Annotated in this window: 220 protein-coding genes, 2 tRNA genes and 2 pseudogenes (1 of these 224 only partly in view); 130 read left to right on the plus strand and 94 right to left on the minus strand. The window is 62.4% G+C overall.

Annotation, left to right across the window (positions count from 1 at the left end):
- Positions 1–118, plus strand: a pseudogene (locus EN804_RS00005) (IS630 family transposase); the annotation flags it as partial.
- Here the strand turns inward: EN804_RS00005 and EN804_RS00010 are convergent.
- Complete coding sequence (locus EN804_RS00010; RefSeq protein ID WP_189524419.1) at positions 108–656, minus strand: exonuclease; 549 nt, start codon at positions 654–656, stop codon at positions 108–110. The pseudogene EN804_RS00005 and the gene EN804_RS00010 overlap by 11 nt on opposite strands.
- A gap of 129 nt (positions 657–785) precedes the next feature.
- Positions 786–7,145, minus strand: coding sequence for a kinesin (locus tag EN804_RS00015; RefSeq protein ID WP_135918423.1), 6,360 nt, complete (start codon positions 7,143–7,145; stop codon positions 786–788).
- A 274-nt stretch (positions 7,146–7,419) separates the two neighbouring features.
- Between EN804_RS00015 and EN804_RS00020 the strand changes: the two genes are divergently transcribed.
- The 3 genes from EN804_RS00020 (at position 7,420) to EN804_RS00030 (ending at position 9,374) form a co-directional block, all read left to right on the plus strand.
- Positions 7,420–7,788 (plus strand): Hpt domain-containing protein, encoded by a 369-nt coding sequence (locus EN804_RS00020; protein WP_135880465.1) that lies wholly within the window; start codon positions 7,420–7,422, stop codon positions 7,786–7,788.
- Between the two features lie 144 nt (positions 7,789–7,932).
- Positions 7,933–8,253, plus strand: coding sequence for a 2Fe-2S iron-sulfur cluster-binding protein (locus EN804_RS00025; protein ID WP_027144910.1), 321 nt, complete (start codon positions 7,933–7,935; stop codon positions 8,251–8,253).
- 89 nt (positions 8,254–8,342) lie between these two features.
- Positions 8,343–9,374, plus strand: coding sequence for an NAD(P)/FAD-dependent oxidoreductase (locus EN804_RS00030; protein ID WP_135918424.1), 1,032 nt, complete (start codon positions 8,343–8,345; stop codon positions 9,372–9,374).
- On the opposite strand, the gene EN804_RS00035 is transcribed toward EN804_RS00030, so the two are convergent.
- Together EN804_RS00035 and EN804_RS00040 are read right to left on the minus strand one after the other, a co-directional pair.
- Positions 9,375–10,856, minus strand: coding sequence for an MDR family MFS transporter (locus EN804_RS00035; RefSeq protein ID WP_127872557.1), 1,482 nt, complete (start codon positions 10,854–10,856; stop codon positions 9,375–9,377).
- Positions 10,857–11,082: 226 nt separating this feature from the next.
- Positions 11,083–11,703: a DUF922 domain-containing protein gene (locus EN804_RS00040; RefSeq protein WP_167531424.1), complete on the minus strand. Its 621-nt coding sequence runs from the start codon at positions 11,701–11,703 to the stop codon at positions 11,083–11,085.
- A gap of 114 nt (positions 11,704–11,817) precedes the next feature.
- Here EN804_RS00040 and folP point away from each other — a divergent pair, with 114 nt between their 5' ends.
- From folP to folK, 3 genes are read left to right on the plus strand one after another with little or no spacing between them, the layout of a single operon-like run.
- A complete protein-coding gene (gene folP, locus EN804_RS00045) occupies positions 11,818–12,666 on the plus strand; it encodes a dihydropteroate synthase (RefSeq protein WP_135918426.1) in 849 nt (282 codons plus the stop codon).
- 3 nt (positions 12,667–12,669) lie between these two features.
- A complete protein-coding gene (gene folB / locus EN804_RS00050; protein ID WP_023773903.1) occupies positions 12,670–13,029 on the plus strand; it encodes a dihydroneopterin aldolase in 360 nt (119 codons plus the stop codon).
- Positions 13,013–13,525: a 2-amino-4-hydroxy-6-hydroxymethyldihydropteridine diphosphokinase gene (gene folK, locus EN804_RS00055; protein WP_135918427.1), complete on the plus strand. Its 513-nt coding sequence runs from the start codon at positions 13,013–13,015 to the stop codon at positions 13,523–13,525. The genes folB and folK overlap by 17 nt, the downstream gene beginning before the upstream one ends.
- Before the next feature lie 10 nt (positions 13,526–13,535).
- Here folK and EN804_RS00060 read toward each other — a convergent pair whose 3' ends face one another.
- Positions 13,536–14,081: a DUF924 family protein gene (locus EN804_RS00060; protein WP_135918428.1), complete on the minus strand. Its 546-nt coding sequence runs from the start codon at positions 14,079–14,081 to the stop codon at positions 13,536–13,538.
- Positions 14,082–14,096: 15 nt separating this feature from the next.
- Positions 14,097–15,932: a monovalent cation:proton antiporter-2 (CPA2) family protein gene (locus EN804_RS00065; RefSeq protein WP_135880459.1), complete on the minus strand. Its 1,836-nt coding sequence runs from the start codon at positions 15,930–15,932 to the stop codon at positions 14,097–14,099.
- Positions 15,933–16,094: 162 nt separating this feature from the next.
- Between EN804_RS00065 and EN804_RS00070 the strand changes: the two genes are divergently transcribed.
- From EN804_RS00070 to EN804_RS00080, 3 genes are all read left to right on the plus strand, one after another.
- Complete coding sequence (locus EN804_RS00070; RefSeq protein ID WP_189524420.1) at positions 16,095–17,084, plus strand: AraC family transcriptional regulator; 990 nt, start codon at positions 16,095–16,097, stop codon at positions 17,082–17,084.
- Between the two features lie 60 nt (positions 17,085–17,144).
- Positions 17,145–18,353, plus strand: coding sequence for an MFS transporter (locus tag EN804_RS00075; protein ID WP_127279122.1), 1,209 nt, complete (start codon positions 17,145–17,147; stop codon positions 18,351–18,353).
- 179 nt (positions 18,354–18,532) lie between these two features.
- Positions 18,533–18,799 (plus strand): hypothetical protein, encoded by a 267-nt coding sequence (locus EN804_RS00080; protein ID WP_027029131.1) that lies wholly within the window; start codon positions 18,533–18,535, stop codon positions 18,797–18,799.
- Positions 18,800–18,896: 97 nt separating this feature from the next.
- Here the strand turns inward: EN804_RS00080 and EN804_RS00085 are convergent, their stop codons facing one another.
- The 4 genes from EN804_RS00085 to EN804_RS00100 form a co-directional block, all read right to left on the minus strand.
- A complete protein-coding gene (locus tag EN804_RS00085) occupies positions 18,897–19,448 on the minus strand; it encodes a hypothetical protein (protein ID WP_135918429.1) in 552 nt (183 codons plus the stop codon).
- Between the two features lie 123 nt (positions 19,449–19,571).
- Entirely contained in the window at positions 19,572–20,657 is a 1,086-nt protein-coding gene (locus EN804_RS00090) for a TIGR01620 family protein (RefSeq protein WP_135918430.1), read from the minus strand.
- Positions 20,654–22,132, minus strand: coding sequence for a YcjX family protein (locus EN804_RS00095; RefSeq protein WP_135918431.1), 1,479 nt, complete (start codon positions 22,130–22,132; stop codon positions 20,654–20,656). Before EN804_RS00095 ends, EN804_RS00090 begins: the two co-directional genes overlap by 4 nt.
- Before the next feature lie 76 nt (positions 22,133–22,208).
- On the minus strand, positions 22,209–22,712 hold the full coding sequence (locus EN804_RS00100) for a histidine phosphatase family protein (protein ID WP_135918432.1): 504 nt from the start codon (positions 22,710–22,712) through the stop codon (positions 22,209–22,211).
- Positions 22,713–22,989: 277 nt separating this feature from the next.
- Between EN804_RS00100 and dksA the strand changes: the two genes are divergently transcribed.
- On the plus strand, positions 22,990–23,406 hold the full coding sequence (gene dksA, locus EN804_RS00105) for an RNA polymerase-binding protein DksA (protein ID WP_006202025.1): 417 nt from the start codon (positions 22,990–22,992) through the stop codon (positions 23,404–23,406).
- Between the two features lie 127 nt (positions 23,407–23,533).
- On the opposite strand, the gene EN804_RS00110 is transcribed toward dksA, so the two are convergent.
- The gene (locus EN804_RS00110) at positions 23,534–24,271 is read right to left on the minus strand and encodes a flagellar biosynthetic protein FliO (RefSeq protein WP_135880454.1); all 738 of its coding nucleotides are present in this window, start codon (positions 24,269–24,271) and stop codon (positions 23,534–23,536) included.
- A 328-nt stretch (positions 24,272–24,599) separates the two neighbouring features.
- On the opposite strand from EN804_RS00110, the gene EN804_RS00115 reads away from it, so the two are divergent.
- Together EN804_RS00115 and EN804_RS00120 are read left to right on the plus strand one after the other, a co-directional pair.
- Entirely contained in the window at positions 24,600–27,176 is a 2,577-nt protein-coding gene (locus tag EN804_RS00115; protein ID WP_135918433.1) for an ATP-binding protein, read from the plus strand.
- 87 nt (positions 27,177–27,263) lie between these two features.
- Positions 27,264–27,977 carry a DeoD-type purine-nucleoside phosphorylase gene (locus EN804_RS00120; protein ID WP_127278244.1) on the plus strand — a complete coding sequence of 238 codons (714 nt, stop codon included), beginning with the start codon at positions 27,264–27,266 and terminating at the stop codon, positions 27,975–27,977.
- 379 nt (positions 27,978–28,356) lie between these two features.
- On the opposite strand, the gene EN804_RS00130 is transcribed toward EN804_RS00120, so the two are convergent.
- Positions 28,357–28,764 (minus strand): hypothetical protein, encoded by a 408-nt coding sequence (locus EN804_RS00130; RefSeq protein ID WP_127872546.1) that lies wholly within the window; start codon positions 28,762–28,764, stop codon positions 28,357–28,359.
- Between the two features lie 343 nt (positions 28,765–29,107).
- Between EN804_RS00130 and urtA the strand changes: the two genes are divergently transcribed.
- The 6 genes from urtA (at position 29,108) to EN804_RS00160 (ending at position 35,299) form a co-directional block, all read left to right on the plus strand.
- Positions 29,108–30,388 carry an urea ABC transporter substrate-binding protein gene (urtA, locus tag EN804_RS00135; RefSeq protein ID WP_245464357.1) on the plus strand — a complete coding sequence of 427 codons (1,281 nt, stop codon included), beginning with the start codon at positions 29,108–29,110 and terminating at the stop codon, positions 30,386–30,388.
- A gap of 107 nt (positions 30,389–30,495) precedes the next feature.
- Entirely contained in the window at positions 30,496–32,112 is a 1,617-nt protein-coding gene (gene urtB, locus EN804_RS00140) for an urea ABC transporter permease subunit UrtB (protein ID WP_135918434.1), read from the plus strand.
- The gene (gene urtC / locus EN804_RS00145; protein WP_135918435.1) at positions 32,109–33,344 is read left to right on the plus strand and encodes an urea ABC transporter permease subunit UrtC; all 1,236 of its coding nucleotides are present in this window, start codon (positions 32,109–32,111) and stop codon (positions 33,342–33,344) included. The genes urtB and urtC overlap by 4 nt, the downstream gene beginning before the upstream one ends.
- 6 nt (positions 33,345–33,350) lie before the next feature.
- Complete coding sequence (gene urtD / locus EN804_RS00150; RefSeq protein WP_135864454.1) at positions 33,351–34,097, plus strand: urea ABC transporter ATP-binding protein UrtD; 747 nt, start codon at positions 33,351–33,353, stop codon at positions 34,095–34,097.
- 69 nt (positions 34,098–34,166) lie between these two features.
- On the plus strand, positions 34,167–34,862 hold the full coding sequence (gene urtE / locus EN804_RS00155) for an urea ABC transporter ATP-binding subunit UrtE (protein WP_135918436.1): 696 nt from the start codon (positions 34,167–34,169) through the stop codon (positions 34,860–34,862).
- A 260-nt stretch (positions 34,863–35,122) separates the two neighbouring features.
- Positions 35,123–35,299, plus strand: coding sequence for a hypothetical protein (locus EN804_RS00160; protein ID WP_084636783.1), 177 nt, complete (start codon positions 35,123–35,125; stop codon positions 35,297–35,299).
- A gap of 49 nt (positions 35,300–35,348) precedes the next feature.
- On the opposite strand, the gene EN804_RS00165 is transcribed toward EN804_RS00160, so the two are convergent.
- The 8 genes from EN804_RS00165 to EN804_RS00200 form a co-directional block, all read right to left on the minus strand.
- Positions 35,349–36,497 (minus strand): GGDEF domain-containing protein, encoded by a 1,149-nt coding sequence (locus tag EN804_RS00165; RefSeq protein WP_135918437.1) that lies wholly within the window; start codon positions 36,495–36,497, stop codon positions 35,349–35,351.
- A gap of 183 nt (positions 36,498–36,680) precedes the next feature.
- Complete coding sequence (locus EN804_RS00170) at positions 36,681–37,487, minus strand: DUF72 domain-containing protein (RefSeq protein WP_135918438.1); 807 nt, start codon at positions 37,485–37,487, stop codon at positions 36,681–36,683.
- Between the two features lie 27 nt (positions 37,488–37,514).
- On the minus strand, positions 37,515–38,021 hold the full coding sequence (locus tag EN804_RS00175; protein ID WP_135864456.1) for a GNAT family N-acetyltransferase: 507 nt from the start codon (positions 38,019–38,021) through the stop codon (positions 37,515–37,517).
- Entirely contained in the window at positions 38,021–40,942 is a 2,922-nt protein-coding gene (uvrA, locus tag EN804_RS00180; RefSeq protein ID WP_127872539.1) for an excinuclease ABC subunit UvrA, read from the minus strand. Before uvrA ends, EN804_RS00175 begins: the two co-directional genes overlap by 1 nt.
- A 701-nt stretch (positions 40,943–41,643) precedes the next feature.
- Positions 41,644–41,895, minus strand: a complete 252-nt coding sequence (locus tag EN804_RS00185) for a hypothetical protein (RefSeq protein ID WP_167531436.1) — start codon at positions 41,893–41,895, stop codon at positions 41,644–41,646.
- A 113-nt stretch (positions 41,896–42,008) separates the two neighbouring features.
- Positions 42,009–42,614 (minus strand): ATP-dependent Clp protease proteolytic subunit, encoded by a 606-nt coding sequence (locus EN804_RS00190; RefSeq protein ID WP_127280361.1) that lies wholly within the window; start codon positions 42,612–42,614, stop codon positions 42,009–42,011.
- Between the two features lie 22 nt (positions 42,615–42,636).
- Positions 42,637–43,098, minus strand: coding sequence for an SRPBCC domain-containing protein (locus EN804_RS00195; protein WP_135918439.1), 462 nt, complete (start codon positions 43,096–43,098; stop codon positions 42,637–42,639).
- The gene (locus tag EN804_RS00200; protein ID WP_135918440.1) at positions 43,095–43,409 is read right to left on the minus strand and encodes a metalloregulator ArsR/SmtB family transcription factor; all 315 of its coding nucleotides are present in this window, start codon (positions 43,407–43,409) and stop codon (positions 43,095–43,097) included. The genes EN804_RS00195 and EN804_RS00200 overlap by 4 nt, the downstream gene beginning before the upstream one ends.
- A gap of 226 nt (positions 43,410–43,635) precedes the next feature.
- Here EN804_RS00200 and EN804_RS00205 point away from each other — a divergent pair, with 226 nt between their 5' ends.
- A complete protein-coding gene (locus EN804_RS00205; protein ID WP_023773877.1) occupies positions 43,636–44,160 on the plus strand; it encodes a single-stranded DNA-binding protein in 525 nt (174 codons plus the stop codon).
- Positions 44,161–44,289: 129 nt separating this feature from the next.
- The gene (locus EN804_RS00210; protein ID WP_135918441.1) at positions 44,290–44,715 is read left to right on the plus strand and encodes an OsmC family protein; all 426 of its coding nucleotides are present in this window, start codon (positions 44,290–44,292) and stop codon (positions 44,713–44,715) included.
- A 17-nt stretch (positions 44,716–44,732) separates the two neighbouring features.
- On the opposite strand, the gene EN804_RS00215 is transcribed toward EN804_RS00210, so the two are convergent.
- The 3 genes from EN804_RS00215 to EN804_RS00225 form a co-directional block, all read right to left on the minus strand.
- The gene (locus tag EN804_RS00215; RefSeq protein WP_127280359.1) at positions 44,733–45,362 is read right to left on the minus strand and encodes a MarC family protein; all 630 of its coding nucleotides are present in this window, start codon (positions 45,360–45,362) and stop codon (positions 44,733–44,735) included.
- A gap of 123 nt (positions 45,363–45,485) precedes the next feature.
- Positions 45,486–45,899, minus strand: coding sequence for a hypothetical protein (locus EN804_RS00220; protein WP_135897774.1), 414 nt, complete (start codon positions 45,897–45,899; stop codon positions 45,486–45,488).
- Between the two features lie 202 nt (positions 45,900–46,101).
- Complete coding sequence (locus EN804_RS00225; protein ID WP_135918442.1) at positions 46,102–46,635, minus strand: hypothetical protein; 534 nt, start codon at positions 46,633–46,635, stop codon at positions 46,102–46,104.
- An 85-nt stretch (positions 46,636–46,720) separates the two neighbouring features.
- Between EN804_RS00225 and EN804_RS00230 the strand changes: the two genes are divergently transcribed.
- Positions 46,721–47,551, plus strand: coding sequence for an AraC family transcriptional regulator (locus tag EN804_RS00230; RefSeq protein ID WP_135918443.1), 831 nt, complete (start codon positions 46,721–46,723; stop codon positions 47,549–47,551).
- Positions 47,552–47,575: 24 nt separating this feature from the next.
- On the opposite strand, the gene EN804_RS00235 is transcribed toward EN804_RS00230, so the two are convergent.
- Together EN804_RS00235 and EN804_RS00240 are read right to left on the minus strand one after the other, a co-directional pair.
- Positions 47,576–48,196, minus strand: coding sequence for a ParB-like protein (locus EN804_RS00235; protein ID WP_135918444.1), 621 nt, complete (start codon positions 48,194–48,196; stop codon positions 47,576–47,578).
- Positions 48,193–49,887 (minus strand): SulP family inorganic anion transporter, encoded by a 1,695-nt coding sequence (locus tag EN804_RS00240; RefSeq protein ID WP_246693332.1) that lies wholly within the window; start codon positions 49,885–49,887, stop codon positions 48,193–48,195. Before EN804_RS00240 ends, EN804_RS00235 begins: the two co-directional genes overlap by 4 nt.
- Positions 49,888–50,097: 210 nt before the next feature.
- On the opposite strand from EN804_RS00240, the gene gyrA reads away from it, so the two are divergent.
- Positions 50,098–52,899 carry a DNA gyrase subunit A gene (gyrA, locus tag EN804_RS00245; protein WP_135864480.1) on the plus strand — a complete coding sequence of 934 codons (2,802 nt, stop codon included), beginning with the start codon at positions 50,098–50,100 and terminating at the stop codon, positions 52,897–52,899.
- 59 nt (positions 52,900–52,958) lie between these two features.
- Here gyrA and EN804_RS00250 read toward each other — a convergent pair whose 3' ends face one another.
- Positions 52,959–53,111 carry a hypothetical protein gene (locus tag EN804_RS00250; RefSeq protein ID WP_015317717.1) on the minus strand — a complete coding sequence of 51 codons (153 nt, stop codon included), beginning with the start codon at positions 53,109–53,111 and terminating at the stop codon, positions 52,959–52,961.
- Between the two features lie 194 nt (positions 53,112–53,305).
- Here EN804_RS00250 and coaD point away from each other — a divergent pair, with 194 nt between their 5' ends.
- The 8 genes from coaD to EN804_RS00290 all read left to right on the plus strand — a co-directional run bounded on the left by coaD (position 53,306) and on the right by EN804_RS00290 (position 59,440).
- A complete protein-coding gene (coaD, locus tag EN804_RS00255) occupies positions 53,306–53,806 on the plus strand; it encodes a pantetheine-phosphate adenylyltransferase (RefSeq protein WP_127872530.1) in 501 nt (166 codons plus the stop codon).
- Between the two features lie 17 nt (positions 53,807–53,823).
- The gene (locus EN804_RS00260) at positions 53,824–54,411 is read left to right on the plus strand and encodes a peptidylprolyl isomerase (protein ID WP_127281065.1); all 588 of its coding nucleotides are present in this window, start codon (positions 53,824–53,826) and stop codon (positions 54,409–54,411) included.
- Between the two features lie 26 nt (positions 54,412–54,437).
- The gene (locus EN804_RS00265; protein ID WP_135864486.1) at positions 54,438–54,950 is read left to right on the plus strand and encodes a peptidylprolyl isomerase; all 513 of its coding nucleotides are present in this window, start codon (positions 54,438–54,440) and stop codon (positions 54,948–54,950) included.
- Between the two features lie 12 nt (positions 54,951–54,962).
- Complete coding sequence (locus EN804_RS00270) at positions 54,963–55,412, plus strand: DMT family transporter (RefSeq protein ID WP_127279990.1); 450 nt, start codon at positions 54,963–54,965, stop codon at positions 55,410–55,412.
- A gap of 6 nt (positions 55,413–55,418) precedes the next feature.
- A complete protein-coding gene (queA, locus tag EN804_RS00275) occupies positions 55,419–56,507 on the plus strand; it encodes a tRNA preQ1(34) S-adenosylmethionine ribosyltransferase-isomerase QueA (protein WP_135918445.1) in 1,089 nt (362 codons plus the stop codon).
- On the plus strand, positions 56,497–56,766 hold the full coding sequence (locus EN804_RS00280; RefSeq protein WP_135918446.1) for a hypothetical protein: 270 nt from the start codon (positions 56,497–56,499) through the stop codon (positions 56,764–56,766). Before queA ends, EN804_RS00280 begins: the two co-directional genes overlap by 11 nt.
- Entirely contained in the window at positions 56,759–57,889 is a 1,131-nt protein-coding gene (gene tgt / locus EN804_RS00285; RefSeq protein WP_135918447.1) for a tRNA guanosine(34) transglycosylase Tgt, read from the plus strand. Before EN804_RS00280 ends, tgt begins: the two co-directional genes overlap by 8 nt.
- A gap of 153 nt (positions 57,890–58,042) precedes the next feature.
- Positions 58,043–59,440 carry a hypothetical protein gene (locus tag EN804_RS00290; RefSeq protein ID WP_135918448.1) on the plus strand — a complete coding sequence of 466 codons (1,398 nt, stop codon included), beginning with the start codon at positions 58,043–58,045 and terminating at the stop codon, positions 59,438–59,440.
- A gap of 15 nt (positions 59,441–59,455) precedes the next feature.
- On the opposite strand, the gene EN804_RS00295 is transcribed toward EN804_RS00290, so the two are convergent.
- Positions 59,456–59,875 (minus strand): DUF4864 domain-containing protein, encoded by a 420-nt coding sequence (locus EN804_RS00295; protein WP_127279995.1) that lies wholly within the window; start codon positions 59,873–59,875, stop codon positions 59,456–59,458.
- A 270-nt stretch (positions 59,876–60,145) separates the two neighbouring features.
- Here EN804_RS00295 and EN804_RS00300 point away from each other — a divergent pair, with 270 nt between their 5' ends.
- From EN804_RS00300 to glpK, 15 genes are all read left to right on the plus strand, one after another.
- On the plus strand, positions 60,146–60,382 hold the full coding sequence (locus EN804_RS00300) for an Lrp/AsnC family transcriptional regulator (RefSeq protein WP_010909609.1): 237 nt from the start codon (positions 60,146–60,148) through the stop codon (positions 60,380–60,382).
- A 171-nt stretch (positions 60,383–60,553) separates the two neighbouring features.
- Positions 60,554–61,966 carry a circularly permuted type 2 ATP-grasp protein gene (locus EN804_RS00305; protein ID WP_167531426.1) on the plus strand — a complete coding sequence of 471 codons (1,413 nt, stop codon included), beginning with the start codon at positions 60,554–60,556 and terminating at the stop codon, positions 61,964–61,966.
- A 135-nt stretch (positions 61,967–62,101) separates the two neighbouring features.
- Complete coding sequence (locus EN804_RS00310; RefSeq protein WP_127280446.1) at positions 62,102–63,043, plus strand: alpha-E domain-containing protein; 942 nt, start codon at positions 62,102–62,104, stop codon at positions 63,041–63,043.
- Positions 63,044–63,050: 7 nt separating this feature from the next.
- A complete protein-coding gene (locus tag EN804_RS00315) occupies positions 63,051–63,845 on the plus strand; it encodes a transglutaminase family protein (RefSeq protein WP_127280447.1) in 795 nt (264 codons plus the stop codon).
- Positions 63,846–63,876: 31 nt separating this feature from the next.
- Complete coding sequence (locus EN804_RS00320; RefSeq protein WP_127280448.1) at positions 63,877–64,608, plus strand: peptidase; 732 nt, start codon at positions 63,877–63,879, stop codon at positions 64,606–64,608.
- A gap of 114 nt (positions 64,609–64,722) precedes the next feature.
- Complete coding sequence (locus EN804_RS00325) at positions 64,723–66,135, plus strand: aspartate aminotransferase family protein (RefSeq protein WP_135918449.1); 1,413 nt, start codon at positions 64,723–64,725, stop codon at positions 66,133–66,135.
- A 128-nt stretch (positions 66,136–66,263) separates the two neighbouring features.
- Positions 66,264–67,031: a DeoR/GlpR family DNA-binding transcription regulator gene (locus EN804_RS00330; RefSeq protein WP_135915859.1), complete on the plus strand. Its 768-nt coding sequence runs from the start codon at positions 66,264–66,266 to the stop codon at positions 67,029–67,031.
- Between the two features lie 138 nt (positions 67,032–67,169).
- Positions 67,170–68,696: a glycerol-3-phosphate dehydrogenase gene (gene glpD / locus EN804_RS00335; RefSeq protein WP_135918450.1), complete on the plus strand. Its 1,527-nt coding sequence runs from the start codon at positions 67,170–67,172 to the stop codon at positions 68,694–68,696.
- Between the two features lie 41 nt (positions 68,697–68,737).
- Positions 68,738–69,817 (plus strand): ABC transporter ATP-binding protein, encoded by a 1,080-nt coding sequence (locus EN804_RS00340; protein ID WP_135864491.1) that lies wholly within the window; start codon positions 68,738–68,740, stop codon positions 69,815–69,817.
- Between the two features lie 10 nt (positions 69,818–69,827).
- Positions 69,828–70,895 carry an ABC transporter ATP-binding protein gene (locus EN804_RS00345; RefSeq protein ID WP_135864493.1) on the plus strand — a complete coding sequence of 356 codons (1,068 nt, stop codon included), beginning with the start codon at positions 69,828–69,830 and terminating at the stop codon, positions 70,893–70,895.
- Positions 70,896–71,762, plus strand: coding sequence for a sugar ABC transporter permease (locus EN804_RS00350; RefSeq protein ID WP_127280974.1), 867 nt, complete (start codon positions 70,896–70,898; stop codon positions 71,760–71,762).
- Position 71,763: 1 nt separating this feature from the next.
- The gene (locus EN804_RS00355) at positions 71,764–72,681 is read left to right on the plus strand and encodes a carbohydrate ABC transporter permease (RefSeq protein ID WP_135918451.1); all 918 of its coding nucleotides are present in this window, start codon (positions 71,764–71,766) and stop codon (positions 72,679–72,681) included.
- A gap of 1 nt (position 72,682) precedes the next feature.
- Positions 72,683–72,970, plus strand: coding sequence for a DUF2160 domain-containing protein (locus tag EN804_RS00360; protein WP_127872514.1), 288 nt, complete (start codon positions 72,683–72,685; stop codon positions 72,968–72,970).
- A gap of 79 nt (positions 72,971–73,049) precedes the next feature.
- Positions 73,050–74,774 (plus strand): ABC transporter substrate-binding protein, encoded by a 1,725-nt coding sequence (locus EN804_RS00365; protein WP_127872513.1) that lies wholly within the window; start codon positions 73,050–73,052, stop codon positions 74,772–74,774.
- Positions 74,775–74,865: 91 nt separating this feature from the next.
- The gene (gene glpK / locus EN804_RS00370) at positions 74,866–76,356 is read left to right on the plus strand and encodes a glycerol kinase GlpK (RefSeq protein ID WP_127872512.1); all 1,491 of its coding nucleotides are present in this window, start codon (positions 74,866–74,868) and stop codon (positions 76,354–76,356) included.
- A gap of 66 nt (positions 76,357–76,422) precedes the next feature.
- Here glpK and EN804_RS00375 read toward each other — a convergent pair whose 3' ends face one another.
- The gene (locus EN804_RS00375; RefSeq protein WP_135918452.1) at positions 76,423–76,890 is read right to left on the minus strand and encodes a BA14K family protein; all 468 of its coding nucleotides are present in this window, start codon (positions 76,888–76,890) and stop codon (positions 76,423–76,425) included.
- Between the two features lie 257 nt (positions 76,891–77,147).
- Between EN804_RS00375 and EN804_RS00380 the strand changes: the two genes are divergently transcribed.
- Positions 77,148–77,223: transfer RNA gene (locus EN804_RS00380), tRNA-Lys, on the plus strand.
- A gap of 704 nt (positions 77,224–77,927) precedes the next feature.
- Here the strand turns inward: EN804_RS00380 and EN804_RS37035 are convergent.
- Positions 77,928–78,413 carry a hypothetical protein gene (locus tag EN804_RS37035; protein ID WP_189522883.1) on the minus strand — a complete coding sequence of 162 codons (486 nt, stop codon included), beginning with the start codon at positions 78,411–78,413 and terminating at the stop codon, positions 77,928–77,930.
- A gap of 174 nt (positions 78,414–78,587) precedes the next feature.
- Here EN804_RS37035 and EN804_RS00395 point away from each other — a divergent pair, with 174 nt between their 5' ends.
- The 5 genes from EN804_RS00395 to EN804_RS00415 all read left to right on the plus strand — a co-directional run bounded on the left by EN804_RS00395 (position 78,588) and on the right by EN804_RS00415 (position 84,766).
- Entirely contained in the window at positions 78,588–79,649 is a 1,062-nt protein-coding gene (locus tag EN804_RS00395; protein WP_127278678.1) for a glycosyltransferase family 4 protein, read from the plus strand.
- A gap of 45 nt (positions 79,650–79,694) precedes the next feature.
- The gene (locus EN804_RS00400) at positions 79,695–81,857 is read left to right on the plus strand and encodes an amylo-alpha-1,6-glucosidase (protein WP_127278680.1); all 2,163 of its coding nucleotides are present in this window, start codon (positions 79,695–79,697) and stop codon (positions 81,855–81,857) included.
- Between the two features lie 106 nt (positions 81,858–81,963).
- Entirely contained in the window at positions 81,964–83,754 is a 1,791-nt protein-coding gene (locus EN804_RS00405; RefSeq protein ID WP_127872511.1) for a trehalose-6-phosphate synthase, read from the plus strand.
- The gene (otsB, locus tag EN804_RS00410) at positions 83,754–84,557 is read left to right on the plus strand and encodes a trehalose-phosphatase (protein WP_127278357.1); all 804 of its coding nucleotides are present in this window, start codon (positions 83,754–83,756) and stop codon (positions 84,555–84,557) included. The genes EN804_RS00405 and otsB overlap by 1 nt, the downstream gene beginning before the upstream one ends.
- Positions 84,554–84,766, plus strand: a complete 213-nt coding sequence (locus EN804_RS00415) for a hypothetical protein (RefSeq protein WP_127278356.1) — start codon at positions 84,554–84,556, stop codon at positions 84,764–84,766. The genes otsB and EN804_RS00415 overlap by 4 nt, the downstream gene beginning before the upstream one ends.
- A 7-nt stretch (positions 84,767–84,773) precedes the next feature.
- Here the strand turns inward: EN804_RS00415 and dprA are convergent, their stop codons facing one another.
- The 4 genes from dprA to EN804_RS00435 are packed head-to-tail and all read right to left on the minus strand — an operon-like array spanning position 84,774 to position 88,809.
- Positions 84,774–85,907, minus strand: coding sequence for a DNA-processing protein DprA (dprA, locus tag EN804_RS00420; RefSeq protein WP_127278355.1), 1,134 nt, complete (start codon positions 85,905–85,907; stop codon positions 84,774–84,776).
- Complete coding sequence (gene plsY / locus EN804_RS00425; RefSeq protein WP_127278354.1) at positions 85,904–86,491, minus strand: glycerol-3-phosphate 1-O-acyltransferase PlsY; 588 nt, start codon at positions 86,489–86,491, stop codon at positions 85,904–85,906. Before plsY ends, dprA begins: the two co-directional genes overlap by 4 nt.
- A 54-nt stretch (positions 86,492–86,545) precedes the next feature.
- Positions 86,546–87,832: a dihydroorotase gene (locus EN804_RS00430; protein WP_127278353.1), complete on the minus strand. Its 1,287-nt coding sequence runs from the start codon at positions 87,830–87,832 to the stop codon at positions 86,546–86,548.
- Positions 87,829–88,809 (minus strand): aspartate carbamoyltransferase catalytic subunit, encoded by a 981-nt coding sequence (locus EN804_RS00435; protein ID WP_135880427.1) that lies wholly within the window; start codon positions 88,807–88,809, stop codon positions 87,829–87,831. Before EN804_RS00435 ends, EN804_RS00430 begins: the two co-directional genes overlap by 4 nt.
- 170 nt (positions 88,810–88,979) lie before the next feature.
- On the opposite strand from EN804_RS00435, the gene EN804_RS00440 reads away from it, so the two are divergent.
- From EN804_RS00440 to EN804_RS00450, 3 genes are all read left to right on the plus strand, one after another.
- Positions 88,980–90,608, plus strand: a complete 1,629-nt coding sequence (locus EN804_RS00440) for a DNA alkylation response protein (protein WP_135918453.1) — start codon at positions 88,980–88,982, stop codon at positions 90,606–90,608.
- A 123-nt stretch (positions 90,609–90,731) separates the two neighbouring features.
- Complete coding sequence (locus tag EN804_RS00445) at positions 90,732–91,280, plus strand: hypothetical protein (protein ID WP_135918454.1); 549 nt, start codon at positions 90,732–90,734, stop codon at positions 91,278–91,280.
- Complete coding sequence (locus EN804_RS00450) at positions 91,280–91,621, plus strand: DUF6105 family protein (protein WP_127278349.1); 342 nt, start codon at positions 91,280–91,282, stop codon at positions 91,619–91,621. The genes EN804_RS00445 and EN804_RS00450 overlap by 1 nt, the downstream gene beginning before the upstream one ends.
- On the opposite strand, the gene ruvX is transcribed toward EN804_RS00450, so the two are convergent.
- A complete protein-coding gene (ruvX, locus tag EN804_RS00455; RefSeq protein WP_127872508.1) occupies positions 91,539–92,045 on the minus strand; it encodes a Holliday junction resolvase RuvX in 507 nt (168 codons plus the stop codon). The genes EN804_RS00450 and ruvX overlap by 83 nt on opposite strands.
- A gap of 123 nt (positions 92,046–92,168) precedes the next feature.
- On the opposite strand from ruvX, the gene EN804_RS00460 reads away from it, so the two are divergent.
- The 6 genes from EN804_RS00460 (at position 92,169) to EN804_RS00485 (ending at position 96,628) form a co-directional block, all read left to right on the plus strand.
- Positions 92,169–92,876 carry a metal-dependent hydrolase gene (locus EN804_RS00460; RefSeq protein ID WP_135918455.1) on the plus strand — a complete coding sequence of 236 codons (708 nt, stop codon included), beginning with the start codon at positions 92,169–92,171 and terminating at the stop codon, positions 92,874–92,876.
- A gap of 24 nt (positions 92,877–92,900) precedes the next feature.
- Positions 92,901–93,317, plus strand: a complete 417-nt coding sequence (locus tag EN804_RS00465; RefSeq protein ID WP_135880424.1) for a hypothetical protein — start codon at positions 92,901–92,903, stop codon at positions 93,315–93,317.
- A gap of 88 nt (positions 93,318–93,405) precedes the next feature.
- Positions 93,406–93,693: an Asp-tRNA(Asn)/Glu-tRNA(Gln) amidotransferase subunit GatC gene (gene gatC, locus EN804_RS00470; RefSeq protein ID WP_127872505.1), complete on the plus strand. Its 288-nt coding sequence runs from the start codon at positions 93,406–93,408 to the stop codon at positions 93,691–93,693.
- A gap of 7 nt (positions 93,694–93,700) precedes the next feature.
- Positions 93,701–94,156 (plus strand): GNAT family N-acetyltransferase, encoded by a 456-nt coding sequence (locus EN804_RS00475; RefSeq protein ID WP_135918456.1) that lies wholly within the window; start codon positions 93,701–93,703, stop codon positions 94,154–94,156.
- Positions 94,156–95,721: an amidase family protein gene (locus EN804_RS00480; RefSeq protein ID WP_135918457.1), complete on the plus strand. Its 1,566-nt coding sequence runs from the start codon at positions 94,156–94,158 to the stop codon at positions 95,719–95,721. The genes EN804_RS00475 and EN804_RS00480 overlap by 1 nt, the downstream gene beginning before the upstream one ends.
- 109 nt (positions 95,722–95,830) lie before the next feature.
- Positions 95,831–96,628, plus strand: a complete 798-nt coding sequence (locus EN804_RS00485) for a YdcF family protein (RefSeq protein ID WP_135880421.1) — start codon at positions 95,831–95,833, stop codon at positions 96,626–96,628.
- Here EN804_RS00485 and EN804_RS00490 read toward each other — a convergent pair.
- The gene (locus EN804_RS00490) at positions 96,601–97,320 is read right to left on the minus strand and encodes a DUF599 domain-containing protein (protein ID WP_135864601.1); all 720 of its coding nucleotides are present in this window, start codon (positions 97,318–97,320) and stop codon (positions 96,601–96,603) included. The genes EN804_RS00485 and EN804_RS00490 overlap by 28 nt on opposite strands.
- A gap of 173 nt (positions 97,321–97,493) precedes the next feature.
- Here EN804_RS00490 and EN804_RS00495 point away from each other — a divergent pair, with 173 nt between their 5' ends.
- The 3 genes from EN804_RS00495 to EN804_RS00505 all read left to right on the plus strand — a co-directional run bounded on the left by EN804_RS00495 (position 97,494) and on the right by EN804_RS00505 (position 100,354).
- The gene (locus EN804_RS00495; protein WP_135918458.1) at positions 97,494–98,897 is read left to right on the plus strand and encodes an L-serine ammonia-lyase; all 1,404 of its coding nucleotides are present in this window, start codon (positions 97,494–97,496) and stop codon (positions 98,895–98,897) included.
- A 76-nt stretch (positions 98,898–98,973) separates the two neighbouring features.
- Positions 98,974–99,411, plus strand: coding sequence for a DUF1489 family protein (locus tag EN804_RS00500; RefSeq protein ID WP_135918459.1), 438 nt, complete (start codon positions 98,974–98,976; stop codon positions 99,409–99,411).
- A gap of 241 nt (positions 99,412–99,652) precedes the next feature.
- Entirely contained in the window at positions 99,653–100,354 is a 702-nt protein-coding gene (locus tag EN804_RS00505) for a DnaJ domain-containing protein (protein ID WP_127280383.1), read from the plus strand.
- 46 nt (positions 100,355–100,400) lie between these two features.
- On the opposite strand, the gene EN804_RS00510 is transcribed toward EN804_RS00505, so the two are convergent.
- Positions 100,401–101,849, minus strand: coding sequence for a D-alanyl-D-alanine carboxypeptidase (locus tag EN804_RS00510; RefSeq protein WP_135918460.1), 1,449 nt, complete (start codon positions 101,847–101,849; stop codon positions 100,401–100,403).
- A gap of 285 nt (positions 101,850–102,134) precedes the next feature.
- On the opposite strand from EN804_RS00510, the gene EN804_RS00515 reads away from it, so the two are divergent.
- The 4 genes from EN804_RS00515 to EN804_RS00530 all read left to right on the plus strand — a co-directional run bounded on the left by EN804_RS00515 (position 102,135) and on the right by EN804_RS00530 (position 106,253).
- Positions 102,135–102,464, plus strand: coding sequence for a phasin family protein (locus EN804_RS00515; RefSeq protein ID WP_095774324.1), 330 nt, complete (start codon positions 102,135–102,137; stop codon positions 102,462–102,464).
- A gap of 278 nt (positions 102,465–102,742) precedes the next feature.
- Positions 102,743–103,072 carry an ATP-dependent Clp protease adapter ClpS gene (clpS, locus tag EN804_RS00520; protein ID WP_010909565.1) on the plus strand — a complete coding sequence of 110 codons (330 nt, stop codon included), beginning with the start codon at positions 102,743–102,745 and terminating at the stop codon, positions 103,070–103,072.
- Between the two features lie 6 nt (positions 103,073–103,078).
- A complete protein-coding gene (gene clpA / locus EN804_RS00525) occupies positions 103,079–105,547 on the plus strand; it encodes an ATP-dependent Clp protease ATP-binding subunit ClpA (protein WP_127872496.1) in 2,469 nt (822 codons plus the stop codon).
- Positions 105,548–105,611: 64 nt separating this feature from the next.
- Positions 105,612–106,253 (plus strand): chloramphenicol phosphotransferase, encoded by a 642-nt coding sequence (locus EN804_RS00530; protein ID WP_245464402.1) that lies wholly within the window; start codon positions 105,612–105,614, stop codon positions 106,251–106,253.
- Here EN804_RS00530 and EN804_RS00535 read toward each other — a convergent pair.
- From EN804_RS00535 to EN804_RS00555, 5 genes are all read right to left on the minus strand, one after another.
- Positions 106,208–107,467, minus strand: coding sequence for a phosphatase PAP2 family protein (locus EN804_RS00535; protein WP_135918461.1), 1,260 nt, complete (start codon positions 107,465–107,467; stop codon positions 106,208–106,210). The two genes, EN804_RS00530 and EN804_RS00535, sit on opposite strands and share 46 nt — an antisense overlap.
- 107 nt (positions 107,468–107,574) lie before the next feature.
- Positions 107,575–108,009, minus strand: coding sequence for an HIT family protein (locus EN804_RS00540; RefSeq protein ID WP_127278897.1), 435 nt, complete (start codon positions 108,007–108,009; stop codon positions 107,575–107,577).
- Between the two features lie 128 nt (positions 108,010–108,137).
- Positions 108,138–109,352: a GNAT family N-acetyltransferase gene (locus EN804_RS00545; protein ID WP_127278898.1), complete on the minus strand. Its 1,215-nt coding sequence runs from the start codon at positions 109,350–109,352 to the stop codon at positions 108,138–108,140.
- A 55-nt stretch (positions 109,353–109,407) separates the two neighbouring features.
- Complete coding sequence (locus tag EN804_RS00550; protein ID WP_127278899.1) at positions 109,408–110,136, minus strand: glycerophosphodiester phosphodiesterase; 729 nt, start codon at positions 110,134–110,136, stop codon at positions 109,408–109,410.
- A gap of 14 nt (positions 110,137–110,150) precedes the next feature.
- A complete protein-coding gene (locus tag EN804_RS00555) occupies positions 110,151–110,615 on the minus strand; it encodes a RidA family protein (protein WP_127278900.1) in 465 nt (154 codons plus the stop codon).
- Between the two features lie 138 nt (positions 110,616–110,753).
- Here EN804_RS00555 and EN804_RS00560 point away from each other — a divergent pair, with 138 nt between their 5' ends.
- The 5 genes from EN804_RS00560 to tsf all read left to right on the plus strand — a co-directional run bounded on the left by EN804_RS00560 (position 110,754) and on the right by tsf (position 114,498).
- Positions 110,754–111,584: a cell envelope integrity EipB family protein gene (locus EN804_RS00560; RefSeq protein ID WP_135864616.1), complete on the plus strand. Its 831-nt coding sequence runs from the start codon at positions 110,754–110,756 to the stop codon at positions 111,582–111,584.
- Between the two features lie 36 nt (positions 111,585–111,620).
- The gene (locus EN804_RS00565; protein ID WP_127277856.1) at positions 111,621–111,899 is read left to right on the plus strand and encodes a DUF4031 domain-containing protein; all 279 of its coding nucleotides are present in this window, start codon (positions 111,621–111,623) and stop codon (positions 111,897–111,899) included.
- Positions 111,896–112,507: a LysE family translocator gene (locus tag EN804_RS00570; RefSeq protein WP_127277848.1), complete on the plus strand. Its 612-nt coding sequence runs from the start codon at positions 111,896–111,898 to the stop codon at positions 112,505–112,507. Before EN804_RS00565 ends, EN804_RS00570 begins: the two co-directional genes overlap by 4 nt.
- Before the next feature lie 177 nt (positions 112,508–112,684).
- Positions 112,685–113,467: a 30S ribosomal protein S2 gene (gene rpsB / locus EN804_RS00575; protein ID WP_023777441.1), complete on the plus strand. Its 783-nt coding sequence runs from the start codon at positions 112,685–112,687 to the stop codon at positions 113,465–113,467.
- A gap of 110 nt (positions 113,468–113,577) precedes the next feature.
- A complete protein-coding gene (gene tsf, locus EN804_RS00580) occupies positions 113,578–114,498 on the plus strand; it encodes a translation elongation factor Ts (protein ID WP_027142611.1) in 921 nt (306 codons plus the stop codon).
- Positions 114,499–114,511: 13 nt separating this feature from the next.
- Here the strand turns inward: tsf and EN804_RS00585 are convergent, their stop codons facing one another.
- A complete protein-coding gene (locus EN804_RS00585) occupies positions 114,512–115,447 on the minus strand; it encodes a LysR family transcriptional regulator (protein ID WP_127277849.1) in 936 nt (311 codons plus the stop codon).
- Between the two features lie 116 nt (positions 115,448–115,563).
- Here EN804_RS00585 and EN804_RS00590 point away from each other — a divergent pair, with 116 nt between their 5' ends.
- From EN804_RS00590 to lpxB, 13 genes are all read left to right on the plus strand, one after another.
- On the plus strand, positions 115,564–116,091 hold the full coding sequence (locus tag EN804_RS00590; RefSeq protein WP_135918462.1) for a nuclear transport factor 2 family protein: 528 nt from the start codon (positions 115,564–115,566) through the stop codon (positions 116,089–116,091).
- 35 nt (positions 116,092–116,126) lie between these two features.
- On the plus strand, positions 116,127–117,236 hold the full coding sequence (locus EN804_RS00595; protein WP_127277851.1) for an aldo/keto reductase: 1,110 nt from the start codon (positions 116,127–116,129) through the stop codon (positions 117,234–117,236).
- A gap of 153 nt (positions 117,237–117,389) precedes the next feature.
- Positions 117,390–118,112, plus strand: a complete 723-nt coding sequence (gene pyrH, locus EN804_RS00600) for a UMP kinase (protein WP_027142616.1) — start codon at positions 117,390–117,392, stop codon at positions 118,110–118,112.
- A 108-nt stretch (positions 118,113–118,220) separates the two neighbouring features.
- Positions 118,221–118,775, plus strand: a complete 555-nt coding sequence (frr, locus tag EN804_RS00605) for a ribosome recycling factor (RefSeq protein WP_027142617.1) — start codon at positions 118,221–118,223, stop codon at positions 118,773–118,775.
- Positions 118,776–118,807: 32 nt separating this feature from the next.
- Positions 118,808–119,542 carry an isoprenyl transferase gene (locus tag EN804_RS00610; protein WP_127277852.1) on the plus strand — a complete coding sequence of 245 codons (735 nt, stop codon included), beginning with the start codon at positions 118,808–118,810 and terminating at the stop codon, positions 119,540–119,542.
- Complete coding sequence (locus EN804_RS00615; protein WP_135918463.1) at positions 119,539–120,354, plus strand: phosphatidate cytidylyltransferase; 816 nt, start codon at positions 119,539–119,541, stop codon at positions 120,352–120,354. The genes EN804_RS00610 and EN804_RS00615 overlap by 4 nt, the downstream gene beginning before the upstream one ends.
- Before the next feature lie 97 nt (positions 120,355–120,451).
- Positions 120,452–121,594, plus strand: coding sequence for an RIP metalloprotease RseP (rseP, locus tag EN804_RS00620; protein ID WP_127277854.1), 1,143 nt, complete (start codon positions 120,452–120,454; stop codon positions 121,592–121,594).
- A 217-nt stretch (positions 121,595–121,811) separates the two neighbouring features.
- Positions 121,812–124,187: an outer membrane protein assembly factor BamA gene (gene bamA / locus EN804_RS00625; RefSeq protein WP_127277855.1), complete on the plus strand. Its 2,376-nt coding sequence runs from the start codon at positions 121,812–121,814 to the stop codon at positions 124,185–124,187.
- A 73-nt stretch (positions 124,188–124,260) separates the two neighbouring features.
- Entirely contained in the window at positions 124,261–125,316 is a 1,056-nt protein-coding gene (gene lpxD, locus EN804_RS00630; RefSeq protein WP_135918464.1) for a UDP-3-O-(3-hydroxymyristoyl)glucosamine N-acyltransferase, read from the plus strand.
- Positions 125,309–125,776, plus strand: a complete 468-nt coding sequence (gene fabZ, locus EN804_RS00635; RefSeq protein WP_015317790.1) for a 3-hydroxyacyl-ACP dehydratase FabZ — start codon at positions 125,309–125,311, stop codon at positions 125,774–125,776. Before lpxD ends, fabZ begins: the two co-directional genes overlap by 8 nt.
- A 13-nt stretch (positions 125,777–125,789) precedes the next feature.
- On the plus strand, positions 125,790–126,623 hold the full coding sequence (gene lpxA, locus EN804_RS00640; RefSeq protein WP_135918465.1) for an acyl-ACP--UDP-N-acetylglucosamine O-acyltransferase: 834 nt from the start codon (positions 125,790–125,792) through the stop codon (positions 126,621–126,623).
- Positions 126,610–127,512 (plus strand): UDP-2,3-diacylglucosamine diphosphatase LpxI, encoded by a 903-nt coding sequence (lpxI, locus tag EN804_RS00645; RefSeq protein WP_245512046.1) that lies wholly within the window; start codon positions 126,610–126,612, stop codon positions 127,510–127,512. Before lpxA ends, lpxI begins: the two co-directional genes overlap by 14 nt.
- Positions 127,502–128,674, plus strand: a complete 1,173-nt coding sequence (lpxB, locus tag EN804_RS00650) for a lipid-A-disaccharide synthase (RefSeq protein WP_135918466.1) — start codon at positions 127,502–127,504, stop codon at positions 128,672–128,674. The genes lpxI and lpxB overlap by 11 nt, the downstream gene beginning before the upstream one ends.
- Before the next feature lie 42 nt (positions 128,675–128,716).
- On the opposite strand, the gene gltA is transcribed toward lpxB, so the two are convergent.
- Positions 128,717–130,039 carry a citrate synthase gene (gltA, locus tag EN804_RS00655; RefSeq protein WP_015317794.1) on the minus strand — a complete coding sequence of 441 codons (1,323 nt, stop codon included), beginning with the start codon at positions 130,037–130,039 and terminating at the stop codon, positions 128,717–128,719.
- A gap of 183 nt (positions 130,040–130,222) precedes the next feature.
- Positions 130,223–131,647 (minus strand): glutamate--tRNA ligase, encoded by a 1,425-nt coding sequence (gene gltX, locus EN804_RS00660; RefSeq protein WP_135918467.1) that lies wholly within the window; start codon positions 131,645–131,647, stop codon positions 130,223–130,225.
- A gap of 103 nt (positions 131,648–131,750) precedes the next feature.
- Between gltX and EN804_RS00665 the strand changes: the two genes are divergently transcribed.
- Complete coding sequence (locus EN804_RS00665) at positions 131,751–134,207, plus strand: ComEC/Rec2 family competence protein (RefSeq protein ID WP_135918468.1); 2,457 nt, start codon at positions 131,751–131,753, stop codon at positions 134,205–134,207.
- On the opposite strand, the gene lexA is transcribed toward EN804_RS00665, so the two are convergent.
- Positions 134,201–134,944 (minus strand): transcriptional repressor LexA, encoded by a 744-nt coding sequence (gene lexA / locus EN804_RS00670; protein ID WP_127280511.1) that lies wholly within the window; start codon positions 134,942–134,944, stop codon positions 134,201–134,203. The two genes, EN804_RS00665 and lexA, sit on opposite strands and share 7 nt — an antisense overlap.
- A gap of 410 nt (positions 134,945–135,354) precedes the next feature.
- Entirely contained in the window at positions 135,355–136,128 is a 774-nt protein-coding gene (locus tag EN804_RS00675) for a GntR family transcriptional regulator (protein WP_135918469.1), read from the minus strand.
- A gap of 153 nt (positions 136,129–136,281) precedes the next feature.
- On the opposite strand from EN804_RS00675, the gene EN804_RS00680 reads away from it, so the two are divergent.
- From EN804_RS00680 to kynU, 4 genes are read left to right on the plus strand one after another with little or no spacing between them, the layout of a single operon-like run.
- Complete coding sequence (locus EN804_RS00680) at positions 136,282–137,268, plus strand: ABC transporter substrate-binding protein (RefSeq protein WP_135918470.1); 987 nt, start codon at positions 136,282–136,284, stop codon at positions 137,266–137,268.
- Between the two features lie 60 nt (positions 137,269–137,328).
- Positions 137,329–138,108, plus strand: coding sequence for an ABC transporter ATP-binding protein (locus tag EN804_RS00685; protein ID WP_135918471.1), 780 nt, complete (start codon positions 137,329–137,331; stop codon positions 138,106–138,108).
- A gap of 5 nt (positions 138,109–138,113) precedes the next feature.
- Positions 138,114–139,037, plus strand: a complete 924-nt coding sequence (locus EN804_RS00690; protein ID WP_135918472.1) for an ABC transporter permease — start codon at positions 138,114–138,116, stop codon at positions 139,035–139,037.
- Between the two features lie 34 nt (positions 139,038–139,071).
- A complete protein-coding gene (gene kynU, locus EN804_RS00695; protein WP_135918756.1) occupies positions 139,072–140,319 on the plus strand; it encodes a kynureninase in 1,248 nt (415 codons plus the stop codon).
- Between the two features lie 58 nt (positions 140,320–140,377).
- On the opposite strand, the gene kynA is transcribed toward kynU, so the two are convergent.
- Positions 140,378–141,214 (minus strand): tryptophan 2,3-dioxygenase, encoded by an 837-nt coding sequence (kynA, locus tag EN804_RS00700; RefSeq protein ID WP_135918473.1) that lies wholly within the window; start codon positions 141,212–141,214, stop codon positions 140,378–140,380.
- Positions 141,211–142,836: an AMP-binding protein gene (locus EN804_RS00705; RefSeq protein ID WP_135918474.1), complete on the minus strand. Its 1,626-nt coding sequence runs from the start codon at positions 142,834–142,836 to the stop codon at positions 141,211–141,213. The genes kynA and EN804_RS00705 overlap by 4 nt, the downstream gene beginning before the upstream one ends.
- Positions 142,837–143,148: 312 nt before the next feature.
- Here EN804_RS00705 and EN804_RS00710 point away from each other — a divergent pair, with 312 nt between their 5' ends.
- Positions 143,149–143,979, plus strand: coding sequence for an alpha/beta hydrolase (locus tag EN804_RS00710; RefSeq protein WP_135918475.1), 831 nt, complete (start codon positions 143,149–143,151; stop codon positions 143,977–143,979).
- A 46-nt stretch (positions 143,980–144,025) separates the two neighbouring features.
- Here the strand turns inward: EN804_RS00710 and glp are convergent, their stop codons facing one another.
- The 5 genes from glp to EN804_RS00735 are packed head-to-tail and all read right to left on the minus strand — an operon-like array spanning position 144,026 to position 149,428.
- Entirely contained in the window at positions 144,026–145,231 is a 1,206-nt protein-coding gene (glp, locus tag EN804_RS00715) for a gephyrin-like molybdotransferase Glp (protein ID WP_135918476.1), read from the minus strand.
- The gene (moaC, locus tag EN804_RS00720; protein ID WP_135918757.1) at positions 145,231–145,713 is read right to left on the minus strand and encodes a cyclic pyranopterin monophosphate synthase MoaC; all 483 of its coding nucleotides are present in this window, start codon (positions 145,711–145,713) and stop codon (positions 145,231–145,233) included. The genes glp and moaC overlap by 1 nt, the downstream gene beginning before the upstream one ends.
- A complete protein-coding gene (gene trpC, locus EN804_RS00725; RefSeq protein WP_135918477.1) occupies positions 145,713–146,525 on the minus strand; it encodes an indole-3-glycerol phosphate synthase TrpC in 813 nt (270 codons plus the stop codon). Before trpC ends, moaC begins: the two co-directional genes overlap by 1 nt.
- A gap of 3 nt (positions 146,526–146,528) precedes the next feature.
- The gene (trpD, locus tag EN804_RS00730) at positions 146,529–147,539 is read right to left on the minus strand and encodes an anthranilate phosphoribosyltransferase (protein WP_127872478.1); all 1,011 of its coding nucleotides are present in this window, start codon (positions 147,537–147,539) and stop codon (positions 146,529–146,531) included.
- Complete coding sequence (locus EN804_RS00735) at positions 147,536–149,428, minus strand: peptidyl-prolyl cis-trans isomerase (RefSeq protein WP_135918478.1); 1,893 nt, start codon at positions 149,426–149,428, stop codon at positions 147,536–147,538. The genes trpD and EN804_RS00735 overlap by 4 nt, the downstream gene beginning before the upstream one ends.
- A gap of 143 nt (positions 149,429–149,571) precedes the next feature.
- Between EN804_RS00735 and tpiA the strand changes: the two genes are divergently transcribed.
- The 5 genes from tpiA (at position 149,572) to EN804_RS00760 (ending at position 154,784) form a co-directional block, all read left to right on the plus strand.
- Positions 149,572–150,342 carry a triose-phosphate isomerase gene (tpiA, locus tag EN804_RS00740; RefSeq protein ID WP_127281035.1) on the plus strand — a complete coding sequence of 257 codons (771 nt, stop codon included), beginning with the start codon at positions 149,572–149,574 and terminating at the stop codon, positions 150,340–150,342.
- 167 nt (positions 150,343–150,509) lie between these two features.
- Entirely contained in the window at positions 150,510–150,986 is a 477-nt protein-coding gene (secG, locus tag EN804_RS00745) for a preprotein translocase subunit SecG (RefSeq protein ID WP_127280483.1), read from the plus strand.
- Positions 150,987–151,198: 212 nt separating this feature from the next.
- Positions 151,199–152,329, plus strand: a complete 1,131-nt coding sequence (locus EN804_RS00750; RefSeq protein WP_127280484.1) for a L,D-transpeptidase — start codon at positions 151,199–151,201, stop codon at positions 152,327–152,329.
- A gap of 269 nt (positions 152,330–152,598) precedes the next feature.
- Positions 152,599–154,236, plus strand: a complete 1,638-nt coding sequence (locus EN804_RS00755) for a CTP synthase (protein ID WP_127280485.1) — start codon at positions 152,599–152,601, stop codon at positions 154,234–154,236.
- An 8-nt stretch (positions 154,237–154,244) separates the two neighbouring features.
- Positions 154,245–154,784, plus strand: a complete 540-nt coding sequence (locus tag EN804_RS00760; protein ID WP_135918479.1) for a DUF1697 domain-containing protein — start codon at positions 154,245–154,247, stop codon at positions 154,782–154,784.
- 36 nt (positions 154,785–154,820) lie between these two features.
- Here EN804_RS00760 and EN804_RS00765 read toward each other — a convergent pair whose 3' ends face one another.
- Positions 154,821–156,278: an NCS1 family nucleobase:cation symporter-1 gene (locus EN804_RS00765; RefSeq protein WP_135918480.1), complete on the minus strand. Its 1,458-nt coding sequence runs from the start codon at positions 156,276–156,278 to the stop codon at positions 154,821–154,823.
- Between the two features lie 251 nt (positions 156,279–156,529).
- The gene (locus EN804_RS00770; protein ID WP_135918481.1) at positions 156,530–157,432 is read right to left on the minus strand and encodes a LysR substrate-binding domain-containing protein; all 903 of its coding nucleotides are present in this window, start codon (positions 157,430–157,432) and stop codon (positions 156,530–156,532) included.
- Positions 157,433–157,692: 260 nt separating this feature from the next.
- Between EN804_RS00770 and EN804_RS00775 the strand changes: the two genes are divergently transcribed.
- The 11 genes and pseudogenes from EN804_RS00775 to dusA all read left to right on the plus strand — a co-directional run bounded on the left by EN804_RS00775 (position 157,693) and on the right by dusA (position 169,742).
- The gene (locus EN804_RS00775; RefSeq protein ID WP_127278962.1) at positions 157,693–159,207 is read left to right on the plus strand and encodes a leucyl aminopeptidase; all 1,515 of its coding nucleotides are present in this window, start codon (positions 157,693–157,695) and stop codon (positions 159,205–159,207) included.
- 39 nt (positions 159,208–159,246) lie between these two features.
- Positions 159,247–160,152: a proline iminopeptidase-family hydrolase gene (locus EN804_RS00780; RefSeq protein WP_135918482.1), complete on the plus strand. Its 906-nt coding sequence runs from the start codon at positions 159,247–159,249 to the stop codon at positions 160,150–160,152.
- Between the two features lie 18 nt (positions 160,153–160,170).
- A complete protein-coding gene (locus EN804_RS00785) occupies positions 160,171–161,832 on the plus strand; it encodes an ABC transporter substrate-binding protein (RefSeq protein ID WP_135918483.1) in 1,662 nt (553 codons plus the stop codon).
- Positions 161,833–161,888: 56 nt separating this feature from the next.
- Positions 161,889–162,905 (plus strand): ABC transporter permease, encoded by a 1,017-nt coding sequence (locus EN804_RS00790; protein ID WP_135864643.1) that lies wholly within the window; start codon positions 161,889–161,891, stop codon positions 162,903–162,905.
- Positions 162,905–163,875, plus strand: a pseudogene (locus EN804_RS00795) (ABC transporter permease). Before EN804_RS00790 ends, EN804_RS00795 begins: the two are co-directional and overlap by 1 nt.
- On the plus strand, positions 163,872–164,831 hold the full coding sequence (locus EN804_RS00800; protein ID WP_127276848.1) for an ABC transporter ATP-binding protein: 960 nt from the start codon (positions 163,872–163,874) through the stop codon (positions 164,829–164,831). The pseudogene EN804_RS00795 and the gene EN804_RS00800 overlap by 4 nt, the downstream one beginning before the upstream one ends.
- An 8-nt stretch (positions 164,832–164,839) precedes the next feature.
- Positions 164,840–165,826, plus strand: a complete 987-nt coding sequence (locus EN804_RS00805) for a dipeptide ABC transporter ATP-binding protein (RefSeq protein ID WP_135918484.1) — start codon at positions 164,840–164,842, stop codon at positions 165,824–165,826.
- A gap of 140 nt (positions 165,827–165,966) precedes the next feature.
- Positions 165,967–166,269: a DUF982 domain-containing protein gene (locus EN804_RS00810; protein WP_135918485.1), complete on the plus strand. Its 303-nt coding sequence runs from the start codon at positions 165,967–165,969 to the stop codon at positions 166,267–166,269.
- 1,072 nt (positions 166,270–167,341) lie between these two features.
- Complete coding sequence (locus EN804_RS00815; protein ID WP_135880386.1) at positions 167,342–167,731, plus strand: hypothetical protein; 390 nt, start codon at positions 167,342–167,344, stop codon at positions 167,729–167,731.
- A 531-nt stretch (positions 167,732–168,262) separates the two neighbouring features.
- The gene (locus tag EN804_RS37040) at positions 168,263–168,487 is read left to right on the plus strand and encodes a hypothetical protein (RefSeq protein ID WP_189524422.1); all 225 of its coding nucleotides are present in this window, start codon (positions 168,263–168,265) and stop codon (positions 168,485–168,487) included.
- Between the two features lie 256 nt (positions 168,488–168,743).
- Entirely contained in the window at positions 168,744–169,742 is a 999-nt protein-coding gene (dusA, locus tag EN804_RS00825; RefSeq protein ID WP_135880385.1) for a tRNA dihydrouridine(20/20a) synthase DusA, read from the plus strand.
- A gap of 2 nt (positions 169,743–169,744) precedes the next feature.
- On the opposite strand, the gene EN804_RS00830 is transcribed toward dusA, so the two are convergent.
- Both EN804_RS00830 and EN804_RS00835 read right to left on the minus strand, forming a co-directional pair.
- Positions 169,745–170,449: a TIGR02281 family clan AA aspartic protease gene (locus EN804_RS00830; RefSeq protein WP_135880384.1), complete on the minus strand. Its 705-nt coding sequence runs from the start codon at positions 170,447–170,449 to the stop codon at positions 169,745–169,747.
- A gap of 10 nt (positions 170,450–170,459) precedes the next feature.
- Complete coding sequence (locus tag EN804_RS00835; RefSeq protein ID WP_127872466.1) at positions 170,460–170,690, minus strand: DUF1289 domain-containing protein; 231 nt, start codon at positions 170,688–170,690, stop codon at positions 170,460–170,462.
- Between the two features lie 197 nt (positions 170,691–170,887).
- Between EN804_RS00835 and EN804_RS00840 the strand changes: the two genes are divergently transcribed.
- The gene (locus EN804_RS00840; RefSeq protein ID WP_135880383.1) at positions 170,888–171,886 is read left to right on the plus strand and encodes a nicotinate-nucleotide--dimethylbenzimidazole phosphoribosyltransferase; all 999 of its coding nucleotides are present in this window, start codon (positions 170,888–170,890) and stop codon (positions 171,884–171,886) included.
- Here the strand turns inward: EN804_RS00840 and EN804_RS00845 are convergent.
- Positions 171,857–172,432, minus strand: a complete 576-nt coding sequence (locus tag EN804_RS00845) for a GNAT family N-acetyltransferase (RefSeq protein WP_135918486.1) — start codon at positions 172,430–172,432, stop codon at positions 171,857–171,859. The two genes, EN804_RS00840 and EN804_RS00845, sit on opposite strands and share 30 nt — an antisense overlap.
- A 52-nt stretch (positions 172,433–172,484) precedes the next feature.
- The gene (locus EN804_RS00850) at positions 172,485–174,005 is read right to left on the minus strand and encodes an ATP-binding protein (RefSeq protein WP_127872463.1); all 1,521 of its coding nucleotides are present in this window, start codon (positions 174,003–174,005) and stop codon (positions 172,485–172,487) included.
- A 76-nt stretch (positions 174,006–174,081) separates the two neighbouring features.
- On the opposite strand from EN804_RS00850, the gene EN804_RS00855 reads away from it, so the two are divergent.
- From EN804_RS00855 to EN804_RS00870, 4 genes are all read left to right on the plus strand, one after another.
- Positions 174,082–174,705 carry a thermonuclease family protein gene (locus tag EN804_RS00855; protein ID WP_135918487.1) on the plus strand — a complete coding sequence of 208 codons (624 nt, stop codon included), beginning with the start codon at positions 174,082–174,084 and terminating at the stop codon, positions 174,703–174,705.
- Positions 174,706–174,737: 32 nt separating this feature from the next.
- A complete protein-coding gene (locus EN804_RS00860) occupies positions 174,738–175,349 on the plus strand; it encodes a glutathione S-transferase (protein ID WP_127277776.1) in 612 nt (203 codons plus the stop codon).
- A complete protein-coding gene (locus EN804_RS00865; protein WP_135918488.1) occupies positions 175,289–175,963 on the plus strand; it encodes a uracil-DNA glycosylase family protein in 675 nt (224 codons plus the stop codon). The genes EN804_RS00860 and EN804_RS00865 overlap by 61 nt, the downstream gene beginning before the upstream one ends.
- Before the next feature lie 108 nt (positions 175,964–176,071).
- Positions 176,072–176,563: an Lrp/AsnC family transcriptional regulator gene (locus tag EN804_RS00870; RefSeq protein WP_006205209.1), complete on the plus strand. Its 492-nt coding sequence runs from the start codon at positions 176,072–176,074 to the stop codon at positions 176,561–176,563.
- A gap of 9 nt (positions 176,564–176,572) precedes the next feature.
- Here the strand turns inward: EN804_RS00870 and EN804_RS00875 are convergent, their stop codons facing one another.
- The 15 genes from EN804_RS00875 to moaA form a co-directional block, all read right to left on the minus strand.
- Positions 176,573–177,136 carry a DUF3299 domain-containing protein gene (locus tag EN804_RS00875; RefSeq protein WP_135918489.1) on the minus strand — a complete coding sequence of 188 codons (564 nt, stop codon included), beginning with the start codon at positions 177,134–177,136 and terminating at the stop codon, positions 176,573–176,575.
- Between the two features lie 46 nt (positions 177,137–177,182).
- Positions 177,183–177,758: a GNAT family N-acetyltransferase gene (locus EN804_RS00880; RefSeq protein ID WP_135918490.1), complete on the minus strand. Its 576-nt coding sequence runs from the start codon at positions 177,756–177,758 to the stop codon at positions 177,183–177,185.
- A complete protein-coding gene (locus tag EN804_RS00885) occupies positions 177,718–178,422 on the minus strand; it encodes a DNA alkylation repair protein (RefSeq protein ID WP_135918758.1) in 705 nt (234 codons plus the stop codon). Before EN804_RS00885 ends, EN804_RS00880 begins: the two co-directional genes overlap by 41 nt.
- Before the next feature lie 6 nt (positions 178,423–178,428).
- Positions 178,429–179,298, minus strand: a complete 870-nt coding sequence (locus EN804_RS00890) for an NAD(P)-dependent oxidoreductase (protein ID WP_135918491.1) — start codon at positions 179,296–179,298, stop codon at positions 178,429–178,431.
- Between the two features lie 124 nt (positions 179,299–179,422).
- Positions 179,423–180,247, minus strand: coding sequence for an ABC transporter permease (locus tag EN804_RS00895; RefSeq protein WP_135918492.1), 825 nt, complete (start codon positions 180,245–180,247; stop codon positions 179,423–179,425).
- On the minus strand, positions 180,244–180,960 hold the full coding sequence (locus EN804_RS00900; protein WP_127872456.1) for an ABC transporter permease: 717 nt from the start codon (positions 180,958–180,960) through the stop codon (positions 180,244–180,246). The genes EN804_RS00895 and EN804_RS00900 overlap by 4 nt, the downstream gene beginning before the upstream one ends.
- Before the next feature lie 75 nt (positions 180,961–181,035).
- A complete protein-coding gene (locus EN804_RS00905; protein WP_135918493.1) occupies positions 181,036–181,821 on the minus strand; it encodes an ABC transporter substrate-binding protein in 786 nt (261 codons plus the stop codon).
- Between the two features lie 158 nt (positions 181,822–181,979).
- Positions 181,980–182,489 (minus strand): molybdopterin-guanine dinucleotide biosynthesis protein B, encoded by a 510-nt coding sequence (gene mobB, locus EN804_RS00910; RefSeq protein ID WP_127279909.1) that lies wholly within the window; start codon positions 182,487–182,489, stop codon positions 181,980–181,982.
- Complete coding sequence (gene mobA, locus EN804_RS00915) at positions 182,486–183,118, minus strand: molybdenum cofactor guanylyltransferase MobA (RefSeq protein WP_135918494.1); 633 nt, start codon at positions 183,116–183,118, stop codon at positions 182,486–182,488. The genes mobB and mobA overlap by 4 nt, the downstream gene beginning before the upstream one ends.
- Positions 183,119–183,215: 97 nt before the next feature.
- Positions 183,216–183,683 carry a hypothetical protein gene (locus EN804_RS00920; RefSeq protein ID WP_135918495.1) on the minus strand — a complete coding sequence of 156 codons (468 nt, stop codon included), beginning with the start codon at positions 183,681–183,683 and terminating at the stop codon, positions 183,216–183,218.
- 167 nt (positions 183,684–183,850) lie between these two features.
- Positions 183,851–184,771 (minus strand): DMT family transporter, encoded by a 921-nt coding sequence (locus EN804_RS00925; protein ID WP_135864790.1) that lies wholly within the window; start codon positions 184,769–184,771, stop codon positions 183,851–183,853.
- 179 nt (positions 184,772–184,950) lie between these two features.
- Complete coding sequence (locus EN804_RS00930) at positions 184,951–185,310, minus strand: hypothetical protein (protein ID WP_127279947.1); 360 nt, start codon at positions 185,308–185,310, stop codon at positions 184,951–184,953.
- Between the two features lie 138 nt (positions 185,311–185,448).
- Positions 185,449–185,595: a hypothetical protein gene (locus tag EN804_RS37845; protein WP_246693334.1), complete on the minus strand. Its 147-nt coding sequence runs from the start codon at positions 185,593–185,595 to the stop codon at positions 185,449–185,451.
- On the minus strand, positions 185,592–185,882 hold the full coding sequence (locus EN804_RS37850; protein WP_246693335.1) for a hypothetical protein: 291 nt from the start codon (positions 185,880–185,882) through the stop codon (positions 185,592–185,594). The genes EN804_RS37845 and EN804_RS37850 overlap by 4 nt, the downstream gene beginning before the upstream one ends.
- A gap of 91 nt (positions 185,883–185,973) precedes the next feature.
- On the minus strand, positions 185,974–186,969 hold the full coding sequence (gene moaA, locus EN804_RS00940) for a GTP 3',8-cyclase MoaA (protein ID WP_127279945.1): 996 nt from the start codon (positions 186,967–186,969) through the stop codon (positions 185,974–185,976).
- Positions 186,970–187,161: 192 nt separating this feature from the next.
- Between moaA and EN804_RS00945 the strand changes: the two genes are divergently transcribed.
- The gene (locus EN804_RS00945; RefSeq protein ID WP_135915939.1) at positions 187,162–187,515 is read left to right on the plus strand and encodes a DUF971 domain-containing protein; all 354 of its coding nucleotides are present in this window, start codon (positions 187,162–187,164) and stop codon (positions 187,513–187,515) included.
- A gap of 63 nt (positions 187,516–187,578) precedes the next feature.
- Positions 187,579–188,190, plus strand: coding sequence for a pyridoxamine 5'-phosphate oxidase family protein (locus tag EN804_RS00950; protein WP_127279943.1), 612 nt, complete (start codon positions 187,579–187,581; stop codon positions 188,188–188,190).
- 23 nt (positions 188,191–188,213) lie between these two features.
- Here EN804_RS00950 and EN804_RS00955 read toward each other — a convergent pair whose 3' ends face one another.
- On the minus strand, positions 188,214–188,666 hold the full coding sequence (locus tag EN804_RS00955) for a MarR family transcriptional regulator (protein ID WP_127279942.1): 453 nt from the start codon (positions 188,664–188,666) through the stop codon (positions 188,214–188,216).
- Positions 188,667–188,713: 47 nt separating this feature from the next.
- On the opposite strand from EN804_RS00955, the gene EN804_RS00960 reads away from it, so the two are divergent.
- Complete coding sequence (locus tag EN804_RS00960) at positions 188,714–189,625, plus strand: alpha/beta fold hydrolase (protein ID WP_127872448.1); 912 nt, start codon at positions 188,714–188,716, stop codon at positions 189,623–189,625.
- Positions 189,626–189,632: 7 nt separating this feature from the next.
- Here the strand turns inward: EN804_RS00960 and EN804_RS00965 are convergent, their stop codons facing one another.
- Together EN804_RS00965 and EN804_RS00970 are read right to left on the minus strand one after the other, a co-directional pair.
- Positions 189,633–190,031 (minus strand): rhodanese-like domain-containing protein, encoded by a 399-nt coding sequence (locus EN804_RS00965; RefSeq protein WP_135864795.1) that lies wholly within the window; start codon positions 190,029–190,031, stop codon positions 189,633–189,635.
- Between the two features lie 59 nt (positions 190,032–190,090).
- Complete coding sequence (locus EN804_RS00970; RefSeq protein WP_135864798.1) at positions 190,091–190,705, minus strand: TetR/AcrR family transcriptional regulator; 615 nt, start codon at positions 190,703–190,705, stop codon at positions 190,091–190,093.
- A 100-nt stretch (positions 190,706–190,805) separates the two neighbouring features.
- Here EN804_RS00970 and EN804_RS00975 point away from each other — a divergent pair, with 100 nt between their 5' ends.
- Together EN804_RS00975 and EN804_RS00980 are read left to right on the plus strand one after the other, a co-directional pair.
- On the plus strand, positions 190,806–191,552 hold the full coding sequence (locus EN804_RS00975) for a 3-oxoacyl-ACP reductase family protein (protein ID WP_127872445.1): 747 nt from the start codon (positions 190,806–190,808) through the stop codon (positions 191,550–191,552).
- A gap of 211 nt (positions 191,553–191,763) precedes the next feature.
- The gene (locus tag EN804_RS00980) at positions 191,764–193,650 is read left to right on the plus strand and encodes a murein L,D-transpeptidase (RefSeq protein ID WP_127872444.1); all 1,887 of its coding nucleotides are present in this window, start codon (positions 191,764–191,766) and stop codon (positions 193,648–193,650) included.
- Between the two features lie 3 nt (positions 193,651–193,653).
- Here EN804_RS00980 and EN804_RS00985 read toward each other — a convergent pair whose 3' ends face one another.
- From EN804_RS00985 to EN804_RS01005, 5 genes are all read right to left on the minus strand, one after another.
- Positions 193,654–194,130 carry a hypothetical protein gene (locus EN804_RS00985; RefSeq protein WP_135864800.1) on the minus strand — a complete coding sequence of 159 codons (477 nt, stop codon included), beginning with the start codon at positions 194,128–194,130 and terminating at the stop codon, positions 193,654–193,656.
- 115 nt (positions 194,131–194,245) lie between these two features.
- A complete protein-coding gene (locus tag EN804_RS00990; protein ID WP_135918496.1) occupies positions 194,246–194,989 on the minus strand; it encodes a lysozyme inhibitor LprI family protein in 744 nt (247 codons plus the stop codon).
- A gap of 121 nt (positions 194,990–195,110) precedes the next feature.
- Complete coding sequence (locus tag EN804_RS00995; protein WP_127280102.1) at positions 195,111–195,368, minus strand: PepSY domain-containing protein; 258 nt, start codon at positions 195,366–195,368, stop codon at positions 195,111–195,113.
- A 272-nt stretch (positions 195,369–195,640) separates the two neighbouring features.
- Positions 195,641–195,715, minus strand: a tRNA-Val gene (locus tag EN804_RS01000).
- Positions 195,716–195,852: 137 nt separating this feature from the next.
- Entirely contained in the window at positions 195,853–196,536 is a 684-nt protein-coding gene (locus tag EN804_RS01005; protein WP_127280103.1) for a phosphoglycolate phosphatase, read from the minus strand.
- A gap of 248 nt (positions 196,537–196,784) precedes the next feature.
- Between EN804_RS01005 and rpiA the strand changes: the two genes are divergently transcribed.
- From rpiA to gor, 3 genes are all read left to right on the plus strand, one after another.
- Complete coding sequence (rpiA, locus tag EN804_RS01010) at positions 196,785–197,516, plus strand: ribose-5-phosphate isomerase RpiA (RefSeq protein ID WP_135918497.1); 732 nt, start codon at positions 196,785–196,787, stop codon at positions 197,514–197,516.
- Entirely contained in the window at positions 197,503–198,129 is a 627-nt protein-coding gene (locus EN804_RS01015; RefSeq protein WP_135864805.1) for a DUF2059 domain-containing protein, read from the plus strand. Before rpiA ends, EN804_RS01015 begins: the two co-directional genes overlap by 14 nt.
- A 119-nt stretch (positions 198,130–198,248) precedes the next feature.
- Complete coding sequence (gene gor / locus EN804_RS01020) at positions 198,249–199,640, plus strand: glutathione-disulfide reductase (RefSeq protein ID WP_135918498.1); 1,392 nt, start codon at positions 198,249–198,251, stop codon at positions 199,638–199,640.
- 56 nt (positions 199,641–199,696) lie between these two features.
- Here the strand turns inward: gor and mgtE are convergent, their stop codons facing one another.
- From mgtE to EN804_RS01040, 4 genes are all read right to left on the minus strand, one after another.
- Entirely contained in the window at positions 199,697–201,061 is a 1,365-nt protein-coding gene (gene mgtE, locus EN804_RS01025) for a magnesium transporter (RefSeq protein WP_135880362.1), read from the minus strand.
- Between the two features lie 270 nt (positions 201,062–201,331).
- Entirely contained in the window at positions 201,332–203,224 is a 1,893-nt protein-coding gene (locus tag EN804_RS01030) for an ABC transporter ATP-binding protein/permease (protein ID WP_167531431.1), read from the minus strand.
- Between the two features lie 491 nt (positions 203,225–203,715).
- A complete protein-coding gene (locus EN804_RS01035; RefSeq protein ID WP_135880360.1) occupies positions 203,716–204,396 on the minus strand; it encodes a DsbA family protein in 681 nt (226 codons plus the stop codon).
- A gap of 16 nt (positions 204,397–204,412) precedes the next feature.
- On the minus strand, positions 204,413–206,233 hold the full coding sequence (locus EN804_RS01040) for an extracellular solute-binding protein (protein ID WP_127278993.1): 1,821 nt from the start codon (positions 206,231–206,233) through the stop codon (positions 204,413–204,415).
- Positions 206,234–206,465: 232 nt separating this feature from the next.
- Between EN804_RS01040 and EN804_RS01045 the strand changes: the two genes are divergently transcribed.
- Complete coding sequence (locus EN804_RS01045) at positions 206,466–207,095, plus strand: invasion associated locus B family protein (protein ID WP_135864814.1); 630 nt, start codon at positions 206,466–206,468, stop codon at positions 207,093–207,095.
- Positions 207,096–207,180: 85 nt separating this feature from the next.
- On the opposite strand, the gene hspQ is transcribed toward EN804_RS01045, so the two are convergent.
- Together hspQ and EN804_RS01055 are read right to left on the minus strand one after the other, a co-directional pair.
- Complete coding sequence (gene hspQ, locus EN804_RS01050) at positions 207,181–207,504, minus strand: heat shock protein HspQ (protein ID WP_189343674.1); 324 nt, start codon at positions 207,502–207,504, stop codon at positions 207,181–207,183.
- Between the two features lie 148 nt (positions 207,505–207,652).
- Positions 207,653–208,867 (minus strand): UbiH/UbiF family hydroxylase, encoded by a 1,215-nt coding sequence (locus EN804_RS01055; protein ID WP_135864816.1) that lies wholly within the window; start codon positions 208,865–208,867, stop codon positions 207,653–207,655.
- A gap of 72 nt (positions 208,868–208,939) precedes the next feature.
- On the opposite strand from EN804_RS01055, the gene EN804_RS01060 reads away from it, so the two are divergent.
- From EN804_RS01060 to EN804_RS01095, 8 genes are all read left to right on the plus strand, one after another.
- Positions 208,940–209,869, plus strand: a complete 930-nt coding sequence (locus EN804_RS01060) for a DUF2182 domain-containing protein (protein ID WP_127280771.1) — start codon at positions 208,940–208,942, stop codon at positions 209,867–209,869.
- A gap of 14 nt (positions 209,870–209,883) precedes the next feature.
- Entirely contained in the window at positions 209,884–210,498 is a 615-nt protein-coding gene (locus EN804_RS01065; protein ID WP_135864818.1) for a DUF1326 domain-containing protein, read from the plus strand.
- Positions 210,471–211,313, plus strand: coding sequence for a phosphatidylcholine synthase (pcsA, locus tag EN804_RS01070; protein ID WP_127280773.1), 843 nt, complete (start codon positions 210,471–210,473; stop codon positions 211,311–211,313). The genes EN804_RS01065 and pcsA overlap by 28 nt, the downstream gene beginning before the upstream one ends.
- A gap of 27 nt (positions 211,314–211,340) precedes the next feature.
- Positions 211,341–212,318, plus strand: a complete 978-nt coding sequence (locus EN804_RS01075; protein ID WP_135918499.1) for a quinone oxidoreductase — start codon at positions 211,341–211,343, stop codon at positions 212,316–212,318.
- Positions 212,319–212,534: 216 nt separating this feature from the next.
- Entirely contained in the window at positions 212,535–214,112 is a 1,578-nt protein-coding gene (locus tag EN804_RS01080; protein WP_189524423.1) for an ABC transporter ATP-binding protein, read from the plus strand.
- The gene (locus tag EN804_RS01085; protein WP_135864825.1) at positions 214,109–215,239 is read left to right on the plus strand and encodes an ABC transporter permease; all 1,131 of its coding nucleotides are present in this window, start codon (positions 214,109–214,111) and stop codon (positions 215,237–215,239) included. The genes EN804_RS01080 and EN804_RS01085 overlap by 4 nt, the downstream gene beginning before the upstream one ends.
- Complete coding sequence (locus EN804_RS01090; protein ID WP_135918501.1) at positions 215,239–216,159, plus strand: ABC transporter permease; 921 nt, start codon at positions 215,239–215,241, stop codon at positions 216,157–216,159. The genes EN804_RS01085 and EN804_RS01090 overlap by 1 nt, the downstream gene beginning before the upstream one ends.
- A 51-nt stretch (positions 216,160–216,210) precedes the next feature.
- The gene (locus EN804_RS01095) at positions 216,211–217,278 is read left to right on the plus strand and encodes a BMP family ABC transporter substrate-binding protein (RefSeq protein WP_135918502.1); all 1,068 of its coding nucleotides are present in this window, start codon (positions 216,211–216,213) and stop codon (positions 217,276–217,278) included.
- Between the two features lie 77 nt (positions 217,279–217,355).
- Here EN804_RS01095 and rimO read toward each other — a convergent pair whose 3' ends face one another.
- The 6 genes from rimO to EN804_RS01125 form a co-directional block, all read right to left on the minus strand.
- Entirely contained in the window at positions 217,356–218,669 is a 1,314-nt protein-coding gene (gene rimO / locus EN804_RS01100) for a 30S ribosomal protein S12 methylthiotransferase RimO (protein WP_135918503.1), read from the minus strand.
- A 158-nt stretch (positions 218,670–218,827) separates the two neighbouring features.
- Entirely contained in the window at positions 218,828–219,514 is a 687-nt protein-coding gene (locus EN804_RS01105) for a TerC family protein (RefSeq protein ID WP_127277290.1), read from the minus strand.
- Positions 219,515–219,695: 181 nt separating this feature from the next.
- Positions 219,696–220,103 carry a DUF930 domain-containing protein gene (locus tag EN804_RS01110; protein ID WP_167531434.1) on the minus strand — a complete coding sequence of 136 codons (408 nt, stop codon included), beginning with the start codon at positions 220,101–220,103 and terminating at the stop codon, positions 219,696–219,698.
- A gap of 56 nt (positions 220,104–220,159) precedes the next feature.
- Positions 220,160–220,858 carry a DUF2161 family putative PD-(D/E)XK-type phosphodiesterase gene (locus tag EN804_RS01115; protein ID WP_135918504.1) on the minus strand — a complete coding sequence of 233 codons (699 nt, stop codon included), beginning with the start codon at positions 220,856–220,858 and terminating at the stop codon, positions 220,160–220,162.
- A gap of 102 nt (positions 220,859–220,960) precedes the next feature.
- Complete coding sequence (locus EN804_RS01120; protein WP_135918505.1) at positions 220,961–221,767, minus strand: alpha/beta hydrolase; 807 nt, start codon at positions 221,765–221,767, stop codon at positions 220,961–220,963.
- A 117-nt stretch (positions 221,768–221,884) separates the two neighbouring features.
- Positions 221,885–222,213: the end of a sterol desaturase family protein gene (locus EN804_RS01125; RefSeq protein ID WP_135918506.1), read on the minus strand. The gene runs 538 nt beyond the window's last position; only the last 329 of its 867 coding nucleotides appear in the window; the start codon falls outside the window, past its right edge; its stop codon occupies positions 221,885–221,887.

The raw sequence follows: 222,213 nt of genomic DNA on the forward strand, positions 1-222,213 counted from the left end.
CCAGAAGCGAACCATCGAGGAAACTTGGCGTCACATCGGCCACCTCGTCGAAACCATCGAGGCAGCCGAATGCAAGAACTACTTCGAAAACGCCGGATACGCTTCCGTCAAAACATGAAACGCTCTAGCGCGTCATGCCCCTGCAATGGCTGGTGTTCGACGCCGTAATATTGCGCAAGCTTGTTGCTCGGTGTCCTTGCCAGGTCCTCGATCGGCATGCCGGCCGCGATCAGCAGTTTCACGGCGTTGTCGAACCGGGTGGCCGGGATGGGCGGCTTGATGCCCGCGACATAGCAACTGATGGCGATCATGTTCAGTTCGTCCTTGCCCCAGGACCAGAACCGAGCTCCATCGGAAAACCGATCGACGCCGGCAAGGGCTTCTTCCAGCCCGACGCCTTCGGCCTCGATGATTTCTTCGGTGATGCCGGTCAGCCCGGTGATGAACGGATCGAGCGCGTATCTCTCGCCGAATCGGTCTATCGGCGTGATGTAGGCCTTGTGCGTGCCCAGCACGGGGAAGTCGCCTTCGAGGCCGAGCCTTGCAGCCCCGATCTGGGCGATGACCGGATCCGGGTCATGGGCCGCGCACCAGTATCTGCGTTGTGAGCCCTCAAGGCAGAGAAACTCGCAGTCGAAGATGATTGCCGTCTTCACAAGTCAGTATCCGGTTCCGGAAAAGCGAGACCAAACCCGGATGCGTCTTCCAGGTGGCGAGATCAGTCCCTTCAAGAAAAAAGGCGGGAGACAAATCCCCCGCCTTTTTCGTTTTGGCTTGGCGACCGCTTAATGCAGGCGGCCGCTGGCATGGGCCAGCATGGTGTAGACCTTGCCGGTGTCCGACGTGAGATAGGTCTGCGCCATGATGTTGTCGCGGTCGTTGCGCGAGACATCCTTGAGCAGCTTCTCGAAATCGTCGCAATAGCGGTCGACGGCGGCGCGGAATTCGGCCTCCGCCTGGTACTTGCGGCGGATTTCGTCGAACGTCTGCTGGCCTTTCAGCGTGTAGAGCCTGCGCGTGAAGACGTCACGCTCGCCACGCCGGTAGCGGTTCCACAGCTCGATCGAGGCATCGTGATCGATGGCCCGTGCGATATCGACGGACAGCGAGTTCAGCGATTCCACGACATGCAGCGGGGAACGCTGGGCAGGGGCCGGGCGCGGTGCTTCCGCGGGCGCTTGGGGGGCCGCCGGCCTGAGGTCGGCATCGTTCGACGCGGCGGTCAGCAGATCACGCACCCAGCCGCCTTGCGGCGCGCGGGCACCGGCGTCGGTGGCACGCTGGCGTGGTGCTGGCTCCGCCGGACGCTCCAGATCGAGCGTGCCTCGCAGTGCCGCGCCGCCCAGCGGTGCCTGCGGCGGGCGCAGATCCGCCTGCTGCGGTGCCGGAGCGCGACGGGGCGGCTCGGCGGCGCGTGCCGCCGGTGCCTGCGGCGCCGGACGCAAGGGACGCGGTTCTGAGGAGTCGCCGCCACGACCGGATTTCGCAACGATATCCGAAAGCTCCTTCAAGGCGTTAATCTGCTCGGAAACGGCGCGGCGGATGGCCGAGGTCGATTCCTTGGCCTCTTCCGGCATCTCGATCACGCCTTTCTTGAGCTCGGCGCGGGTGAGGTCGAGTTCGCTCTTGATCGAGCCCGCCGTGCGCCGCATTTCCTCGGTCGCATCGGCGAAGCGCTTGGTTGCCGACTCGACGACCTCGGTGATGGCGTTGCGGATCTTGTCGGCCGATTCCAGCGTCTTGCCTTCGGCGTTCTGCAGCGTCTGGCCGACGAGGTTCTCGAAAGAACGCATGACTCTTTCGAGATCTTCCGACTTCTTGACCAGGCCAACGGCGAGATCCTCGAGCGACGACTGTCTTTCCAGCGTGTGTTCGAGGTTGCTCTGGGCCGAGCTCAGGAGGTCCGAGGCGCCGGCGAGCAGGCGGCTGTGTTCGTCGAACTTGGTGGCGATCGAGGCGACCTCACGCAAGGTCGACGACGACAGTTCCGTCAGCCTTGTCGTGTTCGAATCGACCAGACGCGCCGAGCTGGCAAAGGTCTGCGCCGCCTTTTCGGTGGTTGCCGCGAAGCTTTGCGTGCTGCCGGTCAGACGTTGGTCGACCTCGCCGAGGTTGACCGCGGCCTGCTCGATCAACTGACCGAGCTGCGAGCTGGACTTGGTCATCCGGCCGATGAGATCGGCGACGCTGTCGGACAGCGACGAACGGGCGCCTTCGACCGCCGACAAGGTTTCGGCGGTACGGCTGGCCAGCGCGTTGACCAGGGTCGCATTCTCGCTGCGCAGCTTCTCGGTCGCGCGTTCAGTGACCTCTTCCATGCTCTTCTGCAGTTCCGAGCCGCCCTGGGCGAAGCGCTCGACCAAAGGCCGCGCGGTTTCGTCGAGGATCTTCGACATCTCGGCGGACCGCGCCGCGAGCATGGTGTTGAGCTCGCGGGTGTTGGCGCCGATCGTCTTGGCGGCATCGTTGGTGCTCTGGCCGATATGTTGGCCGACCGCGGTAAAGGTCTCCGCGATCACATTGGCACGCGATACGAGTTGCGCCTCGGCGGTCGATACCTGCTCGTTGAGCTTCTGGCCCATCGTCTCGGCCGTGTAGGCGAGCCGGTTTTCGACGCCGGCGATCTGCTCTTCGACACGGGCGGCCGCGGCCGCCGCGCTCGATGCAAGACGCTCGTCGGCGCCGGCAAGCGCCTGCTCGATTTCGCGCGCATGCACGGCCAGTTCCTGGCCGGTCTGGCGGGCACGATCGGCGACCCTCTGCTCGGTGCTGGCGAAGGCGCCGACAATGGTCTGCGCATGCTCGCCGATCGTCGAGGTGCTGTCGGCGATGCGCGAAACCAGGCGCTGGTCGGCGTCGTCGAAGATACGGGCGATTTCGGACGCCCGGCTGGACAGCGCGTCCGACCCCTCGGCGATGCGCGAGACCAAATGCTGGTCGGCGGCGTCGAAGATGCGGCCAAGGTCCGACGCGCGGGCGGCGAGCGCCTCGGCGGATTCGCCGATGCGCATGCCGAGCCGCTGGTCGGCGCTTTCGAAGTTGCGCAGGATGTCGCCGGCGCGGGCGGCCAGCGATTGCGCCGTTTCCACGGCCCGGGCGACGAGCTTCTGGTCGGCCGCGTCGAATGTGCCGGCAATCTCGCTTGCGCGGGCGGCCAGCTGATCCGCAGTCTCCTGGGCACGGGCGGCGAGCTTTTGGTCCGTCATGTCGAAGGTGCCGGCGATCTCGCCAGCGCGAGCGGCGAGCTGATCGGCGGTTTCATGGGCGCGGGCCAGCAGCGAGCTGGACGTGTCGTCGGCGCGGGCGAGCAATGCGTTCGACGTATCTTCCGCGCGGGCGTGGAGGCGACGATCGGCCTCCTCGAAGGTGCGGGCAATGTCTTCGGCCCGTGCCAGCAGGGCGGCGGACGTCTGTTCGGCGCGCTCGGCGATCTTGCGATCGGCGTCGCTGAAGGCCGCACCGGCCTGCTCGTGCAGCGTGCTGGTGACTTCCAGGACCTTTTCGCGCAAGGCGCCGGCGACGAAGACCGCGCTCTTCTCGAGGACGCTGCGGACGTTGTCGACACCAGTCGACAGGGCGCGCTCCATGGTGCCGGCGCGTTCCTCGATGATGCCGGTCTGGCGGCTGAACGCCTGCTCGATCTTGTCGACATCGGCGGCGATGGCGGCGGAAATGTCCGTGCTCCGGGCCGCAATCTGGTCGATATGGCCGGACAGCGAGCGATCGACGTCCTTGCGGGTCTCGGCGAGCTTGCCGAGATCATCTTCCAGCGCCCGGCTGAGCATATTGCGGCCTTCGGACAACTTGCCGACATGCCCGGCGATGATGTCGTCGATATCGCCGCGGCTTTCGGTCAGCCTCTGCAGGTCGGCTTCGAGAGCGCGCTTGAGAATGTCGCGGCCCTCGGCGAGCTTCTCGACCTGGCCGGCCACCAAGCCGTCGATGCTGGAGCGGCTCTCGGCCAGCTTGGCAAGATCGGCCTCCAGCGCACGCTTGAGGACATCACGGCCTTCGGCGAGCTTCTCGACCTGACCGGCGACCAGCCCGTCGATGCTGGAGCGGCTCTCGGCCAGCTTGGCAAGATCGTCTTCGAGCGCCTTCGACAAGGTCGAACGCTCCTGGACAAGCCGTTCCGCGTGATTGTTGACGTGGCCGCTAACGGTCTGCAGGTCCGCCTCGAGCGCTCTCGACAAGGTCGAACGATCCTGGGCGAGCCTCTCGGTGTGGCTGTTGACGTGGCTGCCGACAGTTTCGAGGTCGGCCTCAAGCGCCTTCGACAGTGTCGAACGCTCCTGGGCAAGTCGGTCCGAGTGGCTGTTGACAAGGCTGTTGACGGTTTCGAGATCGGCCTCCAGCGCGCGGGCGAACTGGGCGCGGTCGTCGACCAGTTTCTGGGACTGGTCGGTAACGGTGTTTCTGACCGTGTTGAGGTCAGCCTCCAATGCGCGGCGCAGGATGTCGCGACCTTCGGCGAGCTTCTCGACCTGGCCGGCGACCAGCCCGTCGATGCTGGAGCGGCTTTCGGCCAGTTTCGCGAGATCGTCCTCCAGCGCTTTCGACAAGGTCGAGCGATCCTGAACCAGCCTGTTCATGTGGTCGGCGATGACGCTGTTCACGTTCTGCAGATCGGCTTCCAGAACGCGCGAGAGCTGCCCGCGATCCTCGGCAAGTTTGTCCGACTGGCTCGATATGACGTTCTTGATGGTGTTGAGGTCGGATTCCAGCGCACGCTTGAGAATGTCGCGGCCTTCAGCGAGCTTCTCGACCTGGCCGGCGACCAGCCCGTCGATGCTGGCGCGGCTTTCGGCCAACTTGGCGAGATCGGCTTCAAGCGTCTGCGACAGCAGCCCGCGGTCTTCCGCCAGGCGCCCCGAATGGCTGTCGATCAGGCCGCGTATGCCCGACAAGTCGCTTTCGAGCGAACGGCCGAGCTGCGTGCGGTCTTCGGCCAGTTTCGCCGAATGCGCCTCGATGAGGTTCTTGATACCGGCAATGTCGTTTTCCAGCGCCTTGGCGAGCACCGCGCGGCCCTCGGCGATTTTCTCGACCTGGCCGGCGACAAGGCCGTCTATGTCGGCGCGGCTGTCGGACAATTTGCCGAGATCAGCTTCCAAAGCGCGCGACAGGATGTTGCGGCCTTCAGCCAGTTTTCCGACATGTCCGGCGACCATTTCATCAATGATCGTACGAGCTTGCACCAATTTACCAGAGTCTTCGTTGAGGGCCAGAGAGAGCCGGTTGCGGCCTTCTTCCAGCCTTTCGAGGTGGCTGCCGAGCGACGCATCGATGGCGGCGCGCGATTCGTTGACCTTGCGCAGGTCTTCTTCGAGCGCACGCGCTATCAGGCCGCGGCCTTCGGCCAGCTTCTGCACCTGGTTGGTCACCGCGGCATCGATGCCGGCGCGGCCCTCGGCGAATTTCGCCAGGTCCGCCTGCATGGCTTCCGCCATGCGCTCGCGGCTCTCGGAAAGCTTGCGGCTGTGGTTTTCGACGGCTTCCTCGATACCGACGCGGGCGTCGGCAAGTCTCTGGATGTCGGCGTCGAAGGAGCGCGACACGACGTGGCGGGCTGCCTCCATGCGGCCGGCGAAATCGCTGGCGCGCGCTTCGAGCATGGACGAGGTCGAGGTGACGATGTCGGCCATGTCGGCGCCGATCTGGGTCTTGCCCTGATCGATCATGGCCGACAGCGTGTCCTTGCTCTCGGCGAAGGTGTGGGCGATTTCACGCGCACGCTCGACCAGCGTTTCGTTGATCTGACGGGCGCGGGCTTCCAGCGCCGCATTGAGCTTCTGCGTGCCGGTGTCCAGCGCTTCGGCGCGGGTCTGGAATTCGCTGATCAGCGCCTGGCCGCGTTCGGCCAAGGTGCGCTCGATGCCGTTGAGGCTGGCCTCGAACTCGGAATTGAGGGTGCGCGCGGCGCCGCCGAGCAGAGACACCATGCCGGTGGTGCGGTCGTCGAGCAGGTCGGTCAACGAGCGAGTCAAGCCGTCCGTGGTGTCCGTCAGCTTGGCGATGCGGGTATCGAGCAGGCTGGCGAAAGCCTCGCCGGAGGTCGAAAGCCGGTCGGTGATGTTGTCGAGCCGGCCTTCCACCGAGTCGAAGATCGACATCGAGCTTTCATTGATGCGGTCGATCAGCGTGTCGCCGGAATTGGTGATCGTCATCGACAGCTTGGTCGACGCATTGAGTATGCTGTCGCGGATGATGTCGCTTGCCGCGCCGATTTCATCGCGCAAGGTCTCGTGCGCGCCGGAGATCGAGGCGCGGACACGTTCGGCATGAGACACCACGGCTTCGCGTTCACTGCCCAATCCGTCGACCAGCGACCGAATCCGGGTTTCGTTTTCCGAATAGGAGCGTTCGATCTGGTTGACCTCGCTGTGGACCAGCGTTTCCAGCTCCACGGCACGGGCAAGCGTGCGTTCGATGCCCTCGCCCATGGCGGCCACCTCGCGGCGGACGGCCTGGCCGATCATCATGACGCGATCCTGGGCCATGTTTTCCGGCTCGGTCAGGCGGAAGGCCACTTCCGTCATCGATTGCGCGGCGATGCGCATGTCCTGGGCGCGGCGGATCATCGCCGCGAAGGCCCAGAACAGGATGACGGGCACGATTGCCGCGACCGCGAGGCCGATCAGTTCGGGGCGGGCGAAAAACTGGTCCAGCGTGCGTATCCGCCAGATTCCCGGTCCAAAAAGCAGGTTGGCCAGTCCGCCGGCACCCGCTATCCAGGCGAGCGTGACAAAGGCGATGACCCAGTAGATGGTGTTGGAGGCGCGCCTGTTCAGGCTGTGCAGAAGGGTCTTGTAATCTTTCTGGCGATCGTCGTTGGCTGGCGCGAAACCAGCGGGCTGGCCACCATTGCGCGTCTCCACCGGGCGAAGTTCGGCCGGCTTGGCCTTTGGCGCGGGCTTTGCGGCCTGAGCCTGATTGACGACGGGCGCCGACGGCTGCTGATTGCGTCCCTCGCGTGCCAGCTCGTCGGCGGCCTGCGATATCTGCGCTTCCAGATCTTCCATCGAAGCCGCGATATCGAGGTCGCCGCTGTCGGTATCGCTGCTCAGGTCGAGATCGAGCGCTTTTTCGAGTTCCCTGGCTACGTCGCTGTCGAGAGTTCTGGTCGTCGTTGGTTTCTTCGCCATGCCTTCGCTACCCTGTACTAGCTGCCGCGGGGGCTTATAATTCTGGTTATCTTACCCCCGCGCAGGAGGCTGAAAATGGACCCTCGTATCGTAATGACACAGGGGGGTAAAGAAAACATGCATTCCGCGGGATACGTAAAACTTTAAATATAGGGTTAACGGAACCGTGATTTGGGCGCCGTTTTCGCAACATTTTTCCCGGCCATTCATTAACCCGTTGTCCACTGGAATCGCCTAGTTTTTCAGGCGGCCGAAGAAAATGGAGTTCGAGTTCATGCGTGGCGAAAGCGGCATTGCCTTCTCAATGCCCGGGGGCGACGTATCGGGAACGAGGCAGTCCCGGCCGGTCGATTTGGCACACCTTGCCCGGCAAACGATGGGCGACCGCGCCCTTGAGCAGGAGGTGCTGGCGCTGTTTGTGCAGCAGGCATTGTCGGTGCGCGACAAAATAGTCGATGCCGACATCAAGGACCGGCTGCTGCTGGCTCATGGTTTGAAAGGATCGGCACGCGGCGTGGGCGCCTTCGCCATCGCCGATTGCGCCACCGATATCGAGCGCCGTCCGGAGGACGTCCAGACCCTCAAGCGGCTCGGCCGGCTGATCGACGAAATGCGCGACTTCATCGCCGCCATCAATCGCTGATTCCGGTTTGCGACAAAAACGTCACGGAGCGCCGCTTTCGCGCGGCAGTTGACTTGTTTGCCGGAGTGATTATCTCGGGCGAAACTCTCTTTCGTCCCAGGCGAAAGGCTCTTCGTCCCGGGCGAAACTCCCTTCAGGTGACAAATGACCAAACTGACCTTCATCGCCCATGACGGCACACATTTCGACGTGGATGCCGAAAACGGCTCGACGGTCATGGAAAACGCCATTCGCAACGCCGTTCCGGGCATCGAAGCGGAGTGCGGTGGCGCCTGCGCCTGCGCGACCTGCCATGTCTATGTCGACGAGGCCTGGACGGCCGAAGTCGGCGAGCCCGAGGCGATGGAAGAAGACATGCTGGACTTCGCCTATGAGGTCCAGCCGAACTCGCGCCTGTCTTGCCAGATCAAGGTGCGCGACGCACTCGACGGTCTGATCGTGCGGGTGCCAGAACGTCAGGGCTGAAAGCCTGCATCGGCGATTTTTGCCGCTGACGCTTGGCAGCGGGGCAATGGTCATGCAGTCTCGCCGGGACTTTCGCAGCGAGGCGCATCATGACCGGCATCATCAGCACAGACGTCCTCATTGTCGGGGCAGGGCCGGTCGGCCTGTTCGCCGTGTTCGAACTCGGCCTGCTGGACCTCAAGTGCCACCTGATCGACATTCTCGACAAACCGGGCGGCCAATGCGCGGAACTCTATCCGGAAAAACCGATCTACGACATCCCCGGCTGGCCCTCGATTTCGGCGCAAGGGCTCGTCGACAAGTTGCTTGAGCAGGTTGAGCCGTTCAAGCCTGACTTCACCTACAACCGCATGGTCTCCAGTCTCGAAAAGTTGGACGACGGCGGCTTTCGCGTGACCACGGACGAGAACGAGGTGTTCGAAGCCAAGGTGGTGGTGATCGCCGCCGGCGGCGGCTCATTCCAGCCGAAGCGCCCGCCAATTCCCGGCATCGAGGCCTATGAAGGCACGAGCGTCTTCTATTCGGTTCGCCGGATGGAGGATTTTCGCGACCATGACCTGGTCATCGGCGGCGGCGGCGACTCGGCGCTGGACTGGACGCTCAACCTGCAGCCGGTGGCAAAGAGCGTGACACTCGTTCACCGGCGGCCCGAGTTTCGCGCGGCGCCCGACAGCGTCAACAAGATGTACGCCATGCAGGAGATGAAGCAGCTGGAATTTCGGGTCGGCCAGGTGACCGGGCTCACCGGAGCCGATGGCCAGCTGGCATCGGCCACCATCAAGGGAGGCCCGGATGGCGACATCGAGGTGCCTTGCACCCGCATGCTGCCGTTTTTCGGCCTGACCATGAAGCTCGGCCCGATCGCGGAATGGGGGCTCAATCTCCATGAGAACCTGATCCCGGTCGATACGGAGAAATTCCAGACATCGGTGCCCGGCATCTTCGCGGTGGGCGACATCAACTGGTACCCGGGCAAGCTGAAGCTGATCCTGTCGGGTTTCCACGAGGTGGCGCTGATGGCGCAGGCCGCCAAGCGCGTCGTCAGCCCCGGCGAACGAATCGTGTTCCAGTATACGACTTCGTCCACCAGCCTGCAGAAGAAACTCGGCGTCTCCGGCTAGCTATTCCGCCAGGATGGGCGCCGGATCGTCGACGTGGCCTCGAAGTTCTTTCTCGGGCATCAGCGTCAGCGTGATGAGGCCCAGTCCCAGAGTGCCGGCCGCGACGAGAAAGATCATCACGAAGGGCTGGGCCGATGCGACATGTCCAGCCACCGCAACGCCTTCACCGGCCAGCGGCAACCCAAAGCCCAGAGCGACGGCCCCGAGCATCGCGACCCCCAATGCACTGCCCAGCGACCGCAGAAAGGTAAGCACCCCCGTCGCCACACCAAGATGCATGCGGTCGACGGCATTCTGCACGGAGACGGTGGTTACCGGAAATGTCGTCCCGGTCCCCAGCCCGATACAGATGGTCAGGACTTCGACGACCAGCAACGATGCTTGGCCGGCGACAAAGGCCAGCAGGCCCATGCACAGGATGGCGAAGAGGACGCCGACCATGGCGATGCGCTTGTAGTGGGTGAAGCGCGGTATCAGGCGGCCGCTGGAAGCGGCGCCGCCCACGGTTCCAAGCAGAAGGCCTAGCATTGCAATGCCCGACTCGCTGGCCGTCAGGCCAAGTATCGATTGCAGATAGACGGGCAGATAGACGGCAAGGCCGACGCTGGAGGCCTGGAGCAGGAACATCGACAGAGTGCCGGCCAGGACGATCGGGTTGCCCAGCACTTCCAGCGAAATGAGCGGTTCGGCCGCCCGCATCAGCCGCAGGGCAAAGGCTCCCCAGAAAAGCGCGGAGCCGGCCAGGACGCCGACGACTTCCGGCGACATCCACGGGTAAGCGCTGCCGCCCCAGTTCAGCGCCAGCAGCAACAGCGCCGTGGCCACGATGAGCAGCAATGCGCCAAGACCATCGATGCTGTGATTCTTGGCCGCGATCGGCAGCTTCTTGAGCGGCGTGTTGATGATCGCCATCGCAACAAAGCCCAGCGGGATATTGATCCAGAAGATGAGGGACCAGTGCAGATGTTCGGCAAAAGTGCCGCCCAGCAGCGGCCCCGCGACGCTGGCGACGGCCCATGTGCCGGAAAACCACGCCGCATAGCGCGCCCGCTCGCGCGGCGGGACAAGGTCGCCGACCACGGTCTGCGTCAGCGCGAAAAGGCCGCCGCCACCGGCCCCCTGGATCGCGCGCCCCAGGATAAGGACGAACATGTTGGGAGCCAGTGCGCTGACCAGCGATCCGGCAAGAAAGATGAGGATTGCCGCATAGACGGTCGGCCGACGCCCATAGACGTCGGAAATCTTGCCGTAGAGCGGTGCCACGGCGGTTGCGGTCAAGAGGTAGCCGGTGACAATCCAGGGCAGGTATTCGGCATGGCCGAGCGAGCGCCCGATGGTCGGCATGGCGGGCGCGACGATGGTCTGGTCGAGGGCCGCCAGCAGCATCGACAGAAGGACGCCGCCGATAATGGCGTTCTTTTCGCTTTCGGTCAGCGGCGCGCTCGCGGCCGCCACGGCCTGCTTGTCGACTGCCTGGTCCATATTTCTCGTCCATGCGCCTTGCGCTGCCGCATCACCATCGGGTCTTTGTGGTGCATTCGCGGCGCGATCGATCGTGATGGTCGTGCTTCCAGCTTGTGCCCGAGGCAACCCTGGATATGTCGTTCCCTATAGACCGATTTCGACCGCCGCTCGAAAAAAATTCGAAGCTGCACTACGCTTCCGCCCGGTTGGCTTGCATCCAGGCGAACGGAGCCGGCGAGGAAATTCAGGTTGGCGGCGGCAATTGGCCACTCTCGATGCGTTGCATCCGGTAGCGCATCAGCCGCAGGATGCGGCTTTCGAAATTGACGCCTTCGACACGGTCGAACCGCAACTGGTCCTGGTCGTGTCTGGCAAGCTCGGCCGCCGTTATCTCGGCGGCCTTGGCCTTTGCCGCATTGCAATCCTTCTGCGGATGGGTTGCCTTCAGCGCGTCTTCCAGTGCGCGGCCGTGGTTCTTGGCGATCTCGACATGGCGGTCTTCATGGCGCTTGATGTCGGCGGACAATGTATCCCAGAACAGCCGTACATCGGCATCGGCTTTGCGTGGGCGGCGCCATTCGGGAAGGATCACCTTGACCTTGACGGTCACGACCGCGTCGGCGATCCGGCAGGAGCCGGACTGGCTGGCGTAGCTGATGCGTGTCGTGAAGGCCATCTGGGTGGCGCCCGGGTGGCGCGACCCCGTGCTTTTGACCTGCGGCCCGTGTTTGGCGAGTTGCTGCTCGATATCCTCCAGCGTTCTGCCGCCAATGGCGAAATAGCTGTATGTCTTCACCAGATTGGCCGCATCCGCCGGAACGGCGACGGTAAGCAGCAGTGCGCAGAGCAGGGATCGTGTCATCATGTTGCCTCTTCGGGTACCTTGCTTTACGGCCTTTGCCGGCGCAACGGAACTGATCCGATGCGGATCACACATCGTTGATGACCCCCTGGTTGATGAGCCCATGGTTGATGCGCAATGACGGCGAGGCGATGGCAGCTGGCGCATGGGCGTCATCTCGAGCTTGGCGGCAAGGCCGTGGTGGTTGGCATCCTCAATGTCACGCCCGACAGCTTTTCCGACGGCGGCCTGTTTGATGCTCCCGAAACCGCGCTGGTCCATGCGCGCCGCATGATCGGGGAAGGCGCCGCGGTCATTGATATCGGCGGCGAATCGACCCGGCCCGGCGCGGCGGCGATCTCGGCCAGCGAGGAGCAGGCCCGTATCCTGCCGGTGATCGAGGCGCTGGCGCGTGCAGGCGACGTGCTGATCTCGGTCGACACCTATCGTGCGGAGACAGCACGGCTCGCGGTGGCAGCCGGCGCGCACATCGTCAATGATGTCTGGGGTCTGCAGCGCGAGCCAGACATTGCTCGGGTGGCGGCCGAAACCGGCGCCGGGCTCGTCATCATGCATACCGGCCGCGACCGCGAAAAGCTGCCCGACGTGATCGCCGACCAGTTGGCGTTCCTGGGAAAATCGCTGGAGATCGGGCGCGGGCAGGGTGTCGCCGACGACCATGTCGTGCTCGACCCCGGCTTTGGTTTCGCCAAGGAGACGGCGGCGGAAAACCTCGATCTGATGGCGCGGTTTTCCGAGCTTGGCGCGCTCGGCTTCCCGCTGATGGCCGGTACGTCGCGAAAACGCTTTATCGGCACCGTCACCGGCCGCGACGCAGCCGACCGGGCGGCCGGTACGGCGGCGACCAGCGTCATACTCAGGCTCAAGGGTGCGCATCTGTTTCGCGTCCATGATGTCGCAATCAACGTGGACGCGCTGGCCGTGGCGGATGCTATGCTGGCGCGGGACACCGGATCGGAACGCTGAGCCATGTATGTCATCCGCATGAAGAATTGCGCCTTCTTTGCCCGGCACGGCGTGCTGGACGAGGAAGAAGCGCTCGGGCAGCGCTTCTATGTCGATGCCTCGCTCACCGTCGAGCCCGGACGTGCGCTCGTCGATGACGCCATCGGGGAAACCGTCAATTACGGCGTTGCCTTCACCGTCATCGAGGAGATCATCACCGGACACAGGCGCTTCCTGATCGAGGCCCTGGCCCTGGAAGTCGCAAAGGCCCTCACCGGGCGCTTTCCCCAGATTCGCAAAGCCGAGGTCACCGTTCGCAAGCCGAATGCGCCGGTGCCTGGCGTGCTCGATTACGTCGAGGTGACCGTTGTCTGGCCCGAGTAACACCGTCTATCTGAGCCTCGGCGGCAATCTCGGTGATCCGGCCAAGTCGATGGGGGCTGCGTTGCGCCTGCTCGACGCCGATCCCGATACTGACGTGGGCGCCGTTTCCTCGCTCTACCGGACGCCGCCCTGGGGCAAGCTCGACCAACCGGATTTCCTCAACGCGGCCGCAGCACTGTCGACGCGGCTGTTGCCGCGGGCATTGCTCGACCTCTGCCTCGATGCCGAGCGAAAGCTCAAGCGCGTGCGCGAGGAGAGGTGGGGGCCGCGCCTGATCGACATCGACATCCTGGTGTTCGGCGACCGCATCATCCATGAAACGGGCCTGGAAGTGCCACACCCGCGCATGCTGGAGCGCGCCTTCGTGCTGGCACCGCTGGCCGAGATCGCGCCGGACCTCACCATTGGCGGCAAACGCGTTGTCGATCGCCTGGGCTCGGTCGATGCCGCGGGCATCGAGCGCCTGCCGTCAGGCCAGGATTGGTGGCTGCGCTAGACCGCTGGTATCAGCCGGAGAAACCACCGTCATCCAGGAATGCTTTTTCCTCAGCGGTCGTTTCGCGCCCAAGCATCTTGTTGCGGTGCGGGAAACGGCCAAAGCGCTGGATGATGTCACGATGTTCCAGGGCGTATTTCAGATTGAACTCGGCCCTGGCTGTGTGAAGTTCAACCGACCGGTCCTGGTCGGCAAGATTTTCCGAATGCTCGAACGGCAAATAGAGGAACACGCGGACCTCCGGTTCCAGCGCCAAATCGTGGCCGGCAGAGACCGCCTTTTGCGCGAAATGCTTTGCCAGGGGGTCGGTCGCAAACATATGGCCGGTGCCGCGAAAGCAATTGCGCGGAAACTGGTCCAGCAGGATCATCAGCGCCAGCGAGCCTTCGGCATGTCCTGACCAGTCGTCGCATTCGCGCCGCGCGGCGGCGTAATGGAGGTCGAGGAAGCGGGCGCGGAAATCGGCATCGAAAGCGTCGTTCTTCTCGAACCACGCATCCTCGCCGGCGTCGCGCCAGAATTTGGTGACCGAGAGGGCTCTGCTGTTCAGTTCCATCGTTGATTTCCCCGTTCAATCCGCCGGTTCGGATTTATGCAGGACGCCGGCCGTTTCCTCGTTGAGCGCCTGGCCAGGACGGCGGGGCGTGGAAAGCGGGGTCGGGATCGGCGTGCCGATATTGCCTTTCAGGAAACGCTGTCCCGAGCGGATGCCTTCGGCGAGCTGGGTCTCGAAGCGGGCCGTGTCGCGACGCCTGACGTCCTCGATCGTTTCGGCGACGTCTTCGGGATCGACGCCCAGCGCCTCGAGGGTCGAGCCACCAAAGACGAGCGCCGATTCGAAGGTTTCGCGCAGCTGATAATCGACGCCGGCGCGGATGAGCTGCAGCGCCGTGCCGCGGTCGAACGCACGTGCCAACACCGTAAGCAAGGGAAACTCCGCCTTGACGAGTTCGGCGATGCGGATGGCGGCGTCGGGCTTGTCGACACAGATCAGCACGGCCCGCGCCCGGCCGGCCCCGGCCGCGTGCAGGATGTCCAACCGCGTGCCATCGCCATAGTAGACCTTGAAGCCGAAATCGGCGGCCGCCTGGATCATCTCGACATCGTTGTCGATGATCGAGACGTCGATACCGCGCAAGAGCAGTGGTTGGCTGGCGATCTGGCCGAAGCGGCCGAAGCCGATGATCAGCACGCTGCCGGTCAGGCCGTCGGCGATTTCGACGCCGTCCAGCGACTGCTCGTCGCGCGGCGTCAAATAGCGCAAGGCGATGATCGCCAGCGGCGTCAGCACCATGGAGATGATGACGATCGCCGTCAGCGTCGCGTTTGCCTGGCCGTCGATGATGCCGACGGCGGCGGCCGCGGAATAGAGTACGAAGGCGAATTCACCGCCTTGCGCCATGAAGACCGCGCGCTCCAGTGCCTCGCGGTGGCCTGATTTCAGGATGCGGGCGACGATGTAGATGCCGAAAGCCTTCATCACCATGTAGGCGACGACATAGATGGCGATCAGCTTCCAGTTCGCGGCCACCACATGCAGGTCGAGCGACATGCCGACCGCAAGGAAGAACAGGCCGAGCAGGATGCCGCGGAACGGTTCGATGTCGGCTTCGAGCTGATGGCGGAAGGTCGATTCCGAAAGCAGCACCCCGGCCAGGAAGGCGCCCATCGCCATCGACAGGCCGCTGAGCTGCATGGCGAGCGCCGACCCGAGCACGACCAGCAGAGCCGCGGCCGTCATCACCTCGCGCGCACGGGCATCCGCCAGGATGCGGAAGAAGGGATTGAGCAGGTAGCGTCCCGCCACCACCAGTCCGACGATCGCGGCGAGGCCGATACCGACCTCGGTCAGCCGCTCCGACAGGCTGGTATCGGCACCGCCGGGCGCCAGGAAAGCGATCAGGGCGAGCAGCGGCACGATGGCCAGATCCTCCAGCAGCAGGATGGAGACGATGCGCTGGCCCTTGGGAGAGGCGATTTCGCCGCGCTCCTCCAGAAGCTGCATGACGATGGCCGTCGAGGTCAGCACGAAACCGGCCCCGGCGACGAAGGATTGCGCGATCGGAAACCCTCCGGCCATGCCGACACCAGTCAGCAGCACCGCGCAGACCCCGACTTGAAGCGCGCCAAGCCCGAAGATCTCGCGGCGCAGGCCCCAGAGCCGCGATGGCTGCATTTCCAGGCCGATGATGAACAGGAACATGACGACGCCGAGTTCGGCGACATGCAGGATGGCTCCCGATTCGGAAAAGACACCGATGCCGAACGGGCCGATCACCACGCCTGCGGCGAGATATCCGAGAATCGAGCCGAGACCCATGCGCTTGAAGATGGGGACGGCGACGACCCCTGCGGCAAGCAGCGCCACCACCTGAATGAGATCGCTGCCTGATGCTTCCGCTGCCATGCCTCTTGTCCCTGTGTCCGAAATCACTCCTTGCATGCAGTTGGAGCGGGAGGCAAGGGCGGGGAGCCTGCCAGGGCCGGTAGGGGTGCCGTCGAAGCGATTCCCCTGGTGGAACAACGGTCTCCGCTTGCCTGTCGGACGATTGGTGTCTATATCTGCCCAATGCCTGACCATTCGTCCCGGCCGTCTTCGCCGCCACATATTCCGATGGATGCGCTCAGCGAAGTCCTGCAAGACTTTCGCTTGAGTGGCGTCAACTATGGCCGATGCGAGCTCCGACATCCGTGGAGCATCGCCTTTCCGGAGCAACCGCTCCTTCGTTTTCACTTTGTAAGTCAGGGTCCATGCTGGATCCATACCGAAGCGCAGGGATGGCATGAGTTGCGCAATGGCGATTTGGTGCTGCTGCCGCAAGGCATCGCCCATCGGCTGGCTAGCGCGCCGGACGTCGCAGGCGGCTCGCTCGATGATTGCCAGGTGACCAAGTTGGGGGGCAACGTCTGCGAAGTCGTGCGGGAAGGCACGGGCGCGACAAGCACCCTGTTCTGCGGCTCCATGACCTTGGGCGCCTGTGCGCTTAACCCATTGATCGCGTTGATGCCACCTATCATCAAGGGTTGCGACGTTGCCGGCAATGACCCGGTCGTTGGTCCTTTGCTGGCGGCAATGACCGCGGAGGCCGCGCAACCGCAGATGGGCAGCGCCACCATCTTGTCGCGTATGGCGGACTTGCTGACAGCCCGGCTCATTCGTTGCTGGGTCAATTGCACGGGAACTTCGACCACCGGTTGGCTCGCGGCCATCCGCGACCCTCATATCGGCCGCGCTCTGGCAGCCATGCACCGAGACCCCGGCCATAACTGGACGCTCGAAGGCCTCGCCGGCCTGGCAGGCCAATCGCGCTCGATTTTCGCGGAGCGCTTCAGCGCCGTATTGGGAGAAGGCGCGGCACGCTATCTCGCCCGTCTGCGCATGCAGCTTGCCCGCGAGTTGTTGGGACAAAACGGCTTGTCGGTGGCCGAGGTTGCTACCCGCTTGGGCTATGATTCCGAGGCATCCTTCGCTCGCGCCTTCAAGCGCATCACCAATGTCTCGCCGGGCGTTGTGCGTCGCACAATTCCTGGACGAATAGACATGAATTTCGGATTTTGAGATACATATCATCCGAAAAGACTCGTTTATGAAAGATCTCCAAACTTTGGAGATCCTTCCGTGACTGACACAACATTACAGCTTGAAGACGCGGCGATAGACCTTGATGCCGCCGCGCCGGCGACGTGGAGCGCAACCACATGGTTCGCGGTCCTTTCGTTGGCGGCAACCAGCTTTGCGCTGGTGTCCGCCGAATTCCTGCCGGCAGGTCTGTTGACGCCGATGGCGCGCGATCTCGGCATCAGCGAGGGGACGGCCGGGCAGGTGGTCACCGCCACCGCTTCCGTCGGCGCCGTGACGGCCATGTTGAGCAATGTCCTCATCGGCCGATTGAACCGCAAGACGGTGCTTGTCGGCCTCATGGCACTGGCGGTCGGTTCCAACATTCTTGCGGCGCTGGCGCCCAATTTCTGGCTGTTATTGTTGGGCCGGGCCGGACTGGGGATCGCTCTCAGCGCTTTCTGGGCACTTTCGGTCGCCGTCGTGGCGAGGCTGGTTGGCGCCAATGCGACGGGGCGGGGCATGGCGATCGTCACCCTCGGCGTCTCGCTCGCAACAATTGCCGCACCGTCGATGGGCGCGTTGATCAGCGATTGGCTGGGTTGGCGGAGCGCCATGGCCATGACGGCGGGGTTGGCCTTGCTTGCCATGCTGCTGCAGTTGCTCAGCCTGCCGACCTTGCCTGCAACGGCAAGCAATAGTCTTGCAGACGTCTTTCGGCTGACACGGCGGCGTGGCATTCAACTCGGTATGCTCGCCATCCTTTTGCTGATGACGGGGCATTTTGCCGGCTCGGTCTATGTGCGTCCCTTTCTCGAACACGTGACGCTCCTTGCAACCGGGCCAATTGCCCTGGCATTGCTCGGATTTGGCATCGCGGCTGTGATCGGCAATATTGCCGGTGGCCGCATGGCCGACGCCAATATCCACGTGGCTCTCGTGGTTACGGCCGCATTGATGGCGTTCGCGGCGCTGGCATTGGTGCTTTGGGGCGTGCACATCGGCGTTGCCTTTGGGTTCGCCACCCTGTGGGGTTTCGCCTTCGGCATGGCGCCTGTGGTGCTGCCGACAAATCTGTCTCGCGCGGCGCCTGACGCGCTGGAAGCAGCCGGCAGCCTGATGGTCGCCTCCTTTCAGGTCGCCATCACCACCGGTGCGGTTGTCGGCGGTTATGTTGTGGACACCTATGGCCCTACAGCGCCTTTGACCGTGACGGCCATCCTTGCCGCATCGACGGCCGTCTTGGCGCTGCTACAACCGCGTAGCTGAACTTTGCCGCCGCCGACACAGCAGCCTGAATCCGGCCGTTGGCGATATTGCAGGCGCGTTACACAAGTTAACGTCGGTAACGCGTTGCATCTTGCCACAATCGAAGGCTAAGCACGCTCGGCTTCGGCCATTGGGGGTGAGCGGCGATCAAGTCGCGCCCTTTTGAGGAGATGACTGACATGAAGAAGTTTTTGCTCGTTGCCGTCGGGCTGGCGGTGCTTGCCGGTTCGGCCTGTTCAAAGGCGCCGGAATGCACGACCGAGATCGCAACCAAGAAAGCGCAGGACATGGCCGCCGCGCTGCAGGAGGCGATCACCAAGGACCCGTCCAAGGCGGCTGACCTGACCGCCAAGGTCCAGGCGGTGACGACCAAGTATCAGGGTTCCACGACCTTGGCCGACGCCTGCAAGGCCTATGACGAGGTGACCGCCGCGATCAAGGGCTGACGCCCGGTTCGTTTGTTTCAAAGGAGGCGGTGGCGATGGGCTGCCGCCTCTTTTGTTTGGGGGTATCCCAGCAATGCCAAGAACCATCCGGAACGCCTCAGTTCGGCGTGATGGAGCCGACTTCGACGGTATCGACCCGCTTAAGGCTCATACCGATGACGGGCACCAGTTGGTCCTGAACGCGCACGGCGACTGTCACCGTCATCGAATTGTCGTCGGGAATGCGTGCCTGCATGACCCCGCGCAGCTGGTTACGGTTGATGGTGAAGACCACCTTGCGGGCGTCGACGACGTTGCCGCCGATGATATCGAGCCCGGCACCGGCCGAGCCGCCCATGAAGGAACCCTTGTAGTCGCGGCCCTTGCGCTCGATCTTGGCCGACATCGGCTGGGTGAACATGCCGACCCGGCAGCCGCCGTCAAGCGTCATGCCCGTCTTGCCGTCGGGGGTGGAGCCGGTGAAGCTGCAGTTGAATTTCGTGCCCTTGTACTTGCCGGCGACGATTTCGCCGGGGCCGACCCACTTGCCTTCGGCCGACTGGAAAAACTGCTTGTCCGGCTCTCCGGCGCAAGCCCCGGAGGCAATACCGGCGACGGCTGTGATCGCCGCCGCCAGGGGCAAGATGCTGGACAGAATTACGCTTTTCATCGACGACACCCGGCAACAACGAGGCTGTTTGAAACCGGTTTGACCATGAAGAAGATTGGTTAATGCTTCGTCACCTCAGGGCCTCGAAAGCGCAATCCCATCGTGCCGCGAAAGAGGCGCTCGTCATTTGTCGGGTGCGTTTGTTTCGGCGTCTTTCCTTGTCGCAAACGACGTCAGCGCGGCGAGGAAATCGCCCAGTCCCGGGCGCTTGGCAGCGCTGAAGGGCAGGGGGCGCGCCGTCTCCATGGCGGCGATGCCGATGCGCGCCGTCATCATGCCGTTGACGACGCCTTCGCCGAGCTTGGCCGAGAGGCGCGCCGCCAGGCCGTGGCCGACGATCTGTTGGACAAAGCTGTCGCCGACGGCAATCGAGCCGGTGACCGCCAGATGCGCCAGCACGCTGCGCGCCAGGCGGAAGAAACCCAGCGTTCCGGGCCGTCCGCCATAGAGTTCCGACAGCCGGCGGATGAGGCGCCCAGCCTCGAAGACGACATAGGCGACGTCGACGAGCGCGCGCGGGCTGACCGCCGTCACCAGCGAGACGCGCTTGGCGGCCTCGAGGACCATCACCTTGGCCCTGGCATCGAGGGGGCCGAGGATTTCCGCTTCCGCCAGGCGTACCAGACTGGCGCCGTCGATGATCTCGCCGCGCAATTCGGCCAGCGCGCGCCGGCCGGCCGCGGTCTCGGGTTTGGCCGCGACAAAGGCCGACAGTTCATCGACCACCGCGCGTGCCGCCTTCGGATCGTCACGCGCGATGGCGTCGAGGGCTCGCTTTTGCAGCTTTTCGACCTCGGCGAGCCGGGCGATCGCCAGGGATTCGCGAATCAGGATCACCAGAAGCGCCAGCAACGCAATCGCCGCCATGCCGGCGGCGAGCCAGCCCAGCCATTCGGCGCGGGCAAAGAGATCGCGTATCAATTGGTCGGTCCACAGGCCGACAGCCAGCGAAACCAGCACGCCGAAGGCGCCGAAGAAGATGCTGCCGAGAACCGAGCGTTTTCGGGGGGCGACCGACGGCGACGGCTCGGCGGCAATAATGTCCGGTTCGTCGAAGACGTCGACCTCCGCCGGGATGACCAGCGCCACATCGGCCTTCATCGGGCGCGGTTTGCGCGGCGGTTCGGCCTGGCGTGGTCGAGGCGCGTCTTGTTTCGGCGTGGCTTCCGGCTCGATACGGAATGCCGCCGGTTTGCGGGGCGCTGTCATGCCAGATGGTCTCCGATCAGGAACTGCAGGGCGCGGTCGAGCCGGATATGCGGCAGCGACAGCGTGACGCCTTCGGCCGTGCGTTCGAGTTTGGGCGGACGGAACCGGACGAAGCGGATTGCCGGGTCTGTGGAGTCCTGCCTGTGGTCCGGTCCCGAAAGATCGAAAACAGCATCAATGTTTTCCGGTAAATCACCAGGAAATATAGCTGTTTCCGTCTTTCCGTCGAAGGTTTCGCCATTGATCTTCTCGCCGGCGATCGGCGTGCCGATGATAACGGGCAATGTTTCCCGGCCCTGCTTGACGGTGCCTTCGCGGGTCGCGCGCACGGCCGCCATCGCGACCACGTCGACATCGGCGCCGGTGAAATTCGCCCGCGCCACGGCGCGGTCGGCCAGGCGCCGCACGATCGCCTGCAACCGGTCATGGCTTTCGTGGTGCAGATGATCGGCTTTGGTCGCGGCAACCAGGATGCGGTCGATACGCCGGGAGAAGAGGTCGGTGAGGAAGCTGCCCCGGCCGGGGCGGAAGCAGCTGAGGATCTCGGTGACGGCGCGCTCCAGGTCGGCCATGGCGCCAGGCCCGGCGTTCAGCGCCTGCATGGCATCGATGAGTACGATCTGGCGGTCCAGACGCGTGATATGTTCGCGGAAGAACGGTTTGACGACATGTGTCTTGTAGGCCTCGTAGCGCCGTTCCATCATGGCGTGCAGCGAACCGTTGCGCGCGCGCCTGTCGCCGAGGCCGGCCAGCGGCGCGAAAGTCAGCGCGGGCGAGCCTTCGAGGTCGCCCGGCATCAGGAAACGTCCTGGCGGCAAGGTCGAAAGCGCTCGCTCGTCGAGCTTGCATGCCTTGAGATAGGCGGCGAAGCTCTCAGCCAGCCGGCGTGCCGTCATTTCGTCGGCGTCGGCATTCGGGTCGATTTCCGTCGAGATCGCCCGCCAGGCCCGCGACAGGTCCTCGCGCACCGGCAACGTGGCCATTTCGAGGGCTTCTCGCGAAAAATCGGCGAAGGATTTGCCGAGCAGCGGCAGGTCGAGCAGCCATTCGCCGGGGTAATCGACGATGTCGACCGACAGTTTGCCCGACGAGAACATACGGTTCCAGCCGGAGGCCGATTCATATTCGATCGTCAGCCGCAGTTCAGAGATGGCGCGGGTCGAGTCCGGCCAGACGCGATCGTCGACCAGAGCGGCGATATGGTCCTCGTACTGAAAACGCGGCACGGCGTCGTCGGGCTGCTGTTCGAGGAAGGCGCGTGCGATACGCCCCGATTTCTGCGCCTCAAACAGCGGCAGGCGTCCGCCATGGATCAGGTTGTGGACGAAGGCCGAGATGAAGACGGTCTTGCCCGCGCGGGATAGACCCGTGACGCCCAGACGCAGCGATGGAGAAAAAAGTCCGGTGGCACGTCCCGACAATGTGTCGAGGGCAATTCTTGCCTCGTCGGTGAAGGTGGTCAGCGATGATGCCAAAATATGCTCGCTCGGACTTGCGTCCGCCCGATATAGGCGCTGGAACCCGGCTTTGAAATGGCGCTGGAAATCGGCATCAGAGATCGGCCGGGGTCAGGAAGGCTTCGAGATAGCCCGATCCCTGGGCCGCTTTTGCCAGATTACCGGGGAAACGGACGACGGCGAGGCCCGAGGTCGGAAAGCCATGATTGAGCATTGCCCGCTCCGTCTCGCCACCATCGCCCGAAACCGCCATGGCGAGATCCTCCGTCATCGGATTGTGGCCTATGACCAGCAAGGAGCCTGATCCGCCATGATCCCGGACGAGCCGGAGATAGCCGGCCGCGTCTTCGCTGTAGAGCGTGTCGAAAAAAAGCACCTTGCCTGTGTCCGTCTGACCGGCCAGTCCCTCGAGCGTTTCCCTGGCGCGTTTGGCGTTGGAGCACAGCGTCAGGTCCGGCACATAGGAACGGGATCGCATCGCGGCCCCCATCTTTTCGGCATCGGCGCGGCCGGATGCATCGAGCGGACGATCGAAATCACGCATGCCCGGCAAGGCCCAGCCGGCCTTGGCGTGTCGCAACAGATAAAGCCTGCTCACTCAACCTCCAATGACGCCCGAAAGCCGAAGTCCTGCCGCGATTAGCCACGAGAAAAGCATCGCGCACAATGGTGCACGTTCTTCGGCGCGGCGAATCACTTGCGGGGGCAAGCGGCGAAGATCGTCCTACTTTCGCCATCGAAACAGATCTATCCCGCTCCGGGGAAGGCTGCGGGCGCACTTTAACAATTGCGTGAGCCGGTGGCTGATTGCGCTTGTGCAGGCGTCTGGCGGCGAATATATAGGCGCCAAATTTGGGGCTGTTTGGGTGAGTCGAATGAACGACATCGTTACCGCCGATTACGTACCCTCCGAAGACGAGCCGTTCATGAACGAACGGCAGAAATCCTACTTCCGCCTAAAGCTCGTCACCTGGAAAAATGACATTTTGCGCGAAGCGCGCGAAACCCTCGAAATCCTGCAGCAGGAAAACGCCAACCATCCCGACCTCGCCGACCGCGCCTCTTCGGAAACCGACCGCGCCATCGAGCTCAGGGCCCGCGACCGTCAGCGGAAGCTCATCTCGAAGATCGATTCGGCACTACAGCGCATCGACGAAGGCACTTATGGCTATTGCGAGGAGACCGGTGAGCCGATCGCGTTGAAGCGGCTCGACGCCCGCCCGATCGCTACCTTGTCGATAGAAGCGCAGGAGCGCCATGAGCGCCGTGAAAAAGTCTATCGCGACGACTGACAGATAGCGCTGCATTGATTTCCAAATGGCCGGTTTCCGGCCATTTTTGTTCGATGTCGCCGCGCATGCCAAGGCGCGCTTGACCGTCGACCGGTTCAATTCACCGGCAGGCCACCCGGGGCGCAAATCATCTCTTCTGGCTTGAGAGTTCGCCCAAAAGCCTCGTCATTTCATCATCGAGCGACGGCGGCGCCTTGGGTGCCGGTTTGGCCGCCGGGCCGCCGGACCGTGGTTGGTCGAGCGAAACCTCGAGTTCCTTCATCAGCGTGTCGTCGATGCTGTCCTGCGGCGGCGGTGGCGCGTGCCTGACGGCATTGGCATTGGCGGAGCCGTAGGCGGGCAGCGGCGTGACATTGGTCGACTGATAGATTTGCGCCGCCGGTTTCGCTGCGGGAGCCGGTGGCGGTGCCGCCGGGCGCTGGCGGGCGGGCCCTGCCACCGGCTGCGGAGCGGGTGCTTGTCTGGGAGGCGCGGGAGCGGGCTGCGGCGGCCGCGGCTTCGCGACCGGGGTCCCGGCCGCCGGGACAGGCTGCGGGCCGCCATCCCCGGTCAAGGCCGGACGGCGCGGCGCGGCGAGGCGGATGTCGCGTTCGACAACGACGTCGGTCGGGCCGCCGATCAGGAGCAGATGTTCGATGTCGTCGCGTCGCACCAGCACCAGTCGGCGATGGCTGTCGACGGCGGTGGCGTCCATGACGGCGAGCCGCGTCTTGCGGTTGCGGCCGCCGGCGACAAACGTCCCGAAGGTCAGGTTGCGCACGAGCCTGACGATGATGAGAACGATGACCAGCAGGATCAGCGCCGCGAAGGTCCACAGGAGTGCCGCCGCATAACCGGGACCCGCCACGCTATCCAGCCACTGCATTGGTTTCCCCTGATCGGTTTTGGAAAGTGACGCGACACTAGACCGTTGCGACTGGCCACCGCAAGTTGCCTTTCACGCATCGTGAACAGCTTGAAACACAGGGAAGGCCGGTCGACATCATTTTTATCTGACATTTGCCGCCCGGGCCTTTTCCGGACTAGGAGAATATGATTCAACCGGCTAAAGCGCGTCGCGCTGAACGGATTCATGCGACGCGTTTCAGGTCCTTGTTTTTCATGCGTGACGTTTTCCCAAAACCGAAGTCACTTTTGGGCGACATGCATTAGGGGCGGGTGTCGGAACCTCGGATTTCACGAGCAGGGGGCATATGGCCAAGGAAGCGCGCGGCGATTTCTATCCGGTACCGATCGTCGACCAGAATACGCGACCGGGCGCGGTCACCCGGCTTATCATCTTCATCGTCGTTCTGACGGGCGCGGCCGTCGTCTTCGGCCTTTTCCGCGAGCGCCTCGGCGACCCCTTCCTGCTTGGCATGCTCGGCGTGCTGGCGATGATCGGTGTCGGCTTCCTGTTCGCGACCGCGATCGGCTTCGTGCAGATCACACCGCGCTCGACGGGCGACGAACTGTCCAAGGCTTTCGTCGATTCGATGGGCCAAGGCCTGCTGGTCACGGACACCAAAGGTCGCGTCGTCTACGCCAACCGGGCTTATGCCGATATGACCGGGGCCACCTCGGCCGCCGATCTGAAGACCGTCGAAGGATTGCTCTCGGATGTCCCCGAGGCCTCGGTGACCATTTACCGGCTGGCGTCCGGCTTGCGTGACGGGCAGCCGGGCGATGGCGAGTTCAGGCTCGCGCAATCGATCCGGCCCGGCGCTGAACCGGGCGCCCGCTGGTACCGGGCGCGCGCCCGCGCGTTCAGCGTTCCGGGCCAGCGGTTGCCGATGCTGGCCTGGCAGCTCGCCGATATTTCGCAGGAGCGGGCCGAGCAGGAGCGTTTCTTCCTCGATCTGCAGAAGGCCATCGATCACCTCGACCACGCGCCGGCCGGTTTCTTTTCGGCCGATCAGGACGGCCGCGTCACCTACATCAACGCCACGCTCGCCGGATGGCTGGGCATCGACCTTGCCAGCTTCACGCCCGGCGCCGTCACCTTGCCCGATATCGTTGCCGGCGACGGCATGGCGCTGGTGCGCTCCGTCAAGGCGGATCCCGGCACGACGCGCAATGCGGTCATCGATCTCGACTTGACGACGATGACCGGCGAGGCGCTGCCAGTGCGCTTCATGCACCGCGTTTCGGCAAGTCGCGAGGGCGTCGGCGGCCCGACGCGCACCATCGTGCTCAACCGTACGCAAGGCGAGGATGCCTCGGCCGATCTGCGCGCTTCGGAAGTGCGCTTCACCCGCTTCTTCAATTCGACGCCGATGGCGATCGCCGGTGTCGATGCCAGCGGACGCATCCTGCGCACCAACGCACCTTTTCTGTCGCTGTTTTCCTCGGTCGTCGACCGCGATGCCGTGGATCGCCGCGTACGGCTCGACACGGTGATCCATGACCGCGACCGGCCGGCCTTTGCCGCGGCGTTCGAGAAAGCCCGGCAGCGGCAGGCCGATATCGAACCGATCGACACCGTGCTGCCCGGCAATGAAGACCGGCACATCCGTTTCTACGTCAACGCCGTCGCCGACGGTACTGGCGGCGAAGGGGCCGAGGAATCGGCCATCGTCTACGCCGTCGAGACGACCGAGCAAAAGGCGCTCGAAGGGCAGATGGCGCAAAGCCAGAAGATGCAGGCCGTCGGCCAGCTCGCCGGTGGCATCGCGCACGACTTCAACAATGTGCTGACCGCCATCATCATGGCGTCGGACCTGCTTTTGACCAATCACCGGCCGTCGGATCCGTCCTTCCCCGACATCATGAACATCAAGCAGAACGCCAACCGGGCCGCCTCGCTGGTCAGGCAGTTGCTGGCCTTCTCGCGCAAGCAGACGCTGCGGCCGGAAGTGCTGAACCTCACCGACGTGCTCGCCGATCTCAGGATGCTGCTTGCCCGGCTGGTCGGCAACGACATCAAGCTCAAGGTCGACCACGGCCGCGACCTGTGGCCGGTCAAGGTCGATATCGGCCAGTTCGAGCAGGTGGTGGTCAACCTGGCGGTCAACGCGCGCGACGCGATGCCGGCGGGAGGCGATCTCACCGTGCGCACACGCAACGTGACCGCCGAGGAGTCCAAGACCTTCCCGTATCGCGAACTCGCGGCCGCCGACTATGTGGTGGTCGAGGTCGAGGACACCGGCTCAGGCATCGCGCCCGACGTGCTGAAGAAGATCTTCGAGCCGTTCTTCACCACCAAGGAGGTCGGCAAGGGCACGGGCCTCGGTCTGTCCATGGTCTACGGCATCATCAAGCAGACCGGCGGTTTCATTTTCTGCGATTCCGAAGTCGGCAAGGGTTCGACTTTCCGCATCTTCCTGCCACGTCACATCGCGGAAGCGAAAAAGGCGGCCGAACCCGGTGAAGCACCGGCCGCCGCGGCAGTCAAACTGGCCGATAGCACCAAGGACCTGTCCGGGTCGGCGACGGTACTGCTGGTCGAGGATGAGGACGCCGTGCGCATGGGCGGCATGCGGGCACTGACCTCGCGCGGTTACACCGTCCACGAGGCGTCCTCCGGCGTCGAGGCGCTGGAAGTGTTCGAAGCGCTCGGCGGCAAGGTCGACATCGTCGTTTCCGACGTAGTGATGCCGGAAATGGACGGGCCGACGCTGCTCGGTGAATTGCGCAAACGCCAGCCGGACATCAAGTTCGTCTTCGTCTCCGGCTATGCCGAGGACGCATTCGCCAGAAACCTGCCGGCGGAGGCGCATTTCGGCTTCCTGCCAAAACCGTTCTCGCTCAAGCAACTGGCTACGATCGTCAAGGATGTGCTTGAATCTTAGGTATTTCCAATGCCGCGCCCCTTGCACAACGCGGTAACAACGCCATGATTATTGGCAATATAGCAGGCGGGCTTGGGGGAGCAGCTGTTGACGCCACACATCGAGGCAAGCAAGGGCGACTACGCCGACACGATTTTGTTGCCGGGCGACCCGCAGCGCGCGGAGTGGATGGCCGGCACGTTTCTCGACACGCCGCGTTGTGTCAATCGTCGTCGCGGTGCGCTTGGCTTTACCGGCTCGTTTCGAGGCAGGCCCATCAGCATTCAGGCGACGGGTATCGGTGTTTCATCGTTCCTGATCTATGCGCATGAATTGCTTGATTATTATGGCGCTCGGACACTGATCCGCACCGGTACCTGCGGTGGCCTGAGCGCCGAGGCAAAGCTGCGCAGCCTTGTGATCTCGCAATCGGCACGGCCTGAAGACACCGAGAACGGCCGGGTCTTTGGCCTTTACGAGGCTGATGTCGGCCCGGATCCGGCGCTGCTCGCTTGCGCATTGGCCAAGGCAACCGAACTCGGCATCGACCACCACGCCGGCCTGACAGCCTGCACCGACATATTCTACCATCCCGACCCACGTGCCCGCTATGCCGACGCCAGGGCGCTCGGAGCGCTGGCCGTAGACATGGAAACCAGCGCTCTCTATCGCATCTCGGCGCATTTCGGCGCGAGGGCATTATCGCTGCTGACCGTGGTCGACAATCTGCTCACCGGCGAACAGACCGACTATTCCGAACGCCAGGAGCTTTTCACCGACATGAGCCGCCTGGCGCTCGAAATTGCCACGGAAGCGCGCTAGGCGGCCTCGCGCAACGATCGTTGTTTCATAGCCATCGGCGGCGGCGTGGGTCTTGTCGTAGACGCGTCATCGCCGAGCGCGTTTCGCGCCGCACGCTCCTGAAAGGCAGCCTTGCATCCAGCGCATTGATCGCCGGCGGCAGCTTTGTCGGCTCGTTGTTTGCCGGCGAAACACATGCGGTCGCCGCTCTTTCGACACTCGGCTTTCCCGAGTTGAAGCGTCGCGAATGAAGGGGGAGGATGAAGACGGGGAATTGGCCATGGTGTCTGCCTCTCGAGGTGGATGTGACGGCGCACCGCTGCCTATCCAGTTTCGGCAACATCCAGATGACACGGCAGACGTGCAGACTCCCAAGGCAGCCCCGATGGGAGGCGAAGGCCTACTGATTGCCTCCCTTGGTGCAGGTCGAGGCGGTGAAGGCCCCGTCGGGTTGCTTCATGATGATGTCGAAGGAGGGCGGGTTCTGGCCGTCCAGGGTTGCCTGGGTCATCGAGAGCGCGTTGCCGCCGGCGGTATAGCCGCCGAGCGGGCCCAGCCACGAAATCACACCGTTTGCATCCATCTGATAGTTGTAAGCCTGTTGGGCGGTACCGAAGGTGACGGGGCCTGTGTAGACGTTTCCCTTGATGGTGATGTCGCCGAGGTTGAGGAACAGGCCGAGCAGATAGACTTCGCAGTGATAAGTGCCATCGGGCATCTTGCCATCGCTGAAATCGGCTCGTGCCGCTCCGGTTGCCGCCGCCACAGACAAAATGCCGATGAATATGCGTGAAATGCCTGATGTCATGACGTCGTCCGTTTGAACGACAAGCTTGCCCTATTTTCGTGCCGCGCCGCAACATTTGTCGTCCGCGACACGTGCGCCAAGGTCAAAATATAGGCATGTGTCAAAAATGAGCTAAAATTAGGCATACGCCTCGTGCGCTGCGCAAATTTCCCTCAATCATTTTTTAACCGGCTCTCTTATCTCTGTTCATTCTAATGTATCAACTAACTGATAACGTTCGGTTAGTTTGCTATTTTCAGCAAGCAGGCAGCGGTTGGCACGGGGGTTGCATCGTAGTGTTGCGGTGCAATCAACCAGCTTGGGAGTCTTCGGTATGAGGGGTAATTTCTCGACAATAACAAAAATGGTCTCGGCGGGCGTGGTCGCCGCCGGTTTGATGATATCCGCTCCGGCCAGGGCTGCCGACGACACGATCAAGGTCGGCATTCTCCATTCGCTGTCGGGCACAATGGCGATTTCGGAGACGACGCTGAAGGACGCCATGCTGATGCTCATCGACGAGCAGAACGCCAAGGGCGGCCTGCTCGGCAAGAAGCTTGAAGCCGTCGTCGTCGATCCGGCTTCCAACTGGCCGCTGTTCGCCGAAAAGGCGCGCGAACTGATCTCCAAGGACAAGGTCGCGGCGGTGTTCGGCTGCTGGACCTCGGTGTCGCGCAAATCGGTGTTGCCGGTGTTCTCCGAGCTCGACAACATCCTGTTCTATCCCGTCCAGTATGAGGGCGAGGAAAGCGAGCGCAACGTGTTCTACACCGGTGCGGCTCCAAACCAGCAGGCCATTCCGGCCGTCGACTATCTGATGAGCAAGGACGGCGGCTCGGTGAAGCGCTGGGTGCTGGAAGGCACCGACTACGTCTATCCGCGTACCACCAACAAGATCCTCGAAGCCTATCTGAAGTCCAAGGGCGTCGCGGCCGAAGACATCATGACCAACTACACGCCGTTCGGCTTTTCCGACTGGCAGACCGAAGTTTCGGCGATCAAGAAGTTCGGTTCGGCCGGCAAGAAGACCGCCGTCGTCTCGACCGTCAATGGCGACGCCAATGTTCCGTTCTACAAGGAACTGGGCAACCAGGGCATCAAGGCCGAAGACATCCCGGTCATGGCCTTCTCAGTGGGTGAGGAAGAACTTGCCGGTCTCGACACCAAGCCGCTGGTCGGCCATCTTGCTGCGTGGAATTATTTCGAGAGCGTCAGCACGCCCGAGAACAAGAAGTTCATTGCCGACTGGCACAAGTTCATCAAGAACAACAAGCGCACCACCAACGACCCGATGGAAGCCCACTATATCGGCTTCAACATGTGGGTGAAGGCGGTTCAAAAGGCCGGCACCACCGATCCGGACAAGGTCATCGATGCCATGGTCGGCGTTTCGGTGCCGAACCTGACCGGCGGCTATTCGACGATGATGCCGAACCATCACATCACCAAGCCGGTGCTGATCGGTGAAATCCAGGCCAATGGCCAATTCGAAACGGTTTCGAAGACACCGGGCCTGGTGATGGGTGACGAATGGTCCGACTACCTGCCCGACTCCAAGGACCTGATTTCCGATTGGCGCGCGCCGCTCAGCTGCGGCAACTTCAACGTCAAAACCGGCAAGTGCGGCGGCAAGGGCACGAACTGATCCTCCCCGGGCTGGACCTTCGGGTCCACGCCCAAGACCGCGCGCGTCCGGACAGTTCCTCCACTGGCCGGACGCCCACTTCAACCTTCAATGGTCACCGAAAGCCGATGAAGATTCTCCACGCGATTGGCCTGACGCTTTTGTTCCTGCTGACGACGCTGTCGTCTTCTGGCGCTGCGGAAGCCGATCTGCGTGCCATCATCGCCAAATTCGCGACAGTGACGGACTTTTCCGAGACAGGAGCTGTCGTTCAAGAGTTGACGGCCACAGGCGATCCGGCTGTCGAACGGCCGCTTGCTGCATTGGCGGACGGCAATCTTTACGCTCGTACGGCCGACTCGATGGTGTTTGTCGGCAAGGAAGGCGACGAAAACGTCCAGCTTTTCGACCCGCTGAGCGGCGAGCCAGCAGGCGAGGCCTCCGAGGACGACATAACCAAGATCAGCGTCAACAACACGTTGCGCCGCACGATCCGCGATGCATTGGGCACGTTGACGCTTGGTTCCAAGGATCCGACGGTCCGCATCGCCGCCGCGGACACCATGTTCAAGACACCGGACGCCGCCAATATCGGCCCGCTCGACGCAGCCATCGCCAGTGAAAGCGTGGCGAGCGTCAAGGCTTCGCTGGAACAGGCGCGTGCCGCTTCCATTCTGGTTTCAGACAAGCCCGACGCAGACAAGCTCGCCGCAATCGCCCTGATCGGTGCGCGCGGCGACCGCGATGCTGTTTCGCTGCTCACCTCGGTCGAGGCCAACGCCTCTGGAGCGGTCAAGGACGCGGCGACGGCTGCGATCGCAAACATCAATTCGACGCTGGCCTTGTGGGATGCCGGCCAGAACATCTGGTATGGGATATCGCTGGGTTCGGTGCTGCTGCTGGCGGCGATCGGGCTTGCGATCACGTTCGGCGTCATGGGCGTCATCAACATGGCGCATGGCGAGATGGTGATGCTCGGCGCCTACACGACTTTCGTCGTCCAGCAGGTGATCCGCACGTCCTTTCCCGGCCTCTTTGACTGGTCGCTGGTGATCGCGCTGCCGCTTGCCTTCCTGGTTGCGGCATTCGTCGGTCTCATCATCGAGCGCGGCGTCATCCGCTTTCTTTACGGCCGGCCGCTGGAGACGCTGCTGGCGACCTGGGGCGTATCGCTGATCCTGCAGCAGGCGGTGCGCTCGATCTTCGGACCGACCAACCAGGAGGTCGGCAATCCGTCCTGGATGTCCGGCTCATTCGACGTCGGACAACTGGCCATCACCTGGAACCGGCTGTGGATACTGGTGTTCGCGCTCACGGTGTTCGGCATGTTGCTCTACGTGATGAAGCGCACGCCCTGGGGCCTGCAGATGCGCGCAGTCACCGCCAATCGGCGCATGGCCGCCTCGATGGGCATCAGGACGCCGTGGGTCGACGCGCTGACTTTCGCGCTGGGGTCCGGCATTGCCGGTATTGCAGGCGTCGCGCTCAGCCAGATCGACAATGTTTCGCCCAATCTCGGCCGCGGCTACATCATCGACAGTTTCATGGTCGTCGTCTTCGGCGGTGTCGGCAATCTCTGGGGCACGCTGGTCGGCGCCTTCTCGCTCGGCATTGTCAACAAGGTTCTCGAACCCTATGCCGGCGCCGTGCTCGGCAAGATCGTCGTGCTGGTGCTGATCATCCTTTTCATCCAGAAGCGCCCGCGCGGCCTGTTCGCGCTCAAGGGCAGGGCGGTGGAAGCATGATTTCAGGACGCTTCTTCGCCGCGGGTGCCGACCGCCGCATCGCCATCACCATTTTCGCCCTGCTGGCGGTGGCCGTCATCGTGCCGCTGCTCAACCTGGCTGTTTCGCCAACCAGCGCCTTCTACGTGCCGTCCTACATAGTCGCGCTGACCGGCAAGTATCTCTGCTACGCGCTGCTGGCGCTGTCGCTCGATCTGGTCTGGGGCTATTGCGGCATCCTTTCGCTTGGCCACGGCGCCTTCTTCGCGCTCGGCGGCTATGCAATGGGCATGTATCTGATGCGCCAGATCGGTTCGCGCGGCGTCTATGGCAATCCGATCCTGCCTGATTTCATGGTGTTCCTGAACTACAAGCAATTGCCGTGGTTCTGGACCGGGTTCGACCATTTCTGGTTCGCGGCAATCATGGTGCTGGCGGTGCCCGGCCTGCTTGCCTTCGTCTTCGGCTGGTTCGCCTTCCGCAGCCGCGTCACCGGCGTCTATCTCTCGATCATCACCCAGGCGATGACCTATGCGCTGCTGCTCGCCTTCTTCCGCAATGACATGGGCTTCGGCGGCAACAACGGGCTCACCGATTTCAAGGATATTCTGGGCTTTAACGTGCAGGCCGACGCGACCCGTTCGGCGCTGTTCGCGGCCAGCGCGGTAATGCTCGCGCTCGCCGTTTTCATCACCTGGGCGATCGTCGGCTCCAAATACGGCAAGCTGCTGATGGCCGTGCGCGACGCGGAGAGCCGCACGCGGTTCCTCGGCTGGCGGGCGGAGAACGTGAAACTGTTCGCCTTCACCGTTTCGGCCGTCATGGCAGGCATTGCCGGCGCGCTCTACGTGCCGCAGGTCGGCATCATCAATCCCGGCGAATTCGAACCGTCCAATTCGATCGAGGTGGTGATCTGGGCGGCGGTGGGCGGACGCGGCACCATCGTCGGGCCGATCATCGGCGCGCTGCTCGTCAATGCCGGCAAATCCTGGTTCACCGGTGTGCTGCCGGAATTCTGGCTGTTCGCGCTGGGCGGCCTGTTCGTCGCTGTCACCTTGCTCCTGCCGAAGGGCATAATCGGCATGTGGGACAGCTGGCGCGGCAATGCCAGGGCGTTGCGCGCGGCTTCCCTCGCTGACGAAGCCGGCACCGAGGCGAGAGTCGCATCCGCCACCTCGAAGCCTGCTCGATCGCCGGCGAGAAATCCAGGCGAATGGTCCTGGTCCGACCCCGAACCGCAGGCGGCGGAGTAAGCGGCCATGAGCAAATCCAACACCATCCTCTATCTCGACGGCGTCTCGGTCTCCTTCGACGGCTTTCGCGCCATCAACAATCTGTCGCTGGTGCTCGACAAGGGCGAGATGCGCGCCATTATCGGCCCCAACGGCGCCGGCAAGACGACGATGATGGACATCGTCACCGGCAAGACGCGACCCGACGAAGGCGAAGTGTTCTTCGACGGCCAGGTGGACCTCACCAGGCATGACGAAGCCGAGATCGCCATGATGGGCATCGGCCGCAAATTCCAGAAGCCGACCGTCTTCGAAAGCCACACGATCGAGGAAAACCTGATGCTGGCGCTGAAGGGGCCGCGCTCGATCTTCCCGGCGCTGTTCCACCGCCAATCGCCCGCCGAGACGCGACGGATCGACGAGATTCTTGGCATCATCCGGTTGGGCGACAAGCGTCATGACCTGGCGGCCAATCTTAGCCACGGCCAGAAGCAGTGGCTTGAGATCGGCATGCTCTTGGCCCAGGATCCGAAGTTGCTTCTGGTCGACGAGCCGGTCGCCGGCATGACCGATGCCGAGACAGAGGAAACCGCGCGGCTGCTCAGGGACATCGCCCGTGACCATTCGGTCATCGTCGTCGAGCACGACATGCATTTCGTGCGCGAACTCGGCGTCAAGGTCACCTGCCTGCATGAGGGCTCGGTGCTCTCCGAAGGGACGCTCGATTTCGTATCGGCCGACGAGCGCGTCGTCGAAGTCTATCTGGGGAGATGAGCATGGTCTGGCGGGTGCAATTCCATCACTTCGACATGTCGTTTCTTCGGTTCTGGAGAAGGCGCTGACATGCTCGAAGTTTCCAATGCCACGCTCCATTACGGCGCCGCCCAGGCGCTGCGTGGCGTGTCGCTGAAGGCGGCTGCCGGCCAGATCACCTGCGTGCTCGGCCGCAACGGCGTCGGCAAGACAAGTTTGATGAGATCGATCGTCGGCCATCACCGGCTGACGAGCGGAAGCGTTGCCTTCGAGGGGAAGGCGCTCGACCGGAGCGCGGCGTATGACCGCGCCCGGTCGGGCATCGCATTCGTGCCGCAGGGCAGGGAGATCTTTCCGCTGCTCAGCGTGCGCGAAAACCTCGAATCCGGCTTCGCGCCCTTGAGGCGCGCCGACCGCGACGTGCCGGCGCACGTCTTCGAGCTGTTTCCGGTGCTGAGGCAGATGCTTGCCCGCCGTGGCGGCGATCTTTCCGGCGGTCAACAGCAGCAGTTGGCCATCGGCAGGGCGCTGGTAATGCGGCCGAAGCTGCTGGTGCTCGACGAGCCGACCGAAGGCATCCAGCCCTCCGTTATCAAGGACATCGGCCGCGCCATACGTTATCTGCGCGACCAGGCCGGCATCGCTGTGTTGCTGGTCGAACAGTATCTCGACTTCTGCCGAGAGCTTGCCGACGAGGTCAACATCATGGATCGCGGCCAGATCGTCCACACCGGCCCGGCGCAAGATTTAGACCGGGCTGATGTTCGCAAATTCCTCACGGTCTAGAATCGGCACTGGACTTCAGTTGAAGATTTGAAGTTCTTGGCAAGTCCAATATTTCTTCCATCCATCATCCGCGTCTCTGGCACACGCTATGTCGCATGCTAGTCTTTTCCAGGCTTTGTGAGTCGGCCGCTTCCGTATCAGTCTGGTTATAGCAGATCGAGGCGCGGCGAAGGTTCTGCAAGTTCCACGCAAGCAAGGCTTCCTAGCTTCCCGATCTCTGTCGTTCAAACGCGTTTGGGCACACAGGCTAAGGGACAGCCATGGAACGTTACGTCGAGGACTACCAGAAGCGGCGGCTTACCGAACGTGTCGACATCATCGCCGCCATCAACATCTTGAGGTCACAGGGCTGCGACTACGATGATCTGATCGAGGAGATCACCAAGGTCTTTTACGTTGACCTCGATGCCTTCAATGAAATCGTCATGGCGGCCTAGGGGCAGTCTTCGCTATTCAACAATCACAGAGTCGCCATGATGCGAGTGATCAGCTCGCGCGCCGGAATGGCGAGGCGATGACGCGGTTGCGGCCTCCGCGCTTGGCGTCGTAGAGCGCCTTGTCGGCGGCGCTGAGCACCTTGTCCAAGCTGAGGCCCTCCTTGCTGCCAAACGCAAATCCGGCGCTGACCGTGCAAGTGAGCGAGCCGGTTTCGGTTTCTATCAACCGCATCGCGAAAGCCGCCCGGATGCGCTCAGCTGATTCCTCGACCGTCTCCGGCAGAGTGCGCCTCAGCACCAGTGCGAATTCCTCGCCGCCCATGCGCGCGGCGACGTCGGCCGATCGAAGGTTGGCTGCCAACTCTCTGGCGAACACCTTCAGCACCTCGTCGCCCGCCGCGTGGCCGAATTCGTCGTTGATGGCTTTGAAATTGTCGAGGTCGAAGACGACCACGGCGGTAAAGGCGCCGACCGGAATATGGCCATGCATGTCGAACAGGGCGCGCCGGTTGAGCAGGCCGGTCAGGGGATCCGTCAGGGCGTTGCGGTGGTGGTGCCGCGCCAGACGCCCCTGGTTGAGGGCAAGCGAGAGTGCGCCAATACCCGTCATGCTGGCGATCACCACGATCAGGCTGAGCTCTTCTGCCCAATTGCTTGGCGCGTGGCCGAGCACCAGTTTTCCGTCCCAAGCGAGAACCATGGCGCAGAGCGCGAAGGACGTGGCCGTGGCCGAATAGAGCGTGGTGATGCCGATCGTCAAAGCGGGCGCCTCATCGCGGCCTCTCCAATATTCGAACGCCGTGGCGAACAGGAGCAAGGCGGCGAACATGTTCTCGAACATGAAGCCGAGGCCGTCGTAGCCCAAAGCCATGGGAGGCAGCGCTATCGCCAGGGAAACGCAACCCCACAGCGCCCGCGGCAGCGGCGAGCCGCCGGTGCGGAACTGATAGGCGGCGCCCAGCATGGCCGAAAAGCCGATCAGCAGGAACACCGAGGTGGCGATGCCGAGCAGGCGCCCGGGCATGTCGATATAGGCGTCGTAGATGAAAATATCGCCAACCACGAACACCAGGCTGATCGCCCATGTCAGCAGGAATTTCTCCGAGCGAGCGGTCAGCCACATGCCAAACAATGTCAGGCTGAGGCAAGCGGCGGAGAACCCGACAGCGAGCAGAAGTGAAGTGTAGTCGAGCGACATGCCCCTCTTTCCCTGCCGGCGACGGCTCCAGCTCTGCAGCTTGGCGTCGGAGTATTCATGCGGCAAGGAAGTGTCGATAAGGTTACGATCACGGCGAAGATGCCCAGGAATAGGCGCTTTGCTACGCCCAAAACGCATAGGCGACGCACTTATAGCGGGTGCTGGAAACCGACCGATGCTTTTTCAGTCGGTTACGCGCCTCATCAGCGCCATTGCCCCGAACGGCGCGCGCACCTTGCCCTCGGTGATGAAGTAGACGAAGACATCGCGCGGCTGGACCGGGGCGTCGGTGGCGGGGCCGGCGCGCCGCAGATCGGCCGGCTGCTTGCCTTCCGCCCAGATTTTTGCGCGCGCCGCCCATTCATCGAGGCCTTTTGGCGTGTAGCAATCGGGATTGTCGTCGCTGCCGGTCTGCAACCGCGCATAGACGAAATCGCCGGTGATATCGGCGATGTCAGGATATTTGGCATGGTCGGCATAGACGATCGCCGCCTTGTATTTGCGCGCGAGTGCGGCGAACTCCGGCACGATGAAGCTGTCGTTGCGCACTTCGAGCGCGTGGCGCAGCGCGACGCCGTCCTGCTTTTCCGGCAGCAGTTTCAGAAACGCCTCGAAATCGTCAGGGTCGAATTTCTTGGTCGGCGCGAACTGCCACAGGATCGGTCCGAGCTTTTCACCGAGCGCGGCCACGCCGGAACCGAGGAAACGCATCATCGATTCACCGGCTTCGCCCAGCACACGCCGATTGGTGACGAAGCGGTTGCCTTTCAGCGAATAGACGAAACCGTCTGGCGCCTCGTTGGCCCATTTGACGAAGGTCGGCTCCTTGAAGCTCGAATAATAGGTGCCGTTGACCTCGATGCTCGGCACTTGCCGGCTGGCGTAGTTCAGTTGCTTGGCCTTCGACAACTTGTCCGGATAGAAGGACGTGTCCCAAGGCTCGAAGGTCCAGCCGCCCATGCCGGCGCGGATTGTTCCCGATTTGCTCATCGTCGTCCTCCCAGATTTCAAAAGCGATCAAGCCGCGGTGGGCCTGTCGACGGGTTTGGCCATGTCGACCAGTACCCACCCTGGCCGATAGGGATTGGGTCGGCGACCCGTTTCGTGAAAACCATAGGCGAGATAGAGCGCGATGTTCCGTTCCATCTTGGCGTTGGTGTAGAGCCGCACCTCCGGCAGGCCCCACAGACTTGCCTGTTCATCCGCGTGATTGAGTAACGCGATGCCAAATCCCTTGCCTTGGGAGCCGGGGGCGACCGCGACGGAGAAGATCATGACGTGGTCGGGATGGCGCTCCAGCGTGATTAGCCCGGCAAGCGTGGCGTCCCTCTCCAGCAGCCAGACCTCGCCCTGGGCGACGCGCGGTGCGTAGTCCTCGGTAACCGGGATCGGTGGCGCGTCGAGTATCGCGTTGTAGGGGGCATAGGCCGCTTGAGTCAGCGCGACGATCGCGGCGAGATCTTCTGGGCGGGCAAGCCTCACGCCAAAGCTGCTCTGGACCGTGATGCGACCATCCCTACCCATCACTCCGCCGCTTCGCGCTTGCCCCCCGGGCGCCGTTCCAGAAGCTCCTTGAGGAACTGGCCGGTGTAGCTGCGCTTCTCCCGCACGATTGCTTCCGGCGTTCCAGACGCGACCAGCTCGCCGCCGCCATCACCGCCTTCGGGACCGAGGTCGAGCACCCAGTCGGCGGTCTTGATCACTTCGAGATTGTGCTCGATGACCACCACCGTGTTGCCCTGGTCGACCAATTCGTGCAGCACTTCCAACAGCTTGGCGACGTCGTGGAAATGCAGGCCAGTGGTCGGCTCGTCGAGGATGTAGAGCGTCTTGCCCGTCGCCTTGCGCGACAGTTCCTTGGCCAGCTTGATGCGTTGCGCCTCGCCGCCCGACAGCGTCGTCGCCTGCTGGCCGATATGGATGTAGCCGAGGCCGACCTGCTTCAGCGTGTCGAGCTTGTCGCGCACGCCAGGCACGGCGGCGAAGAAATCGACGCCTTCCTCGACGGTCATGTCGAGCACGTCGGCGATCGACTTGCCCTTGAACAGGACGTCGAGCGTCTCCCTATTGTAGCGCTTGCCGTGGCAGACATCGCAGGTGACGTAGACGTCGGGCAAGAAGTGCATCTCGATCTTGATGACGCCGTCGCCCTGGCAGGCCTCGCAGCGGCCGCCCTTGACGTTGAACGAGAAACGTCCCGGCTGGTAGCCGCGCGCCTTGGCTTCCGGCAGGCCGGCGAACCAGTCGCGGATCGGCGTGAAGGCGCCGGTATAGGTAGCGGGGTTCGAACGCGGCGTCCGCCCGATGGGCGACTGGTCGATGTCGATGACCTTGTCGAGGAATTCCAGCCCCTCGATGCGGTCGTGTTCGGCCGGATGCTCGCGCGAACCCATGATGCGGCGCGAGGCCGCCTTGAACAGCGTCTCGATCAGGAAGGTCGACTTGCCGCCGCCCGACACGCCGGTGACGGCGGTGAAGGTGCCGAGCGGGATTTCGGCGGTGACGTTCTTCAGATTGTTGCCGCGCGCGCCGACAACCTTCAGGCGCCGGTTCTTCTTCGCCTCGCGACGCACGCCGGGCGTCGCTACTTCGAGCGCACCCGACAAATATTTGCCGGTGATCGAATTGGGGTTGGCCATCACCTGCTGCGGCGTGCCCTGGGCGATGATCTCGCCGCCATGGATGCCGGCGGCCGGACCCATGTCGACGACATAGTCGGCATGCAGGATGGCGTCCTCGTCATGCTCGACGACGATCACCGTGTTGCCGATGTCGCGCAAATGCTTGAGCGTGTCGAGCAGACGCGTGTTGTCGCGCTGGTGCAGGCCGATCGACGGCTCGTCCAGAACGTAGAGCACGCCGGTGAGGCCCGAGCCGATCTGCGAGGCCAGCCGGATGCGCTGGCTTTCGCCGCCCGACAGCGTGCCGGAATTGCGCGACAAAGTGAGATAGTCGAGACCGACATCGTTGAGGAAGCGCAGGCGCTCGCGGATTTCCTTCAAGACGCGGACAGCGATCTCATTCTGCTTGTCGTTGAGCTGCGCCGGCAGGTCGGTAAACCAGCGATCGGCATTGCGGATCGACTGTTCCGTCACTTCGCCGATATGCTTGCCGCCGATCTTCACCGCCAGCGCTTCAGGCTTCAGCCGATAGCCCTTGCAGGCCGGGCAGGGCGTTGCCGACATGAAGCGCTCGATCTCCTCGCGCATCCAGGCGGATTCGGTTTCCTTCCAGCGTCGCTCGAGATTGGGGATGACGCCTTCGAAGGTCTTGGTCGTCTTGTAGGAGCGCAGGCCGTCATCATATTGGAAGGTGATTTCGCGCTCGCCGGTGCCGCGCAGGATCGCCTCCTGGGCCTCGGCGGAAAGATCCTTGAACTTGTCGCCGAGCTTGAAGTTGTAGGCCTTGCCCAATGCCTCGAGCGTCTGCGAGTAATAGGGCGAGGTCGACTTCGCCCACGGGCTGACGGCGCCGTCGCGCAGCGACACGTTCTCGTCGGGCACGACGAGGTTGGGATCGATGGCGCGCTGGCTGCCGAGACCGTCGCAGGTCGGGCAGGCGCCGAACGGGTTGTTGAAGGAGAACAGCCTGGGTTCGATCTCCGGAATGGTGAAGCCGGACACCGGACAGGCAAATTTTTCCGAGAACAGGATGCGCTCATGCGTCTCGTTCTTGGATTTGTTGACCGAATCCTCGCCGGTCTGGCTGGCGTCGAGCGGCTTGTCGGCGAACTCGGCCACCGCCAGCCCCTCGGCCAGCTTCAATGCCGTCTCGATGGAGTCGGCGAGACGCGTGGCAAGGTCGCCGCGCACGACGATGCGGTCGACGACGACGTCGATGTCGTGCTTGTATTTCTTGTCCAGCGCCGGCACGTCGGCGATTTCATAGAAGACGCCGTCGACCTTGACGCGCTGGAACCCCTTCTTCTGCAACTCCAGCAGTTCCTTGCGGTATTCGCCCTTGCGGCCGCGCACGATGGGCGCCAGCAGGAACAGGCGCGTGCCTTCCTCGACCGCCAGTACCCGGTCGACCATCTGGCTGACCGTCTGGCTCTCGATCGGCAGGCCGGTGGCCGGCGAATAGGGCACGCCGACACGGGCAAACAGAAGCCGCATATAGTCGTAGATCTCGGTGACGGTGCCGACCGTCGAACGCGGGTTCTTCGAGGTGGTCTTCTGCTCGATGGAGATGGCCGGCGAAAGGCCGTCGATCTGGTCGACGTCGGGCTTCTGCATCATTTCGAGGAATTGCCGTGCATAGGCCGAGAGGCTCTCGACATAGCGGCGCTGGCCCTCGGCATAGATGGTGTCGAAGGCGAGCGATGATTTGCCGGAGCCCGACAGGCCGGTCATGACGATCAGGCTGTCACGCGGCAGGTCGAGATCGACATTCTTCAGATTGTGTTCGCGCGCCCCGCGAATGGAAAGGAATTTATGGTCGGCCATCGCCGGTCGCCGCCTCAGATCTGGAATTCGTGGGATTGGCGGGTTTTTCCCGGCCATCCCCTATGTAGGTCTTTTTGCCGCCACGTCGAGAGACGCCACAACTCCCGACAGAAGTCGTTTAACCGTCTTTCGCGCGAAGGGGCAAGCGGAAAGAACAAAGACCGAACACGCTCCTGACAAAGCTATGCGGAAACTGACCCTGACGTAACCTCCCGGCGATCACATTTTTCCGTAACCGGCTATTGATGGTTGACGCGACCGGCTCACGGGGGCAGTCTCCAGAGGTCAGCGAAGCCGGCCGTCTTTCGATGGCCTCGCCGCCCCAATGCGGCCTGCGAGACGCCGCAGGCATTTGCGATTTGCGCTTCGCGATGGCAATGTCGTAACGGACAAAGGAGCGGAGCATGACGCCACCGGATAGTCCCCCAGGGCTCCACGTCTCGTTGGAGCCGAGGCAGGCATAAGTGCCAGGGTATAGCGTTTGCGCCACCAGACAAACCGTGACCTGCCATATCCCCCAAAATTAGAGACTGTTAGTCGGATCGTCGGCTGAATGCCGCGATGCATCCGAAATCCAACGCCGGCAGTACACTCCCGGCAAAAAATGGATTTGAGATCCAGAAAAGCCCCGTCCGTTTGCCCCAGGCACGGCGGGGCTATTCTTTTGGGCGGGCTCGAGTTTGCAGGACCGATCTTTTGCCCTACCTGGGCGGCTTGATCCCGCCAACCCCGACATCGACCGTGATGCTGCCGGAAATCCTGACATCCGTATCGCCGATCTTGAACTGCCCGTTGCCGCTGCTAGGGAATGCGTCGTCGGGTTCGGGCACCGGGGCTGGCTTGGCGATGCGATAGTCGCCGCTCACGCCGGGCAGGGCGCCTTTCTGCGCCGACGACGAGGCGCCGTCGGCAAGTGCCGCACAGGAGAAAAGGCCGACGATGGCGAGCACCATGGTGGCTGTGACACGGTGCAATGGTCTTGATCGATGTGCGTCGGTCATCCCCCTGTTATAGGGACCTGCCGCCACTTGAACCAGACCGGTATCGTCAAATCTTCGTTCTCGGGTCACGCCGCCTTTTTGCGGGTGTCGAAAACATGGTCGACAAGGCCCCATGCCTGGGCCTCGCGGGCCGTCATGAAATGGTCGCGGTCGAGCGTGCGTTCGACCTCTTCATAGCTGCGGCCGCAATGCTGGGCGTAGAGTTCGGTCATGTGGCGCTTGGTCTGGCCGATGCGTTCGGCATGCCGCTGGATGTCGGAAGCTTGGCCCTGGAAGCCGCCGAGCGGCTGATGCAGCAGGATGGTGGCATTGGGCAGCGCGATCCGGCGCCCGGCCGTGCCCGCCATCAGCAGGAACGATCCCATCGACGCGGCAAAGCCCATGCACACGGTCGACACCGGGCAACTGATATATTGCATCGTGTCGTAAATGGCGAAGCCGCTGGTCACCATGCCACCCGGTGAGTTGATGTAGAGCGAAATCTCCTTCTCGGGATTGTCCGATTCCAGCGACAAAAGCTGCGCGCAGACCAGCGCCGAGACGTCGTCATTGATCTCGCCGTTGATGAAGACGATGCGCTCGCGCAGCAGCCGCGAAAAAATGTCGAAGGCACGTTCGCCGCGGCTCGATTGCTCGATCACCATCGGCACAAGACTGGCAACACCGCTCATTTTTCTTCTCCAATTTCCGTGTTCAGGCCGTGCGCAGCAGAAGATGCGGCGTGTTGCTCGCGGCGATGAGCTTTCCAGCTCCGCGCAGCGAAAGCCGGCAGCCGGCGCTCGTCATGGTAACGGCCGCCTTGCGAGCAAAGCCGTCATGGACGATGCGCAGATGCGTGCCGCCCGAAACGGTGCGGGCGAGTGTGAAGGTGACGGTGCTGTCGAGCGGGTGCTGTCGCGCCGCATCGTCCGACTGTTCCCGCCAGGAATAGCGCAGCAGGTGCTCGGGCTCGGCGTCGAGGATCTCGCACTCGATTGCCGCGTCGGGCCCGGCGAAGGCAAAGCGGCTGCCGGTCTGTGGCCTGATATCATTCGGCATCATCCAGGCGGCGAGCAGTTCCGGCACGGTCAGCGCCCGCCACACCTTTTCCGGCGGCTCGGCTAGGTCATATTCGAATTCGATCGCATCCGGTGCGACTTCGCGTTGGCTCTTCATTGATCCATGTCCTTCAAAACCGTCTTCAGCCTTTCGATGCGCTCCGGCCAGAACGTCCGGTAGCGTTCAATCCAGGAGAGCAGCGGGGCAAGCCCCTGCGGATCGGCGCGGTAATAGGCGTTGCGGCCGGCCCGCCGCTCGACCACGAGACCGGCACCGCGCAGCACCGCCAAGTGCTGGGAGACGGCGGGCTGCGACACAGTCAGGCCGCTGCGCAGTTCCGACACCCTCATCTCGCTCGTCGCGAGACGCTCGAAGACGGCGCGGCGTGTCGGGTCGGCCAGGGCGCGGAAAATCTCTGCTTCGATCATGACAAAAGCATAAGTCGATACTTATTGATTTGGCAAGCGCTGTTTTGCAACCCATATGAGGACCTTGGCCATTGCTGCCATTCCTTGACAATCAGCGGCGATGCATATAGGAACGAAAAGGGAACAAAAACCTTGTGGGAAAAGCCAGCCTTGGCAGGCGGCTGACGTCCGTAGCCTGTAAGGTGCTGCGACAAAAATTTGTTTCGGATGAGCGCGGAGAAATATCATGGCGGGTAGCGTCAATAAGGTCATTCTGGTCGGCAATCTCGGCGCGGACCCTGAAATCCGCCGCCTGAATTCGGGCGAGCCGGTCGTCAACATCCGCATCGCCACCTCGGAAAGCTGGCGCGACAAGAATTCCGGCGAGCGCAAGGAAAAGACCGAGTGGCATAACGTCGTCATCTTCAATGAGGGCATCGCCAAGGTGGCGGAGCAATATCTGAAGAAGGGCATGAAGGTCTATGTCGAGGGCCAGTTGCAGACCCGCAAATGGCAGGACCAGACCGGCGCCGACAAATACACGACCGAAGTCGTGCTGCAGAAATTCCGTGGCGAGCTGCAGATGCTTGACGCGCGCGGCCAGGGTGAGGGCGGCCAGGTCGGCGGCTACAGCGGTGGCGGCAGCAGCCGCGGGTCGGATTTTGGCCAGTCGAGCCCGAATGAAGGGTTCAACCGCGGTGGCGGCAATGCTCCCAGGGGCGGCGGTGGCGGCGGTTCGTCGCGCGAACTGGACGACGAAATTCCGTTCTGATCGGGAGCCGCACCAAACGGCGAATGCTTGTGCTTGATATGCCCCGAGGGTCCTGCATGGACTTTCGGGGTTTTGCATTGTTGATTTGAGCTGACGCCGGCGCGATCGACAGACTGAAAGGACAGGGCGATGAAGGCACGGGTAAAATGGGTCGAGGAGCGCACCTTCGTCGGCGAATCCGGCAGCGGCCACAAGGTCGTATTGGGAACCGCGTCCAGCCCGGACGGCAAGACCCCGGGGCCGAGCCCGATGGAACTGGTGCTGATCGGCACCGGCGGCTGTTCGGCCTATGATGTCGTCCACATCCTTGAAAAGGGACGCGAGGCGATCGAGGACTGTGTCGTAGCACTCGACGCCGACCGGGCCGAGACCGACCCGAAGGTGTTCACCCGCATCCACATGCATTTCATCGTCAAGGGCCGCGCGCTGTCGCGCGACAAGGTCAAGCGGGCGATCGATCTGTCGATCGACAAATATTGCTCGGCTTCCGCCATGATGGCCAAGACGGCCACGCTTACGCATGACTTCGAGATCGTCGATACGACGGCGCAGTAGGGCCGCGGGGATACCGTTCAACTAGCCATCAGCGCCTTGATGCCGTCGGCGACGAACTGCACCGCCAGCGCCGCCAGAATAACGCCGAGCAGGCGGGTCAGGATCGAGCGGCCGGTCTGGCCGAGGATGCGGTCGATGCGCTCCGACAGAACGAACACCAGATAGGTGATGGCGAGGCAGACGAAGATGATGCCGACCAGCGCCGCCTGTGCCGCAAAGCCCTGAAACGAGCCGGAGAGCAGCACAGTCGCCGAAATCGCACCGGGACCGGCGATCAGCGGGATCGCCAGCGGGAAGGCGGCGATGTTGTGGATCATGTCCTTGGTGATGGCGACGTCGCCGATCTTCTCCTTGCGGTCCTGGCGGCGCTCGAACACCATTTCGAAGGCGATGAAGAACAGCAGAAAACCGCCTGCTACGCGGAAGGCCGGCAGCGTGATGCCGAACACCGACAGGATCGAGGCACCTGCGATCGCGAACAGCGCCATCACCAGGAAGCCGATGATCGAGGCTCGTACGGAGACCTGCTGGCGCTCGTCGCGATTCATGCCGCGTGTCACGGCGAGGAACAGCGGTGCCAGCCCGGGCGGATCGATGGTCACGAGAATGGTGACGAAGGCATTGAACAGGCTGTCGAAACTCGGCATCGCTGACCCCTCCCGCCGGGCCGAGCCCGCACTCCGATATTGGTAGAGCAAAGCCCGGTCGATGGGAACTGTCGGAGGGGCCGGAGACTTCGATGCGGTAGGGCGCGTCGCGGCGAAACGGATTCAGGCGACGCGCTTTGTCCGGTGAGCAAAATGCTCATAGGTGATTTGCCAAGGGTGGCTCTCGGAAGGTCTTTCCTCGCCGATCCAATGGAAGCTGTTGGCAGTGATCTCGGTGAAACGCCATCGAGTTTGCAGACCGCGCGAGTCATCGCCGATCTGGACAATGTCCTTACCCTCGGCCCGTCCGATCTGGCGCGAGTAATCTTGGTTGAGCGGATCATTCCAGATGATGTGCCAGCCACCGATCCCAGGATCGAAGATGCGCAAAGTCGTGCCATACATGGTGGACCGCGCAGGGCGCCTGGGCCTGATCCAGATGTCCTGAATCGCGCGGCCTTCGAGTACCCAGCCGAAATGGCATTCTCCGGTCCATTTCTGGATCGTGCCGTCGTCAAGGTGGCGGACCGTGTCCATTTCCCAGCTTCCGATCAGCCATCCATAGAGGTCCACATCTTTCGCTCGGTCGGCTGGGGGAGCCTCGGATACGAGAGCAGTGAGAAATGAAGAAATGGCCATTGTCACGAGGCCGTTTCGCATCCGGCACATTGGGCGTCGCGGACGCCGATCGAGACATGATCGAACATGTTTTTCTCCATTCTTACAATGGTGTGCTGCTTCAGCTTGTAGTTACTCGCCGCGCCAGGAATTCGACCTCGAGGTGCCAGTCCGCGCCATGGTGCGAGCGCTCGCCGAGCCAGCGGAAGGAATTCTCGGTGATCCGCGAAAAGCTCCAGCGCACCGACGACCCGGTACCGTCGGCGCCCACTTGCACGATGGTGTCGCCCTCGGCGCGGCCAAGCTGGCGGCTGTAATACTGGTTGCGCGGGTCGCTCCAGAAAATGTGCCAGGCATCGGCGCTTGGGTCATAGACCCGCAATGTCGTGCCGTAAAAAGTCCATTTGCCGAGCGAAGGCGAGGGGCCGGCGTCGCGCGCGGGCAGGATCCAGACATCCTGGATCGCCCGGCCTTCCAGCACCCAGCCGAAATGCACCTCGCCGCGGCCGGTCAGCACCGTGCCGTCCTCGAGATGGCGTGAGGCGTCAAATGTCCAGGCACCGACGAAGCGGCCGTAGAGGGCCAGTTTTTCAGCGAGCCCTTCGATCGGTCCGGGACTGTGCAAGGCTTCGGCAAATGAGGATTGTTCGAACATGGCTGCGGCCTCTTCTTGTCAGGAGACCGCGAGGAATAGGTGCTTGCAGGGTTCTGGGCTTGGGAAAAATTGCTATATTTCGGCCATGACGGCGACCGCGAATACCCTTGCATCCGGACCTGGCTGGCACGTGGCGGATGTCATCTGCACGGCCAGCGCCGGCGATCGGCCGTTCGAGGAAGCACATCGGGATTTTTGCGTCGCGGCAGTCACCGGCGGCTCGTTCCGCTACCGCGCGCAGCAAGGCACGGCAATGCTCGCGCCAGGCAGTCTCCTGCTCGGCAATTCCGGCACCTGCTACGAATGCGGGCACGAGCATGGCAGCGGTGACCGTTGCCTCTCCTTCCATTTCGGGCCGGCCTATATGGACCGGATCGTGGCTGATGTGCCGGGCGCCAGGACGCTCACCTTCGCGGCGCCACGCCTGCCGCCGTTACCGGCCCTGGCGCCGTTGCTGGCCGAGGCGGAAGCCGCACGCGACCTGGCCGACGCGGACGCCTTCGAGGAACTCGCCTTGCGCATCGCGGGTGCCGCGATGGCTACAATCTCCGGCGCCACGCATGCCGGGTGCGGCCCAAGCCGCCGCGATCAGAAAAGGGTTGCCGAGGCGGTGCGGCGGATCGAACTGGGTGCCGACGGACCGATCTCGCTTCCAGCGTTGGCGGATGAGAGCGCGACCAGCCCCTATCATTTCCTGCGCACCTTCCGGCAGGTCGCCGGCATGACGCCCTATCAGTACCTGCTCAGGACCCGGTTGCATCGCGCGGCAGTGCGATTGCACACGTCGAAAGATGCCATCTCGGCAATTGCTTTCGAGACCGGCTTCAACGATCTGTCGACCTTCAACCGCCGGTTTCGGCGGGTCATGGGCGAGACCCCGGGCCGCTATCGCGCCATGCGCGCGGGCAGCGGCTGAAAAGTTGCGTCACCACCCGTGGCATCAGTCCATGGTCGGCCCGCACCAGCCGGGCAGATAGTCGGCGTCCTTGCCCTTGGCCAGCACGAGCGCATCCTTCATCGCCTTGTCGAAATTTTTCGCCACCGCGCCTTTGTCGATGCGTCGGCGCAGGAAATCCGCCCACAGGAATTCGCTGAACGGCGTGGTGTCCTTGGCGTAGCCACCCAGTCGGCGCAGTTCGCCAGCCATGCTCCGGTAAGGGTCGTCGACCAGTTCGCCGATGGTCTTCGGCAGGGCGGCATAAGCCCAGCGCTGGCCGTTTTCATCGAATGGATGCATCCAGCCGCGGTTGTCGAGCATGAAAAGGAACGCGTCCTTGTCCAGTGCCGACAGGTCGCTGATCACCGTCACGAGCACATCCTTGACGCCTTCCTCGATCAGGGCGCGGGCGAGATGATGGTGATCGGTGACGTAGTTGCGGTTTTTCGGGCCCAACACGACCGGGATCATGTGCTTGCCCAGAAAGGCGCCTGTGTTCGCGGCGCTCTGCGAGCGGATCAGCTGGCGCTTGAGATCCACCTCGCGCATCCCGACAGTAATTTGCGTTGGCCGCAGTTCCTTGACCGGGACCGGGGTCACCAACGGCTCTCTCAGGACGATCATGGTGCACTCTCCTGGTTTTCCGGCGGGCCGGAATGCAGAGCCCTGACGGCGGCATCGACGCTGTGGAAGATCCGCTGCGGGCCGACGAGATCGATGATGCCGAACCGCGCAAGGGCTGCCTGGGCACGCACCGATTCCATCCGAGCAATGGCGAATATTGCGCCCGCATTGCGGCAATGGGTGATGGTTTCGATCAATGCCTGGGCGGCGGTGTAGTCGATTTCGACAATGTTACTGGCCTCCAGCACGACGAGTTTCACATCGCCCTTGCGGGCGTCGACCAGATCACAAAAGCCGCGTTTGAAACCGTCGGCATTGACGAAGGACAATGGCGCCTGGAACGCCGCGACCAGCACGCCGGGGAGTTGTTCGCCAGCGCTCGGCTTGCCCGGCGGCCACCAGACGGAGGTTCCCGGGACCTGTTCAAGTTCGATCGGCAGCGTCTGGGTCGCGCTCCAGATTCCGTGCAGCAGCGACAGGCCGATGCCGACCGCCACGCCGGTCTCGATGGGCAGCACGACGATGGCCGCCATGGTGATCAGGATCAATGCGAATTCGACCGGCGCTTGCCGGTAGACACTGGCGAAAACCTTCCAGCGCAGAATGTGCTGGGCGACGAACATCAGGACCCCGGCGAGGGCGGCCTGCGGAACATCGGCGAGCAGGCCGCCGCCAAAGGCGCCCAGCGCCACAACGAGCGCCGCGGCAATGAGGCTCGAGAGTTGCGAGCGGCCGCCCGACTGGGAGACGATTGCCGTGCGTGGTGGGCTGGCGTTGACGGCGAAGGCGCCGAACAGGCTCGACGCGATGCTGCCGGCGCCGGCACCAACGAAATCGCGGTTGACGTCGGGCGCGTCGCCCTGCGGAGCGAAGGAACGGGACGTGGCGGCCGTCTGCACCATGACGACGATGGCGATCAGCAATGCCAGCGGAACGAGCGCCTGCACGTCGTCGAGACCGGCCAGTGGCAACCCTGCCCGCGGCAGGCCATTCGGCAAGGCACCAAGCACCTCGACGCCATGATCCTTGAGGCCGAAAATGGCGACCGCTGTCGTGGCAAGCACCATGCCGATCAGCGCGCCGGGGATGCGGGCGCTGATAAGCTCGGAAAACAACACGATTGCGAATACCCCAAGGCCGAGCGTCAGGCTCCAGGGGTTGGTGAGATGGAGGCTGCTGGCGATTTCGCCGATGCGCTGCACGGTTTCGCCGCTTTCCGCCGGCAGGCCGAGCAGTCCAGGCAATTGTGAAACGATGATATGGACGGCGATGCCTGCCAGAAAGCCAGTCGTGACCGGCACCGAGAGCAGGTCGGCAATCCAGCCGAGGCGAAAGACGCCGCTCAGCATCACGATCAGCCCGACCATCAGCGCCAGCGTGGCGGCCAGCGCCAGATAATGCGGTGAGCCTGATGATGCGAGCAGCGCCAGGCTGCCGGCAAACAAAGGCGTGATGGTCGAATCCGCGCCGGTCGAAAGGTGGCGATTGGCGCCGAACAGCGCAAACGCCACCGAACCGGCGACAAAGGCGAAAAATCCGACCTCGGGCGCAAAGCCGCCGAGCCTGGCTGTCGCCATCTGCTCGGGAATGGCGATCGCGGCCAGTGTGACGCCCGCGATCAGATCGCCATTGAAATCCCGGGGCGTCCAACCGTGCAGCGCCCGCAAAGGTAGCCATGAGCTCCAATTCATGGTGATCGCGGCTTTTGCTTGGGGAGTTGGTCCATTACAGGCTTTTGCCTTGGTGGCGGCGAAAAGCGTAACGGCCATATCGTCGCAATTAGCGGTATCCTTTTGAAATTACCACTAAAAATGACACTGGAAAAGTGCCGTGAACATTGGAGTTTCGGCCGTGCTTCCTATATAAGCGGTCAGTGATTCCTGATTAGATTGTGATCCGATTTGACCGACCAAAAGACACCGCGCGGCGCCGACGGCGGCCCCACCGGCATCGAACCCATCTCCATCATCGAGGAGATGCAGAGTTCCTATCTCTCTTACGCCATGAGCGTGATCGTCAGCCGTGCGTTGCCAGATGTGCGCGATGGCCTGAAGCCCGTGCACCGCCGCATTCTCTACGCGGCGCATGAGAGCGGCTACCACTGGAACCGCAAATACGTGAAGTCGGCGCGTCCTGTCGCCGACGTGATGGGTAAATACCATCCGCATGGCGATGCCTCGATCTATGACGCCTTGGTGCGCATGGCGCAGGACTGGTCGCTGCGTGTGCCCTTGATCGACGGGCAAGGCAATTTCGGCTCGATCGACGGCGATCCGCCGGCGGCGATGCGCTATACCGAATCGCGCCTGACCAAGGTCGCGCATGAGCTTCTGGAGGATATCGACAAGGACACCGTCGATTTCCAGGACACTTATGATGCATCGGACACCGAGCCAAAGGTTCTGCCGGCGCGCTTTCCCAATCTGCTGGTCAACGGCTCGGGCGGCATTGCCGTCGGCATGGCGACCAACATCCCGCCGCACAATCTCGGTGAGGTCTGCAACGCCGCCATTGCCGTCATCGACAATCCGGCGATCGACCTGCCGGCGCTGATGGAGATCATTCCGGGCCCTGATTTCCCGACCGGCGGCATCGTGCTTGGCCGCTCCGGCATCTACAGCGCCTATTCCACAGGCCGCGGCTCAATCGTCATGCGCGGCAAGGTCAACATCGAACAGCGCGGCAATGACCGTGAATCGATCATCATCACCGAGGTTCCCTATCAGGTGAACAAGGCCTCGATGATCGAGAAGATGGCCGAACTGGTGCGCGACAAGCGCATCGAGGGCATTTCCGACATTCGTGACGAAAGCGACCGTCAGGGTTATCGCGTCGTCATCGAACTCAAACGTGACGCCGTTGCCGACGTCGTCCTCAACCAGCTCTACCGGTTCACGCCGCTGCAGACGTCTTTCGGCGCCAATATGGTGGCTCTGAACGGCGGCAAGCCGGAACTGCTGAACCTGACCGACATGCTGACGGCATTCGTCACCTTCCGCGAGGAGGTGATCAGCCGGCGGACTAAGTTCCTGCTCCGCAAGGCGCGCGACCGCGCCCATGTGCTGGTTGGTCTAGCCATCGCCGTCGCCAACATCGACGAAGTGATCAAGCTTATCCGCACCGCGCCGGATCCGCAGTCGGCGCGCGAGCAGTTGATGGAGCGGCGCTGGCCTGCGGGTGACGTTGAATCGCTGATCCTGCTGATCGACGATCCACGCCATCGCATCAACGAGGACGGCACCTACAATCTGTCCGAGGAACAGGCGCGCGCCATCCTCGAACTGCGCCTGCAGCGCCTGACAGCGCTGGGCCGCGACGAAATCGCCGATGAGTTGAACACGATCGGCGACGAGATCAAGGACTACCTCGACATCCTGTCGTCTCGCGCGCGTATTCAGCAGATCGTCAAGGACGAACTCGCCGCCGTGCGCGACGAGTTCGGCACGCCACGCCGCACCGAGCTCACCGACGGTGGCGCGGACATGGAAGACGAGGACCTGATCCAGCGCGAGGACATGGTCGTGACGGTGAGCCATTCCGGCTACATCAAGCGCGTGCCGCTTTCGCTCTACCGGGCGCAGCGCCGCGGCGGCAAGGGTCGCTCCGGCATGTCGACCAAGGAAGAGGATTTCGTCACCCGGCTGTTCGTCGCCAACACGCACACGCCGGTGCTGTTCTTCTCCTCGCGCGGCATCGTCTACAAGGAAAAGGTCTGGCGCCTGCCGATCGGCAACCCGCAGTCACGCGGCAAGGCACTGATCAATATGCTGCCGCTGGAGCAGGGCGAGCGCATCACCACGATCATGCCGCTGCCCGAGGACGAGACGAGCTGGGGCGAACTCGATGTGATGTTCGCCACCACGCGGGGCACCGTGCGCCGCAACAAGCTTTCCGACTTCGTCCAGGTCAACCGCAACGGCAAGATCGCCATGAAGCTGGAGGAGGAGGGCGACGAGATCCTCGGCGTCGAGACCTGCACCGACAATGACGACGTGCTTTTGACCGCCAGCTCGGGACAGTGCATCCGCTTCTCGGTCGGTGACGTGCGCGTCTTCCAGAGCCGAAACTCGGTCGGCGTGCGCGGCATCACCATGGCTGACACCGACCGCATCATCTCAATGTCGGTGATCGAGAATGTCGATGCGCCGCCGGCTGAACGCGCCGCCTACCTTAAGCGTGCCGCGGCCGAACGGCGGCTTGCCGCGGGCATCGCCGCCGGTGAAGAGGAAGAGATCGCGCTGACCAATGAAGAGGTCGGCGAGGAGACGGAGCTTTCCGACGAGCGCTACGAGTTCCTCAAGGCGCATGAGCAGTACGTGCTGACGGTCACCGAATACGGTTACGGTAAGCGCTCTTCGTCCTATGATTTCCGCCTGACTGGACGCGGCGGCAAGGGCATCCGCGCCACAGACGTGTCGAAGACGGCCGAAATCGGCCGTCTGGTGGCAACTTTCCCGGTCGGCAATGACGATCAGATCATGCTGGTGTCGGACGGCGGCACCGTCATTCGTGTGCCCGTCAATGGCATCCGTTTCGCTAGCCGCGCCACCAAGGGCGTGACCATCTTCAACACGGCTGAAGGTGAAAAGGTGGTTTCGGTCGAACGGATTTCGGAGCCACAAGCGGACGAGGAAGCGGAAGAGGTCGAGGGTGGCGCGGAGCCCGGTTCGACGCCTGACGGCAGTCCGGATAACAGCGAATAGTCGTTGGTTAGCATAGTAACGCCGGCCTGTGGCCGGCGCGGCAGCAAGTCGACAATAGCTTAGTAATGGCGATACGGCTTGCGCAGGCCGAAGCCTTCGAAGCGTTTGGTGGTTGCCTTGACGCGAATGCGCTGCGCCTCCTGATGCAGCCCGAATACTGTGGCGATCAGCATGGCGACGGTCATTGCGGTGGCGAGCATGTAGATCAGCATGTGCGTGTTCTCCTGCGCCTTACAACGGATATATGGGGCTTTGGTTTCATCTTATTAAGGGTGCAACCTAGTGAACGCTGCGTGAAGGCTTCGTGATCAGCGTATTCATCTGTCGTTCATGTGCCGGAAAAGGTTCACGGGCCGCCTGCCGATCGGATTTGCCTTTGTGAGAGAGGCTCGCTAGAAGCTCCGGCATGACCGAACGCATCGCCCTTTACGCCGGCTCCTTCGACCCGCTGACCAACGGCCATCTCGATGTGCTGAAAGCGTCACTGGCGGTTGCCGACACTGTCTATGCGGCGATTGGCATTCATCCGGGCAAGAAGCCGCTGTTCTCCTTCGACGAGCGGGTGCGGTTGATTGAAGCCGCCACGAAAGCCGAATTCGGCCGCGATGGCGCCCGCATCAAAGTGGTCGCTTTCGATGGGCTGGTGATCGATGCCGCCAGAAGGGAAGGCGCCTCGATCATGATCCGCGGTCTGCGCGATGGCACCGACCTCGACTACGAAATGCAGATGGCGGGCATGAACGAAACCATGGCGCCGGAGTTGCAGACGGTTTTCCTGCCCGCCAGCCCGTCGGTGCGAACCATTACCGCCACACTTGTGCGCCAGATAGCCTCGATGGGCGGCGACATCCGCCCCTTCGTGCCGGCGGCCGTGGCCGGTGCGCTCACCGCAAAATTCGCGAAATAAGCTCGGAGAAAATCCTCATGCAGCTCAAAAGGCTCGCCTCATTCCTTGTTGTGCTCGCCGGTCTCTTGACCGCGTCCGTTTCCGCCTATGCTGCAGACCCGGAAAACACCATGATCATCACGCTGAAGGGGGGCGACGTCACCATAGCGTTGCGCCCCGATCTGGCACCCAAGCATGTCGCGCAGATCAAGAAGCTGGTGCGCGATCATGCCTATGACAATGTGGCTTTCCATCGCGTCATCGACGGCTTCATGGCGCAGACCGGCGACGTCAAGTTCGGCAACATGGAAAAGGGATTTAACGCCCAGGCCGTCGGCACCGGCGGCTCGGACCTGCCCGACCTGCCGGCCGAATTCTCTCAGACCGAGCACTACAAGCGTGGCGTGGTCGGCATGGCCCGCTCGCAGGATCCGAACTCCGCCAATTCGCAGTTCTTCATCATGTTCGCACCGGCACCGCCGCTCGATGGCCAATATACCATCGTCGGCAATGTCGTCAGCGGCATGGAGCTGGTGGACAAGATCAAGAAGGGCGACGAGGCGGACAATGGCACGGTTGCCGATCCCGACCGGATGATCAAAGTGCGCATTGCCGCCGACAAATAGTTCCATTTTACAAAAGGATATCTGACATGGCTGAGATCAAGGACCGCGAGAACGCGCTCATCATGGAAACGACCAAGGGCGAGGTCGTCATCGAACTGTTTCCCGATTTGGCCCCCGGCCATGTCGCCCGCATCAAGGAACTGGCGCGCGAAGGCGCCTATGATGGCGTCGTCTTCCACCGCGTCATCGAAGGCTTCATGGCGCAGACCGGCGACGTCAAGTTCGGCAACTCGAGCAAGCCCTCGTTCGCGCCTTCCCGCGCGGGCATGGGCGGCTCGGAAAAGCCTGACCTGAAGGCAGAGTTCTCCAACGCGAACCACGGTCGCGGCACCTGCTCGATGGCCCGTTCGCAGAACCCGAACTCGGCCAATTCGCAGTTCTTCATCTGTTTCGACGATGCCGCGTTCCTCAACCGCCAGTACACGGTCTGGGGCCAGGTCATCGAAGGCATGGAGAATGTCGACAAGATCAAGCGCGGCGAGCCGGTGCAGGATCCCGACAAGATCGTGTCGCTGAAGGTCGCGGCAGACGTCAAGTAAGGCGAAACGACAATGATGGGCGTCGTCTGGTCGCTTCTCGGCATCCTGTCCGGCGCCTTCATTGCGATTCAGGCGCCGATCAATTCGCAGCTGGCGCGCGGCCTGGGTCTCCCGGTCGCGGCGGCCGCGTTTTCGTTCCTGTCGGGCGCGGTCGTGCTCGGCATCATCTCGGTAACGGTGGTGAAGCTGCAAGGCATTTCGCTCGACTGGAAGGCGCCGGCGCCGTGGCTGTTCGTCGCCGGGGGCATGCTCGGCGGCTTCTATGTTACGCTCTCCACCATCCTGACGCCACGCATCGGCGCCGCCGCGCTGATGGCGTTCCTGGTGGCCGGTCAGTTGCTGGCCGGCATGCTCATCGACCGCGTCGGCTTCCTCGGTGTCGCGGTGCGTGAAATATCAGTCGGCCGCGTGGCCGGCGCCGTGCTTCTGCTGGCCGGAGCGCTGCTCGTTCGGCTGTTTTGATTCCCGATGCGCGTCGACCTCTTTGATTTCGACCTGCCGGAAGAGCGCATCGCGCTTCGCCCGGCAGAGCCGCGCGACAGCGCCAAAATGCTCGTCGTCGAGCCAGGCAAGCGGCTGGAGGACCGGACGGTTGGCGATCTGCCGTCGTTGCTCCGCGCCGGCGACGTGCTGGTCTTCAACGACACCAAGGTCATTCCAGCGCAACTGAAAGGCATCAGGCGGCGCGGTGAAGCGGCCGCGCAGGTCGAGGCCACGCTGCACATGCGCATGGCTCCAGACCGCTGGCTGGCGTTCATGCGGCCGGGAAAGCGCATCGCCGCCGGCGACCGTATCCATTTCGGTCATGACGGCAATTCCTGTTTCCTTGGCCAACTCGATGCCACGGTGATCGAAAAGGGCGAGGGCGGCGAAGCGCTGCTCGGCTTTGATCTATCCGGACCCTTCCTCGACGAGGCGCTGCACGCGGTCGGCCACATTCCGTTGCCGCCCTACATCGCCTCGAAGCGCGATGACGACGAGCGCGACCGCGCCGATTACCAGACCATCTATGCCCGGGAAGAAGGTGCGGTGGCGGCGCCGACCGCAGGCCTGCATTTCACGCCGGAGCTTTTCGCGGCGCTGGACGCCAAGGGGATCGAGCGCCGCTTCGTCACGCTGCATGTCGGCGCAGGTACGTTCCTGCCGGTGAAGGCGGACGACACCGCCGACCACAAGATGCATGCCGAGATCGGCTCGGTCGGTGCGGCGACCGTCGATGCGCTCAACGCAGCAAAAGTGAGGGGTGGGCGCATCATTGCCGTCGGTACGACCTCGCTGCGTCTGCTGGAGAGCGCGGCGCGTGAAGACGGTACGGTGGCGCCATGGTCCGGCCCGACCGACATCTTCATCACGCCCGGCTACCGCTTTCGCACCGCCGACATGCTGATGACCAATTTCCATCTGCCGCGCTCGACACTGTTCATGCTGGTTTCGGCCTTCAGCGGTCTCGACACGATGCGTGCCGCCTATGCGCATGCCATCGCGAACCGCTACAGGTTCTACTCTTATGGCGACGCAAGCCTGCTTTACCGAGCGGAGATGAGCGATGGACGATGATCTGCAAACCTTCGATCGCGAAAACCTGATCGCGGAAGTGAAAAAGCTGCGCGCCGGTATTCGCGCGCACCGCGATACATCAGGCCATGATCTGTGCTGGCATCACCCCGATCTGTGGGATCTGCTGCCTGAAAAGACCGAGCCGGCGATCGCCGTGCCACCCTGGCCCAAATTCATGCGCGGCTGCATCCATTACCGCCAGTCGCTCGACAGGCAGGCGCCGGATGCGCCGGTCCACGACAAGGAATTCAATGGCTGAGACGTTCACCTTCAAGGTGCTGGCGACCGATGGCAAGGCGCGGCGCGGCCTGATCGACATGCCGCGCGGCGAAATCCGCACGCCGGCTTTCATGCCGGTCGGCACCGGTGGCACCGTCAAGGCCATGTACATGGACCAAGTGCGCGGCGTCGGTGCCGACATCATCCTGGGCAACACCTATCACCTGATGCTTCGCCCCGGCGCCGAGCGTGTCGCGCGGCTTGGCGGCTTGCACGAATTCGCCCGCTGGCCGCACCCGATCCTGACCGACAGCGGCGGTTTTCAGGTGATGTCGCTGTCGAAGCTGAGGAAGCTGACAGAGAAAGGCGTCACCTTCCGCTCCCACATCGACGGTGCGCCCTACGAGATGTCGCCGGAGCGCTCGATCGAGATTCAGGGACTGCTCGATTCCGACATCCAGATGCAGCTCGACGAATGCACGGCGCTGCCGGCCGAGTTGAAAGAGATCGAGCGCGCCATGGAACTGTCGCTGCGCTGGGCGGAGCGCTGCAAGACAGCGTTCGGCGACCAGCCTGGCAAGGCGATGTTCGGCATCGTGCAAGGTGGCGACAACGCCGCGCTCAGGATGCGCTCGGCGCACGCGCTGAGCGCGATGAACCTGAAGGGTTATGCCGTCGGCGGCCTGGCTGTCGGCGAGCCGCAAGCGGTGATGCTCGACATGCTCGACATCACGTGCCCGGAACTGCCTGACAACAAGCCGCGCTATCTGATGGGCGTGGGCACGCCGGACGATATCCTGAAATCGGTGGCGCGCGGCATCGACATGTTCGACTGCGTGATGCCGACGCGAGCCGGCCGGCATGGTCTTGCCTATACCAGGCGCGGCAAGGTCAATCTGCGCAACGCCCGTCACGCTGACGATCCGCGCCCGCTCGACGAAGAGAGTGATTGCCCCGCTGCGCGCGACTATTCGCGCGCTTATCTGCACCATCTGGTGCGTTCGCAGGAGGCGCTCGGGGCGATGCTGCTGACCTGGAACAATCTTTCCTACTACCAGAAGCTGATGCAGGACATCCGGGCCGCGATCGAGAGCGGCACCTTCGAACTGCGCTCGGGCGAGATATCCGAGGGTTGGGCCAAAGGCGACCTGCCCGTACTTTGAATTGGGATCCGAGGACACTCTTTCTAAACAGAACCAAGAGTAATTGTTCCGAGCTATATTCAGGCAAGGGGCAAGAAACTGTTCGCAACAGCAGACCCATCTGTCGACAATTCTAAATTAGCGCTGCCTAATTCGCATGCTAGTCTGCTGCGTTTGGCAACGCGCAAGCATCGTGGTTTCGGCCTGGCGATTGCCGCGATCGTGGCAATCGGCCTTGTCTTGCGACTGCTGGGTGGGCGCGGCGATCTCTGGCTGGACGAGATCTGGAGTTTCTTGCTGCTCGAGCAGCTTACCTCGATCGATCAGATATTCTGGCGCGTAAACCACGACAACAATCATTTCCTCAATTCGATCTACCTGTACCTGATCGGTCCTTATGCCTCGCCATTGCTTCAGCGCGGCCTGTCGATTGCCCTCGGCGTCGGCACAATCATTGCCGCAGCCGTGGCTGCGCAAGGCCGATGGGCTGGTGTCACCACAAGCATGCTGTTTGCGGTGAGCTATCCGATGGTCCATTACGGCTCCGAGGCGAGAGGCTATGCGGGGCTGGTGCTGTTCACGCTCCTCTCCGTCGTGTTCCTGGAACGCCGGTTCGACACAGGCCGTTCAGGCATCGCGTTCGCGGCCATCGTCCTCCTCGGGTTTTTGTCCCACCTCACGATGGTAGAGACGGTGGTGGTTCTGGTGGCCTGGAGCGCCTGGCTCATCTGGCGGCGCACCGGCAGTCTCGGTCGCGTCAACGTCGAACTGGGGCAGATTTTCACGCCGGCCTTCCTGGCTTTGTTGCCGCTAGCCGCCTGCGTAATGATCGGCAGCCAGATGTTTGGCTTCAAGGTTGGTGGCGTTTCGCCGTTCACGCTCCAGGCCTTCGTCCAAGGGTACGGCGGAATGATCCGCTGTCTGTTCGGCTTGCCGCCTTGGATCAGCAACTTGGCCTGTATTGCCTTGGCCTGCGGCCTTGTCTGCGTATTTGCCGGTACTCGGCGCGATCGGCGGGCCAGTCTCTATGTCATCGGGATTATCGGACTGCCTATTCTGATGGCGGCAGCACAGCTGCCGACCCTCGATTTCCCGCGCTACTTTCTGGTCAGTGCAACATTGCTGTTGCTTTGCGCGGGCGAGTTGCTTGCGCTCGGGTTCGCCGCCGCTGGCATATATCGGCTTGTTGCCGTCGGGGGGCTGGTGGCAATCCTAGCCGGCACGATGACGTTTCTGTTGCCATTCTACGAAAAGGAACGCGGATCCTATGCCGTCATCGTTGAGGAGATGACACGCAATGGCGCAACGAGCTACGCCAGCAATCAAGATTTTCGGATCGCCGTGATTGTCAACTATTTTGCCAAACGGCTGGGACGCCAGTCATTGCTCGTCGCGGCCGACAAGATATGTGACGAGCGTCCGTCCTGGCTGATCCTCGAGGGCGCCGTGGACCAGCAGCCGGAGCATGTCGCGGCCCCGTCCGGCTGCCTGTTGACCTATGATCGCGTCGATGCCTCGACGAGTTGGGGACTGTCGGGGCAGGGCTGGACGCTCTATCAGCGCCAGGATTGAAGTGAGCGAACTGGTTCAGGTGCTCAGCGAATTCGAGGCGCGCAGGCTGCAGCCGGTGATCTGAAATGTGCCGTCGGGCTGCTGCTGAAGCGTGTAGACCGCCTCATAGTCCTTGCCGTCGGGGCCAATGATCAGCACCTGCTGGACGATCGAACCCGGGCCCGTCTGCTCGACCTTGCCGAAAGAGTAGGACCGTGGCTTGCGCACAGGCGGGTAGCCGTTGGTCACCATGTTCATGAAAGCATCGACGGTCGGGAATACCTGCTTCACGTTCGGAGCGGCGAAGCTGTAGGCCTTGGCGCCGTCATCGGCGATGAGGGCCTTCAATTGACCGTCGATGACGGCTTGGCCAGCCTTGATCTCGGCATCGCCGGCAAACGCCTGGGAAGCCAGCATGAGCGAAACGAACGCGAATGCGAAAAAGCCGCGGCGCATGGCCTGTCTCCACCGTCCCTCGAAAAGCCGCCTCCAGAAAAGCTGTTGCGGAGGCATCCTAACATACGGGTGACGGCGCTTCACGGTTTCAGCGGCCGCCAATATTCGTCCCGGCTAGGCGGATTCCTCGAGCGCGGCATGCCGGTTGCGAAGATGCGCGAGGCCGTGGCCAAGGCCCGCGCCGGCTAAGTGCGCATTCCAGCGCTTGAAAGCCCGCCTCCAGTCTGCCAGAAGGGCCGCTTGAACGTGGACGTTTAGCGGGACGAAGCCATGAAGGCGTTTTTCGTGCAGATCAAATGCGAGCTGGGCAAATCCTACGAGGTTGCCAGCGCGCTTGCCGACGCCGAGATCGCTTCGGAAATCTACTCCACCGCCGGCAATTACGATCTGCTCGCCAAATTCTATGTCGATGATGAGGAAGACGTCGGCCATTTCGTCAACGAGAAGGTGCAGATTCTTCCCGGCATCAAGGACACCTTCACCGTCGTCACCTTCCGCGCCTTCTAGTCGCGAAGCGGATTTGCCCGGGCACGAGGCAAAGCCTGATCAAGCGCATATTTCGGCTGCCTCAATTTTAGGCAGCCGCGACATACTCATCGTCAGGTTCTCCCAAATCGCCGATTGCGCTTGATTTTCTCCGGCGACGCCAGTGAAATGGCGTCACAGGGGAGTATGCGATTGGCAGCGTTCGATGAAATGCTTCCGGAGGTCTCCGGACTTAGAAGACCGTATTCGGCTTACGATCGCTGGCTGAAGGAGCAAGATCCAGCCAGACTTACCGAAAAGATGCAGGACGCCGAACGCGTTTTTCGCAAGACCGGCATCACTTTTGCCGTCTACGGCGAGCAGGAAGCATCCGAGCGATTGATCCCGTTCGACATCGTTCCCCGCATCATTTCAGGCAATGAGTGGCGCCGCCTGACGCAAGGCATCGAGCAGCGCGTACAGGCGCTGAACGCCTTCCTCGACGACATCTACCATCGCCAGGAAATCCTTCGCGCCGGCCGCGTCCCAAGGGATTTGATTGCCAAGAACGAGGCTTTCCTGCCGGAAATGATCGGCGTGCGGCCACCGGCCGGCGTCTACACCCACATTATCGGCGTCGACATCGTGCGCATCAGCGAGGACGAGTTCTACGTGCTGGAAGACAATGCACGCACGCCGTCCGGTGTCTCCTACATGTTGGAGAACCGCGAAACGATGATGCAACTGTTCCCCGAGCTGTTCCAGAAGATCAAGGTGCGGCCGGTAGAGAACTACCCGCAGCTGCTGCGCCAGTCGCTGGCGGCGGTGCGGCCGCAAGGCACCAAGGGGGCGCCGACCATCGCGGTGCTGACGCCCGGCAGTTTCAATTCTGCCTATTTCGAACACGCCTTCCTTGCCGACCAGATGGGGGTGCAGCTTGTGGAGGGACAGGATCTGCGCGTCGTCGACGGCCATGTCGCGATGCGTACGACCGAAGGCTACAAGCAGATCGACGTTCTCTACCGCCGCGTGGATGATTCTTTCCTGGACCCGCTGACCTTCAGGCCGGATTCAGCTCTTGGCATTCCCGGCATCATGGATGTCTACCGCGCCGGGAACATCACCATCGCCAATGCGCCGGGAACCGGCATTGCCGACGACAAGGCGATCTATTCCTACATGCCGGAGATCGTCGAATTCTACACCGGCCGCAAGGCGATCCTCGGCAACATCCCGACCTGGCGCTGTTCGGAACCGGACAGCCTGAAATATGTGCTTGAACACATTGATGAGCTCGTCATCAAGGAAGTGCACGGTTCCGGCGGCTACGGCATGCTGGTCGGCCCGGCTGCAACCAAGAAGGAATGCCAGGATTTTGCCAAGAAGCTGCAGGCCAAGCCGTCTAATTACATCGCCCAACCGACGCTAGCGCTCTCGACCTGTCCGATCCTGACTGACAAGGGCCTGGCGCCGCGCCACGTCGACTTGCGGCCTTATGTGCTGGTTTCCGATCGCATCCAGATCGTGCCTGGTGGGCTGACGCGCGTTGCGCTGAAGGAAGGCTCGCTGGTGGTGAATTCCTCGCAAGGCGGCGGCACCAAGGACACCTGGGTGCTGGATGATTGAGATGGGTGAGTAGGGGATAGTCAGTCGTGAATAGTGGAAGCAGAGGGGACAGGGAAATGCCATATTCCGTTGAGATTCAGTCGCTTGCCATCCCCTACTCGCTATTCCCTGCTCACTAGCCCGAAGGGCCATTCCATGCTTCTCGGCCGCACCGCCAACGGGCTCTACTGGATGAACCGCTATATCGAGCGGGCCGAAAACATGGCGCGGTTGGTCGATGCCGGCCTGCGCATGGCGCTGACCCGCACTCAAAGCGCCTCGGAGGAGTGGAACTCCGTGCTGCTCAGCGCCGGCTCCGACGCTGCCTTCACGCAGAAGTATTCGGACTATTCGGCGGCGAATGTCGCTGATTTCCTGCTGCGCGACACGTCGAACCCTTCAAGCACGATGTCGTCGATCGAGACCGCCCGCAACAATGCGCGCATGGTGCGCACCGCGCTGACGCGCGAGACCTGGGAGAGCATCAACGAAGCCTGGATGGCGCTGAAACGGATGCTGGCGAGGCCGATCGACGAGCGCGACCTGCCCAATGTGCTCGATGCGATCAAGCGCGAGACAGCGCTGATCCGTGGCTCGTTCTACGGCACCATGCTGCGCAACGAGATTTTCGACTTCTCGCAGCTCGGCACCTATGTCGAGCGCGCCGACAACACCGCGCGCATTCTCGACGTGAAATACTACGTGCTGTTGCCGTCGATTTCATGGGTCGGATCGAGCCTGGACAACTACCAGTGGGAATCGATCCTGCGTTCGGTGTCGGCGCATCGCTCCTATCGCTGGGTCTACGATGCCGACTACAAGCCCACCAACATCGCCGACTACCTGATCCTCAATGTGCGTATGCCGAGGTCGCTGACCTTCTGCTATCGCTTCCTGGCCGAGCATCTGAAGTTCCTCGGCGACGACTATGGCGAGCGTCATGCCTGCCACGCGACCGCGGAGAAGACCCAGACGATGCTGCGCGCGGGATCGATCAAGGACATATTCGACGCGGGCCTGCACGAGTTCCTGGCCGGGTTCATTCGCGACAACACCAGGCTCGGCGACGAGATCGCGCAGGACTACAGGTTTTATTGAGGAAGCCATGCGGCTGAAAATCACTCACCGGACCGAATATCGCTATGACGCGCCGGTGCAATATCTACTTCAGAGGCTGCGGCTGCTTCCCATGAGCGGGCCGACACAGACAGTGCTGTCCTGGGCGCTGAAGGTCGAAGGCGCGCGCGAGGAAGTGCGATTTACCGACCATTACGGCAACGACAACAGGCTGTTGAGCGTCGAGGGTGACAACGACGTGATCACGGTCGAGGCTTCGGGCGAGGTGGTGACGCGCGATACGTCAGGCGTTTGCGGGCCACACCAAGGTTTCGCGCCACTCTGGTTGTTCGCGCAGGAGACCGCTTTGACCACCATAGGCGGCGGCATCCGTGATCTTGCCGAGGCGGTCGGCAAGGGGACCGATCTTGAAAGGCTGCATCGGCTGATGGCCGCAATCGGCGAACGCGTCGCCTACACGCCCGGCACCACCAATGCGACGACCGCAGCCGAGGAAGCCTTGGCGCTGAAGACCGGCGTTTGCCAGGACCATAGCCACATCTTTGCCGCCGCCGCGCGCGCCATGGGGTTTCCGGCCCGCTATGTCAGCGGCTATCTGATGATGGATGCGGCGGTGGAGCAGGCGGCGAGCCACGCCTGGGCCGAAGCCCATGTCGCGGGCCTCGGCTGGGTTGCCTTCGATCCCGCCAATGGTATTTCTCCCGATGAACGCTATGTGAAGGTGGCTACCGGCCGCGACTACCGTGACGCTTCGCCGGTGTCGGGAATTCGGATGGGACAGGCGGAAGAACTGCTTGCGGTCACCGTCACGGTAGAGCAGTAATCCCCCCAGGATTGCTGCCTCAAGAGATTCTATGACCTATTGCGTCGGCCTCAAGATCGATCGCGGGCTCGTGTTCATGTCGGACACGCGCACCAATGCCGGCATGGATTCGATCTCGACCTTCAAGAAGATGCATGTGTGGGAGCAGCCGGGCGAGCGCGTCATCGTCTTGATGTCGGCCGGCAATCTGGCGACGACACAGGCCGTGGTCAGCCTGCTCGACGAGCGCACCAAGGCGGTGACCGACCGCCACGAGAAGCTGCTCGAAACGCCATCCATGTACCAGACGGTGCGGCTGGTCGGCGACACGGTGAAAGAGGTGATCGCGCAATCGTCGCCCGCCGGCGAGAAGGCCGATTCCTATTTCAATGCCTCCTTCATCCTCGGTGGGCAGATCAAGGGCAGCCCGCCACGCCTGTTCATGATCTATCCCGAAGGCAATTTCATCGAGTCGACCGACGACACGCCGTTCTTCCAGATCGGCGAGACCAAATACGGCAAGCCGATCATCATCCGCGCCTATGAAAAGACGATGAGCCTCGCCGAGACGGTTAAACTCTTGCTGGTGTCGTTCGATTCGACGTTGAAATCGAACCTGTCGGTCGGCTTGCCGCTCGACCTGCTTTTCCTGGAACGGGACGCCTTTCAGGTCGGCCTGAAAAAGCGGATCGGCCAGGACGATCAGTATTACCGCACGATCTCCGATGGATGGTCGAATGCCCTGAAGACGGCGTTCGCCAGCCTGCCGGATTTCCCCGGCTAGTTTTGCCTATCTCGCCATTCGACGGTGGTTGCAAATATTTCACATGTTAATTAATATGATCTTGAAGATCGGGCGGCTGCCGCCGGCCACGAAAGATCATGTCGGGAAGACAAGATGAACAATGACGATTTCCGGCAATGGTCGCAACGCGCCGCCGACTGGGGTGCCGACTATCGCAACAATTTGCGTGAGCGGCCGGTGCGGCCATTGGTCGAGCCGGGCGACATTTTCAGGAGCATCGAGGTGTCGCCGCCCGAAGACGCCGAACCGATGGACAGAATCTTCGCCGATTTCGAAGCCAAGATCGTGCCGGGGATGACACATTGGCAGCACCCCCGCTTCTTCGCCTATTTCCCGGCCAACGCGGCGCCGGTTTCGGTGGTGGCGGAATACCTGGTGTCGGCGATGGCCGCGCAATGCATGCTTTGGCAAACGTCACCGGCGGCGACCGAGCTTGAAACCCGCACCGTCGACTGGATGCGCCAGGCGCTCGGCCTGCCAGAGGGTTTTTCCGGCGTGATCCAGGATTCGGCCTCGTCGGCGACACTCAACGCCGTGCTGACCATGCGCGAGCGGGCGCTCGGCTGGCAAGGCAACAAAAAGGGTTTGGCCGGGCAGGGGCGGTTGCGCATCTATTCTTCCGACCAGGTGCACACATCGATCGACCGGGCGATCTGGGTCTCGGGCATCGGCGAGGACAATCTCGTGCGCGTTCCGGTCACCGGCCGTTTTCGCGCCATGGACACGGCAGCCCTGGAAGCAGCCATCATTGCCGACCGGAAAGCCGGCATGCTGCCTGCTGGTATTATCGCCTGTGTCGGCGGCACCAGCACCGGTGGCACGGACGATATTGCAGCGGTTGCGGAGGTTGCCAGGCGGCACGGGCTCTACCTGCATGTCGATGCCGCCTGGGCCGGGTCGGCGATGATCTGCCCGGAATACCGGCATTTCTGGTCTGGCGTCGAAGGCGCCGATTCGATCGTCTTCAATCCGCACAAATGGCTGGGCGCGCAGTTCGATTGTTCGATCCAGTTCCTGCGCGACCCCTCGAGCCATGTCAGGACGCTGGCCATCAAGCCCGACTATCTCAAGACGCACGGCCATGACGGCATCATCAACTACTCGGAATGGTCGGTGCCGCTCGGCCGGCGCTTCCGCGCGCTGAAACTGTGGTTCCTGCTGCGCGCCCATGGACTGGAAAACCTGCGAACCATGATCCGCAACCATGTCGCCTGGAGCGAAGGCCTCGCCACGCGTCTGGCAAGGGAGGTGGATTTCGAGATCGTCAGCGAGCCGATGCTGTCGCTGTTTTCGTTCCGGCACAAGGCGGCTTCGGACACCGATGCCGACGAGCACAATCTGCGGCTGGTCAATGCGATCAACGACGATGGCCGCATCTACCTGACGCAAACGAAAGTCGATGGAAGGGTGGCGATCCGCTTCCAGGTGGGCCAGTTCGATGCGACGGCGGAAGACGTCGACGCGGCTTTCACCGCCATTACCGAAATTGCACGCGCCGTGGCCTGAAAAAGGCTGGATCAAGGTCGCGCCGAGGTTCCCTCGTACAATCATCGGATTTCGTTAGCCGGCTTGTGCCTTTTCATCGGTTTCGTTTTCGACTATAAGCAAGAAAAACGAAAACGGGAGCTTGCTTGATGTATCTGTCGCCGCGCCATGCCGAGATCATCCAGATGGCTAAGGACAACGGCCGCGTGCTGGTCGACGATCTGGCCACGCATTTCAATGTGACGCCGCAGACCATACGCAAGGACCTCAACGATTTGTGCGACCAGCGGCTGCTTTCGCGCATCCATGGCGGCGCCTTGTTCCCGTCCGGCATCGAGAACATGGAGTATGAAGCCAGGCGCAAGATCGCGGCCGACGAGAAGGAAGCGATTGGCCGTGCGGCGGCGAGGCTGATCCCCGACAACGCCTCGCTGTTCATCAACATCGGCACCACGACGGAGGCGGTCAGCAAGGCGTTGCTCGATCATAACGGCCTGATGGTTATCACCAATAACATCAATGTTGCCAATAGGATGCGCATCTATCCTTCGATCGAGGTGGTGATTGCCGGTGGTGTGGTGCGCGGCTCGGACGGGGGTGTCGTCGGTGAGGCGGCGGTCGATTTCATCAGGCAGTTCAAGGTCGATTATGCTGTCATCGGTGCCTCCGCGATCGATCATGATGGAGCGCTGCTCGACTTCGATTTTCGCGAGGTGAAGGTGGCGCAAGCGATCATCGCCAATGCCAGGCATGTCATCCTGGTATCCGACCAGACCAAATTCGAGCGTACGGCGCCGGTACGCATCGGTCATCTGTCGCAGGTCAACACCTTCATCACCGATCGCTGCGAGATCGATTCGGTGCGCAAGATCTGCCAGGAAGCCGAGGTTCAGCTGATCGAGACGTCGCCCGCCTGAGGTCTTTTATCGTCTTCTCGCCGGCTTGTTCACCGGCTTGTGATATTTCGTTTGACATTCGTTATGAGTTCGAAATAATTCCGCTACGGTTTCGCAAAAGACCCAAAATGGTGCAGTGCGAAATCGTGGAGGAATTAAGTGGACCCATCTTCAGTCCGGGACATTTTCGTCATAGGCGGCGGTATTAACGGCTGCGGAATCGCCCGTGATGCCGTTGGCCGCGGGTTTTCGGTCTTTCTCGCCGAGATGAATGACCTCGCCAGCGGAACCTCGTCCGGTTCGACCAAGCTGATCCATGGCGGGCTGCGCTATCTCGAATTCTACGAATTCCGCCTGGTGCGCGAGGCGCTCATGGAGCGCGAGGTTCTGTGGAAGAACGCACCGCACATTATCTGGCCGATGCGCTTCGTGCTGCCCTACGCCAGGGGCCTGCGACCCGCCTGGCTGATCCGGCTTGGCCTGTTCCTTTACGATCACATTGGCGGGCGCAAATTGCTGCCGGCGACCAGGACGCTCGACATGGCAAGCGACCCGGCGGGCAAGCCTTTGAAGCCGCTGTTCAAAAAGGCCTTCGAATATTCCGATGGCTGGGTCAACGATGCGCGGCTGGTGGCGCTGAATGCACGTGACGCTGCTGACCGGGGCGCAACCATCCGGACCCGCACGAAAGTGGTTGGAGCCCGCCGCGAAGGCGGGATCTGGACGATAAAGATCGAGAACCTGCAAACCGGCGAGACCGAAGAGGTCAAGGCACGGTTGCTGGTCAATGCGGCGGGGCCCTGGGTAGACCACGTGCTGTCCGGCGTCGTCGGGCAGAATGACGTTCACAACGTCCGCCTCGTGCAGGGCAGCCACATCGTCATCGCCAAGAAGTTCGACGATCCGCGCGCCTATTTCTTCCAGAACAGGGATGGCCGCATCATCTTCGCTATTCCCTACGAGGACGAGTTCACGCTGATCGGCACCACCGACCGGGATTATCCCGGCGATCCGCACGATGTGAAGATCAGCGACACCGAAATCGACTATCTCTGTGCCGCGGCGAGCGAGTATTTCGCGGTTCCCGTCAAGCGTTCGGACATTGTCTGGACCTATTCGGCCGTGCGTCCGCTCTATGATGACGGCGCCTCCAAGGCGCAGGAAGCGACGCGCGACTACGTGCTGAAGGCCGATGGCGGCGAGGGCGCCGCACCGCTGGTCAACGCGTTTGGCGGCAAGATCACCACCTACCGCCGGCTGGCGGAATCAATGCTGGAGAAGATCGAAGGTTTTCTCGGCAAGCGCGGCAAGCCGTGGACATCTGATGCGCCGCTGCCTGGCGGCGATTTTCCGGCCACCGGTTTCGATGCGCAGGTGGCGAAGCTGAAAAGCGCCTACCCTTTCCTCGACCAGCGTTTGGCGCGCCGGTTGACCAGGCTTTACGGGACGCGTGCGCAGGTTCTGCTCGGCTTGGCCAAGTCGATTGCCGATCTCGGCCGCAATTTCGGTGGCGATCTGCACGAGGCCGAGGTGCGCTATCTCGTTGAAAACGAATGGGCCGTCACTGCGGAAGATGTGCTGTGGCGACGGACCAAGCGCGGCCTGCATCTTAGCCGCGAGCAGGTCTCGGTACTCGATGAATTCATGCGTGGCATAAGCCGGCAGCATGTCGCGGCCGCCGAATGAAGAGGTTTTGAGCTGATGCGGAAAGCCTGGGAGGAGGCGTCATGCTGGAACTGAGGAACGTCACCAAGACGGTCGGTGCGGTCGAGCACATCCGCGACGTGTCGCTGACGCTTCAGCACGGCTCGCTCAACGTTTTGCTAGGGCCCACGCTTTCCGGCAAGACCAGCTTGATGCGGCTGATGGCCGGCCTCGATGTGCCGACTTCCGGCTCGGTCTGGTTCGACGGCCAGAATGTCACCGGCACGCCGGTGCAGAAGCGCAAGATCGCCATGGTCTACCAGCAGTTCATCAACTATCCGGCGATGACGGTCTATGACAACATCGCCTCGCCGCTAAGGGTGGCTGGTGTCGAGCAAGGCAAGATCGACAGCCAGGTGCGCGAGGCGGCAGCTCTCCTCAAGCTGACACCCTATCTCGACCGCACCCCGCTCAGCCTGTCGGGCGGCCAGCAACAGCGCACCGCGCTGGCGCGCGCCATCGTCAAGAATGCCAGCCTGGTGCTGCTCGACGAGCCGCTTGCCAACCTCGACTACAAGCTGCGCGAGGAATTGCGGGCCGAACTGCCGAGGATCTTTGCCGCTGCCGGCACCATCTTCGTTTATGCCACCACCGAGCCGCATGAGGCCCTGCTGCTCGGCGGCAACACGGCAACGCTGTCGGAAGGCCGCATCACCCAGTTCGGGCCGACCATCGACGTATTCCGCAAGCCGGTTGATCTGGTGACGGCCAGGACCTTCGCCGATCCGCCGCTCAACAGCATCGTGCTGGCCAAGAAGGGCGCGGACTTTCTGCTCGAGGGCGGCGTCAAGCTGCCGGTGCCCGCCGAACTCGTCGGCATCGCCGATACGAACTATACGATCGGCTTTCAGCCGCACCATCTTTCGCTCGACCGGCCCAATGCCGCCGCGGTGCCGGTACGGGCAAAGGTCACCATCACCGAAATCACCGGGTCCGAGAGCTTCATCCATCTCGACTTTGCCGATGCCCGCTGGGTGATGTTGACCCACGGCATCAGGGATTTCGAGACAGACGCGGTGGTCGAAGTGTTCATCGATCCGCGTCACATCATGGTCTTCGACGAGCACGGCCGGGCTATGACCGCGCCGAAGCTGGCGGCTTAGGAGGGGCGATATGGCACGCATCGACGTCAACCACGTCAGGCATTCCTATCTGCCGAACCCGCGCACGGATGCCGATTTCGCGCTGCGCGAAGTGCATCATACCTTCGAGGATGGCGGCGCCTATGCGCTGCTTGGGCCGTCCGGCTGCGGCAAGACCACGCTGCTCAACATCATTTCAGGGCTGCTTCATCCCTCGCATGGCCAGTTGCTGTTCAATGGCAGGGACGTGACCAATTTGTCGACGCAGGAGCGCAACATCGCGCAGGTGTTCCAGTTCCCGGTCATCTACGACACCATGACGGTCTACGACAATCTGGCGTTCCCGCTGCGCAATCGCGGCGTGCCGGAGGCCGACGTCGACCGCAAGGTGCGCGAGACGCTGGAGATGATCGACCTGGCCTCATGGGCGAAGAAGAAGGCGAGGGGCCTGACCGCCGACCAGAAGCAGAAAATCTCGCTCGGCCGTGGCCTGGTGCGCTCGGACGTCAACGCCATCCTGTTCGACGAACCGCTGACCGTCATCGATCCGCACATGAAATGGGTGCTGCGCTCGCAGTTGAAGCAGCTTCATCGCCGCTTCGGCTACACGATGGTCTATGTCACGCACGACCAGACCGAGGCGCTGACCTTCGCCGACCAGGTGGTCGTCATGTATGATGGCGGCATCGTGCAGATCGGCACGCCGGCGGAACTGTTCGAGCGGCCGCGTCACACTTTTGTCGGCTATTTCATCGGCTCGCCAGGCATGAATGTCGTGCCGGTGGCAATCGAAGGCAGGACGGCGACGCTCGGCTCGCAACGGATCGAATTGCCTGGAGTGCCCAAGGCCAGCGCCGGGGCCGTCGAGCTTGGCATCCGCCCGGAATATGTACGGCTCGGCAGCGACGGCATGGCCGTTTCAATCACCAAGGTCGAGGATGTAGGCCGCCACAAGGTGGTGCGCGCCAAGCTGGAGGGCCGCGAGATCGCGGCCGTCATCGGGGAGGACGAAACCGTTCCGGCCGAACCGAAGGTGCGGTTCGATCCGGCCGGCATCAACATCTATGCCGATTCCTGGCGTGTCGAGATGGGGGCATAGATGGACAAGACCTGGAATAACAAGGCCTGGTTCCTGGTGCTGCCGGTGCTTGTGCTGGTGGCCTTCACCGCCGTCGTCCCGCTGATGACGGTCGTCAACTATTCGGTGCAGGACACATTCGGCAACAACGTCTTCTTCTGGGCAGGTACGGAGTGGTTCGAGGAACTGCTTTCATCCAGCCGATTCTGGGAAGCGATGGTCCGCAACCTGGTCTTTTCCTTCATCATCCTTGCGATCGAGGTGCCGCTTGGCATCTTCATCGCGCTCAACATGCCTAAAAAGGGCTGGGGCGTGCCGGTGTGCCTGGTGCTGATGTCGCTGCCGCTGCTGATACCGTGGAACGTGGTCGGCACCATCTGGCAGGTGTTCGGGCGCAGCGACATCGGCCTGATGGGCTACTACCTCAACGCCATCGGCATCGACTACAATTATGTGCAGGATCCTTTCGACGCCTGGGTCACGATCATCGTCATGGACGTCTGGCACTGGACCAGCCTTGTCGTGCTGCTCTGCTATGCCGGCCTGGTCTCGATCCCCGACGCATTCTACCAGGCGGCCAAGATCGACGGTGCGTCGCGCTGGGCGGTCTTTCGCTACATTCAGTTGCCGAAGATGCAACGCGTGCTGCTGATCGCCGTTCTGCTGCGGTTCATGGACTCGTTCATGATCTACACCGAGCCCTTCGTCGTCACCGGCGGCGGTCCGGGCAACTCGACGACGTTCCTGTCGATCGACCTCGTCAAGACGGCACTCGGCCAGTTCGACCTTGGCCCGGCGGCGGCGATGTCGCTGGTCTACTTCCTCATCATCCTGTTGTTGTCGTGGGTGTTCTACACCGTGATGACCAACTACGACGCGGAGCGCTGAAATGGCTGGCGCCAACGAACGCACCGAGCGCAATGCAATGAACGGGACCGCCGCCGAAGGGCTCGCCAGTTCGCTCTCACAGAGCGAACTCGACAGGCGGATGCGCCGGCGCGGCGAGGAGTCGCGCTGGTGGTGGATCGTGCCGACGCTCTACATCATCGTCCTTCTGCTGCCGATCTACTGGCTCATCAACATGAGCTTCAAGACCAATGCCGAGATCGTCAACTCGCTGACGCTTTATCCGCACGCGCCGACGATCGCCAACTACGTCACCATCTTCACGCAGAAGGCCTGGTATTCCGGCTACATCAACTCGATCACCTATGTCGTCATGAACATGGTGATTTCGGTATCGGTGGCTCTGCCGGCGGCTTACGCTTTCTCGCGCTATCGTTTCCTTGGCGACAAGCATCTGTTCTTCTGGCTGCTGACCAACCGCATGGCGCCGCCGGCCGTGTTCGCGCTGCCGTTCTTCCAGCTCTATTCGGCCTTCGGCCTCATCGACACGCACATAGCGGTGGCGCTGGCGCACTGCCTGTTCAACGTGCCGCTGGCGGTGTGGATCCTGGAAGGCTTCATGTCGGGCGTGCCGAAAGAAATCGACGAGACCGCCTATATCGACGGTTATTCGTTCCCGCGCTTCTTCCTCAAGATCTTCATGCCGCTGATCGCCAGCGGCATCGGCGTCGCCTGCTTCTTCTGCTTCATGTTTTCATGGGTCGAGCTGCTGATCGCCCGCACGCTGACCACGACCGACGCCAAACCGATCGCTGCGACCATGACGCGTACGGTGTCGGCCTCGGGCATGGACTGGGGGCTGCTGGCAGCCGCCGGCGTTTTGACGCTGATCCCCGGCGCGCTCGTGATCTGGTTCGTGCGCAACTATATCGCCAAGGGTTTTGCGCTGGGGAGGGTGTGACATGAACCTCGACTTTTCCTGGATGGCGTGGACCTGGCCGACGGCCGCGTTCTTCACCGTCATCGCGCTGCTTCTGCTTGGCATGGGCGTTTGGGAATACGCTTCGCCGGGTGGCAATCCGCGCGTCGGCGTGCTGCGCTTCGAGACGACGCGCGGCGACCGTCTGTTTCTATCGCTGCTTGGCAGCGCCTTTATCCATCTCGCTTGGCTGGGTCTTGTCGGACCGAGCCTCTGGTGGGCTCTCGCTCTCTCCGTGGTCTACGCCATCGGCGTGTTCCGCTACGTATAGAGGGGGAAACTGTTGGAGCGGCCGCGTGCCGGCGGTCGCTCCAGATCGCACTTGAAACCTAAAACAGTGGAGGAAACACATGCGACGGCAATTTTTAACATCAACAACGGCCCTTGTCCTGTTGCTCGGCGTAGGCAATGCCTATGCCGGCATGGATGAAGCAAAAGCCTTTCTGGACAAGGAGATAGGCGGCGTGTCGACGCTTTCCCGCGCCGACCAGGAAAAGCAGATGCAGTGGTTCATCGACGCCGCCAAGCCCTTCGCCGGCATGGACATCAAAGTCGTGTCGGAAACCTTGACCACCCATCAGTACGAGTCTCAGGTGCTGGCGCCGGCCTTTACAGCCATCACCGGCATCAAGGTCACGCATGACGTCATCCAGGAAGGCGACGTCGTCGAGAAGATCCAGACCCAGATGCAAACCGGCCAGAACATCTATGACGGCTGGGTCAACGATTCGGATCTGATCGGCACGCACTGGCGCTACCAGCAGGTGCGCAACCTGACCGACTGGATGGCGGGCGAAGGCAAGGATGTCACCGATCCGATGCTCGATGTCGACGACTTCATCGGCACCAAGTTCACCACTGCGCCGGACAAGAAGCTCTACCAGCTTCCCGACCAGCAGTTCGCCAACCTCTACTGGTTCCGCTACGACTGGTTCAACGACGAGAAGAACAAGGCCGACTTCAAGGCCAAGTATGGCTACGAACTCGGCGTGCCGGTCAACTGGTCGGCCTATGAGGACATCGCCGCGTTCTTCACCGGCCGCGACGTCAACGGCAAGAAGGTCTATGGCCACATGGACTACGGCAAGAAGGATCCGTCGCTCGGCTGGCGGTTCACCGACGCCTGGCTGTCGATGGCCGGCAACGGCGACAAGGGCCTGCCGAACGGCGTGCCGGTCGACGAATGGGGTATCAAGGTCGATGCGAATTCGCGACCTGTAGGCTCGTGCATGGCACGAGGCGGCGACACCAATGGACCAGCATCGGTCTATGCCATCCAGAAGTATCTGGATTGGCTGAAGGCCTATGCGCCGCCGGAAGCCCAGGGCATGACCTTCTCCGAATCCGGCCCCGTGCCGTCGCAAGGCAATGTTGCCCAACAGATCTTCTGGTATACCGCCTTCACCGCCGACATGGTCAAGCCGGGCCTCCCGGTCATGAATGACGACGGTACGCCGAAATGGCGCATGGCGCCGTCTCCGCACGGCTCCTACTGGAAAGACGGCATGAAGCTCGGCTATCAGGATGTCGGTTCCTGGACGCTGATGAAGTCGACACCGACCGACCGCGCCAAGGCCGCCTGGCTTTATGCGCAGTTCGTCACCTCGAAGACCGTCGACGTGAAGAAGAGCCAGGTTGGTCTGACCTTCATTCGCGACTCCACCATCCATGACAAGAGCTTCACCGAACGTGCGCCGAAGCTCGGCGGCCTGATCGAGTTCTACCGCTCGCCGGCCCGCGTGCAGTGGACGCCGACCGGTACCAACGTGCCGGACTATCCGAAGCTGGCGCAGCTTTGGTGGCAGAACATCGGCGACGCGTCCTCTGGTGCCAAGACGCCGCAGGAAGCCATGGATTCGCTTTGTGCCGACCAGGAAAAGGTCCTGAGCCGTATCGAGAAATCCGGTGTCCAGGGTGACATTGGTCCGAAGATGGCCGAAGAGCACGACCTGGCCTATTGGAACGCCGATGCGGTCAAGGCCGGCAATCTCGCGCCTCAGCTGAAGCTCGAGAACGAGAAGGAAAAGCCGCAGACCATCAATTACGACGAACTGGTCAAGAGCTGGCAGAAGTGAGACTGTCCATGCGGGCGTTCGCGCCCGTGTGAAATTGAGGGAGGCGGCGCGTTGCCGTCTCCCTTCTTTGTATCGAGGCGGAGGATGCGGAATGAGTGGTTTTGTGCTGGCCATCGACCAGGGAACGACATCGACCCGGGCGATCCTGTTCGATGGCCAGATGAAGGTCGTGGGTAGCGGGCAGAAGGAATTCACCCAGCGCTATCCGGCCTCCGGCTGGGTCGAACATGATCCGGAAGAGATCTGGGCAAGCGTCGTGACCACCGTGAAGGCTGCACTGAAAAAGGCCGGCCGTACGGCTGCTGATGTCGTGGCCATCGGCATCACCAACCAGCGCGAGACCGTCGTTGTCTGGGACAGGGCGACGGGCAAACCGGTCCACAACGCCATCGTATGGCAGGATCGGCGCACCGCACCGCTCTGCCAGAAGCTCAAGAAGCAGGGGCTCGAGAAGAAATTCACCCGCAAGACAGGACTGCTGCTCGACCCCTATTTCTCGGGCACCAAGATCGCCTGGATGCTGGACAAGGTGAAAGGGGCAAGGCGGCGCGCCGAGAGAGGCGAATTGCTGGCGGGTACCATCGACAGTTTTTTGATCTGGCGGCTGACCGGCGGCAAGGTTCATGCCACCGACGCCACCAACGCCTCACGCACGCTTGTCTACAATATCGAGAAGAATGCCTGGGACGACGAACTGCTTTCCATCCTGCGCATCCCGGCCGCAATGCTGCCGGAGGTAAAGGATTGCGCCGATGATTATGGAATCACAGAGAAAAACCTGTTTGGCGCCGAGATAAGGATACTCGGCGTTGCCGGCGACCAGCATGCCGCGACCATCGGGCAGGCCTGTTTCGAGCCGGGTATGATGAAATCCACCTACGGCACCGGCTGTTTTGCGCTGCTCAACACCGGCAGCGATCTGGTGCGTTCGAAGAACCGCCTGTTGACCACCATCGCCTACCGGTTGAACGGCAAGACCACCTATGCGCTGGAAGGCTCGATCTTCATTGCGGGTGCCGCGGTGCAATGGCTGCGGGACGGCATCGAGGTGATCGGCAAGGCCGAGCAGAGCGGCAAGCTGGCTGCCGAGGCCGATCCGACGCAGAACGTCTACCTTGTGCCGGCTTTTGTCGGACTTGGCGCGCCGCACTGGGATGCCGGGGCGCGGGGTGCTATCTTCGGGTTGACCCGAAATTCCGGTCCTGCCGAGTTTGCCCGGGCGGCTTTGGAATCAGTCGCTTACCAGACCCGCGACCTGCTCGACGCCATGCACAAGGATTGGAAGGGCGCCAAGGCAAAGACCGTGCTCAGGGTCGATGGCGGCATGGTGGCTTCGGACTGGACCATGCAACGCCTCGCCGACATCCTCGACGCGCCGGTCGATCGGCCGACAATCCTGGAGACGACCGCGCTGGGGGCGGCCTGGCTCGCCGGCTCGAAGGCGGGCGTGTGGCCCGCCGCGCAGGAGTTCGCTAAAAGCTGGGCGCTCGAGCGGCGGTTCAAGCCTGATATGGACGCGTCCAATCGTACTGCGAAACTAGCAGGCTGGCGTGATGCAGTGCGCAGGACACTGAGCGCATAAGGAAAGGCCCGCGCCGTTTCCAACGCGGGCCTTCGGCTCACACACTTTTAGGCCACTCATACTCACTCAGTAAGGCGAACGGCACTCCCGACGAGGACCATTGTTCGGCTGGAAGGTGTTATCCGAAGCGCGGTAGCTCCGATAATGATCGTAGCACCACTGCACATGGGCATTGCCTTCATAGACGCGGTTGTTCTCATTGACGATCGCGCCGGTGATCAGGGCGCCAGTCGCGAAGGCAGCGAGCGGGAACCAGTAATCCCCATGACGGCGATAGCCGCGGCGATATTCCCGATAGCCGCGATGACCATTCCAATACATGTCACCGTTGCGGCTGAAGCTGCGATTGCGCGAGAAATTGCGGTCGAAGGAGCGGTTTCTCCGCCATTCCCGGTATTGCACTGTCTGCATGTCCGACGTTGTCGCCTGGGACAATGGCACGTAGGCCGGCTGGGCGTTGACCGGCACCACCTTCGCCGCGACGAATGTGGCCGAGAGCGTGGCGGCTAGCAGACCCGTTGTCACTCTATTCATTGGTCTTCTCCTCGAAGGTTTGGCGAACGTCCCTTTGGCGGAAAACGATGGTGCTTCGGATTTGTTCCGCCGTGTTGGCAGCCGTTGCCGGACCGAAACCGAAACCGCGGGCTGCTCACCTGGACCCGGGGAACAAAAGCAAGGGGCAGCGATTTAGGGCAAAGAGCGGGTTTGAAACCCATCTTTTCCGGTTGACCGGTCGCGGCACTCTCCCTATGTTCCGCGCAATTTCGGGGGCGGCCTTTTCGAGCCCGCGGGAGCGCGTAGCTCAGCCGGTAGAGCAACTGACTTTTAATCAGTAGGTCATGGGTTCGAATCCCATCGCGCTCACCAAATCAGGTCTCAGTATCCGTAAATCTGTGTCCGCTCGGTGTTCGCAAAATTGAGGCGGGCAGGCCCAAGGCTTTCCGCGATCACACCATAGGCTAACGCGATCACACAGTTCACAATAGAACTACAAGCGGTCGATTCCTTCAGGGATGTAGCCACTCCAAAAGCCCGTCGCAGGTCGCTCCTGTGGCGGGTTTTTCATTAACCAGGGACTGAGGGGCCACGGCGTACGGCATTGTGACCGTCAGCGCCCCGTGCAGCCTTGCACTAGTCGCTGGGGGACAAGCAATTGGCTGTCGCGCATTTGAACCCCGTCCATGTATTTTAGCATCTGCTTGAATTTCTTCTGAAGCAGGATCATGATGCAACAGGTTTGAAGGGGGTAAAGCGTCATGGAATTCGCAAGCTGCTATGACCAAAGCGCGAGCATCTTTGCGGCAACGATGTTCTTGAACATCACGGCGTTTTTCATAATTCTGGCCGCGTTTGCCGTTGCACGGCTGGTTGTAATATCCGGCGAAGGTTCCGTGAACCGGCTTCAGATCGCGTAAAGCCCCCGGAGGCATATGGCCGGAAAGAAGGTGATCGCGGTCAAGGACTGGACTTGCGCTATAAGCGACGAGCTTGGCCGTGTGGTCCTGACGATCAACCGACTTAGGGTGACGGGGTTTCGTTATGATGACGACGCCCCGACGAGCAGTGACCCCTTAGACGCTCCGTGACAGGTGCACGTCCAAGACGGCGGCTTTCTTGGCGATCAGTCCTTCCAGATCCGCATCGGATCGCTTGGTGCCGGTCCGTTCGCGCAGCAGGGAGATCACCGCGCTCATCGAAAGTTGGGCGGTACGACCGCTCAGGATGGCGTCCACCGCGCCGGCAACATCCGGGGTTTCCGTCGGTGCTCGCATGATCGGTTCCTTTCTGTTCAAGTCGGCCTCGGCGCCGCCGGCTGGTCCCCGCACGCCCCGATCGAAGATGACGGCCAGGCCGTTCTTTACGGCGAGTGCGGCGACCATGTCGTCAAGGTCGTGATCGGAAAGTGCTGGCTCCGAAGGATCGGGTTTCAGGGTTCTGCGGATCACCCGGGCAGCCTGGTCCGTCGACACAAAGCCAAAGTGCCGTTTTCTGGCCTCGACATATTGTTCGACGATCATGCTCAGACGCCGGGCTGCGATATCCCTGGGTTGCTGCATCTGGACCTCCTTCGGCTGCCGTAAAGCGCAAGCCGGCATTACCGACAGGAAATAGAGCGGCCGGTCGAATCAAACAGGGGACGGCTCATTCGACGCATCTTCCAATGATTCAGGAACGATCCCGGCGCTGATGCATTTTGGCTCTATGACCAGCTCATTGAGGGACGCCGGGACATGAAGATTGCCCATGTCGCACCGCTTTACGAGTCGGTGCCGCCAAGACTCTACGGGGGCACCGAACGCATCATCTCGTATCTTACCGAGGCGCTCGTCGACCTCGGCCACGACGTGACATTGTTCGCCAGCGGCGACACGAAGACTTCCGCCAAACTGGTGCCATGCCGCGAAAGGGCGCTTCGTCTCGATCCCCGTCCGCTGAAATCCGAGATCGCGGCGCATCTGTCGATGCTCGACGAAGTGAGGAAACGGGCCGACGACTTCGACGTCGTCCATTTCCATCTCAGCCATTTCCTGCATTTTCCTTTTTTCCGCGATATTCCACAGCGCACCGTGACGACGCCGCATGGCAGGCTGGATTACGCGGACCTCGCGCAGGCCTATGACCGGTTTCCGCGGTTTCCCATGATTTCCATATCCCGCAGCCAGCGGGCGCGGTTCGCGTCCGCGAATTGGCTGGCGACAATCCATCATGGGCTGCCGCTTGGGCTTTATGAGCCCGATTTCGAGGCAGGCACGGATGGCGCCTATCTGGCGTTCCTCGGCAGGATGTCGCGCGACAAGCGGCCGGACCGGGCGATCGAGATCGCTCGCCGCACCGGCCTGAAACTGAAGCTCGCCGCCAAGGTCGGCGATGGCGACCGCGCCTATTTCGAGGAAGTCGTGCAGCCCCTGATCGATGGCGACCGGGTCGAGTTTGTCGGCGAGATCGGCGAGGACCAGAAGAGCAGGTTTCTGGGCAATGCGGCCGCTTTGCTGTTTCCCATCGATTGGCCCGAACCCTTCGGGCTTGCGGTGATCGAGGCCATGGCCTGCGGAACCCCAGTCATGGCCTGGAGTTGCGGGGCCATGCCCGAGATCATCGATTATGGGGTCACCGGCTTTGTCGTCGAAACCATCGAAGATGCCGTCGCCTCGATGCCCGATCTCCTGCAACTCGACAGGCGAAGAATAAGAACGGTCTTCGAAAGGCGGTTTTCCGCCGACAGAATGGCCAGGGATTATGTCGCGGCGTATTCGCGGCTGACCAATGGCGTCGAGGAGAGCAGAGCCTCGTAGACCGTCACCCCGTTCGGAAACCAGCACGGGACAATCTTCTTGACCATTACCCAACTCGACGAGCGAAAGCTCGATCCTGCAATAGCACTGGCTTCGCTGGACGAAACCGCCCCCAGGGAGCCGCATCGGCTTTATGCTCTCAAGCATGGCGATTGCTTTGCCGTCGCCGATGCCTATGGCGACATACGTGGCGCCGGCGACGGCTTCTTCCGCGACGACACGCGTGTGCTTTCAGAATTTCGCCTGACAGTTGGCGGGCGGTCGCTGTCGTTGCTTGGCGCATCGCTCAGCCAGGACAACGTCCTGTTCACCACCAACCTGACCAATCTGCCGATCGAGAGCACCGCAAGCCGCCAGATTCCGCAGGGCGCGATCCATATCGAGCGCGCCAGGCTTCTGTGGGAGGAAAGGCTGTATGAACGCATCACGCTCTCCAACTACAGTCGGGAGCATTCGACGGTCCTGGTGTCGCTGCGCTTTGGTGCCGATTTTCGGGACATGTTCGAAGTCCGGGGCTCGACCCGGTCCAAACGCGGCACCGCCCACACGGCCGAGATCGACGGGAACTCGGTCGTGCTCCGCTACGAAGGCCTGGACAAGGTGGTACGAACATCCGCGATATCGTTTTCGCAGACGCCCGATCAATTGACCTCCGAGCGGGCGGATTTCTTCATCGCGATTACCAAGCGAAGCAGCCAGACGCTTTACGTGGAAGTGGGCGGCGAGACGTCAGACCGCCCCGAAAGCCGGCGGTTCCGGGCTGCCGCCGCCCGCGCCCGTTTCGGCATGCGCGCCAAGCGCCGGCACGGGGCGACACTCCACAGTTCGGGCCGCGTCTTCAATGATTGGATGGAGCGGGCCCGCGCCGATGTGGCGTTGCTCACGACGGAATTGGCGACCGGCCCTTACCCATACGCCGGGATTCCATGGTTCTCCACCGCCTTCGGCCGGGACGGCGTGATTTCAGCTCTGCAGATGCTTTGGCTCAATCCCGGCCTGGCTCGTGGTGTGCTTGCCTTTCTCGCCCAGCACCAGGCGACCGAGACCTCCCCCTTCAGCGATTCCGAGCCCGGCAAGATCATGCACGAGACCCGCAAGGGCGAGATGGCGGCGCTGAGTGAGTTGCCGTTCGGCCGCTATTATGGCGGCGTCGACACGACGCCGCTCTACATCCATCTCGCCTGCGCCTATGCGGACCGCACGGGAGACACGGCTTTCATCGATGGCCTGTGGCCATCGCTGTGCGCCGCCGCCGAGTGGATCGAGACAGCCAGTCGTTCGACAGGGTTCCTTACCTACCAGCGCGCCGCCGAGTCCGGCCTTGCCAACCAGGGATGGAAGGACAGTTTCGATTCCGTCTTCCATGCCGATGGCCGCATTCCGAAAGGACCGATCGCTCTGGTCGAGGTGCAGGGCTACGTCTTTGCAGCGTTCCAGGGATTGGCAAAGCTTGCACGGCTGCGCGGCGAAGAGGAGCGGGCCGAAAATTGGGAAATGCGCGCCGATGTCATTCGCCAACAAGTCGAACGCCATTTCTGGATCGAGGACCTCAGCTACTATGCGCTGGCGATCGATGGCGATGGCCAACCCTGCAAGGTACGCACGTCCAACGCCGGTCACCTGCTGTATGTCGGCCTTCCCGATCCGGATCGCGCACGCATGGTCGCCGACCAGCTGCTGTCGGCTTCATTCCATTCCGGCTGGGGGCTGAGGACGCTGGCTGACGACGCGATCTTCTTCAATCCGATGTCGTATCACAACGGGTCCATCTGGCCGCACGACACCGCGATCTGCGCCGCCGGACTGGCGCGCTACGGCATCCGCGACAGCGTGGTGCGGTTGATGAGCGGGACTTTCGAATCCGCGGTTCATTTCAACATGCGGCTGCCCGAACTGTTCTGTGGGTTCACGCGCGCGGCCGGCGAAGCGCCGATTGCCTATCCAGTGGCTTGCCTGCCGCAGGCCTGGTCCGCAGGTTCCGCCTTCATGCTCATGCAGGCCTGCCTCGGCCTTCAGATCGATGGTGGGACGAACGAAATTCACGTGACCCAGCCGCGCTTGCCGATCGGTATCGACAATCTCGTCATTCGTCATCTCTCGGTAGGACATGTGGCGGTGGATCTGACGTTTCAACGCGTGGGAGATCGTGTCGGCGCCTTCCTTGCGGATGCGCATGAGGGACTGGTGCCTCTGGTGGTCAGGAGTTGAAAAATCGGAACCATCATGTGTGCGGAACGTTGGATCACCACGCCAAGGATGCCGGAGTTCCTGTCGGTGGATCTGCCGCATCCCATTGAAAGGTAATCAATTCGAAATGCCCGACAACAGTTCGTACCTGGTCGTCCCTTCGGCCGCACCGTGGCTATTCATTCTCGCAATTGTCGGTATCTTATGCATCGCGCTTGCGGTGGTGGTGTCACGGGCGCATCGGGCCAGAAACACGAAGCGCGCCAGTCTCGAACCAGGACCCGTTCGCGGTCCATTGCCGGAATTCGAAAAGAACGGGCAATCCGCGACCGCCGCGCTCGTCCAATGGTCGCCGGAAACTCTGCGTCACATTTTGGCGAAGGAACTTCCCGATGCGCAGGTGATCGTGGTTTCAAATCGCGAACCCTACATTCATAACCGCAAGGGGGACGATATCCAGCTGGTCGTGCCTGCCAGCGGGCTCGTTTCAGCGCTGGAGCCGATTACGCGCGCCTGCGCCGGCACATGGATCGCCTATGGCGGCGGTTCGGCCGATGCGCTTGTCGTCGATGAAAATGACCGCGTCGAGGTGCCGCCTGAAAACCCTTCCTACACGTTGCGCCGTGTCTGGCTGAGCGAGGAAGAACAGCAGGGCTATTATCTCGGCTTTGCCAATGAAGGGCTCTGGCCGCTCTGCCACATAGCCTTCACCCGGCCGATATTCCGCGCCTCCGACTGGGAGGCCTATGAGACGGTCAACCGCAAATTCGCCGACACCGTCGTGGCGGAGGCCCGCAACGAGCGGCCCATCGTGCTGGTCCAGGACTATCACTTCGCGCTGTTGCCGCGGATGATTCGGGAGCGCCTGCCGGAAGCGATCATCATCACCTTCTGGCACATTCCGTGGCCGAATTCCGAGGTGTTCAGCATCTGTCCATGGCGCGAGAAGATTCTCGAAGGACTGCTGGGCAGTTCAATCGTCGGCTTTCACACCCAGTTCCATTGCAACAACTTCATCGACAGCGTCGACCGCTTCCTGGAGAGCAGGATCGAGCGTGAGGATTCCGCCATCTCCTATGGCGGCCAGATCAGCCTGGTTCACGCCTATCCGATTTCAATCGAATGGGAGCCGCCGCATCTGAGCAAACTGCCTGCCGTTGCAGAATGTCGCCAGCTCATTCGCGAGAAATTCGGCCTGGCCGAGAACGTCAGGCTGTGCGTCGGCGTCGAACGCCTCGACTACACCAAGGGCATCCTCGATCGTCTCAACGCACTCGATGAGCTGCTGACACTGCATCCGGAATGGATCGGCAAGGTCGCGTTCCTGCAGATCGCCGCGCCCAGCCGCGGCACCTTGCCTGCCTATCAACAATTGTATGAGGAATGTCTGCGCCATGCCGAGGATATCAACGAGCGCCATGGTCGTGAAAACTATACCCCTGTGGTGCTGGTGACCGAACATCACTCGCAAACGGAGGTGTACGAGATTTACCGGGCCGCCGACGTCTGCATGGTCACCAGCCTTCACGACGGCATGAACCTGGTTGCAAAGGAGTTTGTCGCGGCCCGCGAGGATGAACAGGGCGTGCTGATGCTCAGCATGTTCGCCGGCGCGTCGAAGGAATTGCTGGAGGCGCTGATCGTCAATCCCTACGACGCGGCGATGATGGGCGACGCCCTGCTGCAGGCCTTGACCATGTCACCGGAAGAGCAACGTCAGCGCATGCGACGCATGCGCGAGGTCGTGCGCGAAAACAATGTCTATCGATGGGCGGGCAGCATGCTGTTCGATGCGGCGCGCCTGCGCAAGCGGGATGCGGTCGATCGTGCCGTCAGCGCCGCCCCACGTTCTCCTGGTCCCAGTTCTCCCGGCAATGTGATATCGCTGCTCGACCGCAAGCGCGTGGCGGCCCTGTGATGTCGACATTGTCAAACTTGACCGTACCCAAAGTCCCGCAGGGTGCGTGGGCCTTGTTCCTCGATATCGACGGCACGCTTCTCGAACATGCCGCGCATCCCGATGCGGTGGTTGTCGGCGATGAGTTGCGGACGCTGTTGGTGGGGCTCGAATTGCAATTGGACGGAGCTCTGGCGTTCATCACGGGGCGGTCGATCGCTGCTGTCGATCATCTTTTCCAGCCCCTCAGATTGCGCGCCGCCGGGCTTTACGGTCTTGAGCACAGGCTCGCGCGTGATGGGCCGGTCGAGGCGGCGGGAGAGCCCGCCGACATCGCCGCACTTGCCGAGGAGATCGAAGCGGAGCTGGATAGTGCGGACGTCTATATCGAGCGCAAGGGTCCGATCCTGGCAATCCACACACGAGCGGCACCGCACTTGTTGCAGCGCGCGACGCAACTGATCGAGCAGGCGCTGGACAGGTTGCCCGTGGGGTATCGGGTGCTGGCCGGCAATGCCGGCGTCGAATTGATGCCGTTGGAGGCGGCGAAGGGAGCGGCAATCAGGCGCTTTTTGGATCTGCCAGCTTTCGAGGGGAGGCGGCCAGTGTTTCTGGGCGACGACACATCCGACGAGAATGGTTTCGAGGCCGTCAATGAGATGGACGGCATTTCGATCCGGATAAAACCGCGCGGACCGACAGCGGCGCGCCATGCGCTGGCCGACGTCGGCGAGGCTTTGGCTTGGCTGGGTGCGGTGAGCCAGAGCAACTTGGATGGATCGACCGGTCTGATCCATCCCTTGAACCGAAGGAGTCGGCGATGACCCAATTCACCAGTCTCATCCAGGAGATGATGCCTGCTTGGCTACGCCGGCGCTCGGTCCCGAATGCGCACGAGAGCGAGCCGAGTTTGGATCCGTCGCGCCCGCGGGACGCGGACGAGGTCTGGCGCCAGTTTGTCCAAAAGGATCTCTTTGGCGCCGACACACAGGATCACGCCGAGGCGGAGGATAAAAAGACCGACCGCCACTGAGGGCGGGTTAGCCGTCCCCGAAAACCAGCGAAACATTGCCGCCGGCGTGGCGTTCAAGGCGGCCGGCGAGGTCGAGTTCAAGCAGCACCATGAAAACCTGGGCGGGGTGCAGGCCGGTGTGACGGATGATCTCGTCGACCGGCACCGGCGTCGGCCCCAGCGCTTCGATCACCTTGGCCCGGTCGCTCTCGCCTGGTGGCGCCGTGGCCGAAAAGTCGGGCGGGTCTTCAAACGGCGGCGGATCAGGTGTTCGCATGCCGGTCAGCGGAAGGATCGCCCTGGAGATGTCCGAAGCCTCGGTGACCAGCGTCGCTCCATCCTTGAGCAGGCCGTTGGTACCGGCGGCGCGTGGATCGAGCGGGGAGCCAGGCACGGCAAAGACCAGTCGGCCCATGTCGCCGGCAAGCCTGGCGCTGATCAGCGAGCCGGAGCGCTGCGCAGCCTCGACCACGACCAATCCAAGGGCGGCACCGGCGACAAGGCGGTTGCGGCGCGGGAAATCCTGGGCGCGTGGCTGCCAGCCGAACGGCATTTCCGAGATGATGGCGCCACGCTCGGTAATGTCATCGCACAGGCCGGTATTTTCGGGCGGGTAGGGCAGGTCGAGGCCACCGGCGAGCACTCCGACCGTGCCGGTCAAGAGACTGCCCTGATGCGCCGCCGTGTCGATGCCGCGCGCCAGGCCGGAGATGATGCCATAGCCGTCTCCTGCGAGATCGGCTGCCAGCATGCGCGCCATCTTGATGCCGGCAAGCGATGCGTTGCGGGCGCCGACGATCGCGATCCCCGGCAACCGGAACACCGCGGCGTTACCCTTGACCGCCAGCAGCGGCGGCGGATTGTCCATGCTGCGCAGCAGCGGCGGATAGTCTGCCTCGCCGATGCCGACAAAGCGTGCACCGATCCGCCGCGCGGCCTCCATCTCGGCCTCGGCTTCGGCCAGCGAAGGGATGCGCACGATCCGGTTGGCGCCACCGGAAATCATCAGTTCCGGCAGCATTTCCAACGCGACCTCGGCCGAACCGAAACGGTTGATCAGGTCGCGAAAGGAGGCCGGGCCGACATTCTGGGTGCGGATCAGCCGCAACCAGCTCAGCCGCTGGCGATCGGTGAGACGCGGCCCGGCGGCCGGTTCGCTCACCCCTTGGCTCCGATCTTGCCTTCGGTGCCGGCCATCAGCCGCGAAATATTGGCCCTATGCTTGATGAAAACGATGATGCTCATCACCACGAACAGCGCTGCAACCTGGGGTGTGCTCATGACGTAGAGGGCGATCGGGACGACGACGGCTGCAGCAAGCGCTGCAAGCGAGGAGAAGCGAAACAGAAAAGCCATCACCAGCCAGACAACGGCAAAGATCAGCGCCACCTGCCAGGCGAGGCCGATCAGCACGCCGAGATAGGTCGCGACGCCCTTGCCTCCTTTGAACCCCAGCCATGCCGGAAACAGGTGCCCCAGAAAAGCGCCAAGGCCGGCCCAGACCGCTGTTTCAGGCGCGAAATGGCCTGCTATCAGCACGGCGGCCGTGCCCTTCAGCGCGTCAAGCAGCAAGGTCGCGGCGGCAAGCCCCTTGTTGCCGGTGCGCAGCACATTGGTGGCGCCGATATTGCCGGAGCCGATCTTGCGCACGTCACCGAGGCCGGCCGCGCGGGTAAGCAGCAGGCCGAACGGAATTGAGCCCAGCAGATAACCGAACACCAACGCCAGGATCAGGCCATACGTCATTGTTTCCCCCGCATTTCCCCCGGCCATGCTCGATGTCGCATGGCTATTGCCGGCTCAGGCGGAAAACACTGTGCGGCCCGCCACCAGCGTTTGCAAGACCTTGCCCTGCAGGCGTGCGCCTTCGAAACAGGTGTTTTTCGAGCGCGAGCGGATGCCGCTTTCACTGACGATCCAGGGCTCGTCGAGATCGACAAGCGCGAGATCGGCTAACGCGCCTGGCTTCAGCGTGCCGCCGGGCAATCCGAACAGCCGCGCCGGCGCGGTGGACAAGGTCTCGATCAGCCGGAGCAAAGGCACATCGCCATTGTGGTAGAGGCGCAAGGCAGCGCCCAGCAGGGTTTCGAGGCCGATGGCACCGGCTGCCGCGTCGGCGAAAGGCAGGCGCTTGGTGTCGACATCCTGCGGATCATGCGAGGAGACGATGACATCGACCGTACCGTCCCTGACCGCCTCGATGACAGCCAGCCGGTCTTCCTCGGCGCGCAGCGGCGGCGTCAGGCGAAAGAAGGTGCGGTACTCGCCGACGTCGTTTTCGTTGAGCGACAGATTGTGGATCGACACGCCCGATGTCACTGCCGCTCCGTCGGCCTTCGCCCGTGCCATGGCGCTTGCCGCCATTGCCGTCGAGATCTTCGCGGCATGGTACGAACCCCGCGTCAGCCGCGCCAGCGCAAGGTCACGCTCGAGCGGGATGGATTCGGCTTCACGCGGAATGCCGGAAAGGCCGAGCCAACTGGCATACAGGCCTTCATTCATGACGCCCGATGACCCAAGGTCGGCATCCTGCGTTTCATGGACGATGGTGGCGCCGAAATCGCGCGCGTAGGTCAGCGCGCGGCGCATCACCAGCGCGCTCGATATGGTGTGCCGGCCATCGGTGAAGGCGACCGCGCCGGCCTCGCGCAGCAGGCCGAACTCCGTCATCTCGCGCCCGTGGAGGCCCTTGGTGATGGCTGCGGCCGGAAAGATGTTGACGACGGCCGTATCCTTGGCGGTGCGCAACACGAATTCGACCAGCGCCACATTGTCGATCACCGGGTCGGTGTCGGGCATCATGACGATCGACGTCACTCCGCCGGCGGCCGCGGCGACACTCGCCGAAGCGATGGTTTCGCGATGCTCGCCGCCCGGCTCGCCGATGAAGACCCGGCCATCGATCAAACCTGGCATGATCGCCTTGCCGGCGCAGTCGATTGCCGTGGCGCCTTCGGGGACGCCCTGGTTCAGCGCCGCCTTGCCCGCGGCAACGATTTTCTTGCCATCGACTATGACGGAGCCGACTTCGTCGATGCCGCGCGAAGGGTCGACGATGCGAGCGCGTTCAAAGACAGTCGTGCTCATGCGCCGCGACCCTCTTGATTGCGGCCCTCTTGATTACGACGGGGATCAAGCAGCGCTTCCATGACCGCCATGCGCACGGCGACACCCATTTCCACCTGTTCCTGGATGACGCTTTGCGGGCCGTCGGCGATTTCGGAGGCGATCTCGACACCTCGGTTCATCGGGCCGGGATGCATGACCAGCGCGTCATCCTTGGCCGCCTTCAGCTTATCGGTATCAAGGCCGAAATAGCGGAAATATTCGCGCACCGACGGCACGAAGGCGCCTTCCATGCGCTCGCGCTGCAAGCGCAACATCATCACCACATCCGCGTCCTTCAGGCCTTCCGCCATCGAGCGGCAGACGATCACGCCCATCCTGTCGATGCCCGAGGGCAGCAGCGTCGAGGGTGCCACCACCCGCACCTGTGCGCCGAGGGCGTTGAGCAGCATGATGTTGGAGCGCGCCACGCGCGAATGCAGGATGTCGCCGCAGATCGCCACGATCAGCTTCGACAGCGGACCCTTGGCGCGGCGGATGGTGAGCGCGTCGAGCAGCGCCTGTGTCGGGTGTTCATGCGCGCCGTCGCCGGCATTGACCACCGAGCAACCGACCTTCTGCGCCAGAAGGGCCGCCGCGCCCGCCGACTGGTGGCGGATGATCAATATGTCGGGCCGCATGGCGTTCAGCGTCATCGCGGTGTCGATGAGCGTCTCGCCCTTCTTCACCGAGGAACTCGCCACCGACATGTTCATGACATCGGCGCCAAGCCGCTTTCCAGCCAGTTCGAACGAGGACTGCGTGCGGGTCGAGGCTTCGTAGAAGAGGTTGATCTGGGTGCGGCCGCGCAGCGTCGAGGTCTTTTTCTCGGACTGCCGCGAGATCGCGACTGCCCGATCCGCCCTGTCGAGCAACAGCTCGATGTCGGCGGGCGAAAGATCGCTGATGCCCAGAAGATGGCGGTGAGGATAGAGTGGCAGGGACGAAGCGTCGGTCATCTCAAGGGGCTGCTATAGGGTGCGGATTTCGCGCCCGCAAGCACCCGCTTTGCATTGACGCCGTTCTCCCCGGTATTTTCGTCGCGCGCGCAGCAACGCTTGGCTATATCTAGCCGATGGCCTCGGATTCGAGGCTTTCCAACGATAAGGCCTTTCTAGAAGGATTGGGTGTGACCGACGACGTAACGAACCAGCCGCCGCCGCTGACGGGCGGCAACGCCTGGCGAGGCGATCCGTTGCTGATCCAGCTTGCCGAGCGCTTTTCCGATCCGGTGCGCAAGGATCTCGACGGGCTTGGCCGTTTCGTGCTCACGCAAGAAGCGCAGGAACTGGCGCGCCTCGCCAATGTCGAGACGCCTAAACTCAGGACGCATGATCGCCAGGGACGGCGCATCGACCTGGTCGAGTTCCATCCGGCCTACCACGCCTTGATGCGCCGTTCGGTGGCCAACGGCCTGCACTCCTCGGTCTGGGAAAATGGCGACGCCGAGATTGGCCGCCGCCATCAGGTGCGGGCCGCCCGTTTCTACCTGACGGCGGAACTCGAGACCGGGCACCTGTGCCCCATCACCATGACCAGCGCCTCGCTGGCGGCATTGATGGCCAGCCCAAAACTGTTTCGCGAATGGGCGCCGCGCGTGACGACCCGCAAATACGACCAGAGCCAGAAGCCGCCGGTCGAGAAGACCGGACTGACGCTCGGCATGGGCATGACCGAGAAGCAGGGCGGCACGGATGTGCGGGCCAATGTGACCAGGGCGGAACGCGTCGGAAGCGGGTTCTACCGCCTGTCGGGACACAAATGGTTCATGTCGGCGCCGATGTCGGATGCCTTCCTGGTGCTGGCGCAGGCGCCGGAGGGGCTGTCGTGCTTCCTGGTGCCACGTGTGCTCGGTGACGGGTCGGGCAATGGCTTTCGCTTCCAGCGGCTGAAGGACAAGCTCGGCAACCGCTCCAACGCGTCTTCCGAAGTCGAGTTCGTCAACGCCATCGGCGAGATGGTCGGCGAGCCCGGCGCCGGCGTCAAGACGATCATGGACATGGTGACGTTGACCCGGCTCGACTGCGCGGTGGCGTCTTCGGCGATCATGCGGGCGGGGCTGGCCGAAGCGATCCATCATGCCCGCCATCGCCAGGTGTTCGGAACCAACCTGATCGAGCAACCGCTTATGCAGCGCGTGCTGGCCGACATGGCGCTCGATGTCGCCGCGGCGACCGCGCTGTCATTCAGGCTGGCGCGTTCCTTCGACGAGGCGGCAAGCGATCGCGGCGAGGCGGCGTTCGCCCGCGCCATGACGCCGGTCGTCAAATACTGGGTCTGCAAGATCGCGCCGCCGCTGCTTTACGAGGCGATGGAATGCCTTGGCGGCAATGGCTATGTCGAGGAAGCTCCACTCGCCCGCTATTACCGTGAAGCGCCTGTCAACGCGATCTGGGAAGGATCGGGCAATGTCATGGCGCTCGACGTGCTGCGCGTGCTTGGCCGCGCGCCCGGCCTTTTCGAAGAGGTGCTGGGCGGCATCGACCGCGACCTCGGCGCCGGCGGGCGCGGCACGATCGGTGTTCTGAAGGCGGCCATGCAGGTGGCTTCGACCGACGAGGGCTCGGCCCGGCTGCTTACGGAACAGCTTGCGCTGTCGGCGGCGGCCGCCGAGTTGCGCCGGCTGGGGGCAGGGCGGATCGCCGATGCTTTCGTCGAGACGCGGCTCGCGGGCCAGTGGCGCAATACCTACGGTATGCTCGATTCGCGTCACGATCCGCGCATGATCATCGATACGCTCTATCCGCCGGTGAATTGAAGGAGATGTCGTTCGCCGAGGGCGTTGCCGACCCCCACCGTCGCCGTTAACCTTAACAAATGGTTTCCGTTGCGGTGACGAACCGCAAAGCCCACTGTCATTCCTGTCGAACCAGGAATCACGATGCGACACGTATTGACCTCCTTTCTGTCGGTGCACTGGGCGATCGTTTTCGCTCTGCTCGCGCTGATCTGTATCGATGGAAATCGAGGCGTGGCGGCGGCTCTTGGCGTACTCGGCGTGACCGTCGAGAGCGCCCGATTGATCAATCTGGAGAACATCGTCGTGATCGCTCCGCTGGCGACCGCATTGCTGGTCGTGGCGGTGCTGTTCTTCTGGGCCTTTGTCGATACGCTGATCAACGACGCGTCCAGCCCGGGTGCCGACAGCGTCGTTCGCATCGCCTTTATTTCTGCTTCCGGCGTGATGTCGATGATCCTGATCGGCGGCGCTGCCCAAGGCATCAACGGTCTGTTCATGGTGGTGGCTGTGCAATTGGCCGCACTCCTGGCCTCCTATGTCGCGATGCTCGCCGAGCGGCGTTCGGTAGCCGCGTTGGATGAGGACGATTTCCACGCCACGGCGCACAGCATGGCGAAGGCCGCGGCGCATAATTCGCTGCTCTCCCTGATATCGGGTCGGACTGGCTCGAACGGAAAGGGAGGCCGCTGATGCGTTACATCTTCGGAATGTGGGCCGCCCCGATGGCAATTTTCTGGGGCTGGTTCTATCTGTCGGCCAACGACATCAATTTCGGCTACGTCATGTTCAGCCGGCAGACGCACGACTTCTTCTTCCAGCTCTACGGCCAGATTCTGGGCATCGACCCATCGATCATCCCCGGAATGGTGGCGAAGACTTGCGTCTTCGACGGGCTTCTGCTGACGGCCTTGTGGGCATTCCGCAGGCGTCGCGAGATTTTGGGCTGGGTCAGCCGGCGCTGGACGGGTCCGGTTCGGTTCGATCGGCTGCATCGAGCGACTGAAGCCGGTCCAAAACTCCCTGCAGAATAAAGGCGGCTGCCGCCGAATCGATCTTGCCGGCGCGTTTGGCGCGCGAGAAGTCCATTTCGATCAGCGTCCGTTCGGCCGCGACCGTCGATAGCCGCTCATCCCAGAACACGAAGGGCAGGTCGCTCAGTTGCGCCATGTTGCGCACGAAGGCGCGCGATTTCTGGGCGCGTGGGCCTTCGGATCCGTCCATGTTGATCGGCAGTCCGATCGCCACCGCGCCGACATTCTCCTTCTCCAGCAACGTCAGAAGGACGGCCGCGTCGAGCGAGAATTTCTTTCTGAGGATGACCGGGCGGGGATGAGCGAAGGAGAACCCCCGGTCGGAAACCGCGACACCGATCGTCTTGTCGCCGAGATCGAGCCCTGCCAGGGTCCTGCCGTCGGCGAGGCGCGCCGGCAATTGCTCAATCGTGATGACAGCCAACGGTTTCCCTCGTCTTTTCGGTAGCACGCGTCTTTTCGAATGCGCGGCGGACACTATACCCTTTGATCTCGGGGCTAGCGGCGTTCTATCCTCTGGCTCGACAAAAATCGAGGAAATGCATTGATGAAATTGACCTGGTACGGCCACTCGGCGTTCCGCATCGAAACCGGTGCCGCGAAAATCCTGATCGACCCTTATTTGATCGGCAACCCGTCCTGGACCGGCGGTTGGGAAGAGCCGGCCGAAGGGATCACGCATGTTCTTTTGACACACGGGCACAGCGACCACATCAGCGGCGCGCTGGAAGTGCTCGGCAAGAGTGGCGCCCAACTGGTCGCCAATTTCGAAATCTGCATGTACCTAGTCGGCAAGGGCGTCAGCGACAAGAAGATCAATCCCGGCAACATCGGCGGCACGGTCGATTGCGGCGGCTTCACCACCACCTTTGTCCAGGCGCTGCACTCCTCCTCGTTTGGCGAAGATGGCGGCAGGAACGTCTATCTCGGCAATCCGGGCGGGCTCGTCCTGCATTTCCCGGATGACCGCACGCTCTATCATATGGGCGATACCGACATCTTTTCCGACATGGCGCTGATCAACGAGCTGCACGAACCGAAGATCGGCATTGTCCCGATCGGCGACCGCTTCACCATGGGCGGCGCGGTGGCGGCCCTTGCCTGCCGCCGCTTCTTCAAGTTCGACACGGTTGTCCCTTGCCATTTCGGCACGTTTCCGATGATCGATCCGACGCCCGAAAAGTTCGAAGCCAGCTTGGAAGGGTCCGGCGTCAAGGTCGCGTTGCCGAAAATCGGCCAAGCGATTACGATCTAGAAACAACGAAAGCGGAACAAATCCATGGCGTTGGGGCGATCTCTTTGCGTTTCGATGGTTGTCGCGGCGTCGCCCGCGCTCGCCGCCGATGATTTCATCGACGGCGTCTATCTGCAGTCCGAGGAGCTTTGTGGACAGGCCAGGAAGGAGACGCTGCAGACGCTTGTCGATGCCGGCAACATCGTGCTTTCGGTGCATGGCCTGCAGGGCGTCGAGTATAGCTGCGAGTTCGTTCAAGTCAGCAAGGCGACGCGCTCGCCGAGCTGGGCGGTGACGGCCATCTGCCAGGAACCGGGCTACGTCTTTCCGGATGTCCTGTCGGTGACGCGGATCAGCCCGACGCAGCTCGATCTCGTCTCGGTCCGACCCATCGACGATGAGAGCGAGGCGAGCGGTAACAGCGGCAGCTATTATCTCTGCGAAGGCGTTGCCCTGCCATGAAGCTGTTTGCCCGATTGTCGGCCGGCGCATGTTGCGCGCCGCGCGCCGCGCCGCTATAGCGCGATCTGGTTTTTCCCGAGGCAAATACATGTCCGTTGATGTCAAGACAGTGAAGCGCGTCGCGCATCTCGCCCGCATCGCGGTGAGCGAGGAAGATGCCGAGCGCATGACCGGCGAGTTGAACGCCATTCTGGGCTTCGTCGAACAGTTGAACGAGGTCGATGTTTCCGGTGTCGAACCGATGACCTCGGTGACGCCGATGGAGATGAAGAAGCGCGCGGATGTCGTCACAGACGGCAACAAGGCGGCCGACATCGTCGCCAACGCACCGGCGACCGATGAGAATTTCTTCCTCGTGCCGAAGGTCGTGGAGTAAGGCGCCGATGGCAATCGAGATCGCCATCGAGACGCCGCTGCAGGACGACGTGCGCGGCCTGGTGAGGGAGCTCAACGAAACCTTGCTCGAATTGACGCCGCCGGAGCATTGCTACCATCTGACTGTCGAGCAGATGGCGGGGCAGGACACGACGGTTTTCATCGCTCGCGACAATGGGATCGCCATTGGTTGCGGCGCGCTGAAGCGGCATGGCGACGCGATCGGTGAGGTCAAGCGCATGTATATCAGGCCTTCGCATCGCGGCCGCAAGATCGGCGCCGGCGTCGTTGAGCGGCTTGAGGCGCTGGCGCGCCATGAAGGATTGAAGCGGCTGGTGCTGGAGACCGGTGACCGGCATCCGGCCGCCTGGACCGTCTATGAACGTGCCGGGTTCTCGCGCTGCGGGCCGGTGCTGGATTATCCCGATTCCGAGTGGTCGGTGTTTTACGAAAAGAGCCTATGATGAGCGACCTGACCCGACTGACGATTTCGCAGGCCCGCGCCAAGCTGCGCGGCAAGGAAATCACCGCGACCGAGCTGACTGAAAGCTATCTCTCGGCGATCGATCGCGCCAATCCGGCGCTCAATGCCTATGTCGCTGTGACCGGAGACAAGGCACGCGAGATGGCCAAGACGTCGGACGCGAGGCTGCTCAAGGGCGAGGGCGGTGCTCTGGAAGGCATTCCGCTTGGGATCAAGGACCTGTTCGGTACTGAAGGCGTCCATACCCAGGCCTGCAGCCATGTGCTCGACGGCTTCAAGCCGCGCTATGAATCGACCGTCACATCCAATCTGTGGGCCGATGGCGCGGTCATGCTGGGCAAGCTCAACATGGACGAGTTCGCCATGGGCTCGTCCAACGAGACCTCCTACTATGGCCCGGTCATCAATCCGTGGCGGCGTTCGCGCCTCGATACGGTGGTGATGCCCACGACACATCAAGGGGATGGCGGCTTCGTGTCGGCCGGCGGCACGAAAACCCAGCGTAGCCTCGACAATGCACAGCTGGTGCCGGGTGGGTCTTCCGGTGGTTCCGCGACTGCCGTCTCGGCCTTCCTGTGTGCCGGTGCTACGGCGACCGATACCGGCGGCTCGATCCGCCAGCCAGCCGCCTTCACCGGCACTGTTGGCATCAAGCCGACCTACGGCCGCTGCTCGCGCTGGGGCATCGTCGCCTTCGCTTCGTCGCTCGACCAGGCCGGCCCGATCGCTCGCGACGTGCGCGACGCTGCCATTCTTTTGAAATCCATGGCCTCGGTCGACCCGAAGGACACGACGTCAGTCGACAGGCCGGTGCCGGACTACGAGACTGCGATCGGCAAGCCGATCAAGGGCATGAAGGTCGGCATTCCCAAGGAATACCGCGTCGAGGGCATGCCTGAGGAGATCGAGGCCCTGTGGCAGAAGGGCATTGCCTGGCTCAGGGATGCCGGCGCCGAGATCGTCGACATCTCCCTGCCGCACACCAAATACGCGCTGCCGGCCTATTACATCGTGGCTCCCGCCGAGGCGTCGTCCAACCTCGCCCGCTATGACGGCGTCCGCTACGGCTTGCGCGTGCCAGGCAAGGACATTGTCGAGATGTACGAGAAGACGCGTGCCGCCGGCTTCGGCCGCGAGGTCAAGCGCCGTATCATGATCGGCACCTATGTGCTGTCGGCCGGCTATTATGACGCCTACTACCTACAGGCGCAGAAGGTGCGCAACCTGATCAAGCGCGACTTCGAAAACGTCTTCGCCGCCGGTGTCGATGTCATCCTGACGCCCGCGACCCCGTCCGCCGCCTTTGGCATCGCCGACGAGGACATGGCGGCCGATCCGGTCAAGATGTATCTCAACGACATTTTCACCGTCACCGTGAACATGGCCGGTCTGCCCGGCATTGCGGTGCCCGCCGGCCTCGACCCCAAGGGGTTGCCGCTCGGCCTGCAGCTGATCGGCCGGCCGTTCGAGGAAGAGACATTGTTCCAGACCGCCGCCGTCATCGAGCAGGCGGCCGGCACATTCCAGCCGGAGAAGTGGTGGTAAGGGTATCGCTCGTCTGACGCATGCCCCCGAAAATCGCGATCGATTTTCGGATAGGATCATGCGTGAAACTGAAGCATTACGGCGTCCTTGACGCTGTAAGGGTGGAGCGATGTTCTACTATCTTTCCAAGGTCTTCTGGTTCTTCATCCAGCCACTCAACCTGACAATCTTCCTGCTTTTGGCGGGGCTGATCGCGGGGATGATCGGCCGGCGGCGGCTTGCCGTCACCGGCAGTGTGCTGGCGTTTTTGATCCTTGCGCTGTCGGCCTGGACGTCGCTCGGCGCCATGATGCTCAATCCGCTGGAGGAACGCTTTCCAAAGCCGTCGCTGCCGGAGAAAGTGGACGGCATCGCCGTGCTCGGCGGCGGCTTCGAGGGCGCTATCAACCTCGTGCGCGGCGGCCATGAATTGAACAGCAGCGGCGATCGCATGGTCGAGACCGCAATCCTCGCCCGGCGTTTCCCGCAGGCAAAAGTGGTGGTCTCCGGTGGAAACGGCTCACTGTTCTTCGATGGCGAAGGTGATGCCGACACGGCGCCACGCCTGCTCGAGGCGCTGGGTGTACCGGCCGACCGTCTGATCCTCGAAGACAAATCCCGTAACACTTACGAGAACGCGGTCTTCAGCCGCGAACTGGTCAAACCCAAGCCGGGCGAGACATGGCTGCTAGTGACATCAGCCTTTCACATGCCCCGCGCCAAGGCGCTGTTCGACAAGGCCGGTTTTCCAACCGTTCCATGGCCGGTCGACTATCGTACCTCGGGCAAGGAAGGCATCGGCCTGTTCCGAGACAACCCGTCCGACTCGCTGCAGGCGACCACGATGGCGGTTCGCGAGTGGATCGGACTTTTGGCCTATTGGCTTTCCGGGCGCATCGATCAGCCGTTTCCGGCGCCGGGCGGCTGACCGATGACGGCGCGCCGCGCTGCCGAGAAGAACTGGCGCCGCACCAGGACGGCCAGCAGCAGAAGCGTCGACAGCACGAACACCAGGGGATCGACGAACCAGCCGAGATAGCCGATCGAGAAGAACACGCCGCGCAGGCCCGAGTTGAAATGCTTGCCGGCCAGCATGTTCATCTGCGTCGCGCGCCACACGGCCGTTTGCGTGACCGGATTGCGCGAGGCTTCGCCATGCGGGATCGGCACCGCGCCGATCAGGATCGAGCAATAGTTGAACAGCCGGTAGGCCCAGCCGAACTTGAAGAAGGAAAAGGCGAGAATCAGCACCAGGCCCAGCACCTTGATCTGAAAAGCGGCTCGATCCGGCACGCCGCCCAGCGGGAGGTCGCTGAGAACCTCGATGACGCGGTCCGACGCGCCAAGCAGGGCGAAACAGCCGCCGAGCGCGATCAGCGAACTGGAGGCGAAGAAGGCGGTTCCCTGCTGCAGGCCGCTCATGATGGCGGTGTCGACGATGCGGATCTCACGCTCGGCCATGGTGCGCATCCAGGCCTCGCGTTGCGCATTCATGGCGGTCGTCAGCGACATGCGGCTAACCAGCTTGCCATCGGACGCGAGCGTGTGCAGCACCCACGCAAGGAGGAAAAAGCCAAGCGCCGCGAGATCGGCCGCCGACAGATAGGAGGAATCGCCCATGGTTGAGTTTACCATATCCCGCGCGATCGCTTCGATCGCCGCATATGGCGACAGACAATCAATGTCGCTGCCGGAGCAAACAAGGTCGGCAGGTGCTGCGCCGCGATCGTCAAAAGAGCGGAAACATCCCGGGAATTCCTATATGTAGTCCTCGACGTGACCCAGGAGACAGCGTGTTCCTTTCCGTTTTCGACCTGTTCAAGATCGGCATCGGCCCTTCGAGCTCGCACACGATGGGTCCGATGACGGCCGCGCGCCGCTTTCTCGACGAGGTCGCGGGCGACGACTGGCCGCGCCCCGCCGGTGCCAAGGTCGACCGCATCGGTGCCAGCCTGCATGGCTCGCTCGCCTATACCGGCGTCGGCCATGGCAGCGACCGTGCCGTCATTCTCGGCCTTGCCGGCCAGACGCCGCAAACGGTCGACCCCGACCAGGCCGACGGCATCATCAGCCGCATCGCTGCCGACAAGCTGATTTCACCGCCCGGTCACCCCTCCTACCATTTTGACCCGGCCACCGATCTGGTGCTCGACCGCAAGACGCCGCTCACCGGTCACGCCAACGGCATGGCGTTCCATGCCTACGACGCCGGCGGTCGCCTGCTGCTCAAGCGCATCTACTATTCGATCGGCGGCGGGTTCGTGGTTTCGGAAGAAGAGCTGCAGCGGATGAAGGTCAAGGGCTCGGTCACGACCGAGGGCAAGAAAGTGCCGTATCCCTTCAAGAACGCGGTCGAGATGCTCAAGATGGCGGCCAAGAGCGGCCTTTCCATCGCCGACATGAAGCGCATCAACGAGGAAACGCAGATGTCGCGCGAGGAGCTCGACACCGGCCTCGACGCCATCTGGGGCGCCATGAAGAGCTGCATCGACCGCGGCCTGTCGCAGGACGGAATCATGCCGGGCGGGCTGAAGGTGCGGCGGCGCGCCAGGCAGCTCCATGACAAATTGCAGGAGCAGTGGCAGCAGAACCGGCCGAACCCGCTGCTCGCCAATGACTGGCTGTCGATCTACGCGATGGCCGTGAACGAGGAGAATGCGGCCGGCGGGCGTGTCGTCACCGCACCGACCAACGGCGCGGCCGGCACTCTGCCGGCGGTGCTGCGCTACTGGCTGCATTTCCATCCCGAGGCCGACCAGCCGAGCATCCGCGATTTCCTGCTGACGGCAGCGGCCGTCGGCGGCATCATCAAGTCCAATGCGTCCATCTCCGGCGCCGAGGTCGGCTGCCAGGGCGAGGTGGGCTCAGCTTCGGCGATGGCGGCCGCCGGCCTGTGCGCCGTCATGGGCGGCACGCCCGAACAGGTCGAGAATGCCGCCGAAATCGCGCTCGAACATCATCTCGGCATGACCTGCGACCCGGTCGGCGGGCTGGTGCAGGTGCCGTGCATCGAACGCAACGCGCTGGGTGCCGTCAAGGCGGTCACGGCCGCGTCCCTGGCGATCAAGGGCGACGGCGTGCATTTCGTGCCGCTCGACGCCGCGATCGAGACCATGCGCCAGACCGGCCTCGACATGAACGAGAAGTACAAGGAAACCAGCCTTGGCGGTCTTGCCGTCAATGTCGTTGAGTGTTGAGATCTGGCCCAAACCGGCACTGTGGAGAAGTCCGCCAGGCCGTTGACGTCCTGGCGCCCCGGGCTAACCTTAGCGCATGGCTCTCAATCTCCTAAAGCTTTGCGTCGGCTGCGACAGTGTCGAGGATCTCGAAGACTGGATCGCCTTCCGTCTCGACGAGCGCCGCCGTGCCGGCGAACCAGCCGAACACTGGCACACCACCCGCATGGTGCCGACACGTGGCGACGAGGTCACCGATGGCGGCTCGCTCTACTGGGTGATCAAGGGCAGCGTGCAATGCCGGCAGTTGATCACGGAGATCCGGCCGTTCACCGATGACGATGGCATCGGCCGCTGCCATTTGATGCTCGATCCCGAGGTGGTGCGCACCGACTGGCAGCCGCGCCGCGCCTTCCAGGGCTGGCGTTATCTGAAGCCAACGGACGCCCCGGCGGATCTCGGCAAGGGCAGGGCGGGGCTGGTCGAGATGCCGCCGAAACTCAGGCGCGAGCTCGCCGATCTCGGCCTGCTCTAGACATTTCTGGCCCTCAAACTTGCTTCGCACTGGACTTGCAAGCGACGCGACGACGCCACATCTTGAAATCCATGCGCGAGGAAGAACTGTCGAAGTCGACACAGGCCGCGGCGTTGGAGAACCAGCTCGTATGATGGTCCTCTTCCAGCGGGGGTAAAGGCCATGATTCTGGCGCAGAAAAAGTGTTGAAGGACATCACGCGGCTGTCCAGGCGGACAGGATATCTGCGGGGCGATGGGAAATGTTAGGCGCAATTATCGTTGTGGTCGCGTTGTTGCTGGTGCTCCTGGGGTTGGCCATGGCCTTTCTCCGTGCGGATCCGGCGCAACTCGCAAGCGGGATGAGAACCTTGGGGCCGATACTGCTGGCGCTGATCGGCGGCGCCGTGCTCGTGGTCGGGCGTCAAGGCATCGGCGGAATCATCCTGTTCGTGGCAATCGCCTGGTATGGCGCCACGCGTACCGGGCGCCCAAATGCCAGGCCAATTGCTGGAAAACGCTCAACCGTGCGGACAGCGGCACTCGAGATGGAACTCGATCACGATACGGGCGGCCTTGAAGGGCTGGTTCTTGCCGGCCGCCACGATGGCAAGATGCTTGGCTCGATGACCCAAGCGGAATTGCAGCATCTCTACCGCGAGCTCTCCGGCGATCCGGAGAGCCGCCAACTGCTAGAGACGTATCTTGACGGCAGATTTCCCGTCTGGCGCAAAAACGCTGAGACGAACGGTGGCGAAGGGCTGGGTGTTGCGCCAGGTCCGGGCGCCATGACTAAGGAGGAGGCCTACAAGGTCCTTGGTCTTGAAGCGGGGGCCGCCGCGGCGGATGTCCGCAAGGCGCACCGCCGCCTGATGCAGCGCCTGCACCCCGACATCGGCGGCACGTCTTTCCTGGCGGCGCGGATTAACGAAGCCAAGGACGTCTTGCTCTCCAATCACAACTAGTCTCCTTCGACGCAATATTCTTCCGGGAGAAATCTTCCACGCAGTCCTATTGCTGGACGGCGTAGCACTCGATTTTCTTCTTCTTCAAAGCGGTGCAGGCCTTCCAGGCGGCGTCCTTCGACCCAAAGCCGCCGAAACGGGCGCGGTAGTAAGTGACGCCGCCCTTGTCGAAAGCGGCGGTGAAGCCGGAAGCGTCGGCCAGCACCTTGGGAGCCTGCTTGGTGGTCTTGTCGAGGAAAGCCTGAGCTTCGGACTGGTTGGGCGAGGAGGCAACCTGAATGGCCCAGCCTGACGGAACCGAAGCGGTGCTGACCGGATCGACGGCGGCCGGGGCGGGCTCGGCATAGGCGGCCACGACCTGCGCGGTGGCAACCTTGGGGGCGGAGACGATGACCGTCTTCACCTTCTTTGCCGGAACAACCAGCTTGGGCGCCTCTGCCTCGGCTGTATCCTCGTCCTCGCTGTCGCCCTGGGCAACTGTGGCGTCGTCCGCGACAGCCGTGGTCGTGTCGTCCGCGACAGCCGTATCGGCTTCCGCGACGGCCACCGGCTTTTCGTCCGGGGTCGGCGCGTCGTGCTTGGGCAGGAGAACCTTCGCAAGTGCCTTGATTGGATTGCTGTCCGCCTTGGCGACCAGATCGCCGCCACCGCGGGTGGAGGCCCTCGGCAGGTAGGTGTTGATCAGGCCAGCCATCTGGTTGTCGCGGCTGCCGCCCGACGTGCCGCCCATGACAACGGCGACAAGGCGGCGGTTGCCGTCATTAACGGACGAGACGAGATTGAAGCCGGAGGCGCGGGTATAGCCGGTCTTGATGCCGTCGACGCCCTTGATGCGCCCGAGCAGGCGGTTGTGGCCATTGATGCGCTGGCGACCGTAGAGAAAGGACCGCTGCGCGAAATAGCCGTAGTACTGGGGGAAATGTTCCCGCAGCGCGATGCCGAGCGTGGCCATGTCGCGCGCGGTGGTGAACTGCCCCGGATCCGGCAGGCCGTTGGCGTTGCGGAAGACGGTGCCGTCCATGCCGAGCTGCCGCGCCTTGGCCGTCATCATGCGGGCGAAATTGGTTTCGTTGCCGCCGATCATTTCGCCAAGCGCGGTCGCCGAGTCGTTGGCCGACTTGGTGACTATCGACAGGATCGCCGTCTCGACCGTGACCGATCCGCCCGGCTTTACGCCCAGTTTGGTCGGTGCCTCGGCGGAGGCATGGGCCGAAAACACGACTGGCGAGTTTCTGCTGATCTTGCCCTTCGCCATCGCTTCGAAGGTCAGATAGAGCGTCATCATCTTGGTCAGCGAGGCAGGATAGCGCCGGCCATCCGCGTTTGCCGAATAGAGCACCTTGCCGGTCTTGGCGTCGACGACGATGGCCGCTGACTTTGCCGCGAGCGACGATGCCGCATCCGCGACGATGAATGTCATCGCCATGGCGAGGATCATGATCGTTTTGAGAGGGGACGCGGATTTGGAAACGATGCCCGACAACGCCTGACGCACTGGTAGTTCCTTTGAATTTCTCGTTGCGCTGGAGGCGGCAAAGGGATCCTGCCTCGCTTCCGGCCAAGCTAGCGGGGCAGCGTTACCAATCCGTTTATGGTAACCGCCGCGTTCACCATTTTCTGGTGGTTTGAGCCTTCCTTTATTCGAATTTTAGCCATTGCCGGTGCCGGCGGGGTGGCGAGCCCTTGAATTCTTGACTTTTGTGCGGCGCACAATATATTATCATGCATTGCACAACGGCGCTCGGGGCAGGGCGCTTCAACCGTCCAGGGAGAGTATGAAATGACCCAGACCTATGAGGACTTCAGCAAGTACGGCAAGGAGTTCGCCGACACCGGATTGAAGAGCTTCGCCTCTTTGTCCAAGGGCGCGCAGGCGATCGCCACCGAGGCCGGCGAATACACCAAGAAGAGCTTCGAAGCCGGCAGCGCCGCGTTCGAGAAGCTGTTCTCGGCCAAGTCGCTGGACAAGGCGATCGAGATCCAGTCCGACTATGCCAAGCAGTCCTACGAGGCGTTCGTCGCCGAGGCCACCAAGATTGGCGACCTCTATGCCGAACTCGCCAAGGAAGCTTACAAGCCGTTCGAATCGATCGTTGCCAAGGCGAAGTAATTTTCGCCCGACAATTTTCAAGATCCGGCCCTTCGTGGGTGGGGCAGAACCCGGTCGTGGAAACGCGACCGGGTTTTTTCATGCCAGTTTCCGATCCGCGACAGCGTAGCGCTTCACGAATGCGAAAATCCGCCAAGTTGGTCACCTAGCCATATTGTCAGCTAACCAGAAGGGCTTAAAATCGTCCATCGAACACCTACATGTCGAACTCGCATGAGGATTCGAAGAGGCAGGATTACGTGACGATCGGTTTGACTGCCACGAGACGAGTGGCGCGGATGCAAAACGGCGGCGGCGACGGCAATGAGGCCGGCCGCGGGACGGCCGTTATCACGCGCACCAAAACCAAGACCAAGAAGCCCAGCCTTTACCGGGTCCTCATCCTCAACGACGACTACACTCCGATGGAGTTCGTGGTTCACGTGCTGGAACGTTTTTTCCAGAAGGACCGCGAAGCCGCCACACGCATCATGCTTCATGTTCACAATCATGGAGTGGGCGAGTGCGGGGTCTATACATTCGAGGTGGCCGAGACCAAAGTGTCCCAGGTCATGGATTTCGCCCGACAGAATCAGCATCCGCTGCAATGCGTGATGGAGAAGAAGTGAGGTAACATGCCGGCTTTCTCCCAAGGCCTGGAAAAGGCGCTTCATCAAGCGCTGACGCTCGCCAACGAGCGGCACCATGAATATGCAACCCTTGAACACCTGCTGCTCGCGCTTATCGACGACACCGAGGCGGCCGCCGTCATGCGCGCTTGCAACGTCGATCTCGACGAGCTGAAGCATACCGTTCTGACCTACATCGATACCGAGCTCGACAATCTGGTCACCGGCTACGATGAGGATTCCAAACCGACGGCCGGTTTCCAGCGCGTGATCCAGCGCGCGGTGATCCATGTGCAGTCATCCGGCCGCGAGGAAGTGTCGGGTGCCAACGTGCTCGTCGCCATCTTCGCCGAGCGCGAAAGCCATGCCGCCTATTTCCTGCAGGAACAGCAGATGACCCGCTACGACGCGGTCAACTACATCTCGCATGGCATCGCCAAGCGCCCGGGCGCGTCCGAGAGCCGCACCCCGCGCGGCGCCGACGACGAGCAGGGCGGCCAGAACGGCGCCGAGCCGCAGGAGGAAGGCGGCAAGAAGAAGCAGCAGCAGGACGCGCTGACGGCTTACTGCGTCAACCTCAACAACAAGGCCAAGGCCGGCAAGATCGATCCGCTGATCGGCCGCGAGAGCGAGATCAACCGCACCATCCAGGTGCTGTGCCGCCGCTCCAAGAACAACCCGCTCTATGTCGGTGACCCCGGCGTCGGCAAGACGGCGATCGCCGAAGGCCTGGCCAAGCGCATCGTCGAGGGCGACGTGCCGGAAGTGCTCCACAATGCCACCATCTTCGCTCTCGACATGGGCACGCTTTTGGCCGGCACGCGTTATCGCGGCGATTTCGAGGAACGGCTGAAGCAGGTCGTCAAGGAGCTCGAGGATTATCCGGGCGCAGTGCTGTTCATCGACGAGATCCATACGGTGATCGGCGCCGGCGCGACTTCGGGCGGCGCGATGGACGCGTCGAACCTGTTGAAGCCGGCTCTGTCGTCGGGTGCAATACGTTGCATCGGTTCGACCACCTACAAGGAATTCCGTCAGTTCTTCGAGAAGGATCGTGCGCTGGTGCGACGCTTCCAGAAGATCGACGTCAACGAGCCGACCATCGAGGACGCCATCGAGATCATGAAGGGCCTGAAGCCCTATTATGAGGAATTCCACAAGGTGAAGTTCACCAACGAGGCGATCAAGGCCTCGGTGGAGCTGTCGGCGCGCTACATCAACGACCGCAAGCTGCCGGACAAGGCGATCGACGTGATCGACGAGACCGGCGCCTCGCAGATGCTGGTGCCGGAAGCCAAGCGCAAGAAGACGATCGGCATCAAGGAAATCGAAGCGACGATCGCTACCATGGCGCGCATCCCGCCGAAGACGGTTTCGGCCGATGACGAGAAGGTGCTGCAGGGCCTGGACATCGAGCTCAAGCGCGTCGTCTATGGCCAGGACACCGCCATCACCGCGTTGACCTCGGCGATCAAGCTGGCACGTGCCGGTCTGCGCGAACCGGAGAAGCCGATCGGCTCCTATCTGTTCTCTGGGCCAACGGGTGTCGGCAAGACGGAAGTCGCCAAGCAGCTGGCCGCCTCGCTGGGCGTCGAACTGATCCGCTTCGACATGTCGGAATACATGGAACGCCACACCGTCTCGCGGTTGATCGGCGCGCCTCCCGGCTATGTCGGCTTCGATCAGGGCGGCCTTTTGACCGACGGTGTCGACCAGCATCCGCACTGCGTGCTGCTGCTGGACGAGGTCGAAAAGGCGCATCCGGACCTGTTCAACATCCTGTTGCAGGTTATGGACCACGGCAAGCTGACCGACCACAACGGCAAGCAGATCGACTTCCGCAATGTCATACTGATCATGACCACCAATGCGGGCGCATCCGATGCGCAGCGCGCGGCGATCGGTTTCGGTTCGACCAAGCGCGAAGGCGACGATGTCGAGGCGATCAACCGGCTGTTCACGCCGGAATTCCGCAATCGCCTCGATGCGATCATTCCGTTCGGCTCGCTGCCGGTGCCGGTCATCCACCAGGTGGTACAGAAGTTCGTCATGCAGCTGGAAGCCCAGCTTTCAGAGCGTGGCGTCACCTTCGACCTGTCGCCGGACGCGATCGCCTGGCTCGCCGACAAGGGCTATGACGAACGCATGGGTGCGCGTCCGCTCGGCCGCGTCATCCAGGAGCACATCAAGAAGCCGCTGGCCGACGAGGTGCTGTTCGGCAAGCTCAAGAAGGGCGGCACGGTGCGCGTCACCGTCGAGAAGAAGGAAACCGGCGAGACCGGCCTCAAGCTCGAATCGCTTGCCGACGAGGCGCCGGTGAAGCCGAAGAAGGAAGAGCCGGAAGACGCGCCGAAGCCACCCAAAGCCGTGGCCAGGAAGCCCGCGGCAAAGAAGGTCGTGGCGCAGAAATCGGAGCCCAAGGGCAAGGACGGCGGCAAGCGCAGCCTTGTACCGCAACTGCCCAGAAAGGGCTGAGCCTGGCGAAAGTCAAAAAAGCCCCGGAAACGGGGCTTTTTTCATGGGAACAATGAGGTGGCGCGTGGCCGGGCAAATCATCATCCTCAACGGCGCGCCGCGTTCGGGAAAGTCGAGTATAGCCGAGGCCATCGGGGAGAGCTTTGACGGTCCATGGATGAATCTTGGCGTTGACAGCTATGAGCAGATCACGCCGCCGCGATATCGTCCCGGAATAGGCCTGCGCCCTGGCGGCGAGCGGCCCGATCTGGAAGTTTTCGTGCCGCGCTTCTATGCGGCCCTCTATGAATCGATCGCGGCGCATAGTCGATTGGGGCTGAATGTCGTTGCGGATGTCGGCCACCACGACGCTTATTCGAAACCGCTCCACATCCTGGCCGATTGCGCGAGGCGGCTCGCCGGCCTGCCGGTCCTGTTTGTTGGCGTTCGCTGCCCGATCGAGGTCATCATGGAAAGGCGCGCCGCCAGCGCCGCGGGCGGGAACTACGTTACCGGCGCGCCCGGTGATCCCGTGCCTTTGCCTGTACGCCTGTGGCAGGGAGAAGTGCACCGGCCTGGCGTGTATGATTTGGAAGTCGATACGTCACGCCTCGGTGTCGGGCAATGCGCGGATGCGATCCGCCAGCAGTTTCTGAAGGGAGTGGTGGCGCCAACGGCATTTCAGAGGCTTTCGGATCCGGCTTTTGCGGCGCTCCGGTCTTCCTGATCCAATTGTCCGCAAATGATTTGGCGTGGATAAGCGCCGTCGGCCATGGCCAGGCCATCCGCCGGTTGCGGCGTTAAACAAATGAGTGGCAGCGCGCCGAGGCCGGACAGCTCTTCCAAAACGGTAATAGTTCTTGCGTCCGCCCGGGACAACGCCGCGCCGGTGATTTTCCAGATCGCAAGGGCAACAAGCGCGCCGGCGTAGCCGTCAATGGCATAGTGCCAGCCAAGGACCACCGAACCGAGCATGATGAGCACCGCGAATATCCACATCAAAGTGCCAAGGCTGACCGATAGCCTGGTCGCATAGAGGGCAATGAGCACGGCCGACGCGACATGCATGGAGGGAAATGCCGATATGCCCATGCTGCCCGAAGGCAAACCCTGATAACCGTCCCACAACCTGTCCTGCAGGGAAAGGGCCCAGATCGGATACTGCCGATTTGCCGATTGAAGTGCGTCCATCAACGGTTGATAGAGATCGCCAAGGCCGAGCCTGGCGTAATAGCAAGGGCCGGCCGATGAGAATATCAGGGCAATGCCGAAGCCGCCTATCAGCCAGACCAGCATGAAGCTGAGCAGAAACTGATGTCGCAGCAGGGAATCGCGAGCCGCCGCGACGCTTGAAAAGATCGCCGAGAGCAGCACCACGAACCAAAGATTGTAACAAAGATTGAGAAAATGAACGGCCAGGGGGCTTTCCACGATCCACCAGACCCATTGGTAAGTAGGGCGGCCGAAATGCAGGCCGACGCTGAATTGTGCAAAGGCTTGGTCCCAGGAGAAAGGCGCCAGCAACGCGATCGCTCCTTTCAGTACCGTGAAGCCGGATATAAAAGCCATGATCGCGACCAGCCCGTTCACGCCGTTGGCGATGCGCCTTCGATCAGACAGCAACTCCCAGAATGAATTCAGGAAAAGACGGAGCGGCGAGGTGGCGCCGTCGACAATGGCCAGCCATAACAGGCGGAATGCCGCGTAGACACATCCGACAACCCAGGAATACACCCCCAGGTAGAAGCCGTATTCGACAAGCAGTCCAAAATCCGGCCGGATGCCGACCCGGGCGCCAATCATGAAACTTAGTCCGAGTGTAAACAGGGCGACCGCATGAATAGCGCGGTGGCGATAAAATGATTCGGCCAAAAGATGCACGAAGGCGCCGCTCGCGCTGGCGCCAGGCTGCCTGCCTAAAGTTTCCGAAATATCCCGCATCGCCCGTCCTCCGCGAAAACATGCCCCGGAAAGGCTTGCAAAGGTATGAACAAAGTAATCGCAGGCTGTAATACAGGCGACACCATGATCTGCCGGTTTATAAAGGATTAAAATCCGCTCTGGAGGGCGCCGCGGATCTTGTCTGCGTTCCGCGCCAGCACTTCCGGATTCTCCATCGGGCCCGTGTGCGGTTTCAGGGGGATGCCGTCGAAGCGCGGGATGACATGGACATGCAGGTGATAGACGGTTTGTCCGGATGCAGGCTCATTGAACTGCATGATGGTGACGCCGTCGGCATTGAAAGCCTTCCTGACCGCCTGTGCCACTTTCTGAACGACCGTGAAAAGGAGGGCGAATGTCGAGGGCTCGGCGTCGAGCAGATTGCGCGACGGCGCTTTCGGCACCACCAGCGTATGGCCTGGTCCTTGCGGCATCACATCCATGAAAGCCACGACAGCCTCGTCCTCGTACACACGGTGCGAGGGTATTTCGCCGCGCAGGATTTTGGCGAAGATGTTGTCGGTGTCATAGGCCTCAGTCATGGCGAACGCTCCGGAGTGTGCCTTTGCCGTCCGGTGTAACGAAGCCGCCTCCGAGCGGCAAGACGAAGCTGCGGGGAGATCGATCGAGATCGACCATGCCGGCCTCGACGAGCGCGCGATGAGGCCGGCTATTCCTCGAGATCTTTGCGGAACGGGGTATGCTCCTCCAGATACTCGCCCATCCGCTCCACCTCGCGCCGTTCGCGCCCGAGATAATCGGCGACCGCTTTGCGCAGGCCGGGGTGGGCAATGTAGTGCGCCGAATGCATGGTCACAGGCCGGTAGCCGCGCGCCAGCTTGTGTTCGCCTTGCGCACCCGCCTCGACCACCTTCAGCTTGCGTTCGATGGCGAACTCGATGGCCTGGTGGTAGCAGACCTCGAAATGCAGGTAGGGGTGGTCCTCGATGCAGCCCCAATTGCGGCCGTAGAGCGCATCGGAGCCGATGAAGTTGATGGCGCCGGCAATGTAGCGCCCGTTGCGCCTGGCCATCACCAGCAGAATGTCGTCCGCCATGCGTTCGCCGATCAACGAGAAGAACTGGCGGTTCAGGTAGGGGCGGCCCCATTTGCGGCTGCCAGTGTCCATGTAGAAGGCGTAGAAGTCGTCCCAGGCCTTTTCGGTCAGGTCCTTGCCGGTGAGCCAGTCGATCGTGATGCCATCGGCGAGCGCTTCGCGCCGTTCCTTCTTCATCGCCTTGCGCTTGCGCGAGGCAAGCGTGGCGAGGAAGTCGTCATAGGTGGAAAAGCCTTCGTTGAAGAAGTGGAATTGCTGGTCGGTGCGATGCAGGAAGCCCGCAGCCTCAAGCGTCGCGACGTCGCTCTCCTGCGCGAAAGTGACATGTGCCGAGGATACGCCGAGCTTGTCGGTCACCATTTTGAGCCCGGCGGCAAGGCCGGCCTTCACTGCATCCTGATCCTCGCCTTTGCCGACCAGCAGGCGAGGGCCGGTGACGGGCGTGAACGGCACGGCACTCTGCAGTTTGGGATAGTAACGGCCGCCGGCGCGCTCGAAGGCATCCGACCAGCCATGATCGAACACGTATTCGCCCTGGCTGTGCGACTTGAGATAGCAGGGAACCGCACCGAGCAGCCTGCCTCGCGCAGTCTCCAGCCGCAGGTGATGGCCTTGCCAGCCAGTGCGCCGAACGGCGCAGCCGGAATCCTCCAGAGCGCTCAAAAAAGCGAATGAAACCAGCGGGTTATAGCCGACTTCCGCGTCGCCGCGCGTGGTCCCGGCAAAGCCATTCCATTCATCGCAGGTAAAGGCGCCTATACCGGCGGCGATGCGGATCGCATAGTCCGCATTCGCCGTTTGTCCGTCGCCGTCGTCGCCCTGATCCATGAGGCTTATTTAAGCTCCATTCGGGCCGCTACAAGTCACGTTTCGGGCACCCTCTTCAGGCGACTTTGACCAAGTCGGGTTCGAAGCCTTCGAACGTCATCTGATCGGCATATCTAAAGGTCAGGTCGACCGCCGGCTGGTCATGGACCGTCCAGGTGATGACAGGCATTTTGAGCTTTTCGCGCACGAAGCTGACAAACGGGTTCGGCAGATCGCCGGCGGCGTAGGAGGTGAAGGAGAGCTCGTGCGCCAGCATGGAGAAATGCGCTTCGATCAGCTTGGCGTCCTTGCCATAGGCGGTCAATCCAGCTGGAATGCCGGGCGCGTGTTTGGGGAAATCGCGGATCAGCCAGTGATCGAACGACATGATCGCAGCCTTGCCCTTGTAGCGCTTCAGCATCTTGCCGACGCGTGCCACCAGGCCTTCATCGCGACCGGGAGTTCCTTTCAGCTCGACGACCATGGGTACACGGCCGTCGACCAGGTCGAGCGTTTCCTGCAGCGTCGGCACGTGATCCGCCGTGCCGCCAACCTTGAGCGCGGTAAGTTCGGCGGCGCTCCGTTGCCAGACGAACCCGTCCTTCCCGGTCAACCTTTGCAGATCATCATCATGGATGACGATGGGAACGCCATCCGACGAAAGATGCACGTCGCATTCGATCGCGTAGCCGCGCTCGGCCGCGGCTGCGAAGGCGGAAAGCGTGTTTTCCCAGCGCGTCTTGTTCATGTCGTGAAAGCCGCGATGGGCAACCGGCCGGGCAGTCAGCCAGGAGAGGTCGGTCATGTCTGCACCTTCACTCATTCGACTTCGAAGACCGCTTCGATCTCCACCGCGGCATTAAGCGGCAGGGAGGCGGTACCGACGGCGGAGCGTGCGTGCTTGCCGCCTTCGCCGAGCGCGGCAACCAGGAAATCGGAGGCGCCGTTGGCGACCAGATGCTGCTCGACGAAATCGGGGGCCGACGCCACGAAGACGGTGATCTTCACCAGGCGGCGGATCTTCTCGAGGTCGCCAAGTGCCGCCTTGGCTTGCGCCAGGATGTTGATGGCGCAGTATTTCGCCGCGTCCTTGCCGCTTGCCGTGTCGATGTCGCGGCCAAGCAGGCCGCTCGCCTGCAGCTTGCCGTCCTTGAGCGGCAATTGTCCCGCCGTGAACAGCAGGTTGCCGGTCCTGCAATAGGGCACGTAGTTGGCGGCGGGCGCGGCGGCAACAGGAAGCGTCACGCCGAGATCACTTAGCCGCTTTTCGATTGTTTCACTCATTGCTTTTCCCTATTGCTGGAAGGTGCCGCGCTGGCCGGGCCGAAATTGCTATTTTTGCCTCGCTTCCGCCACGACTTTTTTTAAGCTGGACCATCTTTCCCTGCGGCCTGCCATCAGCCGCGACGATTGGAGTACCTCATGCGCGCAACGCGCCTTGCATTCCACGCCGTTCTGTTGTCGGCGCTGTTCCCCGTGGGCTCCGCTTTCGCCGTACCGGCGCTGCAGGCGCATCGCGCCGTCTACGATCTCACCCTCAAGAAGGCGGATGATCGCTCCGGCATCACCGGCATCACCGGCCGCATGGTCTACGAGTTCAACGGCTCGGCCTGCGAAGGCTATACGGTGAAATTCCGTTTCGTCACCCAGATCGCGACCAACGACAACACGAAGCTGACCGACCAGCAGACCACCACGTTCGAGGACGCGGAAGGCAAGATGTTTTCCTTCGTGACGAAGTCCTTCGTCGACCAGAACCTCGACAAGGAGGTCAAGGGCGTCGCGACAAAGAATGCCAAGGGCCTGAAGGTCGATATCGACAAGCCGGAGAAGAATAGTCTCGAACTCGCTGCCACCCAGTTCCCGACCCAACATCTGGTCGAGCTGATCGGCAAGGCCGAAAAAGGCGAAAACTTCTACCAGACCAACCTGTTCGATGGCTCGGAGGACGCCAACAAGGTGATGACGACCACGGTTGTCGTCGGCAAGAAGACCGAGGCCGACAAGGCCGATCCGGAAGCGCCGGCACTGGCGAAGCTTGCCGCCGACAAATATTGGCCGGTCGACATCGCCTATTTCGACGACAGCACCCAGAACGGCGAGGAAGTGCCGGAATACCGGATCAGCTTCAAGCTGCACGAGAACGGCATCACCCGTGATCTCGTCATGGACTATGGCGACTTCTCGATGACCGGCAAGCTGGTCAATCTGTCGCTGTTCGACCAGACAAAGCCTTGCCCGGTATCGAAATAGCGGCGATGCGCAAGTGAGCTGGCCGTGGCGGGCATGATGGCGGTCTATGTCGATGCGGCGATCTGGAAGTGGGCCGGCCATCGCTGGTGCCACCTGATGGCCGACGACACCGACGAGCTGCACCGGTTCGCATCGCGGCTTGGCGTGAAGCGCTCGTCCTATCAGGGGCCGCCCAGGACATCGGCGCCACACTATGACATAACCGGCTTCGAGCGCGACCGCGCGGTACGGCTCGGCGCCATCGAATGCAGCCGCGAGGAGATCGTCGCGATCTTCCGGCGCGTGCGGGTGCCCAACGGAAAGGCCAAACTATGACACTAACGGCATTTCTGGCTTATTGCGCCGCTGTCACGCTCGCCGCCGCCACACCGGGACCCGCGATGTTCGCCGTCATCACCAATGGCGTGTCGCGTGGTTTCCTCCGCGCCTTCATAGCCGGCGTTGGGGTCGCCGCCGGCGATGCCGTACTGGTCACCCTGGCCCTGCTCGGGCTGGTGGCCCTGGCCCAGACATTCGAATGGATCTTCCTCCTGCTGAAATATGCAGGCGCCGCCTACCTGATTTTTCTCGGCGTCAGGATGTGGAGGGCCTCGACCGCGCAAACGAACGAGCCGCAGGCGGCACGGACGAGATTGTCGCGGTTCTTCTTCCTTGGTGCGTCCATTGCGCTGGGGAATCCGAAGGCGATTCTGTTCCATGCCTCGATCATGCCGTTGATTCTCAATCTCGACACGCTGACATTTGTCGACGGCCTGCTGGTGGTGGCCGTGGTCATCAGCGTCAATATCCTCACCATGGGTGTCTATGCCGGGCTTGCTGGCCGGGCTTCGGGCTGGTTCAGGACGCCCAGGCGCATGCGGCTGATGAACAGGTTTGCCGGCAGCGCCATGATCGGCACCGGAGCGCTGATTGCCGCACGCTAGGCGTTAAAGCGCTACACGGCTTGCGTTTGCAGCACTTCCCCTCTATATGCGCGCTCATTCCACACACGGACTTTGGTGTCTGCCCGGGAGAAATCCGGCTGAGACCTCCGGTGGCGTTCGAGGATTTCGGTCCACAAATGCCTGTGTCCGTGGAGGCTAACCGGAAAGGAAATGAGAATGGCACTGCCTGATTTCAGCATGCGCCAGCTTTTGGAAGCTGGCATTCACTTCGGCCACCAGACCCACCGCTGGAACCCGAAGATGGCGCCTTACATCTACGGCGCCCGCAACAACATCCACATCATCGACCTCTCGCAGACGGTGCCTTTGCTGCACCAGGCGCTGAAGCAGGTTTCCGACACCGTTGCCAAGGGCGGCCGCGTGCTGTTCGTCGGCACCAAGCGGCAGGCGTCCGACATCGTCGCCGATGCGGCACAGCGTTCGGCCCAGTACTACGTCAATTCGCGTTGGCTCGGCGGCATGCTGACCAACTGGAAGACGATCTCGAACTCGATCCAGCGGCTGCGCAAGCTCGACGAGATGCTGGCCGGCGAGGCGCAAGGCCTGACCAAGAAGGAACGCCTGAACCTCGACCGTGAGCGCGAGAAGCTCGACAAGGCGCTCGGCGGCATCAAGGACATGGGCTCGACGCCCGACCTGATGTTCGTTATCGACACCAACAAGGAGGCGATTGCCATCCTCGAGGCGAAGCGTCTCGGCATCCCGGTCGTCGCCATCATCGATTCGAACTGCGACCCGGACAAGATCGACTTCCCGATCCCCGGCAATGACGACGCGGCCCGCGCCATCCAGCTCTATTGCGACCTGATCGCCAAGGCTGCGATCGACGGCATCGCCCGTCAGCAGGGCGCGCTCGGCGTCGACATCGGCGCTTCGGTCGAAGCTCCGGTCGAACCGGCGCTCGATCCGGCTCCGGCGTCGGAAGCCCCAGAGGCTTGATAATCGAAGGCCGGCTTGCGGCCTTCATCTTTCTCATATTTTGGCACGCTAAACAGACGCACCGTCGAGATTCGATGGTGCGTCGGCGCATTTGAAACAAAGAGGCGACAATGAGCATTTCGGCTGCACAGGTCAAAGAACTCCGCGACTTGACCGGCGCGGGCATGATGGACTGCAAGGCGGCGTTGAACGAGACCAACGGCAACATGGAAGAGGCCGTCGACTGGCTGCGCAAGAAGGGCATTTCCAAAGCCGACAAGAAGGCCGGCCGCACTGCCGCCGAAGGCCTAATCGGCGTCGACAATGGCGTGCGCGAAGCTGCCGTCGTCGAGGTGAATTCCGAGACCGACTTCGTCGCCCGCAACGCCGCCTTCCAGGAAATCGTCGCCAACGTCGCCAAGGTGGCGCTTGCCTACGGCACGACCGAGGCTGTGGCTGCCGCGAAGTATCCGGGCTCCGACAAGTCGGTCACCGACACCATCAAGGACGCTGTCGGCACCATTGGCGAGAACCTGGGCTTCCGCCGCTCGGCCAAGCTGACCGTTCCGCATGGCGCGGTTGCGACCTACGTCCACAATTCGGTTGCCGATGGCCTTGGCAAGCTCGGCGTGCTGGTCGCGATCGAGACCACCGGCAACGAGCATGCCGCCAATGCCTTCGGCCGCCAGGTCGCCATGCATGTCGCCGCCACCAATCCGATGGCGCTGACCGCCGAGCAGATCGACCCGGCAGCGGTCGAGCGCGAGAAGGCCATCTTCTCCGACCAGGCGCGCCAGTCCGGCAAGCCGGAAGCGATCATCGAGAAGATGGTCGAGGGTCGCCTGCGCAAGTTCTATGAAGAAGTCGTGCTCTTGAAGCAGGCCTTCGTGCTCAATCCCGACATTACCGTCGAGAAGGCGCTGAAGGATGCCGAAAAGGAAATCGGCGCGCCCGCCAAGATCACCGCCTATCTGCGCTTCGCGCTTGGCGAGGGCATCGAGAAGGAAGAGTCCGATTTCGCCGCGGAAGTCGCTGCGGCGGTCAAGAAGTAAGCGTCCTACCGCATTATTGCGACTGTGTTTTTCGGCCTGATGTCCGCAAGGATGTCAGGCCGATTTCGTTTGCGGTGTCGATAAAGGCCCTGAGCTTCGGCGCCATCGCGGCGCGGCGCGGGAAGTAGAGGAAAAGGCCGGGTTCCTCGATCGCAGATTGCGGCAGAACCTGCACCAGGCGCCCGGCCGCCAGATCCGCGCGCGCCAGCGGCTCGAACATATAGGCCAGGCCTACTCCGGCGAGCGCCAGATCAATGGCGGCCAGCGAGTCCGTCACGATGGCCGTACCGCTGGTTTCCATGACCACATCCTTGCCATCCCAGGTCAAATCCCAGCGATAGAGGGCACCCGAGCGGACAAGCCGGTACCCGATGCAATTGTGGTTCGCGAGATCGGCCACGCTGCGCGGACGCCCACGTCGTCCGATATAGGCGGGAGAGGCGACGACGACGACTTTGAAGGGCGGCGTCAGTCGGATGGCCACCATGTCCTGCGCGATCATCTCGCCGAGCCGGATGCCGGCGTCAAAACCTTCGCCGACGATGTCGACCAATCCCTGATCGGCAAAAATCTCCACCGTAATGTCGGGATAGCGCTCGGCCATCGCGGCGACGACCGGCGTCACCGCCAATGGGATCGCGATGTTGGAGGCATTGATCCTGAGCAGGCCAGACGGCCTGCCCTTGACGCTGCGGATGCGGTCCATCTGCTCGGCAATGTCCTGGAGGGCAGGGGCGGCCGTTTCCACCAGCGCCTTGCCGGCCTCGGTCAGCGAAACGCTGCGCGTCGTGCGCGCAAACAACGGCTGGCAGATCCGCTCCTCGACCAGACGCACCGCATGGCTGACCGCCGACGGGCTCATACCGAGTTCGGCCGCGGCAAGCGCGAAACCGCCGCGACGTGCAACGGCGACGATGACAGGCAAATGAGAGAGCAGATCCCGATCCATTCATGAATGATATCGCATGGTCCTTGCGAACAATGCAATCTAATCGATGCCAAGACACCGATCCATATTGTCGCCGACACATCCGCGGTTGGCTGATGGCATTGAGGAGAAGAGACATGAATGCGTTGAAGCACGTAACTTTCGCGGCCGGCGTGGCGCTGTCACCGGTCGATGCCGGCGGGGCGGAACCATCCGGCTGGCAAGCGCTCGCGGACGAACGCGCGGTCATCCGCATCGCCGATGCCATCGACCGCGCCGTCGACGCGCAGGACTGGAAACTCGCTCGCAGCTATTTCGCGGATCGGGTCACCGCCGACTTCAGCAGCCTGTCCGGGCAGCCCGCGGCCAACATTGCGTCCGACGATCTGATCGGCGCCTGGGCCGGCAATCTCAAGGGCAGCAAGACCAGCCTGCACCTGCGCACCAATCACCAGGTCGTTCTCGAGGCGGACAGCGCGACCGTTCTGTCGAACGGCTATGCCTGGAACCGGATGGAGGGCAATGGCGATCCGCTGTGGGAAGTCTGGGGCACGTATGAGCACCACCTGACACGTTCTGGCTCCGTCTGGAAAGTCGATGGCTTCACCTTCCGCATGACGCATGAACGCGGCAATCCCTGGGTCAAGGCGACCCCGGGCCAATGACGCCCGCACCAACCGGATCAGGATCGGAAAAGACAATGACGATGAGCTACTACACACTCGGCAACAGCGGCCTGCGCGTCAGCCGGCTGGCGCTGGGCACGATGACCTTCGGCACGGAATGGGGCTGGGGCGCGGACCGGGACACGGCGCGCGCGATGTTCGACGCCTATGTCGAGGCTGGCGGCAATTTCTTCGACACCGCAGACCTATATACCGGCGGCACGGCCGAGACCTGGCTCGGTGAATTCGTGGCCGAGCGAGGCTTGCGCGACAAGGCGGTGATCGCCACCAAATTCACCATGAACTCGAACCCCGGCAATCCCAACGCCGGCGGCAATGGCCGCAAGAACATCATGCGTGCCGTCGACGCCTCGCTGAAGCGGCTGGGCACCGACTACATCGATCTCTATCTCATGCATATCTGGGACAGGCTGACGCCGGCCGAGGAAGTGCTGCGGACCCTCGACGATCTGGTTCGGGCGGGCAAGATACGTCACATCGGCCTGTCCGACGTGCCGGCCTGGTATGCCGGACGGGCTCAGGCGATCGCCGAACTGCGCGGCTATGAGCCGATCTCGGCGTTGCAGCTCGAATACTCCCTGGCGGAGCGTGCCATCGAGCATGAATTCGTGCCGTTCGGGACGCGCCATGGCGCCGGCATCATGGTCTGGAGCCCGCTGGCCAGCGGGCTGTTGAGTGGCAAATACCGCCCGGCGCAAGCGGGCAATGCCGGCCGGCTCGACGGCTTCCGCAACACCACCCATCCAGGCTTCCAGAAATTTACCGAGCACAACTGGGCTGTTGTGGCGGAGTTGGAGAAGGTCGCCGCCGAGCTCGGCCGCGGCATGGCTCAGGTGGCGCTCAACTGGGTGGCGACACAGCCAGGAATTGCCACCGTCATCCTTGGAGCAACGAGGCTTTCGCAGTTGCAGGACAATCTCGCGGCGCTCGATTTCTCCATACCGCCCGCGCTTCGCCAGCGGCTGGACAAGGTGAGCGGCACGCCGGCGCCGTTCCCGCATTCCTATTTCGGCCCCGAGATCCAGGTCCGTGTCGCCGGCGGTGTCGTGACCGGCGACAAGCCGTCCGGTTATGCATTGCCGGTGGTGGTCGAAGGCGAGGCCGTTGCCATCAGCAGCAATTGATCCAAAAAGCCTGGAATTTTGCACAAGGGCGCGGCGTGACATCGCTGCGCCCTTCGTGTATCCGGTCAACCCGTCATGACAGCACCGCCGGACGAAGCAGGAGGCCTTTTTTCGCCTTCGGAGCTTGCCGCGCCGGGATTTTCGAGGAACCAGATGACGGTGAAGCCCCTCTACCGACGTGTTCTGCTGAAAGCTTCGGGCGAAGCGTTGATGGGCGAACAGCATTTTGGCATCGACGTCTCGGTCGTCGACCGCATTGCCGGCGACATCGCCGAGGCGCGCGCGCTGGGCATCGAGGTGGGTGTCGTCATTGGCGGCGGCAATATCTTTCGCGGCGTGGCCGTCGCCTCCAAGGGCGGGGACCGCGTTACCGGCGACCATATGGGCATGCTTGCCACGGTCATCAATTCGCTGGCGCTGCGCACATCGCTGAACAAGATCGGCGTCGACGCCGTCGTGCTGTCCGCGATCGCCATGCCCGAGCTTTGCGAGAGCTTTTCGCAGCGCCAGGCGACCGCCTACATGAACCAGGGCAAGGTCGTGATCTTCGCCGGCGGCACCGGCAATCCGTTCTTCACCACTGATTCGGCTGCCGCGCTCCGTGCGGCCGAAATCGGCGCCGACGCGCTGTTCAAGGGCACGCAGGTCGACGGCGTCTATTCGGCCGACCCGAAAAAGGACCCCAGCGCGACGCGTTTCGAGCGCATCAGCCACGCCGAAGTCATAAATCGCGGCCTTTCGATCATGGATACGGCTGCGATTGCACTTGCGCGCGAAAACAACATTCCGATAATCGTCTATTCGATCCACGAAAAGGGCGGTTTCGGGGATATTCTGAGGGGCGGCGGCCGCTGTACGGTCGTCGCGGACGAGTGATCCGGGGCCTGATCCCGAAGAAGGGAAGCCGGGTTTCGAAATCAGGCTCGAACACGGGGCCTTGCCCCGAAGCAGTGAACCCGCGGCAGACGGGTCGAGGAGACTAAAATGAGTGGTGAGTACGACGATCTCAAGCGGCGCATGGATGGGGCAATCGCGGCGTTCAAGCATGATCTGGCCTCGCTGCGGACCGGCCGCGCGTCCAGCAACCTGCTCGACGCGATCCAGGTGCAAGCCTATGGCACCACCATGCCGATCAATCAGGTGGCCAACGTCACCGTGCCGGAGCCGCGCATGATCTCGGTCTCGGTCTGGGACAAGTCGATGGTCGGCGCGGTCGACCGCGCGATCCGGGAATCCAATCTGGGCTTCAACCCGATCGTCGACGGCACCAATCTGAGGATTCCGCTGCCGGAGCTCAACGAACAGCGCCGCAAGGAGCTGGTCAAGATTTCGCACGGCTATGCCGAGAACGCGCGTGTCGCCGCGCGCCATGTGCGGCGCGACGGCATGGACTTCCTGAAGAAGGCGGAGAAGGACGGCGACATCAGCGAGGACGACCAGCGCAAGCGTTCCGACCAGGTCCAGAAACTTACCGACGAAACCATCAGCACCATCGATCATCTGCTTTCCGACAAGGAAGCTGAAATCATGCAGGTTTAGGGTTGGCCCTTGGCTGATCCGAAAGCGAGATCATGACAACGCCCGCGCATGTCGCGATCATCATGGATGGAAATGGACGCTGGGCCAAGGCGCGCGGCATGCCGAGGCTCGCGGGTCATCGCGCCGGCGTCGAGGCGCTGCGCAAGGCGGTGCGCGCCGCCCCCGGTCTCGGCATCTCCTTCCTGACCGTCTATGCTTTCTCGTCGGAGAACTGGTCGCGGCCGAAGTCCGAGGTCAGTGACCTTATGGGTCTGTTGAAGCTGTTCATCCGTCGCGACCTTGCCGAGCTGCACCAGAGCGGCGTGCGGGTCAGGATCATCGGCGACCGGGCAGGGCTGCAGGCGGACATCAGGGGACTGCTCGAGGAAGCCGAATCGCTGACGATCAACAACACCTCGCTGACGCTGGTGATCGCCTTCAATTACGGCGGGCGCGACGAGATCGTCCGCACCGCGCGCAAGCTTGCCCTGGCCGTGGCGCGCGGTGAAATCGATAGCGAGGCGATCACCGCCGAAAGCTTTGCCGGCTCTCTCGACACGCAAGGCATTCCCGATCCGGAGCTGGTCATCCGCACCAGCGGCGAGCTTCGCCTGTCCAACTTCCTCTTGTGGCAGGCTGCCTACAGCGAACTCGTCTTCCTGCCCTGCTACTGGCCGGACTTCAATCGCGAGCACCTCGCCGAGGCCTTGCGCGAATATGCCGGCCGCGAGCGCCGCTTCGGCGGACTGGACCCGCAAGACGTCGCTTCGCGACCGGCCGCGGGATGAGCAACCTTCAGCTGCGTGTGATTTCGGCGGTCGTGCTCGCCATTGTCGCCCTTGGCCTGACCTGGCTTGGCGGCCTGCCTTTCCGGCTGCTGTGCGCGGTCATGTCGGCAATGATCTTTTATGAGTGGACACGTATGTCGCGGCCCGCCGCGGCCGACGGGCTTGGTTTGCTGCCGGAAGCGCTGATGGTCATTTTCGTCGGCGCCTTGATCGCTGGCCTGTCCGCATTGTGGCTGCTGCCGCTGGTCGTGATTCTGGTTGCGATAACGGCGACCACCGCGGGACTTCGCAAGATCGGCCAGTGGGACGCTGGCGGCCTTGCCTATGCCTGCGTGTCGGGCCTGTCGCTTGCCCTGCTGCGCGATGGCGACCATTCGGGCCTCGTCGCCATCCTGTTCCTGTTCGCGGTCGTCTGGGCAACCGACATTTTTGCCTATTTCGTCGGACGCGCCGTCGGCGGGCCTAAACTGGCGCCGTCGATTTCGCCAGGCAAGACGCGCAGCGGCGCGTTCGGCGGGGCGGTCGGTGGCGTCGTCGCGGGACTTCTGCTGGCAGCCATTGCCGGCGCCGGCAACCTGGCGTTGCTCGGCCTTGTGGCGCTGGCGCTGTCAGTTGTCGCCCAAGCGGGCGACCTGTTCGAATCCTGGGTCAAACGGCGGCACGGCTGCAAGGATTCCGGCGTGCTCATTCCTGGCCATGGCGGCATCATGGATCGTGTCGACGGGCTTGTCGCGGCCGCTCTTGCCCTATACGTCATCGGTTGGATTTCTGCGGGCGCCGACCATCCGGCACAGGGGCTGTTTCCCATTTGAATGCTGTCATGCCACGATCTGGCGCCGACGTGCCTTGGATTCGCCTGGATTGATGTCACAGTCACGCCGCGACCGCGGAAGAACTTGAGGGCCTGAGTTGAACGAGATTCTTCACGCGATTTTCAGCACCGAAGGCCTCTTTCTCGGCACGCTCGTGCCGTTTCTCTTCGTGCTCACCGTGGTGGTGTTCGTTCACGAGATGGGCCACTACCTCGTTGGCCGCTGGTGCGGCATCGGGGTCAAGGCCTTCTCTATCGGCTTCGGTCCGGAGCTCATCGGCTTCAACGACAGGCATGGCACGCGCTGGAAGCTTTGCGCCATACCGCTCGGCGGTTATGTCAAGTTTGTCGGCGACATGAGCGCCACCTCCAGCCAGCCGACATCGGAAGAGCTCGAAACGCTGACCGACGAGGAACGCAAGGTTGCCTTCCACACCCAGGCGATCTGGAAGCGCGCGGCAACGGTGGCGGCCGGGCCGCTGTTCAACTTCCTGCTGGCGATCGTGGTCTTTTCCGTGCTGTTTGCCTCCTATGGGCGTTATGTCGCGGAGCCCATGGTGGCGGAGGTTACCGCCGACAGCCCGGCGGCCAAGGCCGGCATTTTGCCTGGCGACCGATTCGTCAGCGTCGACGGTAGCAAGGTCGAAACTTTCGGAGACGTGCAGCGGCTGGTTTCGGGCCGGGCCGGCGACACCATCACCTTTGTCATGCTGCGCAACGGCAAGGAGGTCACGGTGACCGCGTCGCCGCGGCTGATGGAGCAGGAGGACGCGCTCGGCAACAAGGTCAAGGTTGCGGTGATCGGCGTCGTCAATAACAAGGAACTCGGCCAGCCCCGTCTCATCACCTACACCCCCGTTGGGGCGGTCGCGGCGGCGGTTGAGGAAACGGGCCATGTCATCGAGCGCACCGGACAGTTCCTGCAGCGCTTCGCTGTCGGGCGCGAGGACAAGTGCCAGCTGGGTGGCCCGGTCAAGATCGCCGACATGGCCGGCAAGGCTGCCAAACTCGGTTTCGAGTGGCTGGTGCAGCTTGTCGCGCTGCTGTCCGTGGGGATAGGCATTCTAAACCTTTTGCCGATTCCCCCCCTCGACGGCGGCCATCTGTTGTTCTACGGGGTGGAGGCCGTCATCCGCCGGCCAGTGTCGGAACGGATGATGGAAATGGCCTATCGGGCTGGTCTGCTTGTGGTGCTGTGCTTCATGGGGTTCGTGTTCTGGAACGATCTCTTTGGGTGCTGAAATCATGAAGGAATTTGGCCTGGGCATGGGCGATGTTGAGACGCCGTTTACCATGCACGGGGATATGAGTGACGCGAAAGCCACGCAACAGGGTTAAGTAAATACAAATTAACCAGAAGCCTTGCGTGTAGGGAAAATCCGGTTAATACGGTAGGGGAAATGACCGCACGTCCGGTTTTCTCGCCGTGGGGACTACGAGAAAAGGTTATTAAGCCCGATGAAGGCAGCATCCAAGTTTCTAAACGCCGCGTCAGCGGCGGCACTGTCCGCCGCTCTGGTCGTACCAGGTGCGTTCGCAGTGCAGTTCGTTGCCACATCGGCGGCCGAAGCCGCTGTCGTAAGCAGGGTTGAGGTGAGCGGCAACCAGCGTGTCGACGCCGATACCATCCGCAATTACATCACCATCAAGCCGGGCAAGGCCTTCTCCAGCTCCGATGTCGACGCCGCGGTCAAGGCGCTGTTCGGCACCGGCCTGTTCTCGGATGTCCAGATCAATCAGGTCGGCTCGACCCTGGTGGTCAAGGTTTCGGAATACAAGGTCGTCAACCAGGTGCTGTTCCAGGGCAACAAGAAGCTCAAGGACAACGCGCTTCAGGCAGCGGTTCAGCTGAAGCCGCGCGGCACGTTCTCGCAGGCCACGCTCGATTCGGACGTCGAGGCGGTCAAGGCCGCTTACAGGCGCATCGGCCGTGACGATGCCGGCGTGACCGCGCAGGTCATGGAGCTCGGCGACAACCGCGTGAACGTGGTCTTCCACGTCACCGAAGGCGATCGCACGCAGATTGCGGCAATCAATTTCGTCGGCAACAGCGCCTATTCCAGCCGCCGCCTGTCGGACGTGATCAACACCAAGCGTTCATCCTGGGTCTCGTTCATCCTGCGCGATGACGTCTATGACGAAGACAAGCTGCGCGCCGACCAGGAATTGCTGCGCCGTTTCTACTACAATCACGGCTATGCCGATTTCCAGGTCGTGTCCGCCGTCGGCGAACTCGACAATGCGACCAACAAATACACGGTCACCATCACCGTCCAGGAAGGCGATCGCTATAATTTCGGCGACATCAGCGTCGAAAGCACGATCCCGGAAGTGGACTCCAAGTCGCTGGAATCGGTGGTCGAAACCCGCAAGGGTGATGTCTACAACGCCAAGGATGTCGAAGACTCGATCATCGCGTTGACGGAAAAGGTAGCCGGTTCCGGCTATGCCTTTGCGCAGGTGACGCCGCGCGGCGACCGCAACTTCGAGAACCACACGATCTCGGTTGTCTACACGGTGGACCAGGGCACCAAGGCCTATGTCGAGCGCATCGAGATCCGCGGCAACGATCGTACGCGTGACTATGTCATCCGCCGCGAATTCGATGTCAGCGAAGGCGACGCGTTCAACCAGGTGCTCATCCAGCGCGCGAAGAAGCGCCTGGAAGACCTGAATTATTTTGACAAAGTCGACATTTCGACCGTGCCTGGCTCGGCCCCTGACCAAGTTGTGCTCGTCGTCGACGTGGTCGAGAAGTCGACCGGTGAGTTCTCGATCGGCGCCGGCTATTCGACCGGTGGCGACGCGGCCGGACCGTCGGTCGAAGGATCGATCACCGAGCGCAACTTCCTCGGCCGTGGCCAGTTCATCAAGCTGTCGGCCGGCGGCGGCAAGAACTCGCGTGACTACAGCCTGTCGTTCACCGAGCCTTATTTTCTCGGGCGGCGCATCGCTGCCGGTTTCGACATCTACAGGTCGACGCGGGAATACAACAACAACTACGACAGCGACACCACCGGCGCGACGATCCGCTTCGGGCTGCCGATCACCAACAGCATCACGACCCAGTTGGCGTATAATATCTCGCAGGAGAAATATAAGGTCGACGATAGTTGCGGTCCTACCTCCATCGGAGATCCCGACGGCAGCTGTAACATCTCACAGGCCATTCTGGACGGCATCGAGCAGAGTCCCTGGATCAAGTCTTCGGTCAGCCTGGGGCTGGTCTACAACACGATCGACGACATGAAGAACCCGCATGAGGGGATCTACGCCAACACGACCGTGGAGGTCGCGGGTCTCGGTGGCGATGCCAAATTCGTGAAGATCACCGGACGGGGCAGCATCTATCAGACGCTGTCCGAACAGCTTGACCTTGTCGGGCTCCTTTCGGGCGGGGCCGGTCATGTCGAGGGATATGGCAACGGCGACCTGCGCATCTTCGATCACTTCCAGAGCAACGACCGCATGATCCGCGGCTTTGCCTATGGTGGTATCGGCCCGGTTGCCAGCGACACCAGCGGCGACCACCTGGGTGGCACGACCTACTTCAACGCTTCGGCCGAAGCCCAGTTCCCGCTGCCGGTTGTTCCGGAGAGCTTCGGCTTGCGTGGCGCGGTGTTCGCCGATGCGGCGACGCTCTATGGCAGCAAGCTTGCGACTGGGCTGGTCGATCAAGATTCTACCGGCATGAAGTTGCGCGCCTCGGTCGGTCTCGGCCTGATGTGGGCCTCGCCCTTCGGCCCGATCCGTATCGACTATGCGATCCCGGTCAGGAAAGAGGCGAGCGACGACGTGCAGGAATTCAACTTCGGCATATCGACCCGCTTCTGATCGGCGGCCAACGATGCTCCCGGGTTTTGGATCCGGGAGAAATGTTCCGACCTAGCTGGATATAGCTTCTGGAATGACCGATCCGGTGTTCTTCGCGCCATCACGCCGGTATACGGCGGCCGAAGTCGCGAATCTGACTGGCTCGGTGCTTGTCGATTCGGGCCAATCCGACGTTTCGATCGAAGCGTTGGCGCCAGCCAGTGAAGGCGGCGTCAACGCGCTCGTCTTCGTCGATGGCAGGCGTAATTCCGCGCTGATGCCGTCGCTGCGGGCGGCTGCGGTGCTGTGTCCGGCGGAATTCGCGAACAAGGCGCCTGCCGGCATCGCCGTCCTGATCCATCCGCGGCCGCAACAGGCTTTCGCGCTGGTTGGGCGCCTGCTGTTCCCGACAGCCGCCACGCCGGGGCCGATGACTGGCGAAACCGGCGTTTCGCCGCATGCCCATGTCGACCCGACCGCGCATGTCGAAGCCGGCGTCGTCATCGAGGCCGGCGCCGTCGTCGGGCCTGGCGTCTCGATCGGCAGCGGCACCGTCATTGCGCCGAACGCCGTCATCGGACAGTCCTGCCAGATCGGCCGTGACGGATATGTCGGCCCGGGCGCCAGCATCCAGTACGCACTGATCGGCAATCGGGTCATCATCCATGGTGGGGCCAGGATCGGCCAGGACGGCTTTGGCTTTGTCGGCGGCGCCAAGGGCCCGGAACGGGTCCCGCAAATCGGACGCGTCGTCATCCAGGATGATGTCGAGATCGGCTCCAATTCCACAGTCGATCGCGGCGCGATGTCCGATACGATCATTGGGCAAGGCACAAAGATCGACAATCTCGTGCAGATCGCCCATAACGTCCGCATCGGTCGCAATTGCATAGTGGCCGGGCTTTCGGGTATTTCCGGTTCCGTGGTGGTGGGTGACAATGTCACTATGGGCGGCGGCGTCGGGCTTGCGGATCATCTGACGATTGGTACAGGTGCCAAGCTTGCCGCCAGAAGTGGATTTATGAGCAATGTTCCCGCCGGCGAGATATGGGGTGGCTATCCGGCACAGCCGATGGCGGAAGCCATGCGAGAGATAGCCATGTTGCGCACGATGGCCAGAGCACGCAAGCAGGGCAAGGACAATGGCTGACATGGTGGCGGCGACAACGCTGGAAGCGGTTGACATATTGGGGCTGATGAAGCTCCTGCCGCACCGTTACCCCTTCCTCATGATCGACCGCATCGTGGACATCGATGGTGACGACTCCGCTATCGGCATCAAGAACGTGACCATAAACGAGCCGCATTTTCAGGGGCATTTCCCGGAGCAGCCGGTGATGCCGGGCGTGCTCATCGTTGAGGCCATGGCGCAGACGGCCGGCGCCATCTGCATTCGCAGCCTCGGGGCGTCGAAACCGTCGCTGGTCTATTTCCTGACCATCGACAACGCAAAATTCCGCAAACCGGTCGTTCCCGGCGACCAGTTGAAGATCCATGTCAAGAAAATCAAGAAGCGCGGCAACCTGCTCAAATTCGCCTGCGAAGCCCTGGTCGAAGGTACCAAGGCGGCCGAGGCCGAGATTTCAGCCATGATGGTCACCGGCGACTGACGATCGAGTGCCTATGAAAATCAAGACGTCAATCCATCCTTCCTCCGTCGTCGAAGGAGGCGCCCAGATCGGCCAGGGTGTGCGCATTGGGCCGTTCTGCCATGTCAGCGCCGATGCCGTGATCGGCGACGGTGTCGAACTGGTCAGCCATGTCTCGGTGATGGGCGCGACCACTATCGGGGCGTCGACCAAGGTCTATCCGATGGCGATCTTGGGCGCACCGCCGCAGAACACCAAGCACAAGGGCGGCCGCACCACACTCGTCATCGGCGCCAACTGCACCATCCGCGAAGGCGTGACCATGCATGTCGGCACCGACACCAGCCGCGGCGAAACGACGGTGGGCGACAATGGCAATTTCCTTGCCTACGCCCATATCGCCCATGATTGCGCCGTCGGCAAGAACGCCACCTTCGCCAACGGCGCGACGCTGGGCGGACACTGCGAAATCGGTGACAACGTCTATATTGGCGGCCTCAGCGCCGTCCATCAATTTGTGCGCGTTGGCGACAACGCCTTTCTTGGCGGGTGCTCGGCTTTTGTTGGTGATGTCATTCCCTATGCCATCGCGGTCGGCAACCGCGCCAGCTTGCGCGGCTTGAACATCATCGGCCTCAAGCGCGCCGGTTTGCCGCGTTCCGAAATCTATCTGCTGCGCAAGGCCTACAAGACGATCTTCGACCGCTCCCGCACCGTCGGTGAGAATATCGAGTTCGCCAAGGCCGAGTTCGCCTCGTCACCGACTGCAATGAAGATCATCGATTTCATCACCAGTCGCGGCAAGCGGCACTATGCGGTGCCATCGCTAAAGGGCGGCGATGGCGACGTCACCGATGACGAAGGCTGAGGCCAGCTCGGCAGGCTTCGTTCTCGCGCCGGGCGCCAGGGTCGGCATCATTGCCGGCGGCGGCAGCCTGCCGGTCGAAGTCGCCGAAGGGCTGGCGGAGGGCGGACATCCGCCCGTCATCATCTTGGTCGAAGGCCAGGCCGACCGTCAGTCCGAGCTCACGGTCTATGAGCATGAAAGCCTTGCCCTGGAAGACATCGGCTCGCTGGCTGCCTTGCTGAGGCGCCGGCGGATCAGCCATCTCGTGCTTGCCGGCGAGATCAGGCGCAGGCCGCGTCTGATCGACATGCGCCCGAGCTTCGGCCTGCTGGCTGTGATATCCTCCGCCGCCATGGCGCTTGCGCGCGGCGATGACGGCCTGTTGAAGATATTGACCCGAGGCCTGGAGGCGCGCGGCATCAAGGTCGTCGGCGCGCACGAAGTCGTGCCGAAACTTGTCGCGACTGAGGGGCCGCTGACCAAGGCAGTGCCGCGAAAGTCGGACTGGCGCGACATCGAGGCGGCGCATGCGGCGGCAAAGGCCATCGGCGCGCTCGACATCGGCCAGGCCGCTATTGCGATCGGCGGTCGCGTCATTGCCCTGGAAGGCATCGAGGGCACCGGCGGTCTGCTCGAGCGGACGCAGCAACTGCGTGGCCATGGCAGGCTCGCCGGCAAAACGCGCGGCGTCCTGGTTAAATGCGCCAAGCCCGGCCAGGAACTGCGCGCCGATCTTCCCTCTATCGGCCCGCAAACGGTCGAGGCGGCGCATGAAGCCGGCCTTGCCGGCATTGCCGTCGAAGCCGGCCGCTCGTTGATCCTCGAAGGGCCGACTGTCGTTGCGCGCGCCAATGCGCTCGGTCTGTTCGTGATCGGCCTGCCGGCCGCGGGGCCTGCCCATGGCAGCTGAGAAGCCGCTGAAGATCGCGATCGTCGCCGGCGAAGAATCCGGCGACCTGCTTGGCGCCGACATCGTCCAGGCCCTGAAACGCATGACCGGGCGCGAGGTGCGCCTCGTCGGCATTGGCGGGCGGCATCTGCGGGCGCTTGGGCTGGCGCCGCTGTTCGACGGATCAGAGATCGCACTGATGGGGCTCAGCGCCATCCTGCGCGACCTGCCGCGCCTGATGCGGCGGATCAGCCAGACGGCAAGTGCCGTCGCCGCTGAAAAGCCCGACTGCCTCATCACCATCGACAGCCCTGACTTTTCGCTGCGCGTCGCCAAAAAGGTTCGAGCCGCCGATCCGAACATCCCGATCGTCCACTATGTCTGCCCGAGCGTCTGGGCGTGGCGGCCGGGCAGGGCGGCGGCGATGAAGCCCTACGTCGACCACATACTGTGCATCCTGCCTTTCGAAGTGAAGGAACTCAGCCGCCTCGGTGGCCCGCCCGGCACCTATGTCGGACATCGCCTGACGCATGATCCCGGCGTACTTGGCGCGGCCAAGGCGCAAGGCCAGCCGCGCGATCTCTCGGGCGATCGTGTCAAGACGCTGCTCGTCCTGCCGGGATCGCGGCGCGGCGAAGCGAGCCGGCTTATTGGTCCGTTTGGTGAGACGGTCTCGGCATTGCGGGCGCGCGGACATCGCTTGCGCCTGCTGTTGCCGACGGTGCCGCATGTCGCTGACCTGATCAAAACATCGGTTGCTCGCTGGGATGAAAAGCCTGAGATCATCCTTGAGCCTGAGCGCAAATGGCAGGCCTTCGGCAAAGCCGATGCGGCACTGATCGCCTCGGGAACAGTGTCGTTGGAACTGGCGCTGTCCGGTGTGCCGATGATCTCGTGCTACCGGCTCGATCCGGTGATGCGCATGGTCCAGGGGCTGGTCACGGTGTGGAGTGCGGCCCTGCCCAATCTGATTGCCGACCAGATCGTGGTGCCGGAGCACTACAACCAATATGTGCGGCCGCGCTATCTGGCGCGGCAGCTCGAGGCGCTGTTTTCAGACACCGGCTACCGAGCCTGGCAGAAGGACGGCTTTGCGGAAGTGGCAAGGCGCATGGCGACCGACAGGCCCTCCGGCGATATCGCTGCGGAGGTGGTGATGGGGTGCATCAAGAGCAAGCAGTAGGCAGTGGGCAGGCCTATTCCCTACTGCCCAATCCCTATTGCCTCATCTCTTCGCAATCGGTACGTAGTCGCGCTCCGGCGCGCCGGTGTAGAGCTGGCGCGGGCGACCGATCTTCTGGCGCGGATCCTCGATCATTTCCTTCCACTGCGCGATCCAACCGACCGTGCGGGCGACCGCGAACAGCACGGTGAACATGGTGGTGGGGAAGCCCAGCGCCTTCAGCGTGATACCGGAGTAGAAGTCGACGTTCGGATAGAGCTTCTTCTCGATGAAATAGGGATCGGTCAGCGCGATCTTTTCCAGCTCCATGGCGATGTCGAGCAGCGGATCATCCTTGATGCCGAGCTCGCCCAGGACCTCATGCGCCGTCTTCTGCATGATCTTGGCACGCGGATCGTAGTTCTTGTAGACGCGGTGGCCAAAGCCCATCAACCGGAACGGATCGTTCTTGTCCTTGGCACGGGCGATGAATTCCGGGATATGATCGACATGGCCGATCTCGCCCAGCATGTTGAGCGCCGCTTCGTTGGCGCCGCCATGGGCCGGGCCCCACAAGCAAGCGATCCCGGCGGCGATGCAGGCGAAGGGGTTGGCGCCCGAAGAGCCGGCGAGACGAACGGTCGAGGTCGAAGCGTTCTGCTCGTGGTCGGCGTGCAGGATGAAGATGCGCTCCATGGCGCGCGCCAGCACCGGGTTGATCTTGTATTCCTCGCACGGCACGGCAAAGCACATATGCAGGAAGTTTGCCGCGAAACCGAGATCGTTCTTCGGATAAATAAACGGCTGGCCGATGTGGTACTTGTAAGCCATGGCCGCGATCGTCGGCATTTTGGCGATCAGGCGCATGGACGCAACCATGCGCTGGTACGGGTCGGAGATGTCGGTCGAGTCGTGATAGAAGGCCGACAGCGCGCCAACCACGCCGCACATCACCGCCATCGGGTGCGCGTCGCGGCGGAAGCCGGTGAAGAAGCGCGACATCTGCTCGTGCACCATGGTGTGGCGCGTCACGCGGTAATCGAAATCGTCCTTCTGCGCCTTGGTGGGCAGTTCGCCGTAGAGCAGGAGATAGCAGACCTCGAGGAAGTCGCCATGTTCGGCCAATTGGTCGATCGGGTAGCCGCGGTGCAGGAGGATGCCGGCATCACCATCGATGAAGGTGATCTCCGACTCGCAGCTTGCCGTCGAGGTGAAGCCGGGGTCATAGGTGAAGGCGCCGGTAGTGCTGTAGAGCGAGGCGATGTCGATGACGTCAGGTCCGACCGAGCCGCTTCGCACCTTGAATTCGTGGGTCTTGCCGGCGAATTCGAGCGTTGCCGTGGCCTCTTGGCCGCCCACATCCAGTTTTTTCGCAGCTTCGGTCATTGCAAACTCCTTCTTGTTTCCTCATGCCGGCAAAGGCAAATTCCGCAGAGCGACACGTCGAAATCACCGCAATGCGCGCCTTCGCCACCGCATTCTAGGAGGTGCGTGCCAGATTGGGCCAAGACATAATGTTGCACTGCGAAACGCGCCTTTCAATGCCAATCTTCTTGGGCCAGTTTGCTCCTAATCGATTTGATCCGCTATGCGGGCCAGGCTTTCCTCACGCCCCAGCACGGCCAGCACGTCGAATACGCCCGGCGAGGTGCTTTTGCCGGTCAAAGCAGCCCGCAACGGCTGGGCCACGGCACCAAGCTTGTGGCCGCCAGCCAGGGCATAGTCGCGGATAGCGGCCTCGGCCGTGGCCGCCGTCCACTCACCCGACAGCGACTTCAAAGCTTCGTGAGCGCCGCGCAGGATCTTGCGGGCATCGTCATTGAGCAGGAGCGCGGCCTTGTCGTCGATCGGCAGCGGCCGCGCGGCAAACAGGAAGGCAGCGCCGTCGACGAGCTCGACCAGCGTCTTGGCGCGCTCCTTCAGGCCCGGAAGGGCTGCCAGCAACTGCGCCTTGTTCTTCTTGTCGAGGCGCGCCGCCATCGCCGGGCCGCCCTCCAGATAAGGCAAGGTGGCGATGAAAATGTCGAACAATTCGGAATCGGCCATGCGGCGCATATGGACGCCGTTCAACGCCTCGAGCTTGGCGAAATCGAAGCGCGCCGCGCCCTTGTTGACGTCGCCGATGTCAAACCACGAGATCATATCCTTGATCGACATGATCTCGTCGTCGCCATGGCTCCAGCCGAGACGCGCCAGGTAATTGAGCAGGGCCTCCGGCAGATAGCCCATGGCGCGATAGGCCTCGACACCAAGCGCGCCGTGGCGCTTCGACAGCTTGGCGCCGTCGGCGCCATGGATCAGCGGGATATGCGACATCGAAGGCACCTCCCAGCCCATGGCGTTGTAGATCACGGTCTGGCGGGCGGCGTTGGTCAGGTGATCATCGCCACGGATGATGTGGGTGACGCCCATGTCGTGATCGTCGACGACGACGGCGTGCATGTAGGTCGGGTTGCCGTCCGAACGCAGGATGATGAAGTCGTCGAGATCCTTGTTGGGGAAGCGCACCTCGCCCTGGACCCGGTCCTGCACCACCGTCTCGCCCTCGGTCGGTGCCTTGATGCGGATGGCGCCCCTGACGCCGGCGGGTGCCTCCGACGGATCGCGCTCACGCCAGTGGCCGTTATAGCGTGGCGGCAGGCCCTTGGCGCGTGCTGCCTCGCGCATCGCCTCGAGCTCGGCTGAGGTCTCGTAGCTGTAATAGGCCTTGCCCAGCCGCACCAGTTCCTCGGCCACCTCACGATGGCGCGGCGCCCGCTCGAACTGGGAAACCGCATCGCCGTCCCATGACAGGCCGAGCCAGGTCAGGCCGTCGAGAATGGCTGATGTGGCCGCATCGGTCGAACGCTCCCGATCGGTGTCCTCGATGCGCAGCAGCATCGTACCGCCGGTATGCTTGGCATAGAGCCAGTTGAACAGTGCCGTGCGCGCGCCGCCGATGTGCAGATAGCCGGTCGGCGAGGGGGCAAAACGGGTGATGACCTTGTCGGACATGGAACTCTCGGAAAACGTCTGAAGCTGGGTGCGGAGGGCGCGGACTTTCGCGCTTCGCGCGTTCATGTAGCATAGGGTGTCGAGGGCGCAAGGGGCAGACCCGATGACTGGACGAGGCCGGGGCTCGGATCGGGGCGAGGGCGCCATTGTCGGCGTCAGCGAACGGTCCTTGTTTGCGACGCCTCCGGCGATCCCGCTGCCATCGCCGCTCGTGGCTGCGCCCGCAACCCAGCCGTTGCAAGCGGGCTTGCCGGCGCCAACTCCGTCTCCTGCCGCACGCAGGATCGTGCGCGCGCGCCGGAAAATCGGCCGGATATCCTTGCTTCGCCTGCGCCACGGCTTGGCCAAGGCGGCGGAGCTGGAACTTGACCGGGGCATCGCCTTCCTGCTGGTGCCGGTCTGCCTGGCGGTTGGGGCGATCGGCTACTTTTCGCTGGCGACCGAGCCCGATTTTGCAAAGCCTGTCGCGGTCATGGTGCTGGCGGCGACCTGTGCATTCGTCTCGCGTTCCTGGCCGAAAACCCATCTGTGTTTCATGGCAGTGCTGTTGTGCGCGCTGGGCCTGCTCGCGGCGAAGGTCGAAACATGGCGAGCAGGAACCCGGATGCTGGGTTCGGAAATCTCGACTCAATTGACCGGCCGCGTGGTCTCGCTCGAGGAGATGGAGAGCGGCCGTATCCGGTTGACCATGGACGTGATTTCGACCGCCCGGCCGAAATTGCGCTATGCGCCGGAAAGGGTCCGGCTTTCGGCACGCAAGATACCGCCGGAAATGACCGCTGGCTCGCTTATCACAGGCTACGCCAAACTGCTGCCGCCGACCGGTCCGGTGCGGCCGGACAGCTACGACTTCTCCTTCGACAGCTATTTCGCAGGCATCGGCGGCAGCGGCTTCTTTCTCGGCAATCCAACGGTTGTCGCTACCGACGATGGTGAGATGTCGCTGCCAGCCCGTCTTTTTTCAAGCATCGAAAACGCCCGCGAAGCCATCGCCGACCACATCAGGGGCAGCATCGGCGGCGCCGAAGGCGAGATCGCGGCGGCGCTGATCGTCGGCGTGCGCGCCGGCATTCCCGATGAAATCAACGAAGCGATGCGGCGTACCGGCATCTATCACATCATTTCCATTTCGGGACTGCATATGGCGCTGGTCGCCGGCACCATCATGGGTCTGTTGCGCGGTGCCTTCGCGCTGTTTCCAGACTTTTCCGCGCGCCGGCCGGTGAAGAAATATGCGGCCGCCGCCGCACTTTTCTCGATCGCCGCCTATCTCGTCATTTCCGGTGTCGTCGTTGCGGCCGAACGCAGCTTCATCATGCTGGCGGTGATGCTGATTGCCGTCTTGTTCGATCGCGCGGCGCTCACCATGCGCAACCTGGCCATCTCGGCGATCGCCGTTATCCTGGTTTCCCCGCACGAGGTCGTCGGCCCGAGCTTCCAAATGTCGTTCGCGGCAACCGCGGCCCTTGTTGGCGCCTATGCCGGCTGGGCGGACCACCGCGCTGGTAAGACGAGGCCACCGTCGCCAAAGCGGTCACTACCCGGGTTCCTGACGCGAAAATTCCTGCTGGCGACAGGTGGATTGGCCATGACCTCCATCATTGCCGGCAGCGCGACGGCGCTGTTTGCCATCTGGCATTTCCAGCGCGTATCGCCGCTCAGCCTGTTCGCCAATCTGGCCGTCATGCCGATCGTGTCGGTGGTCGTCATGCCTTTTGCGGTCCTCAGTTCGCTGGCGATGCCCTTCGGCGCCGACGGCCCGTTTCTCTACGTGATGGGCAAAGGCCTGACAGCGATGATCGCCGTATCGTCATGGATATCGGAGCGCTCGCCGATCGATGGGGTAGGTCTGATCTCGCAGCAATCCGTGCTGCTGGTGGCCGTCGCGCTGGTCATCGCGACGATGGCGACGACCTGGCTGCGGCTCGCGGCACTGCCATTCGCACTTGCCGGTCTGTTGACTGTGTCGGACATACGCACGCCCGATGTGCTGATCTCGGAAGACGCACGGCTGGTCGCACTGCCGATCGGCAATGGCGAACTGGCCGTCAACCGGGAACGTCCGAACGAATTCGCGGCCGACAACTGGAAACGCGCTCTGGTCTCCGAAACAATCGTCAAACCGGAAATGTTCGACAAGGCGGACGGGCAATTCGATATTGCCGCTCCCACCGACCTGCCGCAGGGATCGCCGTTCTATTGCCGCGAAGGCCTTTGCCTTGCCAGGCACCCTTCCGGCGCGATCGTCGCCTATGTCGAGGATCGCAAGAACACCTGGAAAGCCTGCGCCTTCGCCGACCTGATCGTCGTCAATGACGCGACCGCCTATGACGCCTGCCACAATCCGCTGGTTGTCGTCGTCACGAAACGGCAGCTCGCCCGCAAGGGAAGTGCTGCCGTCTTCTTCGATCCCCAGTCGGCCACAACCCCGGCTGTGATCGAATTCGCTGTCGACGGACCATACCGGCCCTGGCACGAGCAGCGAAAATTCTCACGCGAGGCGAGGGGGCTGCCGCCCTATAAAAAGCCAGACAAGTCCGATGGCAAACCGGCTCAGTAGCGCCTGATCAGCCCGACCAGCTTGCCTTGTACCTTGACTCTGTCCGGCCCGAAAATGCGCGTTTCGTAGGCTGGATTGGCGGCTTCGAGCGCGATCGAGGCGCCTTTACGGCGGAACCGCTTCAGCGTCGCTTCCTCCTCGTCGACCAGCGCCACGATGATTTCGCCCGGACTTGCCGTGTTGGCATTGCGGATGATGACCGTGTCGCCGTCGAAGATACCAGCCTCGATCATCGAGTCACCCTTGACCTCCAGCGCATAGTGCTCGCCGCCCATGATCATATCCGGCGGCACCGAGATCGAATGCGTCTGATGCTGGATGGCATCGATCGGCACACCGGCGGCGATACGGCCCATGACCGGGATGGACACGGCTGAAACCACATCGTCGTCATTGCCGGCCGCGGGCAGACGCGAAGGCGCCGTCGCCGGCTTGAGCTGGCGGCCAAGATTGTTTTGACCAAGGCTGCCCTGGATGACGCTGGGCGAAAATTTCTTTGCCGCGTTCAGGCCGGGCGCGATCGAATCCGGCAGCCGCAGCACCTCCAGCGCGCGCGCCCGATTGGGTAGCCGGCGAATGAAGCCGCGTTCCTCCAGCGCCGTGATCAGGCGATGAATCCCGGATTTGGAGGCAAGATCGAGCGCTTCCTTCATCTCGTCGAAGGAGGGCGGTATCCCGCTTTCCTTGAGCCGTTCGTGGATGAACATCAGCAGTTCATGTTGCTTGCGTGTCAGCATGGCGGCCCCCAAGGCATTGAACGAAGGTCTGAACCAGAATCGAAAAAACAAACCCAGAACAAACACTATCTGTTCCAGTTGTGTTCCGCAACCGTTTAAAGTTTAATGAATTTGTTAAGGCTGCGGATGTTTTTTGTCCGCTACGGCGGGCAGAAGCCGACCTTTTCCGCCATCGGCAGGCCCATTGAAATCGTTATGGTTAATGGCCTGTGGCCCATCCGCTCCCGAGTTTGGCGTCAGCCGTTCGGAAGGCTTTCCCCGGGCGGATTGTATAATTTATCGGTCCGTTATTCGCGGAACGAAACGAAACCAAAACGCCAACGACTGGCAGCTTCGGGGCAGCGATGGACCCAGGCGTCCGGCCCCACTCCGACCAACGCGTGCGAATAGATGTCGCGGAAGCGCCGGAGTCATCCCGAACCGGCTTTCAAGCTGCCGGCGCGGGCGGCGTATTTGGTCGGGCCGCTGTCTTCGCTGTGGACATAGACGTGCAGGGTGTAGCCGATATGGGCCACCATCAGCGCCTTGGCCCGCTCGACGTCACGATCGAGTGCCGCTTCCATGATCGCGGTATGGTGTTCGATCGCAATCGCTTCGCGCAGCGCCTCCATCGCCTCTTCGTAGCCATCCTTGAGGCCGGCCGCGGCCCGCAATGTCGGCGCCAGACCAAGAAAGCGATGATGCCGGCGCAATTGATCCGAGATCGTCGAGCGGAAACGCAACAGCCAATCGCATGTGGCGGCACTCAGCAGCGCCGCATGGAAAGCCTCGTGATTCTCGTCCCATTTGTCGACCGCCGCATCCGAGGGATCGTCGACCGCGGTTTTGCAACGGGAGAGCCGGTAGTGGGCTGTGACCACGGCATCTTCCCATTCCTTGCCGCCTTTCTCCATCGATTCGAGGAACAGGGGGATCTCGACCACCATCCTGGCGCGCGCCAGATCCTCCAGTTCGGCCCGCGACACCGGAGCCACGGCAAAACCGCGATTGCTGATGGCGGTGACCAGGCGTTCGGCCTCGAGCCGCGACAAGGCTTCGCGCAATGGCGTCCAGCCGACTCCATAGGTGCCGCGCAGTGCACTCAGTTTGAGCGGGGCGCCGGGCATGAGGCGCGTGGTCAGGATATCGCGCCGCAACAGCTGATAGGCTGCCTCCGTCTTTGTGGAGCTCGTTTGATCCTGCATCGCGGTCCATCCGTCGTCTGGCAGGGAAAATTATATATGATGTAGGGGCATGGCAAGAATTATATATAATGTTTGACACAAGCCGGCGGACTGACCATGATCGTTTGCAGTAGCCGCGCTGCAAGCGGCGGTGATCAAATCTGGGAGGAAATGATGTTGAAGTCGAAATCCGCTTGGTTGTCGGGTTTGTTCCTGGCTAGCGCGTTGATGGTGAGCGCCGGCAGTGCCGCCGCCGACCAGATACGCATCGGCATTGCCAACTTCGGCGAGCACCCCCAGCTCAATGCCGCCATAGCCGGCTTCAAGAAGGCGCTGACGGACAATGGCTTCGTCGAGGGCAAGGACGTCGTCTATACGGAAAGCCATACCAATTTCGATGCATCGCTGGTGCCGCAGATGATCGCCAAGCTGCAGGCGGAGCAGCCCAAGCTGATCTACACCATCACCACGCCGGTCTCGCAGATCGCCAAGAAGGCGCTCGCCGGTTCCGGCATTCCAATCGTCTTTGCCGCGGTCACCGATCCAGTGGCGGCCAAGCTGGTGCCGTCGTGGGATTCAGGTGACGAAGGCATGACCGGCGCCAGCGATCTGCAGGACGTCGCCGCGGTGATGGCCTTCACCAAGAAGCTGCTGCCGAACGCCAAGCGCTTCGGCGTGCCTTACAATCCGGGCGAGGCCAATGACGTTGCCTTGGTCGAAAAGATCAAGGCGGCGGCGCCCGCCGCTGGCTTCGAGGTGGTGGAGGTCGGCATCGACAACGTCAATGACATCCAGCAACGTATCGCTTCGCTCGCCGGCAAGGCCGACGTCATCTACGGCCCGGCCTCGAACCTGATCCAGCCGGCGATCGCCGCTGTCTCCGCCGCCGCCCGCCAGGCCGGTATCCCGGTCGTCAACTCCGATGACAGCGCGGTCCGCAACGGCACTGTGCCGGCGAGCTTCGCGGTCAATTACACGCAGGTTGGCATCAACGCCGGCGACATCGCCGCAGAGATACTCAAGGGCAAGGATCCCAAGACGATCGCGCCGTCGCGCCCGGCCTACAAGGATCACATGGCAACGATTTCCCGCAAGGCGATGGCCGCGTTCGGCATCGAGATACCGGCCTCGATGGCAGATTGCGGCTGCATCGTCGACTGACATCAGGCTGCATGAAGGTGACGGCGCGGGCGCCGTCACTTTTCATGTCAGGGAGGAACGATGCTCGAGATCCGATCCGCGCGCAAAGTATTCTACAGGGGCCAGGCCGACGAGAAGATCGCGCTGGACGGCCTCAGCCTGTCATTGGCGACTGGCGAGTTCGGCATCGTCATCGGCTCCAACGGAGCTGGCAAGAGCAGCATGCTCAATGCCATTTCCGGAGCTCTGATCCTCGATACCGGCAAGATCCTGATCAATGGCGCCGATGTGACTGATATGCCGGTGCACAAGCGCGCCGCGAAACTGGCGCGGGTCTTCCAGGATCCGATGCGCGGCACCGCCGCCAGCATGACGGTGGCGGAAAACATGCTGCTGGCTGATTTGCGCAGCAGCAAGCGCACCTTGCGCCAGGGGCTGAACCCCACCCGGCTCGCGTCCTACAAGGAACGCCTGTCGATACTGGGCCTCGGCCTTGAAAACCGCCTGGACACCCGCGTCGACCTGCTTTCGGGTGGGCAGCGGCAGTCCCTGTCGCTGATCATGGCGGTCGGCGGATCGCCCGACTTGCTGCTACTCGACGAACATACCGCGGCGCTCGACCCGCGCACGGCCGAGATCGTCATGCAGGCAACGGTGCGCGCTGTCAGCGCGCTGAAGCTGACGACTTTGATGGTGACCCACAACATGCAGCATGCCGTCGACTACGGCAGCCGGGTGATCATGCTCGACGCCGGCCGCGTCCTCCTGGAGGTCACAGGCGAAGAGAAGGCGAGGGTCTCGGTTATCGATCTGATCGGCCATTTCTCAGTCAAGACCGACCGCATGTTGCTGGCGAGCTGATCATCATGGGCTTCATTCAGGACGTTCTCGCCAGCTTCGTCGCGATCATGCCGGTCACGCTGGCGCAAAGCCTGATCCTGGCCTTTGTCGTGCTCGGGATCATGATTCCGTTTCGCATGCTGAATTTTCCCGATCTCACCAGCGAGGGCGCCTTTCCGCTGGGCGGCTGCATCTGCGGCGTCCTCCTTGCCGCCGGCGCATCGCCGTTGGTCGGCATCGCCGCCGCCCTCGTTGCCGGCTTCGCGGCGGGCTGCTGCACCGCCTTCATCCATCTGCGCTTCCGCATCCACACGCTTCTGGCGGGCATCCTGATGATGACGATGCTCTACAGCATCAACCTTCGCATCATGGGCAAGTCCAATCTCTCGGTCTTCGGCTCGCCGACGGTGTTCGACTGGGTGCCGTTCGCGCGGCCGGGGTTTCCCGCCAGCAAGATCGTCGTCGCCGGCCTTCTCGCGCTGATCGCCTTCATGCTGCTCCACATGTTCTTCAGGACCGAGAAGGGGACGGCCGTGCGTGCCGTGGGCGCCAATCCCGACATGGCCGAGGCGCAAGGCATCAATGTCTGGGCCGCGACCATAGGCGGTGTCGGGCTGGCGAGCGCTTTTTCGGCTTCAAGCGGCGCGCTGATGGTGCAGTCGCAGGGATTTGCCGACGTCAATATGGGATTGGGGATCCTCATCAACGGCCTTGCCGCGCTGATGATCGGCGAGGCCGTCGTCGGCAAGCAGACGGTCTGGCGCCAGCTGCTGGCGCCCTTCGCCGGCGCGATCATCTACTACCAGCTGGTGTCGTTCTGCCTTGCCGCCGGCATGCCGCCGCCCGACCTGAAGCTTGCCACGGGTCTGTTCGTGCTCGCCATGCTTGCCTTGCCCAGCCTCAAGCGTAGCCGCGGGTCGGCGCCGGCACGCGAAGCGATCCGTCAATAACCAGGGCATGAATAACCAGGGAATGTCACAAATGATGCGTGCACCGCTCGATTTCGCAGCCGTCGAGGCCATGGATGCGGCGGACCCGCTGCGCGCCATGCGCGACCGGTTCATTTTGCCGGAAGGCGTCATCTATCTCGACGGCAATTCGCTTGGGGCCGCGGCACCCGCCGTCTTCAACGAGCTACAGAACGCCGCCACCCAGGAATGGGCGCAGGATCTCATCCGCGCCTGGAATACTGCCGGCTGGTTCGACATGCCGCTGGCACTTGGCGACCAGCTCGGACGGCTGGTCGGCGCCGCGCCCGGCCAGACCGTGGTGTGCGATACGACCTCGATCAACATCTACAAGGTGCTGCATGCCGCGCTCGGCATGCGGCCGGACCGGTCGGTCATCGTCGCCGAAGGCGACAGCTTTCCGACCGATCTCTATATGGCCGAAGGCGTGGCCTCGACGCGACCCGGCACCGTCTTGCGGCTCGAGGGCGTCGACGCGCCGACCATTGAGGAACTGATCGACGAGCGTGTCGCCGTCATCCTGGTCAACCATGTCAATTACAAATCCGGCCAGCTGCGCGACATGGCGGCACTGACATGCAAGGCCCATCAGGTCGGCGCGCTGATCGTCTGGGATCTCTGCCATTCCGCCGGCGCCTTGCCGGTCGAACTCGACAGCGCCAATGCGGATTTCGCCATCGGCTGCACTTACAAATATCTCAATGGCGGTCCGGGCGCGCCAGCCTTTATCTACGCCGCCACGCGTCATCACGACAAAGTCCAGCAGCCGCTCAGCGGTTGGTGGGGCCACGCGCGGCCCTTCGCCTTCGAGCAGGGTTATGCGGCCGGCAGCGGCATCCGTCGCTTCCTGTGCGGCACGCAACCGGTCTTGTCGATGCGGGCGCTCAAGGGGGCGCTGGATATCTGGGACGATGTCGACATGGCGGCAGTGCGCAACAAGAGCATCGCGCTCACCGACCTGTTCATCCAACTCGTCGAGACCAGATGCGGCGCTTACGGCCTGGAGCTGGAAAGCCCGCGCGATGGCAAGCAGCGCGGCAGCCAGGTTTCGTTCCTCCACCCCAACGGTTACCAGGTGATGCGGGCGCTGATCGAGCGCGGCGTGATCGGCGATTTCCGTGCGCCATCGACGATCCGCTTCGGCTTCACGCCGCTCTATGTCGGTTACGCCGATGTATGGCAGGCGGTCGGGGTGTTGGAAGATATCCTGCGCACCGGCGCGTGGAAGGACGCGCGCTTCGCGGTCAAGACCGCGGTGACCTGAAGCGTCGGCGCAATTCCAGGAAAAGTGCCGCGCCGCTTTCCAGTCCGCACCAAGGAGCTCAGAGCCGGGTACGGACGTTCCAGAGTTCCGGAAACAGGACGACCTCGAGCATCTTCTTGAGGTAGGAGGCACCGGATGTGCCGCCGGTGCCGCGCTTCAGGCCGATGATGCGCTCGACCGTGGTGACGTGGTTGAAGCGCCATCGGCGGAAGTAGTCCTCGAAGTCGACCAGTTTCTCGGCCAGTTCATAGAACATCCAGTAGCGCTGCGGATCGCGGTAGATGGTCTGCCAGGCGACGAGGACCTCTTCGTTCTCGCTGCGCGTCTCTCGCCAGTCCGTGCGCCTGGCATCGGCGCCGATGTCGAATCCGTTGCGTGCCAGAAGCAGCAGCGCTTCATCGTAGAGCGACGGCTCGGTCAGGATTGCCTCCAGCCTGCCCGTGAGGTCCGGCCGGTGCTTGTGCGGCCCAAGCATGGCGAGGTTGCGATTGCCGGCCATGAATTCGATGGCGCGATACTGCCAGGACTGGAAACCCGAGGACTGGCCGAGCGCATCGCGGAACTCTGTGTATTCGCTTGGAGTCATCGTGCGCAGCACGTCCCAGGCGTTGTTCAGCTGCTCGAAAATGCGGGCGACGCGCGACAGCATCTTGAAGCTCGGTTCGAGGCGGTCGGCACGGATCGAGCGGATCGCGGCGCCAATCTCGTGCAAGGCGAGCTTCATCCAGAGTTCCGATGTCTGGTGCTGGATGATGAACAGCATCTCGTCATGCGCCGACGACAGCGGCGCCTGCGCGTCGAGTACTTTCTCCAGGTGCAGATAGTCGCTGTAGGACATGCGTTCTTTGAACGACATCTGTGCGCCTTCGGACGCCGGATCGTAGGGTTCGCTCAATTGATTTTCTCCGTGCGCAGGCGGAAGCGCTGGATCTTGCCGGTCTGGGTCTTGGGCAGCGCGGCGATGAATTTGACCGATCGCGGGTATTTGTAGGGCGCGATGGTTGCCTTGACGTGGTCCTGCAGGCGCTTGACGGTCATCGCGTCCGGCGCCACGCCTCGCACCAGCACGACATGCGCCTCGACGATCTGGCCGCGCTCGCCATCCTCGGCGCCGATGACAGCGCATTCGGCGACATCGGGATGCGAAAGCAGCGCCGCCTCGACCTCGGGTCCGGCGATGTTGTAGCCGGCGCTGACGATCATGTCGTCGGAACGCGCGGCAAAGTGAAAGAAGCCGTCCTCGTCCTGCGTGAAGGTGTCGCCGGTGAGATTCCAGCCGTCGCGCACATAGTCCTTCTGCCGGTCATCGGCCATGTAGCGGCAGCCGGTTGGCCCGCGCACCGCCAGCCGTCCGGTCTCGCCACGCGGCACTTCGCGCATGTCGTTGTCGACGATGCGCGCCTCGTAGCCGCCGACCGGCTTGCCGGTCGAAGCGGGCTTCCTGTCGTCAAAGCGGTTGGAGATGAAGATGTGCAGCATTTCGGTGGCGCCGATGCCATCGAGGATCGGCTTGCCGGTCTTTCGTGTCCACTCTTCGAAGACCGGCGCCGGCAAGGTCTCGCCGGCGGAAACGGCAACACGCAGCGATGACAGGTCGGCACCCTCATCCATGGCCTTCAGCATGGCGCGGTAAGCAGTCGGCGCGGTGAAGGAAATGGTGGCTTTGTAGGTCTCGATAATGTGGATCATGTTGGGCGGCGTCGCCTGTTCCAGCAGGGTCGCCGCCGCGCCGAAGCGCAGGGGAAAGATGGCCAACCCGCCAAGACCGTAGGTGAAGGCGAGCGGCGGCGAGCCGACGAAGATGTCGTCCGGCGTCACCTGCAGGACTTCGCGGGCGTAGGCATCGGCGATGATCAGCAGGTCGCGGTGGAAATGCATCGTCGCCTTCGGCACGCCCGTCGTGCCCGAGGTGAAGCCGAGCAGGGCGACATCGTCGCGGCCGGTGCTGACGGCGGTGAAGGTGACGGGCTTGTCGAGGGCGGCGCGGTCGAGCTCGGCATCATGGTTGGCGGTGCCGTCGAAGCCGATCACCTGCTTCAGGAACGCGCTGTCCTTGGCGCAGGCGGTCATCTCGTCCATCAGCCGGGTGTCGCAGAGCGCGATCGTGATCTCGGCCTTGTCGACGATCTTTGTGAGTTCGCCGGCGCGCAGCATCGGCATGGTGTTGACGACGACGGCGCCGACCTTGGTGGCGGCCAGCCAACAGGCGACCATGGCTGGGTTATTGGCGGAGCGGATCAACACCCGGTTGCCCGGCTTGACGCCATAATTCTCGACCAGCGCGTGGGCGAGCCGGTTCGTCCAGTCGGACAGTTCCTTGTAGGTGCGGCGGCGGCCATTGCCGATCAGGGCGGTGTGGTCACCGAGACCCTTCTCGACCAGCCTGTCGGTCAATTCGACACCGGCGTTGAGATGTTCGGGGTAGTCGAAGCCGTCGAGCAGGAAGTCGGGCCATTGTTCGGGCGGCGGCAGGTGATCGCGCGTGAACGTGTCGGTATGCGCTGAAGGCCCAAGCATGTCGCCGCTGTCCTGTCTGCTGCCCGGCCAGCGTGCGGGGCACCTGGCCGGAGGCGGTGGATCTGAAATTCCCATCTTTCGCGGAAGGCTTCGTGCAGCCGGCTACACCTGCTCGACCAAGTCGCCGGAAAGGTGACGATTGGCAGATTCGGACAGCACAGCGGACCTCCCATTGTCGACTGTTCCGCTGGCAGGATCGCACCAGTCGAAATTTGTTTCAAGCCTAAAATGTTTTGCCTCGGAGCATTGACGCATGACATGGCGGCGGCCATTGCTAGTGTTGAAACGATGCCGCTTCGGGGGAGGGTGCCGATGCCAGACCATCGCATTGCCGACTGGGACAATGCCTACGCCAACGGCGCCAATATCGCCGGCAGTGACCGTTGGCCGGCCGCATGGGCGGAACCCGCGCAGGCGTTCCGCGATGCGCTATCGGCACAGGGCCGGGCACGTATCGACATTGCCTATGGCGATCGGCCGCGCAACCGCTTCGACCTCTTCCTTCCCAAGGCCGCGCCGAGGGGCCTAGTGGTGTTCATCCATGGCGGCTATTGGATGGAGACCGACAAGAGCTTGTGGTCGCACCTCGCCGAAGGCGCGGTCGACAGCGGTTTTGCCGTGGCGATGCCGTCCTACACGCAGTGCCCCGACATACGCATCGCCGGCATCGTCACCGAAATCGGGACGGCTATCAGCAGGGCCGCGGCAATGGTCGACGGGCCATTGATTCTGACCGGACATTCGGCCGGTGGACATCTCGCCAGCCGCATGGTGACGGTGACCACGCCTTTGGCTGCCGGTATCGCGCGGCGCATACGCCATGTCGTTTCGATTTCAGGCTTGCATGATTTGCGCCCGCTGATGCGCACGGACATGAACGCGACGCTGAAAATCGATGAGCATGAGGCGCAGATGGAAAGCCCGGCACTGCTGCGCCCCCTGGATGGTGTCCGTATCACCTGCTGGGCCGGCGGCGGGGAGCGTTCCGAGTTCTTGCGCCAGAATGCGTTGCTCGCCAACATCTGGACCGGACTTGGCGCAATTACCAACGCCGTGGTCGAACCGGATCGGCATCATTACGATGTTGTCGATGGCCTTGCCGATCCAGCGCACGCCTTGACGCGGACTTTGATCTCGGAATAGCCGAGATTATTTTTGTCCTGTTATCAGCTATTTATGAGATAATTCTTCAACGCAACATCAGAACGCTGCAAGCGTCTCCGGCAACAGATGCGGGAGCAAAAGGCGCGCGCACGACCAATCCGTTGGCATCGGCAAGCATCCTCAGCATTGAAGAATCCTGGATGCCGAACGGCGTCGCCACCAACCCGCTGCCGTCTTCCCGGACCACCGCCCGCACATAATCCTGGCGCAGATCGTTGGCCGCCATTGCGGCGCCGAGCCGCGCCTGGCGGATATCCTGACGATGATCGCGACCGCCGAGCCTTGCCAGAAGCGGCTTCAGGAACAATTGCGAGCAGACCAGGCTTGCCACCGGATTGCCGGGCAGGCCGATGCATCTGACATCGCCGAGGCGCCCGAACATCAGCGGCTTGCCAGGACGCATGGCGATCTTCCAGAAGCCGAGGGTCATGCCTTCGCTGGTCAGCACGTCATGGGTAAGGTCATGGTCGCCCACCGAGGCACCGCCCAGCGTGACGATAACATCGGCGCCGGCGGCCACCGCTTTCCTGACCAGGGCGGCGATGGCGTCCTTGCGGTCGGCGGCGATTCCGAGATCGAGCGCGCGGGCACCGACCGACTGTGCTGCCGCGGCGACGCCATAAGCGTTGGACGAGATGATCTGGTCCGGCCCGAGTTCGCTGCCGGGCTGCAACAGTTCGTCACCGGTGGCGATGATGGCGACCAACGGCCGTTTCACCACGCTCACTCGGGGGTGGTTGGCCGATGCCGCCAGCGACAGTGCAGCCGGGTCGAGCAAGCGCCCCTTCTCCAGCAGCACGTCGCCCTTGGAAAAATCGAGGCCGACGCGGCGGATGTTGCGCCACTCGGCGGTGGGCTCGACCACTTCGATATTGCCACCGCCGAGATCCCTGACATTCTCCTGGATGACGATGGTATCGGCACCATGAGGCAGCGGTGCGCCGGTGAAGATGCGCACGGCTTGTCCTTGGCCGACCGCGCCGTCAAAGCCACGCCCGGCCGGCGCCATCCCGATCACCGAGAGTTTCGACGGCACCGACGCCACGTCGGCGACTCGCACCGCATAGCCGTCCATGGCAGAAGCGTTGAAGGGCGGCTGGGTGCGAAGCGCCACCACCGCTTCGGCCAGCACACGATCGACAGCCTCGATGAGGGGGACGCTTTCGCCGGCCAGCGGCACGGCGCCGTCGAGGAGGCGTTCGAGCGCCTCGGCGACCGGAACCAGCACCATCAGGCACCTGCCTTGTAGTCGCCGGACTTGCCGCCGGTCTTTTCGGACAGCCGGATACCGGAGATGACCATGGCGCGGTCCACCGCCTTGGCCATGTCGTAGATGGTCAGGCAGGCCACGGACGCGGCGGTCAATGCTTCCATCTCGACGCCGGTCTTGCCGGTAACGCGCGCCAGCGCCGTGACTCTGAGGCCGGGCAGAGCATGGTCTGGCTCGATGTCGACGGAAACCTTGGTCAGCAGCAGAGGGTGGCAGAGCGGGATCAACTCATGCGTCTTCTTCGCCGCCATGATGCCGGCGATGCGCGCGGTGCCAAGCACGTCACCTTTCTTGGCGTTGCCGGCGAGAATGGTCTTCAATGTCTCGGGCTGCATGGAGACGAAGCCTTCGGCGATCGCGGTGCGCGTCGTCTCTTCCTTGTCGCCGACATCGACCATGTTGGCCTCGCCCTGCGCGCCAAGGTGCGTGAGGTTGGCCACGATCAGATCGCCTCGGCTACTGCCTTGCCCGTCAGGAGCAAGCGCGTCGCGGCGGCGACGTCCTGTTGCCGCATCAGACTTTCGCCGACGAGAAAGGTGCCGATGCCGCTCTTTTGCATCCTGAGACAATCGTCATGGGTGAAGATGCCGCTCTCGCTGACCAGCAGGCGATCGGCGGGTACCATGGCCGCCAGCCGCTCGGAGGTCTCAAGGCTGGTCTCGAACGTTCTCAGATTGCGGTTATTGATGCCGATCAGCCGCGACGACAATTTCAACGCGCGCTCCGTCTCGGCCTCGTCGTGGACCTCGATCAGCGCATCCATGCCGAGTTCGAACGCGGTCGTTTCCAGCTCATGCGCCAAGTCGTCGTCAACACTGGCCATGATGATCAGGATAGCGTCCGCGCCCCAGGCGCGAGCTTCATGGACCTGGTAGGAATCGAACAGGAAATCCTTGCGTAGCGCGGGCAGGGCGACGGCTGCCCTTGCCCTGGTGAGGAATTCCGGCGCCCCCTGAAAGGACGGCTCGTCCGTCAGTACGGAAAGGCAGGCGGCGCCGCCTTTCTCATAGGCCTTCGCCAATGCCGGCGGATCGAAGTCCGCACGGATCAGCCCTTTGGAGGGACTTGCCTTCTTGATTTCGGCGATCAGGGCGAAATCGCCGGATTTGCGTTTCGCGTCGAGCGCCGCGAGAAAGCCGCGCGGTGCGTCGGCGTCTTTTGCGTGCGCCTTGATCTCTGCCAGCGGTACGCGTGCCTTGGCGGCGGCTATCTCGTCGCGCTTGTAGGCTTCGATATTGCGCAGAATGTCAGACACGGTTCACCCGTTCGAAATTTCGACCAGCCGGTCGAGCACTTGCAGCGCCCGGCCGCTGTCGATCGCCTGCGCGGCGATGGCGATGCCGTCACCCAGCGTCGTCGCCTTGCCCGCAATCACCAGTCCGGCGCCGGCGTTCATCAACACTGTGTCGCGGTAGGCGCCGGCGGCGCCGCCCAGCATGTCGCGCAAGGCCTTGGCATTGTAGGCGGCGTCACCGCCGCGCAGCTCGTCCTTGGTATGGCGCTTCAGTCCAACCTCTTCAGGGGTCAACGTAAAGCTGCGTATCTCGCCGCCAACCAGTTCGGCAACCTGCGTCTGCCCGGTGGTGGTGATCTCGTCATAGCCGTCGCCATGGGCGACCCAGGCGTGCTCGGTGCCGAGCGCCTTCAGCGTCTCGGCCACTGGCATGATCCATTCCGGCAGGAACACGCCAACCATCTGCCGCTTCACCCCCGCCGGATTGGACAGGGGGCCGAGCAGGTTGAAGATGGTGCGGGTGCCGAGCTCGACGCGTGTCGGGCCGACATGTTTCATCGCCGGATGGTGCGCGGGCGCGAACATGAAGCCGACGCCCGCCTCACGAATGCAACGGCCGATGAACTCGGGCGAGAGGTCGATCTTGACGCCGAGCGCGATCAGGACGTCGGCCGCACCGGTCAGCGAGGACAGGCCGCGATTGCCGTGCTTGGCGACCGGCACGCCACTGGCCGCAATGACGAAGGCTGATCCTGTCGAGATGTTGACCGAGTGCGAATTATCGCCGCCGGTGCCGACGATGTCGATGGCGCCGTCAGGGGCATCGACGCGCAGCATCTTGGCACGCATCGTGGCGACAGCGCCTGAAATCTCGCTGACCGTCTCGCCGCGCACGCGCAGCGCCATCAGGAAGCCGCCGATCTGCCCTGGGGTCGCATCGCCCGACATGATGATGTCGAAGGCCTCGCACGCCTCCTCGAAGGACAGGGCGGTGCCGGTCGCGACCTTGGCGATATGGGTTTTCAGCGCGCTCATCTTGTCGAGGCTTGGGCAACGGCGGCCTGGTCGATGCGGACATCGTATTGCGTCTGCAACTGCGCCACCAATTGGTCGAGCAGGTCGTCGGACATGCCGGAGGTGAATGATTTCTGCGCGTCGTCCGGCACCGAGCTGGCGTCGGCGCCGGCCGGTTCGAACACTTCGGCGACCTTGAACAGGATCTGGCCGTCGCCGGTGGGCGAGGGGATCAAGCCGGTGCCGCCTTCGCCGACGCCGAACATCACGGCGGCGCCCTCCTTGCCGAAATCGGCATCATCGGCTTCGCGCTTCAGGCCGCGCTTGGTCTGCTTTTCCAGCTTGAGTTCACTGGCGATGACATCGAGCGTGGCGCCGGCCTTGAGCCGCTTCTCGAGTTCGTCCGCCTTGGCGGCGAGCCGCTTGGTGGTCTCGGCAGCCGTCCAGTCGGCGACCACCCTCTGGCGCACCTCATCAAGAGTGCGGTCGCGAGCCGGTGTGATCGAACCAACCTCATAGAAGACGAAGCCGTTGTCCGCCGTGGTCAGCGCTTCGTTTTCGGTGTTGGGTTCGGCATCAAAGACGGCCTTGATCAGCGACGGCGATTCCGGCAGGTCCTTGACGATGGTGCCATCGGGCCTCAGGCCATTGCGATCGATGGCGTCGATGGTGATGTCCTTGAGCTTCAATTTGGCGGCCGCGTCGGCCAGCGAACTGCCCGATGCACGGGTGTCCTCATAATTGTCGTGCACATCCAAAAGGATGCGGCTTGCCTCACCCAGCGCCAGGTCCTTGCGGATCTGGTCGGACACTTCGGCAAGCGGCTTCACCACCTCGGGCTTGATCTCGGTCACGCGCAGCAGCACTGGACCGAAGGTGCCCTGAACGACCTGGCTGACTTCATTGGCGTTGAGCGCGAAGGCGGCATCGGCAACCGCCTTGTCGGCGATCTTGTCCTTGGCGAGCGTGCCAAGCAGGATATCGGCCGGGGTCCTGCCTTCGGCGGTCACCAGCTTGTCGAAGGTGGCACCGGCCTTGAGCGAATCGAGCGCTGCCTTCGCGGCATCCGGCGTCTTGAACACAAGCTGCTCGATGGTGCGCATTTCGGGTGTGGTGTAGCGCGCCTTGTTCTTGTTGTAGTCGTCACTGACCTGCTGGTCGGTGACCGCGGTCGTATCCATGATGTCCACCGGTTCCAGGCGGACATAGGAGAATTTGCGGTACTCAGGTGCGGCGTAGGTTTTCTTGTTCGCCTCGAAATAAGCCTGGAGCACGCTGTCGCTCGGCGCCTCGATCGGCTCGACCAGCGTTTTTGGCAATGTCAGATAGTCGACGGTGCGGTCTTCGCCGCGGTAGAGCGCGACTGCCTTGAAGAACGTGTCCGGGGCTTTGAGGCCGTCCGAGACAGCCTCGACGATCTGCTGGCGCACCGCCACCTGGGCGCGGTTCTTCAGGTAATCCTCGGGCCGCATGCCGACCTCGTGCAGCATGTAGTCGAATGTCCGCCGGTCGAACTGACCGCCAGGGCCCTTGAACGCCGGATCTTCGCGGGTGAGTTCAGCCAGCCGGTCCTTGGAGAGGCCGAGGCCCAGCTTGCGTGCCTGTTCGTCGAGAACGGCACCGGAGACGAGTTGCGCCAGCACCTGATTGTCGATGCCGAGCGCCTTTGCCTGTTCATGAGTGAGGCGCTGACCGAACTGCTGCGACATGACGGCGAGCTGGCGGTCATAGGCAAGGCGGTATTCGTTGATCGATACCTTGGTTCCACCAGCGGTTATCACCGAATCGTGGCCCGCAAAGCCGCCCATGAGCTTTCCGGAGATGCCCCAGGCAGCGAAACTGACCACCAGCAGCGAAAGCAGCGTCTTCGCGACCCAGGTACCTGCCGCGCTTCTCAATATACCAAGCATGGTTACTTCCGATTTATGCGCATTTTCGCATGCGCCGAGTCTGAAACAAGCGCAATAGCGCCCTTCCGGTCCACTGTCGATTGCTTTGTGGCCTGATTTTGGTAGTGAGGGCCAGAGCCTGATATCGCCCGGAGAAGCACACCATGACGCCAGGAATTCGCCCGCTTGTCGCCGGCAACTGGAAAATGAACGGCACCAGCGCCTCGCTGAACGAACTCAGGATGATCGGCAACGGTTTCATGAGCGGGCTCGACGCCGAGACCGAAGCACTGGTCTGTGTTCCCGCGACGCTGCTTTCCCATGCGGCGGAGATCCTGTCGCGCACGCCTGTCCATGCCGGCGGTGAGGACTGCCACCCCAAGGAAAGCGGCGCCTATACCGGCTGCATCTCGGCGGAGATGCTGAAGGACGCGGGCGCGAGCCATGTCATTGTCGGTCACTCCGAATGCCGCGAACAACGCGGCGAGGACGATGCGACGGTCCAGGCCAAGGCCACCGCGGCCTGGCGTGCCGGACTGGTGGCCATCGTATGCATCGGCGAGACGCAGCAGCAGCGTGAAGCCGGCGCCACGCTGGAGGTGCTTTCGCGCCAGGTTGAAGGCTCGGTGCCGCCGAGCGCCACGCCGTCCAATACCATTATCGCCTACGAGCCGGTGTGGGCGATCGGCACCGGCCTGACGCCAACGGCGGCCGATGTGGCCGAGGCGCATGCGCATATCCGCGAAAAGCTGTCGGAAAAGCTGGGGACCGCCGCTGCCAGGATGCGCATTCTCTATGGCGGCTCGGTCAAGCCGTCCAACGCGGTCGAACTGCTGGGCGTCAGGAACGTCGATGGCGCGCTGGTCGGCGGCGCCAGCCTGAAAGCGGCTGATTTCCTGGGTATCGCCGAAGCCTATCGCAGCATTGCAGGCTGAGATCCACGACGATGGGCGGGTCCCATCTCGTCCAAATTCGTTGCAAAGGGCACGTTGCTTCCCATATTCCGGCCACGGGCTTGGAAATGCCGTGAAAGCATTGTATTGAGCCGCCTCCAATTCACCGGTCGTGTCCGCGGCCGGGCAAGGCCTTGCCAGGATAAACTATGCAAACCGTACTGATCGTCATCCATCTCATGGTCGTGCTCGCCCTTGTCGGCGTGGTGCTGCTGCAGCGTTCCGAAGGCGGCGGCCTCGGCATTGGTGGCGGGTCGGGCTTCATGACGGCGCGCGGCGCGGCCAACGCGTTGACCCGGGCGACGGCGATCCTGGCGGCAGCGTTCTTCGTGACGTCGCTGACCTTGTCGATCATTGCCCGCTACGGCGAGAAGCCGATCGACATTCTCGACCGGGTTCCCGTGACCTCGGACGGCGCCGGCAAGGGCGTGCTCAACCAACTGCCTGGCACCACCACCCCGGCTCCCGCCGGCACCACCACGCCGACGCCGCCATCCGGAAACGACGCCGCGGCAAAGCCTCCGGCAACGGCCCCGGCCACTGCCCCCGCCGCAGGCTCAACGCCGCCGGCCACCAATGGAACCACCAACACAGCGCCGGCGGCGCCCCAGGTTCCGAACCAGTAAACCTCGACGTTTCCAAACCGCGATCTGTGATCGTTTGAACACAGTCGCGGCAAATGCTGCGCGATCACGAAGATTCGACGGGCAGCAGTGCGGTCTCGCGCTTGAGGCATCCGCGCTTATTCGACTATAGATTGCACGCGGCATTTTCGGCGTCCTTGGGGGACGCCGGGCGACGCCGTGGGCAACAAGCATTGAACGATCGGATCTTCGCCATGCAGCTTCGCAGCTTCATTTTCCTGGGACTTTGCGCCGCAATCGGCATGAGTTCCCCGGCCTTCGCCGCCATGCCGGCAAACATGGCCGCACAACAGCCGGTGTCGCTTGAGAAAACCGACGCCATCCCCGTCGCGGCCAAAAGCGATGCGGCGCAGTTGAAGCTTCTCAAGAAGAAGAAAAACCCGACGCCGGACGATCTTGCCCAGATCAAGAAGATCGAGGCCAAGATCGTTGCCGACAAGGAGAACGCCAAGGCCAAGGCGCTCGAGGCCAGGAAGCTGGCGATGCGCGAAGCGGCGAAAGCCAGGGCCGATGCCGCACGGCAGGCCTTCCTGGCCCAGAAGGGCAAAAGCGCTCCGGCGGCTGAAGTGGCCGAGGCCAACACAGCCAAGAAGACCACCAAGATCATCGAACCGATTGAACCCGTCACGCCGATCCAATCGGCTGAGCCTATCCCGGCCGAAGCGATGAATGTCGCTTTGACCGGCAACAATGGCGAACTGCGCAGCGAGGTCGTCGGCGGCCAGAAGCAGTCGAGTGGCGGCCTGTTCGCCGGCCTGTTCGGTGGAACTTCATCGGGCTCATCGATCAGCTATCTGCCCGAGACCCGCGCGCTCGATTCGGCACTTGCCCAGAGAAACGCCAAGAAGCCGTTCAAGGTGAAGCCGGAATTCGTGCCTCAGGACGTGGAATTTACGGGCTATGATGCCGGCACGATCGTCATCGACACCAGCGCTCGCCGGCTCTATCTCGTCGAATCGTCCACGACCGCGCGTCGCTATGCCATCGCGGTCGGCCGCGAAGGCCTGCAGTTCAAGGGCACGGTCGCGGTCGGCGACAAGCAGGAATGGCCGCGCTGGATCCCGACACTCGACATGCAGAAGCGCGAGCCAAAGCACTACGGCCAGTACAAGGACGGCATGGCCGGCGGCGGACAGAACCCGCTCGGTGCCCGCGCCATTTATCTCTATGACGGCAAGAAGGACACGCATCTGCGTATTCACGGCACCATCGCGCCGCAGTCTATCGGCACCAGCGCCTCCAATGGCTGCTTCCGTATGATGAACGAGCACGTCATGGATCTCTACAGCCGCGTCCGGGTCGGCACCAAGGTCGTCATCATCTGACGTTTCCATCATCATGCCGAAAGGGCCGGCTCAGCCGGCCCTTTTGTTTTGCTTGGAGCGGTTCAACGTTTGATAGAATCGCCGACCTGCTCTAAGTCTTTGTTTTTACGCCAATTCCGGACGGAAGGTCTCGATCAAAACCCGTTTTGGTCGGGATCCTGTCCAAAAAACCGGATTCCATTTTAGGGATCATGGTCCGAGCGCCTTCTTGGGAAAAAGCCTTCGCGGCGGTTTTTTCTCTGGCGGAATCAATCCGGCCGCGTTAAGCGATGACTCCCATGGCGCGATATGTATTCATCACAGGCGGCGTGGTTTCCTCACTTGGAAAAGGCATTGCCGCAGCGGCCCTTGGGGCTCTCCTGCAGGCGCGAGGCTATCGCGCTCGCATCAAAAAACTCGATCCCTACCTCAATGTCGACCCCGGCACGATGTCGCCGTACCAGCATGGCGAGGTGTTCGTCACCGATGACGGTGCCGAGACCGATCTCGATCTTGGTCATTACGAGCGCTTCACCGGCCGTTCCGCCAATCAGCAGGACAACATCACGACCGGGCGCATCTACAAGAACATCATCGAGCGCGAGCGGCGTGGCGACTATCTCGGCGCGACCGTGCAGGTCATCCCGCACGTTACCGACGAGATCAAGAACTTCGTCCTCGACGGCAATGACGACTATGATTTCGTGCTGTGCGAGATCGGCGGCACGGTCGGCGACATCGAGGCGATGCCGTTTCTCGAGGCAATCCGCCAGCTCGGCAACGATCTGCCGCGCAACAATGCCGTCTACGTGCATCTGACCTTGATGCCCTATATCCCGACAGCAGGTGAGCTGAAGACCAAGCCGACCCAGCATTCGGTCAAGGAATTGCGCGGCATTGGCATTGCGCCCGACATTCTTCTGGTGCGCGCCGACCGCGCCATTCCCAAGGAAGAGCGCCGCAAGCTGTCGCTGTTCTGCAATGTCAGGGAGAGCGCCGTCATCCAGGCGCTCGACGTGCCGCACATCTACGACGTGCCTATGGCCTACCATAAGGAAGGTCTCGATTCGGAAGTGCTGGCCGCCTTCGGCATCGACCCGGCGCCCAAGCCGCGCATGGAACCGTGGCAGGCTGTCTCCAACCGCATCCACAATCCGGAGGGCGAGGTCACCATCGCCATCGTCGGCAAGTATACCGGCCTCAAGGATGCCTACAAATCGCTGATCGAGGCGCTCTCGCATGGCGGGTTGGCCAACCACGTCAAGGTCAAGCTCGACTGGATCGAATCGGAAATCTTCGAAAAGGAAGACCCGGCGCCTTGGCTTGAGAAGGTGCACGGTATCCTGGTGCCCGGCGGCTTCGGCGAACGCGGCTCGGAGGGCAAGATCCTGGCGGCGAAATTCGCGCGTGAGCGCAAGGTGCCGTATTTCGGCATCTGCTTCGGCATGCAGATGGCCTGCATCGAGGCGGCAAGATCCCTGGCCGGCGTCGAACATGCCTCCTCAACCGAGTTCGGCCCGACCAAGGAACCGGTCGTCGGTTTGATGACCGAATGGCTGAAGGGCAATATGCTGGAAAAGCGCCGGGCGACCGGGGATCTCGGCGGCACCATGCGGCTCGGCGCCTATCAGGCCGAACTCGCCAAGGGCTCGAAGATCGCCGACATCTATGGCGACACCCAGATTTCCGAACGTCACCGGCACCGCTACGAGGTCAATATCGACTACAAGCAGCGCCTTGAGGATTGCGGGCTGGTCTTTGCCGGCATGTCGCCTGACGGCGTGTTGCCTGAGACGGTCGAGTATCCCGACCATCCCTGGTTCATCGGCGTGCAGTATCACCCCGAGCTGAAGAGCCGGCCGCTCGATCCGCATCCGCTGTTCGCCAGCTTCATCGAGGCGGCGGTGGAGCAGAGCCGGCTGGTCTGACTGATTCCATGCGGACCTATGTCGCGCTCCTCTACAGCATCATCCTGGGAGAGGGGCGGCGGGTCGTCATGTCCGACCTCAAGGCGATGGCGGAAGGCATCGGCCTAAAGAATGTCCGCACCTTGGTGGCGACCGGCAACCTGGTCTTCGAGAGTGAAAAGATTTCGGTCGCCACGCTTGAGACGCGCTTGGAAGTCGCCTTCGAAAAGGCCTTTGGCCGCCACGTCGACATCATTGTCCGCAGCGCCGAGGATTGGCTGAGACTCGCAACCAGCAATCCATTCCCGGCTGACTCGGTTGAAGCCGGCGACCAGGTCGCGGTGCGTGTAATGCGCAAACCCGTGGCCGAAGATGCCATATCGGGTCTTCAGACCCGTGCCGCCGGGGACGAAAAGGTGCTTCTGGTCGGTGGCGACATATGGCTTGTGTTTTCGCGCGAGAGGCCAAGTTCGCGCCTGCTTGCGGCCGCCAATCACAAGCGCCTCGGCATTGGCACCTCGCGCAACTGGAATACGGTGCGCAAGCTGGCTGAAATGGTCGCAGAATAGAGCGGGGCGGCTCGAGGCCGCCCCGGTTTCAATCCATCATGCTTTGGCCGTCTTGGCACCGGCGCCGACGGCCGCGGTGCGCAGCACGTAGTAGATGACGCCGGCAATCGCCACGCCGAAGAACCAGCCATAGACACCCCACCAGGACGGCAGCCAGTTGGTGAAGTTCGGCAGGATCGAGGAGAAGACGGCGCCGATGCCGGCGGCGATGAAGGCATTGACGTGCCAGCCGCCCTGGAAGCGGAATTCGCCGTCCTCGAGGTAGAGCGCCTCGACGTCGACCTCGCTCTTCCGGATCAGATAGTAATCGACCATCATGACGCCGAAGATCGGCCCCATCGTCGCGCCGATGATGTTGACGAAGGACGCGGCGCTGCCTTCCCACGGCGCGAAGGGATAGAGCACGAGCGCGATCAGCGCGGCGATGTAGCCACCCTTCTTGAAGTCGATCTGACGCGGGAAGACGTTGGAGAAGTCGAACGCGGGTGAGACGAAGTTGGCCACCACGTTGATTCCCAAGGTCGCCACCGCGAAGGTCAAGGCCGCAAGGGCAGCCAGGAACCAGCTGTCGAACTTGGCCGAGATCTGGTCGGGATGCAGCAGCACTTCATGATAGACGTCGTAGGCGGCGATGGTGGTGACGCCGGCGACCAGCGAGAACAGGATGAGGTTGACCGGCAGGCCCCAGATATTGCCCTTGCGCAGCGCTGCCTGATCGGGCGCATAGCGGGCGAAATCGCAGAAATTGAGATAGAGCGCCGAAAAATACGTCACCCAGATCGCGGCCACCGCGAATAGCGACGTCCACGAGCCCGGCGTTCCAGGCACGCCGGCATCCCTGGTCTTCTCCAGAAGCACGTCCATCGGGATGTCGCTGGTGAAGGCGAAGGTTCCGGATTTGACGCACAGATAAATGGCCAGGAGCAGCATCATCACCCAGACGGCGGGTCCTGCCCAATCCTGGAAGCGGCGCACCGTTTCCATGCCTTTCTGGATGATCAGCAGTTGCAGGGCCCATATGACCACGAAGCAGATCACCTCCAGGCCGGAATGGCCGAGGAAATGGGTGTTGGCGTTGAAATCGGCGAACCATTGCGAGCGGATGAGCAATGCGACGATGGCGCCGGAGGCGGCGGCGGTCTGCGCGCCGTACCAGAAGCAGGCGACGATGGCGCGCACCAGTGCCGGAATGTTGGCGCCCCAGATGCCGAAGGAGGCTCGGGCCAGCACGGGGTAGGGCACACCGGTCTTCACACCGGCATAGCCGACCATGTTCATCAATGCGTAGATGATCAGCGAGCCGATGCCGATGGCGATGATGAAATTGACGAAGCCGCCGCAGAACAGAAAAAGGCTGGCGGCGAGGTAGTAGCCCCACAGGCTATGGACGTCCGAGGTCCAGACATTGAAGATCGAGAATGGTCCCCAGTTTCGAACCTTGGCGGGAGCGAGATCTTCATTATAAAGGTCAGGCGATGCGCCTTGTATCGTCATTGCAATATCCCCTTCTTGCAGCACGCGCCCTCACGCGTTGACCGCAGAGGTTACGCCTGACGCAGGGGCACCGACAAGCAACCGATTTGCCGGCTTTGGCCTTAAAGATATTCAATGCGAACCGCGATTATCGACAGACGGTAATGGTGAGCCGCTTTGGAAAAGCGCCCGTCTGTCGATTCGAATTTTCGATCCACCGCGTCAGGCTAGATGAATCCGCCCTGCCAACTTCTGCCGGCAAGAGCGGCAGCCTAGGCGATGGCCATCACCCGCTTGTGGTCCTCGACTTCGGAAAGCAGCCAGTCCTGAAACATGCCGGTACCCGGCTTGTTGCCGATACTGCGGCGCTGATGCAGGTAGATGCCGGCCGGATAGGTATGGCGGGCGCTGAATGGGGCGACCAGCTTGCCTTGCTGAAGCAAATCCTGCGCCATCATCGTGTCGGCAAGCGCTATTCCAGCGCCATTGATGGCCTCGCGCATGATCAGCGTGCAGTCATCCAGCGTCGTGCTGGATTTCGGCGTGGTGTCCAAAACGCCTTCCTGCTCCAGCCAGCGCTTCCATCGCATGGTCTCGCATTCGTGGATCAGGTGGTGATTGACCAGATCGGCGGGCGACAGTAGCGGCATCGGCCCTTCAAGCAACGAGGGTGCACAGACCGGCGTCAGAACCAGCGGGATCAGCAGCGTCAGCGCCGGGCCGGCCTTGTAGACGAACTCGTCGACAATGGCCAAATCGAAATTGGCCCGCTTGCCCGATGTCGAGATCTCCAGATCCACGGTCGGATGCTGCCGGCGAAAATTCGGCAACCGGTCGGCCAGCCAAAGGTTCAGGACAGCCGGCACGCACAGGACCCGGACACGCTGGGTCCTGCCGTGGCTCGGGCCGTCGGCGAGACTGACATCGTCGGTGGCGCGCCAGATGGCCTCGAACGCCTCCGAGAGGCTGCGCGCATAGTATGAGCCCCGGATGGTCGGTGTTATCTGGCGAAAGCCGCGCTCGAACAGGTCCTGACCGAGATTGCGTTCGAGTGCTCGGATGTGGCGGCTGATCGCCGAGGGCGTCAAATGCAGCTCCTCCGCCGCATCCTTGATGCTGCCGAGACGTGCTGCGGCCTCGAAAGCGCGCATGCCGTTGAGTGAGGGTAGGGCCATTGGCCGATCATGAATTGTCAGTTGAGTTTTTGTCAATCGACATGGACAAAATTGGCGTTTGATCGCTTGGCCCGTTCAGGGATACCCAAGAGGCAAGAGCAACTAAGTCGTCTTACGAAAACGGCTATTCGGGAACTTCGGCACCATTCCACCAACGGCGGCGACCGGTTTGACCGGCTTCCACCGGTGGTGGGCGAAGCATTGCACGAGCTGCAAGCGACGCCTCGGCCAAAGCCCCGCAATGAGGAGAACGCCCGCCTATGCCTCAATCGCCAGTGCCGGTCTTTGAAACGGCGGACGAGATTTCCGCGGAAACCTCCGTCGTCGTGATCTTGCAGACTGCCCAGACGGGTTTTGGCCCTCGGGCGGCGGCACTGGACACGGAAATGAGCGGGATACTCTCCCGAGCCTGTTCCGATGCAGCCGTACTGGCTGAATCCGGCACTTGCATCGATGTCATCGCCCCTAAAGCGGTATCGGCCCGGCGCGTGATTGTCCTTGCCCTGGGCAAGGCCGAGGCCGTCACCGCGCTCTCCTTGACGCGTGCCGGCGGCCTCTTGGCCGCGCATCTGGAAGGCAAAGGGGAATGCGCGGCTACCCTGGTCCTGGATCCCATTGCAGGCATAGGTCTGACGGGAGCGGAAATCCTGGCAAGGGTCGCGCTTGGCATGCGGCTGCGGCGCTATCGTTTCGACATGCGCAACCGGCGCGCGGGAGCGGGGGCCGATCGGACCCTGCGGGTACAACTGGTCGGGGCCGGCGGTCCGGCGCTGAATTCGGCGCTGGCGCGGATCAATGCGATCGCGGATGGCGTCGAATATGCGCGCACTCTGGTCAACCTGCCGCCGAACCATCTCCATCCCGACAATTTCCACGATCATCTGGAGCCGTTGCGCGAAGCTGGCATCGACGTCGAGATACTCGATACGGCAAGGCTCGGGGAACTCGGCATGAACGCGATCCTGGCTGTGGGATCAGGCTCGGTGCGCCCCCCGCGCGTCGCGGTCCTGCGCTATCGCGGCAAGGGTGCCCCCGCTCAGCCGCTGGCCTTCGTCGGCAAGGGTGTCTGTTTTGACTCCGGCGGCCTCTGCATCAAGCGCGGCGAGCAGATGTTCGATATGAAGGCCGACATGGGCGGCGCGGCCGCCGTGGTCGGCCTGCTGATCGCGCTCGCCCGGCAAGGCAGTCCGGTGCACGTGGTCGGCGTGCTCGGCATCGCCGAGAATATGCCGTCGGGCACCGCGCTGAAGCCGCGCGACATCATCACGACAGCGTCCGGCCAAACCGTGGAAGTGTTCGACACGGATGCGGAAGGACGCCTGATCCTGGCCGACTGCCTCTACTATGCCGCCTCGCGCTTCAACCCGTCGGTGATCGTCGACCTCGCCACTTTGACCTATTCGGTGATGCGCGGTCTCGGATCGGTATTCGCCGGCCTCTTCAGCACCGACGACGCCATCGCCTCGCGGATGATCGCGGCCGGAGAAGCGGTCGGCGAGCGGTTCTGGCAGCTGCCACTCGACCGGGCTTACGACGAGGGGCTGCAATCGCCGTTCGCGGACCTGCGGCATCACGCCAAGGACATGGAAGACGGTGACGCTCCCTACGCCGCGGCGTTCCTGCGTCACTTCACCGAGGATCGGCCCTGGGTGCATCTCGACATTGCCGGCAAGGAACTGGCCGATGCGGATCGGCCCCTTGGCAGGCAAGGCGCCACGGCATTCGGCGTGCAGATGCTGGAAGAATGGGTTCAGGCCAGCCGGGTCACGAACTAGGGACAAAGCAACATGTCTTCAATCACGCATGGAGCGGGGATGTCATCGGAAATCGCCACCAGGGAAGGGCGGGCCGGCTTTGGCGACTACGAAACCTGGTATCGGGTCAGCGGCGAACTCGACGCCGACAAGGCTCCGGTCGTCATCCTGCATGGCGGGCCGGGTGCCGCCCACAACTACGTCGATGCGTACAAGCTTCTTGCCCGAACGGGCCGTGCCGTCATCCACTACGACCAATTGGGCTGTGGCAATTCCACCTTGCTGCCTGACAGAGGCGCCGATTTCTGGACGCCCAGGCTGTTCATCGATGAACTTGAAAACCTCGTCGACCATCTCGGCATCCGCGGCGGCTTCCACGTGCTCGGACAGAGCTGGGGCGGCATGTTGGGCGCTGAATATGGGGTGACGCGGCCAAAGGGTCTGAAGTCGCTGACCATCGCCAACTCACCGGCTTCCATGAAGCTGTGGGTGGAAGAGGCCAACCGGTTGCGCGCCGCCCTGCCGAGCGATGTGCAGGAGACACTGGCAAGGCACGAACAGGCCGGCACGACGGACGATCCGGCCTATCAAGAGGCGACGATGGTGTTCTACGAGCGGCATGTCTGCCGGGTCGTTCCGTTCCCGCCCGAGGTGACGGAAACCTTCGCCCAAGTCGCACGCAATCCGACCGTCTATCATCTCATGAATGGTCCGAACGAATTCCACGTCATCGGAACGTTGAAGAGCTGGAACATCATCGACCGATTGCCCGCTATCGATGTTCCCACGCTGATCATCTCCGGCCGTTACGACGAAGCCACGCCCGCAACCGTCCAGCCCTTCAAGGACGGCATCAAGGGATCGCGCTGGCAGGTATTCGAGCATTCCAGCCATATGCCGCATGTCGAAGAGCAGGATCTATGCATGCGGGTGGTGGGAGACTTCCTGGACGACAACGACAACTGAGAAAAGGGGAACTACGACATGAAGAAACTGCTTCTCGCGGCATCGGCCGCGGCATTGCTGGCCGGCATGTGGCTGGCTCCGGCGCAGGCCGAGTACCTCAAGGAACATCGAGGCGGCACTATTCGCCTGCTGGCCCGCTCGGCGGCCGGAACGCTCGATCCGCATATCAACTACACCGACCAGGGCTGGCAGATGTACCAGCCGATCTATGACGGGCTGGTCGCCTTCCGCAAGGCCGAGGGCATGGACGGCTTCACCATCGTCCCCGATCTCGCCGAGGCGCTGCCGCAGGTCAGCAATGACGGCAAGACGTTTACCTTCAAACTGCGCAAGGGCATCAAGTTCTCCGACGGCAAGGATCTCGGTGTGAAGGACGTCGTTGCTTCCTTCCAGCGCATCTTCAAGGTCTCCGGACCGACGTCCGGTACCTTCTATGCTGGCGTCGTCGGTGCCGACAAATGCCTTGCCGACACCAAGAGCTGCACGCTGGAAGGCGGCGTTGTCGGCGACGAGGCGGCCGGCACGATCACCGTCAACCTGACCAAGCCGGACGCCGAGATTCTCTACAAGCTTGCTTTGCCGCACGCCGTCGTCCTGCCGGCGGACACGCCCGCGGAAGACATGGGCTCCAAGCCCATCCCCAGCACCGGCGCCTACATGATCTCCGCCTTCGACCCCAACAAGGGCATGACGGTGACCCGCAATCCGAACTTCAAGCAATGGAGCGAGGAAGCCCAGCCGGATGGTTATCCGGATGTCGTCCAGTATGATTTCGGCCTCTCCGAGGAAGCCGCCGTGACCGCGATCCAGAACAGCGAAGCCGACTGGATGTTCGACGCGCTGCCGAGCGACCGCCTTGGCGAACTCGGCACCAAGGCCATGGACCAGTTGCACATCTCGCCGCTTTCGGCGTGGTGGTATGCGCCGCTCAACAATCGTCTGGCGCCGTTCGACAACGAAAAGGCGCGTCAGGCCGTTGCCTATGCGATCGACCGCAACACGCTGGTCAAGCTGTTCGGCGGCAAGGTGCTCGCCTCGCCGGTATGCCAGGTTCTGCCTCCGGATTTCCCTGGCCACGAGGACTACTGCCCCTTCACCAAGAACCCCGGCGCCAAATGGTCGGCGCCTGACCTCGACAAGGCAAAGCAACTCGTCGAGGAATCGGGCACCAAGGGCCAGAAGGTGACCATCATCGTCGAGGACACGGCCATTTCCCGGTCCATCGGCGTCTATCTGCAGAGCGTGCTGACCACCATCGGCTACGTCGCCGACGTAAAGCCGATCTCGTCCAACATCCAGTTCACCTACATCCAGAACACCAACAACAAAGTGCAGATGTCCGTCACCCAGTGGTACAAGGACTATCCTGCGGCCTCGGACTTCCTGAACATCCTGTTCAGCTGTGCCTCGTTCCGCGAGGGTTCGGACGCTTCAATCAACATCGCCGGCTTCTGCGACAAGGATATCGACGCCAAGATGCAGAAGGCATTGGACCTCGGCGTGACCGACCAGAAAGCCGCCGACAAATTGTGGGCTGAAATCGACAAGCAAGTCACGGACAAGGCGCCGGCCGTCGGCCTCTTCACGCCCAAGCGGCTCGACTTCGTCAGCAAACGCGTTGGCAATTTCAAGTTCAACCGGCAGTTCAACTGGATGATCACCCAATCCTGGGTACAGTAATGGCCTTGGTACAGTAATGGCCTGGGTAAAGTAACGAACCGCGGAGGGGCACGTCCGTGTCGAACGAAGCTGTCGCCATGCCGCGCAAGACGCGAGGGCCTTGGGCCGTCGCGTTTGCGAAGCTGGCAACGGACAGGGCCGCCATGGCGTCCCTGGCCGTGTTCCTCCTCATCGTTTTCGCCTGCCTCAGCGCGCCTCTCTACGCGCAATGGGCAGGAACGGACCCATTCGCCTCGACGCTCGACGCCGTCATCCAGATCGACGGCGCCGACGTTCCTGTGATGGAACAATCGACAGAGGGGCTCGGGCTCGGCTACACGCCGCTTGGGCCGACCTGGCGGCTCGGCAATTATTTCCTTGGCGCGGACAGCCAGGGACGCGATGTCATGGCCCGGATGCTCTATGGCGGGCTGAGTTCGCTGCTGATCTCCGGTGCGGCCACTATCTTCACCCTGATCCTCGGCACGGCGGCGGGATTGATCGCGGGGTATTTCGGCGGCGTCACCGACACGGTGCTGTCGCGCTTGCTGGATGTGCTTTGGGCGTTTCCTATCTATCTCCTGGCGATTTCGCTTTCCATCGTCACCATCGCGCAAGGCATCTCGATCGGGCCGATCGAGATCGAGTCCGGCAGTCTGTGGCTGCCGGTCATCATCATCGGTATCGTCTACATACCCTATGTGGCGCGCCCGATACGCGGGCAGGTCCTGTCGCTGCGCCACAGCGAGTTCGTGCTCGCCGCGATCAATCTGGGGGTGCCGGGGCCGCGGATTTTGTGGCGCGATATCCTGCCCAACATCACCACCACGCTGATCGTCTTCGTGCCGCTGATGATGGCACTGAACATGCTGACGGAATCGGCGCTTTCCTTCCTTTCGATCGGCGTGCAACCACCAGCCGCGAGCTGGGGCACCATCATCCAGGACGGCCAGGCGCTGCTTTACACCAGGCCATTGGTGGCGCTGGTACCGGGCCTGGCGATCGCGGTTTCCGTCATGGCGCTCAACGTCTTCGGAGACGGCCTGCGCGATGCGCTCGACCCGCGCTCCAAGGTTCGGCTGGGGCGCGACTGATGATCTATGCCATCCTGCGCCGTTTCGGTCAGATGCTGTTCGTGATGTTCGGCATCTCGGTCATCTCTTTTTGATCTTCTTCGCGACACCTGGGGCCGACCCTGCGGCGCGCATCGCCGGCCGCAATGCATCGCCCGAGGTGCTGGAGGCGGTGCGCCACAGCTTCGGCTTCGACCGGCCACTCTACGTTCAATATGTGAAAATGATGGAGAAGATCTTCGTCACTGGCGACCTGACCTCCTTCGTCAATCGTGGCTGGAAGGTGGTGCCGGCAGTCATGGATTCGATCCCTGTCACGCTCTCGCTGGTGTTCGGAGCGGCGATTCTGTGGGTGGTTGTCTCCATCGCCATCGGCATCGTCGCCGCCGCCACCCGCGACAGCTGGCTGGACAAGCTGCTGATGGCGTTGGGTCTGCTCGGCATTTCCATGCCAGTCTACTGGCTGGGGGAGGTGATGAACCTGATCACCCAGAGCCGCTACCACGACAGCTGGGCGTTCTCCTGGGTGCCCCCGCTCGGCTACAAGAATTTTTCCGACGATCCGAAAGGCTGGTTCCTGACGCTGGTCATACCTTGGATCACGCTGGCCATTCTCTACATCGGCATCTACGGGCGGGTGTTGCGCGCGGCAATCATCGAATCCATGCAGGAAGACTATATCCGCACGGCCCGGGCCAAGGGCCTGTCGGAGACGCGTATCCTGCTGCGCCACGCCTTGCGCACATCGCTCATCGCCTTCGTCACCCTGTTCGGCCTCGATTTCGGCGCACTGGTGGGCGGCTCGGCCCTGCTGACCGAGGTGGTGTTCGGGCTGCATGGTATCGGCAAGCTCACCTATGACGCGCTGCAGAACCTGGATCTGCCGATGATCATGGCAACGGTGATGTATGCGTCCATGTTCGTGGTCATCGCCAATGCGGTTGTCGATTTCGTCTACATCCTTCTCGATCCGCGCCTGAGGACATCATGATATTGTCGGTGCGCGACCTTAGAGTGTCCTTCCGGACCGACGACGGCCTGGTGAGGGCCATCGATGGCGTTTCCTTCGATCTCGCGGAAAGCGAAATTCTCGGTGTCGTCGGCGAGTCCGGCTCCGGCAAGACAGTGTCGCTGCTGGCGGTGATGGGGCTGATCACCGACCCCAACGCGATCATCGAAGGCTCGATCCGCTACAAGGGCCGCGAGCTGGTTGGACTGCCTCCGCGCGAACTCAGGCGCCTGCGGGGCAACGAGATCGCGATGATCTTCCAGGATCCGATGACGGCTCTGACGCCGGTCTACACGATTGGCTGGCAGATCGCCGAGCAGATCCGTGCCCACCGCAACATCAGCAAATCCAGGGCCATGGAGCGGGTCGAGGAACTGCTGGCGGAGGTGAATTTTCCCAACCCCCACGAAGCGATGTCGCGCTACCCGCACCAGCTCTCCGGCGGCATGCGGCAGCGGGCGGTGATTGCGATGGCGTTGTCCTGCAACCCGGCGCTGCTGGTGGCGGATGAGCCGACCACCGCGCTCGACGTAACGGTGCAGGCCGGAATTCTCGATCTCGTGCGCAAGCTGCGCTCGACGCACAAATCGGCCGTCGTCTTCATCACGCATGACATGGGCGTGGTCTCCGAACTCGCCGATCGGGTCATGGTCATGTATGCGGGCCGCATCGTCGAACGCGGCAGCCGCACGGAGTTATTTTCCGACCCGCGACACCCTTATACGCGCGCATTGCTTGGTTCGATCCCGCCGCTGACCGGTGCGAAACCCCGCCGCCTGCCGGCTATTCCCGGGTCACCGCCGTCGCTGCTGCGATTGCCGCAAGGCTGCGCCTTCGGGCCGCGTTGTCCGGTCCGGTACGAGCCTTGTCTAACCGACAAGCCCGATCTTGGCGCCGCCACGCACGCTGCGGCCTGCTTTCGGGTGGCGCAGGTATGAGCGGACCGATGATCGACAAAGACCGTCCAATCCTCGAAACACGCTCGCTCGGCAAGCGCTTCTCGATCGGCACCCGTTTTTCCGCCGAAGGCAGGCGGACCGTTCACGCGGTCGACAATGTCTCGCTGACGGTGCGGCGCGGCGAAACCGTCGGATTGGTCGGGGAGTCCGGATGTGGCAAGTCCACGCTGGCGCGCTGCCTGGTCAGGCTCTACGACATTTCGGACGGTGAGCTTCTGTTCGAAGGCGAAGACATCACGTCGAAGTCGCTGTCTGAACTGAGGCCGCTGCGGCGGCGCCTGCAAATGGTGTTCCAGGACCCGTCGGCCTCGCTCAATCCGCGCCGGCGCGTCGGCGATCTCGTGGCCGAACCGCTGCGTATCCATGGCAAGCTTTCATCGCGCGAGATCACCAATCGCGTCGCGGAACTGTTCGACCTCGTTGGATTGTTGCCGGACCATGTCATGCGCTTCCCCCATGAATTCTCGGGCGGGCAGCGCCAGCGTGTCGGCATAGCGCGCGCCATTGCCCTCAATCCCGATCTCGTCGTTCTCGACGAGCCGGTCTCCGCGCTCGACGTGTCCGTACAGGCGCAGATCGTCAACCTGCTTGCCGACCTTCAGGAGAAGCTGGATCTCACCTATGTCTTCATCGCCCACGACCTGTCCGTGGTGCGCCAGGTCTCGACCCGCATCGCGGTCATGTATCTCGGCTCGATCGTGGAGGAGGGACCGGCGGAAGAGGTGTTTTCAGCCCCCGCCCATCCTTACAGCCAGGCGCTGATCTCGGCGGTTCCCGTGGTGGAGACGACGCCCAACGGGATGCGCAAGCGCATTATCCTCACGGGTGATGTACCGAGCCCGCTCAACCCGCCATCCGGCTGCCGGTTCCATCCCCGATGCCCAATAGCGGCGGAGCGGTGCCGCACAGAGCGGCCTGAGTTGAAAGAGTATAGGCCCGGCCGCAAGGTGGCGTGCCACTTTCCGAGGGTATAAGCAAACATCGCGCCTTGTACCCGGAGGCCGCATCCGGTTGGAAAATTCTTCAAAAATTCAGTTGTCCGCATGGAACCAACCGACGTGCGGCGCGTTTGATTGGGTTCGATCGAGCGCATCTCGATCGACGGGAGGAAACAATGGACTACCTGCATTTCTTTTCGCCCGTGCGGATATCGCGCGGGCAGGGGCATCCTGTAGAAGAAGTGGATAGTGTCGCCGAGGCGATGGTTTTCTTGCGCAAATGGCCGACGGGACGACGTGGGCCAGTGTATCAGTGCGCGTTGAATTGCTGCTCGGCCGCCCTGTCGGGACAGATGTCGCCAGAGGAAGCAAGGAAGGCGTTCATCGGCTTTGCCCGGATCACGCGGCTTCTCGACGATGACATGGCATTGCCGATGGGCAGCGACAGCATGGCGAGCATACACGCGCTACGGCGCTAGGTGCTGGATTGTCTTGAACTCGACGCTGCGTCCGCGACGGCCGCGGCGGGTTTTTTGTGCGCCCTTGCCCTACTGTGATGCGCGATGGATTCGTCCGCGCCGGGCCCAGGTCCCGCGCTGAACTTGCAAGTTCCACCATTTGCGTCATCTCTCCCTGAAAGCCTCTGAGCCTACCTTGGCGAGTGGTGAGAGCAGATAGTCGATCACACGGCGGCTGTCGGTTTTGATTTCCACGCTCACCGTCATCCCCGACGTCAGAGGGATCATCTCTCCGCTTACGTTCATCACCTGCTCATCGAGCGCGATAGCGGATGCTTATGAACACTATGGGACACTAGATTCGGTTCTGGGATAGGGTGTGAGGCATCGACATCTGGCACCCGCGCCTTGACAGCCCCACGACAAGCGCTCAAGTCCTGAACGGCAGCCTTATGCCTGTTGGTCAGCCGTAGGGGCGAGCTTATCCGTTGGCTGGAAGCAGACATTTCATCCGATGCTCGACTCCAGCCGTCCCTTATAACCAGGGCAGCGGCTATCGCGCCGCCTCGGCGACTTCCTTCGAGGAGATCGTGTGCAAGTCCGAAATTATTGTGATCTGTCTTGGGCGCGTCTGAAATTACCCCGCCTTTGGTCGAAAAGTCGTTACCGGTAGCCAAACGTGGCCGGCGACACCCGAGAATGACTGTCAGCCTGTTGTCAGGTTGGATTCGCTATTCCGTACCGGTGACGGCCGCAAGCCGTTGTGGCCTGAGGGTCGAAATACCCATCGCATTGCAACTTCCCCCATCACCTGAAAGGAGGCCTCATGCATCGCGTTCTCATTGTAGCCGCCTTCGCGGGCACGTTCGCCGGACGTGTTCTGGCTGCCGCAGTTGGTAGCTTTGTTGGACAAGCCAGCAACAGCGACTGCGAGGGACTGCGGTGCCCGCCGGGCCCGAGCACGCTCACGATAGGGCTCTCACCTTTAGCGGTCGCTAAAGTTTCTTCGGGGTATTTAAGCGCATGGTAATATACCAGGACCGATAAAATCGAATCGGTCACGTCGGGATGGCAAGCTGTATTGGAGGAATCGATGAAAAAATTTCCCTTGTTGTTGGCGTCCTCGGTAGGTGTGCTGGGCGTTCTCATGACGGCGAGTGCATTTGCAAGCCAGGTCTCCGATCATGGTGGTACTGCGACCGCCACCGCATCAAATGGCGACAGCCAGGATGCCAGCACCGGCGTGCAGGATGATGATAATGCGGTCGAAAATGAAGCCAGCAACGGCGACCAGAGTGACGACAGCGTCACCGCCGGCCAGCAGCAGGGTGACGACGATCAGGCTGAGAACTCCGGTGATGACAGCAGCGACCATCAGAGCGGCGAGCATACAGCGGGCGACAGCGGCGGGGGTGGCGAGGGCGGTAATGGTGGTGGCGGCGGCGGTGGAGACGGCGGCGGCGGTGGCGGAGGTGACGACTGATACCGCGACAGTCAGGCTGGCGGCATCGACGAAGTTTCTAAGTTGACTATAGACACCCCGTACTCAAGCCCGATGGCTCCGCCGGCGGGTTTCGCACCTTGGGACGATGGATGCCATTCGGGCAGCATGTGCCGATGGCAGGCGATACCGGGCGATGGCTGCAGCTCTAGTTGGTCTGCAGCAGCAAACCGAGGATCTCGACTTGAGGCAGCGACCGACCCTTGGCATAAAAGCGGAGTGAGAAAGAAACAACAGCGTACATGACGGCCATTCGCCGCTGAAGCAATTTCGGCCAATGTTGTCCCGATGCAGATGCGGTCAGGACGGAAAACAAATATGTCGACAGGGCATGAGTTTGGCTGGGGTTCCTGGAAGCTTTTCGAACTTCTGGGTTGGCGAGCCTGTCAAGTTCATCCTGCGTCGGCCGCCTGTCGCGTTCGTTGCCCTTCCCAACGAGGCAAGCCTCTTCAGGGCGATACGCGCCAGATCAATCGGTTCGACCCTGACTGGTAGACCGTGAACCGCAGCGGCATGAGCCAGAATGAGTTTTACAAAGCCAACGTCGATGCCGAGGGTCATCGGACAGCCACCTTGGGTGGCTCTATCACGACCAAATCGAATGAGCCGTTCGCGATCGAGAGACGCGATGCTGCTCTGCAGCATATCCAGGGCTGCGGCCTTGGAGCGGCGAGGGGACTTGCCTACATCGCACATGTCGTCGATATGAAGGTCTATGAGGTCGCCGAACGTCTTTAGGCGCGCTATGCGGGACTTGGTCGGCGTCTCACCGCGATCGACCTGGCGCTCGGTTTCGGTTTGCCCAGCGCCGTGCGTCGTCTCGGCGCAGACGGACCCGGACACGCCAGGAGCCGGACGAGAGTTTTGTGTAGGTGGCCATTTTTCGTGTGCGCTCCGTGTGCCCTGACAGATCGAAACGTGGCGAAAAGGGTCGTATGTTGGCGTAAAGTGGCGCAGCCGCGATTGCGACCAACGAATTGATATTAAAGAAAAAATGCTGAAAAATCAAGAGCATAGACTCGCCATTGCGCCGATGATGGACTGGACGGACCGGCACTGCCGGTTCTTCCATCGCCAGTTGACGAGGCGTGCGCTGCTTTATACCGAAATGGTGGTGGCCGACGCCGTCATCCATGGCGCACGCGAGCGGCTGCTCGGCTTCGATGAGGTGGAACATCCTGTCGCGCTGCAACTTGGCGGCTCGGATCCTGCAAAACTTGCAGAGGCGGCGCGCATTGGCGAGGCCTTCGGCTATGACGAGATCAATCTCAATGTCGGCTGCCCGTCCGACCGCGTCCAGTCCGGCACGTTCGGCGCCTGCCTGATGAAAGTACCCGACCTTGTCGCCGATTGCGTCGCCGCGATTAAAACGGCGGTGACGGTGCCGGTCACGGTCAAATGCCGCATCGGCGTCGACGAACAGGATCCGGAGCCGGCGCTCGATGCGCTGGCGAATGGGGTTTTCGATGCTGGCGCCGATGCCTTGTGGGTGCATGCACGCAAGGCGTGGCTGGAAGGGCTGAGCCCCAAGGAAAACCGCGACATCCCACCGCTCGACTATGACAGAGTGTATCGGCTGAAGGCCGGAAAACCGAGCAATTTCATCGGTATCAATGGCGGTATTCAGTCTCTTGACGAGGCGCTGACGCATCTCGGTCATGTCGATGGCGCCATGCTTGGCCGCGCCGCCTACCACACACCGGGCATTCTGGCTGGTGTAGACGCCGCCTTCTACGGCGCGCGGCCGGAGGCGTTCGATTTCGCCGCGCTGATCGATGCGATGGCGGACTACGCGGGACGCCACATCGAACAGGGCGGGCGGCTTGGCCATGTCACGCGCCACATGGTCGGGCTGTTTCACGGGCTGCCCGGCGCGCGCCGCTACCGCCAGATCCTGTCTACCGACGCTACGCGGCCCGGGGCCGGGCCGGACGTGCTGAAGACCGCTTTCGCGGCGGTCGAATTCGGTGGAGCGGCCGCCGAAGCGGCCTGATCTCAGTCCCTGAGGATCATACGGTCGCCCCGCACGTCGAAACCCGACAGCGAGCCGATGAAGTTCATGCCAAGCAGACTTTGGCTCAGCATGCCCGGAGCGGCGACCATCACCGGCATATCCTTGCGCACGATGCCGCCGATTGCCAGCTCGTCGGTCTTGACCGCCGCGGCGCGCGCCATGCCGTTGGCGGTCGAAACCGGTATGGTGTAGTTGAGCGCCGCCGGATTGAAGCCTGCGGCCTGAGCGTCCTCCGAAGTCAATACGGTGCTGGTCGCGCCGGTGTCGACAACGGCCCGCACCGGATTGCCGTTGACCAGGATGCGCGCCTCGAAGTGACCGTTGTCGGCCTTGTCCAGGGTCACCGTCGCATGACCGTCTTCGACGCCGAGCGCCAGCGGACTGCCGGGAACGAGGCCCGCGGTCACGCGGCTGGCGACGTCCTGCAGCTCGTAACGATATTGGTAGCCGGCGATCAGCGCGAGCACGATAGCCGCCCATGCACCGAGGTTGCGGGCCATCACTCCCAGCGGAGCTGACCGCAGCAAGCCCGCGCCGATAAGGGCGCCGAAAGCCCCAAGCCAGATCAGCCGGCCAAAATCGTAATTCTCGACGCCGAGCGTGCTGCCGGCGGAATCGTTGAGCATGAGCAGGGCTGCCCCCACGCCGATCACCGCCATCACAATCCAGAACAGCCGGCTGCTCATCCGTCCCTCGCTAGAGTGCGTCGCGTTCGCGCGCCATGCGGACGCGGCGCGTTTCGCGGCGGGGCCGGCGCTCGACGGTTTCCAGCCGGGCCGGCAGTTCGGCCATCACATTGCGGCGCGTTTCGGGCGTCATCCCCATCCAGGCGCCGATCTCCTCGCGCGTGCGGCCGCAACCGAAGCAGAAGCCGGTTTTCATATCGATCGAGCAGACCAGGATGCAGGGAGATTCGATGGCCGTCATGACTTTCTCTGGAGGAACTCCATTCGGAATCCGCTCTTCCATCTCCACATGGTGCAACGGCAAAGCCAATGCAAGCCCTCGCGATAGCGCCTTCCGTGGCCGCCTTTGCGGCAAGTCAGGAAGGACGATCGGGGAGGTTGTGCCGATCACGCAACGCGGCTATGCCGCTCCTCCACTCCAGGAACGATTGTCACGACATGACCAGTGCACTGCCTTTCGACGATTTCCGCAATCTGCTCGACAATTTGCCGGCGGCCGACCTCAAAGCTGAAGCGCGCGTGCGCACGCTGTTTGCCAAGGCGGACAAGCCTCGGAACTCGCTGGGCCGCGTCGAGGACATCGCCGCATGGCTCGCCGCATGGAGTGGCCGGGCTCCGCCTGCGGTGACAAGGCCCTTGATGGCTGTCTTTGCCGGTAACCATGGCGTGACCCGACATGGTATTTCGCCGCGTCCGGTTGCGGCCACCGCCAACGCGGTCGAGCTTTGCGCGGCCGGCGGTGCCGCGATCAACCAGATCTGCATTGCCTATGATCTGGGGTTGAAGGTGTTCGATCTTGCCCTGCACATCCCGACCGGCGACATCACAGAGGATGCGGCGCTTGACGAGCGCGGATGCGCGGCCACCATGGCCTTCGGCATGGAAGCGATTGCCGGCGGCACCGACCTGCTTTGCCTCGGCGATCTCGGCGTCGGCAATTCCACCGTCGCCGCCACCCTGTTCGCCACGCTGTTCGGCGGCAGGGGCGCCGACTGGGTCGGCCCGGGATCCGGCGCCGACGCGGCGATGCAGGTGCGCAAGGCAGAGGTGGTCGATGCGGCGTTGGCCTTTCACGGCCACCATCTCGAAGATCCGCTGGAGGCCCTGCGCCGGGTTGGCGGCCGCGAGTTCGCGGCGATAGCTGGCGCAATCCTCGCCGCGCGGATGCAGCAGATACCGGTACTGCTCGATGGCTTCGCGGCAACGGCAGCCGCGGCTGTGCTGCATGCAGCAAACCCCGCAGCGCTTGATCATTGTCTTCTCGCCAGCCTGTCGCCGGAGCCCGCGCATGCAAGGGCCGCAGAGCACCTCGGGCTGCGTCCGCTGCTCGATCTCGGCATCGGTCATGGCGAAGGTGCGGGAGCGGCCCTGGCGGCCGGGCTCGTCAAGGCAGCGGCACTGACCAGTTCAGGCATGGCGGCGGCTGTTCGGGGCTAGAGCGTTCGCGCCTCGACGTCTCAACGCGTGATTGGGGATACGGTAGACGACCGAGATATATTTCGAATTCGAGCGTGTCTCGACTATCGAACCGCCAAGGCCTTCCGCGATCCTTCTGCTCGCGACGTTCTCTTCTGCGACAGGATACTCGAAGCAATCCGGATTGAATTCCTCAGACGCCCATGCCGCAACGGCGGCAACGGCCTCACGGCCGATGCCGTTTCCATGTACATCCTCCCTTATCCAAATTCCGATCTCGGGACAGGCAGTCTTGGCCGCGTGAAGGCCGACAAGTCCCAGGCAGCGACCGTCCGCCAACGAACGCGCGACGAAATGCAAATCCGATCCGTCAAGGATCGGGGCAAGCCAGGATCGCCATACCTCGGCAAAGGCCGCTGGTGATCGAGGTGGTTCCCACTGCATGAAACGAGTGATCGCGGGAGTGATGGCGGCAAAGACTTCCGCGGCATCGTCGGACGTGAACAGCTTCAGACGAAGTCGCTCCGATTTGATTTCGACGCCACTGGCATCCCAATCTGCCGTCATTGCGGTCTGCGTGCCTTCTTCCAGTCCTTGTCGACGCAGCTTTGCAGGGGTACTACCGCCGCCGCGCGGCCACCGCCGCGGTCGGCAGCGCCGGCAGTTCCTCCATCACCCGGCTTAGCGGGAAGATGGCGATCGCTTCTGTGCCCTCGCGCAGCTTGGAGTGAAGCTCGAACTCGCCGCCATGCATGGCGAGCAGCCCTTGCACGATCGGCAGGCCAAGCCCGGTGCCTTGCTCGGCGCTCTTGATGGCGATCGAACCCTGGCCGAAGGCTGAAAGCACGACCGGAATCTCGTCCTCGGGAATGCCGGGGCCGTTGTCCTTGATCGAAATGTATTGGCCGCCGCCCGCCGTCCAGCCGACCCGCACGCGGATCTCGCCGCCGGTGGCGGTGAATTTGATGGCGTTGGACAGAAGGTTGAGCGCGATCTGGCGCACGGCGCGCTCGTCGGCGAACAGGCGCGGCAATGTCTGTTCGAAATCCTGGACGACGCGGATGTCCTTGTTGCGCGCCTTCAGCTCCATCATGTGGCAGCAATCCTCGACGATGTTGAGCAACATCACCGGCTCCTCGTTGAGCTGGTAGCGGCCGGCCTCGATGCGCGACAGGTCGAGGATCTCGTTGATCAGGTCAAGCAGGTGCTGGCCTGAATCATGCACGTCATGGGCGTAGTCGCGATAGGTGGGATTGCTCATCGGCCCCAGCACCTCGTTCGCCATCACCTCGGAAAAACCGAGAATGGCGTTGAGCGGCGTGCGCAATTCATGGCTCATCGAAGCGAGGAAACGCGATTTTGCAAGGTTGGCGTCCTCGGCCCGCCGCCGCGCTTCGTCCGACATCGATTTCGCCGTCTCCACCTCGGCGATCAGCGCGTCCTTTTCGGAGCGGAACGACAAGAGCAGCAGGGAGAAGCGATTGAGGTGACTGGCGATATAGGTGAAGAAAGGCAGCGACAGGACAAGCAGCCCGGCCATGATCGCCTCGACCGGCATCCACGATTTGGCCGCGGCATAGGCGTAGAGCGCCACCGGAACCGCGAAGGTCGCCAGCAGCGCTCCGCTCAGGGATGAGGCCATCAGTGCGGTCCCTGCCATGGCAAACAACAGCACCACCGCCTTGATCACCTGGAACTGGTCGACCTCGCAGGCGCCGCAGCCCAGCCAGACGAACCAGGCCCAGCCCAGACCGCAAAGGAAATGGCCGACCAGCAATTCCCTTCGCGTTTGCAATGAGTTGAGCTCGGAAGCTTCCGTACGCTCGATGCGCCGCGCCATGAAGACGACTGTCGTATAGCAGGTGAGCGTAAACAACGCCCAGAGCCCGATCTCATTGCCGATGCCCGCCAGACGGCCGGCCGCGGCGATCGCCAGGACGAGCAACGGGATGACCACGGCGCCGCTTGTCATGGCTCGGGCGTGCAGCTTCAGCAGTTCACGGTCGAAATCGGGATTGCCGGCCTGCTGCGAAAGACGGTCGCGCGTCTTGCGCACCGCGCGCGCGACATCGCTGTTGCGATGCCGTTTCCTGCGGTCCACTATGAACTTGTCCGCTGTGTTCGAGCGTTGCAAGGGCATCAAGAGCTTCAATTTATGCGCGCAGCGATTTCAAGGTGTTAAGCTACGTTCGAATGATTAACCAACCGTTTGCCATATGAGCCGTTCCTGGTCGACAAGGTCGCGCCCGCGGTACGAGGCGCCGCGCCCGACAAGCCCGTGGCGCAAGCTGCTGGACTACGGGCTGGCCGTCATCATTCTGGGGCTGCTGATCCTGCTTGCGGCGCGTCTCGATCGAGTGGAGACGCGCAAGACGCAGGGTGGCGCCATCATCAATGACGGCGACTCGATCACGCTCGGCACCGAGCGCATCCGCATGCGCGGCATCGACGCCCCGGAATACACCCAGACCTGCCGCAAGAACGGCGCCGATTATGCCTGTGGCACGCTGGCGCGCCAATCACTGGTGCGTCTGATCGGCGGCAGGCCGGTCACCTGCAGCGGCTGGCAGCGCGATCGCTATGGCCGGTTGCTCGGCGACTGCAAGGCAGGCGCCACCGACCTCAACCGTGCCCAGGTCGAAGCGGGCTGGGCCGTCGCCTATGGAGACTTCGAAGGCGTGGAAGCGACCGCCCGCGCGGTAAAAGTCGGTATCTGGGCGGGCACGTTCGACCAGCCGCAGGACTGGCGCGACAGCCACCACGGCGATGTCGTGGAGCGAAAACATGGCACGCTGGCGTCGATCGGCGACGCGGCGCGCGAGATATTTCGCTTCTGGTGAAGCGCGTCTGCGGAAAGAAAAGGAGAATCGAAATGAAGCTGTTCGACGGCGGTCGTGCGCCCAACCCACGCCGGGTTCGCGTTTTCCTCGCCGAAAAAGGGATCACGGTTCCGTTGGTGCCCGTCGACATGGGCGCGCTGGAACACAAGCAGCAGTCGGTCAGTTCGCGCAATCCGCTGCGGCGCCTGCCGGTTCTGGAGCTCGATGACGGCACCATCCTCACCGAATCCGTCGCAATCTGCCGCTATTTCGAGGAGCTTTACCCCGAGCCGGCATTGTTCGGGCGCGGCTCGCTTGGCAAGGCACAGGTCGAGATGTGGCAGAGGCGGATGGAGTTCAACCTGCTCAGCAGCGTCGCGCAGGCTTTCCGCCACATCCATCCGGCCATGAAGGAATGGGAAATCCCGCAGATTCCCGAATGGGGCGAGGCCAACAAGCCGAAGGCGGTGGAGTTTCTCAGGCTGCTGGACGCTGAACTCGGCAACCGTGAATTCGCCGCCGGCGACAGCTATTCGATCGCTGACATCACCGGCCTGATCGCGATCGATTTCATGAAGCCGGCACGCATCAAGGTGCCGGAGGAATGCACCAATGTGCTGCGTTGGCATCAGGCTGTCTCGAGCCGGCCGAGTGCCGCCGCTTGAGCGTCGAACTCGACAGGCTCGCCGCGACGGTCCGCGCTTGCCGCATCTGCGTCGACAATCCCGTCGGCAAACCGCTGCCGCATGAGCCGCGTCCGGTGCTGCGACCCTCGTCCAGCGCCCGCATCCTGATCGCCAGCCAGGCTCCGGGGACCAAGGTGCATCTGTCGGGCATGCCATTCACCGACGCTTCCGGCGACCGCCTGCGCAACTGGCTCGATGTGAGCAGCGACGAATTCTACGACATCGAGAAATTCGCCATCGTGCCGATGGGCTTCTGCTTTCCCGGACAAGACTCCAAGGGCGGCGATCTGCCGCCGAGGCGTGAGTGCGCTCCGACCTGGCGCTCGCCCTTGATGGCGCTGATGCCGCGGATCGATCTGGTGCTGACGATCGGCATCTATGCGCAGACCTGGCACATGGGCGCGGCGCGCCGCCCCTCGCTGACGGAAACGGTGATGAACTGGCGCGCCATCTGGGAGAATTCTGTCGGCCCCAAAGTGCTGCCGCTGCCGCATCCGTCCTGGCGCAACACTGGCTGGTTGAAGCAGAATCCGTGGTTTGAAATGGATTTGCTGCCTTTCCTGCGGTCGGAAATCCGCTATCGCCTCGGCTAGGCATTAAGCAAGAAATCACTCGCTTTTGACGCGAGTGGCAGAATTTCTTTCTTGTGAATGGCCTAAACAAAAGGGAATATAGCGAAACCATTCCACCAGGAGCTTCCGATGGATCGCCTTGACCGAAAAATTCTCCGCCTCCTGCAGGAGGACGCGACGCTTGCGGTCGCCGACGTCGCCAAGAAGGTCGGCCTGTCGACCACACCGTGCTGGCGGCGCATCCAGAAGCTCGAGGAAGAGGGCGTCATCAAGCGGCGCGTCGCCATTCTCGACCACGAAAAGGTCAATGTGCGGGTCACGGTCTTCGTGTCGATCCGCACCAATTCGCACAGCCATGAATGGCTGCGCCGGTTTTCCGAGGTCATCCAGGAATTTCCCGAGGTGGTCGAATTCTATCGCATGAGCGGCGACGTCGATTATCTCTTGCGCGTCGTGGTGCCCGACATCGCCGCCTACGACGCCTTCTACAAACGGCTGATCGCCAAGATCGAGATCCGGGACGTGTCGTCGTCCTTCGCCATGGAGCAGATCAAGTACACGACCGAAATCCCGCTCGACTACATGGTGCTGGACAAGGAGTCGGGCGCGAACGCGGCCTGATCGCGCCGTTCAATTCTTCTTCTTGTTGAGGAAACTCCAGGGCGAGTTCACCGGCAATATGACGGAGTCCGGAACCGTGTCGACGCCCACGACATCGGCTTTGCGTACGGTATAGCCGGACTGGATGACGCTGACGCCGTCGAGAATGAACAACTGGCTTTTCTCCATGTCCGGCTTCAAGTCACCGGTCACGGCGACAGGCTGGTAGGTTTGCGACATCTTGTAGGGACGGGCAGGCGTGACCAGCACGATCTGGTTGGGAGGAGGCGTCGGCATATGGCTGCACGCGCCGGTCCAAGGCACCAGCAGGAACTGATAAACGAGATCGCCGTCGCGATCGACCGGCAATGCATAGCCGGCTAATTGTATCGTTTTGTCCTGCAGGGCGACCGACAGCGTCTCGCCGTGATCCGGCAGTTTCGCCGCGATCATCGGCAGGCCGGCGTCTTCGGCGACCGCCTGGGTGACCGGGCGCAAATCCTTCCAGAGGATGTGCGTGGTCTCGGCCGAGGCGCCGGCGGTGGAGCGGGCAAGCGCGGCCGCAAGCGCTATGATCGACTTGAAATGGTTCATGGCCGCATCCCTTTGCGGGCAAGTAAAGACACTGCTGTTGGCGGCGTCAATGCTCGAGCCGCATCACATGGCGGCGAGAACCGGCCATGCCGGTCTCGTGGAAACCGCGGCTGGCAAACATGTCGTGAAAGCCCATGAAACGGTAGCTCGGCGAGGCCTCGTCTACCGGATAGGCTTCTATGATGCGCGCACCATTGGCGAAGGCATGGTCAATGGCAGCATCGAGCAATGCCGTAGCAAGGCCACCGCCGCGCAAGGCCCTTGGCACATAGAAGCAGACGATCGACCACACACCTGTCTCGCCGTCGTCCTGCTGTTTCGATAGCTTACGATAGGTCTCTCGCGGCGCGACCGAGCACCAGGCTACGGCCTTGCCGCCGATATGGGCGAGGATGCCGACCGGCGTGCCAGCATCGATGAGCGCCATCATCTGGCGTTTCTTCTCGTCGGTCTGGGCGGGCTCGGGGCTGTGGCGCCAAGCCATGCACCAGCAATATTTTGGCGCACCCGGCTGCTCGAACAACGTTTCGAAGCTGGCGCGTGTTGCCCGTGTCACCTCGGTGAAAAGGATATCGGCGCCGTCAAACTTTCCTGGCGGCGAGGCGTTCAAGCGTTTTGGCATCCGACAGTTCATTGGCGGCGTCCTTGCCGATCCAGCGGGCGGTCTTGTCCAGGGAGGTCGCAAGTTTCCGAGCCAGGGCAAGGGCGGGGGCATGCAGGCCCATCGATCGCTTGCCGATCTGCCGCAGCGCCCAATTGACCGCTTTGCGGACGAAGTTTCGCTCATCGCCGGCATAGGATTCGATCAATGGCAGGTAAGGCAGGAACGTCGCGTCCGATTCCTTCTTCAGATGCACGGCTGCCCATGCCAGCATGGCGAAGGCTGTACGGCGGACGAATTCGCGCTCGTCGGCGGCGAACTCTTCGACCAGCTGGCGCCAGAACGGGGTGTCCACGAACAGGTCGGAGACGGTGTCGACGATCTCCCATGAGTCGAAATCGCCGGCCCAGCGGCGGCACTCTTCGATGGCGATCTTTTTCGGCTCGCCGGTGAAGGCCGCCATCAGCCGCGCCTCGCGAATGCCTGTGTCCCATAGCGCGAGGGACCGTTCATAGTTGCGCTTCACCTTGCGCGCCAAGGGCCGCAAGTCCGCATTGCCGATGCCGAGCGCGGTCGCGTTGTTGATGCCGAACCGCGCCATGCCGGCGCGGTTTTTCTCTGTGCCAATCGAACGCAGATGAGCGACGATGTCCTGCGCGGTCCAGCCTGGAGCGGGCAGGGGCATCGTCACCTACCTCTCCAGCCGCGCCAGCAGCGAGGACGTGTCCCAGCGCTTGCCGCCCATCGCCTGCACATCCTTGTAGAACTGGTCGACAAGCGCTGTCACCGGCAGCCTGGCGCCGTTGCGGTCGGCCTCCGCTAGGCAGATGCCGAGGTCCTTGCGCATCCAGTCGACGGCGAAACCGAAATCATATTTGCCGGCATTCATGGTCTTGTGCCGGTTTTCCATCTGCCAGGAGCCGGCCGCCCCCTTGGAAATCACCTCGATCACCTTTTCGATGTCGAGCCCGGCCTTCTTGCCGAAATGGATGCCTTCCGACAGGCCCTGCACCAGTCCGGCGATGCAGATCTGATTGATCATCTTGGTGAGCTGGCCGGCACCCGCCGACCCCATCAGCCCGACCATGCGGGCAAAGGCGTCGATGACCGGCCTGGCCCTGTCGAACGCAGCCTCATCGCCGCCGACCATCACGGTCAGCACGCCATTCTCGGCGCCGGCCTGGCCACCGGAGACCGGCGCGTCGAGGAATGAGAACCCGCTCGCCTGCGCGGCTTCCGCCAGTTCGCGCGCGACTTCCGCCGAAGCCGTGGTGTTGTCGATAAAGACCGAGCCTTTCTTCATCGCCTTGAAGGCGCCTCCAGGCCCTGTGGTCACCGAACGCAAATCGTCGTCATTGCCGACGCAGGAAAAGACGAAATCCTTGCCCTCGGCGGCCTGCGCAGGCGTCGCGGCAAGGTTGCCGCCATGTTGAGCGACCCATTGTTCGGCTTTGGCTTGGGTGCGGTTGTAGACGGTAACGTCGTGGCCGCCCTTGTTCTTCAGGTGTCCGGCCATGGGATAGCCCATGACGCCAAGACCGAGAAATGCCACCGATGCCATGCCTTGTCCTTCCGGAGAAACAGAGATTTCAGTTGCGGAAGCTCTAGGCCATGCGACGAATTCGTCAAGGCGCGCACCGTCGCATCGACTGGCACAGGTCGATCAGGAACGGTTCGGCGATGCGTCAGCGATGCAGATGGATGGTGATCCGGCGCTCGATCCATTCGACGCCATGGCGCAGGATCTCGACCATCACCAGATAGACGATGGCGACCCAGACATAGGCCTGGAAGTCGAAGGATTTGGCGTAGGCGAGCTTTGCATTGCCCATGAGATCATAGACCGTGATGATGGCGACGATGGCCGAGGCCTTGATCATCAGAACCAGTTCATTGCCATAGGGCCGCAACGCCACGATGAACGCCTGCGGCAGGACAACCTTGCGCAGCGTCTGCAGCTTGTGCAGGCCGAGCGAAGCAGCTCCTTCCCATTGGCCCCTGGGCACGCTTTCGATGGCGCCGCGCAGGATCTCGGCCTGGTAGGCCGCGGTGTTGAGCGCGAAGGCGAAGACGCCGCAGTTGAAGGCCTCGCGGAAGAACCACCACAGCCCGACGGATTCAAGCTGCAGCCGGAAAGAGCCCAAGCCATAGTAGACGAGGTAGACCTGGACCAGCAGTGGCGTGCCGCGGAAGAAATAGACGTAGCAGTAGGCAAGGCCGGACAGGAAACGGCTCTTCGACATGCGGCCATAGGTGACGGGCAACGAAAAGATCGCGCCGACCACCATCGAAATCGCCACGAGCGACAACGTCGTCCAGAGGCCCTGCAGATAGGCTGGCGCGTATCTAGCAAAGAACTCACCATTCCAAGCGTAGATGAGATAGGCGAGGATACCGAGGCCGAAGAGAATCCACAGGCCGACGAGCGCGTACCCGACGATACGGGTGCGCGGCCAGCCGCGTGCCCGCGGCGGCGGCCGGTCGACGGAGATGGCTTGGCTGACGCTCATCGTGCCTCCCTCCGTCCCAGCGAGCGCAAGATGAACCCGGTCGCGATCGATGACAGGATCGCCAGAGCGAGGAAAACCAGCGCGGCCACGCTGTAGAACAGGAAGGCGTGTTTCGTGACACGCGCCGCCACGCCGGCGTTGCGCAAGGTTTCGGCGAGGTTGACGACAGAGACCAGTGCGGTGTCCTTGAGCAGGCTGAGCCAGCAATTCTCGAGGCCGGGAAAGGCGATGCGCAGCAGCTGAGGCAGGATCACCTTGCGCATGGTCAGCCATGTCGACAGGCCGATCGCGTAGCCGCCCTCATACTGGCCCTTGGGAATGGCGCGAAAGGCGGAAAGAAACACCTCGCTGGCATAGGAGGAAAAGATCAGCGACAGCACGATCATGCCGGCGATGAAGCTGTCGACGTCGATCGTCGCCTCGGGCTTGAAGAGGCGGATGACGTATTGAAGCAGGATGGGCATGCCGAAGAAGAACAGGAACAGCGTCACCAGTTCCGGCAGGCCGCGAAACACGGTGGTGTAGATGTTGGCGGCCACCCGCAGCGACGGTTCTTCGGATTGCTTGGCCCAGGCTACGAAAAAGCCGATCGTCAGGCCGATTGGCAGCGTGGCAAGGGCAAGCGCGATGGTGACCAACGCGCCATAGGCTATATCGTCACTCCAGCCCTCGGGTCCCCAACTCAGCAGTGTCCATATGCTTTGGGCTGGCATTGACTGGTCTTACCCCACGGCGCTCCCGAGATGAACAAGGCGGCAGGGGACCCCTGCCGCCTTGGCAACAGACTATCAGGACTCGGCGCCGTAGACGTCGAACTTGAAGTACTTGTCGTTGATTTCCTTATATTTTCCGTTGGCGCGGATGGCGTCTATGGCGGAATTCAGCTTGTTGACCAAGTCGGTATCGCCCTTGCGAACGGCGATGCCGGCGCCAGGTCCGAAGATTTCGACCGGTTGCGGCGAGGGCTGGCCGAGGATCTTGCAGCAGGCGCCGTCTGGCGAATCAAGCCACTGCTGCAGCACGACGATATCGTCCTCGATGGCGTCGAGACGGCCATTGGCAAGATCTGCCTGCTCCTCGGGGCTGCTCGGATAGCCCTTGACGGTGCTGTCGGTGTAGGTCTTCGAGGCATAGTTGAAATGCGTCGTCGTGGTGGCCACACCGATGTTCTTGCCGGCGAGGTCTTCCTTGGTCACGCCCTTCAGAAGCGAATCCTTCGGCACGGCGATTGCGGACGGCGTATTGTAGTATTTGTGCGAGAAGTCGACCTTCTCCTTCCTCTCCGGCGTGATCGACATCGAGGCGACGATGGCGTCGAACTTGCCGGCCTGAAGTGCGGGAATGATGCCGTCCCAATCCTGGGCCACGAAGGTGCACTTGACCTTCATCTCATCGCAAAGCGCCTTGGCGATGTCGATGTCGAAGCCGACAAGCTGGCCATCGGCGGTGAGGTTGTTGAATGGGGGGTAGGCGCCCTCGGTGCCGATCCTCAGGGTCTTTTCCTGGGCCTGGGCTACGCCGAGCGTCAGCAGCGCAGCCGATGCGGCGAGCGCGATACGCAGTGCAATACGCATGATAGTCCTCTCTTTATGGTCCCGGCCGTCGTTCCGAAACGGCTCTGTGGGGCGGTGCTTTTGACCGCCCGCTGGGCCGATACTCCCACTCTTTCCAAGAAAAAAGCAACTGCAAAACCGCCAAAATCGGCAATGGGCTTCTGCCGTTACGTTACTTCTCAAGCAACGAGGTCGGTCGTTCGCTCGATGAAGTCGGCTATGGATTTCGTGTCGTCGAGGTCGAACACCGGCAAGCTCTGGCCGGTGATGGCGAAATCCGCGGCGATGGCGACAATATTGGGATCACCCGCCGCAAGCGGCGTCCGCTCCTTTGCTTCCAGTCGCCTCGTTTCGATCTTGCGGTGGGGTTCGCGCTTGTAGCCTTCCACCAGCACGATGTCGCATGGGGCGAGCCGCGAGAGGATAGCGTCCAGCGGCGGCTCATCCTCGCCGCGCAACTCGTGCATCAACGCCCAACGATTGCCTGACACGATCGCAACCTCGGTGGCGCCGGCCTGGCGATGGCGGAAGCTGTCCGCGCCTGGCTTGTCGATGTCGAAATCATGGTGGGCGTGTTTGACCGTCGATACCTTCCAGCCGCGCCGCACGAGCTCGGCGACAAGCTTCTCGGTGAGTGTGGTCTTGCCGGAGTTTTTCCAGCCGGTGATGCCGAAGACGCGTCTGTTCATGACGTCATGCTCTGCAACAGGCGTGCGGCCTGGGCAAGATCGTCCGGCACATTGATGTTGAAGAAAGGGTCGATGGATTGCCCGGCGGATTGCAGGATCGGGAATTCGACCTCGACATGGCCGTGCCGTTCGATGAAGGCCGAAACCCGCTTGTTGTGCTCATCGACCAGGAAATGCCGCAAGGCGTCGCGGCATCCGACCGGCCATAGCGCGAAGGTCGGGTGCTGCCTGCCTGCCGAGAAAGCGACCGCGATCGAACCGGGACGTTCACCGGCTGCCGCCGCCAGACGGTCGACGAGATCCAGCGGCAGGAAAGGCGTGTCGCCGGCAGCGGTGACGATCGCCTTGCAAGGCGTGCCGGCAGCGGCCCATTCGAGGCCGGTAAGAATTCCGGCAAGCGGCCCGGCGAAGCCTTCGACGGTATCGGCAAGTACCGGTAGCCCGAACCGGGCGAACCGCGCTGGGTCGCCATTGGCGCTAAGCGCCAGGGTCTCGAACTGCGGGCCAAGCCGCGACAGGATCTGGTCAAGCACACAGCCGTCGCCAAGCGGCAAAAGGCTTTTATCGCCACCGCCCATCCGTCTCGATTGGCCACCCGCCAGAATGATCCCTGCGACATCCCGATTCATTCTGCCCAGCCTGTACGCCAACCCGTGAAATCGCAAGCGACTTCACGGGCGGGTAGTGCATCAGTTTGAAATCCGGCGCTTTACGCGCGCGAGGCCTTCAACCAAGCCAATGATGAGCCAGCCACGCGAGGTACAATCCGGCTATGGCCGCATAGATAAAGCCGACCGGACCTTTGGGCATGGGCTTATGGTGCGCCACGCGGAGCCGTGGCGGCCGAAAATAGGATAACATTTGCCGTTGTGAGACGATTAGCACTTGCTCCAACTCGCGGCGCCCTTCCTCCCTTGCCCGCTTTGAATCCAGGCGCTCCTGAGCGTAGAGTTGTCTCGCATGTTCCGAGGCCGAGAGTGAGTTTTCGTCTAGCCACGCTTTGAACTTGCCGGGTCTTATGAGGACTTTGGCGTGGGTGAAGTCGCGGCGGTGTAGCCGTTCCGCCTTGGAAGCTTCGAAATCGGCGTGCCACTCTTCCCAAGTCGCCCGCATGTCAACGGCACCAGGAAGCTGGCGGATGCGAGGATAATCCTTGGCAGTGTAAGCTGAGATAGCCCTGACTTTGCTGGCCATTGCAGATCTCCCCCTTGTTCCAAGAAGAGGGTGCGACATCCTAGGGCTTGATGTCCAGATGGCGTATCGAGCCGCATCGCCCCGCCAGAGCTAGGGATAACTGCCTTTTTCACACAACATATTCAAGGCCCGCCATTTTCAAACTGATGCATTACCCACGGGCGCGGCTAGATTCCGTCCGGCGCCATGGCCGGCCCAGTGCTTTCGGCGACGATCCTTCGCCGACCGACGATGCGCTCGCGATAAAGCGCATAGAGACCCGAGCCGACGACTATTGCCGCACCGGCGATCATCGGCATGTCCGGCACGTCACCGAAGATGATCAAGCCAAGCAGGATCGACCAGAGGAGCGCGGTGTAGCGGAACGGCGCAATGAAGGAGATCTCGCCCGAACGCATCGCCATGATGATGAATTGATAGCCGATCAGCACCAGCACCGCGGCCAATGCCAGCAGCGCCGTGCCTTTGCCGGTCATCGGGGTCCAGCCACCCATCGGCGTCAACAGGAAGGCGCCGACGACGGTCATGGCAAGCGCTGTGGCGGTCGAGACCAGCATCGTCGGGATGGCCTGGGGGATGCGTTTGGTGGCGAGGTCCCGCACCGTGCAGCACGCGACGGATGCCAGCGCCACCAGCGAGTAAACGCTGAAGCCCTCGAAACCCGGCCGCACGATGATCATGACCCCGGCAAAACCGATAGCGATCGCCAGCCAGCGCCGCCAGCCGACCGTTTCGCCGAAAAACAGCGCCGCGCCCATCGTCACCGCCAGGGGCAGCGCTTGCAAGACGGCCGAAACACTGCCAATCGGCAAATGCGCGAGCGCAACCAGGAAGGACACGGTAGCGCCCGCTTCACTCAGCACACGGATCGCCACCAGTGGCTGCAGCATCAGGCGAGGCTGGAAAAGCGCGCCACGTTGCCAGGCCAGCAGGCCGACGAAGAGCGAGGCGAACGCCCCTCTGATCAGCATGACCTGCGCCATGTTCATCGACTGTGAAGAGTATTTGGTAATGGCGTCGTTGAGCGTGAAGCCAACCATCGCCACCACCATGAACAACGCGCCGCGAAGATTTGGGGAAAGGGGCAAGACACCTACCGATTGCCTGAGCAAGCAAGCCTGTAACAGCCCGCCACGAAACAGCAATGGCAAAGGGCTGGGCCAGCACCGGATACCCATCGTCGCCGGCGTGAAATCATCCCGGATCAGGCACGAATTCGGTCGGAAGGCGGCGTCGTCTCCCGACACTTGTACAGCCGAGGCGACGTCTATTTCTTCGGCGTCAGCACCTCGGTGCCGTTGCCGTCCTTGCCGGCGATGGTCCACAGGCCATGCAGCGACCCGTCATCCTCGACCTTGTAGACGACGAGGCCGATATCCTTGCCCATGACGTAGCCGGCGGAGAATGCATTGTCGTTGCGCATGCAGATGCCATCCGAAGACGAGCCGCCCGTCTCCCAATGGATCGCGCAGGTGGTCCCGCTGGTCAGTGTGATGGTGGCTTCGCCATCATAGGCCGAACCGTCGAAATTGGTGCCGGCGACGGTGTAAGTGCCGCCGATCGACTGGGCAGCCGCGGGCAGGGCGGCCAGGCCGAGCAGGGCGAAGGAAAGAAGAAGTTCGCGCATGATGTAATCCCCCGAGAAAGCGAAGAACCGCTACGGAACGGAGGCTAGGCGGGAAACCGTCACCAGTAAATCAGACGGATATTTGCGGACAAAGATTTTGTTTGCGGTGTGGCTAAAATGCTGATGGCCGCCTACGGCTCATGGCCCCTTGAGGCTGCCGGCGATGACGCCGACCAACAGGTCATATTTCGATTTCAGCGCCGGCGGATAATCGATCCAGACCGTGCGGATGACGCCATCCCTGCCAAACAGCCGCCGCTCATAAAAGATCTTTCCATCCTTCACGCCCGACAGCACCGCCCAGTCCTTGCTTTGCTGTAGGTGACTTCGTACCCTGGTTCATCGCTCGCCTTTTCGCCGGCAATGAACCCCTTCGGCGTGTCGTCATCGACATTGAATATGCCGGAGCAGGTCAGGCTGGCGCCGTCCGCGCTTAGCCACATCTGGCCGTCGCCATTTTCAGGCTCTGGCTGGCGATCGGTGAAGATATCGCCGGGAAAGGTGCAGACGGTGCCGAAGCGCTCGTTCACATAGGTGGATTGCGCGGCAATAGCGGTGGTCGCCGAGACCACGGCTAGCGATGTCACGATTGAATAGAGCCACCGCATGTCTGACCCGAAGCCGATGATTGCGGGGCAATTCTTGCACAGACAGACGAGAAGGTCAGCCGCCCGTGACACTCATATGGCGTGACACCGAAGGGCGGCTGGTGCGGCGGTCGATGATGAAGTCATGACCTTTCGGCTTGCGGCCGATGGCTTCGTCTATGGCGTCAGCGACAAGTTCGTTGCCTTCGGACGCGCGCAACGGCGCGCGCAGATCGGCCGCATCCTCCTGGCCAAGGCACATATAGAGCGTGCCCGTGCAGGTCAGCCTGACCCGGTTGCAGCTTTCGCAGAAATTATGCGTCATCGGCGTGATGAAGCCGAGTTTTCCGCCGGTCTCGGCGACATGGACATAACGGGCCGGGCCACCGGTCTTGAAGGGGATATCGGTCAGCGTGAACTGGCGCTCAAGCGAAGCGCGCAGCAGCGACAGCGGCAGATACTGGTCGGTGCGGTCGGCGTCGATCTCGCCCATCGGCATGGTCTCGATGACGGTCAGGTCCATGCCGCGGCCATGCGCCCAGCGCATCATCTCGGGCAGTTCGACGTCGTTGAAATCCTTCAACGCCACCGCATTGAGCTTGACTTTCAATCCGGCCGCCTGAGCCGCGTCGATGCCGGCCATGACCTTGCCGAGATTGCCCCAGCGCGTGATGGCGTGGAATTTGTCGGCATCGAGCGTGTCGAGCGAAACGTTGATGCGCTTGACACCACGATCGGCGAGTTCGGCGGCGAAGCGCGAAAGCTGCGAGCCGTTGGTGGTCAGCGTCAGCTCTTCCAGCGCGCCGCTTTCAAGGTGCCGCGAAAGCTGGCGCACCAAGTGCATGATGTTCTTGCGCACCAGCGGCTCACCCCCGGTGAGGCGCAACCGTTTGACTCCCTTTTCGATGAACACGGTGCAGAGCCGGTCGAGTTCTTCCAGCGACAACAGGTCCTTCTTGGGCAGGAAGGCCATATCCTCGGCCATGCAATAGGTGCAGCGGAAATCGCAGCGGTCGGTGACCGACACTCTGAGATAGCTGATCGTGCGACCGAAGGGGTCGATCATGTTCATGTTCGAGCGTTTCCGTGGCCGTTAACGGCGTCGTTATATACAGCTATGTGATACGATCCAGCCCGCCATTCAAGATAGCTTGCCTTGATCTTTGGTAACATTCCCCGACCGACATTGCGTGTCGGACACCGTTGACGCCTTTGCGTACGGAGCGAAGCAGCGTAGGGAAGGGGAATTCAAGCAGGATCGACCATGACGGCGCCGAAAGAACTGAGGGTCTCGAAGGACCGCAAGCTGCTCACCGTGACGTTTCCGGGCCACCAGCCGTTCGAGCTGCCGGCGGAATTGCTGCGCGTGGCGTCGCCTTCCGCGGAAGTGCAGGGTCATTCGCCGGAACAAAGGGTGACGGTTCCCGGCAAACGCAATGTGGCCATCCTGAAGATCGAACCGGTCGGCAATTACGCCGTGCGCATCACCTTCGATGATTTCCATGACACCGGCATCTTCACCTGGAATTACCTGCACACGCTCGGCCACGAGAAGGACGCACGCTGGAGCGTCTATCTCGCGGAACTCGCCGAGAAGGGCCTGAGCCGCGATCGTTAGCCGCCATTGCGTCGTCAAAACGTCACGTGTCGGGCGTAGGGGCGGCGGATCGGGAGACGGAAAATGTCGGTCATCACCACAGTAGAACAACTCGAAGCCCTTTACGGACTGCCCGGCGAAGCCTCCGTGATCAAGGAACTCGACCATGTCATTCCCGAATACGCCGCCTTTATCGAAGCGTCCCCGTTCGTCGCGCTCGCGACCAGCGGTCCGGAAGGGCTGGACTGTTCGCCGCGCGGCGATCTCGCGGGTTTCGTGCGTATCGTCGATGCGAAAACGCTGATGATGCCGGACCGGCGCGGCAACAACCGTGCCGATTCGTTGAAGAACATCATCCGCGACCCGCGCGTCGGCCTGCTGTTCCTGGTGCCGGGCTCCGGTACGACGCTGCGCATCAATGGCCGGGCGCATATCACCACGGATGCGGCGTCGTGCGCGTCGTTCATGGTCGACGGCAAGCCGGCGCGTTCGGTCACGGTGATCGATGTCGATTCGGTCTATTTCCAGTGCGCCCGGGCGATCGTGCGGTCGGAACTGTGGAATCCGGAGAGGCATGTCGATCCGAAATCGCTGCCGACACCCGGAAAGATCCTGGAAATCACCAGCCGCAAGAATATCGACGGCGAAACCTACGACAGGGAATGGCCGGAGCGGGCTAAAAAATCGATGTGGTAGTGAGTTGAGGGCGGAAAGGCCGATCACGCCTCGTTCAGCACGTCATAGATCTTGCGCATCTGCTCGCCGATCATGTCGCATTGTTCCGGCGTCGACTGGCTCATCGCCTTCTCGATCAGCGCCATATGCACTTTCAGCGCCTGCATCAGCAGCGCCTCGCCGCCTTCGGTCAGCGTAAGCCGCAAGATGCGCTTGTCCTTCTCATCGCCTTCCCGCCGCAGTAGGCCACGCGCCTCGAGCTGCGGCAACAGCATGGTGATGTTGGAGCGGCCGACGAGCAGCTTGCGGGCAAGGTCGTGCTGCGACATGCCGGGATGGCGATAGAGGTTCATCAGCACGTCGAGTTGCGCTGGCTTCAGGTCGAGCGGCGCGAGTTTCACCGCCAGCGTGCGCTCCAGCACATGGCACGCGCGCGCCACCGCGACCCAGTTGCGAAAACGCGGGTTGTCCCAGGGTAGCTCTTGTTTATTGTTCATCTTTGAACTATTATGTTCATGCTTGAACGTATGGATGGATTCTGACTATGGCATCATTCGGGCTGAAGGTCATCCGCGGTGTGTTTGGTGCGGCCGAACATGTCGCGCCGCGCATCACCGGACGCGCGGCTTTCGAATTGTTCTGCCGTACGCCAAGCATCAGGACATTGACTGACGGCGAGCGCCGCGCCATCGACCGCGCCGCGGAGTTCATGGCCGAGGCGCGGCATCACCGGCTGAAAACCGCGACCGGCTGCGTCATGGTTCATGAATTTCGTCCCGAGCCCGGCCGCGAGCCTGCCGGCAGCGTCCTTGTCATCCATGGCTGGCGCTCGCGCACCGAATATATGCGCGCCCTGATCGAAGGTTTTCGCGCTGCCGGCTATAGGGTCGTCTCGCTCGACCTTCCCGGTCACGGCCATTCGCAGGGCAGGCACCTGAACATGGTCAACGCCGTCGAAGCCGCCAGAGTGGCCGGCGAATGGTTCGGGCCGTTCGTGGCCGCCGTCGGCCATTCCTTCGGCGGCGCCGTCGCCACCAACGCCGTTGCCGGTTCCGTCAAGGATATCCCGCCGCTGGCGGCCGCACGCCTCGTGCTGATCGCGGCACCGAGCTCGCTGCCGGCAATCTTCGCCGACTTCAGCCGCATGCTTAATGTCGGTCCCCGCTCGCAGATCGCCATGGCCGACCGTGTTGAATATCTCTCTGGCCGGCCATTGCATGAATTCACCGGTGACCGCCAGCTCGCCCAGGCGCCCGTGCCGACGCTGGTCATTCATGCTCCCGATGACCGTGAAGTGCCGGCTGAACACGCACGACGCTATGCTGGCGCAGGCGACCATGTGCGGCTTCACTGGGCCGATGGGCTTGGCCATCGCCGCATTCTGGCCGACAAGGGCGTGGTCGAACGCGCCGTCGGCTTCGTGACCACGCAGCGCGGGGCGTCGCTGGCCCACTGAGCGGCATTCAGGCTTTCTTCTTTTCCCCGGGCTCTACGGGCAATCCGGCTGCCTTCCAGGCCGTGTAGCCGCCGAGAATATGCTTGACCGGCGAAAGCCCCATGTCTTGCGCCGTTTTGGTGGCCAGCGCCGAACGCCAGCCGCCGGCACAGAAGAAGACGAAGCTTTTTCCGGAAGCGAAGAAGGGCTTGTGGTAGGGACTTTCGGGATCGATCCAGAACTCCAGCATGCCACGGGTGACATGCTTGGCTCCGGTTATTCTGCCGTCACGTTCGATCTCTCGAGGGTCGCGGAGATCGACGAAAATGGTGCTTTCGTCTTCAAGCAGTCCTGCCGCTTCCTCGGGCGAAACCACTTCGATCTCGGCGTTGGCCTCATCCAGCAGTTCGCGATACCCTTTTTTCACGTCGTCCCTCCCGGCCGCAGGTTTGCAAGTCGAATTTCGAGCACAACGAACGGTGTTTGTCACGCCTCGGCGGTGTCGGCCATGGTCTTCCAGGCGGCCATTGCCCCGGCCACCGTCGCCAGCAGGGCGGCACGGGAAGCACCGTCGCGCGCCTGGATCGACATGCCGTGCTGGACCGTTGCAAAAAAGGTCGCGGCGGCACGGCAATTGAAGTCGGCAGGCAGTTCACCCTCGGCCACGCCGCGCTCGAGACGCTTCTTCAGGGCGGTTAGATTCTCGGCGCGGCGGCGCCGCAAATCCGCGCAGATCGCGCCCCGGCTCGAATCTTCGTGCAGCGCACCCAGCGCGATCAGGCAGCCCTGCGGGCGATCGGTCTGCGAATAGGCCTTTGCGGTCCGACGCAGGAACCGCTCGATCGCAAGGCGCGCCGTTGGCGCCTCTTCGAGCGCGAGCCAGATATCGGCACCTTCCACGCGGGAATAGAGATCCGTCGCCTCGAGGAACAAGGCTTCCTTGCTGCCGTAGGCGGCATAGAGGCTCGGCGAATTGATGCCCATCGCCGCCGCGAGGTCGCTGATCGACGCGCCTTCATAGCCCTTGGCCCAGAACACATCCATCGCGCGCCGCAGGGCCGCGTTTCGATCGAAGGTGCGGGGACGGCCTCTTTCCGACATGACGTTCATTTCTGTGTTGATCGATACATAAATGAGTTGACGCAATCAGGCAAGGCTGGCAGATATTTATGTATCAATCACTACATAAATGGAGAAACCGATGGCATCCAGGAATTTGAACGGCAAGGCGGCACTCGTCACCGGAGGCAGCCGCGGCATCGGCGCGGCAATCGCGCGAAGGCTCGCGGCGGAGGGGGCCGATGTCGCGCTGACCTATGTGCATGGCGAGGACCAGGCCCGCTCGGTCGTCGCCGAGATAGAGACCAAGGGCGGTCGCGCGATCGCGATCAAGGCCGACAACCGCGACGCCGAAGCCATAGACCAGGCGGTTGCCGATGCGATGACCGCCTTCGGCCGGCTCGACATCCTGGTCAACAGTGCCGGCATCTGGCGCGCCGCACCCATCGATATGCTGTCGCTTGCCGATTTCGACGAAACCATGTCGGTCAATCTGAGGGCGCCGTTCATCGCCTCGAAAGCGGCGGCAAGACACATGGGCGAGGGCGGCAGGATCATCTCGATCGGCAGCAATCTGGCCGAACGGGTCACCGACACCAACCTGGGAGCCTACTCGACCAGCAAGGCGGCGCTGGTCGGCCTGACCAAGGCATTGGCCCGCGACCTCGGGCCACGCGGCATCACCGCCAATGTCGTCCATCCCGGCTCGACGGATACCGACATGAACCCGGCCGACGGCCCGCACGCCGAACATCAGCGAAAGAAGATGGCAACTCCGCGATTCGGCAAGGCGGAGGACATCGCCGGCATGGTTGCCTGGCTCGCAGGTCCAGAGGGCCGTTTCGTCACCGGAGCCGCGCTGACCATCGACGGTGGCGCAAACGCCTGAAGACGCAGGGATCCCCGCGGCCGGGGCGACCCAAAGGTCGCCCCGGCCGTCACGATCTTGTGAAACCGTTCTGCAACAGGCCCGCCGAAATTTATGAAAGCTTAACGAAATCGGTATGAATCGGTATAGTCGCGCCTTACATCCGCCATGCGGTTAGCGGGACGGTCTAGCGTGCGGAACGGGAACCGGTTGCGGCCGGAGCGGGTGATCCATGAACTTCCTCGGTAAAAAAGCAACCGTGATGCCGCTGGTGGCGATTACGGCGACGCTGGCTTTCGGCACGCCTCAGGCAGGTGCCCAAGGGCTTTTCGACATGCTGTTCGGCGGCGGCATCAGGCATGAGCCGAACGGCGAGTTTCCGCCTCCTCCGCCAAAGCACAAGCCGAAGGCGCCGGCCGGTGGCGACGGCGGCGGTGCGAGGATCAGCAGTCCGTCTTACTATACTTACAAGGCCGACAGACTGGTGCGCGTCGACTTCTCGACGCTGGCCACCGCGCCGCAGCCGGCGGCGCCGCAAGATGCCGCTTTCGTTCCCTCGGCCACGGGTGCTGCTTTCCACGATGCCATTGCCGGCCTCAGCGACTACGAACTCTATGCCGAGCCCGACATCGCCAAGGCGCTGATCGCCTACTACTCTGCCAACCCGGATTTCATTTGGGTAGGCGGGACAAGCCCCAACAACCGTGCGCAAGATGCCGTGCGGGTGCTTGGCGAGGCTGCCAGCTACGGCCTCACGCCCGCCGACTACACGGTCGATGTGCCAGCGCTCGGTTCGACCTCGGCGGACGACGCAGCCAAGTTGAAGGAACTCGTCCGTTTCGAGATGGCGCTTTCCGCGCGTGTCCTGCGTTACGCCCATGACGCCCAGAGCGGCCGTGTCGAGCCCAACCGCATGACCGGCTACTACGATTTCCCGGCCAAGCCGCTCGACATGGTGGGCGTGCTGAAAACACTGGCGCATACACAGGAAGTTCGCACCTACCTCGAATCGCGCCATCCGCAGAATGCGGAGTACCAGGCGCTGCGCGTCGAACTGGAATCACTGCAGGCGAGCGCCGAGAACGAGATCGTCGTCGATCCGAAACTGCTGCTGAAGCCGGGCGAAACCAGCCCCGAACTGCCGAAGCTCCTGTCGCTGATCGCGCGCAATCTCGATGACGAGATGGGCGGCACCTATGGCGAGGTGCTGTCGCGGCTGGCAACCAGCGAAGTCTATGTTCCCGAACTTGTCCCGCTGATCAAGGCGGTGCAGCAGAAGGAGGGCATGAAGGGCGACGGCGTCATTGGACCGCGCACCGTCGCCTTGCTGGCGGGGACGTCGAAGGCCGACAGGCTGCTCAAGGTTCAGGTGGCGCTGGAGGAACTGCGCTGGCTGCCTTCCGATCTCGGCAGTCCGCGTGTTTTCATCAACCAGCCCGCCTTCACCGCGAGCTACATCGACGACGGCCAGGAAAAGCTGAAGACACGCGCCGTCGTCGGCCGTGTCACCAACCAGACGGCCTTCTTCTACGACCAGATCAAGCAGGTCGATTTCCATCCCTACTGGGGCGTGCCGCAGTCGATCATCGTCAACGAAATGCTGCCGAGATTGCGTGGCGATCCCGGCTATCTCGACCGTGCCGGCTATGAGGTGACGGATTCACGCGGCAAGCGCATTCCGTCGTCGGCGATCAACTGGGGCGATTATGGCGCCAACATTCCCTACAGCGTGCGCCAGCAGCCGAGCGAGGCCAATGCGCTGGGAGAATTGAAGATCCTGTTCCCCAACAAGCATGCGATCTACATGCATGACACGCCCCAGAAATCATTCTTCAAGCAGGACATGCGCGCGCTCAGCCATGGCTGTGTACGCCTGCAGGATCCGCGCGGAATGGCGGCGGCGGTGCTTGGCACCTCTGTCGACTATATCGCGGAGAAGCTGAAGCACGGACACTCGACCGAGGATGTGACGCGCAAGATCCCGGTCTATGTCGCCTATTTCACCGCCTGGCCCGACATGTCCGGCAAGGTCGAGTATTTCAGCGACGTCTATGACCGCGACTCGCGGCTGAAGCAGGCCCTGGACGCGACCGAGGCGGTGCGCTCACCGTCGAGCTAACAGTCAACGCTCCGACAGCGGGCGCCGGAAACCGGCGTCGCGCCCGGCGATCAGCCAATAGACCAGCCCGGCCACAAGACCAGCGGCGGCTATGATGCCGATGTCGGCCCAGCGCTCCAGATCCACGTCCTCCGCCGCGCTCGGCCAGATCAGGAAGAAGCCGCCGGCCGCTGCCGCGGCGCCGAAGAACATGTGCAGCAGGGCGTTGCGCAGGGAGAAGAACTCGGCGATCAGCGCGAAGATCAGCGTCTGCGGCGCCGTCACCACAACCGTCAGGAAATAGATGAACATGCCGAGGGGCGGTACCACCAAGGCCGCGATCGGCGAGACGCCCATGAGGTCGAAATAGGCCGGCGCGTTGGGCAGGGCGCTCAGCGCGGCATAGATCGCCACCACGGCGATCAGGCCAACCAGTATCGCGACAAAATAGCCGGCGAGCATCATCAGGACGCGCTTCATCAAGTGCTTCGCAGTCGACATGCCCACCCCCGTGAAGCCCGGTCACTCCACAATCAGCCATCAATGGCGAATTGACGCAAGGGGAGACAGAGACTGTCAGCGTCTTGGCCCGACGCGGACGGACGAAACCCGCCGTTCAGGCGCCGCCGCACATATGCTGCGAATCCGGCAGAGCCCAGGAGCCTTTCGAGACGAGGTCGACGGAATAATAGTCCCGGCCACGGTCGTCGTCCTTGGGGCAGTCCCTGGGAATCGAGATCAGGCATATGACGACCGGTTCTCCGACCTTCGAGGCGGCCAAGCCGGCCTCGCGATCATAGGAGACAGCCCCGCCGCCATTGGTGAACGTGGTCGCGCTGCCCGCTTCGGGACTGGCCGTTTCCAGCGGATCGTCGCCGAGCCGGGCGCTAAGCGTCTTGATGTGCGTCGATGCGCATTGGCCGATAGCCGAAGGCAGGGGCTGATCGACGTGCCCGGGGTTTCGCCCGGCGGCTTCGAGCGCCTTCTTGCCAATCAGCGCGATGTTGTAGTCCTGGATCCAGGAAGGCGCATTGCCATAGGTCTGCAAGGCGTTGTTGAGGGCGCTGACGATACAGGCCGTATCGCTCTCGCAGGCATTGCGGTCGGCGATCAGCCCGCGGGCAATCCTGCGCTTGTCGCCGCCGAACGCCGGCTCGAATCCCTTGAACGCCTTCGAAACCAGCAGATCGATCGCCGACAGCCGCGGGTCGGCACAGATCGCTTTTTCCGCGGGCAAAGCAGCCTTGGCGCAGTCGAAGGACGGGCCATCGGCCCACGCGGGAGAAACGCCAAGGAAGCTGTCGGCTGTGACGATGGCGAGTACAGACAGAAAATAGGTTCCAGCGAAACATCGCATCATAGCCCCCGAGCCAACAGGTTTGTCCAAGGCATATCATACCTCAGGATGGACAATGTGGGCGCGCGTTTCGTCGCTGAGAATGCTCGGAGGCAGCGCATTGGCGACGAGGTCCCTGCGAACCTTATTTTGGTTCGGCCGTCACAGGATCGAAGTCGATTTCGACTTTTGCCTTGTCCGAGGTGTAGTAGGTGACGGTGTAGCCGTCTTTGTCCCAATCGACTTCTTTCACGTAGCGAAAGCCGTCGCGTTGCTCGACCTTGGCGATGATCTCCGACAGCTTCTTGGCATTGGGTGGCGGCAGGGGGGCTTCATCCGCGGCAAAGGCCGATCCGCTGGTAAGAAGAACGGCGACGCTGGTCGCCAGCAGAAATCTGGACATGGTTTTCCCTCAGGTTTCGACGGAGGGAAACTCGCTGGTGTATTGGTTGGTTCCGGAGGCAGGGAACTGTTGGCCCAAAAGAAGCGTGACCGCGCCGACGAAAGACATCTAAACCCGTCGTGTTTTCGGACGACTTAGAACGTCGAGTTTCCGACCATGATTTTGCACTGGCCTGCATTTGCTTACGCGCCAGCAAGCCTTGTCCTACGCGCCAGTAAGCTTTCAAGAGAATTTGATTGCGGCCGAACATCCAACGATTTCTTCAGGTTGGATGGTGGGCGATGCAGGGATTGAACCTGCGACCCCACCCGTGTGAAGGGTGTGCTCTCCCGCTGAGCTAATCGCCCGCTCGTTGCCCGAAGGCCAAGCGAGCCGCGATATAAGGGAGGCCGGCCGGTTAAGTCAAGGCAGTGTCTGGTGTTCTCACACAGATCGGATTTGCGGTCCCGGCTGGCCCGTTCCGGAGAGATTTCGTCCCCGGCGCTCAGTGTGCGGCGGCGCCGATCAGCCCTTGTGCCAGATCGAGCGTCAATGCATCAAAATGCGATATCACCGCCGAGGGCTCGAACTCGCGCACATGACGATCGGTGTAGCCGAAATCGACGGCGACGACAGGAATGCCGGCGGCCTTGGCAGTGTCGATATCGGTTTGCGAATCGCCGACCATCAAGGCGCGGTGCGGATCGCCACCGGCCAGTTTGATGGTTTCGATCAGGTGGCGCGGATCGGGTTTGCGAAACGCGAACGTATCCTGTCCGGCAATTGCCGCGAAATGCCTGGTCAGGCCGAGCGCCTCGATCAGCGCCAGCGAATTGGCTTCGTATTTATTGGTGCAGATGGCCAGCAGATAGCCGGCCTTCTCAAAGCGGGCAATCGCCTCGATCACGCCGGGGTAGGGGCGGGATTTGCCCGGAATGTTGTCGGTGTAGTGATCAAGGAACAGTTTCAGCAGCCGGTCGTGCTCCTCAACCTTGAGGGATCGTTGCTGCGCGGCATGCGCCCGTTCGATCATCACCCGGCCGCCATGGCCGACGAAGCGTTTGAAGCCGGCCTCGTCGACGGCCGCCAGTTCGCTGGCCGCCAGGCTGTGGTTGAGGCTGTCGAGCAAGTCCGGCGCCGTGTCAATCAGCGTTCCGTCGAGGTCGAACACGATGATCGGGCGACTCATGATCCATCCTGAGCAGGTTTGCGCATCGGCAGGCGATAGCGGCTACGACGCTTTAAGGCAAGCAAACTGGTGGCGCAGCCGCCAAGGGCTTTGACCCGGCCAGCAAAAATGCTAGGAGCCCAAACGCCAAAGCGCGTCGCATCGAAACGGACCCATGCGACACGCCTTGGGTTTTGTTTCATGCATGTCGTTCCCAAACCGAGGTCACTGTTGGGCGACGTGCATCAGGATTCGGGGCAGCAAGCAGCATGGATGCGAGGCAATTGAAGGTCGAGGCCGCGCGGGCGGCTCTTGCCCATGTCACCGACGGCATGCGGCTCGGCATCGGCACCGGCACCACTGCCGAGGAATTCGTGCGGCTGCTCGCCGACAAGGTTGCCTCAGGCATGACCATTATCGGCGTGCCGACCTCGGAACGCACCGCCGCGCTGTGCCGCGAACTCGGTGTGCCGCTGTCGACGCTGGAGGAAACACCCGAGCTCGATCTCACCGTCGACGGCGCCGACGAGGTCGACGGTGAGCTGACATTGATCAAGGGCGGCGGCGGTGCGCTGCTGCGTGAGAAGATCGTGGCCGCGGCTTCGCAGCGCATGATCGTCATCGCCGACCGTTCGAAGATGGTCGAGACGCTCGGCCGGTTTCCTCTTCCCATCGAAGTCAATCAGTTCGGCCTGCGCTCGACCGAGATCGCCGTGGCCGTGGTGGCCCGAAATCTCGGCCTTTCCGGTCCGGTGACATTGAGGATGACGGGAGGCCAGCCTTTTGTTACAGACGGCGGCCATTTTATCCTCGATGCATCTTTTGGCCGCATTCCGGATACAAGAGCGCTTTCGAATGCTCTCCACGCCATTCCTGGCGTGGTCGAGCATGGTCTTTTCATCGGGCTGGCGTCAGCGGCCATCATCGCCGGCGGCGACGGTATCCAAACCGTCCATGCCGCCCGAAAACCAGGGAGTTCTACCGATCATGATGTTGCATAACCGGGTTCGCCGTCTTTCAGTTCTCGTGGCGGCTTCGGCTGTCTTCGCGTTCTCCTCGCCTGTCTTCGCGCAGGACGTCACGGAATCGCATCTGAAGGCCGCACGCGCCGCGGTCGCCGCGATCCACGCGACCGACCCGTTCGACAACATCCTGCCGCAGGCCGCCGCGGCGCTCGAATCGCAGCTCATCCAGAAGAACCCTGACATGCAGGAGCTGATCGGCAAGACGATAAACGAGAAGGCGCTGGCGCTGGCCTCGCGCCGCGCGGACCTCGAGAAGGAAGCGGCTCTTGCCTATGCGAAGGTGTTTTCCGAAAAGGAGCTCACCGACATCGCGGCCTTCTACAGTTCCGAGTCCGGCAAGAAGCTGCTCGACAGCGGCCCGACCGTGACGCGTGACCTCGTCAAGGCCGCCGACATCTGGCAGAACGGCGTAGCCCGCGATCTTGCCCAGCAGGTCGGCGAAACTCTGGCGGCGGCGGCAAAAGCGAAGGCGGTGGCTGCGCCTACGCCCGCGCCCGCCGATGGCGCCGCTCCGGCAGACAATGCGGCCCCGGCGGATGGCGCCGCCCCCGCGGACGGATCGGCTCCCGCCGACGGCACGCAGAACTGATCCTGCATTTCAAACGCGGCCCTTGCGGCCATCTGTAAAGCCCGGCCTGTCCGGGCTTTTCTTTTGATGGTTTGCGGCCTACCTGTCACTCACATTTTCGACGTTCAAGGAGCCGCTTCATGGCCGGTTACGACTACGACCTCTTCGTCATCGGCGGCGGCTCCGGCGGGGTGAGGGCGGCGCGGGTCGCGGCAGCACTCGGCAAACGCGTCGGTATCGCCGAAGAATACCGTTTCGGTGGCACCTGCGTCATCAGGGGCTGCGTGCCGAAGAAACTCTATGTCTATGCCTCGCAGTTTCCCGAGCATTTTGCCGACGCCGCCGGTTATGGCTGGACGGTGCCGGAAGCCAGCTTCGACTGGCAAACGCTGGTCGCCAACAAGGACCGCGAGATCAGCCGCCTGGAAGCGATCTACAAGAGGAATGTCGAGGGCTCGGGTGGCGAGACCTTTCATTCGCGGGCGATGATCGTCGACCCGCACGTGATCCATCTCCTGGGCGAGGACCGCACCGTCACCGCCGATCAGATCCTGATCGCCACCGGCGGCCGTCCGGCTGCCCATCCGGCACTGCCCGGCCACGAACACTGTATCTTTTCCAACGAGGCTTTCGATCTCAAGGAGCTGCCGAAGGCGATCATGATAGAGGGCGGCGGCTATATCGCGGTCGAGTTCGCCAACATCTTTCACGGCCTCGGCGTAGACACCACGCTGGTCTATCGCGGCAAGGAAATCCTTGGCCGTTTCGACATGGACCTGCGGCGCACGCTGCATGAGACGATGGAAAAGAAGGGAATAAAAATCCTTTGCCATGCCGTCTCCGAATCGGTCAGCAAGCGGCCGGACGGGCGGCTCGACGCGCAGCTCACGAGCGGGCAGGTGCTAACGGTCGACCAGGTGATGCTGGCCATCGGCCGCATCCCCAACACCGAGAATATGGGCCTGGAAGGCGTAGGCATCGAGATGACCGCCGCGACGGGTGCGATCAAGGTCGACCGGTTTTCCCGCACCAACATCGACAATATCTGGGCGATCGGCGATGTCACCAACCGTGTCCAGCTGACGCCGGTGGCGATTCACGAAGCCATGTGCTTCGTCGAAACGGCGTTCAAGAACAATCCGACCGCGCCCGATCACGACACGATCGCGACCGCCGTCTTCTCGCAGCCGGAAATCGGCACGGTCGGCTTGTCGGAGGACGAAGCCGTCAAGCGCTTCGCCGATATCGAAATCTACCGCGCCAGCTTCCGGCCGATGCGGCACACGCTGTCGGGCCGTGACGAAAAGATGCTGATCAAGCTGGTCGTCGACGGCGCTTCGCGCAAGGTTCTCGGCGCCCACATACTGGGGCCGGATGCCGGCGAAATGGCGCAGCTGCTCGGGATCCCACTGAAGGCGGGGCTGACCAAGGACGATTTCGATCGCACCATGGCCGTGCATCCGACCGCGGCAGAAGAGCTCGTCACCATGTACAAGCCGACCTATCGGGTGAAGGACGGCGAGCGCATCTGACGCCTCGCCTACCGGCGCGCCGCCACCAGCCCTGGCCGGCGGCGGCAGTCAAACCGCTATAGCAACGTGCCGCGCAGGATGACGAGCGCCACCGAGAAATAGATCACCAGTCCGGTGACATCGACCAGCGTGGCGACGAACGGCGCTGACGCACTGGCTGGGTCGAAACCGATCCGTTTCAGGGCGAAAGGCAGCATCGACCCCGAGAGCGAGCCGAACGTGACGATGCCGACCAGTGCAGCACCAACCGTTGCGGCAATCAGCGGCCAGTGCGGGCCATAGTCGTAGAAGCCCATATATTGCCAGAGCGCGATCCGGCAGACGCCGACCACGCCGAGCATGGCGCCGAGCACGAGACCGGTGGGCAATTCGCGCAACGCCACCCGCCACCAGTCACGAAGGCCGATCTCGCGCAACGCCAGCGCCCGGATGACCAACGAGGTAGCCTGTGAGCCGGAATTGCCGCCGGAGCTCATGATCAGCGGGATGAACAGCGTCAACACGATCGCTTTCTCCAGCTCGCCCTCGTAGCTTTGCATCGCATTGGCCGTCAGCATCTCGCTGATGAACAGCGCGCAAAGCCAGCCGCCACGCTTCTTGATCATGGCGAGGAAGCTCATCTTCATATACGGCTCGTCCAGAGCCTCCATGCCGCCGAACCGATGCACGTCCTCCGTGGTCTCCTCGATCATCGTGTCGATGATGTCGTCGATGGTGACGATGCCGAGGATCTTGCCGTGGTCGACGACCGGGACGGCGAGCAGATCGTATTTGGAGATCGTCTGCGCCAGGTTTTCGCGATCGGTCAGCGGGCTGACCGTCACCGGCATGCGGTCGGGCGCAACCGACAGGATCGAGTCGCCCGGCTCACCGGTGATGAGCCGCCGCAAGCCCGTCGACCGCACCAGGAGGTGTGTTTGCGGATCGACGATGTAGATTGCGTAGATAGTCTCGCGCGTCCGCTCGACCTTGCGGATGTAATCGAGCGTGCGCCCCACGGTCCAGTCGGAGGGAACGCTGACGAACTCCGTCGTCATGATCGAGGCGGCGCTGCCTTCGGGATAGCCCAGAATGGAAAGCAGGGTCGCGCGCAGTGGCGGGGCCAATGCGCCGAGCAGTTCGGAGCGTGCCGGCTCGTCGAGTTCGCGCAGAATGTCGGCCGCGCGGTCGACGGACATGGCGGTGAGCAGCTTGCTCGCCTTGGGGCGCGGCAGGGCCTCCGCCAATTCGGGCGCGCTTTCGAGCTCAGGCTGGTCGAAAATCTCGACCAGCCGTTCGAAGGGCACGGCGCAAAGCAGCTCCGTCGCGGTTTCGCGCGTTTCATGATTGAGCGCCTCGACAACGTCGGCGACGTGGTCGTTGGCAAGGATGCGGGCGATGGCGACGGCCTCATCGTCCGCTACGGGGAAAAAATCGTTCATGGTTCACTCCTTGCCGTCCGGCAGGACGTGAACCATTCAGGTCACGTCTAGGCGGACGGCGGTTGCGTTCGACTGTGACTATCGCCAGGCATGGCGCGGTGACCTTTCTGCTTGCGGGTTCGCTTTTGACTGTCTGCAAGCCGGCGCAACATAGGAGCGAGCCTTGCCGAGTCAATCGCGGTGAGGAGGGAAAACAGTCCCGAACGGCCCTGATCGCGAGACTGTGATCACGGCGCGCGGGTTGACGCGGAAGTTCCCGTTACGTCGTCGTTATTTCTGCTTCAGCCGGCGCGAGAACCGCGTCCATTTGTCCTCGACCGGCCTTGGTTGGACCAGGATCGTGGTGAGTTCGACGGGCAGGCTCGGGGCGAGCGGCTTCTTGGTGGCGACACCGTCGGCAATCAAGACCATCGAGTGGTAGAACTCGGTCCCCGCAGCCGATCTCGGCGCCACGGCTTCGTGCATGACACTGATCACCGTCACATCGGGGCAGTTGTCCTTGATGGCCTGGTGGAAGGCAATCTTGCCGTCAGGATCGAGAGCACCGGTCGCTTCGTCGAGGAACAGCAGCCCCGGTTGCTGCAGTATGATACGAGCCACCACAAGCTTCTGCTTCTGGCCGCCCGACAGAACCTGATCCCAGCTTTTACCCTCGCGGCTTTCATTGGCCATGTGTTCGATGAAATCGCCAAGGCCAGCCTTGTGCAGCGCGGACGCAACCTGGGCATCGCCATGGTCGCGCTCGGAGCCGGGCAGGCAGACCAGCTGTTTCAGCGACACCTGCGGCAGCTTGACCTCCTGGGCGGCATAAAAACTCTTCACGCCCTCGGGGAAGACGATGGTGCCGCGGCCGTAGGGCCATAAGCCGTTGATCGCCTTGATCAGCGAGGTCTTGCCGCAACCGGATTCGCCTTTCAGGAAGGTCCATTCGCCGCGCCGGAAGCGCAAGTTGGCGGAACTGAGGAATGGCGTCGCGTCCTCGCCCTGGTGCGCCAACTCCAGCTTCTGGATGGTCAGGCCGAAAACCGGATTCTGGTTGGCGTAGTGGAAGTCGGAACGGCCGCTCTGGCTGTAGAATTCCTGCGGGTGCTGGACATTCTCGATCGCGTTGGCGAGCTCAGTCACACGCTGGCTGTTGGCGCGAAGCGTGGCGATGGCGGGCATGACATGGATGAACCACGAACACTGGCTGATGAGCTGGGCAACCATTTCGGAGCCGGTGATATAGCCTTTATAGTCCAGGCGACTGTGGATGAACGGCACCAGGCCCGGAGCATAGGCTACCATGCGGGCGCCGATGAAATTGTAGATTAGTTCGAACGACATATAGCTGGTGTTGACGACATTCAGCCGTCCCCAGGTACGATCAATGTCGACATAGAGCCGGTCGTGCATCGCTTTCTGCACGCCTTCGCCATGTGAGGCGGCGACATGGAAGCTGCGGCGCAGAAATGTCGTAAGTTCGCTACGATAGCTCCCCTCGGCCTTCTGCATGCGAATATTGAGACGTTCCAGCAGGCTGCCGAGCTTGACGGCGATCCAGGTGTTTAGGGGCACGTAAGTGGCAACGGCAAGAAGGGCGAGAACGGCGCTGCCATAGCTGCCAAGGAACTCCAGACCTTTGACCTCAACTGACGACTGCAACAGGTTCTGGCCGATAAAGTAGAGCGAGGTCGCCAGCCCCAGCACGCCCATGGCGAGGCCGATCGCACCGCCGGTCATGTCCTTGATCGATTCCTGGATGCGCTGGTCAACGTTGTCGGGCGCAACGATGCCGCCGTCCGCGGAACCATGTTGAGCATGGAAATGGGTATGGTTGCCGTCGAGCAAGGCCTGGTTGAATTGGTCGTTCAGCCAGCCACGCCATTTGCGGTGCAAGGTTGCCGAGACGAGATTGCGTATACCGGTGAAGCCGGCATCCTTGAGCAGGACCAGCAGCACCAGCACCCCGGCGTTGGTCAGGATTGTCTCCAGCGGGCGAGTGTTGGCGGCATCGTGCAGGAAGGCGATCGAATTCACCAATTCGCCCGAAGCCATGGCGAACCACACGCTGGCCTTGCTGGACAGCGCGGTGAGCAACGCGATCACCAGCGTCAGCGTCCAGGCTTCCTTCCAGCGGTCCGAGACCCAGTAGGCTCGCACGAGGCCCCAAAAATTGCGCATCGAGGATACCGGCGTCAGATGCGACCGCCCTGAGGCATCGCCTTGTAGTCCATCCGGTACTGACTCTTGCGATCGTCTGCCGATCCGAATCACGATCCCGCCCAAACCTTTTTTGTTTTGTTACGGATGGTAACACCAATTGATCATTTTCCATTAATTTTTAAAGTGGGGATGCGAGATTGCGTCCGCAGTCGTTGCCCTGAGGCAACATATCGATGGCTGGATCGCCACCCGAATGCCTGACAAAACCCATAAAATCTCTATTTATTTCAATCTATTAGGCTCTAGGCAGATGGCCGCGAGAAACCTTCCCCTAGGGAAGCTCCGCACACGGTTTTGTGACTCAAAAGTCCTTTGGGCCGGCCGAATTTCTTATCGGGAACTGACCAGAATTCCCGAAACAGGCCGTCCTTGATGTCCGATTCATGGCGTGCGGAGCTCAGTTTGCTCACGCAACGCCTGCTCTTGCTATCGGCGCGGGGATGGCTGGCTCAGCCGGCCTTTTCCAACTCGCCACGCGCCTTGGCGGCCGCTACCTGACGGATCGCATCAGCCAACGTGTCCGCGTCCTGCGCGCCCATCACCGCATATTTGCCCTCGAGCAGGAAGCACGGCACGCCTGTGATGCCCATGCGCGACGCGGTGGCGATTTCCGTGCGAACCGCTTCGACATCGGCATCGCTCGGCAACAGCGTTTCAACAACAGATGCATCCATGCCGGCCTCGCGGGCAGCTTCGACCAGCACGGTGTGGTCGCCGATGTTGGCGCCTTCCTCGAAATTCAACTGGAACAGGCGGCGCACCAGCCGGTTCTGGACGTCCTCGCCGGCGGCCCCGGCCCAGCGGATCAGCCGATGCGCATCGAGCGTGTTCGGCGCCACCTTGATGGCATCGAAGGCAAAGGAAATGCCCTCGGCTTCGCCAAGCGGTTCGATGCGGGCGTGAATTTCGCGAATGCGCTCGTCGCTGCCGAACTTGGCCAGCATGTATTCGTGGCGGTCCTTGCCTTGCGGCGGAATGGTCGGATCGAGCTGGAACGGCCGCCAGCGTATGTGCACTTCGACATCACCGGCAGCCGCCACCGCCTTGTCCAGCCGCTTCTGACCGATGAAGCACCACGGGCAGACGACGTCCGACACCACATCGACGGTTATGGCGTTCGCTTCGCTCATCTCTATCTCCGGATCTTCAGTTCGGTTTGCGCCACCAGGTCGGCAGCTGATAACCGAATATGGGCGTCTTTCGCGGATGTTCCAGATAATTCCAGTAAGCAAGCCACTGTTGCGTGTTGTACTGCATCGGCACCAGGTAATTGCCGGAGATCAGCAGCCGGTCGAGCACGCGGACAGCGGCGACATAATCCTCCTTCGAACGGGCTCGCAGCATTGCGTCGATGGCCGCATCGATCGCCGGATCGGCGACGCCGGCGAGATTGAACGATCCTTCGGTCCTGGCCGCTGCGGACGACCAGCGCCCGATCTGCTCGATGCCGGGGGACAACGAGTTGTTGAAACCGCTGGAGCCGATCAGCACCTCGAAATCGAAACGCTGCTTGCGCGACTGGATCTGGTCGCCGTCCAGGCTGCGTATGCTGACGTTGATGCCGATCTTCTCCAGTGTACGCTGATAGATGCCGGCCAGGCGCTCTTCGTCCTGCGATGCGGTCAGTATCTCGAAGCCGAAAGGTTTGCCGTCGGGATCGAGCATCGTGCCATTATTCACGTGGTAGCCGATGCTTTTCAGAAGATCGAAAGCGGTCTTCAGCACCTTGCGGTCCTGGCCAGAACCGTCCGTCACCGGCGGTTTCCAGGTGCCGTCCATGACGTCGGCCGGCACGCGGCCGGGGTAGGGGGCCAGAAGCGCCTTTTCCCTGTCGTCAGCCGGATGGCCGAGCGCTGAAAGCTCGGAATTCTGCCAATAGCTCATCGTGCGGGTGTACTTGCCGCCGAACAGATTCTTGTTGGCCCATTCGAAATCATAGAGCATGCCGAGTGCGCGCCGAACCACCGGGTTGGAAAATTTCGGCAGTCTCGTGTTGAACAGGAACCCGGTCACGACGGGCGGGATGCCGGTGTCGAAGGTTTCAGAGATCACGTCGCCTCTATGGAAGGCGGGAAAGTCGAGATCGCGCTCGCGTTTCACCGGGTCGCCGTCGTCGTCGATGGCGCAAAGCCCCTTCTTGAAGGCTTCGAGCTTGGCGTTGGCGTTGAGAAAATACTCGATGGTGATCTGGTCGTAGTTGTCGAAACCGCGCTTGGCGGGAACGTCCTTGCCCCAGTAGTCGGGGTTGCGCTTGAAGACGATGCGCTGGCCGGGCGTCACCTGTGCGATCCTGTAGGGACCGCTGCCGATCAACGGCTTCAGTGTCGTCTTGTCGAAAGTATCGATGTCGAAAGCGTGCTTGGGGATGATCGGCGTCAGCGCGATGATCAGGGGAAACTCACGATCGGCCTTGTCGTTGAAGGTGAAGCGCACGCTATGGTCGCCGGTCTTTTCGAGCTTGGCGATCCTGGCCATGCGGTCGCTGTAGGGTGGCCGGCCCTTCTGCGTATAGGCATCGTAAGTGAACAGCACGTCTTCCGGCGTTACCGGCTGACCATCCGACCATTTGGCATTCGGGTTGAGGTGGAACTCGATGCTTCTGCGCTCGGCATCCATGTCGGCGGTGTCAGCCAGAAGTCCGTAGAGAGTAAAAGCCTCATCGGCACTGCGCTGCAGCAGCGGCTCGAACACCAGATTGCCGAAGATCGTGTCCATCATGCCGCGCGCCGTCGTGCGCAGGCTTTTGAGGATGAAGGGGTTGAGATTGTCGAAGCTGCCGACGACGCAATAGGTGATGCTGCCACCCTTCGGCGCGTTGGGATTGACGTAGCTGAAATGGGTGTAGTCCGGCGGCAGGGCCGGTTCGCCCTGCATCGCAATCGCGTATTTCGGCTCCGACAACGCCGGTGGCGACGACAGGGTGAAAAACGATAGTGCGGTGACCAGCCAAACAAGAACGCGGCCCATGACCGTCTCCTTAACAGGTCGGCTTGATGATTCGATCCGCACCCTAGCATGGGGCAACTGCGTGGCGGCCAATGGCGTCGTCAAGAATTACAAGTGAGCGGGCTGGATTCGACGCCGCTTGCAGTGTAACACGCCGTCCGAAGTCATTCTGTTGCCTCATTTTGGCAACAGGTAGCTGGACCACACGGCACGAAAAAGCCGGTCCCGGGATCATTGAGAGGAAGTGCACGACATGACGAGCCTGAACAGCAACGCGTACCGCCTGTCGGTCATGGCCGCAGGCGTGGTTGGCTTTCTCGGCGCAGGACTTCCCTCTGCTTCCGCCCAGCAGCAGCAGCAGATACCGCAGGGCTGGTTCAAGGCCTGCACCAAGCAGGAAGACGTCGACATCTGCAACGTCCAGAACATCGTCACCGCTGGCAATGGCCAGCTTGTCACCGGCGTCAGCCTGATCGAGCTCAAGGGCAAGGTGAACCGCAAGGTGTTCCAGGTGACGGTCCCGACCGGTCGCCTCGTGCCTCCCGGCATCGGCTTGCAGATCGACACCGGCAAGGCGCAGAAGCTCGACTATGTCATCTGCTTCCCGGATCGTTGCGTGGCGGAAGTGCCGCTGACCGACCAGCTCGTCGCCTCGTTCAAGAAGGGTCAGGGGATCACGCTGACCTCGATTAATTTCCAGAACCAGGCCAACCCGATTAAGATCGCGCTGCAGGGCTTCAGCGGCGCCTATGACGGCCCCCCGCTGCAGCAGTCGGACATCGAGGACCGGCAGAAGAAGCTCCAGGATTTCGTCGCCAAGAACAACCAGGACTTCGCCAAGAAGCTCAAGGACGAGCAGGATAAGGCGAAGACCGCCAACTGATCCGGCGTCGACTCATTATCGTGTCAAAAAAAGCGGGGTCATGCCCCGCTTTTTTCATTTCTGGCTGTACCCGGCATGCCGGAAGTCAGTGCTTGGACTGCCGTTTCGGCGCGTAGCGCCCGTCCGGCTTCTTGTCGAACATTTCCTTGATCTGCGGATGGCGGACGGGTTCTCCCGACTGATCCTCGAGCAGATTCTGCTCGGACACATAGGCGATGTATTCGGTTTCCGAATTCTCGGCGAGCAGGTGGTAGAACGGCTGGTCCTTGCGCGGCCGTACGTCGGCGGGGATGGCGTCGTACCATTCGTCGGTGTTGGCGAATTGCGGATCGACGTCGAAAATGATGCCTCGGAACGGGAACAGCCGGTGACGAACCACCTGTCCGATCGCGAATTTGGCCGTTTTCATCGCACTCACCACTGAATTCCTTGACTTTATTTGGCGCAGACTCCGCATCAATTCAATCCCAAGCGTCTGAGCGCCTCAAAAATACGTGGAATGCGCAACAAAGGTTTTTGATGAACGTCGCGATACCGCGGCAAATTCCGCAGAATCGCTACCGCTGCCGCGTCGGCTTCCGAGGGCCACCTGCAAGCGCCGCAAAGCCGCTGCCAGGACGAAGCCCTTCGCGCATGAAGAAAGCGCGCAGAGGTGCAAAGCCGCCGAGCACGCCGAGGCCGGCGCCGCGCGCCATCTGTGCGGGCAACATGTCCGAAAGCAGCGATATGTTGAGCAGATTGACCGCGCTGCTGCGCGCCAGAATATCGGGCCGGCGCTTGAGATCGTATACAGCAAGGGTAGCGGCAGCCCCCGGATCCTCACGATTTTCACGCGCGATTCCAACCAGATCGTCGATATCCCTGATACCCAGGTTGAGGCCTTGCGCGCCGATCGGCGGGAACACGTGCGCCGCTTCGCCGACAAGCGCCACCCGCTGCGCCGCGAAACGCAGGGGGGTCACCGTCGACAAAGGATAGATCTGGCGGCCCGGCTCCACGGTTACCCGCCCCAGCATCGACTGCATCTGCCGTTCGACCCGCAGCGAGAGCATTGCGTCGTCCAACGCGGCAAGCTCCTTCGCGGTCTCAGGTTTGACCACCCAGACAAGGCTGGAACGATTGCCCGGCAGCGGCACCTGCGTGAAAGGGCCGGTCTCGGTATGGAACTCCGTCGAGGTGAAGCCATGTTCGCGGCTGTGGCCGAAATTGAGGACGAGCGCCGCCTGAGGGTAGGCGCGCGCCGCCGTCGAGATGCCCGCGGCCTCGCGGGCCGGCGACAGGCGGCCATCGGCAGCGACCGCAAGCGACGCATCGATCTCGCTGCCGTCGACCAGCGCGGCATGAGCTTTGGCGGCGCCGAGATGCCAGGCCTTCACCATCGATCTGCGCCATTCGATCCCGGAATGCGCGGCCACCTTGCCGGCAAGCGCGGGTCCAAGGACGCCGTTGGGCAGGTTCAGGCCGAACCGTTCCTCGTCGATCTCGCTGGCGCGGAAAATGACGACGGGACTGCGGATCAGCCTGCCGGTCGCATCGACAATACGCATCACCTTCAAGGGGGCGGCCTTGGGCTCGATGTCCTCGAGCACGCCCAGCCGTTCGAGCACTTTCAGGGCAGGCGTCATGAGCGCCGTGGTGCGACCGTCGGGAGCCGAAACCTCAGGCCCGGCAATCGTCACCGGAAAGCCGGCATCGGCGAAGGCAAGCGCGGCGATCAATCCCGCCGGCCCGGTGCCTGCGATCAGTATCCGCGCTGTTTCCTGATGCTCCAAGATCGGCTTCCGGCTTGCTGTGCGAGGCGGCCATCAGGCCTGCCCAGTCGAGAGACGCATATAGGGCAGATCATGCGGCTTGATCAACGCGGCGATTCGGCCCATTCGAGTGTCATGACCGGCCAACAGGACGATTTCAGCCACCTCGACCGCGCCGGCCGCGCCACGGCAAACGTCGCGCGCAAGCCGCGCTGGACGGTCAACGTCGTCGTCGGTGCAAGCATCGCACTGGCCTGGCTGCTGCTTGCCGCGATGGCGATTCGCGGCGCCGAGGCCCAGATCGGCGCGCCAGGCGACACTTTGTTGCGTAACTTGCCGCAACTGCCGTTACCGGCCGTGCTCGAACGGTTCTTCGTACTCTGCCTTTCACCTGCGCCGCTGGACGCTAGCATCGGCCCGCGTACCCTGGCGCTCATCCTCATGTGGTTTCTCATGGCGATCGGCGCGATGCTGCCATCCGCGGCGCCAATGATCCGCACCTATTGCGAGATCGCCGATACGGCGCGGATCAAGGGGGAGCCAGTCGTCCATCCGCTGGTGCTGGTTGCCGGCTACCTCAGCGTCTGGCTTGCCGCCTCGATGCTGTTTGCGGCAGTGACACTTGCCGTCCACGCATTCGCCGCCACGGGAGGGATATTCGATCCGCTGCTTGGCGCTGCCGGTGGGCTCGCCTTGCTGGTTGCCGGCCTCTACCAGTTCAGCGGCCTCAAGGAGGCCTGCCTGAAGAAATGCCGGAATCCGTTCTCGATCCTGTTTTCGAACTGGAGCGCGAGAACCGTCCGCGTCTTCCAGCTCGGCGTCGCGCAAGGCATCTGGTGCCTCGGCTGCTGCTGGGCATTGATGCTGGTGATGTTCGCAGTCGGCGTGATGAACGTCTTCTGGATGGCGCTGATCGGCGTGTTCACCCTGATTGAAAAACAGACGACGGGCAGTCTTCCAACCCGGCTGGCTGGTGCGATACTGCTTGTCTGGGCAGCCGCGCTGCTAGTAGTCTCGCTATGAGTGGGGGAAATTCGATGGCAGATCAGAGCTGGGCAATGAAAGGAGAGCTCGTACTCTCCTGCAATTGCACGGTTTTTTGCCCTTGCGTGCTGTCGCTTGGCAACCATCCTCCGACCGAAGGTTACTGCCAGACCTGGGCGGGTTTTCGTATCGACGCCGGCCATTTCGGCGAGGTCGACCTCTCCGGTCTCAATCTTGGGCTGATCATGGAAATCCCCGGTTACATGAGCCGTGGCAACTGGACCGCGGGCCTGTTCATCGACGTCAGGGCCTCTGTCTACGCGGTCAAGGCCTTGACCAAGATATTCACCGGCAAAGCCGGCGGAACGACGTCGCTGCTCTCGATCCTGGTCGGCAAATTCCTGGGCGTCGAACAGGTGCCGATCACCTACGAGACGCGCGACAAGACGCGTATTTTCCAGATACCCAGGATTATCGACGGGGCGGTCACACCAATCGCGGGCAAGGACCGCGAGAAGGATACGGTGATCACGAATTCCGAATACTGGATCGCGCCGGAGATCATCGTGGCCAGGTCCGACAAGAGCAAGATGCGGGCCTTTGGCCGCAACTGGAATTTCGCCGGCCGCTCGGCCGAGATATGCAAGCTGGATTGGCGGGGCCCGTGAGGAAGAACACAAAGGCCCGCAAGATCGCCGAGAAGATCACGGAACGGATTCCGCGACCGAAGAAGAAGGTCACTTGGCCGCAGGCGCGCGCGTTTTCGGTGCATCTGCTGACCGCTTCCGGTTCGTTCCTGGCTTTCCTGTCGCTGGTGGCGGCGAGCGAGGAGCGCTGGACGGCCATGTTCTGGTGGCTGGGGCTGGCGCTGTTCGTCGACGGTATCGATGGGCCGATCGCCCGAAAGCTGGAGGTCAAGGAAATCCTGCCGACCTGGTCGGGCGAACTTCTCGACAACATTATCGACTATGTGACCTACGTGCTGATCCCGGCCTTCGCGCTCTATCAGCGCGGTTTCATGGGCGAAGGCCTGTCGTTCCTGTCGGCGGCGATCATCGTGGTCTCAAGCGCGATCTACTACGCCGACACCGGCATGAAGACGAAGGAGAATTTCTTCAAGGGATTCCCGGTGGTCTGGAACATGGTGGTGTTCACGCTGTTCGTTATCGAGCCGGGACAATGGGTTTCGTTCGCCGTGGTGGTGGTGGCCGGCATTCTGACTTTTGTGCCGATAAACTTCATCCATCCGGTGCGGGTGAAGCGGCTGCGGCCGATCAATCTCGGCATGACGCTGTTGTGGTGCGCCTTCGGCGCGCTTGCGCTTGCGCAGGCGGCGCTCGCCGCCTTCTACGACGAGATCGGCGTGCTGGGTGAGCAGGTCAGCACTTTTACCAAGATCGGTATTACCATCACGGGGCTCTACCTGGCCTGCATTGGCGGCATTATGCAGTTCTTTCCAAAACTCGGCGCCAAAAAGGCCTGATCAGCCGCTCTTCAAGGAATCCTGTCCATGTCCAAAGCCATCCGAATCCACGCCAATGGCGGCCCCGAAGTCCTGACTTACGAGGACACCGATCCCGGCCAGCCCGGTTCGGGGCAGATCCTGATCAAGCATACCGCGATCGGTCTCAACTTCATCGATGTCTATCATCGCTCGGGCCTCTATCCGCCGCCCGGCGGATTTCCGCTCATTCCCGGCAGCGAAGCCGCCGGCGTGGTGCTGGAAGTCGGCCAGGGCGTCGACTGGTTGAAGCCGGGCGACCGGATTGCCTACGCCGTGACGACGGGTGCTTATGCGCAAGAGCGCGTCATCGATGCCAGCAAGGTCGTCAAGGTGCCGGACGGCATCAGCGACGAACAGGCCGCCGCCATGATGCTGAAGGGCATGACCGCGCAATATCTCCTGCGCCGGACCTTCAAGGTCAAGGCAGGCGACACGATCCTGTTTCATGCCGCGGCTGGTGGCGTCGGGCTCATTCTAGGCCAATGGGCAAAACACCTCGGCGCAACGGTCATCGGCACCGCCAGCTCCGCCGACAAGATCGAACTGGCCAAGGCACACGGCTTCGACCATGTCATCAACTACAAGGAGCAGGATTTCGTCGCCGGCGTCGCCGCCATCACCGGCGGCAGGAAATGCGACGTCGTCTACGATTCCGTGGGTAACGACACATTCCCGGCCTCGCTCGACTGCCTGAAGCCGCTCGGCATGTTCGTCAGCTTCGGCCAGTCCTCGGGACCCATCCCGCCGTTCTCGATGTCGCTGCTGGCGCAGAAGGGCTCGCTGTTCGCAACGCGGCCGACACTGTTCGTCTACAATGCAAAACGCGAGGACCTCGATGCCTCCGCCGCCGCATTGTTCGAGGTCGTGCTCAGTGGTGCCGTCGAGATCAAGATCAATCAGCGTTATGCGCTGAAAGACGCGGGCAAGGCGCATCAGGATCTTGAGGGACGCAGAACGACAGGCACGACCATCCTGGTTCCCTGACGATAGTCTGCCTTGGTTTTCAGCGTCCCGCCGCAGCCGCGGGCTTGGTTTGCACGAAAAGTCGGCCAGCCACATGCTTGTGCGAGGCAGGCTGATCTTTGCCCTTGAGTTTCCGCTGAAATTCTTGAAGCTCTTTCAAGTCGGGTGCTGCTTTCGCACGAGAGCCGGCCGCGCATACGATGCTTGCGGGAACACAGAACATGTCCGGCAATCCGGATGGGAGGCACTGTGAGTGCAAATCATGATGGAGCGAACCTGCTCGAGGTTCGTGGCCTGACCAAGATATTCGGCACGCTGACGGCGTGCGACCATATCGACCTCAACATCGCCAAAGGTGAGATCCACGCTTTGCTCGGCGAGAACGGCGCCGGCAAGTCGACGCTGGTCAAGATGCTGTTCGGCTCGCTCGAGCCCAATTCCGGCGAGATTTTCTGGAACGGCCAGGCGGTGCGGATCACCAGCCCGGGCGTTGCCAAGAAGCTCGGCATCGGTATGGTGTTCCAGCATTTTTCGCTGTTCGAGGCGTTGACGGCCGCCGAGAACATCGCGCTGTCGCTGGATGACGGCTCGCCGATCAGCAGCATCGCGGCCAAGGCGAGGGCGCTTTCCTACAGCTATGGCCTGCCGCTCGATCCGGAATCGCTGGTCGGCGACCTTTCGGTCGGCGAGCGCCAGCGCATTGAGATCATCCGTTGCCTGCTGCAGACGCCGCAACTCATCATTCTGGACGAGCCGACATCGGTGCTGACGCCGCAGGAAGCCGACAAGCTGTTCGAGACGCTGGAGCGGCTACGTGCGGAAGGCAAATCGATCCTCTACATTTCGCACCGGCTCGAAGAGGTCAAACGCATCTGCGACCGCGCCACCGTGCTGCGGCACGGCAAGGTGGTCGGCCACTGCAACCCGCGCGAGGAGACCGCCTCATCGCTCGCCCGCATGATGGTCGGCAGCGAGGTGCAGGCTGTGGTGCGGGCGCCGGTCGAGGGGATCGAGACCGCGCAGCCGCTGCTCGAAATCCGCGGCCTCAGCCGCAAGCCGGCAACGCCGTTTTCCATTCCTCTCAAGAACATCAGCCTCAATGTCCGCGCCGGCGAGGTGATCGGCATTGCCGGCGTCGCCGGCAATGGCCAGGGCGAGTTCTTCGAATCCGTCTCCGGCGAGGTTTTGCAGCAGGATGCCGCCTCGGTGCGCATCCGCGGCAAGGACGCCGGCGGCCTCACCATCACCGGGCGGCGCCTGCTGGCAGCGGCGTTCGTGCCGGAAGAGCGCCTTGGCCATGGAGCGGCACCGCGCATGAAACTCTCGGAAAACCTGCTGCTGTCGCGCCATGCCACCGACGGCAAGGCTTTTGTCGGCACCGGCGGCATGGTCAAGAGCGGCGCCGTCTACGCGGCATCGCAACGCATCATCGAAGCGATGGATGTGCGCAAGAGCGCGCCGGATCCCGAAGCGGCGGCACTTTCGGGCGGCAATCTGCAGAAATTCATCGTCGGCCGCGAGCTCGACCGCCGCCCAAGCGTGATGGTGGTGAACCAGCCGACATGGGGCGTCGACGCCGGTGCCGCGGCGCACATCCGCCAGGCCTTGATCGAGCTCTCTCGCAGCGGATCGGCCGTACTGGTGATCAGCCAGGATCTGGACGAGCTGTTCGAGATATCGGACGCGATCGCGGTCATGCACAATGGCGAGCTCTCGAAGCCGATGCCGATAGCCGAAGCGACTTTCGAGAAGGTCGGCTTGCTGATGGGCGGCGCCGAACCCGGCCACGCCGAACATACGCTGGAGACGGCATGATGCGCCTCGAACTCGTCAAACGCCCGCAGCGCTCGGCGCTGTTTTCGATGCTGTCGCCGTTCATCGCCTTCGCGCTGACCATCATTGCCGGCGCCATTATGTTCGCGCTGCTCGGCGTCAACCCGCTCAACGCGTTCCATATCTACTTCATCGAGCCGATCAGCCAGGTCTGGCAATTGCACGAGCTGGCGATCAAGGCAGCCCCCCTGATCCTGATCGCGGTCGGCCTGTCGGTCTGCTACAAGGCCAACATCTGGAACATCGGCGCCGAAGGCCAATTCATTTTCGGTGCCATCTTCGGCTCCATCATTCCGGTGCTGTTTCCGCAATTCGAAGGCCCGCTGGTGCTGCCGCTGATGCTTCTACTCGGCATGGTCGGCGGTGCGGCCTATGCTGCGATCCCGGCCTTGCTGAAGACCCGGTTCTCCACCAACGAAATCCTCACCAGCCTGATGCTGGTCTATGTCGCGCAACTCTTCCTCGACTGGCTGGTGCGCGGGCCGTGGCGCGATCCGCAGGGACACGGCTTTCCACAAACGATCCAGTTCGGCGACTCGGCGGTGCTGCCGGAACTGATGCCCGATGCCGGGCGTGCCAATTGGGGCTTCGTCTTCGCCCTTGTGGCAGCGGTGCTGATCTGGATCCTGATGGGCCGCATGCTCAAGGGTTTCGAGGTCCGCGTGCTGGGCTCCAGCCCGAGAGCAGGGCGCTTCGCCGGCTTTGGCCTCAACCGCATGGTGTTCTTCGCCTTCCTGCTGTCGGGTGCGCTGGCCGGCCTTGCCGGCATCTCGGAAGTCTCCGGCGCCATCGGGCAATTGCAGCCCGTGATTTCGCCCGGCTATGGCTTCACCGCCATCATCGTGGCCTTCCTCGGTCGCCTCAATCCGCTCGGCATCGTCGCCGCCGGCCTGGTGCTGGCGCTGACCTATCTCGGCGGCGAGGCGGTGCAAAGCGCGCTCGGCATTTCCGACAAGGTGGCGAGGGTGTTCCAGGGCATGCTGCTGTTCTTCGTGCTCGGCTGCGACACGCTCATTCATTACCGCATCCGATTGATCGGCCTGGCGCTGACCAAACAGGAAGCCCCCGCGAAGCTCGAGGCCGCGCCAAAGTTGAAGGAAGCCCGCTGATGGACATTACCGTCAACATCCTCCTGACCATTGCCACGGCGGCGACGCCGCTCTTGATCGCGGCGATCGGCGAACTGGTGGTCGAACGTTCCGGCGTGCTCAATCTCGGCGTCGAAGGCATGATGATCATGGGTGCCGTCGGCGGCTTCGGGGCCGGCTACCTGACCGGCTCGCCCTGGATCGGCCTCCTGGCGGCAATCATCATGGGAGCAGTTTTCTCGCTGCTGTTCGCCGTCATGACGCTGTCGCTGGCCACCAACCAGGTGGCGACCGGATTGTCACTGACGCTGCTCGGCCTCGGCCTCTCCGGCATGATCGGAACGCGCTTCGTCGGCCAGCCTGGAGTCCGGCTCCCCAACCTTGATATTCCCGGCCTCAGTTCGCTTCCGATCGTGGGCAAACTGCTGTTTGGCCAGGACCCTGTGTTCTATATTTCGATCGCGCTGACGGCCGCGGTGATGTGGTTCCTGTTCAAGACGCGTACCGGGCTGACGCTGCGCTCGATCGGCGACAGCCACACGTCAGCGCATGCGCTTGGCATCAAGGTCATCCGCTACCGCTACCTCGCGGTCATCTTCGGCGGCGCCTGCGCCGGTCTTGCCGGCGGGCATCTGTCGCTCGTCTATACGCCGCAGTGGGTCGAGAACATGTCCGCGGGCCGCGGCTGGATCGCGCTCGCACTGGTGGTGTTCGCATCCTGGCGGCCGTGGCGGGTGCTGGCCGGCGCCTACATCTTCGGCGCGGTGTGGATCGGCCAGCTTCATGCACAGGCTTTTGGCATTCCGGTGCCCTCGCAGATGCTTTCTTCTCTGCCCTATCTGGCAACCGTCGTGGTTCTCGTTCTAATCTCGCGCAACAAGCGTCTGACGATGATGAACACGCCGGCATCCCTGGGGCAGCCATTCGTTCCGGATCGTTGACAACAAGAACAAGACGGGAAGCTCCAAGGCTTAACTCAGAGAGGTAACACAATGAAAAAACTGCTTATTGCCCTGATGACCACGACCGCCGCAATGTCGCTGGCGGCGTCCGCGCAGGCCGCCGACAAGTTGAAGGCGTGCTGGGTCTACACCGGCCCGATCGGCGATTTCGGCTATTCCTACCAGCACGACCAGGGCCGCCTCGAGGTCGAGAAGGCGCTCGGCGACAAGGTCGAGACCGCCTATCTGGAGAACGTCTCCGAAGGCCCAGACGCCGACCGTGCTTTCGAGCGTCTGGCGCGCGAAGGCTGCAAGATCATCTTCGGCACCTCGTTCGGTTTCATGGACGCCGAAGTGAAGGTCGCCAAGAAGTTTCCCAAGGTGATGTTCGAGCACGCCACCGGCTACAAGACCGGAGATAATCTCGGCATCTACAATGCGCGCTTCTATGAAGGCCGCTACGTGCTCGGCCAGATCGCCGCCAAGGAATCGAAGTCCGGCGTCGCCGGTTACATCGTCTCCTTCCCGATCCCGGAAGTGGTGATGGGCATCAACTCCTTCATGCTCGGCGCGCAATCGATCAACCCGAACTTCAAGGCCAAGATCGTCTGGGTGAACTCGTGGTTCGATCCGGGCAAGGAAGCCGACGCCGCCAAGGCACTGTTCGACCAGGGCGCCGACATCATCGTCCAGCACACCGACTCGACCGCTGCCCTGCAGGTGGCCGAAGAGCGCAAGCTGCACGGCTTCGGCCAGTCGTCCGACATGATCAAGTTCGCGCCGAACGCGCAGTTTACATCGCTGACCGACGAATGGGGTCCGTACTATATCAGCCGCGTACAGGCTGCCATCGACGGCACCTGGAAGCCGGACAATGTCTGGCTCGGCATCAAGGACGGCGCGGTCAAGCTCGCGCCCTACACCAACATGCCCGACGACGTGAAGGCGATGGCCGAAGCGACCGAAAAGAAGATCGCCGGCGGCTGGAACCCCTTCACCGGACCGATCGCCAAGCAGGATGGCTCGGCGTGGCTGAAGGATGGCGAGGTCGCCGACGACGGCACGCTGCTCGGCATGAATTTCTACGTCAAGGGCGTCGACGACAAGCTGCCGCAATAAACGGCAGAACACATTTCGATATGCAGAGGGCGCCGCGAGGCGCCCTTTTCATTTGGATGGAGAAGCTGACGGGAGGCTCAGACGGCCGAGCCGTAGAGGTCGTAAGCATCGGCGCGCTCGATCTTGACGGTGACGATGTCACCGGCACGCATCGGGCGGCGCGACTGGATGTGGACCGAACCATCGATCTCGGGCGCGTCGTATTTGGTGCGGCCCTTTGCCGAGGTGCCGTGCGCCTCGTCGATCAGCACCGGCAGACGCTTGCCGACCTTCCTGGCAAGCTGCGTAGCCGAGATCTTCTGCTGGCGCTGCATGAAGCGATGCCAGCGCGCTTCCTTGACCTCCTGCGGCACCTGCCCAAGGCCGAGATCGTTGGAACGGGCGCCTCTGACCGGCTCGTATTTGAAGCAGCCGGCGCGATCGATTTTCGCTTCATCCAGCCAATCGAGCAGCATCTCGAAATCGTCGTCCGTTTCGCCGGGAAAGCCGACGATGAAGGTCGAGCGGATGGCGAGATCCGGGCACACATCGCGCCAGCCGCGAATGCGCTCGAGCGTCTTCTCGCCGTGGGCGGGCCGGCGCATGTTCTTCAGCACCTGCGGTGAGGCGTGCTGGAAGGGAATATCCAGATAGGGAAGGATTTTTCCATCGGCCATCAGCGGGATGACGTCGGCGACATGCGGGTAGGGGTAGACATAATGCATGCGTACCCAGATGCCGAGCTTGCCCAATTCCTCCGAGAGATCGAGGAACTTCGCCCGCACTTCGCGATCGCCGAACATGGACGTCTGGTATTTGATGTCGATGCCGTAGGCGCTGGTATCCTGCGAGATGACGAGCAGTTCCTTGACGCCGGCCTTGGCCAGTTTTTCGGCTTCGCGCAGCACATCGGCCGCCGGCCGCGAGACGAGATCGCCGCGAAGGGCTGGAATGATGCAGAAGGTGCAACGGTTGTTGCAGCCTTCCGAGATCTTCAAATAGGCATAGTGGCGCGGCGTCAGCTTGACGCCCTGCGGCGGCAGGAGGTCGATGTAGGGATCGTGCGAGGGAGGGGCCGCCTCATGGACGGCGGCCATCACGCTCTCATAGGCCTGTGGTCCGGTGATCGCCAGCACGTTGGGGTGCTTCTCGCGGATCACGTCCGGCTCGGCGCCCAGACAGCCGGTGACGATGACCCTGCCGTTTTCCGACAGTGCCGAGCCGATGGCGTCGAGTGACTCGTCGCGGGCGGAATCCAGGAAACCACAGGTGTTGACGACAACGAGATCGGCGCCGTCATGCTTGCGGGCGATCTCGTAGCCCTCGGCCCGCAGACGCGTGATGATGCGCTCGGAATCGACAAGGGCTTTGGGACAGCCGAGACTGACGAAGCTGACGCGTGGGGCGGACATGGGGCAATTTTCCAATGGACGCGAACCGGAAACACCGATCCGGCCGCAGTCTCGACATATAACGGTTTGCATGGCTCCCGGCAGGAGCTCAATTCGGGCGGCGCAATAGCACGGCTTCCTCAATCAGGCAAACGGAGCCCTGCGGCTCCGCCTGTGCGTCAGTGCCCGCTTGACCCGAACCAGGGTGACAGGAAGGCGAAATGATCGGGGAATTGCTGCACGGCCCCATCAAGCAGCATCTTGACCGCGACATAGAGGATGATGACCAGGCCGATATAGGCAATCCAGCGGTATTTGTGCAGCAGGCGCGCGACGAACGACGCAGCGAAGCCCATCAAAGCGATCGACAGCGCCAGCCCAACAATCAGCACCGTCGGATGGTTCATGGCCGCGCCCGCCACGGCCAGGACATTGTCGAGGGACATCGAGACATCGGCAATGACGATCTGCCAGGCGGCCTGCGAGAAGGTTTTGCTCGGCCCCTTGCCGCCAATGGCACCATCCTTGTTGAAGTCGCCGTTCGACAGCGCTTCGGTGGCGTCGCGCTCCTCGTCGTGGGTGACACGCAATTCGCGCCACATCTTCCAGCAAACCCACAGCAAAAGCAGGCCGCCACCGATAAGCAGCATGGGACCAATGGTCAGCAGCCATTGCGTGATCAGTGCGAAGAAAATGCGAAGAACGGTGGCCGCCGCGATGCCGACCAGAATGGCTCGCTGGCGTTGGCTGGCCGGCAAGCCTGCAGCGGCGAGGCCGATGACGATGGCATTGTCGCCCGCGAGCGCAAGGTCGATGGCGATGACCTGAAGGAGAGCCGAAAAGCCGGCGGCGGTAAATATTTCCATCGACCTGGAAGCCCTTCGTCGAGTGTTCGTCGTCGATCGTCCGAACGGGCCTAAAGGCATGGTCTGCTGGCGTCAAGCCGCAGCACCGGACAACGCTGGAAAACCATTTTCGTGGTGGTGGAATTACGGAAGATTCTCAACATGCGCCGGCGGCAAGCCAATGCGGGCAAGCCCGCGAGAACTAATCGTAGAGATTGTACTTCGGCCAGTCGGCTTCAGGGATCTCATCCCCGATCCGATAGCGGAGCTGGAGAACTTCCATATGATCCGGCCCCGTCTGGCATTTGAACTTCAGCCGATACCACTGTCCCTTGCTGCGGAACGCCGCACCGGGGCTCCGGATGGCGTCGGCGCTCATCTCTGGCGTCGCGAAGGCGTAGGCGACGACGCGGTCGGCCTTGAACTTGCGATCATCATGGGTGATCCGGTCCAGGACTTCGGCATCGCAACGCTGCTCGAGGCGGGTCTGCGGATCAAGTTTCATCAGTCCGGAGCGCAAGGCGTTGTCCATCGCACTGGCCGGAAAAGCCAGCGTCAGGGACGCAATGGCCATCATGCATAGTGTCTTCATGGGCGGGACAAGCAGCATGTTTTGTCTGAAAAATCAACCAACAGGGGCGGTTCATGCTCGGCAAACCCCGGTATTCAGAGGCCCGGCGCAATCAAAATCTCGTGTCGGGCTTCATCATGCGGGACCTGCGGCCAACGAACCAGCGAGGCGCGGCCGGCATCCGTGAGATCGTAAAGACCACGCTCGACCCTTGCGAACCAGCCATAGACATTGTGCTGCAGAATCTTCGGCGCGATCGGCGTCAAGGCTTTCAGATCGCGCGGCCGCTTGGGGCCGTCCGAAAGCGCGGCGGCGCAGGCGAGGGCGCTCTGCCGGTAGGCGGTCATGATCGGAGCGCGCGATCCGCCGCCGGCGACAGGATCGCCGCGGCGGCGCTGGTGCTCGTCGACAAGGCGAGATCGCCGTCGCGCATTCTTGCGCGGCGCCACGGCGATCGGACTGAGAAGCAGTTCGACCCGATCATTGGCGGTTACGCCAATCAGGCCGAAGCCGAGCCGACGGCAAAGGTTGCGGAACCTGGCATCGCTTTCGCGCCCCTTGCCTCGCGCCGACATGCGCGCCGCCAGCCACACTTCATCGCAAGCAGCCGCACGGTCGACGCCCTGCAGAACCAGTTCGAGATTGAACTGCAGCTTCATCTCGCAGATGACGACGATCTGCGGCTCCCCTTCGCGCAACGCGACGATATCGCAGCCGCCGATTTCCCCCTTCACGACGAAGTCGAGATTTTCCAGGAAACGCTTCACCGGCGCATAGAGTGAGGTCTCGTTCATACCGCAAGGTCTAGCCGATTCGAACATGAAAAGCCTCGCAGGCGAAATGGCGTGTCGCGTGCCTGGGCCAGAGCGGGGATTCCGGAAGCGGCGAGGCAGGGCTCAGGAATGAAGTTCTGCGAGGAAAGCCAACAGCACGCGGTTGAACTGGTCGGGACGCTGCAAGGGCGCGAAGTGACTGACCTCGGGCAGCATCACCAGTTCCGATCCCGGTATGCTGCGGGCCAGATAGGTGGCGTGCTCGTCCTTGATAAACTCGTCGTGCTCGCTTTGGACGACCGCAACGGGCACACGGATCTCTCCCAACTCGGCGGTGCCATAATTGGGTTCGCTCTTCATCATCAGGCCGACAGCTTTGACAAACGCATCGAATTGATCTGGCGTGGCCGACAGCTCGGCATAGTCCTTTTTGTGCCGGCTGAAACACCGCTCGATGACCGGACTGGCCTCGAAGTCCTTCGTGCCGCTGGGATCCATATTGCAGCCGAAGAAGAACACACCGGCGATGCGATTGGGGGCCTTCATGCCAAGGATCAGCGCAACGCAGGCGCCATCGCTCCAACCTACCGCGATGGCCTTGTTCAATTGCAGGCGATCCATCACGGCCAGGACATCCGAGGCCATCAGCTCGTATTTGTATGGCCGTTCGTCGCGGGTGCTGCGTCCATGGCCACGGCTGTCGATGGTGACGACCTGATAGCCGCGCTCGACCAATGACGGGACCTGAAATCCCCAATTGCCGCTATGGCCAAGGCCGCCATGCAACAAGATCACGGGAAACCCCGCCCCAAAGGTGGCGTACCAGATTCTCGCACCCTCATGCTCCACCTGGCCTTCGTCCGCCGCGGCCGGCAAAGGAGCAGCACCATGCGCTTCGAATTTGGTGAGGTCGTCATCGCGATAGTCCATGCCGAAACAGCCTCGTGGCAAATGCGCAGCGCTTATGTTTATTGCCGGCACCCGCCGAGACCAACCCGCAAGGCAAACTCTGCTGCCATCAGGCGACACGACAGGAGATTGCATTGCCTAACGGCCGATATTGACCGCACCTCTTGTCGCCCGATCCTGGTTGTTTCGCGCCGGCTGATTTTCGTGGAGGGCTTCGCCGTCCGGCACTGCCCTACTCGATCGTGTCCTGCGGCGCCGCAGCGGATAGCCGATCTGTCCGAAGTAGCTGGAGGGGACTGGATCATCGACGCCATATTTCTCAGGCGCTTTGTCGCCAGTCGCATTGTACGTGCCGAACACCACGTCGAGGAAGGGCAACTGTCCGGCGAAGTTCTTGTCGTAGGCTTCGCGCTGGTTGGCGTGGTGCCAGCGATGGAACTGCGGGCTGGCGATGAGCCACCTCAAGG

Origin of the sequence: Mesorhizobium sp. M8A.F.Ca.ET.161.01.1.1 (assembly GCF_004792105.1) — a bacterium.
GTDB lineage: Bacteria > Pseudomonadota > Alphaproteobacteria > Rhizobiales > Rhizobiaceae > Mesorhizobium.

What these genes read in the sequence shown, in the direction of transcription:
- EN804_RS00015 (WP_135918423.1), bottom strand. Translation starts at nt 7,145, where the DNA reads ATGGCGAAGAAACCAACGACGACCAGAACTCTCGACAGCGACGTAGCC.
- EN804_RS00020 (WP_135880465.1), top strand. Translation starts at nt 7,420, where the DNA reads ATGCGTGGCGAAAGCGGCATTGCCTTCTCAATGCCCGGGGGCGACGTA.
- EN804_RS00025 (WP_027144910.1), top strand. Translation starts at nt 7,933, where the DNA reads ATGACCAAACTGACCTTCATCGCCCATGACGGCACACATTTCGACGTG.
- EN804_RS00030 (WP_135918424.1), top strand. Translation starts at nt 8,343, where the DNA reads ATGACCGGCATCATCAGCACAGACGTCCTCATTGTCGGGGCAGGGCCG.
- EN804_RS00035 (WP_127872557.1), bottom strand. Translation starts at nt 10,856, where the DNA reads ATGGACCAGGCAGTCGACAAGCAGGCCGTGGCGGCCGCGAGCGCGCCG.
- EN804_RS00040 (WP_167531424.1), bottom strand. Translation starts at nt 11,703, where the DNA reads ATGATGACACGATCCCTGCTCTGCGCACTGCTGCTTACCGTCGCCGTT.
- folP (WP_135918426.1), top strand. Translation starts at nt 11,818, where the DNA reads ATGACGGCGAGGCGATGGCAGCTGGCGCATGGGCGTCATCTCGAGCTT.
- folB (WP_023773903.1), top strand. Translation starts at nt 12,670, where the DNA reads ATGTATGTCATCCGCATGAAGAATTGCGCCTTCTTTGCCCGGCACGGC.
- EN804_RS00060 (WP_135918428.1), bottom strand. Translation starts at nt 14,081, where the DNA reads ATGGAACTGAACAGCAGAGCCCTCTCGGTCACCAAATTCTGGCGCGAC.
- EN804_RS00065 (WP_135880459.1), bottom strand. Translation starts at nt 15,932, where the DNA reads ATGGCAGCGGAAGCATCAGGCAGCGATCTCATTCAGGTGGTGGCGCTG.
- EN804_RS00070 (WP_189524420.1), top strand. Translation starts at nt 16,095, where the DNA reads ATGCCTGACCATTCGTCCCGGCCGTCTTCGCCGCCACATATTCCGATG.
- EN804_RS00080 (WP_027029131.1), top strand. Translation starts at nt 18,533, where the DNA reads ATGAAGAAGTTTTTGCTCGTTGCCGTCGGGCTGGCGGTGCTTGCCGGT.
- EN804_RS00085 (WP_135918429.1), bottom strand. Translation starts at nt 19,448, where the DNA reads ATGAAAAGCGTAATTCTGTCCAGCATCTTGCCCCTGGCGGCGGCGATC.
- EN804_RS00090 (WP_135918430.1), bottom strand. Translation starts at nt 20,657, where the DNA reads ATGACAGCGCCCCGCAAACCGGCGGCATTCCGTATCGAGCCGGAAGCC.
- dksA (WP_006202025.1), top strand. Translation starts at nt 22,990, where the DNA reads ATGAACGACATCGTTACCGCCGATTACGTACCCTCCGAAGACGAGCCG.
- EN804_RS00110 (WP_135880454.1), bottom strand. Translation starts at nt 24,271, where the DNA reads ATGCAGTGGCTGGATAGCGTGGCGGGTCCCGGTTATGCGGCGGCACTC.
- EN804_RS00115 (WP_135918433.1), top strand. Translation starts at nt 24,600, where the DNA reads ATGGCCAAGGAAGCGCGCGGCGATTTCTATCCGGTACCGATCGTCGAC.
- EN804_RS00130 (WP_127872546.1), bottom strand. Translation starts at nt 28,764, where the DNA reads ATGACATCAGGCATTTCACGCATATTCATCGGCATTTTGTCTGTGGCG.
- urtA (WP_245464357.1), top strand. Translation starts at nt 29,108, where the DNA reads ATGGTCTCGGCGGGCGTGGTCGCCGCCGGTTTGATGATATCCGCTCCG.
- urtB (WP_135918434.1), top strand. Translation starts at nt 30,496, where the DNA reads ATGAAGATTCTCCACGCGATTGGCCTGACGCTTTTGTTCCTGCTGACG.
- urtC (WP_135918435.1), top strand. Translation starts at nt 32,109, where the DNA reads ATGATTTCAGGACGCTTCTTCGCCGCGGGTGCCGACCGCCGCATCGCC.
- urtD (WP_135864454.1), top strand. Translation starts at nt 33,351, where the DNA reads ATGAGCAAATCCAACACCATCCTCTATCTCGACGGCGTCTCGGTCTCC.
- urtE (WP_135918436.1), top strand. Translation starts at nt 34,167, where the DNA reads ATGCTCGAAGTTTCCAATGCCACGCTCCATTACGGCGCCGCCCAGGCG.
- EN804_RS00160 (WP_084636783.1), top strand. Translation starts at nt 35,123, where the DNA reads ATGGAACGTTACGTCGAGGACTACCAGAAGCGGCGGCTTACCGAACGT.
- EN804_RS00165 (WP_135918437.1), bottom strand. Translation starts at nt 36,497, where the DNA reads ATGTCGCTCGACTACACTTCACTTCTGCTCGCTGTCGGGTTCTCCGCC.
- EN804_RS00170 (WP_135918438.1), bottom strand. Translation starts at nt 37,487, where the DNA reads ATGAGCAAATCGGGAACAATCCGCGCCGGCATGGGCGGCTGGACCTTC.
- EN804_RS00175 (WP_135864456.1), bottom strand. Translation starts at nt 38,021, where the DNA reads ATGGGTAGGGATGGTCGCATCACGGTCCAGAGCAGCTTTGGCGTGAGG.
- uvrA (WP_127872539.1), bottom strand. Translation starts at nt 40,942, where the DNA reads ATGGCCGACCATAAATTCCTTTCCATTCGCGGGGCGCGCGAACACAAT.
- EN804_RS00185 (WP_167531436.1), bottom strand. Translation starts at nt 41,895, where the DNA reads ATGGTGCTCGCCATCGTCGGCCTTTTCTCCTGTGCGGCACTTGCCGAC.
- EN804_RS00190 (WP_127280361.1), bottom strand. Translation starts at nt 42,614, where the DNA reads ATGAGCGGTGTTGCCAGTCTTGTGCCGATGGTGATCGAGCAATCGAGC.
- EN804_RS00195 (WP_135918439.1), bottom strand. Translation starts at nt 43,098, where the DNA reads ATGAAGAGCCAACGCGAAGTCGCACCGGATGCGATCGAATTCGAATAT.
- EN804_RS00200 (WP_135918440.1), bottom strand. Translation starts at nt 43,409, where the DNA reads ATGATCGAAGCAGAGATTTTCCGCGCCCTGGCCGACCCGACACGCCGC.
- EN804_RS00205 (WP_023773877.1), top strand. Translation starts at nt 43,636, where the DNA reads ATGGCGGGTAGCGTCAATAAGGTCATTCTGGTCGGCAATCTCGGCGCG.
- EN804_RS00210 (WP_135918441.1), top strand. Translation starts at nt 44,290, where the DNA reads ATGAAGGCACGGGTAAAATGGGTCGAGGAGCGCACCTTCGTCGGCGAA.
- EN804_RS00215 (WP_127280359.1), bottom strand. Translation starts at nt 45,362, where the DNA reads ATGCCGAGTTTCGACAGCCTGTTCAATGCCTTCGTCACCATTCTCGTG.
- EN804_RS00220 (WP_135897774.1), bottom strand. Translation starts at nt 45,899, where the DNA reads ATGGACACGGTCCGCCACCTTGACGACGGCACGATCCAGAAATGGACC.
- EN804_RS00225 (WP_135918442.1), bottom strand. Translation starts at nt 46,635, where the DNA reads ATGTTCGAACAATCCTCATTTGCCGAAGCCTTGCACAGTCCCGGACCG.
- EN804_RS00230 (WP_135918443.1), top strand. Translation starts at nt 46,721, where the DNA reads ATGACGGCGACCGCGAATACCCTTGCATCCGGACCTGGCTGGCACGTG.
- EN804_RS00235 (WP_135918444.1), bottom strand. Translation starts at nt 48,196, where the DNA reads ATGATCGTCCTGAGAGAGCCGTTGGTGACCCCGGTCCCGGTCAAGGAA.
- EN804_RS00240 (WP_246693332.1), bottom strand. Translation starts at nt 49,887, where the DNA reads ATGAATTGGAGCTCATGGCTACCTTTGCGGGCGCTGCACGGTTGGACG.
- EN804_RS00250 (WP_015317717.1), bottom strand. Translation starts at nt 53,111, where the DNA reads ATGCTGATCTACATGCTCGCCACCGCAATGACCGTCGCCATGCTGATC.
- coaD (WP_127872530.1), top strand. Translation starts at nt 53,306, where the DNA reads ATGACCGAACGCATCGCCCTTTACGCCGGCTCCTTCGACCCGCTGACC.
- EN804_RS00260 (WP_127281065.1), top strand. Translation starts at nt 53,824, where the DNA reads ATGCAGCTCAAAAGGCTCGCCTCATTCCTTGTTGTGCTCGCCGGTCTC.
- EN804_RS00265 (WP_135864486.1), top strand. Translation starts at nt 54,438, where the DNA reads ATGGCTGAGATCAAGGACCGCGAGAACGCGCTCATCATGGAAACGACC.
- EN804_RS00270 (WP_127279990.1), top strand. Translation starts at nt 54,963, where the DNA reads ATGATGGGCGTCGTCTGGTCGCTTCTCGGCATCCTGTCCGGCGCCTTC.
- queA (WP_135918445.1), top strand. Translation starts at nt 55,419, where the DNA reads ATGCGCGTCGACCTCTTTGATTTCGACCTGCCGGAAGAGCGCATCGCG.
- EN804_RS00280 (WP_135918446.1), top strand. Translation starts at nt 56,497, where the DNA reads ATGGACGATGATCTGCAAACCTTCGATCGCGAAAACCTGATCGCGGAA.
- tgt (WP_135918447.1), top strand. Translation starts at nt 56,759, where the DNA reads ATGGCTGAGACGTTCACCTTCAAGGTGCTGGCGACCGATGGCAAGGCG.
- EN804_RS00295 (WP_127279995.1), bottom strand. Translation starts at nt 59,875, where the DNA reads ATGCGCCGCGGCTTTTTCGCATTCGCGTTCGTTTCGCTCATGCTGGCT.
- EN804_RS00300 (WP_010909609.1), top strand. Translation starts at nt 60,146, where the DNA reads ATGAAGGCGTTTTTCGTGCAGATCAAATGCGAGCTGGGCAAATCCTAC.
- EN804_RS00310 (WP_127280446.1), top strand. Translation starts at nt 62,102, where the DNA reads ATGCTTCTCGGCCGCACCGCCAACGGGCTCTACTGGATGAACCGCTAT.
- EN804_RS00315 (WP_127280447.1), top strand. Translation starts at nt 63,051, where the DNA reads ATGCGGCTGAAAATCACTCACCGGACCGAATATCGCTATGACGCGCCG.
- EN804_RS00320 (WP_127280448.1), top strand. Translation starts at nt 63,877, where the DNA reads ATGACCTATTGCGTCGGCCTCAAGATCGATCGCGGGCTCGTGTTCATG.
- EN804_RS00325 (WP_135918449.1), top strand. Translation starts at nt 64,723, where the DNA reads ATGAACAATGACGATTTCCGGCAATGGTCGCAACGCGCCGCCGACTGG.
- EN804_RS00330 (WP_135915859.1), top strand. Translation starts at nt 66,264, where the DNA reads ATGTATCTGTCGCCGCGCCATGCCGAGATCATCCAGATGGCTAAGGAC.
- EN804_RS00340 (WP_135864491.1), top strand. Translation starts at nt 68,738, where the DNA reads ATGCTGGAACTGAGGAACGTCACCAAGACGGTCGGTGCGGTCGAGCAC.
- EN804_RS00345 (WP_135864493.1), top strand. Translation starts at nt 69,828, where the DNA reads ATGGCACGCATCGACGTCAACCACGTCAGGCATTCCTATCTGCCGAAC.
- EN804_RS00350 (WP_127280974.1), top strand. Translation starts at nt 70,896, where the DNA reads ATGGACAAGACCTGGAATAACAAGGCCTGGTTCCTGGTGCTGCCGGTG.
- EN804_RS00355 (WP_135918451.1), top strand. Translation starts at nt 71,764, where the DNA reads ATGGCTGGCGCCAACGAACGCACCGAGCGCAATGCAATGAACGGGACC.
- EN804_RS00360 (WP_127872514.1), top strand. Translation starts at nt 72,683, where the DNA reads ATGAACCTCGACTTTTCCTGGATGGCGTGGACCTGGCCGACGGCCGCG.
- EN804_RS00365 (WP_127872513.1), top strand. Translation starts at nt 73,050, where the DNA reads ATGCGACGGCAATTTTTAACATCAACAACGGCCCTTGTCCTGTTGCTC.
- glpK (WP_127872512.1), top strand. Translation starts at nt 74,866, where the DNA reads ATGAGTGGTTTTGTGCTGGCCATCGACCAGGGAACGACATCGACCCGG.
- EN804_RS00375 (WP_135918452.1), bottom strand. Translation starts at nt 76,890, where the DNA reads ATGAATAGAGTGACAACGGGTCTGCTAGCCGCCACGCTCTCGGCCACA.
- EN804_RS37035 (WP_189522883.1), bottom strand. Translation starts at nt 78,413, where the DNA reads ATGCAGCAACCCAGGGATATCGCAGCCCGGCGTCTGAGCATGATCGTC.
- EN804_RS00395 (WP_127278678.1), top strand. Translation starts at nt 78,588, where the DNA reads ATGAAGATTGCCCATGTCGCACCGCTTTACGAGTCGGTGCCGCCAAGA.
- EN804_RS00405 (WP_127872511.1), top strand. Translation starts at nt 81,964, where the DNA reads ATGCCCGACAACAGTTCGTACCTGGTCGTCCCTTCGGCCGCACCGTGG.
- otsB (WP_127278357.1), top strand. Translation starts at nt 83,754, where the DNA reads ATGTCGACATTGTCAAACTTGACCGTACCCAAAGTCCCGCAGGGTGCG.
- EN804_RS00415 (WP_127278356.1), top strand. Translation starts at nt 84,554, where the DNA reads ATGACCCAATTCACCAGTCTCATCCAGGAGATGATGCCTGCTTGGCTA.
- plsY (WP_127278354.1), bottom strand. Translation starts at nt 86,491, where the DNA reads ATGACGTATGGCCTGATCCTGGCGTTGGTGTTCGGTTATCTGCTGGGC.
- EN804_RS00430 (WP_127278353.1), bottom strand. Translation starts at nt 87,832, where the DNA reads ATGAGCACGACTGTCTTTGAACGCGCTCGCATCGTCGACCCTTCGCGC.
- EN804_RS00435 (WP_135880427.1), bottom strand. Translation starts at nt 88,809, where the DNA reads ATGACCGACGCTTCGTCCCTGCCACTCTATCCTCACCGCCATCTTCTG.
- EN804_RS00445 (WP_135918454.1), top strand. Translation starts at nt 90,732, where the DNA reads ATGCGACACGTATTGACCTCCTTTCTGTCGGTGCACTGGGCGATCGTT.
- EN804_RS00450 (WP_127278349.1), top strand. Translation starts at nt 91,280, where the DNA reads ATGCGTTACATCTTCGGAATGTGGGCCGCCCCGATGGCAATTTTCTGG.
- EN804_RS00460 (WP_135918455.1), top strand. Translation starts at nt 92,169, where the DNA reads ATGAAATTGACCTGGTACGGCCACTCGGCGTTCCGCATCGAAACCGGT.
- EN804_RS00465 (WP_135880424.1), top strand. Translation starts at nt 92,901, where the DNA reads ATGGCGTTGGGGCGATCTCTTTGCGTTTCGATGGTTGTCGCGGCGTCG.
- gatC (WP_127872505.1), top strand. Translation starts at nt 93,406, where the DNA reads ATGTCCGTTGATGTCAAGACAGTGAAGCGCGTCGCGCATCTCGCCCGC.
- EN804_RS00475 (WP_135918456.1), top strand. Translation starts at nt 93,701, where the DNA reads ATGGCAATCGAGATCGCCATCGAGACGCCGCTGCAGGACGACGTGCGC.
- EN804_RS00480 (WP_135918457.1), top strand. Translation starts at nt 94,156, where the DNA reads ATGAGCGACCTGACCCGACTGACGATTTCGCAGGCCCGCGCCAAGCTG.
- EN804_RS00485 (WP_135880421.1), top strand. Translation starts at nt 95,831, where the DNA reads ATGTTCTACTATCTTTCCAAGGTCTTCTGGTTCTTCATCCAGCCACTC.
- EN804_RS00490 (WP_135864601.1), bottom strand. Translation starts at nt 97,320, where the DNA reads ATGGGCGATTCCTCCTATCTGTCGGCGGCCGATCTCGCGGCGCTTGGC.
- EN804_RS00500 (WP_135918459.1), top strand. Translation starts at nt 98,974, where the DNA reads ATGGCTCTCAATCTCCTAAAGCTTTGCGTCGGCTGCGACAGTGTCGAG.
- EN804_RS00505 (WP_127280383.1), top strand. Translation starts at nt 99,653, where the DNA reads ATGTTAGGCGCAATTATCGTTGTGGTCGCGTTGTTGCTGGTGCTCCTG.
- EN804_RS00515 (WP_095774324.1), top strand. Translation starts at nt 102,135, where the DNA reads ATGACCCAGACCTATGAGGACTTCAGCAAGTACGGCAAGGAGTTCGCC.
- clpS (WP_010909565.1), top strand. Translation starts at nt 102,743, where the DNA reads ATGCAAAACGGCGGCGGCGACGGCAATGAGGCCGGCCGCGGGACGGCC.
- clpA (WP_127872496.1), top strand. Translation starts at nt 103,079, where the DNA reads ATGCCGGCTTTCTCCCAAGGCCTGGAAAAGGCGCTTCATCAAGCGCTG.
- EN804_RS00535 (WP_135918461.1), bottom strand. Translation starts at nt 107,467, where the DNA reads ATGCGGGATATTTCGGAAACTTTAGGCAGGCAGCCTGGCGCCAGCGCG.
- EN804_RS00540 (WP_127278897.1), bottom strand. Translation starts at nt 108,009, where the DNA reads ATGACTGAGGCCTATGACACCGACAACATCTTCGCCAAAATCCTGCGC.
- EN804_RS00545 (WP_127278898.1), bottom strand. Translation starts at nt 109,352, where the DNA reads ATGGATCAGGGCGACGACGGCGACGGACAAACGGCGAATGCGGACTAT.
- EN804_RS00550 (WP_127278899.1), bottom strand. Translation starts at nt 110,136, where the DNA reads ATGACCGACCTCTCCTGGCTGACTGCCCGGCCGGTTGCCCATCGCGGC.
- EN804_RS00555 (WP_127278900.1), bottom strand. Translation starts at nt 110,615, where the DNA reads ATGAGTGAAACAATCGAAAAGCGGCTAAGTGATCTCGGCGTGACGCTT.
- EN804_RS00560 (WP_135864616.1), top strand. Translation starts at nt 110,754, where the DNA reads ATGCGCGCAACGCGCCTTGCATTCCACGCCGTTCTGTTGTCGGCGCTG.
- EN804_RS00565 (WP_127277856.1), top strand. Translation starts at nt 111,621, where the DNA reads ATGGCGGTCTATGTCGATGCGGCGATCTGGAAGTGGGCCGGCCATCGC.
- EN804_RS00570 (WP_127277848.1), top strand. Translation starts at nt 111,896, where the DNA reads ATGACACTAACGGCATTTCTGGCTTATTGCGCCGCTGTCACGCTCGCC.
- rpsB (WP_023777441.1), top strand. Translation starts at nt 112,685, where the DNA reads ATGGCACTGCCTGATTTCAGCATGCGCCAGCTTTTGGAAGCTGGCATT.
- tsf (WP_027142611.1), top strand. Translation starts at nt 113,578, where the DNA reads ATGAGCATTTCGGCTGCACAGGTCAAAGAACTCCGCGACTTGACCGGC.
- EN804_RS00585 (WP_127277849.1), bottom strand. Translation starts at nt 115,447, where the DNA reads ATGGATCGGGATCTGCTCTCTCATTTGCCTGTCATCGTCGCCGTTGCA.
- EN804_RS00590 (WP_135918462.1), top strand. Translation starts at nt 115,564, where the DNA reads ATGAATGCGTTGAAGCACGTAACTTTCGCGGCCGGCGTGGCGCTGTCA.
- EN804_RS00595 (WP_127277851.1), top strand. Translation starts at nt 116,127, where the DNA reads ATGACGATGAGCTACTACACACTCGGCAACAGCGGCCTGCGCGTCAGC.
- pyrH (WP_027142616.1), top strand. Translation starts at nt 117,390, where the DNA reads ATGACGGTGAAGCCCCTCTACCGACGTGTTCTGCTGAAAGCTTCGGGC.
- frr (WP_027142617.1), top strand. Translation starts at nt 118,221, where the DNA reads ATGAGTGGTGAGTACGACGATCTCAAGCGGCGCATGGATGGGGCAATC.
- EN804_RS00610 (WP_127277852.1), top strand. Translation starts at nt 118,808, where the DNA reads ATGACAACGCCCGCGCATGTCGCGATCATCATGGATGGAAATGGACGC.
- EN804_RS00615 (WP_135918463.1), top strand. Translation starts at nt 119,539, where the DNA reads ATGAGCAACCTTCAGCTGCGTGTGATTTCGGCGGTCGTGCTCGCCATT.
- bamA (WP_127277855.1), top strand. Translation starts at nt 121,812, where the DNA reads ATGAAGGCAGCATCCAAGTTTCTAAACGCCGCGTCAGCGGCGGCACTG.
- lpxD (WP_135918464.1), top strand. Translation starts at nt 124,261, where the DNA reads ATGACCGATCCGGTGTTCTTCGCGCCATCACGCCGGTATACGGCGGCC.
- fabZ (WP_015317790.1), top strand. Translation starts at nt 125,309, where the DNA reads ATGGCTGACATGGTGGCGGCGACAACGCTGGAAGCGGTTGACATATTG.
- lpxA (WP_135918465.1), top strand. Translation starts at nt 125,790, where the DNA reads ATGAAAATCAAGACGTCAATCCATCCTTCCTCCGTCGTCGAAGGAGGC.
- lpxI (WP_245512046.1), top strand. Translation starts at nt 126,610, where the DNA reads ATGACGAAGGCTGAGGCCAGCTCGGCAGGCTTCGTTCTCGCGCCGGGC.
- lpxB (WP_135918466.1), top strand. Translation starts at nt 127,502, where the DNA reads ATGGCAGCTGAGAAGCCGCTGAAGATCGCGATCGTCGCCGGCGAAGAA.
- gltA (WP_015317794.1), bottom strand. Translation starts at nt 130,039, where the DNA reads ATGACCGAAGCTGCGAAAAAACTGGATGTGGGCGGCCAAGAGGCCACG.
- gltX (WP_135918467.1), bottom strand. Translation starts at nt 131,647, where the DNA reads ATGTCCGACAAGGTCATCACCCGTTTTGCCCCCTCGCCGACCGGCTAT.
- EN804_RS00665 (WP_135918468.1), top strand. Translation starts at nt 131,751, where the DNA reads ATGACTGGACGAGGCCGGGGCTCGGATCGGGGCGAGGGCGCCATTGTC.
- lexA (WP_127280511.1), bottom strand. Translation starts at nt 134,944, where the DNA reads ATGCTGACACGCAAGCAACATGAACTGCTGATGTTCATCCACGAACGG.
- EN804_RS00675 (WP_135918469.1), bottom strand. Translation starts at nt 136,128, where the DNA reads ATGCAGGATCAAACGAGCTCCACAAAGACGGAGGCAGCCTATCAGCTG.
- EN804_RS00680 (WP_135918470.1), top strand. Translation starts at nt 136,282, where the DNA reads ATGTTGAAGTCGAAATCCGCTTGGTTGTCGGGTTTGTTCCTGGCTAGC.
- EN804_RS00685 (WP_135918471.1), top strand. Translation starts at nt 137,329, where the DNA reads ATGCTCGAGATCCGATCCGCGCGCAAAGTATTCTACAGGGGCCAGGCC.
- EN804_RS00690 (WP_135918472.1), top strand. Translation starts at nt 138,114, where the DNA reads ATGGGCTTCATTCAGGACGTTCTCGCCAGCTTCGTCGCGATCATGCCG.
- kynU (WP_135918756.1), top strand. Translation starts at nt 139,072, where the DNA reads ATGCGTGCACCGCTCGATTTCGCAGCCGTCGAGGCCATGGATGCGGCG.
- EN804_RS00705 (WP_135918474.1), bottom strand. Translation starts at nt 142,836, where the DNA reads ATGCTTGGGCCTTCAGCGCATACCGACACGTTCACGCGCGATCACCTG.
- EN804_RS00710 (WP_135918475.1), top strand. Translation starts at nt 143,149, where the DNA reads ATGCCAGACCATCGCATTGCCGACTGGGACAATGCCTACGCCAACGGC.
- glp (WP_135918476.1), bottom strand. Translation starts at nt 145,231, where the DNA reads ATGGTGCTGGTTCCGGTCGCCGAGGCGCTCGAACGCCTCCTCGACGGC.
- trpD (WP_127872478.1), bottom strand. Translation starts at nt 147,539, where the DNA reads ATGAGCGCGCTGAAAACCCATATCGCCAAGGTCGCGACCGGCACCGCC.
- EN804_RS00735 (WP_135918478.1), bottom strand. Translation starts at nt 149,428, where the DNA reads ATGCTTGGTATATTGAGAAGCGCGGCAGGTACCTGGGTCGCGAAGACG.
- tpiA (WP_127281035.1), top strand. Translation starts at nt 149,572, where the DNA reads ATGACGCCAGGAATTCGCCCGCTTGTCGCCGGCAACTGGAAAATGAAC.
- secG (WP_127280483.1), top strand. Translation starts at nt 150,510, where the DNA reads ATGCAAACCGTACTGATCGTCATCCATCTCATGGTCGTGCTCGCCCTT.
- EN804_RS00750 (WP_127280484.1), top strand. Translation starts at nt 151,199, where the DNA reads ATGCAGCTTCGCAGCTTCATTTTCCTGGGACTTTGCGCCGCAATCGGC.
- EN804_RS00755 (WP_127280485.1), top strand. Translation starts at nt 152,599, where the DNA reads ATGACTCCCATGGCGCGATATGTATTCATCACAGGCGGCGTGGTTTCC.
- EN804_RS00760 (WP_135918479.1), top strand. Translation starts at nt 154,245, where the DNA reads ATGCGGACCTATGTCGCGCTCCTCTACAGCATCATCCTGGGAGAGGGG.
- EN804_RS00765 (WP_135918480.1), bottom strand. Translation starts at nt 156,278, where the DNA reads ATGACGATACAAGGCGCATCGCCTGACCTTTATAATGAAGATCTCGCT.
- EN804_RS00770 (WP_135918481.1), bottom strand. Translation starts at nt 157,432, where the DNA reads ATGGCCCTACCCTCACTCAACGGCATGCGCGCTTTCGAGGCCGCAGCA.
- EN804_RS00775 (WP_127278962.1), top strand. Translation starts at nt 157,693, where the DNA reads ATGCCTCAATCGCCAGTGCCGGTCTTTGAAACGGCGGACGAGATTTCC.
- EN804_RS00780 (WP_135918482.1), top strand. Translation starts at nt 159,247, where the DNA reads ATGTCATCGGAAATCGCCACCAGGGAAGGGCGGGCCGGCTTTGGCGAC.
- EN804_RS00785 (WP_135918483.1), top strand. Translation starts at nt 160,171, where the DNA reads ATGAAGAAACTGCTTCTCGCGGCATCGGCCGCGGCATTGCTGGCCGGC.
- EN804_RS00800 (WP_127276848.1), top strand. Translation starts at nt 163,872, where the DNA reads ATGATATTGTCGGTGCGCGACCTTAGAGTGTCCTTCCGGACCGACGAC.
- EN804_RS00805 (WP_135918484.1), top strand. Translation starts at nt 164,840, where the DNA reads ATGATCGACAAAGACCGTCCAATCCTCGAAACACGCTCGCTCGGCAAG.
- EN804_RS00810 (WP_135918485.1), top strand. Translation starts at nt 165,967, where the DNA reads ATGGACTACCTGCATTTCTTTTCGCCCGTGCGGATATCGCGCGGGCAG.
- EN804_RS00815 (WP_135880386.1), top strand. Translation starts at nt 167,342, where the DNA reads ATGAAAAAATTTCCCTTGTTGTTGGCGTCCTCGGTAGGTGTGCTGGGC.
- EN804_RS37040 (WP_189524422.1), top strand. Translation starts at nt 168,263, where the DNA reads ATGAGCCAGAATGAGTTTTACAAAGCCAACGTCGATGCCGAGGGTCAT.
- dusA (WP_135880385.1), top strand. Translation starts at nt 168,744, where the DNA reads ATGCTGAAAAATCAAGAGCATAGACTCGCCATTGCGCCGATGATGGAC.
- EN804_RS00830 (WP_135880384.1), bottom strand. Translation starts at nt 170,449, where the DNA reads ATGAGCAGCCGGCTGTTCTGGATTGTGATGGCGGTGATCGGCGTGGGG.
- EN804_RS00835 (WP_127872466.1), bottom strand. Translation starts at nt 170,690, where the DNA reads ATGACGGCCATCGAATCTCCCTGCATCCTGGTCTGCTCGATCGATATG.
- EN804_RS00840 (WP_135880383.1), top strand. Translation starts at nt 170,888, where the DNA reads ATGACCAGTGCACTGCCTTTCGACGATTTCCGCAATCTGCTCGACAAT.
- EN804_RS00845 (WP_135918486.1), bottom strand. Translation starts at nt 172,432, where the DNA reads ATGACGGCAGATTGGGATGCCAGTGGCGTCGAAATCAAATCGGAGCGA.
- EN804_RS00850 (WP_127872463.1), bottom strand. Translation starts at nt 174,005, where the DNA reads ATGCCCTTGCAACGCTCGAACACAGCGGACAAGTTCATAGTGGACCGC.
- EN804_RS00855 (WP_135918487.1), top strand. Translation starts at nt 174,082, where the DNA reads ATGAGCCGTTCCTGGTCGACAAGGTCGCGCCCGCGGTACGAGGCGCCG.
- EN804_RS00860 (WP_127277776.1), top strand. Translation starts at nt 174,738, where the DNA reads ATGAAGCTGTTCGACGGCGGTCGTGCGCCCAACCCACGCCGGGTTCGC.
- EN804_RS00865 (WP_135918488.1), top strand. Translation starts at nt 175,289, where the DNA reads ATGCACCAATGTGCTGCGTTGGCATCAGGCTGTCTCGAGCCGGCCGAG.
- EN804_RS00870 (WP_006205209.1), top strand. Translation starts at nt 176,072, where the DNA reads ATGGATCGCCTTGACCGAAAAATTCTCCGCCTCCTGCAGGAGGACGCG.
- EN804_RS00875 (WP_135918489.1), bottom strand. Translation starts at nt 177,136, where the DNA reads ATGAACCATTTCAAGTCGATCATAGCGCTTGCGGCCGCGCTTGCCCGC.
- EN804_RS00880 (WP_135918490.1), bottom strand. Translation starts at nt 177,758, where the DNA reads ATGCCAAAACGCTTGAACGCCTCGCCGCCAGGAAAGTTTGACGGCGCC.
- EN804_RS00885 (WP_135918758.1), bottom strand. Translation starts at nt 178,422, where the DNA reads ATGCCCCTGCCCGCTCCAGGCTGGACCGCGCAGGACATCGTCGCTCAT.
- EN804_RS00890 (WP_135918491.1), bottom strand. Translation starts at nt 179,298, where the DNA reads ATGGCATCGGTGGCATTTCTCGGTCTTGGCGTCATGGGCTATCCCATG.
- EN804_RS00895 (WP_135918492.1), bottom strand. Translation starts at nt 180,247, where the DNA reads ATGAGCGTCAGCCAAGCCATCTCCGTCGACCGGCCGCCGCCGCGGGCA.
- EN804_RS00900 (WP_127872456.1), bottom strand. Translation starts at nt 180,960, where the DNA reads ATGCCAGCCCAAAGCATATGGACACTGCTGAGTTGGGGACCCGAGGGC.
- EN804_RS00905 (WP_135918493.1), bottom strand. Translation starts at nt 181,821, where the DNA reads ATGCGTATTGCACTGCGTATCGCGCTCGCCGCATCGGCTGCGCTGCTG.
- mobB (WP_127279909.1), bottom strand. Translation starts at nt 182,489, where the DNA reads ATGAACAGACGCGTCTTCGGCATCACCGGCTGGAAAAACTCCGGCAAG.
- mobA (WP_135918494.1), bottom strand. Translation starts at nt 183,118, where the DNA reads ATGAATCGGGATGTCGCAGGGATCATTCTGGCGGGTGGCCAATCGAGA.
- EN804_RS00920 (WP_135918495.1), bottom strand. Translation starts at nt 183,683, where the DNA reads ATGGCCAGCAAAGTCAGGGCTATCTCAGCTTACACTGCCAAGGATTAT.
- EN804_RS00930 (WP_127279947.1), bottom strand. Translation starts at nt 185,310, where the DNA reads ATGCGCGAACTTCTTCTTTCCTTCGCCCTGCTCGGCCTGGCCGCCCTG.
- moaA (WP_127279945.1), bottom strand. Translation starts at nt 186,969, where the DNA reads ATGAACATGATCGACCCCTTCGGTCGCACGATCAGCTATCTCAGAGTG.
- EN804_RS00945 (WP_135915939.1), top strand. Translation starts at nt 187,162, where the DNA reads ATGACGGCGCCGAAAGAACTGAGGGTCTCGAAGGACCGCAAGCTGCTC.
- EN804_RS00950 (WP_127279943.1), top strand. Translation starts at nt 187,579, where the DNA reads ATGTCGGTCATCACCACAGTAGAACAACTCGAAGCCCTTTACGGACTG.
- EN804_RS00955 (WP_127279942.1), bottom strand. Translation starts at nt 188,666, where the DNA reads ATGAACAATAAACAAGAGCTACCCTGGGACAACCCGCGTTTTCGCAAC.
- EN804_RS00960 (WP_127872448.1), top strand. Translation starts at nt 188,714, where the DNA reads ATGGCATCATTCGGGCTGAAGGTCATCCGCGGTGTGTTTGGTGCGGCC.
- EN804_RS00970 (WP_135864798.1), bottom strand. Translation starts at nt 190,705, where the DNA reads ATGTCGGAAAGAGGCCGTCCCCGCACCTTCGATCGAAACGCGGCCCTG.
- EN804_RS00975 (WP_127872445.1), top strand. Translation starts at nt 190,806, where the DNA reads ATGGCATCCAGGAATTTGAACGGCAAGGCGGCACTCGTCACCGGAGGC.
- EN804_RS00980 (WP_127872444.1), top strand. Translation starts at nt 191,764, where the DNA reads ATGAACTTCCTCGGTAAAAAAGCAACCGTGATGCCGCTGGTGGCGATT.
- EN804_RS00985 (WP_135864800.1), bottom strand. Translation starts at nt 194,130, where the DNA reads ATGTCGACTGCGAAGCACTTGATGAAGCGCGTCCTGATGATGCTCGCC.
- EN804_RS00990 (WP_135918496.1), bottom strand. Translation starts at nt 194,989, where the DNA reads ATGATGCGATGTTTCGCTGGAACCTATTTTCTGTCTGTACTCGCCATC.
- EN804_RS00995 (WP_127280102.1), bottom strand. Translation starts at nt 195,368, where the DNA reads ATGTCCAGATTTCTGCTGGCGACCAGCGTCGCCGTTCTTCTTACCAGC.
- EN804_RS01005 (WP_127280103.1), bottom strand. Translation starts at nt 196,536, where the DNA reads ATGAGTCGCCCGATCATCGTGTTCGACCTCGACGGAACGCTGATTGAC.
- rpiA (WP_135918497.1), top strand. Translation starts at nt 196,785, where the DNA reads ATGGATGCGAGGCAATTGAAGGTCGAGGCCGCGCGGGCGGCTCTTGCC.
- EN804_RS01015 (WP_135864805.1), top strand. Translation starts at nt 197,503, where the DNA reads ATGATGTTGCATAACCGGGTTCGCCGTCTTTCAGTTCTCGTGGCGGCT.
- gor (WP_135918498.1), top strand. Translation starts at nt 198,249, where the DNA reads ATGGCCGGTTACGACTACGACCTCTTCGTCATCGGCGGCGGCTCCGGC.
- mgtE (WP_135880362.1), bottom strand. Translation starts at nt 201,061, where the DNA reads ATGAACGATTTTTTCCCCGTAGCGGACGATGAGGCCGTCGCCATCGCC.
- EN804_RS01030 (WP_167531431.1), bottom strand. Translation starts at nt 203,224, where the DNA reads ATGCGCAATTTTTGGGGCCTCGTGCGAGCCTACTGGGTCTCGGACCGC.
- EN804_RS01035 (WP_135880360.1), bottom strand. Translation starts at nt 204,396, where the DNA reads ATGAGCGAAGCGAACGCCATAACCGTCGATGTGGTGTCGGACGTCGTC.
- EN804_RS01040 (WP_127278993.1), bottom strand. Translation starts at nt 206,233, where the DNA reads ATGGGCCGCGTTCTTGTTTGGCTGGTCACCGCACTATCGTTTTTCACC.
- EN804_RS01045 (WP_135864814.1), top strand. Translation starts at nt 206,466, where the DNA reads ATGACGAGCCTGAACAGCAACGCGTACCGCCTGTCGGTCATGGCCGCA.
- hspQ (WP_189343674.1), bottom strand. Translation starts at nt 207,504, where the DNA reads ATGAAAACGGCCAAATTCGCGATCGGACAGGTGGTTCGTCACCGGCTG.
- EN804_RS01060 (WP_127280771.1), top strand. Translation starts at nt 208,940, where the DNA reads ATGCGGCTTGATCAACGCGGCGATTCGGCCCATTCGAGTGTCATGACC.
- EN804_RS01065 (WP_135864818.1), top strand. Translation starts at nt 209,884, where the DNA reads ATGGCAGATCAGAGCTGGGCAATGAAAGGAGAGCTCGTACTCTCCTGC.
- pcsA (WP_127280773.1), top strand. Translation starts at nt 210,471, where the DNA reads ATGCAAGCTGGATTGGCGGGGCCCGTGAGGAAGAACACAAAGGCCCGC.
- EN804_RS01075 (WP_135918499.1), top strand. Translation starts at nt 211,341, where the DNA reads ATGTCCAAAGCCATCCGAATCCACGCCAATGGCGGCCCCGAAGTCCTG.
- EN804_RS01080 (WP_189524423.1), top strand. Translation starts at nt 212,535, where the DNA reads ATGGGAGGCACTGTGAGTGCAAATCATGATGGAGCGAACCTGCTCGAG.
- EN804_RS01085 (WP_135864825.1), top strand. Translation starts at nt 214,109, where the DNA reads ATGATGCGCCTCGAACTCGTCAAACGCCCGCAGCGCTCGGCGCTGTTT.
- EN804_RS01090 (WP_135918501.1), top strand. Translation starts at nt 215,239, where the DNA reads ATGGACATTACCGTCAACATCCTCCTGACCATTGCCACGGCGGCGACG.
- EN804_RS01095 (WP_135918502.1), top strand. Translation starts at nt 216,211, where the DNA reads ATGAAAAAACTGCTTATTGCCCTGATGACCACGACCGCCGCAATGTCG.
- rimO (WP_135918503.1), bottom strand. Translation starts at nt 218,669, where the DNA reads ATGTCCGCCCCACGCGTCAGCTTCGTCAGTCTCGGCTGTCCCAAAGCC.
- EN804_RS01105 (WP_127277290.1), bottom strand. Translation starts at nt 219,514, where the DNA reads ATGGAAATATTTACCGCCGCCGGCTTTTCGGCTCTCCTTCAGGTCATC.
- EN804_RS01110 (WP_167531434.1), bottom strand. Translation starts at nt 220,103, where the DNA reads ATGCTGCTTGTCCCGCCCATGAAGACACTATGCATGATGGCCATTGCG.
- EN804_RS01115 (WP_135918504.1), bottom strand. Translation starts at nt 220,858, where the DNA reads ATGAACGAGACCTCACTCTATGCGCCGGTGAAGCGTTTCCTGGAAAAT.
- EN804_RS01120 (WP_135918505.1), bottom strand. Translation starts at nt 221,767, where the DNA reads ATGGACTATCGCGATGACGACCTCACCAAATTCGAAGCGCATGGTGCT.